Origin of the sequence: Mesorhizobium sp. YR577, assembly GCF_900116595.1 — a bacterium.
Lineage (GTDB): Bacteria > Pseudomonadota > Alphaproteobacteria > Rhizobiales > Rhizobiaceae > Mesorhizobium_M.
Genome location: NZ_FPBI01000010.1, coordinates 1 through 226311 on the forward strand (window position 1 = coordinate 1; position 226311 = coordinate 226311).

At 62.4% G+C, this 226311-nt stretch carries 218 protein-coding genes, 2 tRNA genes, 2 other RNA genes, 3 pseudogenes and 2 riboswitches (1 of these 227 only partly in view); of the genes and pseudogenes, 140 read left to right on the forward strand and 85 right to left on the reverse strand.

Annotated features, from left to right (window positions below; translation table 11 throughout):
- Positions 1 to 143 precede the first annotated feature (143 nt).
- The 3 genes from BM413_RS15555 to BM413_RS15565 all read right to left on the reverse strand — a co-directional run bounded on the left by BM413_RS15555 (position 144) and on the right by BM413_RS15565 (position 3987).
- Positions 144 to 1793, reverse strand: a complete 1650-nt coding sequence (locus tag BM413_RS15555; protein WP_091914611.1) for a thiamine pyrophosphate-binding protein — start codon at positions 1791 to 1793, stop codon at positions 144 to 146.
- On the reverse strand, positions 1790 to 2965 hold the full coding sequence (locus BM413_RS15560; protein WP_091914613.1) for a CaiB/BaiF CoA transferase family protein: 1176 nt from the start codon (positions 2963 to 2965) through the stop codon (positions 1790 to 1792). Before BM413_RS15560 ends, BM413_RS15555 begins: the two co-directional genes overlap by 4 nt.
- Before the next feature lie 89 nt (positions 2966 to 3054).
- Positions 3055 to 3987 (reverse strand): alpha/beta fold hydrolase, encoded by a 933-nt coding sequence (locus BM413_RS15565; protein WP_091914615.1) that lies wholly within the window; start codon positions 3985 to 3987, stop codon positions 3055 to 3057.
- 257 nt (positions 3988 to 4244) lie between these two features.
- Here BM413_RS15565 and BM413_RS15570 point away from each other — a divergent pair, with 257 nt between their 5' ends.
- The 4 genes from BM413_RS15570 (at position 4245) to BM413_RS15585 (ending at position 8450) form a co-directional block, all read left to right on the forward strand.
- Positions 4245 to 5174 carry an ABC transporter ATP-binding protein gene (locus tag BM413_RS15570; RefSeq protein ID WP_091914617.1) on the forward strand — a complete coding sequence of 310 codons (930 nt, stop codon included), beginning with the start codon at positions 4245 to 4247 and terminating at the stop codon, positions 5172 to 5174.
- Positions 5171 to 5932, forward strand: a complete 762-nt coding sequence (locus tag BM413_RS15575) for an ABC transporter permease (protein ID WP_091914619.1) — start codon at positions 5171 to 5173, stop codon at positions 5930 to 5932. Before BM413_RS15570 ends, BM413_RS15575 begins: the two co-directional genes overlap by 4 nt.
- Positions 5933 to 6043: 111 nt before the next feature.
- Complete coding sequence (ettA, locus tag BM413_RS15580) at positions 6044 to 7693, forward strand: energy-dependent translational throttle protein EttA (protein ID WP_091914621.1); 1650 nt, start codon at positions 6044 to 6046, stop codon at positions 7691 to 7693.
- Positions 7694 to 7697: 4 nt separating this feature from the next.
- A complete protein-coding gene (locus tag BM413_RS15585) occupies positions 7698 to 8450 on the forward strand; it encodes a BglII/BstYI family type II restriction endonuclease (protein ID WP_091914623.1) in 753 nt (250 codons plus the stop codon).
- On the opposite strand, the gene BM413_RS15590 is transcribed toward BM413_RS15585, so the two are convergent.
- Positions 8451 to 9095, reverse strand: coding sequence for an MT-A70 family methyltransferase (locus BM413_RS15590; protein WP_244537888.1), 645 nt, complete (start codon positions 9093 to 9095; stop codon positions 8451 to 8453).
- A gap of 152 nt (positions 9096 to 9247) precedes the next feature.
- Here BM413_RS15590 and tam point away from each other — a divergent pair, with 152 nt between their 5' ends.
- Positions 9248 to 10012: a trans-aconitate 2-methyltransferase gene (gene tam / locus BM413_RS15595; protein WP_091914625.1), complete on the forward strand. Its 765-nt coding sequence runs from the start codon at positions 9248 to 9250 to the stop codon at positions 10010 to 10012.
- Positions 10013 to 10143: 131 nt separating this feature from the next.
- Positions 10144 to 11265 (forward strand): beta-ketoacyl-ACP synthase III, encoded by a 1122-nt coding sequence (locus tag BM413_RS15600; protein WP_091914627.1) that lies wholly within the window; start codon positions 10144 to 10146, stop codon positions 11263 to 11265.
- Positions 11266 to 11284: 19 nt separating this feature from the next.
- On the opposite strand, the gene BM413_RS15605 is transcribed toward BM413_RS15600, so the two are convergent.
- The gene (locus tag BM413_RS15605; protein WP_244537889.1) at positions 11285 to 11959 is read right to left on the reverse strand and encodes a methyltransferase family protein; all 675 of its coding nucleotides are present in this window, start codon (positions 11957 to 11959) and stop codon (positions 11285 to 11287) included.
- 78 nt (positions 11960 to 12037) lie between these two features.
- Here BM413_RS15605 and BM413_RS15610 point away from each other — a divergent pair, with 78 nt between their 5' ends.
- A complete protein-coding gene (locus BM413_RS15610) occupies positions 12038 to 12655 on the forward strand; it encodes an MOSC domain-containing protein (RefSeq protein WP_091914629.1) in 618 nt (205 codons plus the stop codon).
- A gap of 15 nt (positions 12656 to 12670) precedes the next feature.
- Here BM413_RS15610 and BM413_RS15615 read toward each other — a convergent pair whose 3' ends face one another.
- The 3 genes from BM413_RS15615 to tsaA all read right to left on the reverse strand — a co-directional run bounded on the left by BM413_RS15615 (position 12671) and on the right by tsaA (position 13831).
- On the reverse strand, positions 12671 to 12913 hold the full coding sequence (locus BM413_RS15615; RefSeq protein WP_091914631.1) for a toxin-antitoxin system YwqK family antitoxin: 243 nt from the start codon (positions 12911 to 12913) through the stop codon (positions 12671 to 12673).
- A gap of 97 nt (positions 12914 to 13010) precedes the next feature.
- Positions 13011 to 13325, reverse strand: a complete 315-nt coding sequence (locus tag BM413_RS15620) for a DUF2293 domain-containing protein (RefSeq protein ID WP_091914633.1) — start codon at positions 13323 to 13325, stop codon at positions 13011 to 13013.
- Positions 13322 to 13831 carry a tRNA (N6-threonylcarbamoyladenosine(37)-N6)-methyltransferase TrmO gene (tsaA, locus tag BM413_RS15625; RefSeq protein WP_091915060.1) on the reverse strand — a complete coding sequence of 170 codons (510 nt, stop codon included), beginning with the start codon at positions 13829 to 13831 and terminating at the stop codon, positions 13322 to 13324. Before tsaA ends, BM413_RS15620 begins: the two co-directional genes overlap by 4 nt.
- A 118-nt stretch (positions 13832 to 13949) precedes the next feature.
- Here tsaA and BM413_RS15630 point away from each other — a divergent pair, with 118 nt between their 5' ends.
- Positions 13950 to 14957 carry an ArsR/SmtB family transcription factor gene (locus tag BM413_RS15630; RefSeq protein WP_091914635.1) on the forward strand — a complete coding sequence of 336 codons (1008 nt, stop codon included), beginning with the start codon at positions 13950 to 13952 and terminating at the stop codon, positions 14955 to 14957.
- Positions 14957 to 15883, forward strand: coding sequence for a methylenetetrahydrofolate reductase [NAD(P)H] (metF, locus tag BM413_RS15635; protein ID WP_091914637.1), 927 nt, complete (start codon positions 14957 to 14959; stop codon positions 15881 to 15883). The genes BM413_RS15630 and metF overlap by 1 nt, the downstream gene beginning before the upstream one ends.
- A 370-nt stretch (positions 15884 to 16253) precedes the next feature.
- On the opposite strand, the gene BM413_RS15640 is transcribed toward metF, so the two are convergent.
- The 3 genes from BM413_RS15640 to BM413_RS15650 all read right to left on the reverse strand — a co-directional run bounded on the left by BM413_RS15640 (position 16254) and on the right by BM413_RS15650 (position 19163).
- Entirely contained in the window at positions 16254 to 17174 is a 921-nt protein-coding gene (locus tag BM413_RS15640) for a DMT family transporter (RefSeq protein ID WP_091914639.1), read from the reverse strand.
- A gap of 80 nt (positions 17175 to 17254) precedes the next feature.
- On the reverse strand, positions 17255 to 18148 hold the full coding sequence (locus BM413_RS15645) for a LysR family transcriptional regulator (protein ID WP_091914641.1): 894 nt from the start codon (positions 18146 to 18148) through the stop codon (positions 17255 to 17257).
- A gap of 31 nt (positions 18149 to 18179) precedes the next feature.
- Positions 18180 to 19163 carry a YeiH family protein gene (locus BM413_RS15650; RefSeq protein ID WP_244537899.1) on the reverse strand — a complete coding sequence of 328 codons (984 nt, stop codon included), beginning with the start codon at positions 19161 to 19163 and terminating at the stop codon, positions 18180 to 18182.
- A 282-nt stretch (positions 19164 to 19445) separates the two neighbouring features.
- Between BM413_RS15650 and BM413_RS15655 the strand changes: the two genes are divergently transcribed.
- On the forward strand, positions 19446 to 20663 hold the full coding sequence (locus BM413_RS15655) for an alanine racemase (RefSeq protein WP_091914645.1): 1218 nt from the start codon (positions 19446 to 19448) through the stop codon (positions 20661 to 20663).
- Positions 20664 to 20749: 86 nt separating this feature from the next.
- Here BM413_RS15655 and BM413_RS15660 read toward each other — a convergent pair whose 3' ends face one another.
- Positions 20750 to 21928, reverse strand: a complete 1179-nt coding sequence (locus BM413_RS15660; RefSeq protein ID WP_091914647.1) for a lytic murein transglycosylase — start codon at positions 21926 to 21928, stop codon at positions 20750 to 20752.
- A 170-nt stretch (positions 21929 to 22098) separates the two neighbouring features.
- On the reverse strand, positions 22099 to 22917 hold the full coding sequence (locus tag BM413_RS15665) for a glycoside hydrolase family 25 protein (RefSeq protein WP_091914649.1): 819 nt from the start codon (positions 22915 to 22917) through the stop codon (positions 22099 to 22101).
- A 229-nt stretch (positions 22918 to 23146) separates the two neighbouring features.
- Here BM413_RS15665 and BM413_RS15670 point away from each other — a divergent pair, with 229 nt between their 5' ends.
- Complete coding sequence (locus BM413_RS15670) at positions 23147 to 24535, forward strand: serine hydrolase domain-containing protein (RefSeq protein ID WP_091914652.1); 1389 nt, start codon at positions 23147 to 23149, stop codon at positions 24533 to 24535.
- Between the two features lie 3 nt (positions 24536 to 24538).
- On the opposite strand, the gene BM413_RS15675 is transcribed toward BM413_RS15670, so the two are convergent.
- The 3 genes from BM413_RS15675 to BM413_RS15685 form a co-directional block, all read right to left on the reverse strand.
- A complete protein-coding gene (locus tag BM413_RS15675; protein ID WP_091914654.1) occupies positions 24539 to 25195 on the reverse strand; it encodes a class I SAM-dependent methyltransferase in 657 nt (218 codons plus the stop codon).
- Positions 25195 to 26487 carry a BtaA family protein gene (locus tag BM413_RS15680; RefSeq protein ID WP_091914655.1) on the reverse strand — a complete coding sequence of 431 codons (1293 nt, stop codon included), beginning with the start codon at positions 26485 to 26487 and terminating at the stop codon, positions 25195 to 25197. The genes BM413_RS15675 and BM413_RS15680 overlap by 1 nt, the downstream gene beginning before the upstream one ends.
- A 199-nt stretch (positions 26488 to 26686) precedes the next feature.
- The gene (locus BM413_RS15685) at positions 26687 to 30571 is read right to left on the reverse strand and encodes a hydantoinase B/oxoprolinase family protein (RefSeq protein WP_091914656.1); all 3885 of its coding nucleotides are present in this window, start codon (positions 30569 to 30571) and stop codon (positions 26687 to 26689) included.
- Between the two features lie 113 nt (positions 30572 to 30684).
- Here BM413_RS15685 and BM413_RS15690 point away from each other — a divergent pair, with 113 nt between their 5' ends.
- From BM413_RS15690 to BM413_RS15725, 8 genes are all read left to right on the forward strand, one after another.
- Positions 30685 to 31206 (forward strand): winged helix DNA-binding protein, encoded by a 522-nt coding sequence (locus BM413_RS15690; protein ID WP_091914657.1) that lies wholly within the window; start codon positions 30685 to 30687, stop codon positions 31204 to 31206.
- Positions 31207 to 31361: 155 nt separating this feature from the next.
- Complete coding sequence (locus BM413_RS15695; RefSeq protein WP_091914658.1) at positions 31362 to 31568, forward strand: hypothetical protein; 207 nt, start codon at positions 31362 to 31364, stop codon at positions 31566 to 31568.
- A gap of 134 nt (positions 31569 to 31702) precedes the next feature.
- The gene (locus BM413_RS15700) at positions 31703 to 32422 is read left to right on the forward strand and encodes a J domain-containing protein (protein WP_091914659.1); all 720 of its coding nucleotides are present in this window, start codon (positions 31703 to 31705) and stop codon (positions 32420 to 32422) included.
- Positions 32419 to 33183 (forward strand): peptidoglycan recognition protein family protein, encoded by a 765-nt coding sequence (locus tag BM413_RS15705; protein WP_091914660.1) that lies wholly within the window; start codon positions 32419 to 32421, stop codon positions 33181 to 33183. Before BM413_RS15700 ends, BM413_RS15705 begins: the two co-directional genes overlap by 4 nt.
- A gap of 188 nt (positions 33184 to 33371) precedes the next feature.
- Positions 33372 to 34094: a transglycosylase SLT domain-containing protein gene (locus BM413_RS15710; protein WP_091914661.1), complete on the forward strand. Its 723-nt coding sequence runs from the start codon at positions 33372 to 33374 to the stop codon at positions 34092 to 34094.
- 158 nt (positions 34095 to 34252) lie between these two features.
- Positions 34253 to 34652, forward strand: an RNA gene (gene rnpB, locus BM413_RS15715) — RNase P RNA component class A.
- Between the two features lie 152 nt (positions 34653 to 34804).
- Positions 34805 to 35074, forward strand: coding sequence for a type II toxin-antitoxin system ParD family antitoxin (locus BM413_RS15720; RefSeq protein WP_091914662.1), 270 nt, complete (start codon positions 34805 to 34807; stop codon positions 35072 to 35074).
- The gene (locus BM413_RS15725) at positions 35074 to 35376 is read left to right on the forward strand and encodes a type II toxin-antitoxin system RelE/ParE family toxin (RefSeq protein WP_091914663.1); all 303 of its coding nucleotides are present in this window, start codon (positions 35074 to 35076) and stop codon (positions 35374 to 35376) included. The genes BM413_RS15720 and BM413_RS15725 overlap by 1 nt, the downstream gene beginning before the upstream one ends.
- 5 nt (positions 35377 to 35381) lie before the next feature.
- Here BM413_RS15725 and BM413_RS15730 read toward each other — a convergent pair whose 3' ends face one another.
- Positions 35382 to 36497: a cystathionine gamma-lyase gene (locus BM413_RS15730; protein WP_091914665.1), complete on the reverse strand. Its 1116-nt coding sequence runs from the start codon at positions 36495 to 36497 to the stop codon at positions 35382 to 35384.
- Positions 36498 to 36898: 401 nt separating this feature from the next.
- Here BM413_RS15730 and mraZ point away from each other — a divergent pair, with 401 nt between their 5' ends.
- The 22 genes from mraZ to BM413_RS15840 all read left to right on the forward strand — a co-directional run bounded on the left by mraZ (position 36899) and on the right by BM413_RS15840 (position 63184).
- Positions 36899 to 37363 carry a division/cell wall cluster transcriptional repressor MraZ gene (mraZ, locus tag BM413_RS15735; protein ID WP_091914667.1) on the forward strand — a complete coding sequence of 155 codons (465 nt, stop codon included), beginning with the start codon at positions 36899 to 36901 and terminating at the stop codon, positions 37361 to 37363.
- Positions 37360 to 38370, forward strand: a complete 1011-nt coding sequence (gene rsmH / locus BM413_RS15740; RefSeq protein WP_091914669.1) for a 16S rRNA (cytosine(1402)-N(4))-methyltransferase RsmH — start codon at positions 37360 to 37362, stop codon at positions 38368 to 38370. The genes mraZ and rsmH overlap by 4 nt, the downstream gene beginning before the upstream one ends.
- A gap of 7 nt (positions 38371 to 38377) precedes the next feature.
- Positions 38378 to 38752 (forward strand): cell division protein FtsL, encoded by a 375-nt coding sequence (locus BM413_RS15745; protein ID WP_091914671.1) that lies wholly within the window; start codon positions 38378 to 38380, stop codon positions 38750 to 38752.
- Entirely contained in the window at positions 38749 to 40467 is a 1719-nt protein-coding gene (locus tag BM413_RS15750; RefSeq protein WP_175544340.1) for a peptidoglycan D,D-transpeptidase FtsI family protein, read from the forward strand. The genes BM413_RS15745 and BM413_RS15750 overlap by 4 nt, the downstream gene beginning before the upstream one ends.
- Positions 40468 to 40520: 53 nt before the next feature.
- On the forward strand, positions 40521 to 41975 hold the full coding sequence (locus tag BM413_RS15755) for a UDP-N-acetylmuramoyl-L-alanyl-D-glutamate--2,6-diaminopimelate ligase (RefSeq protein WP_091915064.1): 1455 nt from the start codon (positions 40521 to 40523) through the stop codon (positions 41973 to 41975).
- Positions 41972 to 43405, forward strand: a complete 1434-nt coding sequence (locus BM413_RS15760; RefSeq protein WP_091914673.1) for a UDP-N-acetylmuramoylalanyl-D-glutamyl-2,6-diaminopimelate--D-alanyl-D-alanine ligase — start codon at positions 41972 to 41974, stop codon at positions 43403 to 43405. The genes BM413_RS15755 and BM413_RS15760 overlap by 4 nt, the downstream gene beginning before the upstream one ends.
- A gap of 24 nt (positions 43406 to 43429) precedes the next feature.
- Positions 43430 to 44512, forward strand: a complete 1083-nt coding sequence (gene mraY / locus BM413_RS15765) for a phospho-N-acetylmuramoyl-pentapeptide-transferase (protein ID WP_091914675.1) — start codon at positions 43430 to 43432, stop codon at positions 44510 to 44512.
- A 9-nt stretch (positions 44513 to 44521) separates the two neighbouring features.
- Positions 44522 to 45922, forward strand: a complete 1401-nt coding sequence (gene murD, locus BM413_RS15770) for a UDP-N-acetylmuramoyl-L-alanine--D-glutamate ligase (protein ID WP_091914677.1) — start codon at positions 44522 to 44524, stop codon at positions 45920 to 45922.
- A complete protein-coding gene (gene ftsW, locus BM413_RS15775; RefSeq protein WP_091914679.1) occupies positions 45922 to 47076 on the forward strand; it encodes a putative lipid II flippase FtsW in 1155 nt (384 codons plus the stop codon). Before murD ends, ftsW begins: the two co-directional genes overlap by 1 nt.
- 1 nt (position 47077) lies before the next feature.
- Positions 47078 to 48205 (forward strand): undecaprenyldiphospho-muramoylpentapeptide beta-N-acetylglucosaminyltransferase, encoded by a 1128-nt coding sequence (gene murG, locus BM413_RS15780; protein WP_091914681.1) that lies wholly within the window; start codon positions 47078 to 47080, stop codon positions 48203 to 48205.
- The gene (gene murC / locus BM413_RS15785; RefSeq protein WP_091914683.1) at positions 48202 to 49608 is read left to right on the forward strand and encodes a UDP-N-acetylmuramate--L-alanine ligase; all 1407 of its coding nucleotides are present in this window, start codon (positions 48202 to 48204) and stop codon (positions 49606 to 49608) included. Before murG ends, murC begins: the two co-directional genes overlap by 4 nt.
- On the forward strand, positions 49605 to 50570 hold the full coding sequence (gene murB, locus BM413_RS15790; RefSeq protein ID WP_091914685.1) for a UDP-N-acetylmuramate dehydrogenase: 966 nt from the start codon (positions 49605 to 49607) through the stop codon (positions 50568 to 50570). Before murC ends, murB begins: the two co-directional genes overlap by 4 nt.
- Before the next feature lie 259 nt (positions 50571 to 50829).
- Positions 50830 to 51756, forward strand: coding sequence for a D-alanine--D-alanine ligase (locus tag BM413_RS15795; RefSeq protein ID WP_091914687.1), 927 nt, complete (start codon positions 50830 to 50832; stop codon positions 51754 to 51756).
- Positions 51744 to 52685 (forward strand): cell division protein FtsQ/DivIB, encoded by a 942-nt coding sequence (locus BM413_RS15800; RefSeq protein ID WP_091914689.1) that lies wholly within the window; start codon positions 51744 to 51746, stop codon positions 52683 to 52685. The genes BM413_RS15795 and BM413_RS15800 overlap by 13 nt, the downstream gene beginning before the upstream one ends.
- Positions 52682 to 53992 carry a cell division protein FtsA gene (gene ftsA, locus BM413_RS15805; RefSeq protein WP_091914692.1) on the forward strand — a complete coding sequence of 437 codons (1311 nt, stop codon included), beginning with the start codon at positions 52682 to 52684 and terminating at the stop codon, positions 53990 to 53992. The genes BM413_RS15800 and ftsA overlap by 4 nt, the downstream gene beginning before the upstream one ends.
- 70 nt (positions 53993 to 54062) lie before the next feature.
- Positions 54063 to 55736 carry a cell division protein FtsZ gene (gene ftsZ / locus BM413_RS15810; protein ID WP_091914694.1) on the forward strand — a complete coding sequence of 558 codons (1674 nt, stop codon included), beginning with the start codon at positions 54063 to 54065 and terminating at the stop codon, positions 55734 to 55736.
- 282 nt (positions 55737 to 56018) lie between these two features.
- On the forward strand, positions 56019 to 56969 hold the full coding sequence (lpxC, locus tag BM413_RS15815; protein WP_091914696.1) for a UDP-3-O-acyl-N-acetylglucosamine deacetylase: 951 nt from the start codon (positions 56019 to 56021) through the stop codon (positions 56967 to 56969).
- A 191-nt stretch (positions 56970 to 57160) separates the two neighbouring features.
- Positions 57161 to 58030: an outer membrane protein assembly factor BamD gene (locus BM413_RS15820; RefSeq protein ID WP_091915066.1), complete on the forward strand. Its 870-nt coding sequence runs from the start codon at positions 57161 to 57163 to the stop codon at positions 58028 to 58030.
- A 15-nt stretch (positions 58031 to 58045) separates the two neighbouring features.
- Positions 58046 to 59722 (forward strand): DNA repair protein RecN, encoded by a 1677-nt coding sequence (gene recN / locus BM413_RS15825; protein ID WP_091914698.1) that lies wholly within the window; start codon positions 58046 to 58048, stop codon positions 59720 to 59722.
- Positions 59723 to 59853: 131 nt separating this feature from the next.
- Positions 59854 to 62019: an NAD-dependent DNA ligase LigA gene (gene ligA / locus BM413_RS15830; protein ID WP_091914700.1), complete on the forward strand. Its 2166-nt coding sequence runs from the start codon at positions 59854 to 59856 to the stop codon at positions 62017 to 62019.
- A gap of 125 nt (positions 62020 to 62144) precedes the next feature.
- On the forward strand, positions 62145 to 62891 hold the full coding sequence (locus tag BM413_RS15835; protein WP_091914702.1) for an AzlC family ABC transporter permease: 747 nt from the start codon (positions 62145 to 62147) through the stop codon (positions 62889 to 62891).
- Complete coding sequence (locus BM413_RS15840; protein ID WP_091914704.1) at positions 62888 to 63184, forward strand: AzlD family protein; 297 nt, start codon at positions 62888 to 62890, stop codon at positions 63182 to 63184. The genes BM413_RS15835 and BM413_RS15840 overlap by 4 nt, the downstream gene beginning before the upstream one ends.
- Before the next feature lie 28 nt (positions 63185 to 63212).
- Here the strand turns inward: BM413_RS15840 and BM413_RS15845 are convergent, their stop codons facing one another.
- Positions 63213 to 65042: an aminopeptidase P family protein gene (locus BM413_RS15845; protein ID WP_091915068.1), complete on the reverse strand. Its 1830-nt coding sequence runs from the start codon at positions 65040 to 65042 to the stop codon at positions 63213 to 63215.
- A 231-nt stretch (positions 65043 to 65273) separates the two neighbouring features.
- Between BM413_RS15845 and BM413_RS33125 the strand changes: the two genes are divergently transcribed.
- Entirely contained in the window at positions 65274 to 65444 is a 171-nt protein-coding gene (locus BM413_RS33125; protein WP_175544341.1) for a hypothetical protein, read from the forward strand.
- A gap of 1 nt (position 65445) precedes the next feature.
- Here BM413_RS33125 and BM413_RS15850 read toward each other — a convergent pair whose 3' ends face one another.
- From BM413_RS15850 to BM413_RS33130, 3 genes are all read right to left on the reverse strand, one after another.
- Positions 65446 to 66318 carry a 50S ribosomal protein L11 methyltransferase gene (locus tag BM413_RS15850; protein ID WP_091914706.1) on the reverse strand — a complete coding sequence of 291 codons (873 nt, stop codon included), beginning with the start codon at positions 66316 to 66318 and terminating at the stop codon, positions 65446 to 65448.
- A 151-nt stretch (positions 66319 to 66469) separates the two neighbouring features.
- On the reverse strand, positions 66470 to 67048 hold the full coding sequence (locus BM413_RS15855) for an SCO family protein (protein WP_091914708.1): 579 nt from the start codon (positions 67046 to 67048) through the stop codon (positions 66470 to 66472).
- 73 nt (positions 67049 to 67121) lie between these two features.
- Positions 67122 to 67283 carry a hypothetical protein gene (locus tag BM413_RS33130; protein WP_175544342.1) on the reverse strand — a complete coding sequence of 54 codons (162 nt, stop codon included), beginning with the start codon at positions 67281 to 67283 and terminating at the stop codon, positions 67122 to 67124.
- 154 nt (positions 67284 to 67437) lie between these two features.
- Here BM413_RS33130 and BM413_RS15865 point away from each other — a divergent pair, with 154 nt between their 5' ends.
- From BM413_RS15865 to BM413_RS15875, 3 genes are all read left to right on the forward strand, one after another.
- Positions 67438 to 67923 (forward strand): CreA family protein, encoded by a 486-nt coding sequence (locus BM413_RS15865; RefSeq protein ID WP_091914712.1) that lies wholly within the window; start codon positions 67438 to 67440, stop codon positions 67921 to 67923.
- A gap of 52 nt (positions 67924 to 67975) precedes the next feature.
- Positions 67976 to 68617 carry a DapH/DapD/GlmU-related protein gene (locus BM413_RS15870; protein ID WP_091914714.1) on the forward strand — a complete coding sequence of 214 codons (642 nt, stop codon included), beginning with the start codon at positions 67976 to 67978 and terminating at the stop codon, positions 68615 to 68617.
- 228 nt (positions 68618 to 68845) lie between these two features.
- Entirely contained in the window at positions 68846 to 69169 is a 324-nt protein-coding gene (locus tag BM413_RS15875) for a hypothetical protein (protein ID WP_091914716.1), read from the forward strand.
- Positions 69170 to 69388: 219 nt separating this feature from the next.
- On the opposite strand, the gene BM413_RS15880 is transcribed toward BM413_RS15875, so the two are convergent.
- Positions 69389 to 70573: a hypothetical protein gene (locus BM413_RS15880; RefSeq protein WP_244537890.1), complete on the reverse strand. Its 1185-nt coding sequence runs from the start codon at positions 70571 to 70573 to the stop codon at positions 69389 to 69391.
- A 256-nt stretch (positions 70574 to 70829) separates the two neighbouring features.
- Between BM413_RS15880 and BM413_RS15885 the strand changes: the two genes are divergently transcribed.
- The gene (locus BM413_RS15885; protein WP_091914721.1) at positions 70830 to 71111 is read left to right on the forward strand and encodes a hypothetical protein; all 282 of its coding nucleotides are present in this window, start codon (positions 70830 to 70832) and stop codon (positions 71109 to 71111) included.
- Between the two features lie 44 nt (positions 71112 to 71155).
- On the opposite strand, the gene BM413_RS15890 is transcribed toward BM413_RS15885, so the two are convergent.
- Positions 71156 to 73684, reverse strand: a complete 2529-nt coding sequence (locus BM413_RS15890; RefSeq protein ID WP_091914723.1) for an ATP-dependent helicase — start codon at positions 73682 to 73684, stop codon at positions 71156 to 71158.
- A 253-nt stretch (positions 73685 to 73937) separates the two neighbouring features.
- Here BM413_RS15890 and BM413_RS15895 point away from each other — a divergent pair, with 253 nt between their 5' ends.
- Together BM413_RS15895 and BM413_RS32530 are read left to right on the forward strand one after the other, a co-directional pair.
- The gene (locus BM413_RS15895) at positions 73938 to 76253 is read left to right on the forward strand and encodes a glucose/quinate/shikimate family membrane-bound PQQ-dependent dehydrogenase (protein WP_091914725.1); all 2316 of its coding nucleotides are present in this window, start codon (positions 73938 to 73940) and stop codon (positions 76251 to 76253) included.
- A 190-nt stretch (positions 76254 to 76443) separates the two neighbouring features.
- Entirely contained in the window at positions 76444 to 76641 is a 198-nt protein-coding gene (locus tag BM413_RS32530) for a hypothetical protein (protein ID WP_139238599.1), read from the forward strand.
- 66 nt (positions 76642 to 76707) lie between these two features.
- On the opposite strand, the gene BM413_RS15905 is transcribed toward BM413_RS32530, so the two are convergent.
- Complete coding sequence (locus BM413_RS15905; protein WP_091914729.1) at positions 76708 to 77538, reverse strand: N-acyl homoserine lactonase family protein; 831 nt, start codon at positions 77536 to 77538, stop codon at positions 76708 to 76710.
- Positions 77539 to 77697: 159 nt separating this feature from the next.
- Here BM413_RS15905 and BM413_RS15910 point away from each other — a divergent pair, with 159 nt between their 5' ends.
- The 4 genes from BM413_RS15910 to BM413_RS15925 all read left to right on the forward strand — a co-directional run bounded on the left by BM413_RS15910 (position 77698) and on the right by BM413_RS15925 (position 81216).
- Entirely contained in the window at positions 77698 to 78585 is an 888-nt protein-coding gene (locus BM413_RS15910; RefSeq protein WP_091914730.1) for an AraC family transcriptional regulator, read from the forward strand.
- Between the two features lie 213 nt (positions 78586 to 78798).
- A complete protein-coding gene (locus BM413_RS15915) occupies positions 78799 to 79440 on the forward strand; it encodes a DUF47 domain-containing protein (RefSeq protein ID WP_091914732.1) in 642 nt (213 codons plus the stop codon).
- A gap of 8 nt (positions 79441 to 79448) precedes the next feature.
- Positions 79449 to 80453, forward strand: a complete 1005-nt coding sequence (locus BM413_RS15920; protein ID WP_091914734.1) for an inorganic phosphate transporter — start codon at positions 79449 to 79451, stop codon at positions 80451 to 80453.
- A gap of 205 nt (positions 80454 to 80658) precedes the next feature.
- Positions 80659 to 81216 (forward strand): glyoxalase superfamily protein, encoded by a 558-nt coding sequence (locus tag BM413_RS15925; protein WP_091914736.1) that lies wholly within the window; start codon positions 80659 to 80661, stop codon positions 81214 to 81216.
- Positions 81217 to 81274: 58 nt separating this feature from the next.
- Here BM413_RS15925 and BM413_RS15930 read toward each other — a convergent pair whose 3' ends face one another.
- From BM413_RS15930 to BM413_RS15940, 3 genes are all read right to left on the reverse strand, one after another.
- Positions 81275 to 81712 (reverse strand): hypothetical protein, encoded by a 438-nt coding sequence (locus tag BM413_RS15930; protein ID WP_091914739.1) that lies wholly within the window; start codon positions 81710 to 81712, stop codon positions 81275 to 81277.
- A 10-nt stretch (positions 81713 to 81722) separates the two neighbouring features.
- Entirely contained in the window at positions 81723 to 82427 is a 705-nt protein-coding gene (locus BM413_RS15935; protein WP_091914741.1) for a hypothetical protein, read from the reverse strand.
- 226 nt (positions 82428 to 82653) lie between these two features.
- Positions 82654 to 83094: a hypothetical protein gene (locus BM413_RS15940; protein ID WP_244537891.1), complete on the reverse strand. Its 441-nt coding sequence runs from the start codon at positions 83092 to 83094 to the stop codon at positions 82654 to 82656.
- A gap of 231 nt (positions 83095 to 83325) precedes the next feature.
- Here BM413_RS15940 and BM413_RS15945 point away from each other — a divergent pair, with 231 nt between their 5' ends.
- Complete coding sequence (locus BM413_RS15945) at positions 83326 to 84201, forward strand: dienelactone hydrolase family protein (RefSeq protein ID WP_091914745.1); 876 nt, start codon at positions 83326 to 83328, stop codon at positions 84199 to 84201.
- A gap of 25 nt (positions 84202 to 84226) precedes the next feature.
- Here the strand turns inward: BM413_RS15945 and BM413_RS15950 are convergent, their stop codons facing one another.
- From BM413_RS15950 to BM413_RS15965, 4 genes are all read right to left on the reverse strand, one after another.
- A complete protein-coding gene (locus tag BM413_RS15950) occupies positions 84227 to 84673 on the reverse strand; it encodes a response regulator (protein ID WP_091914747.1) in 447 nt (148 codons plus the stop codon).
- A complete protein-coding gene (locus BM413_RS15955; protein ID WP_244537892.1) occupies positions 84670 to 85773 on the reverse strand; it encodes a PAS domain-containing protein in 1104 nt (367 codons plus the stop codon). Before BM413_RS15955 ends, BM413_RS15950 begins: the two co-directional genes overlap by 4 nt.
- Before the next feature lie 346 nt (positions 85774 to 86119).
- Positions 86120 to 86380 carry a hypothetical protein gene (locus tag BM413_RS15960; RefSeq protein WP_244537893.1) on the reverse strand — a complete coding sequence of 87 codons (261 nt, stop codon included), beginning with the start codon at positions 86378 to 86380 and terminating at the stop codon, positions 86120 to 86122.
- 216 nt (positions 86381 to 86596) lie between these two features.
- Positions 86597 to 87082 carry a thioesterase family protein gene (locus BM413_RS15965; RefSeq protein ID WP_091914751.1) on the reverse strand — a complete coding sequence of 162 codons (486 nt, stop codon included), beginning with the start codon at positions 87080 to 87082 and terminating at the stop codon, positions 86597 to 86599.
- An 87-nt stretch (positions 87083 to 87169) separates the two neighbouring features.
- On the opposite strand from BM413_RS15965, the gene BM413_RS15970 reads away from it, so the two are divergent.
- Both BM413_RS15970 and BM413_RS15975 read left to right on the forward strand, forming a co-directional pair.
- Positions 87170 to 88585 (forward strand): FAD-binding oxidoreductase, encoded by a 1416-nt coding sequence (locus tag BM413_RS15970; RefSeq protein WP_091914753.1) that lies wholly within the window; start codon positions 87170 to 87172, stop codon positions 88583 to 88585.
- An 85-nt stretch (positions 88586 to 88670) separates the two neighbouring features.
- Entirely contained in the window at positions 88671 to 89192 is a 522-nt protein-coding gene (locus BM413_RS15975; RefSeq protein ID WP_091914755.1) for a hypothetical protein, read from the forward strand.
- Positions 89193 to 89234: 42 nt separating this feature from the next.
- Here BM413_RS15975 and BM413_RS15980 read toward each other — a convergent pair whose 3' ends face one another.
- Together BM413_RS15980 and BM413_RS15985 are read right to left on the reverse strand one after the other, a co-directional pair.
- Positions 89235 to 90017 (reverse strand): DUF2182 domain-containing protein, encoded by a 783-nt coding sequence (locus tag BM413_RS15980; RefSeq protein WP_091914757.1) that lies wholly within the window; start codon positions 90015 to 90017, stop codon positions 89235 to 89237.
- Positions 90018 to 90084: 67 nt separating this feature from the next.
- The gene (locus BM413_RS15985) at positions 90085 to 90717 is read right to left on the reverse strand and encodes a DUF1326 domain-containing protein (RefSeq protein WP_091914759.1); all 633 of its coding nucleotides are present in this window, start codon (positions 90715 to 90717) and stop codon (positions 90085 to 90087) included.
- A gap of 255 nt (positions 90718 to 90972) precedes the next feature.
- On the opposite strand from BM413_RS15985, the gene BM413_RS15990 reads away from it, so the two are divergent.
- On the forward strand, positions 90973 to 94878 hold the full coding sequence (locus BM413_RS15990) for an AsmA family protein (RefSeq protein WP_091914761.1): 3906 nt from the start codon (positions 90973 to 90975) through the stop codon (positions 94876 to 94878).
- A 103-nt stretch (positions 94879 to 94981) separates the two neighbouring features.
- The gene (locus tag BM413_RS15995) at positions 94982 to 95464 is read left to right on the forward strand and encodes an SRPBCC family protein (protein WP_091914763.1); all 483 of its coding nucleotides are present in this window, start codon (positions 94982 to 94984) and stop codon (positions 95462 to 95464) included.
- 191 nt (positions 95465 to 95655) lie between these two features.
- On the opposite strand, the gene BM413_RS16000 is transcribed toward BM413_RS15995, so the two are convergent.
- The 6 genes and pseudogenes from BM413_RS16000 to BM413_RS16025 form a co-directional block, all read right to left on the reverse strand.
- Positions 95656 to 96765: a helix-turn-helix transcriptional regulator gene (locus tag BM413_RS16000; protein WP_091914765.1), complete on the reverse strand. Its 1110-nt coding sequence runs from the start codon at positions 96763 to 96765 to the stop codon at positions 95656 to 95658.
- 98 nt (positions 96766 to 96863) lie between these two features.
- On the reverse strand, positions 96864 to 97166 hold the full coding sequence (locus BM413_RS16005; RefSeq protein WP_091915072.1) for a putative quinol monooxygenase: 303 nt from the start codon (positions 97164 to 97166) through the stop codon (positions 96864 to 96866).
- A gap of 27 nt (positions 97167 to 97193) precedes the next feature.
- A pseudogene (locus BM413_RS16010) lies at positions 97194 to 97403 on the reverse strand (ribbon-helix-helix domain-containing protein); the annotation flags it as partial.
- Positions 97400 to 97597, reverse strand: coding sequence for a DUF4169 family protein (locus tag BM413_RS16015; RefSeq protein ID WP_091914767.1), 198 nt, complete (start codon positions 97595 to 97597; stop codon positions 97400 to 97402). The pseudogene BM413_RS16010 and the gene BM413_RS16015, both read right to left, overlap by 4 nt.
- Positions 97598 to 97612: 15 nt before the next feature.
- Positions 97613 to 98170, reverse strand: coding sequence for an SspB family protein (locus BM413_RS16020; protein ID WP_091914769.1), 558 nt, complete (start codon positions 98168 to 98170; stop codon positions 97613 to 97615).
- A 115-nt stretch (positions 98171 to 98285) separates the two neighbouring features.
- Positions 98286 to 98963, reverse strand: a complete 678-nt coding sequence (locus tag BM413_RS16025) for a TetR/AcrR family transcriptional regulator (RefSeq protein WP_091914771.1) — start codon at positions 98961 to 98963, stop codon at positions 98286 to 98288.
- 159 nt (positions 98964 to 99122) lie between these two features.
- On the opposite strand from BM413_RS16025, the gene BM413_RS16030 reads away from it, so the two are divergent.
- Together BM413_RS16030 and BM413_RS16035 are read left to right on the forward strand one after the other, a co-directional pair.
- Positions 99123 to 100328 (forward strand): multidrug effflux MFS transporter, encoded by a 1206-nt coding sequence (locus BM413_RS16030; RefSeq protein WP_091914773.1) that lies wholly within the window; start codon positions 99123 to 99125, stop codon positions 100326 to 100328.
- Positions 100329 to 100492: 164 nt separating this feature from the next.
- Complete coding sequence (locus BM413_RS16035) at positions 100493 to 101125, forward strand: LysE family translocator (protein WP_091914775.1); 633 nt, start codon at positions 100493 to 100495, stop codon at positions 101123 to 101125.
- Between the two features lie 38 nt (positions 101126 to 101163).
- Here the strand turns inward: BM413_RS16035 and BM413_RS16040 are convergent, their stop codons facing one another.
- The gene (locus BM413_RS16040; RefSeq protein WP_091914777.1) at positions 101164 to 101712 is read right to left on the reverse strand and encodes an AAA family ATPase; all 549 of its coding nucleotides are present in this window, start codon (positions 101710 to 101712) and stop codon (positions 101164 to 101166) included.
- A gap of 113 nt (positions 101713 to 101825) precedes the next feature.
- Positions 101826 to 102186, reverse strand: a transfer-messenger RNA (tmRNA) gene (ssrA, locus tag BM413_RS16045).
- A 173-nt stretch (positions 102187 to 102359) separates the two neighbouring features.
- Here ssrA and BM413_RS16050 point away from each other — a divergent pair.
- Positions 102360 to 102671 (forward strand): DUF2853 family protein, encoded by a 312-nt coding sequence (locus BM413_RS16050; protein WP_091914779.1) that lies wholly within the window; start codon positions 102360 to 102362, stop codon positions 102669 to 102671.
- 220 nt (positions 102672 to 102891) lie between these two features.
- Complete coding sequence (locus BM413_RS16055) at positions 102892 to 103686, forward strand: thymidylate synthase (protein WP_091914781.1); 795 nt, start codon at positions 102892 to 102894, stop codon at positions 103684 to 103686.
- A gap of 33 nt (positions 103687 to 103719) precedes the next feature.
- Here the strand turns inward: BM413_RS16055 and BM413_RS16060 are convergent, their stop codons facing one another.
- Together BM413_RS16060 and BM413_RS32535 are read right to left on the reverse strand one after the other, a co-directional pair.
- On the reverse strand, positions 103720 to 104640 hold the full coding sequence (locus BM413_RS16060) for an alpha/beta fold hydrolase (RefSeq protein ID WP_091914784.1): 921 nt from the start codon (positions 104638 to 104640) through the stop codon (positions 103720 to 103722).
- Between the two features lie 116 nt (positions 104641 to 104756).
- On the reverse strand, positions 104757 to 105146 hold the full coding sequence (locus tag BM413_RS32535; RefSeq protein ID WP_139238600.1) for a hypothetical protein: 390 nt from the start codon (positions 105144 to 105146) through the stop codon (positions 104757 to 104759).
- Here BM413_RS32535 and iolG point away from each other — a divergent pair.
- From iolG to BM413_RS16075, 3 genes are all read left to right on the forward strand, one after another.
- Positions 105145 to 106146: an inositol 2-dehydrogenase gene (gene iolG / locus BM413_RS16065; RefSeq protein ID WP_091914786.1), complete on the forward strand. Its 1002-nt coding sequence runs from the start codon at positions 105145 to 105147 to the stop codon at positions 106144 to 106146. The two genes, BM413_RS32535 and iolG, sit on opposite strands and share 2 nt — an antisense overlap.
- A gap of 11 nt (positions 106147 to 106157) precedes the next feature.
- On the forward strand, positions 106158 to 106952 hold the full coding sequence (locus tag BM413_RS16070) for an SDR family oxidoreductase (RefSeq protein ID WP_091915074.1): 795 nt from the start codon (positions 106158 to 106160) through the stop codon (positions 106950 to 106952).
- A 211-nt stretch (positions 106953 to 107163) separates the two neighbouring features.
- Positions 107164 to 108255, forward strand: coding sequence for a 3-deoxy-7-phosphoheptulonate synthase (locus BM413_RS16075; protein ID WP_091914788.1), 1092 nt, complete (start codon positions 107164 to 107166; stop codon positions 108253 to 108255).
- Between the two features lie 230 nt (positions 108256 to 108485).
- Here the strand turns inward: BM413_RS16075 and BM413_RS16080 are convergent, their stop codons facing one another.
- Positions 108486 to 109595, reverse strand: a complete 1110-nt coding sequence (locus BM413_RS16080) for a Gfo/Idh/MocA family protein (protein ID WP_091914791.1) — start codon at positions 109593 to 109595, stop codon at positions 108486 to 108488.
- Positions 109596 to 109741: 146 nt separating this feature from the next.
- On the opposite strand from BM413_RS16080, the gene BM413_RS16085 reads away from it, so the two are divergent.
- The 12 genes from BM413_RS16085 to BM413_RS16140 all read left to right on the forward strand — a co-directional run bounded on the left by BM413_RS16085 (position 109742) and on the right by BM413_RS16140 (position 122712).
- Complete coding sequence (locus BM413_RS16085) at positions 109742 to 110572, forward strand: MurR/RpiR family transcriptional regulator (RefSeq protein ID WP_091914793.1); 831 nt, start codon at positions 109742 to 109744, stop codon at positions 110570 to 110572.
- 126 nt (positions 110573 to 110698) lie between these two features.
- Positions 110699 to 112633 (forward strand): bifunctional 5-dehydro-2-deoxygluconokinase/5-dehydro-2-deoxyphosphogluconate aldolase, encoded by a 1935-nt coding sequence (gene iolC, locus BM413_RS16090; protein ID WP_091914795.1) that lies wholly within the window; start codon positions 110699 to 110701, stop codon positions 112631 to 112633.
- A gap of 20 nt (positions 112634 to 112653) precedes the next feature.
- Entirely contained in the window at positions 112654 to 114504 is a 1851-nt protein-coding gene (gene iolD, locus BM413_RS16095; RefSeq protein WP_091914797.1) for a 3D-(3,5/4)-trihydroxycyclohexane-1,2-dione acylhydrolase (decyclizing), read from the forward strand.
- A gap of 188 nt (positions 114505 to 114692) precedes the next feature.
- Complete coding sequence (iolE, locus tag BM413_RS16100) at positions 114693 to 115610, forward strand: myo-inosose-2 dehydratase (RefSeq protein ID WP_091914799.1); 918 nt, start codon at positions 114693 to 114695, stop codon at positions 115608 to 115610.
- Positions 115611 to 115689: 79 nt separating this feature from the next.
- Complete coding sequence (locus BM413_RS16105) at positions 115690 to 115896, forward strand: hypothetical protein (protein ID WP_091914800.1); 207 nt, start codon at positions 115690 to 115692, stop codon at positions 115894 to 115896.
- Positions 115897 to 115904: 8 nt separating this feature from the next.
- A complete protein-coding gene (gene iolB, locus BM413_RS16110; protein ID WP_091914803.1) occupies positions 115905 to 116702 on the forward strand; it encodes a 5-deoxy-glucuronate isomerase in 798 nt (265 codons plus the stop codon).
- 308 nt (positions 116703 to 117010) lie between these two features.
- A complete protein-coding gene (locus BM413_RS16115; protein WP_091914805.1) occupies positions 117011 to 118060 on the forward strand; it encodes a DUF4424 domain-containing protein in 1050 nt (349 codons plus the stop codon).
- Positions 118060 to 118581, forward strand: a complete 522-nt coding sequence (locus BM413_RS16120; protein ID WP_091914808.1) for a dihydrofolate reductase — start codon at positions 118060 to 118062, stop codon at positions 118579 to 118581. The genes BM413_RS16115 and BM413_RS16120 overlap by 1 nt, the downstream gene beginning before the upstream one ends.
- 150 nt (positions 118582 to 118731) lie before the next feature.
- Positions 118732 to 119844: an FtsH protease activity modulator HflK gene (gene hflK / locus BM413_RS16125; RefSeq protein ID WP_091914811.1), complete on the forward strand. Its 1113-nt coding sequence runs from the start codon at positions 118732 to 118734 to the stop codon at positions 119842 to 119844.
- Positions 119844 to 120785 carry a protease modulator HflC gene (locus BM413_RS16130; protein WP_091914813.1) on the forward strand — a complete coding sequence of 314 codons (942 nt, stop codon included), beginning with the start codon at positions 119844 to 119846 and terminating at the stop codon, positions 120783 to 120785. The genes hflK and BM413_RS16130 overlap by 1 nt, the downstream gene beginning before the upstream one ends.
- 6 nt (positions 120786 to 120791) lie before the next feature.
- Complete coding sequence (locus BM413_RS16135) at positions 120792 to 120977, forward strand: DUF2065 domain-containing protein (RefSeq protein WP_091914815.1); 186 nt, start codon at positions 120792 to 120794, stop codon at positions 120975 to 120977.
- A gap of 136 nt (positions 120978 to 121113) precedes the next feature.
- Positions 121114 to 122712, forward strand: a complete 1599-nt coding sequence (locus tag BM413_RS16140; protein WP_091914817.1) for a DegQ family serine endoprotease — start codon at positions 121114 to 121116, stop codon at positions 122710 to 122712.
- A 1245-nt stretch (positions 122713 to 123957) separates the two neighbouring features.
- Here BM413_RS16140 and BM413_RS16145 read toward each other — a convergent pair.
- Both BM413_RS16145 and serB read right to left on the reverse strand, forming a co-directional pair.
- Positions 123958 to 124518: a GNAT family N-acetyltransferase gene (locus tag BM413_RS16145; RefSeq protein ID WP_091914819.1), complete on the reverse strand. Its 561-nt coding sequence runs from the start codon at positions 124516 to 124518 to the stop codon at positions 123958 to 123960.
- Entirely contained in the window at positions 124515 to 125402 is an 888-nt protein-coding gene (gene serB, locus BM413_RS16150) for a phosphoserine phosphatase SerB (RefSeq protein WP_091915076.1), read from the reverse strand. Before serB ends, BM413_RS16145 begins: the two co-directional genes overlap by 4 nt.
- On the opposite strand from serB, the gene miaA reads away from it, so the two are divergent.
- Positions 125380 to 126330, forward strand: a complete 951-nt coding sequence (gene miaA, locus BM413_RS16155) for a tRNA (adenosine(37)-N6)-dimethylallyltransferase MiaA (RefSeq protein ID WP_091914821.1) — start codon at positions 125380 to 125382, stop codon at positions 126328 to 126330. The two genes, serB and miaA, sit on opposite strands and share 23 nt — an antisense overlap.
- A gap of 136 nt (positions 126331 to 126466) precedes the next feature.
- Positions 126467 to 127258, forward strand: a complete 792-nt coding sequence (locus tag BM413_RS16160; RefSeq protein ID WP_091914823.1) for a GGDEF domain-containing protein — start codon at positions 126467 to 126469, stop codon at positions 127256 to 127258.
- A 298-nt stretch (positions 127259 to 127556) separates the two neighbouring features.
- On the opposite strand, the gene BM413_RS16165 is transcribed toward BM413_RS16160, so the two are convergent.
- Positions 127557 to 129383 carry an ATP-binding protein gene (locus tag BM413_RS16165; protein WP_091914825.1) on the reverse strand — a complete coding sequence of 609 codons (1827 nt, stop codon included), beginning with the start codon at positions 129381 to 129383 and terminating at the stop codon, positions 127557 to 127559.
- Positions 129384 to 129623: 240 nt separating this feature from the next.
- Here BM413_RS16165 and BM413_RS16170 point away from each other — a divergent pair, with 240 nt between their 5' ends.
- From BM413_RS16170 to BM413_RS16190, 5 genes are all read left to right on the forward strand, one after another.
- Complete coding sequence (locus BM413_RS16170) at positions 129624 to 130928, forward strand: DUF6600 domain-containing protein (RefSeq protein ID WP_244537894.1); 1305 nt, start codon at positions 129624 to 129626, stop codon at positions 130926 to 130928.
- Positions 130929 to 131167: 239 nt separating this feature from the next.
- A complete protein-coding gene (locus BM413_RS16175; protein ID WP_139238601.1) occupies positions 131168 to 132268 on the forward strand; it encodes a helix-turn-helix transcriptional regulator in 1101 nt (366 codons plus the stop codon).
- Between the two features lie 254 nt (positions 132269 to 132522).
- Positions 132523 to 134310: an acetolactate synthase 3 large subunit gene (locus BM413_RS16180; protein WP_091914828.1), complete on the forward strand. Its 1788-nt coding sequence runs from the start codon at positions 132523 to 132525 to the stop codon at positions 134308 to 134310.
- A 72-nt stretch (positions 134311 to 134382) separates the two neighbouring features.
- Positions 134383 to 134955 (forward strand): acetolactate synthase small subunit, encoded by a 573-nt coding sequence (gene ilvN, locus BM413_RS16185; RefSeq protein ID WP_091914830.1) that lies wholly within the window; start codon positions 134383 to 134385, stop codon positions 134953 to 134955.
- A 107-nt stretch (positions 134956 to 135062) separates the two neighbouring features.
- Positions 135063 to 135659, forward strand: a complete 597-nt coding sequence (locus tag BM413_RS16190; RefSeq protein ID WP_091914832.1) for a LysE family translocator — start codon at positions 135063 to 135065, stop codon at positions 135657 to 135659.
- Between the two features lie 2 nt (positions 135660 to 135661).
- On the opposite strand, the gene BM413_RS16195 is transcribed toward BM413_RS16190, so the two are convergent.
- Positions 135662 to 136135, reverse strand: coding sequence for a DUF2269 family protein (locus BM413_RS16195; protein WP_091914834.1), 474 nt, complete (start codon positions 136133 to 136135; stop codon positions 135662 to 135664).
- A gap of 3 nt (positions 136136 to 136138) precedes the next feature.
- A pseudogene (locus tag BM413_RS16200) lies at positions 136139 to 137421 on the reverse strand (SDR family oxidoreductase).
- A gap of 96 nt (positions 137422 to 137517) precedes the next feature.
- On the opposite strand from BM413_RS16200, the gene nthA reads away from it, so the two are divergent.
- The 5 genes from nthA (at position 137518) to BM413_RS16225 (ending at position 141389) form a co-directional block, all read left to right on the forward strand.
- Positions 137518 to 138129, forward strand: coding sequence for a nitrile hydratase subunit alpha (nthA, locus tag BM413_RS16205; protein ID WP_091914836.1), 612 nt, complete (start codon positions 137518 to 137520; stop codon positions 138127 to 138129).
- A complete protein-coding gene (gene nthB, locus BM413_RS16210) occupies positions 138126 to 138785 on the forward strand; it encodes a nitrile hydratase subunit beta (protein WP_091914838.1) in 660 nt (219 codons plus the stop codon). Before nthA ends, nthB begins: the two co-directional genes overlap by 4 nt.
- Positions 138772 to 139122, forward strand: a complete 351-nt coding sequence (locus BM413_RS16215) for a nitrile hydratase accessory protein (RefSeq protein ID WP_091914840.1) — start codon at positions 138772 to 138774, stop codon at positions 139120 to 139122. Before nthB ends, BM413_RS16215 begins: the two co-directional genes overlap by 14 nt.
- A 104-nt stretch (positions 139123 to 139226) precedes the next feature.
- The gene (locus tag BM413_RS16220; protein ID WP_091914842.1) at positions 139227 to 140201 is read left to right on the forward strand and encodes a threo-3-hydroxy-L-aspartate ammonia-lyase; all 975 of its coding nucleotides are present in this window, start codon (positions 139227 to 139229) and stop codon (positions 140199 to 140201) included.
- A 60-nt stretch (positions 140202 to 140261) separates the two neighbouring features.
- On the forward strand, positions 140262 to 141389 hold the full coding sequence (locus tag BM413_RS16225; protein ID WP_091914844.1) for an ATP-dependent DNA helicase: 1128 nt from the start codon (positions 140262 to 140264) through the stop codon (positions 141387 to 141389).
- Positions 141390 to 141398: 9 nt separating this feature from the next.
- On the opposite strand, the gene BM413_RS16230 is transcribed toward BM413_RS16225, so the two are convergent.
- On the reverse strand, positions 141399 to 142271 hold the full coding sequence (locus tag BM413_RS16230; protein WP_091914846.1) for a hypothetical protein: 873 nt from the start codon (positions 142269 to 142271) through the stop codon (positions 141399 to 141401).
- Positions 142272 to 142342: 71 nt separating this feature from the next.
- A complete protein-coding gene (locus tag BM413_RS16235) occupies positions 142343 to 142750 on the reverse strand; it encodes a SpoIIAA family protein (RefSeq protein WP_091914848.1) in 408 nt (135 codons plus the stop codon).
- A gap of 122 nt (positions 142751 to 142872) precedes the next feature.
- Between BM413_RS16235 and BM413_RS16240 the strand changes: the two genes are divergently transcribed.
- Together BM413_RS16240 and BM413_RS16245 are read left to right on the forward strand one after the other, a co-directional pair.
- The gene (locus BM413_RS16240) at positions 142873 to 143613 is read left to right on the forward strand and encodes a pyridoxine 5'-phosphate synthase (protein WP_091914850.1); all 741 of its coding nucleotides are present in this window, start codon (positions 142873 to 142875) and stop codon (positions 143611 to 143613) included.
- A gap of 96 nt (positions 143614 to 143709) precedes the next feature.
- Positions 143710 to 145632: a potassium transporter Kup gene (locus tag BM413_RS16245; protein WP_091914852.1), complete on the forward strand. Its 1923-nt coding sequence runs from the start codon at positions 143710 to 143712 to the stop codon at positions 145630 to 145632.
- A 21-nt stretch (positions 145633 to 145653) separates the two neighbouring features.
- Here BM413_RS16245 and BM413_RS16250 read toward each other — a convergent pair whose 3' ends face one another.
- Positions 145654 to 146712, reverse strand: a complete 1059-nt coding sequence (locus BM413_RS16250; RefSeq protein ID WP_091914854.1) for an SDR family oxidoreductase — start codon at positions 146710 to 146712, stop codon at positions 145654 to 145656.
- Between the two features lie 303 nt (positions 146713 to 147015).
- Between BM413_RS16250 and BM413_RS16255 the strand changes: the two genes are divergently transcribed.
- Both BM413_RS16255 and ilvC read left to right on the forward strand, forming a co-directional pair.
- Positions 147016 to 147660, forward strand: coding sequence for a TetR/AcrR family transcriptional regulator C-terminal domain-containing protein (locus BM413_RS16255; protein ID WP_091914856.1), 645 nt, complete (start codon positions 147016 to 147018; stop codon positions 147658 to 147660).
- A 38-nt stretch (positions 147661 to 147698) separates the two neighbouring features.
- A complete protein-coding gene (gene ilvC / locus BM413_RS16260; RefSeq protein WP_091914860.1) occupies positions 147699 to 148718 on the forward strand; it encodes a ketol-acid reductoisomerase in 1020 nt (339 codons plus the stop codon).
- 159 nt (positions 148719 to 148877) lie between these two features.
- On the opposite strand, the gene BM413_RS16265 is transcribed toward ilvC, so the two are convergent.
- Entirely contained in the window at positions 148878 to 149171 is a 294-nt protein-coding gene (locus tag BM413_RS16265; protein WP_091915080.1) for a PilZ domain-containing protein, read from the reverse strand.
- Positions 149172 to 149345: 174 nt separating this feature from the next.
- Positions 149346 to 149975, reverse strand: a complete 630-nt coding sequence (locus tag BM413_RS16270; RefSeq protein WP_091914862.1) for a BA14K family protein — start codon at positions 149973 to 149975, stop codon at positions 149346 to 149348.
- 154 nt (positions 149976 to 150129) lie between these two features.
- Here BM413_RS16270 and BM413_RS16275 point away from each other — a divergent pair, with 154 nt between their 5' ends.
- Together BM413_RS16275 and BM413_RS16280 are read left to right on the forward strand one after the other, a co-directional pair.
- Positions 150130 to 151242 (forward strand): endonuclease/exonuclease/phosphatase family protein, encoded by a 1113-nt coding sequence (locus BM413_RS16275; RefSeq protein ID WP_091914864.1) that lies wholly within the window; start codon positions 150130 to 150132, stop codon positions 151240 to 151242.
- 4 nt (positions 151243 to 151246) lie between these two features.
- Positions 151247 to 151963 carry a hypothetical protein gene (locus tag BM413_RS16280; RefSeq protein ID WP_091914866.1) on the forward strand — a complete coding sequence of 239 codons (717 nt, stop codon included), beginning with the start codon at positions 151247 to 151249 and terminating at the stop codon, positions 151961 to 151963.
- Between the two features lie 39 nt (positions 151964 to 152002).
- On the opposite strand, the gene BM413_RS16285 is transcribed toward BM413_RS16280, so the two are convergent.
- From BM413_RS16285 to BM413_RS16300, 4 genes are read right to left on the reverse strand one after another with little or no spacing between them, the layout of a single operon-like run.
- Complete coding sequence (locus tag BM413_RS16285; RefSeq protein ID WP_091914868.1) at positions 152003 to 152227, reverse strand: hypothetical protein; 225 nt, start codon at positions 152225 to 152227, stop codon at positions 152003 to 152005.
- Positions 152228 to 152248: 21 nt separating this feature from the next.
- Complete coding sequence (locus BM413_RS16290) at positions 152249 to 153457, reverse strand: ABC transporter permease (RefSeq protein ID WP_091914870.1); 1209 nt, start codon at positions 153455 to 153457, stop codon at positions 152249 to 152251.
- On the reverse strand, positions 153457 to 154161 hold the full coding sequence (locus tag BM413_RS16295; protein WP_091914872.1) for an ABC transporter ATP-binding protein: 705 nt from the start codon (positions 154159 to 154161) through the stop codon (positions 153457 to 153459). The genes BM413_RS16290 and BM413_RS16295 overlap by 1 nt, the downstream gene beginning before the upstream one ends.
- Before the next feature lie 5 nt (positions 154162 to 154166).
- Positions 154167 to 155453: an efflux RND transporter periplasmic adaptor subunit gene (locus tag BM413_RS16300; protein ID WP_091914874.1), complete on the reverse strand. Its 1287-nt coding sequence runs from the start codon at positions 155451 to 155453 to the stop codon at positions 154167 to 154169.
- Between the two features lie 112 nt (positions 155454 to 155565).
- Here BM413_RS16300 and BM413_RS16305 point away from each other — a divergent pair, with 112 nt between their 5' ends.
- From BM413_RS16305 to BM413_RS16315, 3 genes are all read left to right on the forward strand, one after another.
- Entirely contained in the window at positions 155566 to 156474 is a 909-nt protein-coding gene (locus BM413_RS16305) for a PhzF family phenazine biosynthesis protein (RefSeq protein WP_091914876.1), read from the forward strand.
- A 108-nt stretch (positions 156475 to 156582) separates the two neighbouring features.
- Positions 156583 to 156658 (forward strand) — tRNA-Lys (locus BM413_RS16310).
- A gap of 240 nt (positions 156659 to 156898) precedes the next feature.
- Positions 156899 to 158347, forward strand: a complete 1449-nt coding sequence (locus BM413_RS16315) for an Ig-like domain-containing protein (RefSeq protein ID WP_091914878.1) — start codon at positions 156899 to 156901, stop codon at positions 158345 to 158347.
- Between the two features lie 63 nt (positions 158348 to 158410).
- On the opposite strand, the gene BM413_RS16320 is transcribed toward BM413_RS16315, so the two are convergent.
- Both BM413_RS16320 and BM413_RS16325 read right to left on the reverse strand, forming a co-directional pair.
- Complete coding sequence (locus BM413_RS16320) at positions 158411 to 159580, reverse strand: cystathionine gamma-synthase (protein ID WP_091914880.1); 1170 nt, start codon at positions 159578 to 159580, stop codon at positions 158411 to 158413.
- Positions 159577 to 160965 carry a pyridoxal-phosphate dependent enzyme gene (locus BM413_RS16325; protein ID WP_091914882.1) on the reverse strand — a complete coding sequence of 463 codons (1389 nt, stop codon included), beginning with the start codon at positions 160963 to 160965 and terminating at the stop codon, positions 159577 to 159579. The genes BM413_RS16320 and BM413_RS16325 overlap by 4 nt, the downstream gene beginning before the upstream one ends.
- A 314-nt stretch (positions 160966 to 161279) precedes the next feature.
- On the opposite strand from BM413_RS16325, the gene BM413_RS33135 reads away from it, so the two are divergent.
- Positions 161280 to 161444 carry a hypothetical protein gene (locus BM413_RS33135; RefSeq protein WP_162931597.1) on the forward strand — a complete coding sequence of 55 codons (165 nt, stop codon included), beginning with the start codon at positions 161280 to 161282 and terminating at the stop codon, positions 161442 to 161444.
- Positions 161445 to 161561: 117 nt separating this feature from the next.
- Here BM413_RS33135 and BM413_RS16330 read toward each other — a convergent pair whose 3' ends face one another.
- Both BM413_RS16330 and BM413_RS16335 read right to left on the reverse strand, forming a co-directional pair.
- Complete coding sequence (locus tag BM413_RS16330; RefSeq protein ID WP_091914884.1) at positions 161562 to 161819, reverse strand: DUF2188 domain-containing protein; 258 nt, start codon at positions 161817 to 161819, stop codon at positions 161562 to 161564.
- Positions 161820 to 161943: 124 nt separating this feature from the next.
- On the reverse strand, positions 161944 to 162816 hold the full coding sequence (locus BM413_RS16335; RefSeq protein WP_091914886.1) for a DMT family transporter: 873 nt from the start codon (positions 162814 to 162816) through the stop codon (positions 161944 to 161946).
- 124 nt (positions 162817 to 162940) lie between these two features.
- Between BM413_RS16335 and BM413_RS16340 the strand changes: the two genes are divergently transcribed.
- The 4 genes from BM413_RS16340 (at position 162941) to BM413_RS16355 (ending at position 167727) form a co-directional block, all read left to right on the forward strand.
- Positions 162941 to 164119 (forward strand): BaiN/RdsA family NAD(P)/FAD-dependent oxidoreductase, encoded by a 1179-nt coding sequence (locus tag BM413_RS16340; RefSeq protein ID WP_091914888.1) that lies wholly within the window; start codon positions 162941 to 162943, stop codon positions 164117 to 164119.
- Positions 164116 to 165543, forward strand: a complete 1428-nt coding sequence (locus tag BM413_RS16345) for a DEAD/DEAH box helicase family protein (protein WP_244537895.1) — start codon at positions 164116 to 164118, stop codon at positions 165541 to 165543. The genes BM413_RS16340 and BM413_RS16345 overlap by 4 nt, the downstream gene beginning before the upstream one ends.
- 125 nt (positions 165544 to 165668) lie before the next feature.
- A complete protein-coding gene (locus tag BM413_RS16350; protein WP_091915084.1) occupies positions 165669 to 166913 on the forward strand; it encodes an MFS transporter in 1245 nt (414 codons plus the stop codon).
- Positions 166914 to 166974: 61 nt separating this feature from the next.
- Positions 166975 to 167727 (forward strand): SH3 domain-containing protein, encoded by a 753-nt coding sequence (locus tag BM413_RS16355; RefSeq protein WP_091914891.1) that lies wholly within the window; start codon positions 166975 to 166977, stop codon positions 167725 to 167727.
- 63 nt (positions 167728 to 167790) lie between these two features.
- Here the strand turns inward: BM413_RS16355 and BM413_RS16360 are convergent, their stop codons facing one another.
- From BM413_RS16360 to cobA, 5 genes are all read right to left on the reverse strand, one after another.
- On the reverse strand, positions 167791 to 168105 hold the full coding sequence (locus BM413_RS16360; RefSeq protein ID WP_091914893.1) for a hypothetical protein: 315 nt from the start codon (positions 168103 to 168105) through the stop codon (positions 167791 to 167793).
- A 92-nt stretch (positions 168106 to 168197) separates the two neighbouring features.
- Positions 168198 to 169208 carry a nicotinate-nucleotide--dimethylbenzimidazole phosphoribosyltransferase gene (cobT, locus tag BM413_RS16365; protein ID WP_091914895.1) on the reverse strand — a complete coding sequence of 337 codons (1011 nt, stop codon included), beginning with the start codon at positions 169206 to 169208 and terminating at the stop codon, positions 168198 to 168200.
- 19 nt (positions 169209 to 169227) lie between these two features.
- Entirely contained in the window at positions 169228 to 169992 is a 765-nt protein-coding gene (locus tag BM413_RS16370; protein ID WP_091914897.1) for an adenosylcobinamide-GDP ribazoletransferase, read from the reverse strand.
- Positions 169993 to 169995: 3 nt separating this feature from the next.
- Positions 169996 to 171309 carry a cobyrinic acid a,c-diamide synthase CobB gene (locus BM413_RS16375; RefSeq protein ID WP_091914899.1) on the reverse strand — a complete coding sequence of 438 codons (1314 nt, stop codon included), beginning with the start codon at positions 171307 to 171309 and terminating at the stop codon, positions 169996 to 169998.
- Positions 171306 to 172091: a uroporphyrinogen-III C-methyltransferase gene (gene cobA, locus BM413_RS16380; protein WP_091914901.1), complete on the reverse strand. Its 786-nt coding sequence runs from the start codon at positions 172089 to 172091 to the stop codon at positions 171306 to 171308. Before cobA ends, BM413_RS16375 begins: the two co-directional genes overlap by 4 nt.
- Positions 172092 to 172156: 65 nt before the next feature.
- On the opposite strand from cobA, the gene BM413_RS16385 reads away from it, so the two are divergent.
- Positions 172157 to 173272, forward strand: coding sequence for a cobalt-precorrin-5B (C(1))-methyltransferase (locus tag BM413_RS16385; protein ID WP_175544344.1), 1116 nt, complete (start codon positions 172157 to 172159; stop codon positions 173270 to 173272).
- Here the strand turns inward: BM413_RS16385 and cobM are convergent.
- The 3 genes from cobM to cbiE are packed head-to-tail and all read right to left on the reverse strand — an operon-like array spanning position 173239 to position 175621.
- Positions 173239 to 174003, reverse strand: coding sequence for a precorrin-4 C(11)-methyltransferase (gene cobM, locus BM413_RS16390; RefSeq protein ID WP_091914905.1), 765 nt, complete (start codon positions 174001 to 174003; stop codon positions 173239 to 173241). The two genes, BM413_RS16385 and cobM, sit on opposite strands and share 34 nt — an antisense overlap.
- Positions 174000 to 174386: a cobalamin biosynthesis protein gene (locus BM413_RS16395; protein ID WP_091915089.1), complete on the reverse strand. Its 387-nt coding sequence runs from the start codon at positions 174384 to 174386 to the stop codon at positions 174000 to 174002. The genes cobM and BM413_RS16395 overlap by 4 nt, the downstream gene beginning before the upstream one ends.
- Positions 174383 to 175621, reverse strand: coding sequence for a precorrin-6y C5,15-methyltransferase (decarboxylating) subunit CbiE (gene cbiE / locus BM413_RS16400; protein ID WP_091915086.1), 1239 nt, complete (start codon positions 175619 to 175621; stop codon positions 174383 to 174385). Before cbiE ends, BM413_RS16395 begins: the two co-directional genes overlap by 4 nt.
- Before the next feature lies 1 nt (position 175622).
- On the opposite strand from cbiE, the gene BM413_RS16405 reads away from it, so the two are divergent.
- Positions 175623 to 176390: a cobalt-precorrin-6A reductase gene (locus tag BM413_RS16405; protein WP_091915091.1), complete on the forward strand. Its 768-nt coding sequence runs from the start codon at positions 175623 to 175625 to the stop codon at positions 176388 to 176390.
- On the opposite strand, the gene BM413_RS16410 is transcribed toward BM413_RS16405, so the two are convergent.
- The 8 genes and pseudogenes from BM413_RS16410 to BM413_RS16445 all read right to left on the reverse strand — a co-directional run bounded on the left by BM413_RS16410 (position 176354) and on the right by BM413_RS16445 (position 186450).
- On the reverse strand, positions 176354 to 177118 hold the full coding sequence (locus tag BM413_RS16410) for a precorrin-3B C(17)-methyltransferase (RefSeq protein WP_091914907.1): 765 nt from the start codon (positions 177116 to 177118) through the stop codon (positions 176354 to 176356). The two genes, BM413_RS16405 and BM413_RS16410, sit on opposite strands and share 37 nt — an antisense overlap.
- The gene (locus BM413_RS16415; protein WP_091914909.1) at positions 177115 to 177852 is read right to left on the reverse strand and encodes a precorrin-2 C(20)-methyltransferase; all 738 of its coding nucleotides are present in this window, start codon (positions 177850 to 177852) and stop codon (positions 177115 to 177117) included. The genes BM413_RS16410 and BM413_RS16415 overlap by 4 nt, the downstream gene beginning before the upstream one ends.
- Positions 177849 to 178481, reverse strand: coding sequence for a precorrin-8X methylmutase (locus BM413_RS16420; RefSeq protein WP_091915093.1), 633 nt, complete (start codon positions 178479 to 178481; stop codon positions 177849 to 177851). The genes BM413_RS16415 and BM413_RS16420 overlap by 4 nt, the downstream gene beginning before the upstream one ends.
- A pseudogene (cobG, locus tag BM413_RS16425) lies at positions 178438 to 180037 on the reverse strand (precorrin-3B synthase). The gene BM413_RS16420 and the pseudogene cobG overlap by 44 nt, the downstream one beginning before the upstream one ends.
- Positions 180034 to 183501 (reverse strand): cobaltochelatase subunit CobN, encoded by a 3468-nt coding sequence (gene cobN / locus BM413_RS16430; RefSeq protein WP_091914913.1) that lies wholly within the window; start codon positions 183499 to 183501, stop codon positions 180034 to 180036. The pseudogene cobG and the gene cobN overlap by 4 nt, the downstream one beginning before the upstream one ends.
- 16 nt (positions 183502 to 183517) lie before the next feature.
- A complete protein-coding gene (gene cobW / locus BM413_RS16435; RefSeq protein WP_091914915.1) occupies positions 183518 to 184555 on the reverse strand; it encodes a cobalamin biosynthesis protein CobW in 1038 nt (345 codons plus the stop codon).
- On the reverse strand, positions 184552 to 184977 hold the full coding sequence (locus tag BM413_RS16440; RefSeq protein WP_091914917.1) for a DUF1636 family protein: 426 nt from the start codon (positions 184975 to 184977) through the stop codon (positions 184552 to 184554). The genes cobW and BM413_RS16440 overlap by 4 nt, the downstream gene beginning before the upstream one ends.
- A gap of 37 nt (positions 184978 to 185014) precedes the next feature.
- Positions 185015 to 185221, reverse strand: a riboswitch (cobalamin riboswitch).
- 29 nt (positions 185222 to 185250) lie between these two features.
- Positions 185251 to 186450 (reverse strand): winged helix-turn-helix domain-containing protein, encoded by a 1200-nt coding sequence (locus BM413_RS16445; protein WP_091914918.1) that lies wholly within the window; start codon positions 186448 to 186450, stop codon positions 185251 to 185253.
- A 346-nt stretch (positions 186451 to 186796) separates the two neighbouring features.
- On the opposite strand from BM413_RS16445, the gene BM413_RS16450 reads away from it, so the two are divergent.
- The 24 genes from BM413_RS16450 to BM413_RS16565 all read left to right on the forward strand — a co-directional run bounded on the left by BM413_RS16450 (position 186797) and on the right by BM413_RS16565 (position 210232).
- Entirely contained in the window at positions 186797 to 187162 is a 366-nt protein-coding gene (locus tag BM413_RS16450; RefSeq protein WP_091914919.1) for an NADH-quinone oxidoreductase subunit A, read from the forward strand.
- Entirely contained in the window at positions 187153 to 187734 is a 582-nt protein-coding gene (locus BM413_RS16455; protein ID WP_091914920.1) for a NuoB/complex I 20 kDa subunit family protein, read from the forward strand. Before BM413_RS16450 ends, BM413_RS16455 begins: the two co-directional genes overlap by 10 nt.
- 6 nt (positions 187735 to 187740) lie before the next feature.
- Complete coding sequence (locus tag BM413_RS16460) at positions 187741 to 188343, forward strand: NADH-quinone oxidoreductase subunit C (RefSeq protein ID WP_091914921.1); 603 nt, start codon at positions 187741 to 187743, stop codon at positions 188341 to 188343.
- Positions 188344 to 189534 carry an NADH-quinone oxidoreductase subunit D gene (locus BM413_RS16465; RefSeq protein ID WP_091914922.1) on the forward strand — a complete coding sequence of 397 codons (1191 nt, stop codon included), beginning with the start codon at positions 188344 to 188346 and terminating at the stop codon, positions 189532 to 189534. It abuts the gene before it with no gap.
- Positions 189535 to 190782 (forward strand): NADH-quinone oxidoreductase subunit E, encoded by a 1248-nt coding sequence (locus BM413_RS16470; protein ID WP_091914923.1) that lies wholly within the window; start codon positions 189535 to 189537, stop codon positions 190780 to 190782.
- A 10-nt stretch (positions 190783 to 190792) separates the two neighbouring features.
- Positions 190793 to 192100 carry an NADH-quinone oxidoreductase subunit NuoF gene (gene nuoF, locus BM413_RS16475; protein WP_091914924.1) on the forward strand — a complete coding sequence of 436 codons (1308 nt, stop codon included), beginning with the start codon at positions 190793 to 190795 and terminating at the stop codon, positions 192098 to 192100.
- A 77-nt stretch (positions 192101 to 192177) separates the two neighbouring features.
- Positions 192178 to 192891: an NADH-ubiquinone dehydrogenase gene (locus BM413_RS16480; RefSeq protein WP_091914925.1), complete on the forward strand. Its 714-nt coding sequence runs from the start codon at positions 192178 to 192180 to the stop codon at positions 192889 to 192891.
- 19 nt (positions 192892 to 192910) lie between these two features.
- Positions 192911 to 193228: a pentapeptide repeat-containing protein gene (locus BM413_RS16485; protein WP_244537896.1), complete on the forward strand. Its 318-nt coding sequence runs from the start codon at positions 192911 to 192913 to the stop codon at positions 193226 to 193228.
- Entirely contained in the window at positions 193228 to 195309 is a 2082-nt protein-coding gene (gene nuoG / locus BM413_RS16490) for an NADH-quinone oxidoreductase subunit NuoG (RefSeq protein WP_091914926.1), read from the forward strand. Before BM413_RS16485 ends, nuoG begins: the two co-directional genes overlap by 1 nt.
- A gap of 7 nt (positions 195310 to 195316) precedes the next feature.
- Complete coding sequence (gene nuoH / locus BM413_RS16495; RefSeq protein WP_091914928.1) at positions 195317 to 196360, forward strand: NADH-quinone oxidoreductase subunit NuoH; 1044 nt, start codon at positions 195317 to 195319, stop codon at positions 196358 to 196360.
- Positions 196360 to 196551 carry a hypothetical protein gene (locus BM413_RS16500; RefSeq protein ID WP_091914930.1) on the forward strand — a complete coding sequence of 64 codons (192 nt, stop codon included), beginning with the start codon at positions 196360 to 196362 and terminating at the stop codon, positions 196549 to 196551. The genes nuoH and BM413_RS16500 overlap by 1 nt, the downstream gene beginning before the upstream one ends.
- 2 nt (positions 196552 to 196553) lie before the next feature.
- On the forward strand, positions 196554 to 197045 hold the full coding sequence (gene nuoI, locus BM413_RS16505) for an NADH-quinone oxidoreductase subunit NuoI (protein WP_091914932.1): 492 nt from the start codon (positions 196554 to 196556) through the stop codon (positions 197043 to 197045).
- Positions 197046 to 197173: 128 nt separating this feature from the next.
- Positions 197174 to 197794, forward strand: a complete 621-nt coding sequence (locus BM413_RS16510) for an NADH-quinone oxidoreductase subunit J (protein WP_091914934.1) — start codon at positions 197174 to 197176, stop codon at positions 197792 to 197794.
- A gap of 2 nt (positions 197795 to 197796) precedes the next feature.
- Complete coding sequence (nuoK, locus tag BM413_RS16515; RefSeq protein ID WP_091914936.1) at positions 197797 to 198105, forward strand: NADH-quinone oxidoreductase subunit NuoK; 309 nt, start codon at positions 197797 to 197799, stop codon at positions 198103 to 198105.
- Between the two features lie 12 nt (positions 198106 to 198117).
- A complete protein-coding gene (nuoL, locus tag BM413_RS16520) occupies positions 198118 to 200106 on the forward strand; it encodes an NADH-quinone oxidoreductase subunit L (RefSeq protein WP_091914938.1) in 1989 nt (662 codons plus the stop codon).
- On the forward strand, positions 200106 to 201611 hold the full coding sequence (locus tag BM413_RS16525; protein ID WP_091914940.1) for an NADH-quinone oxidoreductase subunit M: 1506 nt from the start codon (positions 200106 to 200108) through the stop codon (positions 201609 to 201611). Before nuoL ends, BM413_RS16525 begins: the two co-directional genes overlap by 1 nt.
- A gap of 13 nt (positions 201612 to 201624) precedes the next feature.
- Positions 201625 to 203061, forward strand: coding sequence for an NADH-quinone oxidoreductase subunit NuoN (gene nuoN, locus BM413_RS16530; RefSeq protein WP_091914942.1), 1437 nt, complete (start codon positions 201625 to 201627; stop codon positions 203059 to 203061).
- 4 nt (positions 203062 to 203065) lie between these two features.
- A complete protein-coding gene (locus tag BM413_RS16535) occupies positions 203066 to 203893 on the forward strand; it encodes a biotin--[acetyl-CoA-carboxylase] ligase (protein WP_091914944.1) in 828 nt (275 codons plus the stop codon).
- 20 nt (positions 203894 to 203913) lie between these two features.
- The gene (locus tag BM413_RS16540) at positions 203914 to 205584 is read left to right on the forward strand and encodes a ribonuclease J (RefSeq protein WP_091914945.1); all 1671 of its coding nucleotides are present in this window, start codon (positions 203914 to 203916) and stop codon (positions 205582 to 205584) included.
- Positions 205585 to 205698: 114 nt separating this feature from the next.
- On the forward strand, positions 205699 to 206103 hold the full coding sequence (gene mce, locus BM413_RS16545; RefSeq protein WP_091914947.1) for a methylmalonyl-CoA epimerase: 405 nt from the start codon (positions 205699 to 205701) through the stop codon (positions 206101 to 206103).
- A gap of 2 nt (positions 206104 to 206105) precedes the next feature.
- On the forward strand, positions 206106 to 206387 hold the full coding sequence (locus BM413_RS16550) for a DUF1467 family protein (RefSeq protein WP_091914949.1): 282 nt from the start codon (positions 206106 to 206108) through the stop codon (positions 206385 to 206387).
- Between the two features lie 553 nt (positions 206388 to 206940).
- Positions 206941 to 208269 carry a proline--tRNA ligase gene (proS, locus tag BM413_RS16555; RefSeq protein WP_091915097.1) on the forward strand — a complete coding sequence of 443 codons (1329 nt, stop codon included), beginning with the start codon at positions 206941 to 206943 and terminating at the stop codon, positions 208267 to 208269.
- Positions 208266 to 209549 carry a lipoprotein-releasing ABC transporter permease subunit gene (locus tag BM413_RS16560; protein WP_091914951.1) on the forward strand — a complete coding sequence of 428 codons (1284 nt, stop codon included), beginning with the start codon at positions 208266 to 208268 and terminating at the stop codon, positions 209547 to 209549. The genes proS and BM413_RS16560 overlap by 4 nt, the downstream gene beginning before the upstream one ends.
- Positions 209549 to 210232, forward strand: a complete 684-nt coding sequence (locus BM413_RS16565) for an ABC transporter ATP-binding protein (RefSeq protein WP_091915099.1) — start codon at positions 209549 to 209551, stop codon at positions 210230 to 210232. The genes BM413_RS16560 and BM413_RS16565 overlap by 1 nt, the downstream gene beginning before the upstream one ends.
- Positions 210233 to 210519: 287 nt before the next feature.
- Here BM413_RS16565 and lipB read toward each other — a convergent pair whose 3' ends face one another.
- A complete protein-coding gene (gene lipB / locus BM413_RS16570; protein ID WP_091914953.1) occupies positions 210520 to 211260 on the reverse strand; it encodes a lipoyl(octanoyl) transferase LipB in 741 nt (246 codons plus the stop codon).
- Positions 211261 to 211525: 265 nt separating this feature from the next.
- Between lipB and BM413_RS16575 the strand changes: the two genes are divergently transcribed.
- The 3 genes from BM413_RS16575 (at position 211526) to BM413_RS16585 (ending at position 213709) form a co-directional block, all read left to right on the forward strand.
- A tRNA-Leu gene (locus BM413_RS16575) sits at positions 211526 to 211610 on the forward strand.
- A gap of 142 nt (positions 211611 to 211752) precedes the next feature.
- A complete protein-coding gene (gene mgtE, locus BM413_RS16580) occupies positions 211753 to 213171 on the forward strand; it encodes a magnesium transporter (protein ID WP_091914955.1) in 1419 nt (472 codons plus the stop codon).
- A 151-nt stretch (positions 213172 to 213322) separates the two neighbouring features.
- The gene (locus BM413_RS16585; protein ID WP_091914957.1) at positions 213323 to 213709 is read left to right on the forward strand and encodes a MerR family transcriptional regulator; all 387 of its coding nucleotides are present in this window, start codon (positions 213323 to 213325) and stop codon (positions 213707 to 213709) included.
- Between the two features lie 25 nt (positions 213710 to 213734).
- Here the strand turns inward: BM413_RS16585 and BM413_RS16590 are convergent, their stop codons facing one another.
- Positions 213735 to 214214, reverse strand: a complete 480-nt coding sequence (locus tag BM413_RS16590) for a methyltransferase family protein (protein WP_091914959.1) — start codon at positions 214212 to 214214, stop codon at positions 213735 to 213737.
- Between the two features lie 114 nt (positions 214215 to 214328).
- Positions 214329 to 215306 (reverse strand): acetyltransferase domain-containing protein, encoded by a 978-nt coding sequence (locus BM413_RS16595; protein ID WP_091914961.1) that lies wholly within the window; start codon positions 215304 to 215306, stop codon positions 214329 to 214331.
- An 81-nt stretch (positions 215307 to 215387) separates the two neighbouring features.
- Here BM413_RS16595 and BM413_RS16600 point away from each other — a divergent pair, with 81 nt between their 5' ends.
- Complete coding sequence (locus tag BM413_RS16600) at positions 215388 to 216218, forward strand: aldo/keto reductase (protein ID WP_091914962.1); 831 nt, start codon at positions 215388 to 215390, stop codon at positions 216216 to 216218.
- Positions 216219 to 216354: 136 nt separating this feature from the next.
- Entirely contained in the window at positions 216355 to 217554 is a 1200-nt protein-coding gene (locus BM413_RS16605) for an MFS transporter (protein WP_091914964.1), read from the forward strand.
- Here BM413_RS16605 and BM413_RS16610 read toward each other — a convergent pair.
- A complete protein-coding gene (locus tag BM413_RS16610; RefSeq protein ID WP_091914966.1) occupies positions 217523 to 218722 on the reverse strand; it encodes an aromatic ring-hydroxylating oxygenase subunit alpha in 1200 nt (399 codons plus the stop codon). The genes BM413_RS16605 and BM413_RS16610 overlap by 32 nt on opposite strands.
- Before the next feature lie 142 nt (positions 218723 to 218864).
- Positions 218865 to 219059: riboswitch (cobalamin riboswitch) on the forward strand.
- A gap of 36 nt (positions 219060 to 219095) precedes the next feature.
- On the opposite strand from BM413_RS16610, the gene BM413_RS16615 reads away from it, so the two are divergent.
- The 4 genes from BM413_RS16615 to cobO are packed head-to-tail and all read left to right on the forward strand — an operon-like array spanning position 219096 to position 221179.
- The gene (locus tag BM413_RS16615) at positions 219096 to 219275 is read left to right on the forward strand and encodes a CbtB domain-containing protein (RefSeq protein WP_091914968.1); all 180 of its coding nucleotides are present in this window, start codon (positions 219096 to 219098) and stop codon (positions 219273 to 219275) included.
- A 15-nt stretch (positions 219276 to 219290) separates the two neighbouring features.
- Entirely contained in the window at positions 219291 to 220052 is a 762-nt protein-coding gene (locus BM413_RS16620; protein WP_091914970.1) for a CbtA family protein, read from the forward strand.
- Positions 220045 to 220560, forward strand: coding sequence for a bifunctional adenosylcobinamide kinase/adenosylcobinamide-phosphate guanylyltransferase (cobU, locus tag BM413_RS16625; RefSeq protein ID WP_091914972.1), 516 nt, complete (start codon positions 220045 to 220047; stop codon positions 220558 to 220560). Before BM413_RS16620 ends, cobU begins: the two co-directional genes overlap by 8 nt.
- 1 nt (position 220561) lies before the next feature.
- The gene (gene cobO / locus BM413_RS16630) at positions 220562 to 221179 is read left to right on the forward strand and encodes a cob(I)yrinic acid a,c-diamide adenosyltransferase (protein WP_091914973.1); all 618 of its coding nucleotides are present in this window, start codon (positions 220562 to 220564) and stop codon (positions 221177 to 221179) included.
- A gap of 325 nt (positions 221180 to 221504) precedes the next feature.
- Here the strand turns inward: cobO and cbiB are convergent, their stop codons facing one another.
- On the reverse strand, positions 221505 to 222470 hold the full coding sequence (gene cbiB / locus BM413_RS16635) for an adenosylcobinamide-phosphate synthase CbiB (protein WP_091914974.1): 966 nt from the start codon (positions 222468 to 222470) through the stop codon (positions 221505 to 221507).
- On the opposite strand from cbiB, the gene cobD reads away from it, so the two are divergent.
- Both cobD and BM413_RS16645 read left to right on the forward strand, forming a co-directional pair.
- Complete coding sequence (cobD, locus tag BM413_RS16640; RefSeq protein ID WP_091914976.1) at positions 222469 to 223530, forward strand: threonine-phosphate decarboxylase CobD; 1062 nt, start codon at positions 222469 to 222471, stop codon at positions 223528 to 223530. The genes cbiB and cobD overlap by 2 nt on opposite strands.
- Positions 223527 to 224030, forward strand: coding sequence for a tyrosine phosphatase family protein (locus BM413_RS16645; RefSeq protein WP_091914977.1), 504 nt, complete (start codon positions 223527 to 223529; stop codon positions 224028 to 224030). The genes cobD and BM413_RS16645 overlap by 4 nt, the downstream gene beginning before the upstream one ends.
- Here BM413_RS16645 and BM413_RS16650 read toward each other — a convergent pair whose 3' ends face one another.
- Positions 224031 to 224834, reverse strand: a complete 804-nt coding sequence (locus tag BM413_RS16650; RefSeq protein ID WP_091914979.1) for a creatininase family protein — start codon at positions 224832 to 224834, stop codon at positions 224031 to 224033.
- Positions 224835 to 225033: 199 nt separating this feature from the next.
- A complete protein-coding gene (locus tag BM413_RS16655) occupies positions 225034 to 225417 on the reverse strand; it encodes a RidA family protein (protein WP_091914981.1) in 384 nt (127 codons plus the stop codon).
- A 246-nt stretch (positions 225418 to 225663) separates the two neighbouring features.
- Here BM413_RS16655 and BM413_RS16660 point away from each other — a divergent pair, with 246 nt between their 5' ends.
- Positions 225664 to 226311, forward strand: the 5' portion of a protein-coding gene (locus BM413_RS16660; protein WP_091914983.1) for an ABC transporter substrate-binding protein. The gene runs 357 nt beyond the window's last position; only the first 648 of its 1005 coding nucleotides appear in the window; the start codon lies at positions 225664 to 225666; its stop codon lies off the right edge, out of view.

A 226311-nucleotide genomic window follows, 5' to 3' on the forward strand; every position in this document is an offset into this window, starting at 1 on the left:
AGATGGACGATCCGACAACCGGATGCCAGGTGGGCTGCTACCCACCCGGCAATCCAGTCTATACCGCAACTCAAACATCCAAGAGGTGGCGCGCGAAGCGCGACGGAGAGGGGGCTCTTGCTGAGGGCTCCTGCAGCTAAACCCTACCGCTTCTCGCGAATATCCGTCAGCGTCCGCGCCGGCGTGATCGCCTCCGGGTCGAGCTTTATCTCGATGATAGCCGGCCTGCCGCTCGCCCTTGCGCGCTCGAACGCCGCAGCAAAGTCGGCGGTCTTTTCAACTGTCTCGCCATGGCCGCCATAGGCGCGGGCGAGTGCGGCGAAATCCGGGTTCTTCAGGTCCGTCGCTTCGACGCGGCCGGGATATTCGCGCTCCTGATGCATGCGGATGGTGCCGTAGATGCCGTTGTTGACGACGATGACGATGATCGGCAGATCATATTGCACGGCGGTGGCGAATTCCTGCCCGTTCATCAGGAAGCAGCCGTCGCCGGCAAAGCAGACCACCTCGCGCTCTGGAAACAGCCCCTTGGCTGCGACCGCAGCCGGTGTGCCGTAGCCCATCGAGCCGGATGTCGGCGCGCCCTGCGTGGCGAAGCGGCGGAAGCGATGGAAACGATGCACCCAGGTGGCGTAGTTGCCCGCACCGTTGGTCAGGATCGCGTCTTCAGGCAGCACCTTTTCCAGATAGGTCATGATCGGACCCATCTGCACCGCGCCGGGTCCGGTTTCTGGCGGTGTCGACCATGCGAGATAGTCTGCATGGGCCGTAGCCGTTGCCTCTGCCCATCCCGGAGACGACGGCCCTTTTTTCTTGGCGAAAGCCTGCGTGAACGCGGTCGGCGAGGCATTGATGGCGAGTGTTGGGCGATAAACGCGGCCAAGCTCGCTGGTGTCGGGGTGGACATGCACCAGGGTCTGGTCCGGGTAGGGGCTCTTCATCAGCGTGTAGTCGGACGAGGGCATTTCGCCGAAGCGCCCGCCGACCAGCAGGATCAGGTCCGCTTCCTTGATGCGGGCAGCAAGCTTCGGATTGATGCCGATGCCGACATCGCCGGCGTAGTTCGGGTGCAGATGGTCGAACAGCATCTGGCGGCGGAAGGAAACGCCGACCGGCAGCGACCAGGATTCGGAAATCTCCTGGAAGCCGGCGACGGCCCCCTCGTTCCAGCCCGAGCCGCCGAGGATCGCGAAGGGGCGTTTGGCGCCGGTGAGCAGCCGTTCCAGTTCGGCCAGTTCCGCCTCTCCGGGCCGCGTTTCGACCGGCGTGAAGGGCAGGGCGGCAGGCGCTTCCACCTCGCTCGTCAGCATGTCTTCCGGCAGTGCGATCACCACCGGGCCGGGGCGGCCGGATGTGGCGATGGAGAAGGCGCGCGTCAGGATTTCGGGGATGCGCGCGGCGTCGTTGATCTCGGTCGCCCATTTGGCGATCGGGCCGAAGAAGGCGCGGTAGTCGACTTCCTGAAAGGCTTCGCGCTCGCGGGCATGGCTCGCAACCTGGCCGATGAACATGATGAGCGGGATGGAATCCTGCATGGCGATGTGAATGCCGGCCGAGGCATTGGTCGCGCCGGGACCGCGCGTGACGAAGCAGATACCCGGCTTGCCCGTCAGCCTGCCGTGGCAGTCGGCCATCATTGTGGCACCGCCTTCCTGGCGGCAGACGATGCTCTTGATGGAGGAATCGTAGAGCGCGTCGAGCACTGCGAGATAGGATTCGCCGGGCACGCAATACATGCGGTCGACGCCATTGGCTTCGAGGGCTTCGACGATCAGTTTTCCGCCAGTCTTCATCCGCCTGCCTTCTCCAGTTCCGCCAGAATTTCCGCCGTATGCTCGCCAAGGCGCGGCGAGGGCCGCTCATAGACCAGCGGCGTCTGCGACATAACCATCGGCGCGCGCACAGACGGCAGCTTGTTGCCATGTCCATCGTCGAGATCGAGCCGCATGCCGCGCGCGATCGCCTGCGGGTCGGCGAATGCCTCGCCGATGGTGTTGATCGGGCTTGCCGGCACGCCAGCCCTTTCCAGTTCGGCTAGCAGCGCCTCGCGCTCGAATTTTGCCAGGGCGGCAACCATGGCTTCGCGCAGGGTGACGCGGTTCGCTACGCGCGCGGCATTGGTCGCGTAGAGCGGGTCGGTACCCATGGCATCCAGCCCGACGACGGCGCAGAATTTGCGGAACTGCCCGTCATTGCCGACAGCGAGAATGAAATGACCGTCCTTGGCCGGCAGCACTTCATAAGGCGCGATGTTGGGATGGGCATTGCCCATCTGTTTCGGCGGAACGCCCGAGACGAGATAGTTCAGGTTCTGGTTGGCAAGCACGGACATCTGCGCGTCGAGCAGCGCCATGTCGATCTGCTGGCCCTGGCCGGTCGCCTCGGCATGGCGCAATGCGGCCTGGATGGCGACGACAGAGTAGAGGCCGGTGAAGATGTCAGTAACGGCAACGCCCACCTTCTGCGGTTCGCCGCCGGCCGGTCCGGTGATCGACATCAGCCCCGACATGCCCTGGACGATGAAGTCGTAGCCGGCGCGAGGCGCGTAGGGGCCGTCCTGGCCGAAGCCGGTGATCGAGCAATAAACGAGGCGCGGGTTGACCGCCTTCAGGCTTTCATAATCGAGGCCGTATTTCCTCAAGCCGCCGAGCTTGAAATTCTCGATCAGCACGTCCGCCGTGGCGACGAGCTTTTTGACCGTCTCGGCACCTTCCGGCGTCGAGAAATCGACGGCGATCGAGCGCTTGCCGCGATTGCAGGAATGGTAATAGGCGGCCGAAAGGTTCTCGCCGTCATGGCCTTCGACGAAGGGCGGGCCCCATTTGCGGGTGTCGTCGCCGCCGTCCGGGCTCTCGACCTTGATGACGTCAGCGCCGAGGTCGGCCAGCAACTGGCCCGCCCATGGGCCAGCGAGGATGCGGGCAAGTTCGATGACGCGGATGCCGTGAAGGGGAGGTTGAGCCATGAAGGACCTGACGGTTGCGATGCTGGCACGCTGTAACAATCTTGCGCCGGCCTGTCACCGCCGATGCGCTGTGCCAGCCTGTGCCGGCGCTATTTTCTCACCACCTGCTCGGCCCAGGCGGCGAACTCTTCCATGACGAGATCGCGATTAACCTCGTTCAGGCTTTCGTGGCGGGTTTGCCCGTAAACCTTTGAAACCAGATTCGAAAAGCCCTGCCGCTCCATGCGGCCGGCAAGGTCGGTTATGGCCTTGCCGCCATCGGTCGCCGGGTCCTTTTCGCCGCCGACGATATTGAACGGCAGGTCCTTCGGCACGTTCGCAAAATTGGCGTCATCGGCGCCATGGAAGACAAAGCCGAACAGATCCTGCCATAGCGACACGCTGGCATCCCAGCCGCAGAGCGGGTCGGCGACATATTTTTCGACCTCGACCGGGTCGCGCGACAGCCAGTCGAACCCGGTGCGGTGGTTGGGGATTTTCGTCGCCCAGGCCTGAAAGGTCAGCCTCGGCAATATCCGCGACGGCACGTCGGAGCCGAGACGGAAGCGCTCATAGGCAAGGATCGCCTGTGCCAGCCGGCCAAGCAGCCCGGCCGAGAAGCTGGCGTTCCAGATGGCCGCGCCGCGCAGCCCCTCGGGATGGCGCATGACATAGTTGAGCGTGATCATGCCGCCCATCGAATGGCCGAAAATGATGATCGGCAGCCATGGCTGCTCCTTGCGGATCAACTCGTGGATGGAGGCTATGTCGGCGATCACCTTATCGCCGCCGTCGGGCGTGCCGAAGATGCCCTGCGGCGCATCCGGCGCCTTGGTGTAGCCGTGGCCGCGATGGTCATGCGCATAGGTGTGAAAGCCGCGCGCAGCCATGAAGTCGGCGAAGCGCGCGTAGCGGGCGGCATGTTCGGCCAGGCCATGGTTGATCTGGATCACGCCGCGCGGCGCACCCTTGGCGCGCTTCATATAAAGGTTCAGCTTTGCGCCGGTTGGCGACTCATGAAGCCTTTGGCTGTCGAATGGCATGATTTCTCCCTCGATTGCGGACTGTTGGCCACGGCGATGGGCGCGTCAAGGGAGCGTGCGCTGCCATCCACCGACCTTGGATTTCATGACTGAACTTTGGATGTTTTTTCTGCACCAATGATGTCAGGAGGCCTTCGGTTTGCCCTTGTGCATCGAAATGCGAACCATATATTCCATTCGCTTCCCAAGTCGGCCCCCGGACTTCTCCGCCACATTCTCCAAAGCACCCGCGAATGCGGCCATCAACAGGCACTGTCATGCAGCCGATCATTTCCGTTTCCCATCTCTCCAAGACCTACGCCACGGGCTTCAAGGCGCTGAAGGACATCAATCTCGAAATCCGCAAGGGTGAGATTTTTGCGCTGCTCGGCCCCAACGGGGCGGGCAAGACGACGCTGATCAGCATCATCTGCGGCATCGTCAATCCGAGCGAGGGCACGGTGGTGGCCGACGGCCACGACATCATTAGGGATTACCGCGCCGCGCGCTCGCGGATCGGGCTGGTGCCGCAGGAACTGACGACCGACGCCTTCGAGACGGTGTGGGCGACGGTCAGCTTCAGCCGCGGCCTGTTCGGCAAGCCGAAGAACCCGGCCCATATCGAGAAGGTTCTGCGCGAACTTTCGCTGTGGGACAAGAAGGACAGCAAGATCATCACCCTTTCCGGCGGCATGAAGCGCCGGGTGATGATTGCCAAGGCGCTGTCGCACGAGCCGCAGATCCTGTTCCTCGACGAGCCGACCGCGGGCGTCGATGTCGAACTCCGGCGTGACATGTGGGAGGTCGTGCGCTCGCTGCGCGATACCGGCGTCACCATCATCCTCACCACGCACTACATCGAGGAGGCTGAGCAGATGGCCGACCGCGTCGGTGTCATCAGTCATGGCGAGATCATTCTGGTTGAAGAAAAGGCCGAGCTGATGCGCAAGCTCGGCAAGAAGCAGCTGACGCTTCAGTTGCAGGGCAAGCTCGAAACCATTCCCGCAGCACTTGAAAAGCACGGGCTGGAACTGTCGCCGGATGGCGACGAGCTGACCTACACCTACGATACGCAGCAGGAGCGCACCGGCATAACCACGCTGCTGCGCGACCTCAACGAAGCGGGCATCCGCTTCCGGGATTTGCAAACCAAGCAGAATTCGCTGGAAGAAATCTTTGTAAGCCTGGTGCGGGAGCAGCGGTCATGAACTTTTACGCCATCCGCGCGATCTATCTGTTCGAAATGGCCCGCACATGGCGCACGCTGCTGCAAAGCATCGTCTCGCCGGTCATCTCGACCTCGCTCTATTTCGTCGTCTTCGGCTCGGCCATCGGCTCGCATATGAAGGAGATCGGCGGCGTCAGCTACGGCTCTTTCATCGTGCCGGGGCTGATCATGCTTTCGCTTTTGACGCAGAGCATCTCCAACGCCTCCTTCGGCATCTATTTTCCAAAGTTCGTCGGCACGATCTATGAGTTGCTGTCCGCGCCGGTTTCCTCGCTGGAAATCGTCGTCAGCTATGTGGGTGCTGCCGCGACAAAATCCATCATCCTCGGGCTGATCATCCTTGCGACCGCAGCGCTCTTCGTGCCGCTGCACATCGAGCATCCGCTGTGGATGATGCTGTTCCTCGTGCTGACGGCGGTGACGTTCAGCCTGTTCGGCTTCCTTATCGGCATCTGGGCCGACGGTTTCGAAAAGCTGCAACTGGTGCCGCTGCTGATCGTGACGCCGCTGACCTTCCTCGGCGGCAGCTTCTATTCCATCGATATGCTGCCGCCCTTCTGGCAGAAGGTGACGCTGTTCAACCCGGTGCTCTATCTGGTCAGCGGCTTCCGCTGGAGCTTTTACGGCGTGGCCGACGTTAATATCGGCGTCAGCCTCGGCATGACGCTGGCGTTTCTTGCGGCGTGTCTGGTTGCCGTGTGGTGGATATTCAAGACGGGGTGGCGGATTAAGGTGTGAGGGGGAAGCGCGCTGTAGATGGCTACGGCTCCCCCAAAAGCATTTGCCGTTTCGCCCTGCATCGCCTACATAGCGCGCAACCTCCGCAAACAGATCAGGGATTAGCCAAGCGTGGCACGCCAGTTCATCTATCACATGGCCGGGCTCAACAAGGCCTACGGCACCAAGAAAGTCCTCGAAAACCTCCATCTCTCCTTCTACCCGGACGCCAAGATCGGCATTCTGGGCCCGAACGGCGCCGGCAAGTCGACCGTGCTCAAGATCATGGCCGGTCTCGACAAGGAGTGGAACGGCGAAGCGTGGCTCGCCGAGGGTGCGACCGTCGGCTACCTGGCCCAGGAGCCGCAGCTCGATGCGACCAAGACGGTCTTCGAAAACATCATGGAAGGCGTCGCCAAGAAGACGGCCATCATCGAGCGCTACAATGAGCTGATGATGAACTATTCCGACGAGACCGCCGACGAGTCGGCGCGTCTTCAGGACGATATGGACCGGCTGAACCTCTGGGACCTGGAACAGCAGGTCGAGATGGCGATGGAAGCGCTGGCCTGCCCGCCCAAGGACTCGGAAGTGACCAAGCTTTCGGGCGGTGAGCGCCGCCGCGTCGCTCTGTGCAAGCTGCTGCTCAGCGAGCCGGACCTTCTGCTGCTCGACGAACCGACCAACCATCTCGACGCCGAGACCACGGCCTGGCTGGAAAAGCATCTGCGCGCCTACAAGGGTGCGGTGCTGCTCATCACCCACGATCGCTACTTCCTCGACAACGTCACCGGCTGGATCCTCGAGCTCGACCGTGGCCGCGGCATTCCTTATGAGGGCAACTACACCGCCTATCTCGAAGCCAAGGCCAAGCGTCTCAAGCAGGAAGGCCGCGAAGACGATGCGCGCCAGCGCGCCATCAACCGCGAGCGCGAGTGGATTTCTTCCAGCCCCAAGGCGCGCCAGACCAAGTCCAAGGCTCGTATCCAGGCGTTCGAGGATTTGCTGGAGCAGGCCGACAAGCGCCGTCCCAGCGACACGCAGATCGTCATTCCGCATGGCGAGCGCCTCGGCAATGTCGTCATCGAGGTTGCCGACCTCAACAAGGGTTTTGGCGACGAACTGCTGATCGAGGACCTGACCTTCAAGCTGCCGCCCGGCGGCATCGTCGGCGTCATCGGCCCGAACGGCGCCGGCAAGACCACGCTGTTCAAGATGATCACCGGTCAGGAGACGCCCGATTCCGGCTCGATCCGCGTCGGCGAAACAGTGAAGCTCGGTTATGTCGACCAGAGCCGCGACGCGCTCGACCCGAACAAGACCGTATGGGAGGAAATCTCCGGCGGCGCCGAAGTGGTCAAGCTCGGCAAGTTCGAGGCCAACACCCGCGCCTATTGCTCGTCGTTCAACTTCCGTGGCGGCGACCAGCAGCAGAAGGTAGGCAATCTCTCCGGCGGCCAGCGCAACCGCGTGCACCTCGCCAAGATGCTGAAGACCGGCGGCAACGTCCTCCTCCTCGACGAACCGACTAACGATCTCGACACCGAAACGCTGGCGGCACTGGAAGACGCACTGGAAAATTACGCCGGCTGTGCCGTCATCATCTCGCACGATCGCATGTTCCTCGACCGCATGGCGACGCATATGCTGGCGTTCGAAGGCGACAGCCATGTCGAATGGTTCGAGGGCAACTTCGAGGATTACGAGAAGGACAAGATCCGCCGCCTCGGCCCCGACGCCGTCAACCCGCACCGCATGACCTACAAGCGGCTGACGCGGTAGGACGATGTTCGAGCGCCTGAAAGAAAAAGGCTTCAACGTACTGGCGCTTCATCACGCTGAGGCAATCATTTCTGTAGACATGCCAGAGGCGGCAGCCGAAATTGAAGCTGCTCTTCTTGGCCTTGAAATACCGATAACAGAAATTGTTGCTGGCGGAGGTGGCGAAGCGCGGCTTACGCAACGTTTGCGCCGAGGTTTGGCTGATCGTGATTGGAGAAAACGAAACATTCACGTTCGCAAGCTGGTGAAATGGGGCGAGAACGAGCAGGAGCGTGAAGTCGCTTCACTTTCACATGAGATTGATCATGTGAAACCCTTCGGTGCCGAGAATTCAGTCTTTGCGCTTGAGATAGAATGGAACAACAAGGATCCATTCTTTGATCGCGATCTAGAGAACTTCAAACGGCTTCATGCCGAAGGGGCAGTCTCAGTTGGCGGACTGATCACCCGTGGTGACTCTATGCAAAACGAAATGCGCAGCCTGCTTCGTCGCTTCGCCGACGAACAGGGGATCGACGACATCGATCAATTAGATGCTTTCGGATATTCGCCTACGAGACGTCAACGAAACATGATTATGTCTCGAGCTGAACGAACAGGCGATTTCAGACAAGCATGGGTAGATGCTTTCGTCAGCGACAAGTTTGGTGAAGCCACGACACACTGGCGCAAGCTTCAAGACCGTGTTTTGCGTGGTGTCGGAAACCCCTGTCCGCTTGTGCTAATCGGAATCCCATCAAGCGCTATTTCATTTTAGCTACTCCGCAGCTTCCGCCGCGGAGTTATAGGCATACGTCTTCCAAGTGGGCTTATAGTCCTCGTCAGCCTGATTGCCCCAATACGTCCAATTGGGTCTGGTTCCTCGTGCGAACAACTCCAAATATGGACCTTTGGAGCAGCGCTCAATCAAATCATATTGCTCGTCGGGCTTGCGTGAATGTTCGCGCTTGCGCGATGAAAGATAGTTAACTTGGCTACGTCCCGGAGCCTCCGTGCGCGCATTCTTTCCGCGCACGCCGAAAAGCAGAAGTTCGGTTACGTTACGGAAATAGAATCCGACACCACGTCCATCCGAGCCGCCGTCCTTGCGTATCTTGTGCCAGACGATGTTGGATTTGTATTCGAATCCCCAAGCCTGCATCACCCTAAGCCCATCGGGCAGCAATGCATTTGGTACCCATAGGTACAGATGCGTAGGTTCTTTGCAGAGGTCTACAACCGGCAAGTCACAAATGTCTTGGGTTGTCATTGTTTCGTAGCGAGAAAGGCGGCGATGCTCTGGAGCCACCTTGCCGGTGCGATTCGTAAACCTCCACGGCGGGTCGGCCAAAACAGTACCAAACCGTTTACCAGCAGTAGCGCGGGCCAAATCGATGGCTGCGTTCATCGCCTCAGCATTCACGTCAGCCTCCAATACTAAATTTCTGAACAAAACAGGAACATGTGTGCTTTGTCAACCGTGCCAGATTCGAACCGATCTGTCTTCGTGTTCACATCATCGATTTGACGCTATCACCTATTTTGACTGCGTAATCGAGTCGCAAGGAGAAAGCGATGAAAGACTGGTCCGCATCCCAATATCTCAAATTCGAGGATGAGCGCACCCGTCCGGCGCGTGATTTGCTGGCGCAGGTGCGGATCGAAACCCCGCGCCATGTCGTGGATATCGGCTGCGGGCCGGGCAATTCGACCGAGCTTCTGGCGGCGCGCTGGCCGCAGGCAAAAGTCAGCGGTGTCGACTCTTCGCCGGCGATGATCGAGGAGGCGCGGCGCCGGCTGCCGGCACTGGAATTCACGCTCGCCGATGCGGACAGCTGGACGCCGGACGGGCCAGTGGATGTAATCTTCGCCAATGCCGTCTTCCAGTGGCTGCCCAACCACAGGGCCGTTCTGGCCCGGTTGCTCGGCCTGCTTGCGCCGGGCGGCGTGCTTGCCGTGCAGATGCCGGACAATATCGGCGAGCAGTCGCATGTGCAGATGCGCGAGACGGCCGCCACCATGCCCTTTGCCGCAAAGATCGCCAAGGCGCGAGCGCCGCTGCCGCCTGTCACGTCCTACTACGATCTTCTGACGCCGCAGTCTGCCCGGCTCGACATCTGGCACACCATCTACAACCATCCGCTGGCGAATGCTGAGGCGATTGTCGAATGGGTGAAATCAACCGGGCTGAGGCCTTTCATCGATCCTCTCGACGAGGACGAGAAGCGCCAATTCCTGAAGGAATACACCACGCGCATCGCGGCTGCCTACCCACCAGCTGCCGACGGCAAGGTGCTTCTTCGCTTTCCACGGCTTTTCATCGTGGCGCAACGGGTGTAAAGCGCCTGCCTTTGCCACGCAGGTTAAGCTGACGTAAACTGCCGCCCTGCGACACTATCCCCGGGAGACCGCGTTTCTGCAAAGCGTGCGCGAGCAGATCGTGAGAAGCGAGCGCACCGGACAGGCATAGCATGCATCGCGTCATCATCAGCGGCATCGGCATCAAAATCCCCGAAGCCTCGATCTCCAATGAAGAACTGGTCGCAAGCTTCAACACCTGGGTCGATGCAGAGAATCCGCGCCGCGCCGCGCAGGGGCTCGATCCGCTGCAGAAGTCCGATTCCGATTTCATCGTCTATGCCTCGGGCGTGAAGAAGCGCCACGTCATCGAGCGCGAGGGCATTCTCGATTCGGCCCGCATGGCGCCGCGCATTCCGGCGCGTCCGGACGATGCGCTGTCGCTGGAAGCCGAATTCGGAATCGCCTCGGCCGAGCGCGCGCTGGAGCATGCTGGTTTGCAGCCGTCCGATATCGACATGATCATCTGCTCGGCCTCGCATCACCAGCGGCCCTATCCTGCCATCGCCATCGAGATGCAGCACGCCATGGGCACGCAAGGGGCGGGCTTCGACATGGGGCTCGGCTGCTCTTCGGCTGCCGCGGGGCTGCATGTCGCCGTCAATCTGGTGCGGTCGGGTGCGCAGAAGCGCGTTCTGGTGACGACGCCGGAAATCATCACCGGTCACCTCAATTTCCGCGACCGCCAGACGCATTTCATCTTCGGCGACGCATCGGCCTCGATGATCGTCGAGGCCATCGGCGAGGGCGAGACGCGGCCCGGCCGTTTCGAGGTGCTGGACACGCGCACCTGGACGCAGCTTTCGAGCAACATCCGCACCAATCTCGGCTATCTCACCCGCACCGCGCAGGAAGACCCCTACATGATCAACATGGAGGGCAACATGATCAAGCAGGTCGGTAACAAGGTGTTCAAGGAAGTCACCGTTGCCGGCCACCGTTTCATCGTCAATTTCCTGGCCGAGCATGGGCAGACGCCGGACGATATCCGCCGCTTCTGGCTGCATCAGGCCAATGCGCGCATGAATGCGATGATCCTGAAGCTCTCCTTCGGCCATGAGGTCGGCCATGATCGCGCGCCGATGGTGCTGGAACGCCTCGGCAACACTGCCGGCGCCGGCGCCGTCATCGCGCTTCAGGAAAACCATGCCGACATGAAGGCAGGCGAATACGGCCTGCTTTGCGCCTTCGGTGCCGGCTATTCCATCGGCGGCGCGCTGCTCAGAATGATGTGATGTACGTCGTCGCTTGTGATCAGCGCGGGATGAAGGGCACCAGCATCGGAACGCGTCGGGCGTAGTCGTCATAGGCGGAGCCCAGTCCTTCGCGCAGGAATCTTTCCTCAAGCCTGGCCTTGAGCCAGATGCCGAGGGTCAAGGCGATTGTACCGGCGATCACCCAAAAAGTGCCTCGGGCGGCCATGGTGGCGTAAATCGAGAGCAGCAAGCCCGAATAGATGGGGTGCCTGACCAGGGCATAAGGGCCCGACTCCACCACATGATGACCAGCCTTGCGCGTGACTTCGCCGGACCACAGCCGACCCAGATGCAGCCGTGCCCACCAGCAAAACGCAATGCCTGTAGCCACCAGCGCGACACAGGCCCAGCTTTCCGCGGAGGTCGGAGCCCAGAAGCGTGGAACTGCGGCGTGGCCGCGTGAGGGAATGAAGACGAGGATTGTGCCGAGGACGAGTGGCATCCTGTAACGAATTTCGGCCCGAACACCCACCCGTTTCTCGGTCCTGTCGGCCCAGGCGGACGCCGCCACCCATGAGGCTAGCCACGCCAGCCATAGAAGCCCGATTGCAGTCATCGGATGCATATCGATACCCAAGCCGTGCCTGTTGGACATGTCATGAAAGTGCGGCAGCAGGGCAGGATTGTGGCGGATTCCTTCACGCAACCGCGATCGTTCATAAGCCGTCTTCATGGGCCGATCATCGCTTTGAACTGGACCCGGCGCGGCAAGTCCGGCAAATTCCACTGACTTCAAGCAAGGAACGAATACATGTTGGATCTCCTGCCCAACACCGAAAACCTGCCCGAAATCCTCCCCGCAAGGAAGCTGTCGGCTCGCGTCGCAGGCATTTACGTTGCGCAGGGCGACGATTTCGAAACACGGGCGACGGACAGCCTGCAGCTCGAGTTCCAGGGTATTCCGCGGGATTTTCATGCCGGCTACACGCGCCGCTCGGGCGGGCGCGAGCCGTGGTATCCGCGGGGTACCGAAATGCGCAATGAGCGTCAGGTGTCGATCGTGGCGCCCGACGAACTGGCGCTGGTCGCCGAGCGCATGGACATCGCCGAAATCAGGCCGGAATGGATCGGCGCCAATCTGCTGCTCGAGGGCGTGCCGCATCTTTCCATGCTGCCGTCAGGCACGATGCTGTTCTTCAAGGGCGGCGTGACGCTGAAGATCGACGCCCAGAACGGCCCATGCCGCATTGCCGGCAGACGGGTGGCCGAACGCGCCGGCATGGCAGACCGCGACGCCGGCTCGCTGCTGTTTCCGAAGGTGGCCAAGCGGTTCCGCGGGCTGGTTGCCTGGGTCGAAAAGCCGGGCCGCATCGAGAAGGACGAGGAAGTTTCGGTACGCGTGCCGGAGCAGTGGATCTACCGGGCCTAGCCAAGTGCCCGACGGCTACCGGGCAGCTTGCGCCGACGCGGGCTTGGGCTTGATCGTAGTGACCTTGTAGACCGTCCCGGCCTTGTCATAGGTCGTCCACTCGCCGATCTGAACGCCGCCCCTGAAATGGCCGGAGCGGAGTTTCGTGCCGTCCTTGCGAAACCATTCCCAATAGCCTTCGGGCTGGCCGTCGCTGAGCTGTCCGACAGCCCACAGGCTACCGTCCTTGTGGTAGTGGCGATAAGGCTCCGCCGCCATTCGTGTGCCTCCGCTTTTGCTGGCCGTGTGAGCCGCAAGAAAACCAGAAATGACCTGGGCCGACAAGCGCGTGTCCGGTCGCCCGACGGCTTGCGGGTCAGGCATCCTCATCATCCGGGTCGAGCAGCCTCGTCGCGCGCCAGCCGGTGAGCACCTTGTTGGTCTGGTCGACCACGAAGAAGCGCGCAGAATCGCGGTCGTAGCCTTCATCGAGCAGCTTTTCGTAGTCGGTATGCTGGTGGCGCACATGAGCGACGGTTGCCAGCCAGACGGCGATTGCCGGCGGCAGCGTTTTCATATGCACGGCCCCGGCATCGGCTCTGATCTGCTCGGTGTCGGCGTAAGGCGCCATCGGCAGCAGGGCCGTAAGCGCCTTGGCAATGGCGCGGCGGCGGCCGGTCGAGCCTTTCATTTCGCATCCTTGCTGCTGGCAAAGACCGCATCGGCAATGAGATCGACAGTCGGAATATAGGGCTTCAGGTCGATTACCGGCGTGCCGTCCAGCACGTCGATGGCGTCGAGCGTCAGCGTGCCGGTCTCGATATCGAGCGCAAGCAGCCTGGGGATATGCAGACCGACCGGGTTTGGCCGGGCAGGGGAGCGCAGGGCGAAAACGCCTTTGGCGTCAGTGGCATGGCGCGGTTTCTGTACAATCAGATTCCGCGGAGCGTGATGCAGCCACGTCAGGACGATGACGTGGCTGGCATTGGCAAGTCCTGTGAGGCCGGAGCAGTAAGGCTCATCGACCTCCAGCGTTGCGCCTTCGCCGGTCTCGCGGGCTGTGCGCATGTTCTTCGGACAGGTTTCGCGCGTCGTCCAGGGCGAGCGGATGCGGCCGATGAACACGATGCTGCCGTCTGCCGGCATGGCCGCCGGATCGTCGGCCAGGAGTTGCTCGCCGTCGCGCTTTTCGAACATGTTCATTCGGCCCAAGAGAGAAACGTCATTTTCTTGCCTGCCAGCGACATTAGTGATTGCAAAAGTCGCCGTCGTCACATAAAGATATGTTTATGTCTTTTTTTGAGAGATGTCACCCATGCGGGTAACTTTAGATTCCCTGGTAGATACATTGAAGGCCGCTGCCGAATCCAGCCGGCTGCGCATTCTTGCGCTGCTTTCGCGCGGCGACCTCACCGTGTCGGACCTCACCGAAATCCTCAACCAGTCGCAGCCGCGCGTTTCGCGACACTTGAAGCTGTTGCTCGAAGCTGGGCTGATCGGCCGTTACCAGGAAGGGTCCTGGGCCTTCTTCCGCGTTTCGGATTCGGATGTCGCGCGCGATTTCGTGCACGGCCTGGTGGCGCGCGTCCATGATGGCGACCCGCAGATCGAGCGCGATCTGGAGCGGCTGGTGTCGGTGAAGCGCAAGCGGCAGGAGCGGGCGACCGAATATTTCAGCGAGAACGCCGCGAGCTGGGACGAAATCCGCTCGCTGCATGTGCCCGACCGCGCCGTCGAGACCGCGCTTCTCAAGCTGGTCGGCAAGCGCCCGTTCCAGTCGATGCTCGATCTCGGCACCGGCACCGGCCGGTTGCTGGAAATCTTCGCGCCGCTCTATCGCCGCGGCATCGGCATCGATATGTCGCGCGAGATGCTGACGGTGGCGCGGGCCAATTTGGACAAGGCCGGCGTTTCCAACGCGCAGGTGCGGCAGGGCGATATTTTTGCGCCGCCGGTCGAGCGCGATTCCTTCGATCTCGTCACCATGCATCAGGTTCTGCATTATCTCGATGATCCCGCGTCGGCCATTCGCGAGGCCGCCCGGCTGTTGCGCCCGGCCGGCCGGCTGGTGATCGTCGATTTCGCGCCGCATACGTTGGAGTTCCTGCGCGAGGAGCATGCGCATATGCGTCTCGGCTTCTCCGACCGGCAGATCGAGGAGTGGTTCGCTGAGGCCGGCCTTGATCTTGAAGAAACCCAGGATTTCGAGCCACGCGGCGGCTCCGAAGCCAAGCTCACCGTCAAACTCTGGCTCGGTCGTGACCGTCGCCTGCTGATTGCCGACCCCATACCCAACGCAGCCATCTCGAGGGAAACTGTCTGATGAGCAATTACGGTTTTTCCCGGCGTTCCGACATCGGCGACAAGATCCGCGTGTCGTTCGAATTCTTTCCGCCCAAGACCGACGAGATGGAAGCGCGGCTTTGGGATACGGTGAAGCGGCTGGAGCCGCTGCAGCCGAATTTCGTCTCCGTCACCTATGGCGCCGGCGGTTCGACGCGCGAGCGCACTGGCCGCACCATCAAGCGCATCCTGGGCGAAACGAGCATCCCGGCCGCCGCGCATCTGACTTGCGTCGGTGCATCCAAGGACGAGGTCAATGCGGTCATCGCTGAATTCGTCTCCTACGGCATCAAGCGTTTCGTGGCGCTGCGCGGCGATCCGGCGTCGGGCGTCGGTGGCACCTATCGTCCTCACCCCGAGGGTTATCAGAACGGTGCCGATCTCGTTGCCGGCCTCAAATCCTTCGGCGATTTCGACATTTCCGTCGCGGCCTATCCAGAAAAGCATCCTGAAAGCCCCGATTTCGCAACCGATATCGAGATGCTGAAGCGCAAGGTCGACAATGGTGCGACGCGCGCCATCACCCAGTTCTTCTTCGACAACGATCTCTATGAGCGTTACGTCGAGCGGGTGCGCCGGGCCGGCATCTATATCCCCATCGTTCCGGGCATCCAGCCGGTTCACAGCTTCAAGCAGGTGGCGAATTTCGCTTCACGTGCCGGCGCGCATGTGCCGGCCTGGCTGGCTGAGCGCTTCGAGGGCCTCGACCGCGATCCGCAGACCCATGCGCTGGTTGCCGCCGCAGTGGCTGCCGAGCAGGTGCTCGATCTGGTCGAGCGCGGCGTCGGTGATTTCCATTTCTACACGATGAACCGCTCGGACCTCGTGGTCGCGATCTGCCACATGATCGGCATTCGCGCGCCTGCCGTGAGCGTCGTGGATACGGCCGGATCGGCTGCTGCCTGACATAGACTGCCTGAAACGGAAAAGGCCGGGCGTTTGGCCCGGCCTTTTCATTTATCTACCAGTCAGTGCTGGTCTTCAAGCTCGGCGGCTTTAAGGAAGAACCCCTACGATCAGGGCGCCGATAACAGCGAACGCAGCACAAATCATCAATGCATTGATTGGCCGTGTAAGTCCCATATGTAGCCTCCAATATTGAGCTATGGGCCAGAGTCTAGGGGACTTTGGGCAACAGGCAAGCAGAAAACGTGCTGCATTGCGGCAGGATTGTGAAAAAACCGACCCTTTTGGAGGGTTTAGTTTTTGAAATCATTAGCCGAAAGTCGTAGTTACGCCTGTGAATAAATTATGGCGACAAGCCGGCAGTTTTGCGTCATCGACGGCGAAACAGCCGGCCGTCGATCGTCACCAAGCCGAGCGCGATCAGCGCCATGCCGATGGCTTCGATAAGGTCCATGCGTTCGCCGAGGAAGGCGATCCCCAGCAAGGTGGCGCTCACCGGCACGATCAGCGTGACCAGCGAAGCATTGGTGGCGCCGGATGAAGCGACGAGGTTGAAATAGAGGATATAAGCGAAGGCGGTCGATAGCAGCGCCAGCGCCAGCACCGCGCTCCACACTGGCAGGCTGGCGCCGAACAGGCCGGTTGAGCCGTAGAGCGAGAGCACGATGGGAATCATGATGATGGTCGAGGCGGTCAGCTGGCCGGTCGCCACCACCGGCGGCGGCAGCGCCTTGAAGCGGCGGGCAAAGATCAGCGCGAAGGCATAGGAAACCGAAGCGCCGACCAGCGCGAACTTTGCCCAGACCGGCCCGCCAAGACCGGCGATGACGCCGGGTCCGATCATCACTGCCGTGCCGGCAATGCCCAGCAGCACGCCGGCGATCTTGTTCCACGACAGTTTTTCGTCCGCCGTCATCGCGTTTGCCAGCATTACCGTCCAGAACGGCGTCGTGGCGTTGAGTACGGATGCAAGGCCGGCGCCGAGTTCCGTCTGGCCGAGAAAGATCAGCGAAAACGGAATGACGTTGTTGAGCAGCGCCAGCACGAAGAAGCTGCCGGCATAGGGTAGGGCAAGCCGGAAAGAAGGCCCGCGCGCAGCGAGATAGACATGCAGCGCAAGTGCTGCGATCGCCACGCGAAACAGCACCAGCACCAGCGGCTGGATCTCGCTGACGGCGATGCGCGCAAAGAAAAACGAGCCACCCCAGATGGCGCCGAGCAGCAGAAGCTGGCCCCAATCCTTCGCGCTCATGGTTTTCTGCACTGCGCCTGCTGTCGATGTAACGGCCATGGAAGCTCCCAACCCGTCGGCCCTGATCGGGCTGCGGCTCGCAATCCCTAAGAGGCTTCTCCGACTCACGCCACCCGATTTCAGCCAGCTTGCCCGTTTCCCGCGGCAAGCGCCAGAAACTCACGGGCTGCGCGGGTCAAATGGCGTTCCTTGTGGCGGATGGCGAGAAAGCGACGCTTCGGCAGCGCGACTGGCATCTGGACGAGCGTGCCGGCCGCCACAGCTGCGCTTGTGACGAGGCTGGACATGACGGTTGCCCCGGCGCCGGCCTCGACTGCCGTGCGCACAGCCTCGTTGGAAGAAAGTTCGAGCGCGACGTCGAGCTCGGCAGGCCGGATGCCGAGCGCCACCAGCGCTTCCTCGAACATGGCGCGGGTGCCGGAGCCCGGCTCGCGCAGCACCCAGCGCGAACTGCGCAGGTCGCTTGGCGCGATCGACTTTCGGCCGGCCCAGGCGTGGGAGGTGCCGACCACCAGCACCAGTTCGTCGTCGGCTGCCGGTGTTATTTCCAGCATCGGATCGTCGATCTCACCCTCGACGAAGCCGAGATCGGCGAGCCCCTCATGCACAGCGGCTGCGACCTGCTCGGTGTTGCCGATGGTGAGCCGCATGGCGATGCCGGGAAAATGCGCCTGGTAGCGATGCATCAGCGGCGGCAGCCAGTAGTTGGAAACGGTCTGGCTGGCGGCGATATGCAGCGAGCCCCGCTTCAACCCGGCAAGATCGGCCAGGACCGCTTCGGCCGACGCCGCGCGTGCCAGCACGGCGCGCGCCTCGACCAGAAACAGCCGCCCGGCCTCGGTGAGTTCAATGCGGCGGCCGACGCGGTCGAACAATTTCGTCGCGTGCCGTTCCTCGAGAGCGGCGACGGCGGCACTTGTGGCCGATTGCGTCAGGTTGAGATCGCGGGCGGCGCGGGTTACGTGTTCGCGTTCGGCGACGGCGATGAAGATGCGGAGCTGTTCGAGGGTCATGGGAGGCGACCCGCCATCGCTGGCGCGGTAGCTACCCCACCAGCTTGATCATCCCAAAACTGAACGTCGCGATGAACAGAAACGCAGCCAGCCCGAGAAGCAGCGGGCGTAAGCCCTTGGCGCGCAGCTTGGCGATGTCGGTTTCGAGACCCATCGCAGCCAGTGCCATGCTGAGCATGAAGGTCGTCGCCATCACGATCATGCTCTTCGCCTCTGAAGGGATCGTCACGGCGCTGTTGAAGGCGACCATCGCGATGAAGCCGAGCACGAACCAAGGAATCGGCGCCTTTGCCGTCATCTGGCTGTTGCCGTTGCGCCTTGCGCGGCGCGTCGCCATCAGCCCAAGCGAGAGGACCACGGGCGCCAGCAGCATGACGCGGCTGAGCTTCGCCACCGTGCCGAACTCGCCGGCCTGTTGTCCGTCCTGAAAGGCTGCCGCCACCACCTGCGCGATTTCGTGGATCGATGCTCCCGCCCAAAGGCCATAGGCGTGGGCGTCGAGGCCGAGCAATCCGGGCAGCAGCGGATAGGTGAACATGGCGATCGAGCCGAACACGGTGACGCAGGCCACGGCATAGGCGACGTCCTCGTCCGGCGCGCGGGTAACCGTGTTGGTCGCGATCACCGCCGAGGCGCCGCAGATCGAGGTTCCGGCTGCGATCAGTTCGGCCAGCCTGCGCTCCACGCCGAGCACTCGGCCAAGCCGCACGGTGAAGATGAAGGTGGACACCAGCGTCAGCGCGATGATGGCGATGCCGGTGGCGCCGACCTCGGCGATCTGCGCTGCGGTCAATTGCAGGCCAAGCAGGAGGATGGCGAGGCGCAGCACCCGGCGCAGCGAGAAGACGACGCCGGCTTTCGCCACTGCCGGCGTTCCGACGAGATTGTGGAAGGCGATGCCGATGACGATGGCCAGGATCATCGGGCTGAAGACCGAGACGCCGGGGATTTCGCGCAGCACGAACCCCGTCGCCGCGATGGTCACGGTCAATGCAAGCCCCGGCACCACCGCCATGACTTGCGCCCGGATGGTCCGCTTTTGCCGAGCCGGTGCGATGTCGACTGGAGAAGAAACTGCTGCGGAGGCAGTTGCGGCGAGCGGGGAATGGGCATTCATGGCAAAAAGTCCAATCTGGTATTGCCATGGTCTCGCTCATTCCAATCAATCGATCCAACGCATTATATCGCAGAAACTGTTCGCTAAAAGCGAATGATTGAAATTAATCGTCGCGGTCTAACGGATTCCCTTTGTTCGCTGCATGCTCTAAGTTCGCGCCCACTGCCTCGAGGAGGATGCATGCAGCGATTCGACAATGCGAAAGCAGCAGCCCTTGCCCTTCGTCCAGACGATCCGGTCTATTGCTTCAGGCCGGAGGTTCTGAAGAAGGACACCAGGCAGTTCATGGAGATGTTTCCCGGCAAGACTGCCTATGCCGTGAAAACCAACGGGGAAAATCTGGTCCTGAAAACGCTGGTCGAGGCCGGCGTCACCGCCTTCGACGTCGCTTCGCCGGGCGAGTTTGCCGCCGTGCGCGCCGTCTCGGCCGATGCCGAAATGCTCTACATGCATCCGGTCAAGGCGCAGTCAGATATCAGGCTGGCGCTGGAAAAATACGGCATCCGCGTCATTTCCATCGACCATGAGGACGAAATCACCAAGGTGACGCGGGTGGTGCGGGCGCTCGATATCGATCCGGGCGCGATCACCGTTTTCGTTCGCATCCAGACCAAGGGATCTGCGGCCTACGAATTGTCGAAGAAATTCGGCGCCGGGCCGGCCTATGCGGTCGAACTGGCCGAGCGGCTGAACAAGACCGGCTACAAGGTCGGCATCTGCTTCCACGTCGGCAGCCAGATCGAGGATCCCGACACCTATGAGCGCGCGCTGGCGTCGGCCGACTGGATACGCAACCGGCTGAGTTTCGACATTGCCGGGCTGGATGTCGGTGGTGGTTTCCCGGCCGAATACGGTCACGACCCCAACCGCAAGAAACAGGAGATGCCTTCGCTCGGGCAGATCATGTCGCGGCTGCGCGGCGACATAAAGGAATACCAGTTCGACGGCGTGCCGCTGGTGGCCGAGCCCGGCCGCGTCATCGTCGCGCGCGCCTTCTCGCTCATCGTGCGCGTGCTGCTGCGCAAGGGCAGGCGGCTCTACATCAATGACGGCATCTGGGCGTCTTTGTCGGATTCCTGGACTGGAAAGATCACGCTGCCTGCGCGCTTCATCCCCGATCCGGCGATCCGCTCGCGCAATGGCGACGAAGGCAAGATCGTGCCATTCAAGGTCTGCGGCGCGACCTGCGATTCCGTCGATATTCTGTCACGGCCTTTCTGGCTGCCGGAAACCATCGACACCGGCGACTGGATCGAGATCGGCCATATTGGGGCCTACTCGCTGTCCCTGCGCACGCGCTTCAACGGCTTCTATCCCGACACATTCGTCGAGGTGACCACGCCCTTCGACGAGGGCGAAGCGCCACAGGGCTTTGCGAGTTTGGAGACGATGGCTTGAGAGAGTGAGTAGGGAATAGAGAGTAGTGTTTGTGTCGGCGTTTTCAGCCCCTAGCTTTCACTACTCACTACTCACTACTCACTCTTTCACAAATTCGCCAGCAGTGCCGGCGTCGGCCAGCCATCGACGGGCAGGCCGAGCCTGATCTGTTCCTGGCGGATCGCCTCGCGGGTGTTGGTTCCCAAAATGCCGTCGATGCCGCCGACATCGTAGCCCTTGTCATGCAGCTTCTGCTGCAGGGTCTTCATGGCGTCGCCGGTGAGGCCGGCTTCCGGGGTGCGGCGCTCGAAGGGTGGCTCGCCGGCGAGACGGGTCGCCAGATGCGCTGCCGTCAGCGTGTAGGTGATCGACTGGTTCCATTCGAGATAGACGTCGTAATTGTCGAAGCTCAGGAAGGCCGGGCCCTTGTGGCCCATCGGCAGCACGACGCCGGCCTTCAGGCCATTGTCCTTCAGCGGGTTGCCGTTGCGGTCGGTGACGCCCCAGGCGATGAGCTGCGACATCGGCAGCTTGTTGGTGCGGCCAGTCTGTTCCCAAGGCATATTGTCGGGAACGCGCACTTCGATCAGCCATGGCTCGCCGCGCTTCCAGCCGCGCGACAGGATCTTGTTGCCGGTGGTCATGATGACGTCGGGCGCGCTGTTGCGCAGGTCGACGATGCCGTCGCCGTCACCATCGACGCCGCGCAGCAGGTAGTCGGAGGGCAGGATCTGCGTCTGGCCGATCTCGCCGGCCCATGCGCCGGTGACATCTGCGGGCAGGATGCCGCGGTCGATCAGCGTCAGCAGCGGTATGATCTGCGGGCGGAAGAGCTGGGGCCGGCGGCAGTCATGCGACAGCGTCACGAGCGCGCTCAGCGTGTGGAAATCGCCCTGCACGGCGCCGAAGTCGGTCTCCAGCGCCCAGAAGGCGGCAATCACCGGTCCCGGCACACCGAATTCCTTTTCGGCGCGGGCGAATACGTCGGCATATTTCTTGAGATTGGCCGCGCCCTGCTTGAGGCGGTAGTCCGAAATCATGCGGCCGGAAAATTCAGCGAAGGTCTGGCTGAACACGCCCTGGGCGCGATCGCGCTGCAGCACTTTCGGGTCGATGTCGGAATTGTCGAGGGCAGTCAGGCCTTTTTCGCCGACGCCGGCGGCCTGCGCTTCGGCATGCAACGCTTTCTTCCAGGCAGCAAAATCACCGCCGCATTCCTGTGCCATCACAGGTGTTGCTACAAACGACACGAAAAGCGCCGCCAGCGCCGTAAAGCGTGCTACCATAAATACAACTCCAAGCCTTGATGCCCTCGATATCACCTTTGCCTAATGGACATGGCAAAAAACGGGCAACGGCGCGAATTAGCCGCATATCTGGCCGGATGGAAGCCGGATTTTCTCACGCTCGCGTGAGAAGGGCGAATATTCACTTATCGACGGCCTGTAACACCTTCTTACCGGGTGTTTTCCTTCAGCCATTTCTTCCACTGGGCTTCGCTGCCGTTGAAGACATTGATGTCGGCGTTGCCCTTGATGCCGGGCACGACGCCGGTGCCGGTATACTGCCAGAAGGTGAAGGGGTGGCTGCCGTAGCGCTCTGCCGGATGTCCCGCCACCGAGCGCAGCCAGTAGGGGTAGCCCAGAAAGCCGGCAAGCTGGTTGTCGTCGAAGAAATCGATCGAAGTGTAGATGATCGGCTTCTTGCCGTAGTGCTTTTCGATGATCTCCAGGAACGTCTTCATTTCGCTGCGCACGGTGGCTGCTGGCGGACGAAGCTTGCAGGTCGGCGACTGCGGGTTCCACTCCATGTCGAGCACCGGCGGCAGGGCCGAGCGGTCACGCGGCACGTTGCGGATGAACCAGGCTGCCTGCTCGGCGGCCGGGCGGCAGAAATAGTAGAAATGATAGGCGCTGCGCGGCATGCCGGCCGCCCTGGTGTTGCGCCAGTGCTCTTCGAAATAATCGTCGACGCGGTCGCCGCCCTCGGTCGCCTTGATGAAGGCGAAGGAAATGCCGCTGCTGCGCGCCTTCTGCCAATCGATGGACGTCTGGTATTTCGACACGTCAGTGCCGTGCACGGCGTGCTGCCACGGGTTGCGGCCGGTCCAGTCATGCGGATCGTTGTCGCCGAAGCGCGGATAGCGCACCATGACTTCGGCCTGCATGCCGCCCGAGCCGCCGCTGACAGTGCGCGAACTGACCGGGGCCAGATCGTCGACCGTCGTGCAGCCGCCAAGCGCTGCCAGCAGGATGATAGCCGCAAGACGGCGCATCGCGTCTCCCTGGCCGAAGCGTGCCGGCCGAACATTTCAGTTGAGCGTGTGCCCCGTGACCCACGCAGACGATATTGCCTGATCCTGCCGCCCCACGCGGCAGTCTCCAAGCTCCGTCTTGCGCCATCATGGTTGATTTTCGGTTGACGGCGCCTGGTGCCTCATAAAATTTGCGTGACGAATGGCGGCAAATCCATGACCTTGTGGCCGTTGCGAGGAGGCGACGGCAATGCGGATTTTCCTGAGAATCATGAAGTGGCTGCTGAGCCTCATCGTGCTGGCGGTTGTGGCGCTGGCGGGCTGGCTCTATTTCGCGCCGCCGGAGCTGATCCGCGTCGGCTCGGGCTATGCGGCAAAAATGGTCTGCTCCAACGTCTTCGTTGCCGGCCGCGATGCGAATGAAGTGTTGAAGGTGGACGTGCAGGCCCCCGGCCACCCGCTTCTGCGGCTGATGTCGGTCAGCGTCGATACGGAAAAGGGCACCGTCTCGGCCGGGCTGTTCGGCATATTCGGCAAGTCGCTTTCGGTCGCGCGCGACAATGGCGGCTGTGCTGCGGTTCCCGATGGCGATGTCGCCGCGGCCAAGGCTTTCGCGCTGGAGCCGCCGGCGGAAGTTACGCAGACCGACGCGCTCTGGCCGCAGGGCGAGCGTGTGGAGCCGTCGCAGAACCCCGCCGTTACCGCGATCCTCGACGATGCTGGCGCGACCGGTCCCGGCATGCGCGCGGTGGTGGTAGTCAAGAACGGCCGCGTTGTCGGCGAGCGCTATGGCGAGGGTTTTTCGGCCTCCACACCGCTGCTCGGCTGGTCGATGACCAAGACTGTGACGGCAGCGATCATCGGCACGCTGGTCAACGACGGCAAGATGACGACCGACGCCACCGGCCTGTTCGAGCCATGGAAGGCCGATGGCCGCGCCAGGATCAGCCTTGCCGACATGATGGCGATGTCGTCCGGCCTCGAATTCAACGAGGATTATGGCGACGTCACCGACGTCACGCGGATGCTCTACCTTGAACCCGACATGTCGGCCTTCGCCTCGGCCAAGCCGCTGGTCGGCGAGGTCGGCAAGGTGTGGAGCTACTCGTCCGGCACGACGGTGATGCTGTCGAAGCTCTGGCAGCAGGCGGTTGGAGACAAGACGCAGGCGCTGGCATGGCCGCGCAAGGCTCTGTTCGACCCGCTCGGCATGAACACCGCCGTGCTGGAAACCGACGCGCGCGGCACTTTCGTCGGCTCGTCCTATCTCTATGCCACGGCGCATGATTGGGCCCGCTTCGGCCAGTTTCTCGCCGACGACGGCGTTTGGAACGGCACGCAGATCCTGCCTGCCGGTTTCGTCTCGTGGATGCGCGAGGAGGCACCGGCTTCCGAGGGCGAATATGGCCGCGGCCAGCTCTGGCTGCAGGGGCCGGAAGGTTCCGGCTCGGTCGAGGACGATCCCGACGCCGGCATCGAACTCCCGGCCGACACCTTCTGGATGCAGGGCCATGATGGTCAGTCGGTGGCGATCATCCCGTCGCAGAAGCTCATCGTGGTGCGGCTGGGACTGACACCGGCCAAGCTCGGCTACAAGCCGCAGGCGATGGTTGCGGCGCTGGCGAAGGCGCTGGAGTAACGCTTACGACTTGATGACCGCCTTCACCGCGTATCCCCGATAAAGCGTTTCGAAAGAAAGGCTTGCGGCCTGCTTCTCGCATTCTGATTCCAGCACCTGCCGGAGCGTCGCACGCGGTTCGACGTGGAATTTGGCCAGCCATGCATGCAGTACCGTGCGGAACCAGAGCGGCAGGCGCTCTTGTTGGCCGAAATCGACGATGTGCAGCGAGCCGCCGGGTTTGAGGCCTGCAAGGGCTGCACCCACGGCCTTTTCCCAGCCGGGGATCATCGACAGCGAATAGGAAATGAAGACGCGGTCGAAACCGGTTTCTCCGAACAGCGCCCTGGTGTCGAAGGCGGTGGCATCGCCTTGTGCGAGCGCGACGCGGCCGGCAATGCCTTCACGGGCAATGGAGATTTTTGCCGTCTCCAGCATTTCGTTCGAAATATCGAGGCCGAAGAATTTTGCACCGCGGTACCGCCGCGCCGCCAGAACGATGTTGCGGCCGGTGCCGCAGCCCAGTTCCAGCGCCGTGCCGCCCGCCGGCACATCCAGCCCATCGATAAGTTGGTCGCGGCCCAGTAGATAGTATTTGCGCGTCAGGTCGTAGATATGGCGCTGATGGCGGTAGACGCCGTCCATCAGGTTCGAATGGCTGGCGGTGTCGGTCGCGCTCATCAGTTCTTCACGTAGAGATGGAAGCCGCCATAGATCGCCGAGCGGTCGCGGGCCGAGAAATCCTGCGAGCGGGCTTCGTCGTAGCGCCACTGGTCAAGCAAAGCCGTCGAGACACGACCCGGCAGGAGGCTCGGCTCGGCAGCGGTGCGGAAGATGACGCGCGCGCCGGGGGCTGCGGTGCGGGTGATTTCGGTCCACAGCGCGTTGAGCTGGTCGTCGCTCATCCAGTCCTGTGCGTCGAGAAGCACGAAGCGGTCGACGGAACCGGCCGATTTCTGCGCCAGAAGCTCGGTGAAATTGGCATGGTGGATCGACACGCGGTCGAGATTGCTGCGGATCGTGTCGTAGTTTTCCGCTTCGAGATAAGCGGGCAGGGCAGCCTCGCCCGGCTCAGGGTAGCGGCGGGCGAAGGCCTGCCAGGCAAAGTAGTTATCCTTCAGCGGAAAATGGCAGGCGAGCTTTTCCAGCCGCTCATGCAGCACGCTGGCCATGGTGCCGTCGCCGGAGGTGATCAGCGAATCATATTGCGCGGGCGGAATGCCGAGGCCGAACAACGATGACTTTCGCGCGGTTGCCCAGCGCAGCATGCGCTTCTGAAAGACCGGTGCGATCTTCTCGTCGAAGAAGCGGCGCTGTTCCTCCAAGGTCTTTGCCGACATCAGCCCACTCACGTCGACGCCGTAGAGGCGGCCGACGCGATGGCCGGCGGCGATGAACAGGCCGAGCAGGCCCTTCTGGTAGAAATTGCCGTCGAAGGCAGCGATGCGGCGTTTTCCGCGCCAGTTGCGCTTTTCCCAATAGGTCCGGCTGGTGCGGTCGAGATTGGGCGCGACGAACTGGTCGTAAGCGACGGAATTGTGGCTGTTGCCGGCGCTGCCGAAGAAACGGAACAGGTCAGCATGCGAAGGCAAATGGCGCACCGCCGCATGCTTCATGCGGTTCAGCGAGATATGGGCGGTGTTGAGATCGACGGCATCGATCCTGGCCGGCGAGCGCGTCAGGTAAGCCAGCACATTGCAGCCGCCAGACGCGATGGTGACGATGCTGTGGCCTTGCCCCAGTTCCATGGCCTCCATGTCGACATCCGGGTCTTCCCATATCTGCGGATAGACGAGGCCGGAGAAGAGCAGAGTGAACAGGCGCTCGGATAGCCCTTCCTTCGACAAAGCGCGGTTCTGGTAGACGGCTTTTCCAAGGCGCTTGTTGCGGGCGAAACCGATTTCCGAAGAGACGTCGGTCATGGCAAGGCGATTCCCCGTTTGCGTTGTTGCAAGCGGGTAGCGCAGCGTCATGACAGGGCGGTGACAGTTTGACGGCGAAGGAGGGGATCGCGCCAGCGCTCACCTCCCCCTTGAGGGGAGGTCGGCGAGCGTAGCGAGGCGGGTGGGGTCGGTTCATGCCGAACTCGGCGCAAAAGGAACGTCGCGGCGACCCCACCCGCCGCTATGCGGCGACCTCCCCTCAAGGGGGAGGTGGGCGTCGCGCCCCGCCTCAACCCTCCCCAAACCCTCCCGGCGTCGGCGTGGTCACGATCACCGCCTCTCCGGGCTGCAGCACGGTCTGGTCGCAGGCTTTCAGCATCTCGACCGAGCCATCATTGCGGCGGACTTTGGTCGAGCCGACCTCACCATTGCCGCCGCCATTCACGCCGCGCGGCGGAGCCGCGCGATGGCTGGAGAGGATCGCGCATTCCATCTTTTCGAGGAAGCGGATGGTGCGTTTGGTGCCGTCGCCGGCGTTCCACTTGCCCTTGCCGCCGGTGCCTTCGCGAATGTGAAAGTCCTCGAGCAGAACCGGGAAGCGCAGTTCGAGGATTTCCGGGTCGGTCAGGCGCGAATTGGTCATGTGGGTGTGGACGCCCGACGTGCCGGCAAAACCGCGGCCGCTGTTCATCTGGCCGGCCGGCGAGCCGGAACAGATCGTCTCGTAATATTGATACTTCTTGTTGCCATAGGTCAGGTTGTTCATCGTGCCCTGCGCATTGGCCAGCGCGCCCATGGCGCCGAATATCGCATTGGTGACGTGCTGCGAGGTCTCGACATTGCCGGCCACGACCGCCGCCGGATAGCTCGGCCGCAGCATGCAGCCATCGGGAATGATGATGTTGATGGGCCGCAGGCAGCCGGCATTCATCGGGATCATGTCCTCGACCATGACGCGGAAGGCATAGAGCACCGCCGCGCGTGCCACCGGCTCCGGCGCATTGAAATTGTTCTTCATCACGGGCGAGGTGCCGGTGAAATCGACGGTCGCCTCGCGCTTGTCGCGGTCGACGGTGATCTTCACCTTGATGACCTGGCCGGTGTCGGTCGGATATTCATATTCCGAACTGTCCGGCAGTCGCTCCAGCACGCGGCGCACGCTCTCAGTGGCATTGTCTTGGACATGGCCCATATAGGCTTCGACCACGTCCAACCCGAAATGCGCGACCATCTTGCGCAACTCGGCCACGCCCTTCTCGTTGGCGGCAATCTGCGCCTTCAGGTCGGCTATGTTCTGGTGTGGGTTGCGGGCTGGGTAGGGGTGGTCGGTCAGCAGATGCTCAAGTTCGGCCTCGCGGAATTTCCCGCGTTCGACGAGCCGGAAATTATCGATCAGGATGCCTTCCTCGTCGACCGTCGTCGCCAGCGGCGTCATCGAGCCGGGTGCTGTGCCGCCGACATCGGCGTGATGGCCGCGCGAGGCGACGTAGAAGAGGATTTCCTCCCCCGTCGAGGGGGAGGTGACGCCGGAGGCGGCGGAGGGGGTACTTTCAGAAGGCACCGCCAGAACGTCGAGCACTGCCGCGGCGACCCCACCCGGCCGCTCCGCGGCCACCCTCCCCTCAAGGGGGAGGGAAAACACCGGCGTCACCACCGTGATATCCGGCAGATGCGTGCCGCCATTATAAGGAGCATTCAGCGCGAAGACGTCGCCGGGGTGGATATCGCCCTCGTTGAGGCGGATGATCGTTTCCACCGAGCGGTCCATGGAGCCGAGATGAACCGGCATATGCGGCGCGTTGGCGACCAGCGCGCCGGTGCGGTCGAAGACGGCGCAGGAGAAATCCAGCCGCTCCTTGATGTTGACGGAATAGGCGGTGTTCTGCAGCGTGACGCCCATCTGCTCGGCGATCGACATGAAGAGGTTGTTGAACACCTCCAGCATTACCGGATCGGCCTCGGTGCCAAGCGCCGCTTGACGGCGCTTTTTGCTCATGCGGCGAATGACAACGTGGTTCTGGTTGGTAATTTCGGCCCGCCAGCCCGGTTCGACAACGATGGTCTGGTGGCTTTCGATAATCAGCGCCGGGCCGGAAATGAGGCAGGACGGACGCAAATCTTCGCGGCGGTAGATGCCCGCCTCGTGCCATTGGCCTTCGGTGTAGAGGCGGCGGGTTTCCGATGGCTTCGCCTCAACCTTTGCTGGTCCTGCGGGAGCGTAGGCTTCCGTCTTATCTTGCCCGCTGCTGTCAGTGCCCTCAACGCCGACGGCTTCGACGATCATCGGCTTGTTGTCGTAGACGAAGCCGAACTGCGCCTTGTGCGCGGCCTCGAAGTCGCCGACGGCCTGCGCCACCGAGCCGGCCTCGAAATTGACCGGCAAAGCTGTGTCGGTGCCGTCGTAGCGGATATGCAGCACTGGCCGCCACGCGACGTTTTCCTCGGCTATGCCCTGATTGGTGAGTTCGGCAAGCGTGTCCTTGCGCAGGGCAGCGATCATGTCGTTGATTGCGCTGAGCGACTCTTCGGTCAGCGGCTTCAGCAGTGCCTGCTGACGCGAGGCGAAGACAGACGACAGGCCGATGCCATAGGCCGAGAGCAAGCCGGAGAAGGGGTGGATGAGCACAGCCTCCATCCCCAGCGCGTCGGCCACCAGGCAGGCATGCTGGCCGCCGGCGCCGCCGAAGCAGTTCAGCAGATATTCGGTCACGTCATAGCCGCGCTGGACGGAAATCTTCTTGATGGCGTTGGCCATGTTCTCGACGGCGATGATGACGAAGCCTTCCGCCACCGATTCCGGGCTGCGGCCATCGCCGATCTCGGCGGCAAGCGCCTCGAATTTCTGGCGGACCACATCGGTATCGAGGGGCTGGTCCTGATCGCGCCCGAAGATCGCCGGGAAGAAATCGGGCTGGAGTTTGCCGAGCATGACATTGGCGTCGGTGACGGCGAGCGGCCCGCCGCGGCGATAGCAGGCGGGACCGGGATTGGCGCCGGCCGAATCCGGGCCGGCGCGGAAGCGGCCTGCCTCGAAATGCAGGATCGAGCCGCCACCGGCAGCCACCGTGTGGATGCGCATCATCGGCGCGCGCACGCGCACGCCGGCGACCTCGGTGTCGAAGGCGCGCTCATATTCGCCGTCATAATGCGCGACATCGGTCGAGGTGCCGCCCATGTCGAAGCCGATGACCTTTTCGAAGCCGGCGATTTTTGCGGTCTCGACCATGCCGACGACGCCGCCGGCCGGGCCGGACAGCAGCGCGTCCTTGCCCTGGAACATGTCAGCGGCAGTGAGCCCTCCGGAGGACATCATGAACATCAGGCGGGGTGTTTCCCTCCCCCTCGAGGGGAGGGTGGCGACGAAGTCGCCGGGTGGGGTCGTAGCGGCAGTGCTCGACGTTTCCTTGCGCCGAGCGCTGCCTTGACCGACCCCCTCTGTCGCCTGCGGCGACATCTCCCCCTCAAGGGGGGAGACAATGCCCAACTCCCCAGCCACCCGGCTGACATAACGCGACAGGATCGGCGACAGATAGGCGTCCACCACCGTCGTGTCGCCCCGCCCGACCAGCTTCACCAGTGGCGAGACCTCGTGGCTGACCGACACCTGGCCGAAGCCGATCTTGCGGCAGACCTTTGCCACGACCTGCTCGTGCTCGGGGAATTTCCAGGCATGCATGAAGACGATGGCGACGGCGTCGATGCCGTCGGCCTTGGCCTGTTCGATCGCGGGCTTGACGGCAGCTATGTCGAGCAAGCGTTCCACCGTACCGTCGGCGCGAACCCGCTCCTCGACTTCGATGACACGCTCATAGAGCTGTTCGGGGAGAATGATCTCCTTGGCGAAAATGTCGGGGCGGGCCTGATAGGCAATGCGCAGCGCGTCGCGAAAACCCTTGGTGATGAGCAGGAGGACGCGGTCGCCCTTGCGTTCCAGCAGCGCATTGGTGGCGACCGTCGTGCCCATCTTGATGTCGCCGATGCGCTGGGACGGAACTTCCTCGCCGGACTTTACGCCGAGCAGGTCGCGAATGCCCTGGATGGCGGCGTCGCTATAGGCTTCGGGATTTTCCGACAGCAGCTTGCGTGGATGAAGCCCACCTTCCGGGTCGCGGCCGATGACATCGGTGAATGTGCCGCCGCGATCGATCCAGAAATCCCACGTCTTGGCGTTCATTCAAGCGTCTCCCGGCAATCGATCTTGGATATCAGGGCCAAGACTGCTATACAGCAAAACGAGGCCATTTCGTCAATGTTTTGTCGATAAAATGTAATTGAGGCTCTGCGCTGATGACTGAAACGAACCCCCTCGTCGGCCCGGTCGTTGCGGCCGCGCATCTGGCCGATGGCGCCATGCCGGCGCTTTCGGAGATGGAATTCGCGCTGACCATCCTGGGCAACGCATTCCAGCGCTGGATGGCGCGCTGCATGGGTGCTGCCGGACTTCCCGGCCTTGCGCCGCTTGACGTGCTGATCCTGCATGCCACCAACCACCGGGGCCGCGAGAAGACGCTGGCCGACATCTGCATGATGTACAACATCGAAGACACCCATGTGGTGGCTTATGCGCTTAAGAAACTGGAAGGGCTCGGGCTGATCGAGACCGGGCGGCGCGGCAAGGAAAAGACCGTCAAGGTGACGGAGGAGGGCGCTGCCGCGTGTCGGCGCTATCGCGAAGTGCGCGAGGCGCTGCTGGTTTCCAGCATTAAAGGGCTGAAATTCGATGAGGCGGAGATGAGCGGCATCGCGGCGCTCATGCGCACATTATCCGGGCAATACGATCAGGCAGCACGTGGTGCGGCGAGTCTCTAGGCACGGAAAGTCTATTTGCCGAAGTGCTAAAGTGTTCCGGCATTTGACGAAATGTTTCTTCGTGTCAGCGTAAGTGACGCAACCCAAACAATAGTTTGCACATTTTGAACACGACCGTCTGATAAATCAGGCGTTGTTTGTGAAGGAGAGATATTATGAAGAAGCTTATTCTTGCGTCAGTTTCCGCCGTCGCGCTTTTCGGTATTGCCGCGTGCAGCGACAGCTCCGACAGCACGACGACGCAGAGCACCACACCGCCCGCCACGACCGAACCGGCAACGCCGCCGGCAGCGGCTCCCGCACCTGACACCAGCACGGGCACTGGCGGTACGACCACTCAGCCTGCCGCGCCTGCGCAGTAACCACTGAGTACGCGTAAATCAGAGTATGGCGGCTCAGGCTGCCGTGAAAGGCCGGGGAAACCCGGCCTTTCCTTTTGTCGCAACCTTCGGATTCTGCCTCGCCAAGAAAGCCGTTTCACCTTAAGAAGCGGCTTATGTCGATTTGGGCCAGCATAGGCGACTTCATCAACCGCGTTTCCGCTTCCGCAGCATCCGGCATCGCCGATGTCGTCGAGGCGGTGCGAACGGTGTTCGAGGGAGACGCAGAACTGCGCCGCCGCGTATCCTTTTCGGTGGCGATGATCGCGCTATCGGCCAAGATGGCGAAAGCCGACGGCGTGGTGACGCAGGACGAAATCCGCGCTTTCCGCGAGATTTTCGAGATTCCGCCGAAGGAAGCGCACAATGTCGCGCGGCTTTACGATCTCGCCAAGCAGGATGTCGCGGGCTTCGAAACTTATGCGCAGCGCATGGCCGGGCTTTGCGGCTCGGGCCATCAGAACTGCGCCATGCTGGAAGATATCCTCGACGGGCTGTTCCACATCGCCAAGTCGGACGGTGTGCTGCATGAGCGCGAGAGCCTGTTTCTGAAGCGCGTTTCGGAGATTTTCCGGATCGAGGAGGCGCATTATCAGACCATCCTGTCGCGGCATCTCGATCTCGGTGATGCTGACCCTTATGTCGTTCTCGGTATCGAGCGCGGAAAGCCTTTCAAGGATGTGCGCAAGCATTATCTCACGCTGGTCGCAAACAACCATCCGGACAAGCTGATCGGCCGCGGTTTGCCGGAGGAGTTTATCAAGATCGCCACGACGCGCGTTGCGGCGATCAATGCTGCGTATGAAATGATCGAGCGCGGAGCGCGCGCCGCATGAGCGGATTTCCGCCCGATCATCCCGGCGCCGAGATCCGCGTTTCACCGAATTCCACGCCGCGCCGTGGCACCGACCGGCCGGACATGATTATTCTCCACTACACCGGGATGGCGACGGGCGAAGCGGCCGAGGCTTGGCTGTGCGATCCGGCGAGCGAAGTGTCTTCGCACTATCTGGTGCATGAGGATGGGCGCATCGTTCAGATGGTGCGCGAAAGCGATCGCGCCTGGCATGCCGGCAAGAGTTCCTGGCGCGGCGAGACCGACATAAACTCCTGGTCGGTCGGAATCGAGATCGTCAATCCGGGCCATACCCTGGGTTACAAGGCCTTTCCAAAGGGGCAGATTGAGGCAGTTATCGGGCTTTGTGGTGGAATTTCCGGGCGCCATGGCATCGTGCCTGAAAGAATTTTAGCGCATTCTGATGTGGCACCGGGTCGCAAGGTGGACCCCGGCGAAAAATTTCCATGGCGAATTCTGGCGCATGCAGGCGTCGGCCATTTCATCGAGCCGGCCCGCACGCGCAAGGGCTCGATGCTGAAGCCCGGGGACGAGGGCGTTGCCGTCGAAAGGCTGCAGTCGATGCTCGCGCTCTACGGTTATGGGATTGAAATCACTGGAATTTTTGATTCTCGGACTGAAATCGTGGTCGCTGCGTTCCAGCGCCACTTTCGCGTCAGCAGGGTAGACGGCATTGCCGATCCCGCCACCGTTGAAACACTGCGCCGCCTGCTGTCCAAACTGCCGGCCAGTTCCGCCTGAAGTATACCTGCGATAGAGGCGGCGTTACAAAGTGTAACCTAAAGTTACTTTGCCGGCCTTCATTGCCGCCAAATCGACCGGCAAACCCATCGCCGTGCAGATGGTGAAGATGTCCCCAAGATAGCTTGCCGTTGAGTAAGGGTTGCTGCGTGATTTCTTCACGCGGCCAATAAACAGATTAGGTAATCATGAAGAAACTGACCGTTCTCACGGCAGCTTTTGCTGTCGGCTTGATAGGCTTTGCCGCGAATGCGGAAGCCGCTTCCACAAGAAAAGATGAAAATGTCGTCGTCGTGCCTTCGGTCAAGGGAAAGGCGAACGTCAAGGTCGCGGATGCGAAGGTCTCGAAGCGGGACGTGAAGAAGACGACGAGCGTCAAGAAGACGGACGGCGTGAGGAAGGCCAAGGCTCAGAAGAGTGGTTCGAAGGTCAAGCAGGTGGTCATGAAGAGCCGCAAGAGCGGCAAGAAGACCGAGATCGACATGACGCAGACTGCTTCGATCGGCAAGAAGGGCGCGAACACGCAGAAATATGCCGGTGCACAGTATAGCAGCATCGTTGCTCGTTATGCCGCAACCTACGGCGTGCCGGTGTCGCTCGCCCATGCCGTCATCCGCGTTGAAAGCAATTACAATCCAAATGCGCGCGGCAGCGCCGGGGAAATCGGGCTGATGCAGATCAAGCCGTCGACGGCCCGCATGATGGGCTACAGCGGCGGTGCCGGCGGATTGTTCAATCCCGAGACCAACATCAAATTCGGCATGAAGTATCTGGCCATGGCCCATTCGCTAGGCGGCGGCACCACCTGCGGAACGGTTCTGAAGTACAATGCCGGCCATGCCGCCACCCGCATGAACCCGGTTTCGTCGGCCTATTGCAGCAAGGTCAAGCAGCAGCTTGCCATGAACTAAGAGGCCGCCTGCTAACTCTACCCTGACGGTCATCTGACGCGGCAGGGCGAGTTATCAAACGACCTCTGGTCACTATTGCCGTGGAATGCATGAAGCCTGCTTGAAAAAGCAGGCTTTTTCATTTGCCTTTTCGGGCGCGAACCCCTTTATACGCATTGCCAGCCGGCCGGGCGGCCGCACCAGCGAGAGCCGAAAGGCTGCGGGTGAGGAAAGTCCGGGCTCCATGGAAACACGGTGCCGGATAACGACCGGCGGGGGCGACCCCAGGGAAAGTGCCACAGAAAGCAAACCGCCGCGCTTTGCGCGGTAAGGGTGAAAGGGTGGGGTAAGAGCCCACCGCGCGACTGGCAACAGGAGCGGCAAGGTAAACCCCACCGGGAGCAAAACCGAATAGGGATGGTATGAGGGGGAAACCTCTCAGGGCTGTTTCCGGCCCCGCCATCCGGGTAGGTTGCATGAGGCGCATGGCAACATGCGTCCAAGACGAATGGCCGCCACGTTTTTGCGCCGCAAGGTGCAAGGGCCATACAGAACCCGGCTTACAGGCCGGCTGGCATTTTAACTTAAACTCTTCTGTTTCAGCGGCTTGCGCGGTTTTCCAGGCGCGTTGATTCATCGACTTCGCGCGATGAATCGGTTTGGCCTGCTCAATGGTGCTTCTTGAATGTGGTACGATTTAATCGTACCATTTTGGTCAAAGGAGATGCGTCATGGGACATGTCGACAAACGCAGCATCACGCTTTCGCCGGAACTCGCGGCGAGTGTCGATGACGCCGTTGCAGCGGGCGAATATGCGTCGGCCAGCGAAGTCATCCGCGACGCGCTACGCCAGTGGAAGGAGCGCCGCGACCTGTTCGGGTATTCGATAGAGGAGTTGCGGACGCTGATTCAGGAGGGGATTGATAGCGGGCCGGGGCGGTTCTCCTCGATGGATGAGATCAAGAAAGAAGCGCGTAGCCGACTGGCAAAGAGCCGCTGATGACATATCTGCCGGTAAGGAAGTCCGCCCGCGCAGAAGAAGATTTGATCGACATCTGGCTTTACGTCGCAGCGAATAACGAGGCTGCAGCTGACCGTCTTCTCGACAGATTTCAGGCTCGTTGGGAACTGCTTGCGACGCAACCTTATTCAGGCATGGAGCGAACCGACATTGCGGCAAGCATCAGGCATCTGGTCATGGGCGAATATCTGACCTTCTACCGGATCGCCGCAGATCACATCGAAATCCTCCGCGTCCTTCACGGCAAGCGCGACATCACCGCCGACGATCTCGAAGCCTGATCGGTTCAGCCGCTCACATTATCCAGCGAAGCCTTGATCGCCGTCCAAAGCTCCTCTGCCGGCTCGCAGCCGATCGCGATGCGCACGAAGCCCGGCGGCACTGCGTCGCCGCGCTTGTTGCGGCGCTCGGCCGATGTGTGGACGCTGCCGAAGGACGTGGCCGCCTGCATCAAGGTGCAGCCATTGATGAAGTCTTCCGCCTGGTCCTCCGAATCAAGCACGATGCTGATCAGAAAGCCGAAGCGTTCCATCTGGGCGCGGGCGAGATTGTGCGAAGGGTCTCCTTCAAGACCTGGAAAGCGCACGAGTTTCACCGCCGGATGCTCTTTCAGGCGTCGCGCTATCACTTCAGCGGATGAGCACATGCGGTCGAACCGCACTTCCAGCGTTTCAAGGCCGCGATGCACCAGCCAGGCATCGAACGGGCTCGGGATGCTGCCGGAAGTCTGGCGCCAATCCTTGATGGCTGTGATGATATCGGCGTCGCGGCTGGCGACATGGCCGAACAGGGCATCGGAGTGGCCGTTCGGCGCCTTGGTGTCGGCTGCCACGACGATATCCGCGCCGAGGTCGAGCGGGCGCTGGCCGTAGGGCGTCATGGTGGTGTTGTCGGCGACGAGGATTGCGCCGGCGGCGTGGACGGCTTCGGCAACCGCGGTGATATCGCAGATGTCGAGCGTCGGGTTGGATGGTGTTTCGATGAAGACCAGCCGATAGCCGGAAAACCCGCCATCGAGGAAGGTCGCGGTGGGCCGGACGTCCAACTCGACGCCAAGCTTGCCCAGGAACCTGTCGGCGAGGATGCGGGTCGTGTGATAGCCGTCGGCTGGCAGGAGAATGCGGTCGCCGGATTTGAGCATTGCAAAGAATACCGCTGCGATCGCCGCCATGCCGGAAGGGAAGGCGACGCTCGGCGCGTCTTCCAGATGGGTGAGCAATTCCTCCACGGCATCCCAGGTCGGATTGGAGAAGCGGCCATATTGGTGAAAGCCGGTCGAATCACCGGGGGCGTGAAACGTTGCCGACATCGTCAGGGGCAGGGGAATCGGCTCGCCGCGTTCGAGCTTTCTGCCGCGCAGATGGGCAAGAGATGCGGCGCGCGAATGGCTGTCTTCGGACATGCTTTCAAGGCTTTCGGCAGGTTTGCGGTTCCTTGCAACGCTATTCTGGTCGGCTGGCGCGGGCAAGGTGAGTGGTGCTGGGCCAGACGCTTCTAAACGGTTCGTTAGGCTTAATGGACGATAAAGGTGGCAATGCCGTCAAAGCCGCTGAAAGCGGCGGCGTGGCAGTCGTTGTGTAGTCCATTCCCGTTGACGCCCATATTGGCCCATGCTATCCCATTCGGATAATCAAGACTTCGTTCCAGTCCCGGGTGAAGCGTTCCCCAAGCGATTAGTCGCGGCGGTCGCGCGGGGCGATCTTTTAGCATTCGAAAGCAGGGATCTGGGTGCGAAGGCACCGCGTTGCGACAACGCGGGGGACAAGATGGCAAGCGACGCGACGGGGGCGGCTGTATCAATTGATGGACCGGTTTCTGTCCAATGCGGTGAACAGGATCGATGCCAAGGGCCGGGTTTCGGTTCCGGCGCATTTCCGTTCGGTCGTGCAGAAACGCGGTTATTCGGAACTCTACGCTCTGCGCGCGCTGGACATTCCGGCGCTGGATGTCGGCGGGCTCGATCTGCTCGACCGTTACGAGCAGCGCATCGCGCAGGAAGATCCGTTCCTGCAGACTGCGGACGATATGTCCTTCTTCTGTCATGGCGACGGGATGTTCCTGAAGCTGGATCAGGATGGCCGCATCACGGTCTCGGATTTCATGCGCGAGCACACCGGCATCTCCTCGGAGGTGGTGTTCGTGGGTCGTGGCAATTTCTTTCAGATGTGGGAACCGGAACGTCTGCGCGCCTATGGCGCAGAAGTGCGTGCGCGGCTCTTGAAGCTTCGGCAGGGGGCGGGCGCAAAGCCGGCGGAGGAAGCGGAATGATGACGAGTCACAGTGATGACGATCATGCCGCTGGCGGATCGGCTCCCCACATTCCGGTTCTGCTCGATGAAGTGATCGCAGCCCTGGCGTTGAAGGCCGGCGACAGGATCGTCGACGGCACCTTCGGTGCCGGTGGCTATACGAAGGCCATTCTGGCGCAGGGCGCGAATGTCGTTGCCGTGGATCGCGATCCCGATGCGATTTCCGCCGGGCGCGAACTTGAAGCCCAATCGGGCGGCCGTCTGCAACTGGTGCACGGTCCATTCTCGCAGCTCGACGATTATGCACACGATGTCGACGGCGTCGTGCTCGATATCGGCGTTTCCTCGATGCAGCTCGACCAGGCCGAGCGCGGCTTTTCCTTCCGCTTCGACGGCCCGCTCGACATGCGCATGGCGCAGGAAGGCCTCAGCGCTGCCGATGTCGTCAACCGCTTCAAATCGGGCGATCTCGCCCGTATCTTCGGCTTTCTCGGTGAGGAGCGTCACGCCGGGCGCATCGCACGCATGATCGAGAAGCGCCGTGCAGTGCGCTTCTTCGAGCGCACGCGCGATCTGGCCGAGGCGATTGCCGATCACGTCGGGCGCAACCCCAAGGACAAGATCCATCCGGCGACGCGCGTTTTCCAGGCGCTGCGCATCTACGTCAATGACGAGCTTGGCGAACTGGCGCGCGCGCTGTTTGCCGCCGAGCGGGTGCTGAAGCCGGGCGGACGGCTGGTCGTGGTGACCTTCCATTCGCTCGAGGACCGCATCGTCAAGCGCTTCATCGTCAATCGTTCCGGCAACGCTGCCGGCTCGCGCTACATGCCTGAAACGCAGGTCCAGGCTGCAACCTTCGAAAAATCGGGCGGCGCTGTAGGTCCGTCCGAGGCCGAGACGGAAGCAAATCCGCGTGCGCGTTCTGCCAAGCTGCGCGCAGCGATCCGCACGGAAGCGCCGGCGCGGTCAGACGACCTGTCGATCTTCGGCCTGCCCAAACTCCCTGAAATCCGGTCCGAAAGGTAAGAAACAAATGTTCCGCACAAGCGACATCGTTCTCATCGCGGTCATGGTTTCGGCGGCTGCCTTCACCTACAAGACCAAGCATGATGCGGAAAGCCAGCTCGACGCCGCGCGCAAGATCGAGCAGCAGATACGCTTCGAGGAAGACTCCATCGATCTGCTGAAAGCCGACTGGAGCCTGCTGAGCCAGCCCGCGCGCCTGCAGAAACTGTCGGAGCTTTACGAGTCCCAGCTTCAGCTGCAGCCGGTGGAGGCGCGCCAGGTCGTAACTCTCGACGATCTGCCGGCGCGTCCCGTCGACATACCGGATTTCTCGACGCAGCGGCTCGGTGGCATGGCCGATAGCGGAACCGACAAGATCGTGACGGGGGCGGTGACTCAATGATGAAGTTCTGGCGCAAGCGCATCTCGAAGGCTGAATCCTCAACGGCGTCGATCATCGTCGAGGGCGCGCGCAAGGCGACGGGCGGACGGTCGAAAAACCGCGTGGTCATGACCATGGCGGTGTTCCTGGGCATTTACGCGACCATCGCCGGGCGTCTCGTCTATCTCGGCTTCCAGGACCCGGAAGCTTCGGGTGGTCCCGTCTCGCGGGTCACCGCGTCGCGTCCCGACATTGTCGACCGCAACGGCGAGGTGCTGGCCACGGACATCAAGACGGCTTCGCTGTTTGCCGAACCGCGCCGCATCGTCGATGCCGACGAGGTCATTGAGAAGCTCCAGACCGTGTTGCCCGACATCGAAGTCGAGCAGACCTACAACAAGCTGAAGAGCGGCACAGGCTTTGTCTGGCTGAAGCGCCAGCTTTCGCCGAAGCAGCAGAACGACATCATGCAGCTCGGCCTGCCGGGCATCGGCTTCCGTACGGAAAAGCGGCGCTTCTATCCGGGCGGCCCGACGGCTTCGCACATTCTTGGCCTGACCAATATCGACAATCAGGGCATCGCCGGAATGGAGAAATATATCGACGATCAGGGCCTCGCCGATCTGCAGGCCTCGGGTCTGGCAACAGCGAAAGACCTGAAGCCGGTGCGGCTTTCGATCGATCTTCGTGTGCAGCATATCGTGCGCGACGAGGTCTCCCGCGCCATGGAAAAATTTCACGCCATTGCGGCGGGTGCGGTCGTGCTCAACGCCAAGACCGGCGAAGTTCTGGCCATGGCCTCCGTGCCGGACTTCGACCCGAACAATCCCTACAACGCGCTCGACAAGGATCACCTGAACCGCATGTCGGCAGGCACCTACGAGATGGGCTCGACCATCAAGAGCTTCACCACCGCGATGGCGCTGGATTCGGGCAAGGTGACGCTCAACAGCACCTTCGACGCGCGCCGGCCGATCACCATCGGCCGCCAGACGATCCGCGACTTCCACGGCAAGGGCCGCATTCTGACCGTGCCGGAAGTGTTCATCTATTCGTCGAACATCGGCTCGGCGCGCGAGGCTGACGTGGTCGGGATCGAGGGACACCGTGAGTTCCTGAAGCGCATTGGCCTTCTCGACCGCATGAAAACCGAACTTCCGGAAGTGGCGCGTCCGTCCGAGCCGAAAGTCTGGAAGAAGGTGCATTCGATCACCATCGCCTTCGGCCACGGCATGTCGACGACCCCGCTGCAGACGGCTGTCGGTGCGGCGGCGCTGATGAACGGCGGCCTGCTGTTCGAGCCGACATTCCTGCCGCGCACGCAGGCGCAGGCCGACGCTGTGGCCACGCGCGTGATAAAGGAAAAGACCGGCGAGGATATGCGCTACCTCTACCGTTTGAATGCGACCGCGCCCGGCGGCTCCGGCAAGCGCGCTGCAGTTCCCGGCTATCGCGTCGGCGGCAAGACCGGCACCGCCGAAAAAGTCGTGAACGGCCGTTACTCCTCGACTGTCCGGTTCAACGCCTTCGTCGCGGCCTTCCCGATGGAAGACCCGCAATACATCGTGCTCAGCATTATCGATGAGCCGAAGCCCGAAAAGCCCGGCGCGGGCGCCACGGCGGGGTTCAATGCGGCACCTATCGTGTCGAATATCATCAGGCGTTCTGCTTCCTTTCTTGGCGTACAGCCAGATTTCGGCCATGAAACTGAATCTAAGCTGGTTTCGTACCAATGATTCTCGAGGCGCGCCGGCAAAGCGCGCCATTTGTTTATGACGAACGGACTTCGATGAAGCTGAAAGAACTTGCCGGTATCCTGCCTGTCGAAGGGACATTTCCAGGCGATCTGGAGACGGGCGGAGTTTCTTCGGACTCCCGCACGATACAGACTGGCGACATCTTCGTGGCCGTGGCCGGCACCAAGGCCGACGGCGCGGTTTATGCCGCTGACGCCGAAAAGCGTGGTGCGGCAGCGATCGTCGCCGCCAAGGGCGCGCAGTTGGGTTCGCCTTCTATCCCGGTGCTTTTGGTCGACGATCCTCGTCGTGCGCTGGCGCTGCTTGCGGCTCGGCTATTCAGCGGTCAGCCCGAAACCATGGTCGCCGTGACGGGCACGAGCGGCAAGACGTCCGTCGCGGCGTTCACCCGGCAGATCTGGGAGCGGGCGGGTTTTGCCGCCGCCAGCATCGGCACCACCGGTGTCGTAGCACCCGGCCGCAACGAATATGGCTCGCTGACGACGCCCGATCCTGTAGAACTGCATCGCCTTCTGTCGGAACTGGCAGCAGCCGGTGTCACCCATGCCTCGATGGAAGCCTCCAGCCATGGCCTGGACCAACGCCGGCTGGATGGCGTGAAGCTTGCCGCTGGCGGCTTCACCAATCTCGGCCGCGACCACATGGATTACCATCCGACAGTCGAGGAATATCATCAGGCAAAGCTTCGCCTGTTCGACACGTTGCTGCCGAAAGGCGCGCCGGCGGTGATCTTTGCCGACGATCTATGGTCGCAGCCGACCGTCGTCGCCGCGAAGGCGGCAGGCCTCGAAGTGCTGACCGTCGGCCGCCACGGCGACTTCCTGCGCCTGAAGCGCGTCGAGCACGAGCGCTATCGTCAGCGCGCCGAAATCGAAGCCGGCGGCATTATTCATGAAATCGATCTGCCGCTAGCCGGCGATTTCCAGATCTACAACGCGCTGGTCGCTGCCGGTCTTGCCATTGCTACGGGCACGGACGCCGCAAAGGCGCTTGGTGCGCTCGAAAAGCTGAAGGGCGCTCCGGGCAGGCTCGATCTCGTCGGCACCACCGTCGAAGGCGCGCCGATCTATGTCGACTACGCCCACAAGCCGGACGCGCTGGAGAATGTACTGGCTTCTGTCCGTCCCTTCACGACCGGCCGGGTAGTCGTGGTGTTCGGCTGCGGCGGCGATCGTGATCGCGGCAAGCGTCCGATCATGGGCGAGATCGCGACACGTCTCGCCGATGTCACCATCGTCACCGACGACAATCCGCGCTCGGAAGTGCCCGAGACGATCCGTGCCGCCATTCTGGCCGCCGCACCCAATGCAATCGAGATCGGAGACCGCCGCGCCGCCATTCGCGAGGCGATATCGATGCTTCACGCCGGCGATACGTTGATTGTCGCCGGAAAAGGCCATGAGGAAGGCCAGACCATCGGTTCCGAAACCTTCCCGTTCTCGGATCATGAAGAAGTGCGGCAGGCTCTTAGGGAGCATGCGGCATGAGCTTGCTCTGGACCTCCGATGCGCTGATTGCGGCAATGGACGGTCGCCCGCTCGGGCATATGCCTGACGGCATAACCGGCATTTCCATCGACAGCCGCAGCCTGAAGCCGGGAGAGGCGTTTTTCGCCATCAAGGGCGAGGCCATGGACGGCCACGATTTCGCAACCGCCGCAGTCAAGGCTGGTGCGGGTCTGCTGGTCGTGGCCGAAGGCAAGCTGCCGGCGCTCGGGCGACTGACCGCGCCGATGATCGTCGTGCCGGACGTGCTGGTAGCACTCGAAAAGGCCGGCATCGCAGCACGCGCCCGTGCACAGGGCAAAATCATCGCCGTGACCGGTTCGGTCGGCAAGACCAGCACCAAGGAAGCGCTGCGTCACGCGCTTTCGGCTGTGGGCAAGGTGCATGCCTCGGCTGCGTCCTTCAACAATCACTGGGGCGTGCCGCTGACGCTCGCCCGCATGCCGGAAGACTGCGATTACGCCATCTTCGAGATCGGCATGAACCACGAGAATGAAATCCGCCCGCTGGTGAAGATGGTGAGGCCGCATATCGCGATCATCACCGCCATCGCGGCGGCGCATCTCGGGCATTTCAAGAGCCTCGACGATATCGCCAAGGCCAAGGCTGAGATTTTCGAGGGTATCGAGCCGCATGGCACGGCGCTCATTAATCGTGACGATGCGCGCTTCAAGCTGCTGGAAAAGCTGGCGCATGCGGCCGGTGTCGAAAATGTCGTCGGCTACGGCGAATATGCGCGGGCGCAGGTGAAACTCACCAATTTCGTGCTGCACGCCGATCATTCGATCATGACGGCGAAGGTGTTGGGCAAGGAAGTTGCCGCTAAGATCGGCGCCCCGGGCCGTCACATCGTCCAGAATGTGCTTGCAGTTCTCGGTGCTGCGCATCTTGCCGGCGCAGACGTGACCAAGGTGGCTTTGGCGCTTGAAGATCTGGTGCCGGAGCGCGGTCGCGGGCAACGCCATGTGCTGCGTCACCGCGAGGGGCCGTTCACGCTGATCGATGAGAGCTACAACGCCAATCCGGCATCCATGAAGGCGGCGATGGCGCTTCTGGAGGCGACGCCGGTTTCGGGAGAGGGGCGGCGTGTCGCTGTGCTTGGCGATATGCTGGAGCTTGGCCAGCATTCGGCGAAGCTGCACGCAGCGCTGGCCGAGCTTGTCACCGAAGGCAAGACCAATCGCGTCTTTCTCGCCGGGCCGGAGATCAAGGCCCTGGCGGAAGTTCTGCCGAGCGATTTTCATACGGAGTACCGGGCAAGCGCGCAGGACCTCAAGTCGGTCCTGATCAAGGCGATCCGTCCGGGCGACGTCATCATGATCAAGTCATCGAAGGGCATCGGTTTTTCGAAACTTGTCGATGCGCTTCTCGAAAAGTTCCCGGCGCAGGCCGGAAGCACTGCAAACAGCTGATCGCGGTCCGGGGAAAGGCCTTAGATGCTTACTTTACTGGTTGATTTTGCGGACCATTTTTCGGCCTTCAATGTCTTTCGCTACATCACGTTCCGCACCGGCGGCGCGCTGATCACCTCGGCGCTGATCGTCTTCATCTTCGGGCCGATGATCATCAATTCGCTGAGGGTCAGGCAGGGCAAGGGCCAGCCGATCCGCGCCGACGGGCCGCAGACCCATTTCAAGAAGGCCGGCACCCCGACCATGGGTGGCCTGATGATCATCTCGGGCATCGTCGGTTCGTCGCTGCTATGGGCGAATATAACCAGCGCCTATGTCTGGATCGTCCTGCTTGTGACGCTTGGCTTCGGCGCGATCGGCTTCTACGACGACTATCTGAAGGTGACGAAACAGTCGCATCTCGGCTTTTCCGGCAAGGCGCGGCTGGCGATCGAATTCGTCATCGCGGCAATCGCCGGCTGGGCGATCATGCATGCCGGGCAGGAGCCATTCTCGTCCTCACTGACATTCCCCTTCATCAAGGATTTCCTGATCAATCTCGGCTGGTTCTTCATACCTTTCGCCTGCATCGTGATCGTAGGCGCAGGCAATGCGGTCAACCTCACCGACGGGCTGGATGGTCTCGCCATCGTCCCGATCATGATCGCGGCAGCTTCCTTCGGCGTCATCGCCTATCTCTCCGGTAACGCGGTATTCGCCGAATATCTGCAGATCCATTTCGTGCCCGGCACCGGCGAACTCGCGGTGATCCTCGGCGCGGTCATCGGCGCCGGTCTCGGCTTCCTCTGGTTCAATGCACCGCCGGCCGCCATTTTCATGGGCGACACCGGCTCGCTGGCAATGGGCGGGCTTATCGGCACGATTGCGGTGGCGACGAAGCACGAGATCGTGCTGGCCATCATCGGCGGCCTGTTCGTCATGGAAGCGCTGTCGGTCATCATCCAGGTCGGCTTCTTCAAGGCGACCGGCAAGCGCGTGTTTCTCATGGCGCCGATCCACCATCATTTCGAAAAGCTCGGATGGACTGAAAGCCAGGTCGTGATCCGCTTCTGGATCATCGCCGTCATTCTTGCGCTGGTCGGCTTGTCGACCCTAAAGTTGCGGTAGGGGATTTAGATGATTCCAGCGCGCTCGTTCGGCGGCAGGCGTGTAGCGCTCTTCGGGCTTGGCGGCTCGGGGATAGCGACCGCGCATGCGCTCATCGAAGGCGGCGCCAGCGTGTCGGCGTGGGACGATAATCCCGAAAGCGTGCTCAAGGCCAAGGCGGCGGGAATCGAGACGAAGGATCTGCGCCAGGCAGACTGGTCGCATTTTTCCTCGTTCGTCCTGTCTCCCGGCGTGCCGCTGACACATCCGAAGCCGCACTGGACGGTGGAGCTGGCGCGGGGTGCAGGTGTCGAGGTCATCGGCGACATCGAACTGTTCGCGCGCGAGCGCATTTCGCGGGCGCCGGCGTCTCCCTTCATCGCGATCACCGGCACTAACGGGAAATCGACGACGACGGCACTGACCGCCCATATCATCCAGGCGTCCGGCCGCGATACGCAGATGGGCGGCAATATCGGCCGCGCCGTCATGACACTCGATCCGCCGAAGAACGATCGCCATTACGTGGTCGAATGCTCATCCTATCAGATCGATCTCGCGCCTTCGATAAACCCCACGGCGGGCATCCTGCTCAACCTGACGCCTGACCATCTCGATCGTCACGGCACGATGCAGCACTACGCGTCGATCAAGGAGCGGCTGGTTGCGGGCAGCGAGACCGCAATCATTGGCATCGATGATATCTACTGCGCCCAGATCGCCGACCGCCTCGAAAAGGCGGGCAAGGATGTCGTGCGCATTTCCAAGCGATTGCCGCTGACCGACGGTTATTTCGCCGATGGCACCAATCTGATGGAAGCAAAGCACGGCCGCTTCAGCCGCATTGCTTTCCTTGAAGGCATCGGCTCGCTGCGCGGGCAGCACAATGCGCAGAACGCGCTTGCGGCAGTCGTTGCCTGCATGAAGATCGGCCTCGATCTTGGCGAGATACAGTCCGGCCTTGAAAGCTTTCCGGGCCTCGCCCACCGCATGGAGCAGGTGGCCCGCCGGGACAATGTCCTCTTTATCAACGATTCCAAGGCGACCAACGCGGATGCGGCAGCACCTGCTCTCTCGAGCTTCCCGCGCATCTACTGGATCGCCGGCGGATTGCAGAAGGAAGGCGGCATCGAGCCATTGCGCGGGTTCTTTTCGCGCATCGCCAAGGCCTATCTGATCGGCGAGGCGGCACCGGCCTTCTCGGCGACGCTGGGCGAGGCCGTGCCTTACGAGATTTCCGGCACGCTCGCTGCGGCCGTCGAGCATGCGGCGCGTGACGCCGCCCTCGACGATGCCAGCGAGGCGGTCGTCCTGTTGTCGCCGGCCTGTGCGAGTTTCGACCAGTTCAAGAATTTCGAAATACGCGGCGCAGCCTTCAAGGAGGCCGTCGGCGCGCTTGAGAGAATAAAGCCCATTGGAGGGACACGCTGATGGCAAGCCGTCTGGACAAAAGCCCGGTCGCAATCTGGTGGCGAACGATCGATCGCTGGTTTCTCGCTGCCTTCCTGTCCTTGATGGGCCTCGGCATCATCCTGTCATTCGCGGCCAGTCCGGCGGTGGCCGAGCGCATCGGGCTCGGTAGTTTCCACTTCGCCACAAGGCAGATTTTCTTCACCATCCCGGCACTGGCGGTGATGCTTGCCGTATCCTTCCTGGAGGCGCGGGAGGTGCGGCGCATGGCGCTCATCATGCTGTGCGTCTCACTGGTGCTGATGGTGGCGGTCCTCTACATCGGCGTCGAGGTCAAGGGCGCGCGGCGCTGGGTGTCATTCGCCGGCGTCTCGATCCAGCCATCCGAGTTTCTGAAACCGGCCTTCGTCATCGTCTGCGCCTGGCTGTTCGCCGAGCATGCGCGCCAGCCCGACATTCCCGGCAATCTCTTTGCCATGATCCTGCTCGGCCTCGTCGTGGCCTTGCTGGTGGCGCAGCCTGACCTTGGCCAGACCATGCTGGCGCTCGGCACCTGGGGCGTGATGTTCTTCATGGCCGGCATGCCATGGCTGTGGATCGTCGTGCTCGGCGCGCTTGGCGCCGGCGGTGCGGTTGCGGCCTATACGATATTCCCGCACGTCGCCGGCCGTATCGACCGCTTCGTGACGGGCGAGGGCGATACGTTCCAGGTCGACATGGGCCGCGAGGCTGTCATCAATGGCGGCTGGTTCGGCGTCGGACCGGGTGAGGGCACCGTCAAGCGGATCATCCCGGACAGCCACGCCGACTTCGTCTTTGCGGTTGCGGGCGAAGAATTCGGCATCGTGCTCTGCTTCGCCATCATGTTCCTGTTCGCCTTCATCGTGCTGCGCGGGCTGAACACGGCGTTGAAGGAGCAGGACGATTTCACCCGCTACGCCGTGGCCGGGCTGGTCGTCGTGTTCGGCTTCCAGTCGGTCATCAATATGGGCGTCAACCTGCAGCTCATGCCGGCCAAGGGCATGACGTTGCCTTTCATCTCCTATGGCGGTTCCTCGCTGATCGCGATTGCCATCTCCATGGGCATGGTGCTGGCCCTGACGCGAAAGCGACCGGAAAAGCGCAAGCAGGTCGGCTTCTCGGGGCTCTCCCAGCACGCCATGCCGGCGGAATGACATGGCGAGGGGGACAATACTTCTTGCCGCCGGCGGTACCGGCGGCCATCTCTTTCCGGCTGAGGCCTTGTCGCATGAACTGAAGGCGCGGGGCTGGGATGTGCATCTTGCCACCGACGACCGTGCGGGACGCTATGCCGGCAATTTTCCGGCCAAGGCGGTTCATTCGATCGCGTCGGCAACGATCGGTTCACGCAATCCGCTGAAGCTGCTTGCGTCCTTCTGGACGATCTGGCGCGGCTTCAGGCAGTCATCGGCACTGATCCGAAGGCTGAAGCCGGAAGTCGTTATCGGCTTCGGCGGCTACCCGACATTGCCTCCGGTCTATGCCGCGACGCGCCGCCGGGTTAGGACGATAATCCACGAACAGAACGCGGTGATGGGGCGCGCCAACCGCGCGCTGGCGGCAAATGTGACGGCAATCGCCGGCGGCTTCCTCGACGAGGCTGCCAGCAGTTTCGGCGACAAGACCGTCATCACCGGCAATCCGGTTCGCCCGGCCGTGCTGGAGGCTGCCCGCACCGCTTATGCGGCTCCTCTTGAAGGCGAACCTTTCCGCCTGCTGGTATTCGGCGGCAGCCAGGGGGCGCTTTTCTTTTCTGATGCGGTTCCGCCGGCGATCTCCGCACTTCCCGAGGCTTTGCGCAAGCGGCTGATCATCACGCAACAGGCCCGCGCCGAGGATGTCGCTCGCGTCACCGCCGCTTATGCCGAACTCGGCATCGAGGCGAATGTGTTGCCGTTCTTCACCGACATGGCGGCGCGAATGGCGTCGTCGCATCTGGTGATCGCCCGTTCCGGCGCTTCGACGGTTTCCGAAATCGCCGTCATCGGCCGCCCGTCCTTGCTGGTGCCGTTTCCCTACGCGCTCGACCACGATCAGGCCGCCAATGCTGCGACCCTGTCCGCATTGGGCGGGGCGGAGGTTCACCAGCAGGCGACGCTGACGACGGAAGTCCTCTCCGGCCTGATCGCCGGGCTCATGACCGAACCTGACCGGCTCGTAGCGATGGCCTCGGCTGCAAAGTCAGCCGGCAAACCCGACGCGGTGCGGTTGCTTGCCGACCTCACAGAGGCTATTGCGGCGAGGAAACCGATTGAAGACATAAAAGAAGGGATGCGGCCATGAAGATGCGGCAGACGATCGGCCTTGTGCATTTCATCGGCATTGGCGGCATCGGCATGAGCGGTATTGCCGAGGTGCTGCACAATCTCGGCTACAAGGTGCAGGGCTCCGACCAGTCCGAAAGCGCCAACGTCCAGCGGCTGCGCGACAAGGGCATCGAGTGCTTTGTCGGCCATCGCGCCGAAAACCTTGGTGATGCCGAAGTCGTCGTCGTTTCGACGGCAATCAAGAAGACCAACCCCGAACTGATCGCGGCGCGCGAAAAGCTGCTGCCGATCGTTCGCCGCGCCGAGATGCTGGCCGAGCTTATGCGCTTCCGGCAGGCGGTCGCCATCGGTGGCACGCACGGCAAGACGACGACGACCTCGATGGTCGCCACGCTGCTCGACGCTGGCGGCCTCGATCCGACGGTCATCAATGGCGGCATCATCAACGCCTATGGCACCAATGCCCGCATGGGCGAGGGCGAGTGGATGGTGGTCGAGGCCGATGAAAGCGACGGCACCTTCCTGAAGCTGCCGGCTGACATTGCGGTCGTTACCAATATCGACCCGGAACATCTCGATCACTACGGTTCGTTCGACAAGGTGCGTGAGGCGTTTCGCCAGTTCGTCGAGAATGTGCCGTTCTATGGCTTCGGCGTGATGTGCACCGACCATCCGGAAGTGCAGGCGCTGGTGTCGCGCATCGAGGATCGCCGCGTCATCACCTATGGTGAGAACACGCAGGCTGATGTGCGCTTCACGCGCCATCGCATGGATGGTGCGGCCTCCCTGTTCGACGTGGTCATCCGCGACCGCAAGACCGCCGCGCAGACGATCATTTCCGACCTGCGCCTGCCGATGCCCGGCCGTCACAACGTTTCCAATGCCACCGCCGCCATCGCCGTCGCTCACGAGCTCGGCCTGACGCCTGAGGACATCAAGAAGGGCCTGTCGTCCTTCGGTGGCGTCAAGCGCCGCTTCACGCCGACCGGAAGCTGGAACGGCGTGCAAATATTCGACGATTACGGCCACCATCCGGTCGAGATCAAGGCCGTGCTGCGGGCGGCACGTGATGCAACGAAGGGCCGTGTCATCGCGATTGCGCAGCCGCATCGCTTCACGCGCCTGCACGACCTGTTTGACGATTTCTCCGCCTGCTTCAACGATGCCGATACGGTGATGGTTGCGCCGGTCTATGCCGCCGGCGAAGAGCCGATCGAGGGTGCCAATTCCGAAGCGCTGGTTTCGCGTATCCGCGCCGGCGGCCATCGCGATGCGCGCCACATCGAAGGGCCGGCTGCCATCGCTCCCATCGTGCGCGAACTTGCAAAGCCGGGTGATTTCGTCATCTTTCTGGGTGCCGGCAACATCACGCAATGGGCCTATGCGTTGCCGAAGGAACTCGGCGGGGATACGGCATGACGAAGGGTGCGGCGCTTATTGCCAGGCTTGGCGACCGGCTTGCCGGTCTGCGCGGCCGTATCACGCCCGACGCAGAAATGGACAAGATCACCTGGTTCCGCGCCGGCGGACCTGCGGACGCACTGTTCCAGCCCGCCGACGAGGACGATCTCGCAGCTTTCCTGAAGGCGGTGCCTGAGGATGTTCCGCTGACGATCGTCGGTATCGGCTCCAACCTTCTGGTGCGTGAAGGCGGTATTCCGGGTTTTGTCGTGCGGCTTTCGGCAAAGGGGTTCGGCGAGGCCGAGGTCATTTCTGAAACGCGCATCAGGGCGGGCGCGTCTACGCCCGACAAGCGCGTGGCAGCCGTGGCGCTGGAGGCAGGCATCGGCGGCTTCCATTTCTACCACGGCATCCCCGGCGCCATCGGTGGGGCGCTGCGCATGAATGCGGGCGCCAACGGCGTCGAGACGCGCGAGCGTGTCGTCGAGGTGCGCGCGCTCGACCGGCAAGGCAATATCCACACGCTGTCGAATGAGGAGATGGGCTACGCCTATCGGCATTCCTCGGCATCCGCGGATCTGATTTTCACCTCCGCTTTGTTCGAGGGCTACAAGGAAAACCGCGAAACCATCCGCGCGGCGATGGATGCGGTTCAGCATCATCGCGAGACCGTCCAGCCGATCCGCGAGAAAACCGGGGGATCGACCTTCAAGAATCCGGAAGGCACCTCGGCCTGGAAGGAGATCGACAAGGCGGGCTGCCGTGGGCTGATGATCGGCGGGGCGCAGATGTCGCCGATGCACTGCAATTTCATGATCAACACCGGCCATGCCACCGGCTATGACCTCGAATATCTCGGCGAGACGGTTCGGGCGCGCGTGCTCGAGAATTCGGGCATTCGCCTGCACTGGGAGATCAAGCGCATCGGCAACTTCAAGCCCGATCACGACGTGCAGGAATTCCTGGGGCAGCTACTTTAGCAAAGCGTGATTTGCCTGCTCCAGAAACGTGCAGCGTGATCACAATCGACCTAAATTTACATAAATTGAATCAACTCGAATCCTTGGGGCTTGCCACAGAGTCAACTCTCTGATTCTTTGGACAAAAGCGTTTCCTGATTTGAGTCGTTCCCGCGCGTTCGACGCGTTTCCGTCTGGGGGGTAACCTGCCGGAGTGGGCGGATTCAATTCGGAAAAGGCTTAAGCCGAAGTCGGGTTCGGCGAGGGGATTGCAGAAACTATGACGTCTAAACACGTGGCCGTATTGTTGGGAGGGTTCTCGTCCGAACGGCCCGTTTCCTTGTCTTCCGGAAATTCATGCGCAGATGAACTTGAGGCCGTCGGCTATCGCGTCACGCGGGTCGACGTCGATCGCGATGTCGGTTCTGTCCTTGCCGAGCTGAAGCCGGACGTCGTGTTCAACGCGCTGCATGGCCCGTTCGGGGAAGACGGTACGATCCAGGGTATCCTCGAATATCTCGCCATTCCCTACACGCATTCCGGCGTGCTTGCTTCGGCTCTCGCCATGAACAAGGAGCAGGCCAAGCGTGTGGCGAAGGCTGCCGGCATTCCGGTTGCGGAATCGAAGACCATCGACCGCTTCTCGATCGGCAACAAGCACCCGATGAAGACGCCTTATGTGGTCAAGCCGGTCAGCGAAGGATCGAGCTTCGGCGTCGTGATCGTGAAGGAGGATCAGTCGCATCCGCCGCAGATCATCAGCTCACCGGAGTGGAAATTTGGCGGTACGGTCATGGTCGAGCGCTATGTGCATGGGCGCGAACTGACCTGCGCTGTCATGGGCGATGTAGCCCTTGGGGTCTGCGAGATCATCCCGACGGGTCATTCCTTCTACGATTATGATTCAAAATACGTTGCGGGCGGGTCAAAACACGAGGTTCCCGCTAAAATTTCACTAAATATTTACCAAAAAATACAGACACTGGCACTCAAGGCTCACCAAGCAATCGGGTGCCGGGGCGTCTCCCGGTCAGACTTCCGCTACGACGATCGCCATTCCGAAAATGGCGAGCTTATCTGGCTCGAAGTGAATACCCAGCCGGGTATGACGCCGACGTCGCTGGTGCCGGAAATTGCTGCCCAGGCCGGGCATTCGTTCGGTGAGTTGTTGAGTTGGATGGTGGAGGACGCTTCGTGTTCGCGTTGAGGTCGGGGCAGGTTAGAAGGATGGGTTCGGCAAGGCCGGGCCTGTTTGGCGTGTCCTTTTCCATCGACGGCTTCGTGCTGCCGCGCTGGCTTCGCCGGCCGGTGCGCGTCCTGGCGCGCCTGGGCAAAGGCGACTTCACGCCGCCGCCGTTTTCCGCGACGATCGCGTCTGCGATCCTTCTTTCCTCGAGCGGTCTCTACGGCGCCTATGTCGGCGGGCATATGCCGGCTCTCGTGCAGGGCATCACAGCGCGCAGCGGCTTTGCCGTCGATCAGATCAAGGTGGTCGGCCATCGCGAGACTTCGGAGATCGATGTCCTCGACAAGCTGGAGCTTGACGGCTGGACGTCGCTGATCGGCTTTAACGCCGACGAGGCGCGCGAGCGCATCGCCAAGCTCCCCTGGGTCGAGGTTGCTTCCGTTCGCAAGATCTATCCCAACACGCTCGAAGTGAAGATCGAAGAGCGCAAGGCCTTCGCCATCTGGCAGCACGGCAGCCAGCTTTCGATCGTCGAGGAAAATGGCAACGTGATCGCGCCGTTCTCGGGCGGTCGCCATGTCGCGCTGCCGCTGGTCGTCGGCTATGGCGCGGCCGAGCGCGCTTCCGGCTTCATCGCCAAGATCAAGCAGTTTCCGGAGCTGGCCTCGCGGGTGAAGGGTTATGTCCGCGTTTCCGAGCGCCGCTGGGACCTGCGGCTTGAAAACGGCATCACCGTCAAGTTGCCGGAATATGGCGAAGACACCGCACTCGCCGATCTCGTCAAGATGGACCACGACACCGGCCTGCTGTCTCGCGACATAGCCGGCGTCGACATGCGCCTTTCCGACCGGCTGGTCGTGCAGCTCACGCCTGAGGCGGTCGAGCGGCGCGAAGCTGCGCTTAAAGAGCTTCTGAAATCACCCAAGAGCAAGCTGGAGAAAAGAATATGAGCTTGCTCGGCGGTCCAAAAGACGGCTCTGCCCACCGCTCCGGTATCGTCACGGTGCTTGACGTCGGCTCCAGCAAGGTTTGCTGCGTGGTCGCCAAGCTCAAGCCGGCGCCTGAGAGCCAGCTGCTGCGCGGGCGTACCCATCAAGCCAAGGTCATTGGCATAGGCCATCAGAAGTCGCAGGGCGTCAAATCGGGCGTGGTCGTCGATCTCGACCGTGCCGAGCATGCCGTGCGGCTGGCGGTCGACGCGGCCGAACGCATGGCCGGGCTGACGGTCGACTCGCTCATCGTCAATCTCACTGCGGGCCGGCTGAAGAGCGAAACATTTTCGGCGACGATCAATCTCGGCGGCCACGAGGCTTCCGCCAGTGACATCAAGCGCGTTCTGGCAGCCGGCGCCAAGCAGGCGCTGAAGGCCGAGCGCGAGGTGGTTCATTCGCTGCCGGTCGCATTTTCGCTCGATGCCGAACGCGGCGTGCGCGATCCGCGCGGCATGGTCGGCGACACGCTCGGCGTCGACATGCATGTGCTGACCGGCGACGCCGCGCCGCTGCGCAATCTGGAGCTCTGCATCAACCGCTCGCATCTTTCGGTCGAGCGCATGGTGGCCACGCCCTATGCAAGCGGGCTCGCAGCACTCGTTGATGACGAACTCGAAATGGGCGCGGCCTGCATTGACATGGGCGGCGGCACCACCACCATCTCGCTCTTTGCTGACGGCAAGTTCGTTTACGCCGACGCCATCCCGGTGGGCGGCAGCCATGTCACCATGGATATGGCCAAGGGCCTTTCGACGCGCCTCGACGATGCCGAGCGGCTGAAGGTGATGCATGGTTCGGCGTTGCCCGGCAGCGCTGACGATCGCGATCTGGTCACTGTCCAGCCGATCGGCGCCGACGAAACCGAAGTGCCGCTCCAGGTGCCGCGTTCTGTGATGACGCGCATCATCCGCGCCCGCATCGAAGAGACGCTGGAAATACTGCGCGACCGGCTGAACAAATCAGGTTACGGCAATGCCGCCGGTAAGCGAGTCGTGCTGACGGGTGGCGCCAGCCAGCTTGCCGGTCTGCCGGAAGCTGCACGCCGCATTCTGGGCCGCAACGTGCGCATCGGCCGGCCGCTGGGCGTGGCTGGTTTGCCGGAAGCGGCAAAAGGTCCGGCGTTCGCAACGGCGGTGGGCCTTCTGATCTACCCGCAGGTGGCGGGCTTCGAGATCAATAAAGCGAGTGGGATTTCTGGACTACGCATGACCGGGACGGGCGGAAAACTGCATCGCATGAGTCAGTGGTTGAGAGACAGTTTCTAGAGTTTGACGGGGATTGCCCCATAACGGCCGCGGCGGCGAAGCGGCGGGAAAGGCGAAAAGGACAAGGACAATGACGATCAATCTGCAAAAGCCGGACATAACCGAGCTGAAGCCGCGCATCACCGTTTTCGGTGTCGGCGGTGGCGGCGGCAACGCAGTCAACAACATGATCACCGCGGGACTTCGCGGCGTCGAATTCGTCGTGGCCAACACCGATGCCCAGGCGCTTACGATGTCGAAGGCCGATCGCCTGATCCAGCTTGGCGCTCACGTCACCGAGGGTCTCGGCGCGGGTTCCCAGCCTGAGGTCGGTCGCGCCGCCGCCGAAGAGTGCATCGACGAGATCATCGATCATCTGTCGAACACCCATATGTGCTTCGTCACTGCCGGCATGGGCGGTGGCACGGGCACGGGTGCTGCTCCTGTCGTTGCCAGGGCAGCGCGCGAGAAGGGCATCCTCACCGTCGGCGTCGTCACCAAGCCGTTCCACTTCGAAGGCCAGCGCCGCATGAAGACGGCGGACATGGGCATCGAGGAACTGCAGAAATGCGTCGATACCCTGATCGTCATTCCGAACCAGAACCTGTTCCGGCTCGCCAATGACAAGACGACCTTTGCCGACGCCTTCGCCATGGCCGACCAGGTGCTCTATTCGGGCGTTGCCTGCATCACCGACCTGATGGTCAAGGAAGGCCTGATCAACCTCGACTTCGCCGACGTCCGTTCGGTGATGCGCGAGATGGGCAAGGCGATGATGGGCACCGGCGAAGCTTCGGGCGAGGGCCGTGCGATGGCCGCCGCTGAGGCTGCGATCGCCAACCCGCTGCTCGACGAGACCTCGATGAAGGGTGCGAAGGGCCTGCTGATCTCCATCACCGGCGGTCGCGACCTTACCCTGTTCGAAGTCGACGAAGCGGCAACCCGCATCCGCGAGGAAGTCGACCAGGATGCCAACATCATCCTCGGTGCGACCTTCGACGAGGAACTCGAAGGCGTCATCCGCGTCTCGGTCGTGGCGACCGGCATCGACAAGACGGCTGCCGAAATCGCTGCCGCCCCGATCGCCATCCGCCCGCCCATGAAGCCGGCGCCGCGCCCTGCGGCGATCGTCGAGCAACGTCCGGCCGCCCCTGTACAGCAGATCGTCCAGGAAGCGCCGCGTGCTGCCGATCCGGTGGCCGATGCGATCCGCATGGCCGAAGCGAACGCCGCCGCAATGGCAGCACCGCGCCCGGTCGCTGTTCAGGACGATTTCCGCCCGCAGAGCAAGTTGTTCCAGGCTCCGCCGCCTGCCGCTCCCCAGCCGCAGCCGGTCCAGCAGCAGCCGATGGCAGCAGCTCCTGCACAGCTGCGTGAACTGCCTCAGCAGCCGGTAGCCGCCGCTCAGCCGCGGATGCCGCGTGTCGAAGACTTTCCGCCACTGGTGAAAGCCGAAGTGGAAGCCAAGACCCGTGCGCCCGAGCAGCATCACGAAAGCGGCCCGATGGGCCTCTTGAAGCGCCTGACCAACGGCCTGACCCGCCGCGAGGAAGAGCCTGCACGCCTGCAGCCGGCACAACCGCGCGAACCGAAGCTGCGCCAGCAGGCTCCGGAGCTGCGCCGCACAGCCAGCCAGGACCCGTCGCTCTATGCACCGCGCCGTGGCCAACTCGACGAACATGGCCGCCTCGCGCCGCAGCAGCGCGCCGTGCAGGAAGACGATCAGTTGGAGATTCCGGCGTTCTTGCGCCGGCAAGCCAACTGAACCGTTAACGAAATGTAACAGATATTAACGGGCAGGCGCTTCGGTGTCTGCCCGTTAACTTTTTAAATTGAACGAAAACAATGGCTTGATGCGTTAATCGCATCTTAATCCGCCGTTACACGGGGTAAAAAACCGTGATTTGGAGTCTTCCCCGCGCGTCACTATCTTCCGTCTCGAATGGAGTCGGTATGCGCGAATCTGCGGGGAACTGTTCCCGTATGCCGACAAACACAAGAGCACGCCCCTCTGGACTGGCGTAATAGTCACGCGCTAAACGGGCATATGGGGATTCATTTGCACGACCATCAAACGACACTGAAATCGCGCGCGACGCTCTCCGGGGTTGGCGTCCACAGCGGTAAACCAGTCACTCTGCACTTTCTGCCTGCCGATGCGGACACGGGTATCGTGTTCCACCATGTCGGCGAGGGCGAGCCGGCGCGCGACCTGCGCGCGCTCGTATCGGAAGTCGGCAGCACCGATCTTTGCACCATGCTGGGCGACCCGAACGGCTATCATGTCGCCACCGTCGAGCACGTCATGGGCGCGCTGTTCGGTCTGGGCATCGACAATCTCATCATCGAGATCGACGGCAACGAAGTGCCGATCCTCGACGGCAGCGCCATCCGTTTCGTCGAAGCCATCGATCAGGCCGGCATCGAGACGCTTTCTGCCAAGCGCCGCTACGTCCGCATCCTGAAGCCGGTTCGCATCGAGGCGGGTGCCTCCTGGGCCGAGTTCCGCCCTTATGCCGGAACGCGCTTCGAGGTCGAGATCGATTTCGAAAACCCGGCCATCGGCCGCCAGTCCTTCGCGGCGGACGTCAATGCCGACATGTTCCGCGCGGAGATCGCGCGTGCCCGCACCTTCGGTTTCATGAAGGATGTCGAGCGCCTGTGGGCTGCCGGCTATGCGCTCGGCTCTTCGCTGGAGAATTCCGTGGTGATCGGAGACGACAGCCGCATCATCAACATTGAAGGCCTGCGCTATCCCAATGAATTCGTGCGCCACAAGACGCTGGACGCGATGGGCGACCTGTCGCTTGCAGGCGCGCGCTTCATCGGCTGCTTCCGCTCCTACCGCGGCGGTCACCGCATGAACGCCGCTGCCCTTCGCCGCCTGCTGTCAGATCGTTCGGCCTTCGAGATTGTCGAGACGACTCGCCGCGAGCGTGGCCGTTCGGCTGAGATGATCGCCGTAAACGCTCCGGTCTACGCGCCCTGGGTGCTTTGAGGCTGCCTCAAGGCTTGAAAAGCGGGACTTGTGTGACGATAACGCATCGTCCACAGGCTGATTGTGGCGAAAGCCAAAGCCTGCCACAAAAATGCGCCATTGCCGGACGATAGCGTTGCCGTTCAAGGGCAGTTGTGGTCTATGACTGCGGGGCGATGAGTATAATCATGGCGAGAGGGCCGAATCCGATCATGTTTTTCCAGCGAGCTGCACAGTCGAATCAGCCGGCGCGCGCTGCCTTCCTGGCGCTTTCGGTGCTTTCCGCGCCGCTTCTCCTTTCGGCCTGCATGTCTTCCGAAAAGGACCTCGATCTGTCGACCTATGTCGAGCAGACCGAACCAGCCGATGTTCTCTACAATCAGGGCCTGGCCAATCTGAATTCCGGTCGCCTGAAAGAGGCGAGCCGCAAGTTCGATGCGGTCGATCGACAGCACCCCTATTCGGAATATGCCCGTAAATCGATGGTGATGGGCGCTTTCGCCAATTACCGCCAGGGCAATTACGACGACTCGATCAATTCGGCGAAGCGCTATCTCGCGCTCTACCCGTCGACGCCCGATGCGGCCTATGCCCAGTACATCATCGGTCTCTGCTATTTCCGCCAGATCCGCGACGTTACGCAGGACCAGAAGGAATCCCGCCGCGCCATCGAGGCGATGCAGGAAGTGGTTACCCGCTGGCCCGATTCGGAATATGTCGACGACGCCAAGGAAAAGGTGCGTTTCGCGCGCGACCAGCTTGCCGGCAAGGAAATGCAGGTCGGCCGTTATTATCTCGAGCGTCGCGAATATATCGCTGCCGTGAAGCGCTTCCGCTATGTGGTCGAGAATTACTCCAACACCCGCCAGGCCGAGGAAGCGCTCGCGCGCCTCACCGAAGCCTATTACGCGATGGGCCTGACCTCGGAAGCGCAGACGGCGGCTGCCGTGCTCGGCCAGAATTACCCGGACAGCCCGTGGTATCGCGATTCCTACAAGCTGCTGCAGACCAATGGCCTGGAGCCACGTGAGAACGCCGGCTCGTGGATATCGAAGGCCGGAAAACTTATCACCGGCGCCTGATCATAGCGGGCGTCGATGCTTTCCAGACTGTCTATCCGCGATATCGTCCTGATCGAGCGGCTGGACATTGATTTCTCGCCGGGGCTCTCCGTACTCACCGGCGAGACGGGTGCAGGCAAATCCATTCTTCTAGACGCGCTGTCGCTGGCACTGGGTGCCCGCGGCGACGCATCGCTCGTCCGCCATGGCGCGGCGCAGGGGCAGGTGTCGGCGGTGTTCGACGTGCCGCGCAATCATCCCGCCCGGCAAATCCTGATCGACAATGCGCTCGATGACGACGGCGACATCATTCTGCGCCGTGTGCAGACCGCGGACGGGCGCACGCGCGTCTTCGTCAACGACCAACCCTCCAGCGTCACCTTGATGCGCGATATCGGCCGTGCCCTGGTCGAGATACACGGCCAGCACGACGAGCGCGCGCTCGTTGACGCAAGCGCACACCGCGAATTACTGGATTCCTTCGGCGGGCATATCGGCGAGGCGCGCGCCTGCGGTGAGGCTTGGCGGCGCTGGCGTGACTGTGAACAGGAACTGGCGCGGCATCGCGCGCGCGTCGAGGCCGCAGCCCGCGAGGCCGACTATCTGCGTTCCGCCGTCGCCGAACTCTCCCAGCTCGACCCTCAGCCGGGCGAGGAGACGGAACTGGCAGAGATCCGCACGACGATGATGCGGGCTGAAAAGATCGCCGGCGAAATCCAGGACGCGCAGGACGTTCTGTCCGGACACAACTCGCCATTGCCGCAACTGGCCAGTCTGCTTCGGCGCTTGCAGCGCAAGGCATCCGAAGTCCCCGGCCTGCTCGATGACGTCGTGAAATCGCTGGATGAAGCCATGCTGTCGCTCGATGCGGCGCAGTCGGGCGTTGATGCCGCTTTGCGCGCCACGGAATACGATCCACAGCGTCTGGAGAAGGCGGAAGAGCGGCTGTTTGCGCTGCGCGCCGCGTCGCGCAAGCACAATGTGCCGGTCGATGATCTGGCGAAACTGCGCGATACGATGTCGGCGGATCTCGCCGATCTCGACGCCGGCGAGGAGCGCCTGCATGTCCTTGAAAAGCAGGCCGTGGCCGCGCGCGACGTCTATGACGCTGTGGCGGCAAATCTTTCGGAATTGCGCAAGACGGCGGCAATCGGCCTGCGCAACGCGGTGATGGCCGAATTGCCGGCGCTCAAGCTCGAACGGGCCGAATTCATCGTCGAGATGAGCACCGAGCCCGGCAATCGGCTGGAAGAAGGCATCGACCTGATCGAGTTCTGGGTGCGCACCAACCCCGGCACCAAGCCCGGCCCGATGATGAAGATCGCGTCGGGCGGCGAGCTTTCGCGCTTCCTGCTGGCGCTGAAGGTGGCGCTTGCCGATCGTGGCTCTGCGCCGACGCTGGTGTTCGACGAAATCGACACTGGTGTGGGCGGTGCGGTGGCTGATGCGATCGGGCAACGCCTGTCGCGGCTGGCCAATCGGGTTCAGGTTCTGTCGGTCACCCACGCGCCGCAGGTTGCCGCGCGCGCCGGCACGCATTTCCTGATCGCCAAGTCCGGCGGCAAGGAGCAGGTCTCGACCAGCATCGCCGAAATGGATCGCGGCTCGCGGCAGGAAGAGATCGCCCGTATGCTGGCCGGCGCCACGATCACCGATGAAGCGCGGGCCGCAGCCGAGCGTCTTTTGCGGGAAAACACGGCTGCCGCATCCTGAGGCCCTTCACGAACTGATTCCGGCGATGTCAGTAGGGCGCTGTTTCGGCACGATCTTTTGCTAAAAGCACTGCCGTCGTCGTATGTCATGAGATAGGGTAGCCGCCGCAATATCAGCCGGATTCTCAAACCATGTCAGTGACCGCCAAGCCCGTCGAGGATTTGACCGAAGCCGAAGCAGAGGCCGAGCTTGCCCGGCTCGCGGCAGAGGTCGCCTACCATGACGAGCGTTATCACGGGCATGACGAGCCGGAGATTTCCGATGCCGCCTACGATGCCCTGAAGCGGCGCAACGACGCGATCGAGAAGCTGTTTCCGCAGCTCATCCGCGCCGACAGTCCCTCGATTCGCGTGGGCGCGGCACCGCTTCCGACCTTTGCGTCGATTACCCATTCGCGGCCGATGCTGTCCCTCGACAACGCCTTTTCCGACGAAGACGTGCGCGATTTCGTCGGCTCTGTCTATCGTTTCCTCGGCCAGTTGCCGGACGGTTCGATCGCCTTCACCGCCGAGCCGAAGATCGACGGCCTTTCCATGTCTATCCGCTACGAACGGGGCCGGCTGGTCAATGCTGCGACCCGCGGCGACGGAACGACCGGCGAAAACGTCACTGAGAACATCAAGACCATCAAGGAAATCCCGAACCGGCTGCCGGCCGGCGCGCCCGATGTCGTCGAGGTGCGCGGCGAGGTCTATATGCGCAAGAGCGATTTTCTCGCGCTCAACGCGCAGATGGAAGCGGAGGGCAAGCAGACCTATGTGAACCCGCGCAACACGGCTGCTGGATCGCTGCGCCAGCTCGACGCCAAGGTGACGGCGAGCCGCAATCTGAAATTCTTCGCCTATGCCTGGGGGGAGATGTCCGAGATGCCCGCCGACACACAGATGGGCATGGTGGAAAAGTTCAGGGAATGGGGCTTTCCGGTCAATCCGCTGATGAAGCGGCTGACCTCGGTCGAGGAGATCATCGCCCATTATAACGAGATCGGTCTCCTGCGCCCGGATCTCGACTATGAGATCGATGGCGTCGTCTACAAGGTCGACCGTCTGGACCTGCAGGAGCGTCTCGGCTTTCGCTCGCGCTCGCCGCGCTGGGCGACGGCGCACAAATTCCCGGCCGAGCAGGCTTTCACCCATGTGGAGAAGATCGACATCCAGGTCGGCCGCACCGGCGCGTTGACGCCCGTCGCGCGGCTGACGCCGGTCACCGTCGGCGGTGTCGTCGTTACCAACGCGACGCTGCACAACGAGGACTACATCAGGGGTATCGGCAATTCCGGCGAGCGCATCCGCGAGGAGGAGCACGATATCCGCATCGGCGACACGGTGATCGTGCAGCGGGCCGGCGACGTCATCCCGCAGGTGCTCGACGTGATCATGGAAAAGCGCCCGAAGGACGCCGTGCCATACGAATTCCCGAAGAAGTGCCCGGTCTGCGGCAGCCACGCGGTGCGCGAGAAGAACGAAAAGACCGGCAAGCTGGACTCCGTTACCCGCTGCACCGGCGGTTTCGTCTGCCGTGCGCAGGCGGTCGAGCATCTGAAACATTTCGTCTCGCGCGCGGCCTACGATATCGAGGGCCTCGGCGCAAAGCAGATCGATTTCTTCTTCGAAAGCGAGGACGAGGCGCTGAAGGTGCGCACAGCGCCGGACATTTTCACGCTGAAGCAGCGGCAGGAAACGTCGCAACTCACCAAGCTCGAGAATATCGACGGCTTCGGCAAGGTGAGCGTCAAAAAGCTCTTCGACGCCATCGACGAGCGGCGAAGCATCGCCCTCAACCGCTTCATCTATGCGCTCGGCATCCGCCATATCGGCGAGACGAATGCAAAGCTGCTTGCGCGCGCTTACGGCACCTACGAAGCCTTCGAGGCGGCGATGAAGCAGGCTGCCGACCTCTCGGGGGATGCCTGGGAAGATCTCAACAACATCGAGGGCATCGGCGAGGTCGTGGCGCGCGCGCTCGTCGAATTCTTCAAGGAGCCGCGCAATGTCGAGGTGATCGACAGGCTCCTGAAGGAAGTGACGCCGCAGGCCATGGAAGCGCCGGTGGCGAGTTCCAGCCCCGTCGCCGGCAAGACGGTGGTGTTCACCGGCTCGCTCGAGAAGATGTCGCGCGACGAGGCCAAGGCGATGGCTGAAAAGCTGGGCGCCAAGGTTGCCGGCTCGGTGTCCAAGAAGACCGATCTGGTGGTTGCCGGCCCGGGTGCGGGTTCCAAGCTGAAGCTCGCCACCGAACTCGGCATCGAGGTTATCGATGAGGATGCATGGTTCGAAAGGGTAGGGCAGCGGCCTTAAAGCGCGTCGTGTCGATTGATTCCGGCCGACGGGAGCATCATTTTCCCTGATCGCTGGCTCAAGCGAATTCATATGACTTGCGGGTCGGAGCGACCTAAGTAGATTTTCTTTCCTAGGGAGTAGCCATGTCCAGCGAAGCCATTTCCGAGGGCGCGCGCGCGAGCGGGTTTTGGCGCGGTTTTCAAATGGGCCTTCCCGTTGTCGTGGCATCCGCGCCTTTCGGCCTTCTTTTCGGCGCGCTTGCTGCCGAGCAGGGCTTCAGCATTTTCGAAGCTGTCTTGATGAGCGTGACCGTCTATGCCGGCGCAAGCCAGATGGTCGGCATCGAGCTTTTCGGCCAGAATTTGTCGCCGGCGCTCATCGTCTTTTCGATCTTTGCCGTGAACTTCCGGCATGTGCTCTACTCGGCAGCGCTCGGGCGGCGCATTCGCCACTGGCCGTTCGTCGAGAAGGCGATCGGCTTCTTCTTTCTCACCGACCCGCAATATGCCGTTGCGGAAGCAAAGGGCGAACGTGGCGAAGAGGTTTCCTTCGCCTGGTATGTCGGCGTGGCTGCGCCGATCTATGTATGCTGGGTGGTGGAAGCAGCGCTGGGCGCGCAGTTCGGCAAGCTGATACCCGACACGCACGCATTCGGGCTCGATTTCCTGCTGCCGATCTATTTCCTCGGCCTGGTCATGGGCTTTCGCAAGCGGCCCTTGTGGCTGCCGATCGTCATTGCCAGCGCGATCGCCTCGATCGTTGCCTACAAGACGGTCGGGTCGCCCTGGCATGTCTCTATCGGCGCGGCTGCGGGCATCCTGCTTGCAGCGGTGATGCCGATCAAGAAATCCGATCAGTCCGAAACCTCCGAGCGGAGTGAAGTCCTGTGAGCACGACAGTCTGGATCATTCTTGCCGGTGCGGTGATGACCTATCTCACGCGTATCGGCGGCCACCTTGTTCTGTCGCGCTTCGAACGCGTCCATCCGCGCATCGAGGCCGGGTTGGATGCCGTGCCCGCTGCCGTGTTGACGACGCTGGTGGCGCCTGCCGCCATTTCGGCAGGACCGGCGGAACTGGCGGCCCTTCTGGTCGCAGGCATCGTTTCGCTGCGGAGCGGGCTGATGCCGATGTTTCTGGCGGGCGCTGCGGTTCTGATCCTGCTGCGCCATTTCATGGGCTGAAACTCTATTTGTCTTTGGACAACCGCGCCTATGAAATCGGCGCGGTCGCCTGTTCCAGCCATTTCAGCGTTTCGCCGTCCACCATCGGTCCGATCTCGGCCAGCACGCGGGCGTGATAGGTGTTCAGCCACACAAGCTCCTCGTGCGTCAGCAGGTCAGGCCTGACCAGCCGGCGGTCGATCGGCGCCAGCGTCAGCGTCTCGAATTCATGTACGGGCAGATCGCCACCTTCGACCGGTTTGGCGGCGGTCACGAGAATAAGATTCTCGATGCGGATGCCGTAGTGGCCTTCCTTGTAGTAGCCGGGCTCGTTGGACAGGATCATGCCTTCCAGAAACTTTTCCGCGCCGGTTCGGGAAATGCGCTGCGGGCCCTCATGGACGGCCAGATAGGAGCCGACGCCGTGGCCGGTGCCATGGGCGTAGTCAAGGCCGTGCTTCCACAGCGCCATGCGCGCGACCACGTCGATTTCCGAACCGCGCGTACCCACCGGAAAGCGCAATATCGAAATGCCGATCATGCCTTTCAGGACCAGGGTGAAGCGCTCGCGCATCTCGTCGGTCGGCTGGCCGATCGCCACGGTGCGGGTGATGTCGGTGGTGCCGTCCTGATATTGCGCACCTGAATCGAGCAGGAAAAGCTCGCCGTTGCCAAGCTTGCGGTTGGTCGCCTTCGAAACGCGGTAGTGCATGATAGCGCCGTTCGGACCGGCACCCGAAATCGTGTCGAAGGACACGTCGCGCAGCGGCGTCTGCGTTTGCTCGCCGACGGCCCGCCTGGCTTCCTCAAGCTGCGTCACGAGCTTGATCTCATCCATCGTGCCGGGTTTTTGCGCATCGAGCCAGCAGAGCAGCTTTGCCACCGCGGCACCGTCGCGGCGGTGCGCTGCGCGCGCGCCCTGCAATTCGGCCTGATTCTTGGTGGCACGGGGCAGGCGGGCGGGGTCTGCTTCGGAGACGACCGTGCCGCCATTCTCCTCGATCATCGCCCGGAGCTTTTCGGCGGCAAGGGCAGGGTCCAGCGCTACTTTCGCGCCGGATTTCGCAAGTTTTATGAGGTCGCCGGTGAGCGCGTCAGGCGCGCGAAGGTCGCAAAGCTGGGTCAGGTAGGCCTGCACCTTCCGCGGCAATTTACGCTTGTCGATGAACAGCCGGTGCTTGCCGTCGGCTGCCAGAATGGCGAAGCCCAGCGCCAGCGGCGTGTGCGGCACGTCATTGCCGCGAATGTTGAACGCCCAGGCAATCGACGACGGGTCGGTCAGCACGCAGTGGGTGGCGCCCTGTTTTGAAAGGGCTTCGGCGAGGCGCGCCAGCTTTTCCTTGGCCAGTTCGCCGGCAAATTCGATGGGGTGGATGTCGACCGGTGCTGCCGGCGGGGCAGGCTGGTCGGCCCATATCTCATCGATCGGATTGACGTCCAGCGCCACCAGCGTGGCGCCGTTCTTCTCGGCGGCTTTCTTGAGCGCCTGGACCTCGCCGATGGTGTGTAGCCACGGGTCAAAGCCTAGCCGCGCGCCCTTGCCGAGATTGTCCCTGATCCAGGAGGCGGGCGGATTGTCGATCAGGCTTTCGATGGTGAAGATGCCGAGATCGACCTGTTCGCGCACCTGCAACTGATAGCGGCCGTCGACGAAAATGAAGGCACGATCTTTGAGGATGAGCGCCACTCCGGCCGAGCCGCTGAAGCCGGTCAGCCAGCGCAGCCGTTCCGAACGCGCGGCGACATATTCGCCCTGATGTTCGTCGGCGCGGGGCACCAGAAAGCCGTCGAGGTCATGTGCGGCAAGCCATTCGCGCAATTTCGCCACGCGGGCCGGCGCGCTTGTCGGATCTCCGGCGGTCTCAAACGTCTGGAACATGACTTTCATGCCTTCCGGTGCTCGGTGCTTCGCGTCGCGCAAACCTATCCGGGTGGGTTGATGCTTGCAACGCGTCCGGCTTGATCCAAGCACCGCTGCGATGGTGCGCTGCACAATTCTCTTCGCATATGCAAAATCGTATGGGTGCAATGCAAAATACGCGCTGTTACTTCGCAGCGGTCAGCCCTATCTTGGTTGTCGGGAGGTTGATGTTTCAACCAGGGGAATATGATGGCCGGATTTTTCAAAGCTGCAATCAACGCCTTGATGGAAGCGCGCCAGCGCGAGGCTGCGCGCTATGTAAACGGCGTGCTTCTGTCGCTTGACGACGCCACGCTGAAGGCAAACGGCTTCACCCGTGAAGACCTGAAGAAGCGCGGCAGCTCTTACTCGTTCGTCTAATTCACCGCTTGAGGTGAAGCGTCACCCAGCCTTCCCGGGCGAGGGTGCGGACATGGCGAAAGTTCTGGCCGATATAGGCGGCCAGAACCGCGTTTCGCTGACGCTCCAGAATGCCTGAAAGCACGATCGAACCGCCCGGCACGAGGTGATGCGCCATCTGCGGTGCGAGCTTCATGAGCGGGCGAGCCAGGATATTGGCGACGATCAGGTCGAACGGGCCGCGCGCGGCGAAGATCGGATGGTGAAAGCCCGGGGCGGTGTAGGCTTCGACATAGGCCGAGACACCATTCAGCCGGGCATTGTCTGCCGCAACCTTCGTTGCGATCGGATCGATGTCGGTCGCCAGCACCGGGATATGCGCGAATTTCGCCAGACCGATGGCGAGAACCGCGCTGCCGGTGCCAAGGTCGAGTGCATTGCGCGGTCGTTCGCGCCGCGCCACGGTCTCCAGAACGTCGAGACAGCCGGAAGTGGTGCCGTGATGGCCGGTGCCGAAGGCAAGCCCCGCCTCGATCTCGATTGAGAGTTCGCCGGGCCGCTGCTTGTCGCGGTCATGCGCGCCATGGACGAAAAAGCGCCCCGCGCGAACCGGCTTCAACCCTTCCAGCGACAGCGCCACCCAGTCCGCATCCGGCAGAATTTCGCGCTCGATCGCCTTTTTCAGCGACAGGCCATCGAGCACCTGGCGCATGCGGCGCTCGGCTTCATCGATATCGCCATCGGCGTAGATCGACACTTCCTGAATGTCGCGCTCTTCGTCCTGTTCCAGCACGGCGAGCGGGAAGCCGTCTTCCTCGAACTCGGTTTCGAATGCGGCGAAGATGCGGTTGGCATCGGCGCGCCCGGCCGTCAGATGGAGGCGTGTCTGGGTCATGGTATTTCGCGATCAGGAACGAGGAAACGCCCTAAAGCGCGTCGCGATCTTTCAGGATTGCTTCTCGCGCTTTAGGTCTTTGAATTTACGCATGTCGTTATCGCAAAACCGCTGCACAGTTTTGCGCGACATGCTTTAGCTTTTGAACGTTTCAGCCCTTGCCGGCAAGCCGTTTCAGCTTGGCTACAGCCGTGTCGCCGCTTTCGCCATAGGCAATGGTGCCGAAGAAGTCGCCCTTGCCGTCGAGCAGCAGCACGGAAGCGGTGTGATCCATGGTGTAGTCGCTGCCTTCAAGCGGAACTTTCTTCGAATAGATGCCGAACGCCTTTGCCATCGCCGCAACCTTGTCCGGCTCGCCGGTGATGCCGGTGATGCGGTTCGAGACGTTGCTGACATAGGCGTTCATGACTTCAGGCGTGTCGCGCTCCGGATCGATGGAGATGAAGTAGACCTTGATGTCCTTGCCTTCGTCGCCGATCTTCTTCAGCCAGCCATCCATTTCGAACAGCGTTGTCGGGCAGACCTCGGGGCAGTGCGTGAAGCCGAAGAATAGGGCGGTCGGCTGGCCGCGAAATGCCGCCTCGGTAATCGGCTGTCCCGTCTGGTCGGTCAGTGTGAAGGGCGCGCCATAAGGCTCGCCGCCGTGGCGGGTCTGATACCAGTCGAAGGTGAGCCAGCCGATGCCGGCAGCCATCAGAACCAATATGCCGACGAGGATTGAACGCATCATGATGTGGAATTTCCGCCCGTAAACCTGAATCTATCGTCTTTTTATTCGACTGCGATCTTGCCTTGGCCGCGATCTAGAAGCACCAGGCAAGCCCGGCTTCCACCGTGGCCATGAAGATCGCTGCCCCGTTCTCCATCCACGCAGCAAAGGCCACGCCGGCCAGGGCGGCAAAAGCTGCCGTGCCGATGATGATCTTTGCGGTCGTTGCGACCGGAGCCGAAAGGCGCTGTCTCATTGCCGCTAACATAGTCTTAGTGGCGATCTCGAAAAAGAGGCCATGATGCCGCTGGCGGTGGGCGCAAGGGCCGGCACTTTCGGCCTTGGGCTTGCAAGCTGGCTTGCGCTGCCCCAATTGTTGCGAACGTAATTTTTCCTTGCAGGAGGTTTTCATGCGTCTGGCTTTGTACGGTGCTGTTGCTCTTCTTCTCAGTGCGGCCGCGCCCGCGTCCGCGCAGGAGGTCGGCAGGGTCGGTGTCGACTGGCTCGGCAACGACATCATCGTCGAGGCGGTGACGGATCCCGCAGTCGGGGGCGTGACCTGCCATATCTCCTATTTCGACCGTGGCGTGGTCGACCGGCTGCAAAAGGGCAACTGGTTCGAAAACCCCTCCGATTCCTCCATCTCCTGCCGCCAGACCGGGCCGATCACCATCGGCAAGATCGACATGAGCGAGGAGGGCGAGGAGGTGTTCAAGCAAGGCATCAGCCTGATCTGGAAGAAGCATGTGGTGAACCGCATCTACGACAAGAAGAACGATACGCTGATCTATCTCTCGCATTCCCGCCAGGTGCAGGACGGTTCGGCCAAGATGGCGGTCACCACCGTTCCGCTCTACGGCCAGAACGTCGTCTGGTCCGAGGGCAAGCCGCAGTAGGCGCTATCTGCCCGGCTTGCGGGGCAAAGCGCGGCGGCGTAAAGCGCCAGCTATGGATCCGAACCCCGCCCTTCGCTTCAAGGATGCCGAGCCACGCATTCATCCGACAGCCGAGCTGAAAAGCTGCAAGCTCGGCCGTTACGCCGCGATCGGCGAGCGCGTGATTTTGCGCGAGGTGACGGTCGGCGACTTTTCCTATTTCGAGCGCCACGCCGAGGCGATCTACACGACGATCGGCAAATTCTGCTCGATTGCCGCCAACACCCGCATCAATGCGCTGGAGCATCCGATCGAGCGTCTCACCACGCATAAGGTGAGCTACCGGCCGAACGAGTATTTCCGCTATCTCGGCGTGGATGGCGACTTCAAGGCGCGGCGGCAGGGCAAAGCCGTCACCATCGGTCATGACGTCTGGATCGGCCACGGCGCGGTCATCATGCCGGGCATCAGCATCGGCAACGGCGCGGTCATCGGCGCCAATGCGGTGGTGACGCGTGATGTCGGTGATTATGAAATCGTCACCGGCGTGCCGGCAAAGCCGCTGCGTCACCGTTTCTCGCCCGAGATTGCCGCGCGCATCGAAGCACTTGCCTGGTGGGACTGGCCGATCGGCCATCTCGCCGATGCCATCCCCGACATGCAGGCGATGCCGATAGAGGCGTTTCTCGATCGCTGGGAAGCGCGCAAACCCTGATTTTCCTAGGGTTTTCTCTGCATCAAGATGATCTGACGTGGCTTTCGGGCTGCAACGGTAACCATTTCCCTTAACGTAAAACATTAAAGTTAAAAAAGGGAAAACGGGTTGTATTAATGAAATACTGCAATTCAAGATTGCATGATTTGACTGCGTGTGAATAATCAAACTCGGAGAACAAGACGGGAAGCAGAGGGAAACACTGTTAGCAACAAAGGAGAGCACATCATGAAGGCGATCATCTATGCACTTACTGCTACTGTTGTTTCCTTCTCGGCTGTTTCGGCACATGCCGGCGGCTGGGGCTCCAACACCGGCAACTTCAGCCAGTCGAGCGGCCTCATCAATGTGTCGCCGTCGATCGGCCTCGGCAATATCGGCCTTGGCGTCAACCTGCTGAACGGCTCGCCGATCCTCAGCGGAAACAACATCCTCAGCGGCAACAGCACCGGCATCCTGAACGGGAACAGCACGGGCATCCTCACCGGCATCCTGAACGGCGTCGGCATCAACCTCCTGGGCGGCAACAGCAGCTACAAGCTGAAGAAGTAACCGCCAGCCACAATCATGAGCATGCATGCAAGGGCAGGAGGGAGTTGCGCCCCTCCTGCCTGAAAACCTGCTCATAAACTCTACTCCGGCCGCCATCTGCCGGCGTTTTCTGCGCTTCCGGTACTCACGTACCCAAACGTACGCTCCGTTCCGGTTCTCGAAAACACCACCATCTGACTCTCCGAAGCGACTTTCTGAACAGGTTTTACGCTGGGCGCGTCAGATCTTCGTCCGTATGCCGACGAAGGCATCGACAGTCTTCTTCTCGACGTCGATAACCGTCAGGAAGCGCTGCGTGTAGTCGACGCGGACGACGAGCGAAACCGCCTTGGTTGCCTGGAAGCTGGCTTCGCCATAAAGGCCGTGGGCGCGCTCCTTGTTTTCGTAGAGCAGGTTTTCCTTGAGTTCGGCGAAGGCGCCGGTGGCAAGCGTCAGCCGTTCGTTCATCAGAAACCGCGCTTCGATCTCGCCGCGCTGCAGCCATGACGCCAGCGGGTCGTCGCTGTCGACGGTCTCGAAGCGGCCGAAATAGGCGCCGCGCAGTTCGAAGCCATGCGGCAGCGGCTGAACGACGGCAACGCGCCACGTCGGGCGCATGCTTTGATAGATGTCATGCGCGCCGCGCAGCATCTGCACGCCGAGCGCGCCGGCGATGCTTGCGCCGGTCTGGCCTTTATAGCCGGCCTCCGCCTGCAGCGTGTATTCGGCGAGCGACAGGCCGACGGGCGGTGAACCGAGCTTTTCCACCGAGACGAACTGCGCCGAAGACGAAACGCCATAGGCCGCCGGTCCGACAGTGCGCATGAGCTTTGCACCGACCTGCGTGCGGTTCTTGTCGGGATCGAGTTTCGTGCGCGGCAGCACATCGTCCTGGAAACGCGACTCGCCAAGCAGTTCGTAGGCATTGGCCAGTTCGAGGATCAATGCCGTGCCGCCACCGAGATCGATGCCGGCCTGCCCCTGCGCGCCGAACACCTGCTTGGGCGCGCGCGTGCCGATGATGAAGGGGCCGATGGCAAAATCGTCGCCTTCGGTCGAAAGCCGGTAGGTGAGGGTGCCGCGCAGTTCCAGCGCCGGGCTTACGCGCCTGGTCACGTCGAGCAATAGTGCGCCGGCGCGGTCGTCTTCTATCTTCACCGTGTCGTAGCGCGTCGCCTGGATTTCGGCGCCGAATTTTACCGTCCCGTCGTCGATCTGCCATTCGTGCTGCAACGAGCCGCGGATCAGCGAATACCAGTCGGGAATGGCAAATTCGCTGTCGAGCGCGTTGCTGGTCCAGTGGCGCTCGACGCTGGTGACGATCTTGGGTGCAGGCGGGGCAGTTGGCTCAGCCGACGCAAGATCTGCTGCCACTGACGGCGTCGCCAGAAGAGCCAGCATGAGAGAGGCACATTGGACCCGCACGGCACGCTCCGGGTTCGGCTTCGAAAAACCCCTTCCGCCTGCGGGGGTGTCGAGGCGGAAGGGGCTGGAGTACCCCGCCGGGAAGCGGAGGGTACGGGCTCTTGCCCGCCCCGAAACATTTGCACGCATTCGGCAAACTTCGCGTTATGGTTGCATGCTATCTTTGGTTGCATCGAATTGCGTTACGGCCGGCCGCCTTGGCGAGTTGACGGCGCGGGAAGCGGGTGGGCATGGTGCCTGCGAATGGAGAGATGATTTGACCGACTGGCTTGAGATCCTGAAAGAGCAGACCGAGGCGGGCGCCCGCATGGGCAAGGAAGTGCCGAAAATGCTCTCCGACCCCGACATCAGCGCCGAACAAGTCGGCTCTTTGTTCCACGCGCTGGAGGAACAGGCCCAGTTCGTCGAGAAACTCACCAAGATCCTCGAAAAATACGGCTACGATTTCGACATCATCAAAGCGGCCGAGACGCTGGAAGAGCGCTACGTCGATCTCGCGGCGGAGGCGGCGGAGAAGCTGAGGGCGATGCGGGGGTAGGGCATCTCTCCTTCTCCCACAAGGGGAGAAGGTGGGGGCGCACCTCAAACCCCCGTCACAAACCCATCCAACACCCGTTTCTGTCCGGCCTTGTCGAAGTCAATCGTCAGCTTGTTGCCATCGACGACCGAGACATTGCCGTTGCCGAATTTCTGGTGGAACACGCGGTCGCCGACCTTGAAGGGCGAGGGGGTGTCGGAGACGGATTTGGCGACGAGTTCGCCTTCGATGGTGCGGCTTTTGACCGAGCCGCGGCCGGCGCCATAGCCTGAATCGGTCTCGCCATAGCCGATGCGCTCCACCGCGTGGCCGGAGCGCGAGCCCCAGTTGCGGTCGGTTGCGTCATTGCGGTTCGCCTGTGCGCGCTGCCAGCCTGGTGTGGCATAGGTGTTGGAGAATGAGCCGGAATCCTGGCCGACATTGTCGAAGCGCGACGCGCCATAGGGGTTCTGGCGACCGCCGCGCCCGCCGGCGAAGGAGCCGCCGCCGTAGCCGCCATAGCTGTTGCCGGCTTCGGCCACTTCGACATGGGCCTCGGGCAGTTCGTCGAGAAAGCGCGACGGGATAGTGGATTGCCACAGGCCGTGGATGCGACGGTTGGAAACGAACCAGATGTGCAGGTTCTTCTTGGCGCGGGTGACGCCGACGTAAGCCAGCCGGCGCTCTTCCTCCAGCCCGGAACGGCCGCCTTCGTCGAGCGAGCGCTGGTGCGGGAACAGGCCTTCCTCCCAGCCGGGGAGGAAGACGGTCTCGAATTCCAGCCCCTTGGCCGAATGCAGCGTCATGATGTTGACGGCGTCGAGGTTTTCGTTCTGCTCGCTGTCCATCACCAGCGCGACATGCTCGAGGAAGGAACGCAGCGACTCGTATTCCTCCATGGAGCGGATGAGCTCCTTGAGGTTTTCGAGCCGGCCCGGCGCTTCGGCCGAGCGGTCGTTCTTCCACATGTCGGTGTAGCCGGATTCCTCGAGGATCGTCTCGGCAAGCTCGGTGTGGGGCGTGTTGTCGAGCGCCTTCTGCCAGCGCTCGAAATTGGCGGCGACCTCGCGCAAGGCGGCGCGCGGCTTGGGCTTCAGCTCATCGCTTTCGGCGAGGTTTCCGGCCGCTTCCAGCATCGGAATGCGCAGCGCACGCGCCGTGTCGTGCACCTGTCTTATGGCCGCCTCGCCAAGCCCGCGCTTGGGCACATTGACGATGCGCTCGAAGGCGAGGTCGTCGGCCGGCTGGGCGACGACGCGGAAATAGGCCATGGCGTCGCGGATTTCCTGGCGCTCATAGAAGCGCGGGCCGCCGATGACGCGGTAGTTCAGGCCGAGCGTGACGAAACGGTCTTCGAATTCGCGCATCTGGAAGGAGGCGCGCACCAGGATGGCCATGTCGTTGAGCTTGTGGCCCTTGCGCTGGGCGGACTCGATCTCCTCGCCGACGGCGCGGGCTTCCTCCTCCGAATCCCAGGCGGCGTGGACATTGACCCGGGAGTCGTCGTCCTCGACCTTTTCGGTGAACAGCGTCTTGCCCAGCCGGCCCTCATTGTGGGCGATGAGGTGGGAGGCTGCACCGAGGATATGGGCGGTCGAGCGGTAGTTGCGCTCGAGGCGGATGACGGTGGCGCCGGGAAAATCCTTGTCGAAGCGCAGGATGTTGTCGACCTCGGCACCGCGCCAGCCATAGATCGACTGGTCGTCGTCGCCGACGCAGCAGACATTCTTCTGGCCCGGCGCGCCGGTTTCCTGCGCCAGCAGCCGCAGCCACATATATTGCGCGGTGTTGGTGTCCTGATACTCGTCGACGAGGATGTATTTGAAGCGCTTGTGATATTCCTTCAGCACATCCGGGTGCCCGCGGAAAATGCGGATCGGGTGGCAGAGCAGGTCGCCGAAATCGCAGGCGTTCAGCGTCTTCAGCCGGTCCTGATAGGCCTGATAGAGCTGGCGGCCCTTGCCGTTGGCGAAGGCGCGGGCGTCGCCCTCGGGAATTTCGGAGGGGCCGAGGCCCTTGTTCTTCCAGCCGTCGATCATCATGGCGAACTGGCGCGCCGGCCAGCGCTTGTCGTCCAGCCCCTCGGCCTGGATGAGCTGCTTGATCAGGCGGATGACATCGTCGGTGTCGAGAATGGTGAAATCCGAGCGCAGGCCGGCCAGCTCGGCATGGCGGCGCAGCATTTTCACGCCGATGGAGTGGAAGGTGCCGAGCCAGGGCATGCCTTCGACAGCCTCGCCGACCAGCAGGCCGACGCGCTGCTTCATTTCGCGCGCGGCCTTGTTGGTGAAGGTCACGGCGAGGATTTGGCTGGGGAAGGCGCGGCCGAGGCTGAGGATGTGGGCGATGCGGGTGGTCAGCACGCGCGTCTTGCCGGTACCGGCGCCAGCCAGAACCAGAACCGGGCCGTCGATGGTTTCCACCGCCAGCCGCTGCTCTTCGTTGAGGCCTTTCAGATAATCCGGGGCCGAACCCTGGCGGGCAGCCATGGCGCGCGCGGCAATGCCACCGCCTTGCGCCGGCGCGCGCGCAGGGGCGGCGCGAGGCGCGGGATCCTCGTCGAAGAAGGGCATGTCGTCTGGAAAGTCTGACATTTGCTCCGAATGTAGTGATTCGGGCCAGAAAGGCCAGAAGAAGCGCTAAAACAAAGCGCGAACAAGCCCGATCTGACGGTATCCGGCGCATAAGGCGTGTGTTTCGGCAGCTTGCGGCGGCGCAGGTGCTCCCATATCCGTCATTTGACAGTGTTTGCGGTTCGGCGGAAAACTGGCGCCTGACGACTCAACGCTTGGCCGTCGAGGGTTTGGCTTGCCTCGAACGGTCCCCGAAATCATAAGGGCAACGATCTTGGCAACGGTTATCACGGCGCTTGTCTTCCTCATTCTTGGGCTCTTCCTAGCCGGTGGCGGCGTGTGGCTCGCCACGGTCGGTGGCAGTCTCTATTACGTCATTGTGGGCATCGGCTTCCTGCTGACGGCGTGGCTGCTGTTCAAGCGTTCGGGGGCTGCGCTTTGGGTTTTCGCGCTGGTGCTGATCGGAACGCTCGCCTGGGCTATATGGGAAGTCGGTCTCGACTGGTGGCAGCTTGGCCCGCGAGGCGGTGTTGTCGTGCTTCTGGCGCTGTGGCTGCTGACGCCGTGGGTGCGGCGGCGCCTGACGGCTTCCGGCGGCGCAATACCGCTGGCGGCCGGCGTTCTTGCCGCACTGATTGCGGCAGGCGCGTCGATGACGGTCGATCCGCAGGACATTGCCGGCGAGTTGCCGACGGACAAGGTCGCCGCCACGCCGGATCTCGGCGGCGGCGACGTGCCGGCGGGCGAATGGCATTTCTATGGCCGCACGCAATATGGCCAGCGCTATTCGCCGCTCGACCAGATCACGCCTCAGAACGTCTCGACGCTGACGCCGGCATGGACCTTCCAGACCGGAGATGTGCGTACGTCGGCGGACGTGCCGGAAACGACCTATCAGGTGACGCCGCTGAAGATTGGCGACACGCTTTATATCTGCACCCCGCACAACTGGGCGATCGCCATCGACGCGGCGACCGGCAAGGAAAAGTGGCGCTTCGATCCCAAGATCGCCGAGGACAGCGACCGCCAGCACCAGACCTGCCGCGGCGTGTCCTACTACAATGACACCAAGGTTGCGGCCGGGCAGCCCTGTGCGCAGCGCGTCTACCTGCCGACCTCGGATGCACGCCTGATCGCACTCGATGCGGCCAATGGGCAGGTTTGCAGCGGCTTTGCCAATGGCGGCACGATCGATCTCTACGCCAACATGCCCTACAAGCAGCCGGGCTATTATTACTCGACTTCGGCGCCATTGATCGCCGGGGGCAAGATCATAGTCGGCGGTGCGGTCAACGATAACTATGCAGCTGACGAGCCGTCGGGCGTCATCCGCGCCTATGATGCCGACACCGGCGCGCTGGTGTGGAATTTCGATTCCGGCAACCCGGACAAGACGACGCCGATCGCTGCGGGCGAAACCTACACGGCGAACTCGCCCAACATGTGGTCCACGCCAAGTGCGGATGAGAAGCTCGGCCTGCTTTTCGTGCCGCTCGGCAACAAGACGCCGGACCAGCTCGGCATGGATCGCAGCGAGAATGTGGAAAAGTTCTCGTCATCGATCACCGCGCTCGATCTCAACACTGGGCAGATGCGCTGGGTGCGCCAGACCGTGCATCACGATCTGTGGGACATGGATATCCCGGCACAGCCAAGCCTGGTCGACATCAATACGGATAAGGGTGTGGTGCCTGCGCTCGTCGGCCCGACGAAGCAGGGCGACATCTATGTGCTCGATCGCCGCACGGGCGAGCCTGTGCTTTCCGTCACCGAGATGCCGGCGCCGGGCGGTGCGATCGAAGGCGACCACGCATCGCCGACGCAGCCTGTGTCTGCCCTGACCTTCATGCCGCCGCCGCTGACCGGCAAGGACATGTGGGGCATCACCATGTTCGACCAGCTTGTCTGCCGCATAAAGCTGACGCAACTTCGCTACGAGGGTCGCTACACGCCGCCGTCGCTGCAGGGCTCGCTGATCTACCCCGGCAATTTCGGCACGTTCAACTGGGGCGGCGTCGCCGTCGACCCGGTGCGGCAGGTGATGTTCGGCATGCCGACCTATCTGGCATTCACGTCAAAGCTTATCCCACGCGCCGACGTGCCGCCGCCGGATGGTTCGAAGGGTAGCGAGCAGGGCCTGAACCGCAATGAGGGATTGCCCTATGCGGTGGTGATGGGGCCGTTCCTGTCGCCGCTCGGCATTCCCTGCCAGTCGCCGCCCTGGGGTTATGTCGCCGGCGCTGATCTCAGAACCGGCAAGATCGCCTACAAGCACCGCAACGGCACGGTCTACGACATGACGCCGCTGCCGCTGCCCCTCAAGGTCGGCGTGCCGGGCATTGGCGGGCCGATGATCACCGCCGGCGGCGTCGCCTTCCTGGGCGCTGCGGTCGATGACTATTTCCGGGCCTATGATGTGACGACAGGCCGGCAGCTTTGGGAGGCGCGGCTCCCGGCCGGCGGCCAGTCGACGCCGATGACCTATACTGTGGCCGATGGACGGCAATTCGTGGTGATCGTTGCCGGCGGTCACGGCTCGGTCGGCACCAAGCCGGGCGATTACGTGATGGCCTACACGCTGCCGAAATAGAGCGCAGGAAAGCTTGAAGAGAGCGGGAGAGGAAAGCTTCTCCCGCTCTCGGCTATACCGAGGCCTCGCAATCGCGACCGGCTTTCTGTCCTATTGTTCCTTCCTACACGCAAAAAAGCCGCACTCGGCGCGGTCAATTGCGGGCATCAAGGCGCGGATAACAGCGCTTGAAAGACAGGGGGACAGCACGATGAAAGTCTCTTACGACGACGTCAGGCGCATGAAGACGGCGAGACTGGTCATGATCGACGGGCACAGGGTGCGCGTTGATCAGCGGGCCATCAAGGTCTGGAGAAAGAACCCCGACGCGGTTTTCAACGCCGTTCTGGATTCCCACACAAGGGAATATCGGATGTCGGGCCACGAGACCTTGCGGTCAGGCGACTAGGATAGGGGATGCGAGGGTTGCTCGCACCCGACCGTAACCCCCGTCTTTTCCGAGATAATCTATTCTTCAGTCGGCGCTCTTCGGGAACGTCGGCAGTTTGGCGATGTCGTCGGCATCATGCTGGACGATCAGCGTTGCCTTCAGCGTCTTTGCGATGTGACGCAACCGATCCATGGAAGCAAGCGATTCGGCCCTGTCGGTGTTGAATGGCGGGACGTTTTCGGTCTCCAGCTGTTTCTCGAAATGGGCGACGTCTCCGCTGAGCAGAACCGGCCCGGTATTTGCCAACTTTACCAGCAAGCCGTAGCTGCCTGGCGTGTGGCCGGGCATGGAAAGCATGGTCACCGTGCCGTCTCCAAAGACATCCTTGTCGCCGGTAACGGTTTCCACCTTCGATCCTCCCTTCAGCCATGGAGCGAGCAGGTCCGGCTCCAGTCCGAAGGGGGCGGGGTCCGCGGTGAAGGCTTTGAAGTCGGCTGCGCCGATCAGCAGTCTGGCTTTCGGAAAATCGGCGGCCTGGCCGACATGGTCGAAGTGGTAATGGCTTATGCCGACGGTCGATATCTTCTCCGGCTGAACTCCGATCTTTTCAAGCTGTGCCGGGATCGTCTGAGCCAGCGTTGGGTTCATCGCCGCATCGCCGAGTGGCGCGTTGAGAAGGGCGGCGGGAAGGCCGGTGTCCCAGAGCATGTAGTCGCCGTCGTGCCGGATGAGGTAGCAGCTATCGGTAAGCGTCCTGCTTTCGCCCTGATAATCATAGGCATCCGAGAAGACGCTCAGATCCTTGACCTTTATCGTGCCGCAGTCGAGCCGCCACAACTGAACCTCGGCGGCCTGCGCCATGGCTGTTGCGGCAAACGATGCCACGGTCGAGATGAGAAATAATTTGAGCTTCATGTCCGTCTCCTGAGGGTAGGCAGGCCGGCAGGCATGTGCCGGCGCCGTCTCCGTAATGGGCGAAAGTGACATGCGGGATGTGTCTGAAGTGCTCAGGGCTGTGCCCGAAACGCTCATTTGATGGTGGCGGCGGCTTTGCCGGTGTAATAGATTGCCGCGATGAGTTCGAACGAAAATCATGACCACGACGGCTTGCGCCGGCAGTTGCTGCAGCGGTTGCGGCCGCTGGCACTCGACCCGGATCGGCCGCACAAGACGTCGGGCATGCATGTCCATGCCGACCAGCTCTTCAGCTATTGCTGCTTCGACATGGAGCGCCTGGCGCTGGTGACCACTGCCGAGCCTTTGATCGGCATAGTGCTCAGCGGGGAAAAGGAATTCTGGATCGGCGGCATGGGCCAGCGCTTTGGCGCGGGCGAGGTGTTCGTGCTGCCGGCGGGGCTGGAATGCGACGTCGTCAACATTCCCGGCGAGCGCAGCGGCCTCTACGAGTCGCTGCTGGTCGAAGTGCCGCGGACGATGCCGAAGCCGGCTAAGGTTCGGCATCGGCATGTTTCCGTCACGTCAGGCCTAGACATGCGCGTGCGCCTGACCGGCGAACTGGTCGATGCTGTTGCCCACGCGGCAATTGCCCTGCGGGCCTCCGCGCATGCCGAGAGCCTGGCCACGCACCGGCTCGGCGAAGTGCTGCTGTTGTTGCGCGACGAGCCGGCGGCGCAATGCCTGTTCGACACATCGCTTGCCGACCGGATCGGCTGGCTGGTTCTTGGTGAGCCGGCACGCCAATGGACGGCGGCCGACATCGGCCGCGAAATCGGGCTCGGTGCATCGACCTTGCGGCGGCGGCTGGCCGAAGACGGAACATCGTTGCGAAAGGTGCTGGCCTCGAGCCGAATGCAACTTGCCCATGAATTGCTGACAAGGGGCGAGGGCAATGTCACCGAGGCCGCCGAGGCAGCCGGTTACGCCTCCCGCTCGCACTTCGTGCGGCGCTTTCAGAGCGTCTATGGCGCTTCCCCAAGCGAGCACCGTGTCAGAAGGGCTTAGGCCTCGCCCAGCCTCCTTATTCCGTTTTCTCGTTGCTGCGCCTGTCCAGTTGCAGTGGAAAGCGTATTTTCAAGCCGGCTAAACGGGTAGCGCCACAGCTTTCCCGCTGATAAGGGTGCCTTCTGAAGGGGCGGGATTTCCTGCCTGCATCGCGACCTCGGCATTTTTGATGCCTGGCGCAATCATGGAAAGAAAACCGGAGCACGGCACGCGATGATGGGATGGTTCCGCAAGCTTCTCCCGCGCGAGGATCGTTTCTTCGATCTGTTCGCAAGGCATTCCGAAACGCTGGTTCTCGGCGCGAAGGCGCTTGAGCGGCTTTTGGCCGGCGACGACATCGAGGCGCGCGGCAAGGAGATCATCGCGCTGGAAGATCGCGCCGACGCCATCACCGGCGAGGTGCTTCTGGCTGTGCGGAAGAGCTTCATAACGCCGTTCGACCGCGGCGACATCAAGGATCTCATCCAGTCCATGGACGACGCCATCGACATGATGCGCAAGACGGTGAAGACCGTGACGCTGTTCGAGCAGCGCGAGTTCGAGCCGTTGATGCAGCAGATGGGCACGCTTGGCGTGGAAGCCGCAAACCTCATTGCGCAGGCCATTCCGCTGCTCGACCGCGTCAACGCCAACGCCACCCGTCTCAACGAGCTGACCGAACAGGTGGTGCGCGTCGAGGAGCAATCGGACGAGTTGCACGACCGCGGCCTCAAGGAGCTTTTCAAGCGATATGGCCGCTCCGATCCGATGGCCTACATGATCGGCAGCGAGATCTATTCCGAGCTGGAAAAGGTGGTCGACCGCTTCGAGGATGTTGCCAATGAGATCAGCGGCATCGTCATCGAGAACGTCTAGGAAAATCGATGGACGCCACACTCGCGTTTCCGCTGCTGGTCGGTCTGATCGGCGTCGCCCTGTTCTTCGACTTCCTCAACGGGCTTCATGACGCCGCGAATTCCATCGCGACCATCGTCTCGACGCGCGTGCTGCGGCCGCAATATGCGGTGTTGTGGGCGGCGTTCTTCAACTTCATCGCCTTCCTGTTCTTCGGGCTGCATGTCGCCGAGACGCTTGGCACCGGCATTATCAGCGCCGATGTCGTCGATCCGCGCGTGGTGTTCTCCGCACTCATGGGCGCAATCGCCTGGAACCTGCTGACATGGGCCTTCGGTATTCCGTCCAGCAGCTCGCACGCGCTTGTCGGCGGGCTGGTCGGGGCAGGGGTGGCGAAGGCCGGCGGCGGCGCGATCGTCTGGTCGGGCCTGGCGAAGACGACGGCTGCAATCGTTCTTTCGCCGGCGACAGGCTTCATCCTGGCGCTGATGCTGGTGCTGGCGGTGTCATGGATTTTCGTGCGCAGCACGCCTTTCGCGGTCGATCGCACCTTCCGCATCATGCAGTTCATCTCCGCCTCGCTCTATTCGCTCGGCCATGGCGGCAACGATGCGCAAAAGACCATGGGCATCATCGCCGTGCTGCTCTATTCGCAGGGTATGCTCGGGCCGGACTTTTACGTGCCCTTCTGGGTGGTGATTTCCTGTCAGCTCGTGCTGGCGCTGGGCACGCTGTTCGGCGGCTGGCGCATCGTCCACACGATGGGATCGAAGATCACGCGCCTCAATCCGATGCAGGGTTTCTGTGCCGAAACCGGGGGCGCGATCACGCTGTTTGCCGCGACCTGGCTCGGCATTCCGGTTTCGACCACGCACACCATCACCGGCGCGATCATCGGCGTCGGCGCTGCGCGCCGGGTGTCTGCGGTGCGGTGGGGCATCGCCGGCAATATCGTCGTTGCGTGGATCATCACCATCCCGATCACGGCGGCGATTTCGGCGCTCTGCTACGTGGCCACCGGGCTTTTTGTGTAACCCTGCCGGGGCTGCGCGGTTCTTGACGCCTGCTGCGGGCTTGAATAGCTTCCCTGTAGGCCGGATGCGGCCGGCAGCCCGCGCTCCGCAACGAGCATGGCGAACGCATCCCGAGATATCTGTCACCTGATCCCACGGACGGTGAGAGCGTCAGCAATGCGGGCACTGATGAGCTTCCTCACCGTTTCGGAAGGATCGGAAGACCATGCGAACTTTTCACGATGCCAAGGCGATGGCCAAGGCCATGCGCGAAACCCTTGCCGCCAGGGGCCTGGCGATTTCCCACAGCGAAGCCCTGGAGATCATTGCCCGCCAGTTCGGCCTCGACAACTGGAACATCCTGTCAGCGAAGATCGAGGCGGAGGAGGGCGAGAGCCGGCCGGCGACGAACGGCATCGCCTTCGAACAGGCCGTGCCGATCGTGCGTATCTTCGATGTTGCCAAGGCGCACGAGTTCTATCTCGATTTCCTCGGCTTCAAGGTCGATTGGGAACACCGCTTCGGCGAGAATTTTCCGCTCTACGAGCAGGTCTCGCGGGCAGGGCTGCGGCTGCATCTCTCAGAACACTCCGGCGATGCGACGCCGGGCGGTAACATGGTCGTCTACATGAAGGGCGTGGAGGCCTTCCAGAAGGAACTGAGCGGCAAGCACTATCGCTACCTGAAGCCGGGGCTGGAAAAGGAAGAATGGGGCCTGGAAATGCAGGTCACCGACCCGTTCAACAACCGCATCCGTTTCATGGAGAGCAAGGACGCCGCCTGATCGCTGCCTATCCCGGACGATAAGACAGCCCGTCGGTTAAGGCGGGCTGCCTGTCTGATCAAAGCCCGAAATGCCCCTTCAGGCCGGGGACGGACTCGACAATCTCATTGACGACGTCCGGTCCGGCTGCCGTCTTGGCCTGCTGGATCAAGGTCGTGCCGGCCTGCCTGATCTGCGTGGCATCGAGGCCGGTGGAGCGAAGCTGCGAGATGCCGTTGATCAGCGCACCGGCCTTTTCACCCAGTGCGCCGCCCAGCGCAGAGGTCAGCGAGCCGAACAGTCCACCGCCGGACCCGCCGGCGGGTTGCACTGCCATCACGTCATATTGCCGGGCAAGATCCAGCGAGCCGGGAATGCTGCCGAAAAGCTCGGCGACGCGCGTGCCCTCGGCCTCATGCTCGAGGACGGACAGGATGGTGCCGACGGCCTTTTCCGTCGTGGGCTCGTCCAGACCGGCCTTGGACGAGACTGTGGTGAGGATTTCCTGGATGTTCACAAGCGCCTCCCTATCCCTGTGCCTTCAGGCGCGTGTTGCAGGAACTCCAGAATTGAGGCCATTGCGTACCGGCTGGCAAGGTGCCCGAGGATTTTTGGCTCTGCCACTGCGTCGAGCATTCGTGAATGCGCTGGCGGAACGCGACTTCGCCGGGGGTAAGCGCCTTGCCGTTGGCGTTTGTCATCGGCATGGCCGATTGCATACTCGTAGCGGCTGTTGCCTGGGCCGGTTCGGGCGGAACATTGGATGCGTCCGATTTGTCGTTCTTGATGCTGTCTGCGCAGGCCGTCAGGAATTGCGGCCATTTCTGCCCTTTCAGGGTGTTGGCGGATTTGGCCGCCTGATATTGCGTGCTGCAGATTTGCTGCGTCGTCTGATGCCCGGCAGCGGCAAGCGCGACCGTCTTGGCCGCCGGTGCCATGGCGGTGGTCTGCTTCATCATCGTTTTGGGTTGAGCTGCCATCGCGGCCGTCGCCGCCACTGGTGCCGCGGCCGCGCCATTGTTCATGGTGGCGCTGCAATCGGACAGATACTGCGGCCATTTCTTGCCGTTCAGCGTACCGGCGGTCTTGGCCGCCTGATACTGGGTGGCGCAAGCCTTGGTGGTGGATTGTGCAGCAGTGGCATTCGCGGCGAAACCCTGAGAGGGCAGGGCCAGCAATGCCGTGCCGACAAATGCCAGGGCACTCGTGGATATCAGACTGGGAAAGCTCATCGTCGTGTCCTCCTTGCGGACATAGCTTCGCCTGCGGAGCGGGTGTCCGTTCCGACATAAGAGGCGTTGTGGGAGGCTTCGGAATGCGCCAGTGGATCGCCGGATTGGCGAAGACGCTGCGGAAGGCGAGGCCAGCACGGCCAAGCTTCTCCCAAATTGTGGCAGGATGTACGGGGTCGGCCTACATCACCAAAATTTAATAATCCGGTAAGTTTTGGCAGCCGCCCTATCGAGCGGTGGCAGGCCTTTGCCGCCTTGCCGACAAGGCAAATCCGTCGCGGATGTTGAAGCCCATCAAAGTGAGGTTGATCAATCCCGCAGCGAGTTCGATTGCCTGTACCGTCACGAAGCCGGTGCCGAAGTCACCGGCTGCTGCCTTGGCGTTGAGGAACAGCGCCGACGGCAGCAACACCAAAAGGCCGTTGAGCGCGATGAATGGCATGCGCTTCTTCTTGGCCGTAACCATCGGCAGTCGCATGCCCTTGCCGAGGTGAAAGCCGCTGGCGCCGGTCGCCGCGAGCGCCGGCACAAGCACGAGCATGGCCCAGACGATCGCCTGCTTGACGGCGGCGATGGCGACGGGCGTGCCGAAAAGCTCGCTGATTGCGGTAGAGAGCCAGAAGCTGGCGATCAGGACGAAGGCGAGGATGCCGGCGACTGCATGCAAGCGGTGGAGCGGCAGGGGTTTCCTCCATAAGCATAGTATGCTATTTAATATTGCATAGCATGCTGTTTAAAGCAAGCTCCGCTATAACTTCGAGGGATTGGGGAAGGGCGGAGTTGCGAGTACGGCCGGCATCGAGGCGTTCACGCCCACTTCACCGATGCGTTACTGGACCTGCCCGACTCGCCCCTTATCTTGCCTTTCATCAATTCAATCGATGCAGGGGAGAGAGTCATGACCAAGCCGGCCATCACGCAGGCGATGATCGACGCCTATGACGAATATACGCATCTGACATTGGATCGACGCAGCTTCATGGAGAAGCTGACCAGGCTTGCCGGTTCGGGGGCGGCTGCCGCTGCCATTGCGCCAATGCTTGCCGCCAACTCGGCGCAAGCCGCCGTGATTCCCGAAAACGATGAGCGGCTGAAGGCCGAGGACATCACCTATCCCGGCTCGAAGGGCGACATGAGGGGCTATCTCGTGCGGCCGGCCGCGCAAAGCGGCAAGCTTGGCACGGTCATCGTCATCCACGAGAACCGTGGCCTAAACGCGCATATCCAGGATGTGGCGCGCCGTGTTGCGCTCGAAGGCTTTGTCGCGCTGGCGCCGGATTTCCTGTCGCCGCTCGGCGGCACGCCGACCGATGAGGAGAAGGCCCGTGAAATGTTCGGCCAGCTTTCCGCCGAACAGACCATCGGCGATGGCGTGGCAACGGTGGCGTTCCTGAAAAAGCATGAAGAGGGCAACGGCAAGACCGGCGCTGTCGGCTTCTGCTGGGGCGGTGGTGCGGTCAACGATCTGGCGGTCAATGCGCCCGATCTCGACGCCGGCGTCGCTTATTACGGGCGCCAGCCGAAGGCCGAGGACGTCGCCAAGATAAAAGCGCCGCTGCTGCTTCAATATGCGGGGCAGGACGAGCGCATCAATGCCGGCATCGAAGCTTATGAAAAGGCGCTCAAGGCGGACGGCAAGGAATACACCGTCTATGTCTATGACGGCGTGCAGCACGCCTTCAACAATGACACCTCGGAAGCCCGCTACAACAAGGAAGCGGCGGACCTCGCCTGGGGCCGGACCATCGCCTTCTTCAAGCAGAAGCTGGCTTAGCAGTCGAAGCTGCAGCGGGGCTCCGTCAGTTGGATGGAGCCCAGTTCAGCGCGAAGTTCGGCGAGAGCGTAAAGCCGACCGGCAGGCTCGAAACCGGCGGCGGCGTGTGCACGCCTTCCTGCAGATAGCGAAGTGCCGCCATCAATCCGTTCAGCGTATAGGGTTTGGCGATGACGCCGATGGCGCCGGCGAAATTTTCCGGAATGCGCTTGGGATTGGCCGTCATGAAGACGACCATCGACTGTTCCGTGTCCCCGATATACTGGGCGACATCGACGCCGGTAGGGCCATCGTTGAGGTGAACGTCGACGAAGGCGATGTCTGCATCCACCTCGTCGACCAGCCTGCGTGCTTCATCGAACGAGGTCGCCCATCCGACCACGCTGTGGCCGGCGTCTTCAACGAGCATCTCCAGCTCCATTGCCAGCAGCGCTTCGTCTTCCACGATCAGGACTTTAAGCGGATCAGTCATGTTCCATCCTTTTGAAGTGTTGGTTCGGCAGGCATCTTTATGACCACCCGCGTTCCCGGCCCTGCGTCGAGCCATTCGATATCGGCGTGAAGCTGGCGGGCAAGCGACTTGATAAGCCGCATGCCGAACGAGCCGTCGCCATTGGCTCCTGCCATGCCGATGCCGTCGTCCGAAACCTCGATGCGAAAATGCCCATCGCGCCGGTTCACCTTGACGCCCAGGTTGCCGGGTGCTGCTCCGTTCGTGCGGCCGTTGAACGCGTGCTTGAGCGAATTGGTCACCAGCTCGTTCACCATCAGCGCGATCGGCGCAGCCTTTTCCGCAGGGACAACGACCGGTTCGAGATCGAGTTCCGGGGAAAGTTTGCGGCCCGAAGCGGCGACAAGGTCGGTCACCAGGTCGCGGGCGAAATCGGATACGTCGAAAGTGGTAACGTCCTCCGACTGGTAAAGGCGGCGGTGAACCGTGCTCAGCGCCTCGATGCGTTCCAGCATCGATCTCAGCGACGCCCTGATCCCCTCGTCGGGAATTGCGCGGCTCTGCATGACGATCAGCGACGAAATCATCTGCAGATTGTTCTTCACGCGATGATCCACCTCGTGAAGCAGCGACTTCTGGGCCTCGAGCGCTGCTTCGAGTTCCTTGGTGCGTTCCTTCACCGCCAGCTCGAAACGTTCCTTGTCCGCCTGCACCTGATACTCGGCCTGCTTGCGGTCGGTGACATCCAGCTGCGAGGCGAAAAAGAACTGCAACTCGCCTTTCTCGTTGGAAACCGGGCTGATGTAGAGCGCGTTCCAGAAAGTGGTGCCGTCCTTTCGGTAGTTCAGAAGGTCGATGCTTATATTCGTCCTGTCGCGGATCGCATCGCGAACTTTCGATATGGCTTCCTGGTCGGTGCGCGGTCCTTGCAGAAACCTGCAATTGCGGCCCACGACCTCCTCGCGGCTGTAGCCGCTCAGGCGCAGGAAAGCGTCGTTGACGAAAACGATAGGGTTGTCCGCTTGGCGCGGGTCGGTGATGATCATCGACATGCGCGTTGCGCGGATGGCGGCTGCGAACGGGTCGCCTTTGCCGTGTTCGGCATGGAGGTCGTCCGTCATGTGCCATGCTTCGGGCGATTCTTTTGCCGTTTTCCAATCCATTTATCTAAAGCTCCACGTCTTTCGAATGGCTCCACAACGGCCCCAGGGCCGAAATGGTTCAATCGAGAGCGAAGAAACGTGCGCTTGGGCTGCTTGCGAGGCGGTCACAAAAGCTGCGGACGGATCGTGAAAACGAAGTCGGCGCGCATGCTGCCGGAGCTGACGCAGCGCCTCATTTGGTTAATGCAAGCTCAGGAAATCACGGGCAAAAATCTTGCCGGGGAAGCGTTGCGCAGGGTGCCATCCAGGCGCTTGGCCAGCCGCTTGGCGCAGCTTGCCGTGGGGATGGATGGAAAGAAGAGAATCAGTACCTTCCTGGCCGGCGCTTGTGTCTTGCAGTCCTGATGATCTCGCGAGCGTAGATCATCTTCATCGGGATAGGTAAATGAAGACGTTCGATGCGGTAAAGCTCGTTGTTTATTGTCTTCAGCGCGCGCCAGAAGTCATAATCACTTATCGTGTTATCGGATGCGAGGCGGCTCGACATCTGAGCAACATCTATCTTCATGCCAATCTCCCGAACGGCGCCGCCCGTCACCATTCCGATCGTGAGTCGTTCCAGCATCGATTTTCACCCAGTGGCGGGCTGGATCAACCCGCCGCAACAGATCAAACTGTGCAAAAACCCTTAAGGTTAATGCTTCATTCACCATTAAAATTTTAACGACTTCCGCAAAACCCTTGCCCGGCAATCGCCGTGCGACGCTTTATGAGCGTGGTCTCACCACGCCCCCATCATTCGACCAGGGAAGGGAAGTTTCAATTCGGCCTTCGGGAGAGGTCACACGGCCTTTCGTTTGATGCCGATAGACCGTCCGGCACGCTCCGGCACCGGCAATCCGCCATGGGCGGCACGCATGGCATCCACCTTGGCCATGATATCTTCGGGGAAGGCGGCAACCTTCGGGCCCGACATGTCGATGTGCAGCGACAGTGTTTCCGACGTTGCGGCAAGCCAGCCGTCGACATGGTGGATTTCCTGATAGGCGCGGATGCGCTTCTCGTCATGGTCGATGAGCTGGAAGGTGACCGTCACCTTGTCGGCAAGGTGCAGTTCGCGGACATAGCAGAGGTGGACCTCGGCCGTGTAGATCGTCAGCTTGCGGTCGCGCGCATAATCCGGCCCCATGCCCATGATTTCAAAGGCCTCGTCGGAGCAGCGGTCGAAGAGGACGTTGTAATAGGCCATGTTGAGGTGGCCATTGTAGTCGATCCAGTCTTTCTCGACCTCCATGATGCTCGAGATGAAGGGGGCCGGAATGGTCATTGACAGCGTCCTCATTTGGCGGTTTGCACGGTACCCACTCTTAAATGCTACACGAGGGCCGCTCATGGTCCAATTGCGGAGGATTTCATGGCTCTTAGCGACGCTGCAAAGGTCGAACGCAACGAGACCGGCATCGCGACGGTGCTAGGCATACTCAAGCAGCGCTTCGGCGAGCGGTTCCAGACCGGCCAGTCGCTTCGCGAGCAGCATGGGCACACCACCACCTACATCCCGAATCAGGCGCCGGACGGCGTCGTCTTCCCCGAATCGACGGCGGAAGTGCAGGAAATCGTGCGCGCCTGCGCCGAGCATCGCGTGCCGGTCATCGCCTTCGGCACGGGCACGTCGCTGGAAGGCCACGTCAACGCGCCGGGCGGCGGCATTTCGCTGGATACGTCGCGGATGAACCGGGTGCTTGCGGTCAATGCCGAGGATCTCGACGTCACCATCGAGCCGGGGATCACACGCGAGGACCTGAACGCCTATCTGCGCGACACCGGCCTGTTCTTCCCGATCGATCCCGGCGCCAACGCCAGCCTTGGCGGCATGGCGGCTACGCGCGCTTCCGGCACCAATGCCGTGCGCTACGGCACGATGCGCGAAAACGTTCTGGCTCTGACGGCGGTGATGGCCGACGGGCGTGCGATCACCACGGCAAAGCGCGCCAAGAAAAGCTCGGCCGGCTACGACCTGACGCGGCTTCTGGTCGGTTCGGAAGGCACGCTCGGCATTATCACCTCCCTGACGCTCAAGCTGCAGGGCATTCCGCAGGCGATTTCGGGCGGCGTCTGTCCGTTCCCAACGGTGGAAGCAGCCTGCCAGGCAACGATCGCGACGATCCAGATGGGCATTCCGGTGGCACGCATCGAACTGGTCAACGCGCTGCAGATGCGGGCGCTGAAGAACTATTCCAATCTCGACTATGCCGAGACCCCGTGCCTGTTCGTCGAATTCCACGGCAGCGAGGCCGGCGTGGCCGAGCAGGCCGAAACGTTTGGCGAGATCGCCACCGAATATGGCGGCGGGCCTTTCCAGTGGACTGCGGTTGCCGAAGAGCGCGCCAAGCTGTGGAAGGCGCGGCACGACGCTTATTGGGCCTCGCTCACCCTGCGGCCGGGTTCCAAGGCGCTTTCGACAGATGTTTGCGTGCCGATCTCGCGGCTTGCCGAATGCATCGCCGAAACCGAGGCCGATATCGCAGAATCCGGGCTGATCGCACCCATTGTCGGCCATGTCGGCGACGGCAATTTCCATGTTCTGGTGCTGATGGACGTGAATGATCCGGCCGAAATCGAGCGGGCGGAAAAGTTCGTCGGCCGGCTCAACATGCGCGCGATCGGCATGGATGGCACCTGCACCGGCGAGCATGGCATCGGCCAGGGCAAGATGGGCTTTCTGGAGCGCGAACTCGGCGATGCTGTGGATTTCATGCGCACGATCAAGGCCGCACTCGACCCGCAGAACATCCTCAATCCGGGGAAGGTGCTGCCTGCGGCGCATTAGAATTGCCGCGCAATTCCGTCGGCCTTGACCCTGCCACCCTTTGGTCGGAGACTCCTCGGCTGTTGCAGCCGGAGGAGAATTCATCATGGCGATTTCGCGCAAGGAAGAAGCCCGCGCACTCAGCGCTGACGAGCATGAGCTGGTGGAAAAGTCGCACCATCCTGCCGTGCAGGAATTGTCCGACACCGAACTTGCCGGTCTGGTCAAACTCTTGCGCGAACGGCGCGACAAGGCGCAGACCGAAGCTCGCCGCCGCCGCCGTGAAATTCGCGGCAAGGGTGCGCCCAAAGGGGCGGCGCCCTCAAAGGCCGATGCTGGTTCGCAACTGAAACTCGCCGTTCTGGCAATGACGATGCGCCGGCTCAACGGCGAGGTCGAGCGCCGCCGGCGTCTGGCGACTGATTTGTCTCAGGTCACTAATGCCCGCAGAGCTTTGGAGATGAAGCAGGCGGCCAAGGATAAAGGTAAGGACTTCAACACCCGCCATGCCCACAAGGGCATGCGCGCGGTGGCAAACGAGCGTGCGCAGAATCTGGTTCGGCCGATGGAGCTTGGCCGGCAGCGGCAGGCGGCAAAGGTGGCGCAGGCGAAGCGCGACGCACGCTGATTTTTATCGTCACCCGCGATTATCGCGGGTGACTCAAAGGCGCTATGAGGCGGTGGTCAGCGAGGCCAGTACGAAGCCGCCCCATGCCATGAGGGCGATGCCGGCGAGTTTGCCGATCCAGTGACCGGCAGGCGCCAGTTTCTCGACCAGCACGAACAGGGCGATCGCGGCGATCCAGGCGAAATTCATCACGCCGCCGACGAAGAGGAGCAGCATCAGCATCCAGCAGCAGCCGACGCAGAAGACGCCGTGGCGAACACCCATCGCGAAAGCGCCGCTCCTGCCGTCATGCCAATAGGCCAGCACGAAGGATAATGGCGAGCGGCAATTGCGCAGGCAGGCCTGCTTGAGCGGTGTCCATTGATAGATGCCGGCGGCGACCAGAAGCGCACCGGCGAGCGCGATGCTGGTCGTTTCCATCATCGGTGACAGCACGCTGGCCTTGTCCAAGGCATATTGAAGCGCCACCGCCGCAACGCTGAAGCCAAGCCAGACTGTCAGGTAGCCGAGCCCGAAAAGGCTCGTCGAACCGACGGCTGTATTGCCGGAGCTGCGCTTCCTGGCGATCGAGTCGTAGAAGAGAAGCATGGGGACCGCGCTGGGCAGCATCATCGCTGCCATCATCGCCGACCACATGGCGATGGTGAGCGCGGCATAGCCGACCGTCCAGTCGGGAGCCGCCATCGGCATCGCCATGCCTTCCATCGCCGGCATGGGCATTTCCACGCCGAAAAGAAGGTAGCCCCAGGAGATCAGGACGACCCCGAGGACAATGGCAATGACGACTTCCCGGTCATGCCGGTGGAGATTCACCAACAACGTCATGGCTCATCACCGGTTTGGTCAGTCAGGTTCGAACCGCACGCTTTCGGCGCGGTTCGTCGTGTCGGCGTCAGGCGGCAACGCCCATCGGCGTATGCACCACATGCGCAAGCGAGCTGTGCATGCCCTTCGTCTCGAATTTTATCGCGGCCAGGCTGCGAATGTTGGACGAGGCGATCTCTGCCATCCGGTGTTCGAAGCCCTCCGGCATGACGACCTGAACGCGGTGAGGCTCACCCGTCACCGGGTTCTTGATTGGCTCCACGTCCGTCTCGAGCACGCCGGGGATGACCATCCGCGCGGTGCGGGCGTCGCGGTCGAAGCTGAATTCGAACGAAGCCAGGATCGGGTCGTGGAAAGTGGTGACGATCAGGCTGACAATGTGAAACAGCGTTCCTTCCGCCGAATCCTGGCCCGACAGGATGGCTCCCAATGCGTCGCGTTGCTCAGGGCTTGCCCGCTCGTCGAGAATAGGTTGGGCCTGGCCGTTGCCCTCGTGAAGCGCGCCGGGGAAATGAACGGTCACGCAGAAATTCAGGCCGTCGAGCTTCACGTCCTTGTAGTGACCCTTGGTGATGTGCATTGCCACGAGGCCTTCGCAGTAGCCTTGCGTTGGCTTCGCGTTGAAGTCGCAGGGGCAGCCAAAGGCGCAACTGCAGTTCTTGATCCACTCGCCTTCCAGTCTCCAATCAGCCAATGCCATAGTTTCCTCCATGGATTGTCCGGAGTGCTGCAAAGTCTGCAGCAGGCAGGATCGCTCATTGTATCACGCCCCACCGCTCGTCAAAATTACATATGAGAGGAGTTGGCCTAGTTCGTATGGAGGTGGCTGTGCACGCAAGCCGGTCAGGATCGGCATCTATCGAAGCGCAATCAGGCAGTTAATTCCAATTGCCATTTTATCAACACGCCGATGCGGGTACAGTGAGTCTCGATTGGGGCGGTTTGCTGAAGTGAGATGCTGGCGCGGCTTTTTGTAATCATCGGTGGAATGATCGTACTGGCGCTGACCGCGGCGCTGGTGGTTCCGTATTTCATCGACTGGACGGGCTATCGCGCCGATTTTGAGCGCGAGGCAAGCGCCATCCTCGGCCGCAAGGTCACGGTGCAGGGGTCGGCCACGGCGCGGCTGCTGCCGTTCCCGTCCGTGACGTTCTCCGATGTCGCCGTCGGCGGCGGCAATGGCGGCCAGCCGGCGATGACGGTCGAGAATTTCTCCATGGATGCCGAACTCGCGCCTTTCATGCGCGGCGAGCTGCTTATCTTCGACATGCGCATCGTGCGCCCCAAGGCGACGATCGATGTCGCGCAAGACGGCACGGTGGACTGGGCCATGCGCCCATCCTCGCCCTTCGATCCGCGGCGCATCGCCCTCGAGAAGCTGACCGTTACCGACGGGCAGATCACCATCCGTCACGAGGCGGGCGGTCGCGACCACGTCCTGTCGGAGATCAACTCCGAAATTTCCGCCAAATCGCTGGCCGGGCCATGGCGGGCGAATGGCACCTTGCGTGTCGACGGCATGAAGTCGACCCTGGCCGTATCGACCGGCACCGCCGACGAGAACGGCCAGATGCGGCTGAGGGTGAAGGTTGATCCGGAAGCCTACCCACTGATGATCGAGGCGGACGGCAATGCGCGCATCGAAAATGGCGCCGCACTCTACGCCGGACAGTTCAAGATCATCGGCAATGACCGACCTGCCGAAAAACTGCGCGGGAGCGATGGCGAGACGGTCAAGGCCGAGGCGTTGAAGCCTGAACCGGGCAACCGCGTGAATGGCGAATTCTCGCTCGACCACAAAAAACTTTCCATCGATAATTTCCGCTTCGAGACCGGCCCGCTGGACAATCCCTACACGGCAGACGGCACTGCCTTCGTCGAGCTTGGCGAAGCGCCGCGCTTTTCCATCGAGGCCAAGGGCGCGCAGGTGCGTTTCGACGAGGCGATTGCCGGCAGCGAGACGAGCACAGGGCTGACGCTGGCCAACCGCATCGCGGCGCTGGAAAAGGCGCTTGCCAGCCTGCCCAAGCCGACCATTCCCGGCAGCGTCGAGGTCGACCTGCCGGCGGTGGTGGCGGGAGACACGACGGTGCGCGATGTGCGGCTTTCGGCCGAACCGGCCGATGGCGGCTGGACGGTAAAATCGCTTGCCGCGACGCTTCCCGGCCGCACCACATTGGAAGCGGACGGGTTCCTGCGCACCGACAATGATTTCGGGTTTACGGGGTCACTGCTGCTGGCCGTGGCGCAACCGTCGGGCTTTGCGGCCTGGGTGTCGTCGGATGTCGATGAGGCGATCAGGCGTTTGCCGGCGGCTGGCTTCAAGGCCAGCATCGACATGACCGAGCAGCGCCAGACCTTCAAGAACCTCGAACTCATACTGGGCAATGCGAAGTTTTCGGGCGAAATCGACAGCCAGCAACCGGCGGATGTCCGCCCCTCGATGCTACTGAAGCTCAACGGCGAAGCGCTGGATGTCGACGGGCTTTCAGCCTTTGCCTCGCTGTTCGTCAGCGACAAGGGCGCCAATCGCTTCGCCGACCGCGATCTCGACTTCCAGATCAAGGCCGGGCCGGTCTCGGCGGGCGGTTTGACCGCCGATACGATCGATACGGCACTTCGCCTGCGCAATGGGCTGCTGGAGATCGACAGGCTGTCGATAGGCGGGCTGGAGGGTGCCTCGCTAAGCGCGACCGGCACGATCAAGGACTTTCCGCAGAGCCCGACCGGCAAGCTCGATGCATCGGTCGTTGCCGTCGATCTCGCGCCCTTGGTGAAGCTTGCGGCCGAACGCTATCCGAACAGCGCCATCCTCAAAGGGCTGAACGAGCGGGCCATCGACTATCCGAACCTGCTGCAGGACGCGCAGATCGACTTCCTGGCCGATGCCGCTGCCAATGATGACGGCACGACCAACCTCTCATTGAGCGCAAAGGGCAATGCCGGCGGATCGGCGGTTTCGGCCAGCCTTTCGGGCAAGGGCAAGCCCGACGCGTTGAGCGAAGCCCCGCTGGAGCTGACGTTTTCGGCGCGCAATGACGACGCCACGACGCTGCTTGCGCTGATCGGCCTGCCGGCACTGCCGCTCGGCGTCACCGGAGGCGGCGAACTGGCACTGTCGGCCAAGGGCGCGGTCGCGAGCGGATTGGAGACGGCTTTCGCTCTGACCGGCGAGGGGTTTTCGGCAAAATTCGATGGCACGGCGGGTCTTGGCGAGCAGGGGCCGACCGCGAAGGGCAAGATCAGCGTTGAGGCCGCCGACATCGAGCCCTGGCTCATGACCACAGCCGTGCATCTGCCCGGTTTGGGCATGGGCACACCGCTGGCCCTTGCTGCCGACGGTGATTATGAAAACGGCCTGCTGGTTCTCGACAATCTTGACGGCACGGTCAACGAAGGCGCGGTTTCGGGCGGCATCAATGTCGAGATCAAGGACGGCCTGCCTTACCTGACCGGCGCGCTGGCGCTGGACGAGATGAGCCTCGATCCGGCGGTTGCCATGGTGCTCGGCGAACAGGCCGTCGCACCGGCGGAAAGCGGCTGGTCGTCGGTGCCGTTCCAGCAGAAGGTGGCTGCGCCCTTTGCGGCCGATCTCGATATTTCGGCGGCGACGGTTTCGATCGGCTCGGCGACCAACGCCTATGATGCGACGATGGCGCTGAAACTCGACGGGGAGGGGCTTCGCCTCTCCGACATCAAGGCAAAGCTGTTCGGCGGGGCCTTTTCCGGCCTGCTGGAGCTGAAGAACGACGGCGGAAGCGGCTTGGTCTCCGGGCAGGCGAAGCTTGAGGGGGCCGACCTTGCCACCGCTCTTCCCGGGACAGGCCTGACCGGCAGAACCGATTTTTCGACCGCGCTTACGGCCAGCGGCAAATCGGTCGGCGGCCTTGTTGCGGCACTTTCCGGTTCCGGCACGGCGACCCTGAACGGCGTGGTCATTCCAGCGATCAACCCGAATGCACTCGGCCCGCTTCTGGCCAAGGCCGATGCTGTGGGGCGCGACATCGACGCGGCGAGGACGGGCCAATTCGCACCTGAGATCGTCAATGCCGGCGCGCTGTCGGCCGGCAACGCCGATATCGCCTTCACCGTTGCCGGCGGCGTGCTGCGCGCCCCGCCGGTCAGTTTCGCGACGCCGTCCGTGACGGTGACAAGCGACCTGCGCGCCGACCTCAACGCCGATACGGTCGCCGCCGACGGCACGATCGCCTATGTGCCGGGCGACGAGGCGCTTGTCGGCTCCGAGCCTAGCCTGCGCTTCAATCTTTCGGGCTCGCCTGCCGCGCCTGAGCGGACGCTCGACAGCGACCCGCTGGCGCAGTTCCTGACGCAGCGCGCGCTGGAACGCGAGCAGGCGCGGGTTGAGGCGATGCAGGCGGCGGTGCTGGAAAAGCAGCGCCTGCGCCGCGAGGTCCGCTACTACGCCGCCCTGCAGCAGGAGCGCGATCGCGCCGCCGAAGAACTTCGGCGCAAGCAGGAAGAAGAGGCGCGGGCCAAGGCCGAGGAAGAAGCACGGCTGGCGGCGGAAGCCAAGGCGCGCGAGGAAGCGGCTGCCGCGGCAAAGGCGCTGGAAGAGGCCGCCGCGCAAGCCAAGGCCAACGAGCAAGCCAAGCAGGCGGCCGACGAAGCCGCGCTCAAATTGCAGGAGGCGGCAAGGCAATCGGCCCGGGAGGCCGAACAGGCTGCCGAGGCGGAAAGGGCACGGCAGGAGGCAGAGAAGAAAGTGCAACAGCAGCCGGCTCCCGAGATCCAGCGCGCGCCATTGCCGCGGGCTCCATCTGAAGGCTCGACGGGTTCTACGCAGAATTTCGAGCAGTCGATCCGCGATTTCCTGAACACGTTGGACAATAAGCCTGAGTAGGCTTCGCTTTCGCGATGACATGGTCAAAAAATCTGGTGGCGATGTCGGCATCGTAAAAGTCCGTTCGTCCTTGGATCGAACCAGACATCAACGGAGAGAACCAATGACCGCCAAAACCGACGCCACCCCGGCCAACGACCGCGAACTGGTGCTGACGCGCCTGATCGATGCGCCGCGCGAGAAGGTGTTCAAGGCCTGGACCGACGCCGAACTGCTCAAGCAATGGTTTGCGCCGCTGCCCTGGACGACGCCAATCGTCGAGGTCGATGTCCGGCCGGGCGGCTCCAGCATGTTCGTCATGCGCGACCCGGACGGCAACGATTATCCGAACAAGGGCGTCTATCTCGAAGTCGTCGAGAACGAGAAGCTGGTGTTCACCGACGCTTTCACCGAGGCATGGCAGCCTTCGGAAAAGCCCTTCTTCACCGGCGTCCTGACCTTCGAGGACGAGGGCGGCAAGACACGCTACACCGCCCGCGCCCGTCATTGGACGAAAGAAGACCGCGATGCCCACGAGAAGATGGGTTTTCATGAGGGCTGGGGCCAGTGCACCGACCAGCTCGAGGCGCTGCTGAAGAAGATTTGACCTGCAGAGGGCACCCCCACCCCTAACCCCTCCCCACAAGGGGGAGGGGGATCTTTCAGCTCCTGTGCCACACGAAACCGTTATGACTGGCACCTTGTGTGAATGCCATCAGGTCTCCCTCCCCCTTGTGGGGAGGGGTTAGGGGTGGGGGTGCTTCATATGCGATTGCCCTGACGGGCTAGGGGTATGCCCTACGACAATCTCGACAGCAGAAGCATCAGCTCGCTTTGGCGATGCGTGTCGGTCTTGGCGAAGATCGACTTCAGGCGATGACGGGCGGTTTCGCGCACGATGCCCAGTGCATCGGCTGCCTCGAAGAGGGAGGCACCGCTTTCAAGTTCCTTGCAGAGTTTGACCTCTGCCGGCGTCAGGCCGAAGCCGGCGGCCAGATGATCGAGCTTCGGTTTGCCCCGGTCTTCCGGGTCGGTGAGAAGAAGAACGGCCTGCGCCGTCGATGACATCGTTCTTACGAGGCTGGGCAGGGAGGCTGCTTCAACGACGATCGGGTGCCGATCCGGCCTTGTGATATAGACCGGCAACGCTTCCGGGCTTTCGGCGTTTGAAAGCCTGCGGCTGGTCGCCGATGCGATCAGCACCTGCAGGGCATTGTTGCTGCGCGGGTGATAGGCACACAGATAGCCTTTTCGTACGAAGAGAGCCTCGGTGTTTCGTTCCAGCAGCGCTTCCGCCTTGGCGTTCATCTGGCCGACCTGCCTGTTGGGGCCGATGAGAACGGCGGCCTGCCCGGTTCGGTCGAAGGCTTCCAGGCTGGAGCGGCTGCGCGAAAGGCCGAACTGGGACGATAGCTTCACCATCCGTCTCAAGTGCGGACTCAAGGTGGAGAGAAATCCCGCTTCTTCCTTCGTGAAAAAGCCTTCCTTTTCGGCCCTCAGGATCGGCAGGCACCATGGAGCGCCGTCAACCATGAAGCCCACGGCCGCGTATCCCGGAAGCCCCCATTTGAGATACAGGTCGTTATAGTCTGGAAGTTTCCTGCGCTCGTCGTCAGTCGCAAGATCGTGCTCGATGATTACCTTTTGTTTCGACAGCAGCGGCCAGCCTCTCATGGCCCGGTAGTCATTTTCGTACCACTGACCGCCCACATATTCCTCAAGCAGCCGGTTGTTCCGGGTCGACGAGGGAATCCTGATCAAATCCTGATTGAAGTCCTTCGGGTAGAACATGGCGGCGGTCGCGCCCAGCGACGAGGCCAGCTCGTCCAGCGCCTCAGGCCAAAGCTCAGGCGTGGCGACGGCGGCATAACACGCGTCTATCGCACGCTCTTGCTGCTCGGAAAACACGCTTAGCCCCGCTCAGATTGCCCTTGCGAATGGTGCCTGCCGGGATGATGTCTGTCAATCAGGGATAGAAATAGCTGCGAGCGTGTCTATGCGTTCAATCAGGGCTTGCCGGGGAGGCCATAGCCCGAAACCGGCCTCGTCTCGGTCCGGTTGTCGAATCCTGCAATCAGCGGGCGTGCCCTGGCGATCGCGGCCTGGACGGCGGCCAAGGACAGCGATGCCTTGTGGCTGGTTTCGTTGTCCCACACTTCGGTGATCCAGATTGCGTTATCGTCGGCCGGGTCGGTTGCGATGACATAGCTCAGGCAGCCGGGCATCGCATCGCTGCTTTCCGTCATGATGGAAATCAGCTCGTCGCGTTTTCCGGGCTGCGCGATCATGCGGCCGATCAATCCGTACATGGCTCGTCCTCCTCGGTTTTTCGTCCGCTGCTTGGCCCATTCCAGCACATGAAGCCTGAGCGCCGATGACAGGTTAGCTTCGCGGGGGCGGGTTTCGTCCACTTCGGCGACAAGGGCGGCGAGTGCGATGCCACGCTCCGTGGCGATCGCCAGCAGGTCGTCATAGAAAGGTTTTTCGAGCGAATAGCTGGTGCGGTGACCGCGAATGGTCACCGAGCGCTTCTCGACAAGGCTCACGTTCCGCCGTTCCCGTCCGGCCGCTCGCGCTTATGACCGTCGATGAAGCGCACTGCCTTTTCGGTAGACTTGTTGGCCGCTGTCTTCTCGGCCTTGGTGCGGCCATGCAGCACGCGGTTCTGTTCAGCCGCGCGTTCCTTCTCGGTACGCGCCTTCTGCTTGCGGACCTGGCGAAGATTCACGAGTTCCGCCATTTTGAACCTGCGGCGTTATTTCTTGCGGAAGGCGTCGAGCGAAACGACCTCGGCGCCCTTGCCAGGCGCGGAATCGGCGTCGGCGGGCTCGGCGACTTCCTTTTCCTTGTCCTTCTTCTTTCCCTCGCCTTTGGTCGAAGCGGCAGGCTGAAGCCGGGCAGGGGCCTTTTTCTCGACCGGAGCAGGCTCTTCCTCGGCGATTTCGGCCAGGCCGTCGGTCTTGACGTCGAACTCAAGTTCGAAATTGACGGACGGATCGTAGAAGCCGCGCACGGCGGAGAAGGGAATCTCCAGCTTTTCCGGCACGTCGGAGAAGGACAGGCCGATTTCGAAGCCGGAATCGGTGACCTTGAGATCCCAATACTGGAACTGCACCACGATCGTCATCTGTTCCGGATAGCGTTCGCGCAGGCGGCTTGAGATGCGAACGCCCGGCGCGCCGGTCAGGAAAGTGATGAAAAAGTGGTGGCTGCCCGGCAGACCGGTGCGCGCGACTTCCGCCAGGACCTTGCGCATGACGCCGCGCAATGCCTCCTGGGCGAGAATATCATAGCGGATGTGGTCTTCGGCCATGTGCAAATGCAGTTCCGGTGAATCGACTGCATAGCTGTAATCAAGCTTGCGGCTGTCGTAAACCGCATATAGCGCGATGATCTATCTGGGCCAGCCGATGTTGCAGCTGTGCAATCTATGCTGAAACGTGTATCGGCGCGGGCGTTTCTACCCGTGGACGATAAGCACGCAGGAAAGTCCGCACCGCATTGGTGGCGGCGCTGCGAATCTGCTCGTCGGTTGCGATCTCGCCGAACATGGCCTGCAGCTGCAGATCGGCGCTGATAAGGGCGAGAAACTGGCGGGCTGCGACATCGGGGTCGTCAATCTCGAGATGGCCGGAATAAGCGAGCCGCGCGAAGCGGGCGGCAAGAGCCGACCAGGTTTTCAACGGGCCTTCGTCGCGCCAGCCGGCGAACAGTTCGGGATTGCGCTCGCCCTCGCTCTCGATCAGCTTGCGCAGGAATTTTCCGTCCTTGCTGCAGATGCAGTTCTGGTTCAGCCGCACGGCAAAGGCGATCAGCTCGGCTTCCAGATCCTTGGGCTGGTCGGGGAAGGTCGCGAGTGTCGCGAAAAGTCCTGCATTGGACCGGTCGGTGATGTCCTTCACCACAGCAAGCAGCAGATTTTCCTTGTCGCCATGGTGATTATAGACCGTCTGGCGCGACACGCCCGCTTCCGCCGCGATCAGGTCGATATTGGCACCCGCAAAGCCCTCCCGGCAAAAAACACGCGCAGCAGCTTCCAATATGGATGTCCGCTTGGCGGAGTGGCCGCGCGCAGCGGGGAAATGGGGAAACGGGTTCTCTTTCATTGAAAAAAGAATATAGGTGCGGTTGACGAATTAGACAAGCGTGTCTAAATTTCTGGACAGATACCGCTAACGTCGTTCCGTGGGAGGAGTGGCGGCGTAACTGGCGGGATGAGACGGCGTCGGATCGTCCGATGCCTACACTCCGAAAGCAGCAAGCAGATGACACCCAAATTCCTCCGCCTCGCGGTCGTGCTCGGACTTTTGTCAGCGATCGGCCCCTTCGCGATCGACATGTATCTTCCCGCGCTGCCTTCCATCGGCGCGGATCTGAACGCCGGCACCAGTGCGGTGCAGATGAGCCTGCTGATCTTCTTTCTCTCCATGGGCTTCGGCCAGCTCATCGTCGGCCCGATATCCGACATGGTCGGCCGTAAGCTGCCGCTCTATGGCGGTCTGGTACTGTTCATAATTGGCGGCGTCGGCTCGGCGCTGGCTCCCAGCATAGAATGGCTGATCGCCTTCCGCTTTGTGCAGGGCCTCGGTGCCAGCGCTGGCATGGCAGTGCCGCGCGCCATCGTGCGCGATCTCTACACCGGCACCGAAGCCGCCAAGCTGATGTCGCTGCTGATGCTGGTGTTTTCGGTGTCGCCGATCCTGGCACCGCTGACCGGCAGCCTCGTCATCGAAAGCCTTGGCTGGCGCGCCGTGTTCTGGACTGTGACAGGGGCCGCGGTGCTGGCGATGGTGCTTTTGGCAACCTCGCTCACGGAAACCCGGCCGGCAGAAGACCGCGCCGGCAGTTCCTTCGGTACGGCGCTTTCCGCCTATCGCTTCCTGATGGGTGAGCGCAACTTCCTTGGGCTGACCGCCATTGCCGGTTTCGCGATATCGAGCTTCTTCGTCTATCTGTCGAGCTCGTCCTTCATCCTGATCGATCATTACGGCCTGTCCCCGTCGGTCTACAGCCTGTTCTTCTCGATCAACGCGGTGGCCTTCATCGGCATGTCGCAGCTGACGGGAATGCTGTCGGAGCGGTTCGGGCTGCGGCGCGTGGTGCGTGTCGCGGTGACCGGCTATGCCACGACCATGGTGATACTGCTGGCGATCATGTCGACCGGCGTCGACCGGCTCGATGTGATGGCGGCGCTGCTGTTCGTCGGTTATGGCTTCGTCGGGCTTGTCATCCCGAGCACCTCGGTGCTGGCCATGGAAGAGCATGGCACGATCGCCGGCACTGCCTCGGCGCTGATGGGCACGCTTCACTTCGCCATCGGTGCTGCCGCCATGGGCGTGGCCGGCCTGTTCTTCGACGGCACGCCTCTGCCGATGGTTTTCGGCATTGCCATCTGCGCGGTGATAGCGCTCGGCCTGACCCAGTTGACGCTTGGCCGTGGCCGGCAAGCTGCGGAAGCGCCGGCGGAATAGTTCGACCACCATAAGCAAAGGAAAAGGCCGGGTTGTTCCCGGCCTTTTTCGGATCACGGGGGCGAGAGCCAGCGTCCACTCCATCGACTTTTGCCGCGATGTGCGGCAAATGCGTTACCTACAGTCAGCGCCTACCGTCGTGAACTGGCTGCCGGAGCAGGAAAATGCCATCGACCGAACTGCTGATCGCTTTCTTCGTGACCACGGCGATCTTCGCCTACATACCCGGTCCGGCAATGCTCTATGCCGCGGCGCAGACATTGGCACGCGGCCGATGGGCGGGCCTGATGGCTGCTTTCGGCATCCACCTTGGCGGCTACATCCACGTCATCGCTGCCGCCGCGGGGCTGTCCGTTCTCTTTCACGCCGTCCCGATGCTCTATATGGCAGTCAAATTCGCCGGCGCGGCCTATCTGGCCTGGCTCGGCATATCGCTGTTCCGCTCCAAGGCGCAAGGCGAGGCCGCAATGCCCGGCGTTGAGCCGAAATCCGGCCGGCGCGCCTTTATGGAGAGCATTGCCGTCGAGGTTCTCAATCCCAAGACAGCGCTCTTCTTCCTGGCGTTCCTGCCGCAGTTCATCGATGCTTCAGCCGCATTCCCCATCTGGGTGCAGTTCATTCTTCTCGGCACGATCGTCAATCTGATGTTTTCGTCGGCTGACGTCATGTGCGTGCTTTTGGCGGGCGCGGCGATCACGCGGCTAAGGCGCTCGAGCAGTGCGCAGCGCCTCATGCAGCGCGCGGGCGGGGCGTTGCTCGTCGGACTTGGCGCACATCTCGCCCTGCAAAGAGGCTGAGGCTTTGGGCCTGCGATTGCCTGGCGAGCCGTTGCTGGTCAAAATCCAGCTTCGGCGAGCACGAAGCTTAGCCGCTCCTGAACAGGCGCCGGCGGCACGGTGATCAGTTCGTAGCCATGGTCGGTATAAGTCTCGACCATCGCCTCATAGGTTCGCCGCGCCTCGTCCAGGTCCTGCTTGCGCTCCGCATCCTGATGGAAAATCTCTGCCCAGGGCGGGAGAATAAAAACCTTGCGGTTGTAGCGAAAGACCTCCGCCGCCTTCTCGATATGGGCCGGAACCGGCAGTCCGGTGAGCCGGAGGTAGCCGATGACGTCCGGCACGCCGCGATCGAAGAAGACCGGGCCGGTTTCCTGTATGGCGATGGCATGCGAGCGCATTTCCCAGGACAGCATCAGTTCGGCGAAAAGGGCAGGATCGTTCCACGGCAGGGCGGGGCCGGAAACCGCCATCTGGTCCTGGATGATGCCGCGTCCGGCCTCGACGGAAGAGGGATAGCCGGCGGTGCGCAGCGCCTCGATGAGCGTCGTCTTGCCGGAGCCGGGTCCGCCGGTGAGGATGAAAAAGCGGTCGCAATCTGTCTGCATGTTGAGAACTCTCATTTGCAAAGGAGAATTGCCCGCGCAGCGTGGCGATGCAAAGCGCGGGAGCGCATGCGACGACGAGCCGGGCAGGCGAGGGGATATTTGAAAGGGGGAGAAGTGGAGGCTTCTGTTGCCAGGTGCCTCCGGACCCCGCCTAGAAGTGCGAACCTCTAGGGCTTAATTTGAAGCTATCGCACTGCTTACGCAGCGAGACGTGCTTCCGCATAGTTGTCGTTTGCAACTACAAGTTTAGCCCGATAACGGTGGTACAATGCCGGGCAAAAGTACGATCTTTACACCTTCGTCGATCCTATTTCGCCCCCAGCAAAAACCGCTCCTTATGCAAGCAGCGGCTTTTGGTGGAGGCGCCGGGTACCGCCCCCGGGTCCGAACGGCTTATTGCATCGCCTGTTTATCACCATAGTCAGTCAAGCTGACGGACCGAATATAGGGAGGGATCGCGTCAAAGGGAAGGCCGCATTCGCCGGAATCCACTTACATTCAAAGTGCATGACGAGGGGGCAAAGTGCTTGACAGGACGGCGTGTTGAACCGAAGCTTTTCAACGGTGAGGAAAGTGCCGGAAACGCAAGGTTGTGATTCTGCGACCTCATCGAGCGAAGTCCTGTTGTTCGACGAGGGGAATATTTCATGGCCGATTACCTTGCAGACGTGAAGAAGTATGATGCCGGCGCCGATGCCGCCGTGGTCGAGAAGATCGTGAAGCATCTGGGCATTGCGCTTCGCAACCGCGATTCGTCGCTGGTGTCGTGCACCGACCCCAAGGAACTGGACCGCGTCAAGGCGAACTGGATCGCCAAGAAGCTCGGCATCACCGACGACGCCAAGGCAAGTGCTGCCGTCGAGAAAGTCTGTAAGGCAATGTCCGGCGACAACACCAAGAGCCGCGTGACCTTCTATTATCTGGCCGCCAAGGATCTCGGAAAGCTCGGCTCTCTCTGAGGCCGAAGCTTCCTTCTTCTCCCCGTTCACGGGGAGAAGATGCCGGCAGGCAGATGAGGGGCAGCGCCTAGCTGCGAAGCTCGCGATATCCCATCGAAACAGCTTTGCTTTTCCTTTGAGGGATTTTTGCTGCATAAGCAAAAATGCTTATCGCTTTTGCGTTCTCGCATAACCGGGCTTGCGCTATGATCGGGAAAAGCCCCGAATCGATGCGGAAGCGATGCGCCAGTATCTCGATCTCCTGAAACATGTTCTCGAAACCGGCGTGGACCGTGGCGATCGCACCGGCACCGGCACGCGTTCGGTGTTCGGCTACCAGATGCGGTTCGACCTGGCGAAGGGCTTTCCCGTCACCACGACGAAGAAGCTTCATCTGAAGTCGATCATCCACGAGCTTCTGTGGTTTCTGGCCGGCGACACGAATATCAAGTACCTGAAAGACAACGGCGTCTCGATCTGGGACGAATGGGCCGACGAGAATGGCGATCTCGGCCCGGTCTATGGCGCGCAGTGGCGGTCGTGGCCGGCACCGAATGGCGAACATATCGACCAGATCGCCAATCTTCTGATCCAGATCCGCAAGAATCCCAATTCACGCCGGCTGATCGTTTCGGCCTGGAACCCGGCCGAAGTGGACGCCATGGCGCTGCCGCCATGCCACTGCCTGTTCCAGTTCTACGTTTCGGACGGCAAGCTCTCCTGCCAGCTCTACCAGCGCTCGGCCGACATTTTTCTCGGCGTTCCGTTCAACATCGCTTCCTATGCGCTGCTGACGCTGATGGTGGCGCAGGTGACCGGGCTGAAGCCCGGCGACTTCGTCCACACGCTGGGCGACGCGCATCTCTATTCCAACCATTTCGAGCAGGCGCGCGAGCAGTTGGCACGCACGCCCAAGGCGCTGCCGACGATGTGGATCAACCCGGATGTGACGGACCTGTTTGCCTTCCGCTTCGAGGATTTCCGGCTGGAGAATTACGTCGCCGACGCGAGCATCCGCGCGCCGATCGCGGTGTGAGCCGAGGGTCGTCGTCGCCTCGGCTGTGAAAGATCATTGTTTCTCTGACAGGAAGGTCGTCACCATCTCGATTGTGGCGTCCGGGTTCTCTTCCATTATCCAGTGGCCTGAGTTCGGGATAATGCCCTCGGTGACATCGCTCGCGGCGAAACGCATGACCGTCGCCATCATCGGGCCGAAGGATTTCTCGCCGCCTATCGCCAGCACGGGCATGGCCAGCTTGCCGCCTTTCTCAAGAAACGCCTTGTCGTCAATGGCGTCCTGATCGAAGGCGGCGAACTGGGAAAAGCCGGCATGCATCGCGCCCGGCAGCGCGTAAAGCTCGGCATAGTGAGCGCGCGACGCTTCGTCGAATTTGGCGGGGTCGGCGGAAAATTCGTTCCAGAACCGGTCGAGATAGATGCGCTCGCGCCCGGCAACCAGCCGTTCCATGTCCGGGCCGCCAAAGCGGAAATGCCACAGGAGCGGGTTCTTCAGAACTTCCTCCCACGGGCCGATGCCGGGCAGGGGCGCATCGATCAGCACGAACCGCGTCACCCGCTGCGGGTTCTCGGCAGCGAAGGCGTAACCGACCATATTGCCGATGTCATGCGTGACCACATCGGCCTTGTCGATGTGCAGGGCGTCGAGCACGCCGGCGACATCGCCGCCTTGGGTCTTCTTGTCGTAGCCTCCGGCAGGCTTCAACGACAGGCCGAGACCCCTCAGGTCGGGCACGACGACCGTGTGGTCGCGCGCGAGAACGGCTGCCAGCGGCGCCCACATGTCGCCGGTCTCGCCATAGCCATGCAGCAGCACGACCGCCGGACCACTTCCGCCGACACGGACATGAATGGTCGTGCCGTTCGTTGCGATCTCCTCGATCTTGAACTCGGCCGGGAAGGGCTGAATCTCGGCGCGGGCCGAACAAGCCAATGCCAGCAAAACAGAAACTGCGAAAAGAACACGAAACAATGCCGTCACTCCTTCAAGAACTGAGGTGATTTTTCGGCTAGTGGAAATGCCAGGAATTCTAAGGAAATGCTGCTGATCTTCAGTCGGGCGGTCGGTTGGCGAGCCGCGCGAAAATATTAGAGTAGTGCAAGCGCAGACATCCGGCAAGAACCGGTAAATTCAGGAAAGGAAGATTGAAAGATGCCGCTTTTATTTTTGCCAAGGCTGCCGGAAATACTTTCAACTGAACTTTGAATGGCGCGAAGCCGCAGGGTCGAGCCGGGCTTGCCCGTCGAACGGGAACCGCTTGACGGAAACCGACAAACATGGAATAAAAATTTCAATGATGATCGTGAATGGTCTTTACGTTCCGTTTTGTATTTCGGAGCGTAAGCTTGCTGCCAGGGAGAAGCATAGGGCGCGACCACCCGATCGTTGACCGCATGATGCCATAGGAGGAACCATGCGGCTCTTTCCATTTCATGTGCTCGGATGATCCGGGTCACTTCAAGATGAGGCGTTATCATGACAGTTCGCTTTGGCCTGCTCGGTGCGGGCCGTATCGGCAAGGTTCACGCCAAGGCCGTGGCTTCCAACCCGCAGGCGCAGCTGGTCGCCGTTGCCGACGCCTTTGAAAAGGCGGCGAAGGAACTCGCCGGCGCTTATGGCTGCGCCATCCGCACGATCGACGAGATCGAGAAGGCCGGCGATATCGACGCCGTCATCATCTGCACGCCGACAGACACCCATGCCGACCTGATCGAGCGCTTCGCCAAGGCCGGCAAGGCGATTTTCTGCGAAAAGCCGATCGATCTTGACGTCAAGCGCGTGGAAAAATGCCTGGCCGTGGTCGAGAAGACCGGCGCGACACTGATGGTTGGCTTCAACCGCCGTTTCGATCCGCATTTTGCCGCCGTGCGCAAGGCGATCGATGATGGTGCCATCGGCGATGTCGAGATGGTGACGATCACCTCGCGCGATCCCGGCGCGCCGCCGGTCGATTACATCAAGCGCTCGGGCGGCATCTTTCGCGACATGACCATTCATGACTTCGACATGGCGCGCTTTCTGCTGGGCGAGGACCCGGTCTCGGTCAGCGCCCATGCCTCGGTGCTGGTCGACAAGAAGATTGGCGAGGCCGGCGATTTCGACAGCGTTAGCGTCATTCTCGAAACTGCTTCGGGCAAGCAGGCGGTGATCTCCAATTCGCGCCGCGCCACCTATGGCTACGACCAGCGCATTGAAGTGCATGGCTCGAAAGGCATGGTGGCGGCGGAAAACCAGCGGCCGGTTTCCATCGAAATCGCCAACGGCACGGGCTATACGCGCCCGCCGCTGCACGACTTCTTCATGACCCGCTACACCGAAGCCTATGCCAACGAGATCGCAGCCTTCATTGCGGCGATGAGCAAGGGCAAGAAGGCCTCGCCCAGCGGCCGCGACGGGTTGATCGCACTGGCCCTGGCCGATGCGGCGCTGAAGTCCGCCAAGGAAGGCAAGACGATCCGCCTGAAAAGCAGGGATTGAACGAAACCGTCATGTCCGACCTGACCATGCGCAATGCCGGCACCAATGCCCTGATCACTGGCGGCGCGCAGGGCGTCGGGCTGGCGGTGGCGCGGCAATTGGTGGACGAAGGCTGCAAGGCGCTCGTGCTGCTTGGCCGCTCCGAAGACAAGGGCAGGGTGGCCGTCGCCGAACTTGAAAAGCGCGGCGCAGAAGCGATCTTCGTCAGCGCCGATCTTGCCGACCCAGTGGCCTGCCTGGCCGCCGTCGAGACCGGTGTGAAGCGCTTCGGTAGCCTCAACGCGCTGGTCAACGCGGCGGCATCGGCGGCACGCGGTTCGTTGATCGAGACCTCGCCGGAAATGTTCGACGAGATGTTCGCGATCAACGTGCGCGGCCCGTTCTTCCTGATGCAGGGGCTGGTCAAACATCTTCTCGAAACCGGCCAGCCCGGCTCGATGGTCAACGTCCTGTCCGTCAATGTGCATGGCGGGCAGTCGTTTTTATCTTCCTACTCCGCCAGCAAGGGCGCGCTGGCGACGCTGACCAAGAACGTCGCCAACGCCTATCGCCGCAACCGCATCCGCTGCAACGCGGTGCTGCCAGGCTGGATGGACACGCCCGGGGAAGCTGCGACGCAGGCGAAGTTTCACGATGCAGCACCGGACTGGCTGGCCAAGGCCGAAGCCTCGGCCCCGATGGGCCAGCTCGTCAAGACGCATGAGATGGCCGGCCTGATCACCTATATGCTGTCGCCTCAGTCCGGCGTCATGACCGGCGCGCTGATTGACTACGACCAGAATGTACCGGGCATTATCGGCGAGTAATCATCGTGCGTGACAAATCCCGCGGCTTCGGCTATGAGACGCGCATGATCCACCTGACCGCCTCGTTTTGGTACTTTAGCTACTGCAGCTCGCTGGCGGCGGGAGGATTGCGCTCGATCTAAGATTGCAGCACCAAAATCCGAACAGCCGCCAGACCTGGCGGCTTTTTTGTTTTTGCCGGCAGGTCTCCTAAAATCAGGAGCAGAAAGCCGTGTTGACCACCACAGATGACCTTCGGGTCAAGGAAATCAAGGAACTGAGCACACCGGACGAGGTGATGCAGGAGATACCGCGCACGCTGACGGCGACGAAGACCGTCACCGCGTCGCGCAACGCCATTCACGCCGCGCTGACGGGCACTGACGATAGGCTCGTCGTCGTCGTCGGTCCGTGCTCGATCCACGACCCGGTTGCCGCGGTCGATTATGCCAGTCGTCTGGCGGCGCTGCGCGAGGAATTGTCCGACCGGCTCGAGATCGTCATGCGCGTCTATTTCGAGAAGCCGCGCACGACGATCGGCTGGAAAGGCCTGATCAACGACCCAGACCTCGACGGCAGCTTCAAGATCGACAAGGGGCTGAGGCTGGCGCGCAACGTTCTGGCGGCGGTCAACAATCTCGGCCTTCCGGCAGCCACCGAATTCCTCGACATGACGACGCCGCAATACATCGCCGACCTCGTCTCCTGGGGCGCGATCGGCGCGCGCACGACCGAGAGCCAGATCCATCGCGAACTGGCGTCCGGCCTGTCCTGCCCGGTCGGCTTCAAGAATGGCACCGACGGCAATCTGCGGATCGCCGCCGAAGCGGTGAAGTCGGCGGCCCAGCCGCATCATTTCATGGCGGTGACCAAGGGCGGACGCAGCGCCATCGCCGCGACCACCGGCAACGAGGACTGCCACGTCATCCTGCGCGGCGGGCTCGCGCCCAACTACGATGCTGCCAGCGTCGAGGCTGCCAGCGTGGAACTCTCGCGCATCGGCATTGCGCCGAAACTGATGATCGACGTCAGCCACGCCAACAGCGGCAAGAAGCCGGAGAACCAGCCGAAGGTCGCCGCCGACGTGGCGGGTCAGGTCGCCGCCGGCGACGAGCGCATCATCGGGCTGATGATCGAGAGCAATCTGGTCGCCGGCCGCCAGGATGTGGTCGAGGGCAAGCCGCTCGTCTACGGGCAGAGCATCACCGACGGCTGCATCGACTGGGAGACGACGGAAACGGTTCTGCGCGGTCTGGCGGACGCGGTCGAGCAGCGCCGGCAAGCGCGGGGCGATATGGTTGCGCAGCGGGCGGGAGCGGCTTGATCGGGGCCATGCGAGAGCAAGGCAATCGCACATGAATTCGACCCCCACTCCGTCGCGCTTCGCGCGCCACCTCTCCCCCGATCGACGGGGGAGAGGAAACGCCGGCTCCCTTCCTCTCCCCTTTTGAGGGGGAGAGGTGCTGAGCGAAGCGAGGCGGAGTGGGGGTCGTCCGAGTCATATGCGATTGCCTATGTGACAGGGAAAGAACGCCGCTCCCGTTGCCGCACGCTCTACCGCACCGCCACCCAGCGCCCGTCCTCGAACGACCGCGCCATCGCGTGCACGGTGCGTTCGATCTCCAGCCCCTCATCGAACTCGATCACATTAGCCGGCTTGCCGCTGATGCGGGCGAGCAATTCGTGGCATTCGATGGTCTTGAGATCGTTGAAGCCCAATCCATGGCCGGGGGCGGGCACGAAGCGGTCGTAGGGTGAGTGAACGGGCGCCGCGAGGATGGTGCGGTAGCCTTGTTCGGTCGGGCGATCCGACGTGACATAGAGCTGGAATTCGTTGAAGCGCTCCTGGTCGAACAGGATCGAGCCTTTCGACCCGAAAATCTGCACGGCGATGCGGCCTTTGCGGCCCCAGGCCGAACGGTTGACCAGCAAGGTGCCGGAAACGCCGTTTTCGAGATGCATCAAGGCGCTGGCGATGTCGTAGGTCTCGACCGCACGCCGGCCGCCGCCTTCGACGCGCCGGTCGGCATAGGGTTTTGCCATGTCGCACATGACCCGGCTGACACGCCCGAACAGGGTCTGGACCAGCGACAGCGGATGGACGGCGAAATCGTCCAGCGCGCCATAGCCGGAGGTGGCGTTGTGCTTCCAGCCGAAGGCCGTGTCGGCGTCGGCCATGAAGTCCTCGTCCATTTCAATGCGCAGATGGTTGACGTCGCCGATAGCGTTTTCAGAGAGCAGCGTCCGGATCTGGCGGATGGCGGGGCTCTGGATGTAGTTGTAGCCAAGCACCGCGACCTTGCCCGATTTGCGCGCGGCAGCAAGCATGGCTTCGGCTTCCCCAAAGGATGGCGCCATAGGCTTTTCGCACCAGAGATGCTTGCCGGCTTCGAGTGCGGCGATCGCCATTTCGGGATGGAACTGGTTGGGCGTGGTCAGTGAAACCACATCGACCTCCGGGTCCGCGATGACGGCGCGCCAGTCGCCGGAGCCCTTCTCGAAGCCAAATTCATTGGCACGGCGCGCTGCCAGATCGGCATTGGCTTCGCCGAGATGGACGAGCCGCACCGGTGCGACATCGCCGAACACGGTACGCACCGCGTTCCAGGCGATCGCGTGGCATTTGCCCATGAAGCCCGTTCCGATAAGACCGACGCCTGTCATGATCGCGCTCCCTCCCTTTGGATTTATGGCGTATGGATTAATCTAAATTTTCCTGCAGTGGAATGGATGATCCATTTTTTATGACTTTCTTCGTCGGCTCCATTATGCTCTTGCGAGAGGGACGGGGACCAAGCAGTGTGAAACGCATGAACATCGAACCAGACCTGCCGCGCGACTATGAAACATTGAGGGCAAAAATCCTCGAGCAGCGGCAATCGCTGCCCAAGCGCATCGCGCAGGTCGCCGCCTATTCGCTCGACAATCCCGACGAGATCGCCTTCGGCACGGCAGCCAGCATCGCCGCTTCCGCCGGCGTGCAGCCCTCGACGCTGATCCGTTTTTCCCAGCATCTCGGCTTCGACGGTTTCACCAGCCTTCAATCGGTGTTCCGCGAGCGGCTGCGCGAGCGCACGACGTCTTATGAAGACCGGCTGACGACGCTGCGCGGTTCGGCCCCGGAGGGGGGCAGGAACCGGGCGATTTTCGACGGTTTCGTTGCTGCGGCGAGCAATTCCCTGGATCAGATATCGCGCTCGATCGACGATGGCGTGCTTGAGCGGGCCGTGGCCATTCTTGCGAGGGCCGAGACGATCTACCTGCTCGCCCGCCGTCGCTCCTATCCGATCGCCAGCTATATGGCCTATGCCTTCGGCAAGCTGAAAATCCGCAGCCAGCTCATCGAATCGGCTGCCGGGCTCGATCCGGAAATCATCTCCTTTGCCGGCCCGAAGGATGCAGTTCTGGCGGTCAGTTTCTCGCCCTATGCGTCTGCGACCGTGGATCAGGCCAGGCTGCTTTTCGAACAGGGCGTGCCGGTGGTGGCGATCACCGACAGTGCGTTCTCGCCTTTGGCTCAATCGGCGGCGGAATGGTTCGAGGTCGCCGAATCGGATTGCGCCGGCTTCCGCTCGATGTCGGCGACGATGGCGCTGGCCATGACGCTGACGGTGGCGGTGGCCGAAAAGCGCCGCGACTGACGGAATGCGGCCGTTCCACGAGAAGAATATACATTCCATATTGACTATAGTGTGGAATTAATATTTCGTATTTTAGCCGGCACCGTTGACCAGAATATGCCGAGCGGCAAGCCTCGGGAGGAAGCCATGGCACGACCTCATGGCGCCGAAAAAGCGCAACTCGACGTCATCACCATCGGCCGCGCATCGGTTGATCTCTATGGCCAGCAGATCGGTTCGCGGCTGGAGGATATCGCCTCCTTCGCCAAGTCGGTCGGAGGCTGTCCAACCAACATCGCTGTCGGCACGGCGCGGCTGGGCCTGAAATCGGCGCTCGTCACCCGCGTCGGCGACGAGCAGATGGGCCGCTTCATCCGCGAGCAATTGAAGCGCGAGGGTGTCGCCACCGACGGCATCGCCACCGATCCCGATCGGCTGACGGCGCTGGTGCTGCTGGCGGTGGAGGAGGAGGGCGTTTCGCCGATGATCTTCTATCGCTCCGACTGCGCCGACATGGCGCTGTCGGAAGAAAACATCGATGAAGCCTTCATCGCTTCGGCCCGCGCCATCGTGGTCACCGGCACGCATTTTTCGCGCGAAAACAGCGCCGCCGCGCAGCGCAAGGCGATCCGTATTGCCAAGCAGAATGGCGGCAAGGTCGCGTTCGACATCGACTATCGCCCCAACCTCTGGGGCCTTGCCGGTCACGCCGAGGGCTTTGGCCGATACGTGAAATCCGACCGCGTCTCGGCGCAGTTGAAGGCCGTGCTGCCGGATTGCGACCTGATTGTCGGCACCGAGGAAGAAATCATGATCGCGTCCGGCGCCGACGACGTACTCGGCGCGCTGAAGGCGATCCGCGCGGTCTCAAGTGCCACGATCGTGCTCAAGCGCGGTGCGATGGGCTGCATCGTCTATGACGGCGCGATCAGCGACGATCTCGAAGACGGCATCGTCGGCAAGGGTTTTCCGATCGAGGTCTATAATGTGCTCGGCGCAGGCGATGCCTTCATGTCCGGCCTGCTGCGCGGCTGGCTCGGGGCTGAGGATTGGCAGACCACTGCCACCTGGGCCAATGCCTGCGGCGCATTCGCCGTCTCGCGCCTGCTCTGTGCGCCGGAATATCCGACCTGGGAAGAGCTTCAGTTCTTCCTTAAAAATGGCAGCAAGCAGCATGCGCTGCGCAAGGACGAGGCGATCAACCACATCCATTGGGCCACCAATCGCCGGCGCGAAATCCCGTCGCTGATGGCGCTGGCGATCGACCATCGCTCGCAGCTCGAGGATGTCGCGGCAAGGCTTGGCGTTGACCCGGCGCGGATCGGCGATTTCAAGGTGCTGGCGGTGAAAGCTGCGGCGAGAGTGGCCGCCGGCCGCGAGGGCTACGGCATGCTGCTGGACGAAAAGCACGGCCGCGACGCCATGTTCGAATTCGCCCGGCATCCGTTCGCCTGGCTCGGCCGGCCGGTTGAGCTTCCCGGCTCGCGGCCGCTGCGCTTCGAGTTCTCGCAGGACATTGGTTCGCAGCTGGTCGACTGGCCGGTCGACCACTGCATCAAATGCCTGAGTTTTTACCATCCCGACGATCCCGTAGTCCTGAAGGAAGAACAGCAGCAGAAATTGCGCGCTTTGTTCGAAGCATCACGCCGGGTCGGGCGCGAGCTTCTGGTCGAGATCATCGCCGGCAAGCATGGCACGCTCGACGACGAGACGATCCCGCGCGCCTTGCAGGAACTTTACCATCTCGGCATCAAGCCGGACTGGTGGAAGCTGGAGCCGCAGGCGTCGGCCGAGGCGTGGCGCAAGGTCGAGGCGGTGATTTCGAAGAACGATCCGTGGTGCCGCGGCGTCGTGCTGCTCGGGCTGGAAGCACCGCAGGCGGAACTCGAAGCTGCCTTTGCCGCGACCGCGGAGGCGCCGGTGGTGAAGGGCTTTGCCGTCGGCCGCACTATATTCGTCGATGCCGCCGAAAAATGGCTGGCCGGCAAAATCTCGGACGAGGAGGCGATCGCCGACATGGCGTCGCGTTTCGAAAGGCTGACCGAAGCCTGGCTTGCCGCGCGCGGCCGGAAAGCCGCATAAAGGGCTGGGAGGACTAAGCGATGACCAAGACAATCCGCCTGACCATGGCGCAGGCGCTGACGCGCTTCCTCGCCCGCCAGATGACCGAGATCGACGGCGAGAAGCTGCCGCTGTTCGGCGGCGTCTGGGCGATTTTCGGACATGGCAATGTCGCCGGCATGGGCGAGGCGCTGTATCAGGTCCGCGAGGAATTGCCGACATTCCGCGCCCATAACGAGCAGGCGATGGCGCATGCGGCGATCGCCTATGGCAAGGCGCATTTCCGCCGCCGCATCATGGCCGCGACCACCTCGATCGGCCCCGGCGCGACCAATCTGGTGACTGCCTGCGCGCTGGCGCATGTCAACCGGCTGCCGCTGCTGCTTTTGCCGGGCGACGTCTTCGCCAGCCGCATTCCCGACCCGGTGCTGCAGCAGGTCGAGAGTTTCAGTGACGGCACCGTTTCGGCCAATGACTGCTTCCGCCCGGTGTCGCGCTATTTCGACCGCATCACCCGTCCCGAGCAGATCATCCCGGCGCTGGCGCGCGCCATGCAGGTGCTGACCGATCCGGCCGAATGCGGGCCGGTGACGCTGGCGCTATGCCAGGACGTGCAGGCCGAAGCCTATGATTATCCCGAGAGTTTTTTCGAGGAACGACTGTGGACGCAACGGCGTCCGCGTCCGGACCGCACCGAGCTGGCGGCGGCGGTGGCAGCACTTAAGGAGGCGAAGAAGCCGCTGATCATCGCCGGCGGCGGTGTGCTCTATTCGCAGGCTTCCGGCGATCTTGCGCGACTGGTGGAGGCGACGGGCATTCCCGTCTGCGAGACGCAGGGCGGCAAATCCTCGCTGCCGGATAATCATCCGCTCAACATGGCGGCGGTCGGTGTCACCGGCACGTCGGCGGCGAACCGGCTGGCTGAAGAGGCTGATGTGATCCTAGCCGTGGGCACGCGGCTGCAGGATTTCACCACCGGTTCCTGGGCGCTGTTCCGCAATTCGGGAAAGACCTTTGTCGGGCTGAACGTCCAGCCTTTCGATGCCGGAAAGCATCGCGCGCTGCCACTGGTGGCCGATGCGGCAGAAGGGCTGGCGGAACTCGCCGCAGGGCTGAAAGGCTACAAGGCGCCGGCAAGCTGGACCGAAATTGCCAGGGCCGGCAAGGCCGAGTGGCAGGCCGCCGCTGCCAAGGTCACGGCCTCGACCAATGCGGCGCTGCCATCGGATGCGCAGGTTATCGGCGCGGTGCAGCGGGCCATGGGTTCGGGCGTCACGGTTCTGCATGCGGCGGGCGGATTGCCCGGTGAGTTACACAAGCTGTGGCAGGCCGGCGCGCCGGGTTCTTATCACGCCGAATACGGCTATTCCTGCATGGGCTACGAGATTGCCGGCGGGCTCGGCGTCAAGATGGCCAAGCCCGACGAGGAAGTCGTCGTCATGGTCGGCGACGGTTCCTACCTGATGCTGAATTCGGAGATTGCGACCTCGGTGATGCTCGGGCTGCGGCTGACCATCGTGCTTCTCGACAATCGCGGCTATGGCTGCATCAACCGGCTGCAGATGGGCACCGGCGGGGCCAACTTCAACAATCTGCTGAAGGACTCGCGCCACCAGACCTTGCCCGATATCGACTTCGCCGCCCACGCCGCGAGCCTCGGCGCGATCGCTGAAAAGGTATCGTCGGTGGCAGAGCTTGAAACCGCACTCGGCAAGGCGAAGCAGAACCCGCGCACCACCGTCGTCGTCATCGAGACCGACCCGCTGATCTCGACCGACGCCGGCGGGCATTGGTGGGACGTGGCGGTGCCGGAGGTGAGTGCGCGCAAGGAGGTTGTCGCCAAGCGCAAGGCTTATGAGGAAGCGGTGAAGCTGCAGCGGGTAGGGGATTGAGGCTGGCGCTGCCCCTCATCCGCCTGCCGGCACCTTCTCCCCGTATAGAGACGGGGAGAAGAAGGCTGGCCGCAACGTCTCCGCTTCCTTCTTCTCCCCGTTCACGGGGAGAAGGTCCCGGCAGGGGGATGAGGGGCAGCGCCAACGCCCAAGAATTTAAAAAAGCGATCTGAAACCGGAGCAACGACTTGAAAGCCAAACTGGGCATGTCCCCCATCGCGTGGTGGAACGACGATCTTGTGGAACTCAGCGACGATGTCTCGCTGGAGGAATGTCTTCGCCAGTCGCGCTCGGCGGGTTTCACCGGCATGGAGAAGGGCCGGCGCTTTCCCGATGATCCGGAAATCATGCTGCCGATCCTTAAGAAGGCCGACGTCACCCTTTGCGGCGGCTGGTTTTCGGGCACGCTGGTCGATGAGGACCTGTCGGCCAACAAGGATCGCATCCAGCCGATGATCGACCTGTTCAAGGCGGTCAACGCACCGTGCATCGTCTATGGCGAAGTCGGCCGCTCGATCCAGGGCGATCGCTCGAAGCCGCTGGCGACCAAGCCAAAACTCGCCGACGACGAGATGAAGGCCTATGCGAGGAAGCTGACCGCGTTCGGTGAATGGTGCGCTGGGCAGGGCATGCCGCTCTCCTACCACCACCATATGGCGGCGGTTGTCGAGACCGAGGCGGAGCTCGATGCCTTCATGCGCCATTCGGGTGAGGGCATCCCGCTGCTGCTCGATGCCGGTCATCTGGCTTTTGCCGGCGGCGACGTGCTTCGCGCCATCGACAATCACCACAGCCGCATCAACCATGTGCATGTGAAGGATGTGCGCATGGGCGTTATCGACAAGCTCGACCGCACGAAGCAGTCGTTCCTCGACGCGGTGGCGCTGGGTGCTTTCACGGTGCCGGGAGACGGCTCGCTGGATTTCGGCGCCATCGTCCAGCGCTTCGCGGATCATGGCTATGAGGGCTGGTTCGTGGTCGAGGCCGAGCAGGACCCGAAGAAGAACCCGCCGCTGAAAATGGCTCAGGTCGGCCACAAGGAGTTGATGCGGGTGATGACGGCCGCCGGCTATACGGTCGAGACGCAGGGCTTCCCCAATGTCTGATCGTGCTGGCACATCCCTGCCGGATTGTGCCAAGCTTGGGCGCAAGCGCTGACCTGATTTCCGATTGGAGCCATTTCATTTGACCAAGGATTCCGAACATCCCTTCTTCCGCCCGTTGTGGCGGCGCATCGCGCTGGTGGCATTCTGCCTTGTCTGGGCGGGCATCGAGTTCGCGATGGATTCGCCGACATGGGGAATGATCATGCTGGGATTTTCCGCTTATGCGGCGTGGCAGTATCTCTTCAGCTATGCGCCGCCGCCTGTTGACGTCGATAAAAAAGAGTAGGGAGAGCCATGTCGAAACTGTTGGTGAAGGCCAAGCAAGGCGGCGGCCGCGTCGCCCATGTGACGCCGCAGAGCGCCGGCTGGACCTATGTCGGTTTCGACCTGCACCGCCTAACGCTCGGCGAAACGGTGGCGGAAAGCAGCGGCTCGCGTGAAATTTGCCTTGTCTTCGTCACCGGCAAGGGCAGGGTCCATGCCGGCGGGCAGGATCTCGGCGTTCTCGGCGAGCGCATGTCGCCCTTCGAGGGCAAGCCATGGTCCGTCTATGTGCCGCAGGACACCGAATGGTCGGTGGAAGCCGGCACCGATTTGGAACTCGCCGTCTGTTCCGCACCCGGCCTCGGCGGCGGGTTGCCGGTGCGGGTGATCGCGCCGACCGACCTTCACGAGGAACTGCGCGGCAAGGGCACCAACACGCGCTACGTCACCAACATATTGCCCGAAGGCGAGCCGGCGGATTCGCTGCTGGTGGTCGAGGTGATAACGCCGGGCGGCCACACCTCGAGCTATCCGCCGCACAAGCACGACCAGGACAACCTGCCAGCCGAATCCTACCTTGAAGAAACCTACTACCACCGCCTCAACCCGCCACAGGGCTTTGCCTTCCAGCGCGTCTATACCGACGACCGGTCGCTGGATGAAACCATGGCGGTGGAAGACGGTGACGTGGTGATGGTGCCCAAGGGGTATCACCCCTGCGCTGCCTGCCATGGCTACGATCTCTGGTATCTCAACGTCATGGCCGGGCCGAAGCGGACGTGGAAATTCCACAATGCTGCAGAGCATGAGTGGCTGCTGAAGGCTTGATTACCTGCCCCTTGATAGGATGATCCGCTTGGTGGATCGAGTGGAAGCCGGGTGTTCTACCCCCACCCCTAACCCCTCCCCACAAGGGGGAGGGGGACGATTTCGTCGCCTTTGCCACCAAGAACATGGAAGATTGGGGAGGGCGTCCGCGCAGCAAGTTCCCCTCCCCCTTGTGGGGAGGGGTTAGGGGTGGGGGTCCCACCATGCCGAATTTGCTTTGATCACGCCTCCCCTGGCAGGTTAGATGCCCATGCCAGACTGACTCGGCACAAAACCATGCCGATCAGCGCAACGCCGGGGGATTTTTCATGCTTCGCCACGTCCTGCTCGCCAGCCTCGTCACTGCGTCCGCGCCGGCGTTGGCCAACGATTCCATTGCCGAACTCGGGACCGGCGGGCTGATCCTGTCGCGTACCGACGCGATCATCATGGAAAAGGAAGACCTGTTCATCTCACAGGATAAGGTCACGGTCGATTACGTCTTCCGCAACCAGTCGGACAAGGATGTCGACACCATCGTCGCCTTTCCGATGCCGGATATTGCCGGCAGTCCTTATGAGATGCCGGCGATCCCAAAAGATCAGGACGACAATTTCCTCGGCTTCGAGGTTTCCGTCGACGGGCAGGCGATCAAGCCGGAACTGGAGCACAAGGCGGTCGCCGTCGGCATCGACGTATCCGACGATCTGAAGGCGCAGAACGTGCCGTTCTATCCCTTTGGTCAGGCGGCAGTGAAGGCGCTGGAGGCGCTGCCGCAGGATGTCGCCGACGACTGGCTCGATCGCGGCATCATCGTCATCGACGAATTTGACGACGGCTCGGGCATGAAGAGCGTGCGCACGCCTTACTGGCAATTGCGCTCGACCTACTGGTGGCGTGCGAAATTTCCGGCGGGAAAGACGGTGAAGGTTGCGCACAGTTACCAGCCCAGTGTCGGCGGTTCGGTGGGGCTCGGCTTCTTCAATGACGGCAAGTTCCAGGGCGACGACTATGCCGACTACAAGCAGCGCTACTGCATGGACGACGCCTTCGAGCGGGCGGTGGCGAGAAATGCAAAGGAAAATGCCGACGGCTACCCTTCACTCAGCGAAAACCGCATCGCCTATATCCTCAAGACCGGCGGCAACTGGGCAACCGGTACCATCGGTAAGTTCACGCTGACCATCGACAAGGGCGATGCGAAGAACCTCATCTCGTTCTGCGGCACCGGCGTCGAGAAAATCGGCCCCACGACCTTCCGCATGACGGCGGAGGATTTTTATCCCGAGCGCGATCTGGACATACTGATCCTTAGCCCAGGCCAGGCGGCGGAAGATGGCGACAGCTCCGCGCCGGCGCAGGGCGGGAGCGGCAACTGATGCATATCGCGATCTATGTCGCCATTGCCGAAAACGGCGTGATCGGGCGCGAGGGCGGGTTGCCGTGGCGGCTTTCGAACGACCTCAAGCGCTTCAAGGCCGGGACGATGGGCAAGCCGATCGTCATGGGCCGCAAGACGTGGGAGAGTTTTCCCAAACGCCCATTGCCGGGGCGGCTGAACATCGTGGTGACGCGCGACCGCAGCTATCAGGCGGAAGGCGCCGAGGTCGTCGGCTCGCTGGAGGACGCGATCACGCTTGCCACCGTGCGCGGTCGCTGCATGGAGGGCGCGGACGAAATCTGCATCATCGGCGGTGGCGAGATCTACCGGCAGGCCTTGCCGATGGCCGGCCGGCTTCATGTGACGCATGTGCTGGGCGAAATCGACGGCGACACGCGTTTTCCGGCGATTGACCCTCAGATTTGGCGTATTGTCCGCGCCGAGGAGCTGCCAGCCGGCGAAAAGGACAGCCATGCGACACGCTATACGGTTTACGAACGCCGCCCGGACGTGCATTGAAGGCGTGCTTGGGGAACGTGTCGCATCTGAAAAGGCGCGTCGCGTATGGCGGTTGCGTTGAAAGCGCGTGATGGCGTCCCTATAGAAGGAAGATAAGGAATTTGGGCCTGTCGCAGCAGGCGCGGAAGTTTTTGAGGCGAAAGGACATTCATGCCCTGGAACAATCAGAGTGGAGGAGGCGGCGGCGGTGGCCCATGGGGTGGCGGCGGCGGCAATAGTGGCGGACCATGGGGGCAGGGCCCTCGTCCGAGCGGACCGCAGGGTTCGCCCCCGGATCTTGAAGACATCATCCGTCGCGGCCAGGACAGGCTGAAGAACGTTCTTCCCGGCGGCGGCGCCGGCAATCCGGCCCTTTTCGGCCTCATCGCCATCGCGCTTCTGGTGTTCTGGGCCTTCCAGGCCGTCTACACCGTGCAGCCGGACGAAGTGGCGGTCGAACTGCGCTTCGGCAAGCCGAAGGACCAGCTCTCGGAGCCGGGCCTGCATTTCCATTGGTGGCCGATCGAAACGGTCGAAAAGGCCAACACGGCTGAAAAGCTGATCAATATCGGCGGCGGCTCGGACCGCTCGACCTCGGGCCTGATGCTGTCGGGCGACCAGAACATCGTCAACGTGCAGTTCTCGGTGGCCTATCAGGTCAACAATCCGCGCGATTATCTCTTCAACGTTTCCAACCCGGACGACATGCTGCGGCAGGTCGCCGAAAGCGCCATGCGCGAGGCTGTCGGCCGTCGCCCGGCGCAGGACATTTTCCGCGACGATCGCCAGGGCATTGCCGATGCCGTGCGCGGCATCATCCAGACCTCGCTCGAGGAATATGGCTCCGGCCTCGCGGTCAACGCCATCTCGATCGAGGACGCTTCGCCACCCCGCGAAGTGGCCGACGCGTTCAGTGAAGTGCAGCGCGCCGAGCAGGACGAGGATCGTTTCGTCGAGGAATCCAACCAATACTCCAACCAGAAGCTCGGTCAGGCTCGCGGTGAGGCGGCTCAGGTTCGCGAAGAAGCGGCCGCCTACAAGAACCGTGTCGTCCAGGAAGCCGAAGGTGAGGCGCAGCGCTTCATCTCGGTCTACGACGAATATGCCAAGGCACCCGACGTGACGCGCCAGCGCCTGTTCATCGAAACGATGGAAAAGGTGCTCAAGGGCTCCAACAAGGTCATCGTCGAGCAGGGTAACGGGCAGGGCGTCGTGCCCTATCTGCCGCTGCCCGAACTCCAGAAGCGCGCAACCACTGCCGCTCCCGCCGAAGGAGGCAACTGATGAGCAACCGACTTCCAATCATCGGCCTCATCGCCGTCGTCCTCCTGTTCATCCTCTACTCGTCGGTGTTCGTGGTGAACGCCAAGCAGCAGGCGATCATCCTGCGCTTCGGTGAAATCGTCGACGTGAAGACGCAGCCCGGCATCTACTTCAAGGCGCCATTCGGCATCTTCGAAGCCGACAACGTCCAGATGGTCGAAAACCGCGTGCTGCGCTTCGACCTCGACGACATCCGCGTCCAGGTTTCGGGCGGTAAGTTCTACGATGTCGATGCCTTCATGGCGTATCGCATCTCGGACCCGCGCCGTTTCCGTCAGGCTGTTTCGGGTAACATTTCGCTGGCTGAAGCCCGCCTCAAGACGCGTTTCGACGCGGCCTTGCGCCGGGTCTACGGTCTGCGCGGCTTCGAATCGGCGCTGTCGGAGGAACGTGCATCGATGATGCGTGAGGTTCGCGACCAGCTCCGTCCCGACGCAACCTCGCTCGGGCTGGAGATCGAGGATGTCCGCATCCGCCGCACCGACCTGACTCAGGACGTTTCGGCGCAGACGTTCGAGCGCATGAAGGCCGAGCGTCTGGCCGAGGCCGAAAGGCTCAGGGCACGCGGTCGTGAAGCGGCACAGCGCATCCGCGCCCGTGCCGACCGCGAGGTCATCGAGACGGTTGCCGAGGCGCGCAAGGAATCGGAAATCCTGCGCGGTGAGGGCGAAGCCGCCCGTAACGCCGCCTTCGCCGGCGCGTTCCAGCGCGACCCCGAGTTCTTCGAGTTCTACCGCTCGATGAGCGCCTACAGCTCGGCGCTGGATAATTCCGGCACGACGATGGTGCTGTCGCCGGATTCGGAGTTCTTCCGCTTCTTCCGCAATCCGAATGGTACGGCATCGGGCGCAGCCCCTGCCGCCCCGGCTGCGGGTGCAGCACAGCCAGCCACCGGCCAGTAATCGCCGGTGTCCGACTTTATCGCCGCCGTGGGTCTGGTCCTCGTCATCGAGGGCCTGATCTACGGCGGCTTTCCATCTCTCGCCAAGAAACTGGCTTCCGAAGTGCTTCTTGTGCCTGAAAACGCCCTGCGCGTTGCCGGGCTTGCGGCGATCGCCATTGGCGTCGTCGTCGTGTGGATCGCGCGCGGATAAATCACACAAGATTGTCGGCCATCCCGCCCCGGGCAGTATGCAAGGCCGCAAACACGCCGTATTTTACCTGCCACATGGTAACGCGCCCCAAGGGCTGCCACGCTATTTCTTTATCTGAACCGGAGGCCACCTGCTTATGACGTTCACACTCGTACCGCCTGCGGTAAGAAGAACCTTCGTGGCCGCGACCATGGCGCTGCTGGCCGGCGCTGTCGCTGCGCCCTATGTCGCCGCTCCGGCGCTGGCGCAGGACAAGCCGAAGATCGCACCGCAAGCCCAGGTGCCGGCTCAGCCGCCGAGACTCGCGCCGCAAGGTCCGGCCTCTGTTGCCGATCTGGCCGAGGGGCTGCTTGGCGCGGTCGTCAACATTTCGACTTCGCAGACGGTGAAGGGCGGCGAAGGCCCCGGTGCCGTGCCGATGCCGCAGCTGCCGGAAGGCTCGCCGTTCCAGGATTTCTTCGACGATTTCTTCAAGAACCGCCAGGGAAACAAGGATGGTGAAGGCGGCGGCGGTGGTGGTGGCGGCGGATCGCAGAAGGTCCAGTCGCTCGGTTCAGGCTTCGTCGTCGATGCCGAAAAGGGCATCATCGTCACCAACAACCACGTCATCGCGGATGCCGACGAGATCGAGGTGAACTTCTCCGACGGCTCCAAGCTCAAGGCCACGCTCAAGGGCACCGACACCAAGACCGACATCGCCGTGCTTCAGGTCGATCCCAAGGGCAAGAAGCTGACGGCGGTCAATTTCGGCGATTCCAACAAGATGCGAATCGGCGACTGGGTCATGGCCGTCGGCAACCCGTTCGGTCTGGGCGGTACCGTCACCGTCGGCATCATCTCGGCGCGCAACCGCGACATCAATTCCGGTCCCTATGACGACTTCATCCAGACGGACGCGGCGATCAACCGGGGCAACTCCGGCGGCCCGTTGTTCAACATGGAAGGAGAAGTCGTCGGCATCAACACCGCCATCATCTCGCCTTCGGGCGGCTCGATCGGCATCGGCTTCTCGATTCCCTCCGAGCTTGCAGCCGGTGTCGTTGCCCAGCTTTCCGAGTTCGGCGAGACGCGTCGCGGCTGGCTCGGCGTTCGCATTCAGCCGGTCACCGACGAGATCGCCGAAAGCCTCGGCATGAAGGGCGCCAAGGGCGCGCTCGTCGCCGGCGTCATCAAGGGTGGGCCGGTCGACAACGGCACGATCCAGCCTGGCGATGTGATCACCAAGTTCGATGGCAAGGACGTCCATGAGATGCGCGACCTGCCGCGTGTCGTGGCTGAAAGCCCGGTCGGCAAGGCCGTGGACGTGCTGATCGTGCGCAAGGGCGTCGAGCAGACTGTCAAGGTCACGCTCGGCCGCCTGGAAGATGGCGAAAAGCTCAGCCAGGACGAAGAGGACAAGCCGGCACAAGGCGAGGGCGACAGTGGCGCGGTCGCGACTGCTTCCGTTCTCGGCATGACCATCGGCGAGCTGAACGACGAGGCGCGCAAGAAGTTCGAGATCGGCGCCGAGGTTTCGGGCGTCGTCGTCACCGAGGTCGCACCGAACTCGGCTGCTTCCGAGCGCGGCATCCTCGCCGGCGAAGTGATCACCGAGATCGCCCAGGAATCGGTCTCGTCGCCCAAGGACGTGATGGACCGTATCGGCGCGCTGAAGGAACAGGGCCGCAAGAATGCCCTGCTGATGCTGGCGTCCAAGAGCGGCGAACTGCGCTTCGTGACCGTGCGGATGGATTGAGTCCGGAAACGGACGCAAGCTGTTGATTTTTAAGGAAGGGCGGTCGAGTGACCGCCCTTTTTTGTTGGGGCTGGGTATCTGCTCGCGATGACAATGGTGGTTCCAACGTCAGCCTTTGGCGACTGGCAGTGACAACCATGAAGTCGTCATCCCGGAAACCGGAGCGAAGCGCAGGTTATCCGGGACCCATTCCGAGCATCGGCAGGCACGGCCCGGTCCTGATGTAGACGCGTTCTGCACCGCTGAAGCTCTTCTCCGTTCCGGCATGGATCCCGGGTCTCCGCTTCGCTCCGCCCGGGATGACGAAGAGAGGGGGTGTCGCCGCTAATCGCAAACGTTGTTGACTGCCGCACAGCAGGCGCGGCTACCGCGCCGGAGACGTAACTGCCGCGTACCAGCGTTGACGATTAGCGAAGACCTAACATGCAGTTCGTCATCCCGGGCGCAGCACGAGCGAAGCGAATGCGAAGAACCCGGGGATCCATGCCGGAACATCCGTGAAGGCTACAGCGGTGCAGAACTGCCGAAGCTGAAACCAGCGGAAACTGTGGGGGAAAGATTTCCACCTGATTTCCCGCCAACCCATTGTTTCCACTCACCCCACACATTTTTTCACCCCCAATCTTTCCACACCCTCAAACACCGCCCGCATAATCCCCCCATCGCTCCTGCGGGACCGGGTCTGGAACCGGGATCAAGGGGGAGTGGCGGTGACCTCCCGCCCTGGTGTGGTAGCCAGGGACCCGAGGGCCCGACACAGGCCGGCGTGGAACGAGCACGGCGCAAATGCCACTGCCCAAAACCATGCGGAGAACCCGCGGCGTCTTGTCCATGGAATGTACATGGAGCGGGCGTTGTGACCGGCCGACTTCGGGACAGACACCGAGCGGGGCGCGGAAGTCGCGCCACGTACTAAACACTAGGAAGGCACGGCCAAGCGCCCCGCTTCCCGATCTTTGACAATGGCCAGACGGCGAAAACCGGGCGTGGCGATGATGAAACGCGCCGGCGTTTTCTCCCCCCTTGAGGGGGTGAGGAACGGTTCGCGAAGCGAACGAAAAGCCAACGATTTGGCTTTTCGAGTGACGAACGCCCGGAGCCCTAGCGTAGGGCCGGAGCGCGAAGCGCCAGAGGGGGGTCGTTCATGCCGAGCTCAACGCAAAAAAACGTCGGAGCACTGCCGCAGCGACCCCTCCCGGCGGCTTCGCCGCCACCCTCCCCTCAAGGGGGAGGGGAACGTCGACCTTACTTCCTCGCCCGCCAGTCTTCCCGCGACAGCCGGTAGAGCACATGCCGCTTCAGTTCCGGATGCGTGTCGGGCACTTCGGGATGATCGAAGTCGCCGGATGGCTCGCGGCGCATGCCGAGCCGTTCCATGACGGCAGTGGAGCGGTGATTTTTCTCGACGGCGAAGGAGATGATTTCCGGCTTGCCGAGTGTGTCGAAGCCGAAATCGAGCAGTGCAGCAGCACCCTCAGTGACATAGCCCTTGCCCCAGAATTCCGGTGCCAGCCGCCAGCCGATCTCGATCGTGCCGGAAGGCGCAGCCGGTTCGATCTCGGCGTCGTGCAGGCCGATGAAGCCGATGCAGTCGCCGGTCGCGGCAATCTCTGCCGCCATCCAGCCGTAGCCATTTTCGGTGTTTTCGGCGCGTATCTCGTCCATCTTGGCGTCGGCCTTGGCGCGGTCGCGGCGGAAGGGGAAGAACTCCATCACCGTTTCGTCGGAGTTGATGCGGAAGAACAGGTCACGGTCGCGCTCTTCCCAGTTGCGCAGGATAAGGCGTTCTGTGCGGATCGGTTTCATGCGGCAAACTCCTTCTCGCTGTAGCCCTGAAGATAAAGCAGGGCGGTGAGATCGCCATGGTCGATGCGGACCTTGGCTTCGGCTGCCACCGACGGCTTGGCGTGAAGGGCAACACCAGTGCCCGCCAGGCGGATCATGTCGAGATCATTGGCGCCGTCGCCGACTGCAATCGCATCAGCCGGCAAAAGCCCGAGGCGCGCCGAGATTTCATGCAAAGCCTCGGCCTTGGCGGCGCGGCCGAGGATCGGCTCGGCGACCTCGCCGGTGAGACGGCCGTCCTTCTCGATCAGGCGGTTGGCGCGGTTCTCGTCGAAGCCGAGCATGGCAGCGATGCGGGAGGTAAAGACATCGAAGCCGCCGGAAACCAATGCCGCGTAAGCCCCGTTGGCACGCATCGTGGCGACCAGCTGCAGGCCGCCGGAGGCCAGCGTCAGGCGGTTGGCGATGATGCGGTCGATGACCGCGGCATCGAGCCCTTTCAAGAGCGCCACGCGTTCGCGAAGCGCGGGTTCGAAGGCGATCTCGCCATTCATCGAGCGCGCGGTGATTGCCGCGACATGTGCCTTGACGCCGATCTCGTCGGCGAGTTCATCGATGCATTCCTGGTCGATCATGGTCGAGTCCATGTCGGCGATCAGGATTTTCTTCCGGCGGGTTTCGCTTTCCTGGACGACGACGTCGATGGGTTCGCCATCCAGCGCTGCCCGTAATGCCGACAGGGCCTCGTCCGCCGAAACGGAATCTGGCAGAGCAATATCGCAGGCGATTTTCTCGGATAGCCAGCGAACAGAGCTTGCGCCGACCGCCTGCGAGGCCATATTCGCCAGCGATTGCGAAAGTCGGCCCTGGGCCGGATGGGAAATGAGCGTGGCGACAAGCGACATGGAGAAATCCGGCAAGGCTGAGGGTGGCGGAAGCATCAGGAACGCGATCCTGATAGCCGGGCCGACCGCCAGCGGCAAGTCGGCGCTTGCGCTCGACCTCGCCGAGAAGAAAAACGGCGTGATCGTCAACACGGATTCCATGCAAGGCTATGCCGTGCTGAACGTGCTGACGGCGCGGCCAAGCGCGGAGGAACTGGCGCGCGCGCCGCACCATCTCTACGGCCACGTTTCACCGAGGACGGCCTATTCGACCGGCGCCTGGCTGCGCGACGTGATGAGGCTTATGGGCGAGGGGGTGTTCGAGGAGAGGACGCCGATTTTCGTTGGTGGCACCGGGCTCTATTTTCGGGCGCTGGCTGAAGGCATTTCCGAGATGCCGGAAATCCCGCCGGCGATCCGCGACCGATGGCGCTATCGCCTGCTCGAGGACGGACCTGACCGGCTGCACCGCATCCTGCGGCAGGAGGATCCCGAAACCGCCCAGCGCCTGCGCCCGACCGACGGGCAGCGCATCGTACGGGCGCTGGAAGTGCTGGAGGCATCGGGCCGTTCCATCCTGCGCTGGCAGCAGGAACGCGGGCGTCCGCTCATCGATCGGGCAAACGCTCACTTTTTCGTGATCGAGCCGGAGCGGCCGGTACTTGTGAATCGCATCGACCAGCGTTTTGAGCGTATGCTGGAAATGGGCGCCCTCGAAGAGGTGCGGGCGCTGAGCGCATTGGCGCTCGATCCGGCCTTGCCTGCCATGAAGGCGATCGGCGTTCGGGAGCTTCAGGCAGCCGATTCAGGGGAGTTGGAATTTTCCGAGGCAATAGCACGCGCCAAAATTGCAACCAGGCAATATTCCAAGCGGCAAGGCACATGGTTTCGCAACCAGCTCGGGCCGGAATGGAAACGCATTGGGGCAGCCGAGGCTTTGGAAACGTAAAGGGCAGTGGGGAAATTCAACACGGATAAAGCGGCAGTCGCAGACGTCCCGTCTTCGCCTTGCGGTTGCGGGGATTAACCCTCCGTAAGGCCCAAGGTGGCATAACGGTTTACGAAAGCTCGTCAACGGAAAGAATATGCGCTTCCACCAGTCGGAATCGGCTTTTTTTGTATTGATTACCGTTATTCTCGCGGCCGGAGCGGTGATCGTGCATGCCTACGGCGTTCTTCACACGTCGACCGAGACGCTTTACCAGCCGGAGCGGATGCAGGGCGTCGCCTATCTTTCCAAACTGCTTTTCGCGACCGGCGTTCTTCTTGCAACCGCGCTGTTCTTCGGCATTTTCTTCATCTACCCGCAAATCCGCACCCAGGTGAAAGAGCAGGGCAAGCTGCGCGCCATGACGGCCTCGCTCAGCGCCCGTTCGGTGACGCTGGAACAGGCCGCGCTCACCGACGCGCTGACCGGCATGCAGAACCGGCGCTACTTCGACGATGCACTGAGGGAATATCTCGAGGAGTTTCGCAAGATCGACAAGCCTGTCGGCCTGATGATCCTCGATCTCGACCATTTCAAGCAGGTCAACGACACGCACGGGCACGATATCGGCGACGATGTGCTGCGCGCGGTGGCCAGTTGCCTGAAGGACATGACCCGCTATCACGATGTCGTCGCACGTCTCGGTGGTGAGGAATTCGCGGTGGTCGCGCCCAATATGGACGCCGACATGCTCACCCGGCTGGCCGAGCGCATTCGCAAGGCCATCGCCGCCACCACGGTGTTCAACGGCAACATACGCTTGAAGATCACCACCAGCGTCGGCCTCGCCGTCTGGGATCGCAAGGAGACGGCCGAAGAGTTCTTCCGCCGCGCCGACAAGCAGCTCTACGAGGCCAAGAGGCAGGGCCGCAATCGCGTCAGCGCCTGAGAATTCCACATGAATTCGTGACGCTGGCCTTCTGACACTGATTTTCTGCGCTTACCTAGAGCGCCACGCGTCCTATTGGACGCATAAAGGACGCTCTGGAAATTTGAGTTGGCGCATGATCCTTTCCGAAATCGATTCCGATTTCGGGGTCATGCGCGTGCTCACGTACTTAAATGTACGCTCCGCTCCGGTTCTCGAAAACCAGCGCCATAAGACTCAGCCTGACGAATTCCTGCTGGAATTCTTCCCAAGCCAGCCAGAATTGCAATTGGTGTGGGCGCTGAAAGTCGTTTCGATTTCAATCCGAGCGCGGGCGGAGCCCAAAGGTCGTCGTCTTGAGACCGAAGCTGACATCGAGGTCATCGGCTGCCGGGACTGCGGTCGCAGTTTTGCGATAACCGGGATCGCCGGCCTGGCGCTGCACGTCGACGGCTTCGGAGAAGCCGAGATTCTGCTGCGGGCGGGGCACGTTGCGCAGCCGCTCTACGATCGCGGCTAGGTCGACATCCGCATCGTCCGTGCTGGTTGCATCGGAGGCATGACGTTTGCCGGCACCGGGTATCAGATTGGCCGGCAGGCGCTCGAATTTCAGGCGCATGGTGGTCGCGACACCTTCGCCGAAGGCGATTGCCTCGCGCTGGCCCATGGAGGACAGGAAAGACAGGGTGGAGGCCGAAGAGTCGGCGATCGCCGAGCGGATGATCTTCTGGTCCTGGTCGTTGGCGAGCCGCATGGCGAAGACCGTCGAGCACTGCGACAGGATCGTCGGGTCGAGATCGCCCGGGCGCTGGGTCACGACGCCGAGATAGCAGCCATATTTGCGGCCTTCTTTGGCGATGCGCGACATGGCGTGGCGGGTCGGCGCGAAGCCCAGCCGTGGATCGGAAGGCATGTAGCGATGCGCTTCCTCGCACAGCACCAGCAGCTTCAGCCGCCCCTCGCTCCACAGTGCCAGGTCGAAGGCGAGCCGGGCCAGAACGGAGCAGACCGAGTTCACCACTTCCGACGGCATGCCGGCCATCTCGAAGCAGGTGATGGGCCTGCCTCCATGCGGAATGCGGAAGATGTTGCCGATGGTCTGGTGGATCGTGTCCTCGATCAGCCTGGAGGCGAACATAAAGCGGTAGCGCGGATCGGCGACAGCCGACTCGATGCGCGTCTTCAGCGCGCGATAGACTGGCCGGTCGTTCTTGCTTTCCAGCAGGCCCATGCGCTCGTCGATCTGCTTGATCAGGTCGGCCATGCGATAGGGCACCGGCGTGTCGGCGGTCAGCGCATCGCCGCCGCGACGTATGAAGGTGCCGGCGTTGGGATTGCGATAGAGGTTCTTGGCATGCGGGATCAGGTCGCGCAGGACGTCGAGTTCCTCGGGAACGATCTCACGCCCGCGAAACAGCACCTCCGCGAACTCCTCCAGCCGAAACAGCCAGAAGGGCAGGTCGAGCGACGAGGTATCGACCTTGACGCTGAGTTCGGGCAGGGCGTCGGCGAATTCATTGTGCGGATCGAGGATCAGCACGCGCAGATCGGGCTTGGCCTGGATCGTCTTGCGCAAAAGCAGCGACACGGCGGTGGATTTGCCGACGCCGGTGGTGCCGACCACGGCGAAATGGCGGGTCAGCGTGTCTTCGATGGCGATACAGGCATCGATGGTCTCGTCCTGCGACAATTGCCCGATGGTGACGGCCTTGCGGCCGGCGAGATCGTAGACTGCCTGAAGGTCGCGTGCGCGGATGCGGTGGGCGATCGCGCCGATATGCGGATAGACAGTGATGCCGCGATCGAAGGCCGGCTTTGCCGGCGGCGGGAGATCGCGGACCTCGCCAATCAGCTCGATGCTGACCTCGATGGCGTTGCGGCCGTCATTGTTCCAGACGCGGTCGGATTTGCCGATGGAATAGACGAGACCAACGGTGCGGCAGGCGCCGAGATTGATGGAGATCATGCGCCCGACCGTCCACTGGCCGGTTACCGAACCATCGCTCGCGTCGGCGAAGGCTGCGATGGTGGCGCGGGCGCCGTCGCAATGAACCACGTGGCCGAGAACGCGTGCGTCCGGTTGCGCGTTGTCGCGACGTTCCTGCGAAGTTGGTTCTCCGCCGGATTTCTGCCCGTCGACATACATGGAAATGACTGCGCCTCTCGGAAGTGTCCTATTTGCGAAAAGTCTATCGACATGGGGTTAAGGCCGCGTGTCGGGGCATGGTTGAGCAGTCGTTAAGGATGTCGGTCAAAGTCGCGGGATCGTGATTTCAGAGGCCGCAAATCGGTCACAGGCGGGGATGAGCATCGACGTTACTGAAGGGCGAAAATCTTTGCCCCAATGCCTTCGAACGGCTTTGCGGCAGCATTCTTGGAGGGCGCCATGCGCGTGTCTCTGTCTGGAATTTTCGGCAAAAAAGGTGGCTTGACCGCGATGGCGCTGATCGTGGCGCTGGGCGGAACTGTCTCCGCGCCTTCGGTCTTGCCTGGCAATCAGGCCGCACTGGCTGCGAGCTTCTCCAGCTCGACCCATGAAAGGCTTTCCCGCTACGGTGAGTGGCGAACGTCGTCGCGGTTCGGGCAGGTGTGGGTTCCGACCGTGCAGGCCGGGTGGCGGCCTTATACGGTCGGCCACTGGGTCTGGACTGACGATGGCTGGTACTGGCAGTCCGACGAGCCTTTCGGCTGGGTCGTCTTCCACTACGGGCGTTGGGCTTTCGACCAGGATATCGGCTGGGTCTGGATCGCCGGCAACGACTGGGCTCCGGCCTGGGTCGTCTGGCGCGAGAGCGACGAGGATGTCGGCTGGGTGCCCGCGCCGCCGCCCACGGTCGTCGTCGAGGATGACTGGTGGTCGTTCGTGCCGGTGGTGGCAATCGGTGCAGCCGCGATCCTGCCTGTGCTCAGGCCGGTGAGCGACAACGTCACCTATGTGCGCAATACGACAATCATCAACGAAAACATCACGGTGAACAATTACCGCGGTGCGGGCACGGTTCGCGTCGGCAATAGCGTCGTGCCGGTCAATGCCGGGCCACCGCTCAGCCGATTGCCAAGCACCGTCGTCAAATCGGTGAGGGCGGCGAAGGTGGTGCCGCCGTCCAGCGGTGCGATCGCTACAGCTCATCTCGATCCGTCTAAGGGTGCGGTGATCAAGACGTCGGGAGTAAGGTTGAATCCGGCAGCGCAGCCTTCCGGTTTGGCGAAATCGAATACTGCTCCCGCACCTGCGACGGCTGCGCAGCAGCCCGCAAATCCAGGGGCAGGCCCGAAGAAGCCCGTTGGCGCGACTGCATCCGCTCAAAACGGCAAGAAGCTTCCAACCGTTGCGGCGGGCGCCGGAATTCCAGCCACGCCTTCGGTATTGAAAACCCCGCAGCATCCGGTCAAAGCGGCGAGTGCGACGGCGCAAAAACCGGTTGCCGTGAGTAGACACGTCACCAATGCCGGCGTCGCATCGCAACAATTGCTCCAGCGCCGTGCTGCCTTGCAACAACAGCGCAAACTCGCATCGGCGCAACATCAGGCACGCCAGGCAGCGAAGCACCAGCAAGCAATGGCTATGCATGAGAGGTCGACGGTACACCCGCAGGCAAAGGCCATGGCCCGGCATGTGATGGCACCGGCGCAGGCAAGGCGGGCCGCCAAGTGTGACCCGCACGATCAGCGCTGCAAGCGGCCCGGTTGATTGACGAAAATGTAACCCGGACCCGCCGTTTGACGGGTCCGGTTTCCGTGTGACCGCCGGCTGGCTCGGTTTTCACGTTCCTGTCGACGGCATTTGCTGAAAATGATAGGTTTGCGACGGAGTTGGGTTGGGCGCATTGCGCCCAAGAACATGGGAAATGTCTTGAGAGTATCATTTCCGGTGAATGATCCGAGGTTTGCCGCGCGTGCGGCAACGCCTTCGACCTGCTGTGGACGTCGATGAGGCAGGACGTTGCGGATAAGGCATTGAAGGCGGTCTATGAGGCCGCGCTCATGCCGGAGACATGGCCCGATGCGATGCAGATGATTTCAGCGGCCTGCAACGCTTCGCTGGCGCTTGGCCAGCTGGTCGGCAAGGACGGCTACAACGCGATTGCGAGCCGCGGCAGCGAAGGCCTGTTGCGCGACTATGTGGATGGCGGCTGGCACGAGAACAACCCGCGCATGATGCGGGGGCTGGCGATCACGCAGGCCGGCTTTCGCGGTCTGGTCACCGAGCGGCAGATGTTTACGGCGGAGGAGCGGGCGCGCCTGCCGTTCGAACAGGAATTCGCGCCCAGATATGACATCACCTCGGAAGCGGGCACGGTCGTTGCCTCGCATGCCGGTTCTCACTTCGTCCTGACGGTCCAGCGCGGATTGCGCGCCGGCTCGTTCGAAGACGACGAACTGAAGGCCATGAACCATTTTGTCGACAATGTTGCGGCGGCTTGTTCCTTCGCACTTCGCGCCAAGCTGGAGCAGGCCGCCAATATGCTTGATGCGCTGGGTGCGCGCGGCGAGGCGTTGGCCCTTCTCACACCCGCCGGCCGTATTCTTCACTTCACGGCCCCTTTCGAGAAGCTGCTGGCCGATCGCCTGACGGTCCGAAACAGTCATGTTCACGCGGTCGAGGCCGGTGATGACGTCCGCCTGCAGGAGTTGATCGCGCGGGCCGCAGACAGGCCGGCGCTTGCAAGCGAGCCTTCGAACAGCGTGTTCCTGCGGCGGGCGACAGGCCGGCCGCTCGTCGTGCGCTGCCTGCCGATCGCTGGTGCGGCGCGCGACTTCTTCGGCCTGGCACGCATGATCATGACGGTCGACGATCTCGAAAGACCGAGGTCGACCGCCGTGCATGAGAGCCTGCGCGACGCCTTCGGACTGACGGCTGCGGAAGTGCGCCTGGCAGTGCGGATCGGGCGGGGAGAAATGCTGCGCGCGGCCGCTGCCGGCGAGGGCGTCTCGTTCGAGACGGCTCGCACGCGGCTAAAGCTCATCTTCGACAAGACAGGCACACGCCGGCAGGCGGAACTTGCCGTTCTGATCAGCCGCCTCGGGTGACCAGATAGCCGCCGCAGAATTCTCCTTACGCTGCGTATTTTTCCCGTTGACGCGCTTTCGGAGCGCAACTATGGTTCGCGGCCATGAAGACAGCACTCATTCTCGTAGTAGGAAGGCGCGTGGGCAAGGCGGTGTAACCGCCGGGCGAAATCCCCCCATGCGCAAGACACAGGCTCCCTCGGGGGCCTTTTTTATTGCCAAAAATACCGATACGACCAGCAATCGCAAAAAGCGGAAGAGACGGAACCAGACCGATGAGCAACGGACAGAACGAAACCGGACGGCGTGAAATGAGCGGCGCCGAAATGGTGGTACAGGCGCTGAAGGACAATGGCGTCAAGCATCTCTTCGGCTATCCCGGCGGTGCGGTTCTTCCGATTTACGACGAGTTGTTCCAGCAGGACGATGTCGAGCACATCCTGGTCCGCCACGAGCAGGGCGCGGGCCACGCCGCGGAGGGCTATGCCCGTTCCACTGGCAAGGCCGGCGTCGTCCTCGTCACCTCCGGTCCCGGTGCGACCAACATGGTGACGCCGCTGCAGGACGCGCTGTCGGATTCGATCCCGCTGGTGTGCATCACCGGCCAGGCGCCGACAATGCTGATCGGCACCGATGCCTTCCAGGAATGCGACACGGTCGGCATCACGCGGCCCTGCACCAAGCACAACTGGCTGGTGAAGGACGTCAACGATCTGGCTCGCATCCTGCACGAGGCTTTTCATGTCGCAACCACCGGCCGGCCCGGCCCGGTCGTCGTCGACGTGCCGAAAGACGTCCAGTTCGCCAAGGGCATCTACACGCCGCCACAGACCGCGCCGCGCACCAGCTATCAGCCTAAGGTCCAGGGCGATCTCGAGAAGATCAAGGCTGCCGTTGCGCTGATGGCGGAGGCCAAGAAGCCGATCATCTATTCCGGCGGCGGCGTCATCAATTCAGGCCCCGAAGCGAGCCATTTGCTGCGCGAACTGGTCGACCTGACCGGTTTCCCGATCACCTCGACGCTGATGGGCCTCGGCGCTTATCCGGCCTCCGGCAAGAACTGGCTCGGCATGCTCGGCATGCACGGCAGCTACGAATCCAACATGGCGATGCACGATTGCGACGTCATGATCTGCATTGGCGCACGGTTCGACGACCGCATCACCGGCCGGCTGAACGCGTTTTCGCCGAACTCGAAGAAGATCCATATCGACATCGACCCGTCGTCGATCAACAAGAACGTCCGCGCCGACGTGCCGATCATCGGCGATGTCGGGCATGTGCTGGAGGATCTCGTGCGACTGTGGCGGGCGACCGCCAAGACCGACAAGAAGACGCTCTATCCCTGGTGGGAGCAGATCGCCAAATGGCGCGCGCGTGACTCCCTGGCCTTCAAGCCGAACAACGACGTCATCATGCCGCAACATGCGATCCAGCGGCTGTACGAGCTGACCAAGCACCTCGACACCTACATCACGACCGAGGTCGGCCAGCACCAGATGTGGGCGGCGCAGCATTTCCATTTTGACAAGCCGAACCATTGGATGACCTCTGGCGGCCTCGGCACGATGGGCTACGGCCTGCCGGCGGCACTTGGCGTGCAGATCGCGCATCGGGATTCGCTGGTTATCGACATTGCCGGCGACGCCTCGGTACAGATGACGATTCAGGAGATGAGCACGGCGGTTCAGTATGAGGCGCCGATCAAGATCTTCATCCTGAACAACCAGTATATGGGCATGGTAAGGCAGTGGCAGCAGCTGCTGCACGGCAACCGCCTGTCGCATTCCTATACCGAGGCGATGCCGGACTTCGTCAAGCTGGCGGAGGCCTATGGCGGCCACGGCATTCGCTGTGAAAAGCCGGGCGATCTCGATGATGCGATCAAGGAGATGATCTCGGTGAAGAAGCCGGTGATCTTCGATTGCCGTGTTGCAGCACTTGCCAACTGCTTCCCGATGATCCCGTCGGGCAAGGCGCATAACGAAATGCTCCTGCCGGACGAGGCAACGGACGAGGCGGTCGCCAATGCCATCGACGCCAAGGGCAGGGAATTGGTGTGATCTGGGCGTCGCCCGGCAAAGGCCGTGCGGAAACAAAGCAATAGCCAAGAATTTTGAGAACGAGATTCAACAATGAACGCACAGCTACAACCAACCGGCTCCGCCTATTTCATCGCCAAGGAAACCGAGCGCCCGGAAAACCACACGCTGTCGGTGCTGGTCGACAACGAGCCGGGCGTGCTTGCCCGTGTCATCGGCCTGTTTTCGGGGCGGGGCTATAACATCGAAAGCCTTACGGTTTCAGAGACCGAGCACGAAAAGCACCTGTCGCGCATCACCATCGTGACGCGTGGCACACCGCATGTGCTGGAGCAGATCAAGCATCAGCTCGAGCGCATCGTGCCGGTGCATCGCGTGGTCGACCTTACCGTGTTGGCCGGCGAACTGGGCCAGGACCGGCCGATGGAGCGGGAACTGGCGCTGGTCAAGGTTGCGGGAACGGGTGACCATCGCGTCGAGGCGCTGCGCCTTGCCGAGGCTTTCCGCGCCAACGTGATTGACGCCAACACCGAACATTTCATCTTCGAGATCACCGGCAAGGTGTCGAAGATCGAGCAGTTCATCGCCATCATGAAGCCGCTCGGGCTGGTGGAAGTCTGCCGCACCGGCGTGGCAGCTATGAACCGCGGCCCACAGGGGATGTAGGCAAGTCGTCTCAAAAAAGGGCTCCGGCTGGACCAAATGATCAGCCGGATGTGAAGAGGCGGATCGTGCTAAGAAGGTCAATATTACTGACTTATATTCGGTGAACGATGTCCTCGGAAGCTTTCCTGGCCCTTCTCGTCTATGCCTTCGTGACCTCGATCACGCCGGGGCCGAACAACTTCATGCTGCTGGCATCGGGCGTGAATTTCGGCTTCGTGCGCACGATCCCGCATATGCTGGGCATCGGCATGGGTTTCCTGTCGCTGCTGCTCGGCGTCGGTTTCGGGCTTGGTGCGGTGCTGACGGCTTTTCCGGCGCTGCACACCGTGCTGAAGATCGCAGGCGGTGCGTACCTGCTTTATCTCGCCTGGAAGATCGCCATGTCGCGCTCGATGGGCAAGTCCGGCGAGGCGCAGGCGCGGCCGATGACCTTCTTTGAGGCCTCGGCGTTTCAATGGGTCAATCCCAAGGCCTGGGTGATGGCGATCACCGCCATGGCGGTCTATACGAATCCGGCAGCACCGTTCCTGTCGGTGCTGCTGATTTCCGTCGCTTTCGCACTGGTCAATCTGCCTAGCGTCTCGTCCTGGGCCGGGTTCGGCATGGCGCTGCGCGGCTTCCTGTCCGATCCGGTGCGGCTGAAATGGTTCAACATCGCCATGGGCGTGTTGCTGGCCGCGACGCTGTGGCCGATGCTGAAATAGCGTCAGAACAGATCGATCGCCGGTTTCGTCAGCATCAGCCAGAAAATGGCGAGCACGCTGAAGAATGCTGGAAACCCGCAAGCGAACCAGATCCGGTAGAGGCGGAAATAGCGTGCGGGCAGTTCGGTGCCGTCGGTCGCTGCTTTTCGCGCCAGATTGCGCAGCAGTATCTGGATATAGACGACCGGCAGCCAGAACAGGCCCGTGACGACATAGAGCATAAGGGAAAGCGCGATCCAGCCTTCACTGAGCGACCAGCCGATCTCATGCGCCAGCCACGCGCCGGTGATGGGCTGGAGGATGACGGCGGTTGCGGTGAAGATCGTATCAGCCAGCACGACGGTCCCGCCGACATGGGCGATGATTGCCGGGTTGCGGGTGCGGTGCGCCATGACCATAAAGAAGGCGATGCCGGCGCCGGTGCCGAACAGCACGGTGGCGCCGAGGACATGGATGAGGCGCAGAAGCTCTTCCATGGCTCAGCGCTCGTCCAGTATTGCGAGCGCCACCAGTGCCAACGCGATGGATGGCAAAACCTTGACCAAAGGCCCGAGCGGGTCGACCCACAAAACCGGCGTCAGAAACGTGGCTGCTGTAAGGTAGGCTAGCGACAAAGAGATCATGCCTTTGAGTGCTGTACCGGAATAGCGGCGGACAATGACGCCAAGTCCAAGCGCGATGTCGGCGACGCTGGTGATAAGCGTCAGGGCGGAGGCAAAGGTGAGTGAAGCACCGGCGTCCACCAAATGTTGCGTCGAGGCTGCGAAGCGGAGCAGCGCGATCGCGCCGGACACTATCCAGAATAGGCTCAGCGTGCCGAAGATGACCGGCTTGAGCAGATAGAGCCGGGCGAACCACAGCTCCTGGACGCCTGCCGGCATGTCCGCAAGGGTTTCGGAAAGGGATTTCAGTTGCCGGTCAGGCAAGGCTGGATGTCCCGACACGCCTGCGGCGGCCACATCGAGCGCCGTCGAGCGCAGGGGCGATCGCCAGCCCAGCCTGCCAAGCAGGTCGGCGACTGAAGCGACGGCGCGGGCGGCAAACGCGGGTACGGCGATGAAGGGGGCCGGAGGTAGCCCCAGCCACCGGCGATGGATGGCGACAGCTTCGGAAAGGGAAAGCGTTTCCGGCGCGGCAAGGTCGAGATCGCTGCCGGGCTCGATGCGGCCTGCCAGAGCGTCCGCGACGGCAGCAGTCACGTCGTCAAGCGCTGCAAACTGCATTTGAGCGTCTGCGTGAACCAGCGGCGTTACAAGCGGAAACGCCGCCAAAGCCCTCAGCAGCGCCGAGCCGCCGTATGCGGTTCTGCCTATGATTACGGCTGGCTTCAACACGACGAAGGGAGCGCCGCAGGCTTTCAGTGCTTTGTCGGCGGCTTGCTTGGTGGACAGGAATGGAAGGTCGGCAGCGTTGCCGTAGGCCGTGCCGAGATCTGGACGATGAGCTTTATGTTCAAGCGGGCCGCAGCCTCGTAGAGCGCCCGCATGGCGTCATATTGAACGGCTGCCACATTGTCTCGGGCGCTGTCTTGCAAGGCGCCGGCGCAGTTCACCACTGCATCGATATCTTTCAGCAGTGGCAGCCAGGCTTCCGGGGTGAGCAGCTTGGCGATGTCGGTCGATATCCAGTCAATCTGCGGCATTCGACGTTTCGGCTGGGAAACATCGCGGGCAAGAGCGGTAACGGAATTGCAGCGATCCGACAGCAGTTTCGCAACTGCCGAACCGACGAAGCCGCTGCCGCCTAGAATCAAGACCCGCATTGCTCGACGATAGCCGGTGGCTGGGTTGCGTACAAACAACGGCTGGCCCAAGTCGATGCGCTTGCCGACCGGGCAGGTCGGGCTTAGGTTTCGCGCATGTCACACGATCACGACCATCACCACGACAACGAACTCGATCCGATGGCCGCACGGGTGCGGGCGCTGGAGACGATCCTGACCCAGAAAGGGCTGATCGATCCGGCGGCGATCGACGTGATCGTCGAGACCTATGAGACCAAGGTCGGTCCGCGCAACGGCGCGAAAGTGGTGGCGAAGGCGTGGAGTGATCCTGCCTTTGCCGAGTGGCTGAAAAGCGATGCTACTGCCGCCATCGCCTCACTTGGCTTCACCGGTCGGCAGGGTGAGCACATGCAGGCGGTGTTCAACACGCCGGAAACGCACAACCTCGTCGTCTGTACGCTGTGTTCCTGCTATCCGTGGTCGGTGCTAGGCCTGCCGCCAGTCTGGTACAAGTCGCCGCCTTATCGCAGCAAGGCGGTGATCGACCCGCGCGGCGTGCTTGCGGAATTCGGCGTAACTCTGCCTGCGGAAACGAAAATTCGCGTCTGGGATTCGACCGCGGAGCTTCGCTATCTGGTGGTGCCGGAGCGGCCCACAGGCACTGAAGGCTGGAGCGAAGAACAACTCGCTGAACTGGTGACGCGGGATTCGATGATCGGCACCGGGCTTGCCGGGCAAGCCGCATGAACGGGCCGCAGGACCTTGGCGGGCAGATGGGTTTCGGGCCGGTCGCGCCCGAAAAGGACGAGCCGCTCTTCCACGCCGAATGGGAAAAGCGCGCGCTGGGCGTGACGCTGACTGCGGGTGCGATGGGCCACTGGAACATCGACGAAAGCCGGCATGCACGCGAGAGCCTGCACCCGGCTGACTACTATTCGTCGAGCTACTACGAAATCTGGACCAAGGCGCTAGAGGTGCTGCTTGAGCGCCATGGTTTCGTGACCGCGAACGAACTCGCTCGGGGCAAGGCCCTCAGCGACGGGACCACGCCGAAGCGGGTGCTGAAGGCGGAAAACACCGCTGCGGTGCTGGCCAAGGGCGGGCCTTGCGACAGGCCGGTTGCTGCCGCGCCGCGCTTTGCCGCCGGCGACACAGTGCGGACGAAGAATTTCAACCCGCAAGGCCACACGCGGCTGCCGCGCTATGCGCGCGGAAAGCTCGGCACGGTCGAGGCGGTGCGCGACGGGTTTGTCTTTCCCGACAGCAATGCGCACGGCAAGGGCGAGAACCCGCAATGGGTCTACACCGTCGTCTTCGATGGCCGCGAAATCTGGGGCGAGGGCGCCGACCCGACGCTGACCGTCAGCATCGATGCCTGGGAGAGCTATCTTGAACCGGCGTGAGACGTTGCCCGGATTATCCGCCGATGCGCCGGTCTTTGCCGAACCGTGGCAGGCTGAAGCCTTTGCCATGGTTGTCGCACTGCATGAGCGGGGGCTGTTTTCGTGGAGCGAATGGGCCGAAGCGCTATCGGCAGAGGTGAAGCAACCCGGCGCTGCCGAAGACGGCCATGATTATTATGCGCATTGGCTGGCCGCCCTGGAAAAGCTGCTTGCCGCAAAAGGTGTTGCGCCGCCGCGGGATGTCGACCAGCTTGCGGCCGCGTGGCAGCGCGCGGCCCACGCGACGCCGCACGGCAAGCCGATCGCGCTGGAGAACGACCCGCTGCACGGCGGGTGATCTTTCAGAACTTCGACCAAACAATTTCCGCTTTAAGTATTTGTTTTTACGCAATTCCGAACGGAAAACCGCTTCACTTGAATTGCTCTAAGAAAGACCGCTCCATGCAAGCTCTCCCGACATATGAAGATGTTCTCGCTGCCGCTCGCCGCATCGAAGGTGAGGCACACAAGACGCCGGTTCTTACCTCCAGCACGATCGACGGGGAGATGGGTGCGAAACTGTTCTTCAAGGCAGAGAACCTGCAGCGCATGGGGGCCTTCAAGTTTCGCGGTGCGTTCAATGCGCTGTCGCGCTTCACCGACGCTCAGAAGAAGGCGGGCGTCCTGACATTTTCCTCCGGCAACCACGCGCAGGCCATTGCCCTGTCGGCCAAGCTTCTCGGCATCGCCGCAACCATCATCATGCCGGATGACGCGCCTGCCGCGAAGCGCGACGCGACGAAGGGCTATGGCGGCAAGATCGTCTCCTATGACCGCTACAGTGAAGATCGCGACGAAATCGGACGCCGGTTGCAGGAGGAGACCGGGGCGACGCTCATTCCGCCCTACGACCATGCCGATATCATTGCCGGGCAGGGAACGGCGGCGAAGGAGCTTTTCGAGGAAGTGGGCGAACTCGATGCTTTGTTCGTCTGCCTCGGAGGCGGGGGGCTTCTGGCCGGCAGCGCACTGTCGGCGAAGGCGCTGTCGCCCCAATGCAAGGTCTATGGCGTCGAGCCGGAAGCAGGCAATGACGGCCAGCAATCTTTCCGGGCCGGGCATATCGTCAGCATCGGCACGCCCCGGACCATCGCGGATGGCGCGCAAACACCGTCGCTTGGAAAGCTGACCTTCGACATTATCCGGCGCGATGTCGGCGATATCCTGACGGCTTCGGATGCCCATCTTGTCGACTGCATGCGGTTTTTCGCCGAGCGGATGAAGATGGTGGTCGAGCCGACCGGTTGCCTCGGTTTTGCGGCTGCACGCAACGCGCCCGACAAGGTCAGGGGAATGCGGGTCGGTGTCATCATCAGTGGCGGCAATGTCGATCTCGGCCGGTTTGCGGCCTTGATTTCCGACGGCGCGCAAGCGTGATCAAAGCCGGAACGTCGATTGCGTCTTGCCCTTCGGGCGCGAATCCTGTCTGTCGAAACCATGGAATTCTCTCCGCAACAGGATGATGCGCTGCAGGCGGTGGCGCGCTGGCTGAAGACCGGAAAACCGCAGGTTTTTCGCCTGTTCGGCTATGCCGGAACCGGCAAGACGACACTGGCGCGCTATTTCGCCGAACATGTCGATGGGCAGGTGCAGTTCGCCGCCTTCACCGGCAAGGCCGCGCAGGTGCTGCGCTCGAAGGGCGCAACCAATGCCCGCACCATCCATTCGCTGATCTATCGCCCGAAGGGCGAGGAAGCGGTGTCGGACGAGGCGACCGGCAAGACTTCGATGTCGCCGACATTTTCGCTCAACCGCCAGAGCCCGATCTCCAAGGCCAAGCTGGTCATCATCGACGAATGCTCGATGGTCGACGAGGAACTGGGCCGCGACCTGCTTTCCTTCGGCACGCCGATCCTCGTTCTGGGCGATCCCGGCCAGTTGCCGCCGATTTCCGGCGGTGGCTTCTTCACCGAGCACGAGCCAGATTTCCTGCTTACCGAAATCCATCGTCAGGCGCGCGACAATCCGATCCTCAGGCTGGCGCTCGACGTGCGCGAGGGCCGTGAGTTCATGCGCGGCGACTATGGTACCGCGCAGGTCATCGGCAAGGAACAGGTGACGCAGGAACTGGTGCTGGCGGCCGATCAGGTGCTGGTCGGCACAAACCGCACGCGCAAGCGCTACAATCACCGCCTGCGCGAGCTGAAAGGCTTTACCGCCAGCTATCCGCAGGCTGGCGACAAGCTCGTCTGCCTGCGCAACGACCCCTCCAAGGGGCTGCTCAACGGCTCGCTGTGGAAGGTGATGACCTCGTCGCGCGAAACGGTGAAACCCGGCATCAACCTGCTGGTCTCGCCGGAGGAGGACGATCCTGATCGCGGGGTGGCCAAGATCAAGCTTCTGAAGTCTGTGTTCGAAGACCCGGACGCCGAAGTCCCTTGGCAGCAGAAGAAGCGTTTTGACGATTTCGACTATGGCTATGCGCTGACGGTCCACAAGGCGCAAGGCTCGCAGTGGGACGACATCGTGCTGTTCGACGAGAGCTTTGCCTTCAAGGACACGCGCCAGCGCTGGCTTTACACGGCGATCACACGCGCTGCGCAGCGGCTGACGGTTGTGCGTTAGCCGCCTGCTTCATTCGACGATTTCGAACAGAACCGCAGTAGCGTCGTCGCTCATCTTGAAGCGCGGGAATTTGTGGCCGTCGGGATCTTCGACGCGCTCGATGCGGCGCAATTCTTCCAGCAGGGCCGACAGACCAATATCGCGGGCCGCCTTTACGAACTCGCCGACGCTATAGCGTCCATATTGGTCGCAGAGTGCAGCGAAGCCGTCGCTGCACAAAAGCCCGGAGGCGGGCAGACCGAGGTGGAGTGGTTCCGTAGCCAGATGTTTTGCTGCTGCGGGCTCCGTTCCCAAGGTCCAGACGCCGGCGTCCGACTGGTTGTATGCGGCTCGGCGCTTGCGCAACTCGTCGCGCACGAGCGGATCGTCGGCCAGCGCCTGATGCGCCGAAAAACCGCCGGTATGGGCGATTGCCAGCCGCGCGCCGTCGCGCTCATCGGCAAAGCCGCCCTTGATCGCGCTGGTGTCGAATTCCGCACCGTCTGCACCGAGCAGGAACAGGCGGCAGTCGCCAAGCCCATGCGTGACCACCCCACCTTCCTCGACGCGTACCATCTGAAAGCCGGCGATAGGCAGGTTCCACGGCTCGATCGGCAGCGCGTTGGCGGCTTCCTGGACGACATTGGCCGCGCAGGCGTTGAACTCGTGCACGATGTCGCTCATCGCGCGACCATTGCGCACCATCTCTTCGAACGAATCTTTCGCGAACTGGGCAAGCCATGCCGCATCGGAACCGTTCAGCCCAACGATGCTCTTGCCGCCCAGGCCCGTTGCGCCGTCGATGACGAAGGCGCAACTGGCGTTGCCGCCGGCGGCGTCTTCATTGGGGCGCGAAGGGGAGCCCGGATCGGAGATCGAATCGATGATGCGAATGTTCGGCATGATGGCGGCTGTGTGGCGCGGGGCCGTGACGGGAATGTGACCGCGCTACTTAACCCAACGTCCGCCCGGCGTCACTCCGAGTTCGTGGGCGACGCACCCAGCCAGGCCCAGGCTTCCATTTCTTCTTCGGTATCAAAATGCCGTGTTTCGACCGGGGAAGGTGGCTTGAAAAACCGCTCCAGATACCGCGCGCCGCTGGATTTGCCGACCGTTGCGCAGCGGCGAATATGTTTTGAAGCAATATCGCGGCCTTCCGACGTGGTATCTGGCGAAATCTGGCTCCAGTCTACGCCGTCATTGTCCACCATCTTCACCAGCAGATCGATGCGATCGTGCAGGGCGTAGGCGCCTTCCAGAAGGCCGTAGAAATTCTCGACGTCAGCCGCCGAGATATGTCCGGTAATCTCGAAGGCGTATGCGTCGTCCCGGTTCGTCTCGATGCGCCGAACCGCCGGCATGGAATCCAGTGGATTTAGCATGGCGGCAACCTCCTGGTGTCAAACATTCCAATCTTGTCAGACTGGAACACATAAAGGGCACTGTCTGTTCCCTCAGGACGCGCTATAGAACGGCTGTCCCCTTCAGGAACAAGGCTGCCGACATGCCCGCAAAACTCTCCGTCAACCTCAACGCCATCGCCATGCTGCGCAATCGCCGCGATCTGCCGTGGCCGAGTGTGACCGGGCTGGGACGGGCCGCCCTTGCTGCCGGCGCGCATGGCCTGACGGTGCATCCGCGGCCGGACGAACGCCACACGCGCCTGTCCGATCTGCCGGAGATCAGGGCGCTGATAGATGACGAGTTTCCGCAGGCGGAATTCAATATCGAAGGATATCCGACCGAGGATTTCCTGCTTCTTGTGGAAAAGCATCAGCCGGATCAGGTGACTTTGGTGCCAGACGACCCTGCGCAGGCGACATCGGATCACGGCTGGAACTTCGCCGAGCGATCAACATTTCTGACACCGATCGTCAGGAGATTGAAGAAGGGCGGATTTCGCGTCTCGCTGTTTTCCGATCCCGACCCGTCGCAGGTTTCGGCTGCGCGCGATACCGGAGCCGATCGCATCGAGCTCTACACGGGGCCTTATGGCAGTTGCCATTCCGATTCCGAAAAAGCGCGCAAGGAGTTGGAAAAGCTCGGGAAAACGGCCGATGCAGCGATTGCCGCCGGGCTTGCCGTCAATGCAGGGCATGATCTGGTCGTTGCCAACCTGCCGGCGCTGGCCAAACGGATTCCCGGCCTTGCGGAAGTATCGATCGGGCACGGCTTGACGGCGGATGCTTTGGAATATGGTATGGCCGAGACGACGCGGCGTTTTCTAAAGGCTTGCGGGTGGTAGGCTCGCAATCCTCGCTGCGGCGAGCTGTCGCGGTGCGACTGTTGCTATTGCGCTGCAGCAGGAGTAGATGACCGCCGCCTCATCGGAGTGTCATGCATGGCCCATACCAACCTTGGTACTGAGGCAGACCCTATACAGCAAGCAGCGCCCGCGAGCGAACACTCGCAAAATGCCGGTATTCTCATGCTCGGCGCCCTTGGCGTCGTTTATGGCGATATCGGGACGAGCCCGATCTATGCTTTTCGCGAGGCGCTTGTCGCGTCCGCCAGCCGTGGGCCGATAGCTTCCGAAGAGGCCGTTCTGGGTGTGCTCTCGCTCATCGTCTGGGCGCTGACGATCATCGTCACCGTAAAATACATCATTTTTGTGCTCAGGGCCGATAACAGGGGCGAGGGCGGAACGCTCTCCCTGATGGCATTGGTGCAAGCTGTGCTGAAGAAGCGCTCCAGGATCGTTCTCGCCCTTGGCATGGCCGGTGCGGCGCTGTTCTTCGGCGACGCGGTGATAACGCCGGCGATCTCGGTTCTTTCAGCGGTTGAAGGCATGGAGGTGGTGACGCCGGCCTTCGACCCCTATGTCGTGCCGCTGACACTGCTGATCCTGGCGATACTGTTTTCCGTCCAGCGCTTCGGCACCGGCCGTGTGGCCACGGTGTTCGGCCCGATCACGCTGCTTTGGTTTATTGCCATCGGCATTTCCGGATTGATCCATATTGCCGATGCGCCGACGATCCTCTACGCGCTGAACCCCATCTACATTGTCGATTTCCTGGCGGATTCGCCGAGTGTGTCCTTCGTAACCATCGGCGCGATTTTTCTCGCCGTGACGGGCGCCGAGGCACTGTATGCCGATCTCGGCCATTTCGGCCGCAAGCCGATTGTTCTCGCCTGGCTCTGGATCGTGTTTCCCTGCCTATTGCTGAATTATTTCGGGCAGGGCGCCTATGTCCTGGCCAATGAAGGCAGGATCGGTCACCCGTTCTTCGAGATGAACACGGGCTGGGCGCTGGTGCCGATGGTGGTGCTGGCGACGGCTGCCACGGTCATTGCCAGCCAGGCGGTGATCTCCGGCGCCTACTCGCTGACACGGCAGGCTGTACAGCTCAACATGCTGCCGCGCCTCGAAATCCAGCACACCTCCGAGACGCAGCTCGGCCAGATCTACATGCCGCGCGTCAACGCGTTTCTGGCGATCTGCGTGATGCTGCTGGTCGTCGGCTTCCAGCAGTCGAGCGATCTGGCGGCTGCCTACGGCATTTCCGTCACAGGTAATATGCTGGTGACGACGACGCTGCTGTTCGTGGTGATGAAGCGTATCTGGAAATGGCCGCTCGGCCTGGCGGTTGCGCTGACGGCGCTGTTCGGGCTGATCGATGTCGGCTTCTTCGTTTCCAACATCGTCAAGGTCCTCGACGGCGGCTGGGCATCGCTCGTGGTTGCATTCGTGGTGATCCTCGTCATGTCCACCTGGGTGCGCGGCAGCAACATGCTGTTTGAAAAGACCCGCAAGAACGAGGTGCCGCTGGACTTCCTGGCGGAGAATCTCGCGAAGAAGCAGCCCAGGCTGGTGCCTGGAACGGCCGTGTTCCTGACCAGCGACCCGCAAAGCGCGCCGACCGCGATGATGCACAGCCTCAAGCACTACAAGGTGCTGCACGAGAACAACGTTATCCTGTCGGTCGTGACCGCTCCGCAACCCTTCGTGCCCAAAAGCGAGCGGGTGAAGATGGAGAAGATCAACGACCTGTTCATGCGGGTGTCGCTGACCTTCGGCTATATGGAGCATCCGAATATCCCGAAGGCGCTGGTGATCTGCCGCCAACAGGGCTGGAAGTTCGACATCATGGAAACATCGTTCTTCCTGTCGCGGCGCTCGCTGAAGGCCTCGCCCAATTCCGGCATGCCGCTATGGCAGGACCGGCTGTTCATCGGGCTGGCACGCAGCGCTGCCGACGCGACCGAATATTTCCAGATACCGACCGGCCGCGTGGTGGAAATCGGCACGCAGGTGGCTGTCTGAGGCGAGGGGCTTCGCCTCCGGTTACGGGATGATCCTGCGCCGGCGGAAGTCTTCGAAGACGCTCATGAACATGGCTTCGGTGTCGACGAATTCGTGAAAACCGAGGCGTCGTGCCTTGGTGCCGTCGGCGAAGAAGTCGTAATCCCACGAGAAAACGAAATCGCCGAAGCCCCATGCGGAGACATCCTGGTAGGCGTGCGGCGCAAGCCCGTGCTTCTCCACCATGGCGGTCCACAGCGGCTCCTTGTCGGCCATGATGGTGTTGAGCGACATCGGCAGGGGCGGCGCGACTTCGAGATCGAAGAACCGCGCGATCTTCGGCCACATCTCGCTCCAGCGGAAAAGGTCGCCGTTGTTGATGTTGAAGGCCTGGTTTGCGCAACGCGGGTCGGTTGCCGCCCAGACAGTCGCCCGCGCCAGAAGGCCGGCATCCGTCATTTCCAGCAGGCTGTGATAGGCGCCGGGCTTGCCGGGAAAGCGCAGTGGCAGGCCAAGTTCCTTCGACATCGCGGCATAGATCGCGATGACCATTGCGAGGTTCATCGGATTTCCAAGCCCGAAGCCGACGACGACGGAGGGACGCAGGGCCGACCAGCTCCATGACTTGCCCTGCTGGCGCTGCTCAAGAAACGCCTGCTGGTCGATATTGAACTCGGGCGGCATATGGTTGGCATCGGTCTCGCGCGCCGGCGTCTTGAACGGCCCTAGATGCGCGCCATAGACCTTGTAGCCCTGCATGAGGCTGACATGGGCAAGGTTGGGGGCGACCAGTTCGATTGCCTCGACGACATTGACAAGCATCGCCAGGTTTGGCGCAACGAGTTCGGCCCAGGTCGGGCGATCCTGATAGGCGGCGTAGAAAATGTGGGTGACGTCGCTCAGCCCTGCGAGTTTTTGCGTTACGTCGTCCTTGTCCAGAAGGTCGACCGATATGTGACGCAGGCGATCCGTCGTCGCCCCGCCCCGCCGCGACAATCCGATGATGTCCCAATCGCCAAGCTCTATGAGATGATCGATGAGGTTGCCGCCAATGACGCCTTTGGCGCCGACGACGAGCGCAACTTTCTTCGCAGATGACATGATTTCCTCCAGATTGACGGTGCTTTCTAAGGATATGGAAGGAAAGGATGCTGTGAACTAGAGCGCCCACAAGAACATGATTTGTGAGTTGAAGTTCACAGACGGCCCTTATCGCTCAGGCGCGTTGTCGGCCAAGGGTGGATTGTTTCCAGCCTCATCTTCGCTGGCGGATTCGAATTGCCGAAAAAGGTCCGATTGCAGAAATCGCGCTTGCCAAAATAATGCAGCTTCGGCATAAGGCTTGCGAACCGTAACGTACGGTACGGCTTTATTTCGATAAGCAGGCTTTCAGGAAGCGGACTGGTGGAAACGGCCCTCGAAACCAATGACGGCGAAGAGCTGACGGAACGTCAAAAAGACGTCCTGAACGCTGTCCTGCGCCTTCTGGTCGAGGAGGGCGACCGCCTGACCATGACCGCGGTGGCACGGCGAGCAAGCTGCTCCAAGGAAACGCTCTACAAATGGTTCGGTGACCGCGACGGCCTTTTGACCGCCACCGTGCGGTGGCAGGCCTCGAAGGTGCGCGCCGGCAATTACGACCGCCAGCATCTCGATGCGACAGCGCTGCGCGCCAGTCTCGAGGGTTTTGCCGCCAACTGGCTTTCGGTGATTTCCTCGCGGACCTCGATTGCGCTGAACCGGGTCGCGATCTCTCATGCCGGCTCCGGCGAGGACAATCTTGGCGCCATCGTGCTCGACAATGGGCGCATCGCGATCGGCGAGCGGCTGAAGCCGCTGCTGGAGGCTGGTCGCGATGCGGGCCTGCTCGACTTCAGCGACACCGAAACGGCTTTCCGGACCTTTTTCGGTCTGGTCGGGCGCGACGTGCAAATCCGGTTGCTGCTCGGCGACCGGCTGGAATTGACTGACGCGGAGATCGGCCGGGATGCGGCCGAGGCGACGCGGCAGTTTCTCGCTCTCTACAGAGCAAAAACCGGGGCGGCCTGAGCCGGCCCCTGAAACACCCCGAAGGGAAGGAAGACAAAATGCGCGTTTATTACGATCGTGATGCCGATCTCAATCTGATCAAGGGCAAGAAGGTCGCCATCATCGGCTATGGCTCGCAGGGCCGTGCCCATGCGCTCAACCTCAAGGATTCCGGCGCCAAGGAACTTGCCGTCGCCCTGAAGGCCGGCTCGGCAACCGCCAAGAAGGTCGAGGCAGACGGCCTCAAGGTCATGACCGTTGCAGAGGCCGCCAAGTGGGCCGACCTGATGATGATGGCGACGCCTGACGAATTGCAGGCCGACATCTACCGCGACGAAATCGCGCCGAACATTCGCGACGGTGCAGCCATCGCCTTCGCGCACGGCCTCAACGTGCATTTCGGCCTGATCGAGCCGAAGAAGACCGTCGACGTTCTGATGGTTGCGCCGAAGGGCCCGGGCCATACGGTGCGCGGCGAATACCAGAAGGGCGGCGGCGTGCCTTGCCTCGTGGCCGTTCATCAGGACGCTTCGGGCAACGCACTCGACCTCGGCCTGTCCTATGCCTGCGGCGTCGGCGGCGGCCGTTCGGGCATCATCGAGACCAACTTCAAGGAAGAGTGCGAAACCGATCTGTTCGGTGAGCAGGTCGTTCTCTGCGGCGGTCTGGTCGAACTGATCCGCGCCGGTTTCGAGACGCTGGTCGAAGGCGGCTATGCGCCGGAAATGGCCTATTTCGAGTGCCTGCACGAAGTGAAGCTGATCGTCGACCTGATCTATGAAGGCGGCATCGCCAACATGAACTACTCGATCTCGAACACCGCCGAATGGGGCGAATATGTTTCGGGCCCGCGCATCATCACCGCCGAGACCAAGGCCGAGATGAAGCGCGTTCTGAAGGACATCCAGACCGGCAAGTTCACCTCCGACTGGATGCAGGAATACCGTTCGGGCGCCTCGCGCTTCAAGGGCATCCGCCGCATGAACGACAGCCACCAGATCGAGGAAGTCGGTTCGAAGCTGCGTGCCATGATGCCGTGGATCGCCAAGAACCAGCTGGTCGACAAGGCGAAGAACTGAGGCGATCCACGTCTCTTTTCTCTGCGCGTCCTCGGGCTTTGCCCTGCGGGTGCGCGGGGAATCGCCAAGAACCAGCTGGTCGACAAGGCTAAGAACTAATCCGACCCAACATCTGGGTCAGCGAAAAGCCGGCGGAGCGATCCGCCGGCCTTTTTCGTGTCACCCGTAGTGCCAGCTCGGCTTGGGCTCGGTGCCGGTGAACTGGACACCGATGCGGTCTTCCTTGCGCCACCGCACCACCGACCTGTAGGCAATGCCGTCGACAGGCACGTAAAGCAGGAATTCCGGCGGAACCTGCGAATAGATCGAGATCTTAAGCTCTGCGCCGTCCTTGTGCATGTTGCGGATGGTGCATTTGACCTCGGAATTGGTGATGCCGCTCAAGATCGACGCACCCTTCAGCACGCGCTGGCGGTGTTGGCGTCTGTTCTCGGCATCTTCAGGCTCAGCCACGCGGAGCTCCCCAAACGCTTGCGCATAGTGATTTGACGGTCTGCGAAAATCATAGGTTCCGACGTTCAAGAAATCCTTAAGCCATTGCTTAAATGCCATCCGCGGAGTGCACGCGAAAACGGCGCCGTCCCGGACGGCGCCGTTCTCAAACGCAGTGGAAGACGCTTCCAGCTGTTAGCTGTAAGGCGACCAGCACTGCTGCCGCGGCCCGCCATAGGGCTGGAACGTGTTGTCGTAAGCGCGATAGGAGCGGTAGCGGTTGTAGCACCAGTTGACATGCGCGCGCGAAAGCCGGGCGCGCTGGTAGCGGCGTGGCTGAACGTAGCGATATCGAGGCTCGACATAGCGGTAGGACGGAGCCGAGAAATTGAAATAGATGCCGGAGCCGCCGTAATAGTCGTCATAGCCACCGTAATAGGGGCGTGGGCGATGATGGCGATAGCGCCAGCGGTCGTCGCGATAACGCCAGCTTTCGTTGTTGCGCCAACGCGGGCGATCCCAGTTGCGGCGCGGCCGCTCCCAATTGCCCGGCCGGTTCCAGCCCTGCCGGAATTCACGGTCGCGCTGACGGATAACAACTCCGCCGCCACCGCCGCCGCGACGGAAGCATGATGAGCCCGGAGGGCAGCCCGGCTCCCATTCGCCGCTGCCGACTTTTATGAGCGGCAGGGTGTTTTCCGTGGCCGGTGTCATGCCCTGCAATGGGGCCGCGGCGGGAAGAGCAAGAGCCGGCGCGGAAACGCCAGCCAGAACGCCGAGGGCGATAAGCCCCGAGCGCACCAATGACGAAAGGTTCGGTTTCATTGAAATCTCCTGAGGAACAACTTTTGCAAGCCATTGCCCAACTGCGATGATGATCGGACTTCGACCCTGAACGGTCGATGAACGAACGTTTCCGATTCCTGAAACTGCAACCGGCCCTTGTTTTTGACATTGCTTGCGGGCAAAGCTCGCGCCCATGTCGCTGCGCCTCGCCACCTTCAACGTCGAAAACCTTATGAACAGGTTCGACTATTCCGGTTACCGCAACCAGCTCAACCAGGACCGTACGCTGGCCCTGTTCGAGATCAAGGACGAGGCGGAGTACCGGATTCTGGAGCAAGCGCGCGCCATCGCCCATATCGACGACATGCGCCAGCTTACGGCGCTGGCGATCGCCGAGACGCGTGCCGACATCATCTGCATGCAGGAGGTCGACAATATCGAGGCGCTGCGTGCCTTCGAATATGGCTATCTGTTCAAGATGGTCGGGCAGGGCTATCGCCAGAAATACACGACTTCGGGCAACGATACGCGCGGCATCGATGTTGCCGTGATGATGCGAACTGAAACCGCCGACGGCGAGCCGATCGAATTCGTGCGCATGACCAGCCACGCCCATGTGACATTCCAGGATTTCGGCCTTCAGACGCCGGAACTCACCGCCACCGGCAACGAGCCTTTCGAGCGGATTTTCCGGCGCGATTGCCTGGAAATCGACGTCAAGATCGGCGGCAAGCCTCTGACCATCTACTCAGTCCATTTCAAATCCATGGGCAGCCCGCGAAATGGTGTGCCCGGCCGTGAGGCTTCTGCGCCGATCCGCGACGCTGAAGCGAAGGCGGTGCGGCGGATCATCGAAGACAGGTTCGGTAAGGACAACGCTGGCGGAAAGCGCTGGGTTATCTGTGGCGACTTCAACGACTATCGCCAGCGCGTGGTGATCGGCGGCAGCGCGCATACGGGGTACGATTTCACCGTGGTCAATGAAACGCAGTCGTGCCTCAACGTGCTGCTTGCCGACGGCTTTGCCGAAAACGTTGTCGAAAGACGCCCTGAACTTGACCGCTGGACGCTGTATCATACGCGCGGGCCGGAAGAGCGGCATCTGTGCCAGCTCGACTATGTTCTTCTCTCGCCAGCACTGGCGCGGGAAAATGCCGGCGCCGTGCCGGATATCGTCCGCAAGGGTCAGCCCTGGCGCACGATCTTCCCGCCGGGCCAGGAAGTCGAGCGATACCCGCGCGCCGGCTGGGACCGGCCGAAAGCTTCCGATCACTGCCCCGTCGCGGTGACGCTGAACATCAGGTAGTTCCATGGATTTCGAGATCCCACGCAACACGATCCTGCCGGTGGACGGCATCGAGGTCCGGCTCGATTCATCACCGCATCCCTTCGAACTGGCCAATATAGCGGCGATCGAGGAAAACTGGCTGGCCGAAAAAGCCGCCAATCCGGCATTGTTCGATGGCACCGTGGTGCTGCTTTCCGGGCTTTCCTACAAGGCCGGGAGGCTGGAAGGGGTTTGCCATGCTGTGCGTTTCGCCACCTTCATGCACTGGCGCAAGCATCGTGCGATCTCAGGCGGCGAACACGCCTACGCGCACGCCGTGCTGGTGTCGCGCGACGATGCGCTGATTGCCATCCGCATGGGCGCGCATACGGTCAATGCCGGACGCGTCTATTTCGCAGCCGGTTCGTTCGAGCCGATCGATTTCGTCGACGGCATCGCCGATCTCCATTTCAACATGGTCAGGGAAGTGGACGAGGAAACCGGCATCAACATCAGCCATCTCGTGCGCGGCAAGCGCTATCACGCCTACTCGACCGAGGCAGGCACCGTGATCTTCCGCCGCTACTATATCGACGAGAATGCCGACGTCATTGCCGAGGCCATTCGTGAGTTCGTGGCCGCCGATCCTGAACCGGAGATCGAAGAACCGGTCATCATCCGCAGCCCGGATGACCGGCCTGAAGGGCTGATGCCCCACATGGTGCCGTTGATCGAGTGGCATTTTTCGGTAACGGAATGAAGTTGCCGCTGCGAAAGCGGGACAGCCGGCTATGTCGTATCAGCGCGCGCTACGGTCTTTGCGTCTAGCAGCCAGAAGCAGCACGACGCTGACGCCGAGAATCGCGCCCATCGCCATGCCGAACACGCTGCCGACCCGGCCCTGGAAATCGGAAGTGACGCTATCTGGATGCTGCATGCCATAACGCGCCAGATACAACCACAGCAGCGCCAGCCCAACCTCTACAACCACCACCGTGATCGCTACGCGCGCCGTCCTGCTCATCACCCCTCCCGAATATCGCGATTATTCATGCCGTAGCGCGTCGATCGGATCAAGCCGCGCACCGCGGAGCGCCGGGAAGAAGCCGAACACCATGCCGATCAGTGCCGAGAAACCGACGGCAAGCAGGATGATTGGAATGCTTGGCGCAAAGGGAATGGACAGCGTCAGCGAAGCCGCGCCCGCAAGCGCCAGGCCAATGGCGATGCCGATGAGCCCGCCGAGCAGCGACAGCACGGTTGCCTCGACCAGGAACTGGATGAGGATGTGCTTTTCATGCGCGCCGATGGCCAGTCTGATGCCGATCTCGCGCGTGCGCTCCGTCACCGACACCAGCATGATGTTCATGATGCCGATGCCGCCGACAAGCAGGCTGACGCCGGCAACCGCGCCTAGCATCCCGGTCATGGTGGTGGTGGCGCTGGTCATGGCGTCGGCGATCTGGGTCATGTCGCGGACTTCGAAATTGTCGTCGGCGTCGGGTGCGAGGCGCCGCGTGTCGCGCATGATGCCTTCGATACTTTCCTGCACCGCCGAGGTCGCAATGCCGTCCTGCGCGGCGATGTAGACCGCGTCGATGTTGCGGTTGCCGGCGATGCGGCGCTGGAAGGCCCCCAGCGGCATCATCACGACGGCGTCCTGGTCCTGCCCGAAGCCGGACGTGCCCTTGGCCTGCAGCACACCGATGACCTTGCAGCTCGTCTTGTTGACGCGCACCGACATGCCGTCGGGATCACCCGCGCCGAAGAATTGCTGGCGCACCGTTTCACCGAGGATGCAGACGCCGGCACCGCTGCGCACCTCGGACTCAGAGAAGATGCGGCCGCTCGAGACGTCCCAGTCGCGGGCGATGAAGAAATCCGTGTCCGTGCCCGTCACTTGGGCCGCGATGTTTTCCGCGCCGTAGACGACGCGCACGGTGCTTTGGGAAGCGGCCGAAACCGCCTTGGCGTTGGTCAGGCCCTTGCGCAGGCCGAGCAGGTCCCGCTCTTCCAGCCGGCGAGGGGTGAAGGAGGTCGAGCCGCCGCGCTCGGGCCGGGCGGCGCGCACGACGAGCAGGTTGGAGCCGAGCTTGGAAATGTCGTTTTTGACCTTTTCCGTCGTGCCCGAGCCGATGGTGATCATGGCGATGACGGCGGCGACGCCGATAACGATGCCGAGCAGGGTCAGGAACGAGCGTAGCACGTTGCGGCGAACCGAAAGCAGAGCGAGGCGGATGGTTTCCCAGAGCATCAGGCAGCCTTCCGGTTCAACTGATCGGAGGCGATGTGGCCGTCGAGGAAGCCGATCGTGCGCTGGGCGTAGGCGGCAATATCGGCCTCATGCGTGACCATGACGACGGTCAGGCCAAGTTCCTGATTGAGACGCGTAAGAAGCTCCATGATCTCGTGGCTGCGGGCGGTATCGAGATTGCCGGTCGGCTCGTCCGCCACCAGAAGCGTCGGCTTGGTGACGATGGCGCGCGCGATCGCTACACGCTGCTGCTGGCCGCCGGAAAGCTCGCCCGGCGTGTGGCCCTGGCGGCCGAGTAGGCCGACCTGTTCCAGTGCCTCGGCTGCCAGCTTGTGGCGCTCGCCAGCCGAGGCGCCACGGTAGATCAGCGGCAGTTCGACGTTTTCGGCAGCCGTCGTGCGCGGCATTAGGTTGTAGCCCTGAAAGACGAAGCCGACATAAAGATTGCGCAGCACCGCGCGCCGGTTGCGATCGAGCCTTCCGGCATCGACGCCGAGAAAGCCGTAGCGCCCGGATGTCGGCGTATCGAGGCAGCCGATGATGTTCATGGCGGTCGATTTGCCGGAACCCGACGGGCCCATGATCGCGACGAATTCGCCGCGCTGAATCGACAGGTCGACGCCCGCTAGCGCATGGACGCTGGCTTCGCCTTCGCCATAGGTCTTCCAGACCTGATCGAACGTTATGAGCGGCTTTTCCGTCATGCCGGTCAGTTCCGCGTCTGGCTGCCGGTGATGATGAGATCGCCCGCTGATATGCCGGAGACGATCTCGGTATCCTCGCCGTTCGTGGAGCCGGTCTTGACCTTGACTGCCTCTGGCTGACCATCCTTCAGCACGTAGAGCGTGCGGGTGCCGTCGGCTGCCACCTGGCGCTGGCGCTGGCCGCCGCCGGGACGGCCCATGCGCGGCATGAACAGGTTCTGCAGGCTCCAGCCGCGCCTCGAATCGGCCGCAGGTGGGCGAAAGCGGAAGGCTGCGCTCGGTACGGTGACGATGTTGTTGGCCTCGCGCGTGACGATGGCGACGGTGGCGGTCATGCCGGGCCGCAGCAGCAGTTCGGCATTGTCGACGGCCAGGCGGGCATTGTAGGTCACCACGCCTTCCGTGGTCGTTGAGGCAAAGGAGATGTCGCGGATATCCGCGTCGAAGCGGCGGTCCGGAAAGGCGTCGACGGTGAAGCGTGCCTTCTGGCCCGGCGTCACCGAGCCGATATCGGCCTCGTCGACGGCGGCCTGAAGCTCCATCTGCTTGAGATCGGCCGCAATGACGAACAGCACCGGCGCCTGCAGCGAGGAGGCGACGGTCTGGCCAGGGTCGACCGAGCGGGTCAGGATGACGCCGTCGATAGGCGCATAGATGGTGCTCTTCGCGAGATCGGCCTGCTGCAGCTTCAGATCGGCGGCCGCGATTGCCAGATTGGCATCGGCACTCGCCACCGCGCTCTCGGCGCGGTCGCGCGCGGCCTGTGCGGTATCCACAGTCTGATCGGCGACCATACCGCGGGCGGAAAGCTGGCGCGAACGGGCCAGCGTCTGTTCGGTTTCCTTCAGCGTGGTCTTCGCATCAAGAACCTTTGCCTCGGCAGCCTTGACTGAAGCCTGAGCGCGTTCGATCTGGGCAAGCAGCCGGGTGGTGTCGAGAGCGGCAAGCACGTCGCCCTTTCGCACTTCCTGGTTTTCCTCGGCGGAAACGGAACGGACGACGCCCGAAAGCTCGCTGGAAATGTCGACCTGGGTCAGCGGTTGCAAGGTGCCGGTTGCCGACACCTCCACGACGAGATTGCCGGTTTCGGCAGGAACGGTGGTGTAGCTTACCGCCGCAGAAGACGGCCCTGAGACCATGTAGTATCCGCCGCCGGCGACGAGCGCGAGACCGACGAGCGCATAAATCCAGCCACGCCGACGCTTGCGTCCGCGTCCCTTGTTGTCGAGGCCAAGAGCGGCTTCGACCGTCGCTGGAGTTTCCGTCACTGGCCGATTGACAATCTGGTCCATGCCGGCCCCCTATGCATGCGAAAATCCCTACATCTCGACAACTCGTGGTTAGAGCCGAGGATTACAAGTTAAATTTCGCTCATGTTTGGGGCGGGAAACAGGAAAAAGAGCCATGAAGGGCAGGAAATACCTCGTCTATGACGTGTTCACGGGCGAAAGGCTGGCCGGCAACCCGCTGGCCGTGGTGCTCGATTGCGATGGCCTCGATACGGCGGGAATGCAGCGCATAGCGCGCGAGTTCAACCTGTCGGAAACGTCGTTCGTGCTGCCGCCGGAAAACCCTAAGCACAAGGCAAGGGTGCGCATCTTCACGCCGGTCTACGAGATGCCCTTTGCCGGCCATCCGACCGTCGGCACGGCGATTGCGCTGGCGGAACTGGACGGCGGCGGCACGGACGAGCTTTTCGTGCTGGAGGAGAATATCGGGCTGTTTCGCTGCGCGATCTCGCGCAGCAAAACGGGCATCTTTGCGGAGTTCGACATTCCCGAACTGCCAAAACAATCGGAACTGACGGTGGAGCCCGAAGTGATCGGCGCGGCCCTTGGCCTCGACCCGCACGAGATCGGCTTCGAGAATCACCGCGTCAGCCTATGGTCGGCTGGTGTGCCCTATCTGACAGTGCCGGTCGCGAATCTCGATGTCGCCAAGCGGGCGCGAATGGACAGTCCTGCCTGGCTGGAATTCACGCCAAGACGCACTGACGGCAAGCCGGCCAGCGCCTATGTCTACACACGCGACACCGTCCATCACGACAGCAGCTTCCATGCGCGCATGTTCGTGGCGGGCAGTCCCTCCTATGAGGATCCTGCGACGGGATCGGCTGCGGCGGCCTTTTCCGGTGCGATTACGCATTTCGACGCTCCGAGCGATGGTCCTGCGCGATTCTGGATCGAGCAAGGCATGGAAATGGGCAGGCCCTCGCGCATCCGGCTGGAAATCGATGTGGAGGGCGGCAAACTGGCCGCCGCGCGCATAGGTGGAAACGCCGTCAAGATCGCGGAGGGAATGCTGTTTGCATAAATGACGCAGCCGAAAATGATCTTTGACGACGAATGATTGATTTAGGGGGCTGGACAGGCCGGAAAGGTATGGCTATATCCCGCGCCAACGCCGGTTCGCCGGTGGAGTGGGTGCGTAGCTCAGTTGGTAGAGCAGCTGACTCTTAATCAGCGGGTCACAGGTTCGATCCCTGTCGCACCCACCACTTTCTTCCCTTAACATCAACAGCTTGTCTCGGCCTGATGCGGTTCGATCGGCGCCGAGGCGCTTCAATCGCGCCGGCTGGATGCAACCGCAATGCGGCTCCCCCTGGCGAAGTTCGTAATACGGCGGCATGTGTCGTATCGAAGAGGTTTGTCGTGCAATGGTCTTCATTGCCGGCCTATGTTACCCGTTGAATGGCGTTCGCAGCCCTGTCTCGCCGGATAACGAAGGGAAGAACACGATGCCGACCTTAAGCAATGGTAGCGAGCTTACCGTCTGGGAAGACGTCAACAACGAGAGCCCCGACGCGGTTCTGTTTTCCATAACGGAGACTGACGGCGACGTTCTCGGGCCGACAGGGGCGCACACGGATTTTCCGTTCGGCTGGGTCGATGTGGCTTCGGTCGATGTCTTCGACGGCTTCTTCACCGTCTCCACCTTCACCAATGACGGCAGGACCGAGCTCTTCACGACGATAGAAACGGCCGTCTTCGACAATGACGGCAACTATATCCGCACGCTGTCCGATCAGGCGGCCTATCTGTCGACCCAGATCGTCTCCGTCAGCGCCGATAGCCCGAACGACATCACGGTGACGTGGACCGGCGCCAACGAATATTATGGCGGTGAAAACACCCAGTATGGCCAGCATCAGATCATCCTGGATGGTGGCGTGGTCCAGCCCGACACTTTCATCAATCACGCTCCCACGGTCAGCAATCTGAGCTTCACACTTGCGCCGGGACAATCTCTCGACGACATCAAGTTCAGCGCGACGGATGCGGATTATGATTTGCTCAGCTTTGTCGTCGTCGACGGGCCGGACCACGGCACGCTGCAGCAGGAAACGAAATATGAGGCCGGTTACTATCCGTTTCACCAGGGCCATTATTTCGACAGCCTGCACTATCACGCGGATTATCTGAACGGGAACCTCTTCGATTATGCGCCCGAGGCAGGCTTCATCGGCACCGACACATTTACCGTCTATGCCACCGATGGCCAGGGCAACAGCAACGTGGCGACGATCACCATCACCGTCGCTCCGCCGGCCGAAAGCATCACGCTGACCGACGCCAAGGACACCGTCAGCTACAAGGCCTACGATCACGCCGTTCTGGTCGCCGCGAATGGCGGTAACGACCGCATCACCGGCAGCAAGTTCAACGATTCCCTCGATGGCGGTGCCGGCAACGATCGCCTACGGGGCGGTGCGGGCAATGATGAAATCACTGGCGGGGCGGGTAACGACCGGCTTCGCGGCGACGCAGGCGACGATATTCTCAACGGTGGTGCCGGCAATGACCGGCTTCACGGTGGTATTGGCAATGATATTCTCAATGGCGGTGCCGGCCATGACCGACTCTCGGGCGGGGCGGGCAACGATACCTTCGTCTTCGATACCGCGCCCGGGTCAGCGAACCACGACAGGATTCTCGACTTCAGCTCCGCCGACGACATTATTCAGCTCGACGGTGCTGTCTTTGCCGGGCTTGCTGCCGGCGCACTGGATGCCGGGGCATTCGCGATCGGCAAATCCGCCGTCGATGAGAATGACCGCATCATCTACAACAAGGCCTCCGGCAATCTGCTGTACGATGCGGACGGCGCGGGTGGCGCAGCAGCGGTCAAATTCGCCGCTGTAAGCCACGGCACGTCTCTTTCCGCCGGCGACTTTTTTATCGTGTAGGCGCAAATTCCCGACGGCCAGTTTTGCATTGGCCGTCTCGGAGCGCTTTGAGAAAAATAGCCTCTATCCCGCCAGCGCCTGATCCAGATCCGCGATCAGGTCGTCGCCGTCCTCGATGCCCGCCGAAATGCGCACCAGCGAATCGGAGATGCCGAGCGCTGCTCGCTGTTCTGCCGGAATGCTGCCATGGGTCATCAGGGCAGGGTGCTCGATCAGGCTTTCGACGCCGCCAAGGCTCTCGGCCAGCGCAAAAAGCTGGGTCCGTTCGAGGAAGCGCTTTGTGGCGGCGAGGTCGCGGTCGAATTCCACAGTGATCATGCCGCCGAAGGCATGCATCTGCGCCTTGGCGATTGCGTGCTGGGGATGGCTTTCGAGGCCGGGATAGATGACGCGGCGGACATCCGAACGGTTTTCCAGCCATCTCGCGATCTTCGTGCCGTTCTGCGAATGCCTTTCAACCCGCAGCGCCAGCGTCTTCAGGCCGCGCAGGGCCAGGAAGCTGTCGAACGGTCCTGAAATCGCGCCGACGGCATTTTGCAGGAATTTAAGCTGGTCGAAGAGTTCCTTGTTCTCGCCGACGACCGCGCAGCCGCCGACCATGTCGGAATGGCCGTTGAGATATTTGGTCGTCGAGTGGACGACGATGTCGATGCCGAGTTCCAGCGGCCGCTGGATATAGGGGCTGGCGAAAGTGTTGTCGGCAACCGAGATCAGGCCCTTGCGGCGCGCGAGAGCTGCCACGCCCTCGAGGTCGACGATGCGCAGCAGCGGGTTGGTCGGCGTCTCCACCCAGAGCATCTTCGTCTCGGGCCGGATGGCGGCTTCGACTTTGGCGAGGTCGGTGAAGTCGACAAAGGTGATGTCGAGATTGGCCGTACGTTTGCGCACCCGCTGAAGGAGCCGGAACGTGCCGCCATAGATGTCATCGGTGGCGACGATGTGCGCGCCGGCGTCGAGCAGTTCCAGCACCGTGGCGATTGCTGCCAGCCCCGAGGCGAAGGCAAAGGCGCCCGAGCCGCTTTCGAGATCGGCGATGGCGCGCTCGAAGGCAAAGCGCGTCGGGTTCTGGCTGCGCGCATACTCAAAACCCTTGTGCACGCCGGGGCTTTGCTGGGCATAGGTCGAGGTGGCGTAGATCGGCACCATCACCGCGCCGGTCGTCGGGTCGTGGCTCTGGCCGCCATGGATGGTGCGGGTGGCGAAAGCCAGACGGTTCTTCGGCGAAGTGGTCATCGTGCGCGCCTCAAATGGTTGATCAGGTCGATGCGGGTGATGAGACCAACGAATTCGTCGCCATCGAAGATGATGGCGACCTCGTTGCGGTCGAAGACGGGCAGCAGAGAATCCAGTGTCTGGCTCGCCTGGAGCGTGTGGAGTTCCGAACTCATGGCCGAATTGACCGGGGCGTTGAAACGATCCCAGCGGCTGTCATAGGGGCCGTCGACCACGGCCAACACGTCGCTCTCGTCGATGATGCCGACGAGTTTACCGTCGTCGAGCACCGGCAGTTGCGAAACGTCTGCACGGCGCATGCGGCCGTAGGCTGTCAGCAGGCTGTCGCCGGGGCCGGCGAAGACGGTGCCGCCCTCGCGGTGTGAGCGGGCGACGAGATCGCGCAGATCGCCGTGGTTGTCGCGCTCGGAGAGGCCCTGTTCGGCCAGCCAGAAATCGTCGAACACCTTGGACAGATATTTGTTGCCGCTGTCGCAGACGAAGGTGACCACACGCTTCGCGGTGGTCTGCTCGCGGCAGTAGCGCAGGGCAGCCGACAGCAGCGTGCCGGAAGAGGAACCGGCGAGGATGCCCTCACGGGAAAGCAGGTCGCGCACCGCCAGCATGCTCGCCTTGTCGGGGATCGAATAGGCCTTGGAGACGAGCGACAGATCGGCGTTGGGCGGCACGAAATCCTCACCGATGCCCTCAACGGTCCAGCTGCCTGCCTCTTCCATCTTGCCGGTCTTGATGAGCGGCGCCAGCACCGAGCCGACGGGATCGGCAAGCACCATCTCGGTCTGCGGTGATACCTCCTTGAAGAAGCGGCCAAGGCCGGTCAGCGTGCCGCCCGAACCGACGCCGACGACCACTGCGTCGACCTTGTGTTCGAGCTGTTCCCAGATTTCCGGCCCGGTCGTGGTTTCGTGGGCCAGCGGATTGGCCGGGTTGGCGAATTGGTTGACGTAGAAGGCACCGGGAATGCCGGCGGCGATCTTCTCGGCCATGTCCTGATAATATTCGGGATGGCCCTTGCCGACATCCGAGCGGGTGAGCCGTACGTCGGCGCCCAATGCGCGCAGATGCTGGATCTTTTCACGCGACATCTTGTCGGGCACGACGAGGATGATGCGATAGCCCTTGGGAATGCCGACCTGCGCAAGGCCAAGCCCGGTATTGCCTGCCGTCGCCTCGACAATCGTGCCGCCGGGCGCCAGGCGTCCGTAGCGTTCGGCGTCGGCGATCATGGAAAGCGCGATGCGGTCCTTGATCGAGCCGCCGGGGTTCTGGCTCTCGAGCTTGATGAAGAGCCGGCATTTGCCGGTGTCGAATTTCGTCAGCTCGACCACCGGCGTCTCGCCGATCAAGTCGAGCACCGAGGAATAGGGCTTGCGCAGACGTGTCATCGTTTCCTCCGATTCTCGCATACGGCGGCTTTGACCGCTCTGGCCCGGTTCGACCCGCGGTGCCGGGCGGGTGTCACGTTACAGATAGCAGTCGCGGGAGGTTTTCACACCTGTCCGCTGTGATCTGGAATTGAATTCTATCTGAGGCAAACGGCGTGCGGACAAAAGCCAAATAAGTCTAACAATAGTGATGTAATAGAAATTTGAATCCTTCCTCGTTTTTCCTGCCTTGACTGCCACATTAGGTTCGAGCCGGAACAGTTGACTTGAACCAGCGTCGTCGGGCAAATGCGTCGAGCCGAACGGAGAACGACATGACGAGAATTCTGCTTGTGCTGACGGCCTTGACGGTCCTGTCCGGTGGCTTGCTTGCGGGCTGCGCTTCAGACGACGGCTACGCGAGCTGGAGCAAGCGCGAGGAAGCTATGACGCCGTTGAAGAAACGGACTGATCGCGGCGGCGGCCAGTCGGGCAACTGAGGGCTGCTGCAATTTTGACTTTGCCCGTACGGGATCGGACCGAGGCGGGCAATTCAGGTGCTACAATGACTGCGCGCCATGTGAGGCCGGCAATCGCAAGCCGTTGAGCGGTTCCGTTCAAGCCGAGGCTTTTTCCTCGTCTTCTTCTTCGTCGCTATCGTTGTCATCCGCTTCGGCTACGACTTCGTCGCCGTCTTCATCTTCATCCTCGTCATCGCTCGCCATTTCGTCGAGAACCTCTTCTCCGGCAGCAAGCGCTTCTTCCTCGGAATCGTATGGACCGACCCGTTCGTCATCGCCGCTGATCGAGTAGTACCACTTGTCGTCATCGTTCTTCTGATGGGCCGTCACCTTGGCAGTCTGATCGTCGGACATGGTCGCCTCCGTTGGTGTCCTGATGCCAGCGCAGCTTAGTTTTGGGTGTGTATCGGCGGTATGACATGAGGGCACATATCAGCAGCGATCGACCACGAATGCGTTGATTTCAGGCGAGGCGATTTCAGGCTGGCGCGACCCGCCGCGTGCGCGCCATCAGGTTGAGCAGGTTGCCGCCGAGGATGAGAGCGGCGCCGATGGCGGTGAACATGTCGATCTGTTCCGAATAGACCAGCCAGCCGACAAGCGCGGTCGCCGGCACGCGCACGAAATCCATGGGCATGACGACTGTCGCGTCAGCGTGGGCGACCGCACGCGCCATGCAGTAGTGCGCGTAGGAGCCGGAAAAGGCGATGACGAAAATCCATGGCCAGACATGCAGCGATGGCCAATGCCACTCGTGTAGCGCCGGAATGAAGCCGATGACCGACTGGATGACCAGCATCCAGAAGATGATCTTTACCGCGCTGTCCTTCCGCGTCAGCGCCTTCACCAGCACGAAGGAAATGGCAAAGCAGACCGCGGCGGCGAGCACGACAAGCTGGCCGGCATTGACCTCGGCAACGCCCGGCCGGACGATGACCGTGACGCCGATCAATCCGAACACGATCGCGCCCGTCTTCCAGATATTCATGCGCTCGCCGAGGAAAGCCATGGCGAGCAGGGCGGTCCAGATCGGCGCGGTGAACTCGATGGCAATCAGCTGCGCAAGCGGGATCAGCGTCAGCGCAAACAGCCAAAGGGCCTGGCCGGCATAGTGGGCGATGTTGCGGGACAGATGCTGCAAGGGCAGCGTCGTCCTCATTGCCTTGATGCCGCCGCTGCGCAGCACCAGCGGATAGAGCATGAGAAGGCCGATGATGGAGCGCATCTCCATCACCTGGAAAACGTTCAGCTCCCTGGTCGTTTCGCGCCCGGCGATCGTCATGGCGAGCATGCAGGCCAGCGAACCGCCCATCCACAGGGCTGCCTTGAGATTGGATTGGGGTGCGGTCATTGCCGACTTATGCGGCAGGTATCACGGTGGCTGCAACCACTACGATAGATCATTCGCATGGGCCACGGCACTCCACATCGCGTGCTTCCTGGTGTAGTTGAGCGCTTGCAAGGGGAGCGGCGTTTTGAATTCAGTCGATGTTCTGGTGATAGGGGCAGGTGCGGCCGGCATGATGTGCGCCATCGAGGCGGGCAGGCGCGGCCGTTCGGTGCTCGTCATCGATCACGCCTCCAAGCCGGGCGAGAAGATTCGCATTTCCGGCGGCGGGCGCTGCAACTTCACCAATATCCACGCCAGCCCGAAGAATTTCATCTCGCAGAACCCGCACTTCTGCATTTCGGCGCTCAGCCGATACACGCAGCGGGATTTCATTGCGTTGGTCGAGCGCTACGGCATTGCCTATCACGAAAAGACGCTTGGCCAGCTTTTCTGCGATGGCTCGTCCACGCAGATCATCGACATGCTGCTCTCCGAGATGAACAAGCAAGGTGCTGCGCTGAGGCTGGCGACGCGGGCCGAACGGATCGACAAGATCGACGGTGGCTTTGCGGTCCAGCTGACGGACGGCACGGTTCGCTGCCAATCGCTGGTGGTGGCGAGCGGCGGCAAGTCGATCCCGAAAATGGGCGCTACCGGTTTCGGCTATGAGGTGGCTGCGCAATTTGGCGTGCGGGTGGTGGAAACGCGCCCGGCACTGGTGCCGCTGACCTTCGACCAGAACATGCTGGAGCGGCTGAAGCCGCTGTCCGGCAACGCGGTGGACGCCGTCGTCTCCTGCGGCAAGACGAAGTTCTCCGAAGCGATGCTGTTCACCCATCGCGGGGTCAGCGGACCCTCGATCCTGCAAATCTCATCCTATTGGCGCGAAGGCGATGAGATCGCCATTTCGATGGCCCCAGGAATCGACATTTTCGAAACCCTGCGCACTGCGCGCGCGCAGAACGGCAAACAGGCGTTGCAGACTGCCTTGTCGGTGCATCTGCCGAAGAAGCTGGCGCAGACCATCGCTGAAGAGCTCGGCATGACCGGCCATCTTGCGGATTTCTCTGACAAGCAGCTCCGAATTGCCGAGGGCAGGGTCAATGGCTGGCGCATCAAGCCGGCCGGCTCGGAAGGCTACCGCACAGCCGAGGTGACGCTCGGCGGCATCGATACGCGTGATCTCGATTCAAAGACGATGGCGGTTAAGGCCGTCCCTGGGCTTTATTTCATCGGCGAGGTTGTCGACGTAACCGGTTGGCTCGGCGGCTATAATTTCCAGTGGGCGTGGTCTTCGGGCTGGTGCGCGGGGCAGGCGGCATGAGCATCGTGATGGACGGTGTGCTGGCTGAGGAAGGCGATTTCGTCCCGCGCCCGCATCAGCTCGTCGCACGCGATGCCATTCTGGCGGCGCGCGAAAAGGGCCGCCCCGGCTTCCTGCTCGGCGATCTCACCGGCCTTGGCAAGACGCTGTCGGCATGGCTGGCGGTGTCGGCGATGCCGGAGGCGGACGTTCTCGTCATCTGTCCCAAGGGTGCCATTCCGCAGTGGCGGCGCACCATAGCGCGGTCTCCCGACGCTAAAAAGCGCGTCACCATCATGAATTTCGAGCGGACTAAATCGCTGCTGGCGCCGCCTGCCGCCAGCACCAAGCGTTCGACGCGGGCGAAGAACAACGAGCTTGCGCGGCATGGCGCGCCCAAGCGCATCTGGCCGATCGTCATCATCGACGAGAGCCATCGCATCCGCAATCCGGGCGCCCAGCAGGGACTGGTGTGCCGGCAGATGGCGGCGGCGGCCAATTTCACCATCTATATGAGCGCGACCGCCGGGCAGTCACCGCACGAACTGTCGTATCTCGGCAAGTTGCTGGCCTATGCGACCGGCGGCGCAAGCGGCGAGATCGATGATTTCCGCAGGCTGATGAAGCGGCTGGGCATCGGCCGCGCCAAGGGACGCTGGAAGAACTGGTCGTGGGAGCCGAACGAGACCGACCGCAAGACCATGTCGAACCTTCTCTATCGCGGCGAAAACGCCATCGGCATGCGCCGCCGCCCCGAAGACATCGCCGGCTGGCCGGAAGTTCAGCGCGAACTGGCGCCGACGGCGCTCGATGCCGCCGGCCAGCGGCTTTACGATTCGACATGGCGGGAATTCCGCCGCGAACTCGGGCTTCTCGGCGGCAGCACGCGGCGCGCGGCCGGCTGGGCCGCCGATCTGCGCTTTCGCCAGAAGGCCAGCCTGATCCGCACCACCGGCACGGCGGAATTCGCCGACGATCTTCTGGCCAACGGCCAGCAGGTCGCGATTTCGGTGGCGTTCCTTGAAACCAGCGCCATGCTGGCCGAAAAGCTCGCCGGGCGCGGCTGGGCGGTCGGCGAAATCAACGGCGAACAGTCGGGCGATGCCAATGAACGCACGCGCGTGGCCTTCCAGACCGGGCAACTGGACGCTGTTATCTTCACCGTGACCGAATCGATCTCGCTGCATCAGGGCGAAATGCCGGGCGGCGAGCGCGAACGCTCTCTGGTCGTTCACGACATGCGCCACAGCGCCATCCAGCTTCAGCAGATCGAAGGCCGCTGCCATCGCGACGGCAAGCGCGCCATCATCTACTACGCCTATGCCGAGGGCACGGTGGAGGAGCGCATCGGTGCGACCGTCATTGCCCGAATGATGTCGATGGACGGTATGGCCGGCGACGATACGCGGCTGCTCGAGGAGATCGCGGCGGTGGTGGGCGTTTAGGAAAGCATTCCCTCCAAACCGCTGGCGCCCCGAAAAAATGACTGTGGCGCTGCTTTTTGCGTGCCTAATGCGCGAAAAGGGGGCAGGCGAGCCAACCGTTCCGGCACGCCTGGAGGATCACCATGATGAATCCGGCTATAGCCACCGATCCGCGCCGCGCCGATTATCTCGATAGCACCTATTCCTGGACGCGCCTTGCCATTTCGGTGCTTGTCGCGACCATCGGCGGTGTCGGCATGTGGGCGGTGGTGGTCGTGCTGCCGGCGGTGCAGGGCGAATTCGGCATCGATCGCGCTGATGCCTCGCTACCTTACACGATGACGATGCTCGGCTTTGCCGTCGGCAACGTGGTGATCGGGCGCTTCATCGACCGGGTCGGCTTCATGCTGCCGGCGCTTGTTGCGGCCGTTGCCCTTGGCGCCGGCTTCATTCTTGCAGCCTTGACCACATCGGTCATTCAATTCGCAGTCATCCAGGGACTTCTGATCGGGATTGGTTCTTCTACAACCTTCGGCCCCTTGATCGCCGATATTTCGCACTGGTTCGACCGCCGCCGTGGCGTGGCGGTGGCTGCTGCGGCCTGCGGCAACTATCTGGCCGGTGCCTTGTGGCCGTTGGGCATGCAGGATTTCATCCCGTCCTATGGCTGGCGCGCGACCTATATCGGCATCGGCGTCATCTGCCTGGTGACGATGATACCGCTGCTGCTGTTTCTGAAGCGCAAGGTGCCGGTGGAGGCGCATTCCGGTGCCTCCGGCTCGGGTTCGAAGCGGCAAGTGCAGACGATCGGCGTGTCGCCAGCCGTCTTGCAAGGCCTGCTGATCGTTGCCGGTCTCGGGTGCTGCGTGGCGATGTCGATGCCGCAGGTTCACATCGTCGCCTATTGCATGGATCTCGGATATGGCGTGGCGCGGGGAACCGAGATGCTCGCGCTGATGCTGGCGGGCGGCATCGTCAGCCGCCTGGTTTCGGGTTTTCTGGCAGACAGGATAGGCGGCATCAGGACGCTTCTCATAGGCTCGGTTCTGCAAGGCATCTCGCTGCTTCTCTACATTCCATTCGACGGGCTGGCTTCGCTCTACCTGGTGTCGCTGGTCTTCGGCCTTTCGCAAGGCGGCATCGTGCCGTGCTATGCGATCATCGTGCGCGAATACATGCCGGCGGCGGAAGCCGGCCAGCGCGTCGGCGTCGTCATCATGGCAACGATCGTCGGCATGGCGATCGGCGGCTGGATGTCCGGCTGGATCTACGATCTGACGGGATCCTACGCGGCTGCATTCCTGAACGGGATTGCCTGGAATCTGCTCAACGTCACTGTCATGGTGCTGTTGTTGTGGCGCTCGCGCATCGCGCAGCCAATCAGAGCCTGACCGGCTGCCGATCTGCTTTTCGTCAACCGCCTCTTAAAACCTTTCGCGCCATGATGCGGCCATGGTTGGTTTCGCGCTTCCAAAACTGAGATGGCTGGTGATCGGTGCCGCGGGCGCCGGCATATGGGCGATGACGCAAGAGCCGCCATCGAAATTCCATGCCCAGCAACGGCCGTCAAAACCGGTGGAACGCAAGGCGGAATTGCCCGATACGCCCAAGAAAGCCGGACTGCCCGATACGCCGGCGAAGATCGCGCCACCGGTGCCGCGTCCTTCGCAGGTGATCACCAGTTCCATCGCGCGGCCGGACCGTCCCGTGCCGGACAGAGCGGCCCGTTCAGATGATTCGCTCTACACGACCTCGCGCGTGAACATGCGGGCGACGGCGAACCTGTCAGCCTCCGTCGTGGCGACACTGGGACCGGGTGAGGCGGTCAAGGTGATTATTCGCGACGGCAAATGGCAGCTCGTCTCGGTACGAGGGCGCAAGGGCTGGATCCACGGCGACTATCTGCGCCCTGCCGGCTCGGATGCACCGCGACCGAGCCTGTCGGTACCGGGCAAGGCCACCAATGTCAGCACGAAGCCGGACATGCCTCGCGCCATCCGTCCTCAGGGCTATGTCGCTCCCAAATCCGAATCGACCAACCTGTTTTCCAAGGCCAAAGCCCTGTTTGGCGGACGCACGCCGATACGCGCGCCGCAGGAAGGCGATTGCCAGTGCCCTTACGATCTGATGATCAACGGGACGCAATGCGGCGACCACAGCGCTTATAGCCGCCGCAGCCGCCGGAACGTTCAGTGCTATCTGTGATCTAGGCAATTCCAGCAAAAGTGTGCAGCGGTTTTGCGTCCGGAATTGCGTAAAAACAACGCGTTAGCGTCCGCGCGCTAAAAGCCCGATCAGTAGGCCAACCACGGCGACGCCGACGACCGTTGCAGCCACCGGATTGTCACGGGCAGCCTGTTTCACGACGCGGGACTGTTTCGATATATGCGGAATAGCGTCGCTGACGCGCGCCATGAGATCTTCGTAGATATCCGATGCACCGTCGCGCGCATCCTCATAAGTGGCGGCACCGCGTTTCGACAGCGACTTCTTGAGCGATGACACTTCGCGGCGAAGCTTCACGATCTGATCCTCGAGATCGTCTTCTACGTCGTCGCGAAACCTTGAAAATACAGAAGCCATGTCGAAAAATCCTCAATTCGTCTGATGGGACCAAAACGGCGGGTGCCGGCTTTGGTTCCACTTCAAGAGAGAGGCTTTCTGGCAGGCGGCTGTTATTTTTCCGAGACACCAGCCTCGGCAAAACTCGCCATGCCGGTGTGGCACTCCAGCGCCGAGCGGACGAGGTTGACGGCAAGACACGCGCCCGAACCTTCACCCAGGCGCATGCTGAGATCGAGCAGGGGATCGAGCTTGAGAGCTTGCAGCAGCGCGCGGTGCCCGGCCTCTGCCGAAACGTGGGCTGCGAGCGTATGGGCGAGGCCGTTCGAATCAAGTTTCGCAAGAGGGGCGGCGGCTGCGGTGCAGACGAAGCCGTCGAGCAGAACCGGAACGCCAAGCTGGCGCGCGGCAAGGGTTGCGCCGAGGATCGCGGCGAGTTCGCGTCCACCGAGTGCGGCAGCGATTTTCAGCGGATCGGCGAGCGCATCGGCATGCAGCGCAAGGCCTTTGTCGATGGCGACGATCTTGCGCTTCAGGCCGGCGTCATCGACGCCGGTACCGCGCCCGGTCCATTTTTCAGCACCACCACCGAACAGGGCAGCGGCAATGGCGGCTGCCGGTGTGGTGTTGCCGATGCCCATCTCGCCGAAGCATATGAGGTCGGTGTCCTTGGTGACGGCATCGTAACCGGTTGACACGGCCGCGAGGAAATCGCCCTCGCTCATCGCCACGCCTTGGGTGAAATCGCCGGTCTGGCGCTCGATTTCGAGCGGGATGACATCGAGTTCGGCCCCGGCGATGCGGGCAAGCTGGTTGATGGCTGCGCCGCCGCCGGCGAAATTCGCCACCATCTGCACGGTGACCTCTGACGGAAAGGCCGAGACGCCTTGCGCGGTGACGCCATGCGAACCGGCGAAGACGATGACCTTGACTCGATCGAGCTTCGGCGTGTCGCGTCCCTGCCAGCGCGCCAGCCAGGCGACGATGGTTTCGAGCCGGCCGAGACTGCCTTGCGGCTTGGTCAGCGTGTCCTGACGCTGCGCCACGGCCTGTGCTGCCGCATCGCTGCCGGCCGGCAGGTTCGTGCAGGCGGCGCGCAATTCATCGAAGGACTTGAAGGCCATTGAAGAAACTCCTGAAGAATCAAACGAATATGGCGCTGGCTGCCAGCAGCACGATGATTTCGGCGCCCTGCTGGAGCGCGCCGATGGTGTCGCCGGTTTGTCCGCCGATCTGGGCGAGGCACAGTTTCCGAAAGGCGAAAAACCACAGGCCGAGAATGATGCCCGTTGCCAGCGCGCCGGGCATGCCGAGCAGAAGCAGTGTCAGCGCACCAAGCGCTGCTCCAGCGATTGCCGTTTCGTAAGACGGCGAGCCGGCATTGGCGGCCAGCCCTTCCGCTCGCGCCGAGGGCAGGAAAAGCATGAAGGCCGGGATCAGCCCACGCGATGCTGCATGAGCCGCGATGAGCGCGCAAAACACCTGCGAGACGCTGGTGAGATCGGCAAGTGCGGTCCAGCGCAGCAGGATCGAGAGCCCGAGGGCTGCCGCGCCGTAGGTGCCGATGCGGCTGTCGCGCATGATCTCGAGTTTTTTCTCGCGCGTCGAACCGCCACCAAAACCATCAACGGTGTCGCCAAGACCGTCCTCGTGCAGGCAGAAGGTGGTCAGCATCGTTGCGGTCAGCGCCAGTGCTGCGGCGGGCGCGAGTGAGAGGCCGAGCCACGCGGCAACGGCAAAGACAATGCCGCCGATCAGCGCGACGACGACGCCGACCACAGGTGCCGCCCAGAGGGCCGAGGAAAGGCTGCGGCCGGAAAAATCCATGTGAGGAAGCGGCAGCCGCGTCAGAAAGACGAGCGACAGCGCAATATCGCTTATGATCCGGTTGCGCGGCCTGCCGTTCATGCCTCAGCCCCGCGCAATGGCATGGAAAAAGGTGCCGGTGACATGGCCGCGCCGCCCGCCGAAGGCACCGAGTGGATTACCCTGACCATCGGCGAGATCCGCGAGTTTGTCGTCGCTTCCCGGCGTGACCGTCTGCGCGTAGTGGAATTCATGGCCGCGCACGGTCGAGCCCGCTGGTCCGAGCGGGCAGTCGGATAGCAAAGTCGCCTGGCGATAGCCGAGATTCATCTTGCGCCTGGCGAAGCTGGTCGAGTGGCCAAGTAGGCCGAGCATGCGGTGCGTGGTGCCGTCGGCATCCTCCAGCGCTTCCCCCAACGCCATGAAACCACCGCACTCGCCGTGGACCAGCTTCGTTTGAGCGAATTTTGCCATGCCGGTGCGGAATTTTTCGGCGGCAGCAAGCTTGCCGGCGTGGAGTTCGGGATAGCCGCCCGGCAGCCAGCAGACATCGCAGTTCTGTGACGGCGCTTCGTCTGCAACAGGCGAGAATGGAATGATCTCGGCGCCGGCTTCGCGCCAATGCGCGGCGACATGCGGGTAGATAAAAGTAAAGGCGGCGTCCTGCGCCAGCGCGATGCGCTGGCCGGGCGGGGGCAGGGCGTCGGAAAAATCAGCACCCTTGGGTGCAAGCGGCGTCATCAGCGCAATGATCGCGTCGAGATCGAGAGAGCGTTCCGCCATGTCGGCAAGGCGGTCGAGATGGGCGATCAGGTCGGCATGCTCGCTGGCCTGAACCAGGCCGAGATGGCGTTCCGGCAGGGACAGCGTCGGGTCGCGCAGGATCGCACCGACGACCGGCAGCCCAAGGGCCTCGACCGCATCGCCCGCCAGCCGACGATGGCGCTCGCTGCCGAGCCGGTTGAGCACGACGCCGGCGATGCGCACATCCGGATCGTAGGTCGCAAAACCCTTGGCAATGGCAGCCGCCGTTTGCGACTGGCCGGAAACATCCAGCACCAGCAGCACCGGCAGGCTGTAGAGCCGGGCAAGATCGGCGGCCGAACCGGAGCGACCGGAGGCGGCGGGAATGCCGTCGAACAGGCCCATGGCGCTTTCGATGAACAAAAGATCGGCCTGCGAGGCGGCATTTGCTGCCAGTGCGTTGAGCAGCGGCGGCGACATCGCCCAGCTGTCGAGATTGACGCCGGGGCGGCCGGTGGCTGCGTGATGGAAGCCGGGATCGATATAGTCCGGCCCGGATTTGGCGCCGCCAACGCTGAGGCCCCGTCGCTCCAGCGCGCGCAGAATGCCGATGGTGACGCTGGTCTTGCCCGAGCCGGAGCGCGGGGCGCCGATGATCAGGCCGCGCGCCGTCACCGGCCACCCATCAGTTCGGCGCGCATGGCGACGATGCCGCCGATGACGATCAGCGCCGGGGAAACGATGTTTTCGCGCTCCGCCGTCTCCACCAGCATGCCCAGCGGTGCGGTGACGGTGCGCTCCTCAGGCATTGAGGCGTTCTCGACGAGTGCTGCCGGCGTGTCGCCAGGCAGTCCTGCCGCCAGAAGTTCCGCCACCGTCGCTGCCATATGGGTCAGGCCCATATAGATGACGAGGGGCTGGCCAGTGCGGGCGAGCGCTGCCCAATCTGGCCGGTCGTCCGTGGCGGCGGCAAAGCCGGTGGCGAGGATGATCGCGCCGTTGACGCCGCGCATCGTGGCCGGGATGCCCGCCGAGGTCAGGCCGCCGAAGGCCGAGGTGATGCCGGAAAGCGCGCGCCAGGGAATGTTCTCCCGCGCCAGCACCAGAGCCTCTTCCGCACCGCGCGCGAAGACGAAGGGATGCCCGCCCTTCAGGCGCACGACCTTGCGGCCCTCCCGTGCCAGCCTGACCAGCAGCGCATTGATTTCGTCCTGCGGGATCGAGAGCCTGCCGCCGCGCTTGCCGACGAAGAATTTCTCGGCCTGTTCGGCTACGGCGACGATTTCGGGCGAGACCAGCGCATCATGCACCAGCGCGTCGGCCTGGGTGAGCGCGGAGAGCACATCGAGGGTGAGCAGGGCAGGATCGCCGGGGCCGGCGCCGGCCAGCCATACATGGCCGGGCTGAAGCGGCTGCTTGCCGGCGAGAAGGCGGGAAAAGAGATGGTCGATGCTCACAGAAAGTGCTTTCCCGGATGACGCGCAAAGACGGCCTGCGTATATAGGCCGGCATGAGCGAAGGCATGAAAGAAGCCGAAATGCCGCTGCGCCGTGGCTGGACCACAGGCGCCTGCGCCACCGCTGCCACCAAGGCGGCGTGTTCGGCGTTGCTGACGGGCAGTTTTCCCGACCCGGTGGAGATCACGCTGCCCGGCGGCAATGTCGTGGGTTTCGCACTGGCCAATCATGAACTTGGCGACGGGCGGGCGACGGTCGGCATCGTCAAGGATGCCGGTGACGACCCCGACGTAACGCATGGCGCGCTGGTGAAAAGCACCGTGCGCGCCGGTGTGCCGGGGTCCGGCGTGACCTTTCGCGCTGGCTTGGGCGTCGGCACGGTGACGCGGCCCGGCCTGCCTATCCCGCCGGGCGAGCCGGCGATCAATCCGGTGCCGCGCAAGATGATTGCCGAGGCCGTGCATCAGGTCGCGGGTGACAACGCCGATATCGAGGTCGAGATTTCGGTGGTCGGCGGCGAGGAGATGGCGCAGCGCACGCTGAACCCGCGCCTCGGCATCCTCGGCGGCATTTCCATCCTGGGCACGACCGGCATCGTCATTCCCTATTCCTGCTCGGCCTGGATCCATTCCATCCATCGCGGCGTCGATGTCGCGCGCGCCATGGGCTTTACCCATGTCGCCGGCTCGACGGGCAATGCCTCCGAAATGGCGGTACAGAAATTCCATGGCCTGCATGAAGTGCAACTGATCGACATGGGCGACTTCGTCGGCGGCATGCTGAAATACATCCGCGCGCATCCCGTGCCGCGCGTGACCATCGCCGGCGGCGTCGCCAAGATGACCAAGCTGGCGCAGGGCATGCTCGACGTTCATTCCAACCGGGGTGCGGCCGATCTCGACGGGCTGGCGGTTGTGGCTGCCGAGGCAGGCGCGGACGAGAAGCTGGCAGCGCGCATTCGTGGTGCTAACACGGTCGCTGAAGCATTTACGCTCGCGGTGGAAGAAGGTGTGGCGATCGGTGATGCGATTGCCGCCGGTGCGTGGCGCACGGCTGCACCCGTTTTGAAGAGTGCGGATATCGAACTCGAAATCCTGGTCTTCAACCGCGACGGCGAATTGAGGGGGCATGCGCCCTTCGCGCCCACTCATAACGAATCCCGCCCCCTGAACCGGCGCTGATAATAGGCGTCGTAGAGCGAGCTTTCGCGAAAATTCTCCGCCGCCAGCGAGGGGCCGACGAAGATGATCGCCGTGCGCTCTATCGGATCGGCGGCGAGTTGAGCGGCAATCGTTGCCAGTGTGCCACGCAGGATGCGTTCGTCCGGCCATGAGGCATGGAAAACGATGGCGACGGGGCAGTCTTCGCCATAGAACGGCGTCAGTTCTTCCACCACGCGGTCGATGGCGTGGATGGCGAGATGGATGGCAAGCGTCGCGCCGGTCGCGCCGAAAGCCGACAATGTCTCCTTTGCCGGCATCGGCGAGGCGCGGCCGGAAACGCGGGTCAGCACCAGCGATTGTGCGACTTCCGGGATGGTCAGCTCGCGACCGAGCGCTGCCGCGGCGGCGGCAAAGGACGGCACGCCCGGCGTCAGTGTGTAGGGGATGCCCAGCCTTTCAAGCCGGCGTATCTGCTCTGCGACCGCACTCCAGACGGAAAGGTCGCCGGAATGAAGCCGGGCGACGTCCTGCCCGGCCTGATGCGCCGAGGCATATTCGGCCTCGATCTCGTCAAGCGACATCGGGGCCGTGTCGACGAGTTTCGTGTCCGGCCCGCAGTAAGCCAGCATCTCCTTCGGTACGATCGAGCCGGCATAGAGGCACACCGGGCAACGCGCCAGCAGGTCGCGGCCACGAACGGTGATGAGGTCGGCCGCGCCGGGGCCGGCGCCGATGAAGTGAACCGTCACGATGCCTCTCCGCTTTGCGCAATCGCGCAGGTCACCGAGTCGAGAACGCGTCTTGGCCCGAGCAGCCGAGCGCCTTGGCCAGCGGCTGCAAGGGCTGCGGCTTCCGATACGGAGGGCGCGCCGGTCAAAGTCAGCGACAGGTCGGAATGGCTGGAAGTCTTTTTTCCGGCCTCTGCGAGTTCCGCGTCGCCAACAATCATGACTTCGAGCCCCAGCTTGCGCCCGGCGGAGAAGATGGCGGCTTCATGCTGCTTCAACCGTGCGGTCGCGATGGCATCGAGCTGAGATGCCTTAATCTGGTATTCAGACAGGGTCGCGCTGATGGCGTCCAGCACCTGCTGTTCGCTGACGCCTTTGCGGCTGCCGATGCCCGCGACGATCATGGCTTCACCCACGACCATTGCGTGACCGGCATTGCCGGGCGCCAGCCCTGCATCGAACCGACGGGCGCGGTGCGGGAAACGGCGAGGCGGATCAACTCGCCGCCAAGCCGCGCATGCAGCGCCAGCAGCAGCACTTCCATTTCCAGCGTTACCGCATTGGCAACGAGCCGCCCGCCGGAGGGCAGGGCGTCGATCGCCGCATCCATGACGCCGGGCTCGGTGCCGCCGCCGCCGACGAAAATCGCGTCCGGCGTTTCAAGGCCGGCGAGTGCCGCAGGCGCCTTGCCTTCGACGACAATGAGACCGGGTACGCCGCAGGCGACGGCATTGCGGCCGATACGCGCTGCGCGCTCGGGGGATGCCTCCACGGCGATGGCACGCATGGACGGGTCGGCCAACATCCATTCGATGGAAATCGAGCCGGAGCCGCCGCCGATGTCCCACAGAAGCTCGCCACGTTTGGGCGCGAGGCTCGACAGCGTGACGGCGCGGATCTCTCGCTTTGTGATCTGGCCGTCATGCTCGAACAAATCGTCCGCCATGCCGGGCGTCAGCGGCAGGATGCGCGCTTCAGAAGTCGATTCCACTTCGATCGCCAGCACATTGAGCGGATTGATGTTTTTGGCATCGAAGGTCACGGCCCGCGTCGAGATCAGCCGTTCGGACGGGCCGCCCAGCGCTTCGAGGATTGTCAGGCGCGATGGGCCGAAGCCGAGTTCGGAAAGCAGCCGCGCAATGGCGGCCGGGCCGTCGCCGTCCGAGGTCAGCGCAAGGATGCGCGTCTTGGGGTGCAACAGCGGGCGGATCAAGTCAATCGCTTTGCCGTGCAGGGAAATTGTCTGTATTTCTGGCAGCGGCCAGCCGAGGCGGGCGGCAGCGAGGCTGAAGGCGGATGGAGCAGGCAGCACGTTCATTTCGTCTGCGGGAACTTGTCGCGCGAGGGTGGAGCCGACGCCGTGACAAAAGGGATCGCCGGAGGCGAGCACGCAGACGCGGCGGCCGGACAGCGCCAGCACTGCTTTCATGCTTGCATCAAACGGCGTCGGCCAAGGCTGTGCCTTGCCTGTGACCAGCCCCTCCACCAGCGCCAGATGCCGTTTGCCGCCGAAAACCGTCTCGGCTTGCGCAATGCAGCGCTTGGCCTCGTCCCCAAGACCCTCTACACCATCCTCGCCGATGCCGACGATGGTGAGCCAGCGTTGGGCTGCGGCTGGTTTCTTTCGCTCAGCAGGCATGATGACCCACCGCATTCTGATACTCGGCGGCACCACGGAAGCGAGGCTGCTTGCCGGCAAACTGGCCGGGCGCACCGACCTGTCTGTCGTCCTGTCTCTGGCCGGACGCACAGTCGATCCTGTCGCGCAGCCCGTGCCGGTGCGAAGTGGCGGCTTTGGCGGTGCCGAAGGACTGGCGAACTACCTGCGCGACGAGCAGGTCGGCCTGCTGGTCGACGCCACGCACCCTTACGCGGCCAACATCTCGCGCAATGCTGCGGAAGCCGCGACGCTGGCCGGTGTGCCGATCTTGGCGCTTCGTCGTCCCGCGTGGGAGGCTGTCGTGGGCGATCGCTGGACGCTGGTCGAGAACGGCGGGCGAGCGGTTGCTGCTCTGGGCGAGAAGCCGCGCCGGGTATTCCTGGCGCTCGGACGGCAGGAGATCGCTGATTTCGCGAGTGCTCCGCAGCACAGCTACGTCATCCGCAGCGTCGATCCCATCGAGCCGCCGCTCGCCGTGCCGGATGCGACCTATATTCTGGCGCGCGGGCCCTTTGCTGAGGCGGATGAGCGTGAGCTTCTGGCAGGCAATCGCATCGACGCCATCGTCGCCAAGAATAGCGGCGGCAGCGCTACCTATGGCAAGATCACTGCTGCGCGCGAACTCGGCATCGAAGTCATCCTGTTCTGTCGGCCCGATCTGCCGAATGTGCCATCTGCTACAAGCGTCGGCGAACTGCTCGCCATGATCGATCATTGGGCCGCCTCCGCTGAAAAGCGTGGCGTGTAGACGAGCGGCCGTTGGCCGCTCCGCTCGATGATGCGGGTTTCGGGCGAGCCGATCATCACGCAGGTGGCCATGTCGGCCTGTTCGGCACGAGCCTCGGCCAAAGGCGTGATCTCGATGCGCTCGTCAGGCCTGCCGGCGGCGCGGCCGAAGATCACTGGCGTCGTTCCGGGCAGGATGGCGCGCAGTGTTTCGAAGGCTTTGCCGAGCTGCCAGGGGCGAGATTTGCTGATCGGATTGTAGAGCGCGATAACGAAGCCGGCGCTCGCCGCAGCCTCCAGGCGTCGCACGATCAAATCCCAGGGCTTCAAATTGTCCGAGAGCGAGATGGCACAGAAATCATGGCCGAGCGGCGCGCCGATGCGGGCTGCGACCGCCAGCATGGCCGTGACGCCGGGAATGACCGTCAATTCGATATCGCGCCATTCGCCAGGGCCTGCCTCGATCGCCTCGCAGACGGCGGCCGCCATAGCGAAGACGCCGGGGTCGCCGCCTGAAACCACGGCAACGCTCGCGCCCCCGGCGGCCTTTTCCAAGGCTGCATTGGCGCGCGAAATCTCCTCGCGGTTGTCGGAGGCGATGCGGGTCTGGTCTGGGCGCAGATTCAGCCGGTCGACATAGGGACCGTAGCCGAAGAAGAACTCGGCTTCCGCCGCCGCATCGCTTGCTTCCGGCGTGATCTGGCCGGGGTTGCCGGGGCCAAGCCCGATGACGAAAAGTCGCCCGCTCATGGCCGTCCCGCCCAGCCGGGAACCAGCACGATGGCGAAATAGGGCGCGGTGTCGTCGGTCTTGTCTGCGAGCTTCATGGCGGCGGTGTTGGCCATGGTGCCGCGCTCGACATACATGGCGCGCTCCAGCTTGCCGCTGGCTTCCAGCGCGCGGCGGATTTTGGGCAGGTTGCGCCCGACCTTCATGATTACGGCGGCGTCGGTGTCGGCCAGCCGGCGCGTCAGCTCGAATTCGCTCATCGTGCCGGGCAGGACGCTGAGCACATCGTCGCCCTGCACGATCGGCAGGCCGGTCTGCGACCAGCAGCCCGACATGGCGGTGACGCCGGGAATCACATCGGTCGGGTAGCGGTGCGACAGGCGCACATGCAGGTGCATGTAGGAGCCGTAGAACAGCGGGTCGCCCTCGCTCAGCACGACGACGGTGCGGCCGGCTTCGAGATGTTTCGCGACGGCTTGTGCCGACTCTTCATAGAAACCGGTGATCGCGGCCTTGTAGTCGGCATGTTCCTTGTCGATCTCGGTCGTCACCGGATAGAGCAGCGGCAGTTCGATGATTTCCGGCTTCAGATGCTCCGAAATGATGGCGCGGGCGTTGCCGTTGTTGCCGCGCTTGGCGAAATGGGCGAGCACGTCGGCCTCACCGAGCGCACGCACGGCTTTCAGCGTCAGCAGTTCGGGGTCGCCGGGGCCGGTACCGACACCGATGAGGCGGCCTTTGGGTTGAACGGTCACAGGCCGGGCCTCGCAAGCGCGTTGAGGGCGGCTGCCGTCATGGCGCTGCCGCCGAGGCGCCCGCGCACGACGGCATAGGGCACGCCATAGGAATTCTCAGCCAACGCATCCTTGGATTCGGCAGCACCGACAAAACCCACCGGCATGCCGATGATCGCCGCCGGCTTCGGTGCGCCGTCGCGCAGCAGTTCCAGCAGATAGAAGAGGGCGGTCGGCGCATTGCCGATGGCGACTACGGAGCCGGCCATGCGCTCGCCCCACAGCTTTATCGCCGCGGCGGAGCGGGTGTTGCCGAGCTCTTTTGCCAGCGCGGGCGTACGTTCGTCACGCAATGTGCAGATCACTTCGTTGTTTGCCGGTAACCGGGCGCGGGTGACGCCGCGCACCACCATCTCTGCATCGCAGAAGATCGGCGCGCCGGCTTTCAAGGCGGAGCTTGCCGCTTCGACGAAACCTTCGCCGAATTCAAATTTATCGGCAGCTTCGACCAACCCGCAGGCGTGGATCATGCGCACGGCGACATCGGCTTCGGCTTCCGAAAAGCGCGACAGGTCGGCCTCGGCGCGAATGATGGCGAAGGAGCGCTCATAGATCGCGTTGCCGTCGTGGATGTAGTCGTAAGCCGTCATGCTCATCCCTGTTCAAACGCCTCGGCGATCCGGGCCGCTCCCAACCGCGAAAGGCAGGAGGCGTTGGTCTCCCTTTTGTCGCGGCTGGCACGTACCAGTTTTGCCACGCGGCCGAGCGCGTGTGCGGCTTCATAGCCGGGCGTGTATCCGGCGGGAAGGTCTTTCGCCGTCCCGTCCACGACAAGTCCGGCTCCTTTTTCGCCGCCGACGAATGTGAGCGCTGCCGGGGCGGGATGCGCGCAACCTTTTGCGCAGCCGGAAACGTGGAGCTCGAACGAGCCGTCGAACAGGTCGTAGGATGCTTCGGCTAGTTGGCTGGCGATGTCGCGCGTGTGGAGAAGACCAGAGGCGCAGGCCGGCGTTCCGGGGCAGGCAGCGATAAAACGGCGCGGGTCGAGTGGGTCGGTGATGAAGCCGAGGGTTTTGGCGCGGTCCTGCAAGGTGAGGCAGGCGGTTTGCGATAGGCCGAGGACGATCAGCGTTCTTTGCGGGGCTGGGCGGAATTCGGTTGCGCCGAGCGCTTCGGCAGCGCGTGCAAGATCGATTAGCTGGCTGGCCGGCACGCTGCCGAAGGGCAGGGCGAGGGAGAGGCCCGTGGCGTGGCGAAGTGGGAGAAGCCCGATTGAAGACATGCGAACTGCATCACCGCCCCCCTCTGTCCTGCCGGACGCCCTGGCTCGGGCCACGGTTCTCGGCCCGTCCTTCCGCCCCCCTGCAATGGGGGAGATCAGCTGCGGCGATGCCGGTTCATTTCTTGAGTCGCTGGAGACTAGCTGCGGCGTTGGCGAAGGCCCAATCTCCCCCCTTGCGGGGGGTCCGAAGGACGGGCCGAGACTCGTGGCTCGGGCCAGGGCGTCCGGCAGGACAGAGGGGGGTGGTGATGTAAAAGAGGCAAGTGTCCGAAGTTGCACGATCAGATGTACATCGATCGCTGCAAGGAGATTTTTCGCGCGGGCTTCACGTCCGTTTGTCGCAATTGCCTGCAAAATAACAAGCGCAGCCTCGCAGGCGTCGTCCTCACCGACAGCACCCAACAAAGTGGCCGAGTGCGCGTCACCAGCTATCGCCAACAGCCACTTGGTGGAGGATATGGCACTCAGCCGCACATCCGCCTGCACGGTATCCATGTTCAACCGCCCGCCGCCATCGACAACGACCGAAACCTTCGGTCCGAGGCGAATTGCGAGATCCGATGCGTCGATGGTTTCGCGAATGCGGCTGGCAAGCGGAGATGGATCCGCAATCTCCTCCGGGTCCAGCCCCGCCAGAGGCCCAGTCTCCACCGGCACGCCGGTGCGCACCGCGATGCCGAGCGCATTCACTTCGCTCGCAAGCGCCACCGCGCTTTCCGCCGTCAGTCCACGTATCTGCAGGCTCCCGCGTGCCGTGACTTCCACCACACCATTGCCGTGCCGTGAAGCGGATTCGCAGAGTCCGATCAAGGCTTTGGGGGCAAGTCCTCCAGCAACGGGATTAAGCCTCACCAGCAAGCCGTCGCCGGTCTGCATCGGCGTCGACAGGGCCGGGCATGCGCCGCGCCTGGAGAAGGCGTTCATGCAGCCACCTCCAGTGCCTCGGCCTCGGCGATCAGGCTGGCCAGATCGTCGTCGATGGAATTGCGCAGCGGGTGCCACAGCCCGCGCCGGCGCGCCGAAGCGAAGCGCTCGGCGATGACCTTCGCCGCCGCCGGGTTCTCGCGCAGCAGGAAGGCGCGTACGGTCTCGTCGCCGAGATAGGCGTCGTGCACGGCCTCTATCAGCGCGCCGGGAATGGCATACGTGGTTTCGGCGAAACCGACAAGCCGGTCGACGGTCTCGGCAAATTCGGATGCGCCGCGGGGGCCGTGGCGCATCTGTCCTTCAATGAAGCGCGGATTGACTGCGCGGGCGCGCACCACGCGCGCCACCGCCTCGGTGATCGAACGTGGGCGCGGGCGCGCCGGGTCGGTGGTATCGAGCACGATCACGTCGGCATTGCTGCCGAGTGCGGCAAGGGCTGCCGAAAAGCCTCCGATGAAGGCGACATCGGCCGAGCCTTCGAGAATGTCGCGGCCGGGATCGTCGCCGCTGTGGACGAGCAGGTCGGCCTCGGCGATGCGTGTCGCGAAAGCGCCGGGTGCGGAGATGCCTTCGCCGTCGGCCCCTCCATAGGCATGCGAGGTGGCGTCGAGGTAGGCGCGGCCGAGTTCCTCGCGGCTTGCCCATTGGCCGCTCGACAAAAGGTCTTCCAGCCCCGCGCCATAGGTGCCGGGCGACGAGCCGAAGATGCGGGCAGGCGCCTTGCCGAGCGTGCGCGCTTCGGCGGCAAGCGGGTTTTCGGAAGCGTCCTCGTCGCGCGCGGCGACGGCTGCGGCTGCGGCGTCGATCAGCGCGATCTGGGTCGGGAACATGTCGCGGAAAAGGCCGGAAATGCGCCAGGTGACATCGACGCGCGGCCGCCCGACCGTTGCCGGCGGCAGTACCTCGATGCCGGTGACGCGGCCGGTGGCGGCGTCCCATTGCGGGCGGCAGCCCATCAGGAACAGGCCTTGCGCGATCTCCTCGCCGCCGGTGCGCAGCGAGGCGCTGCCCCAGAGATCGATCACCAGCGAGCGCGGCCAGTCGCCGTGATCCTGCAGATAACGCGTCAGCACTTCCTGCGCCCCGGCGCGGCCGAGGTCAAAGGCGGTCGGCGTTGGCATAGTGCGCGGATCGGCGGTGAAGAGATTGCGGCCGGTCGGCAGCACGTCTGTTCGGCCACGGGCCGGCGCGCCTGCGGGGCCGGCGGTGATGTGTCTGCCGTCGAGTGCCGCAATCAGCGCGTCGCGTTCGTTGTTCGCGCTTTGGCGACGCACGGCGTCCGTCTCGCCTTCTGCAGCGCGGCCATAGATATGCAGGCCGTCCTTGACGGCAAAATCCTTCAGATCGCAGAGCCAGGCGTCGATGCGGCGCAGCGCTTCGTCGGGAGCGTCTGTGCTGGCAACGCCGGCTTCATGGGCAAGGCCCGATTTTGCGGCTGTCTCGACGATCAGCTTGGCTAGCCGGTCGCGGCGGCGGCGGTCGAGACCGTCGGCCTGTGCATATTCGTCGACCAGCCGCTCCAGCATCTGCTGGTTTTCGTCGAGGCCTGCGTGGGCGAGCGGCGGCGGCAGATGGCCGAGCGTGACCGCCGAAATGCGCCGCTTGGCCTGCGCTGCCTCGCCGGGATTGCTGACGATGAAGGGATATATGACGGGCAAGCTGCCGGTGACGATTTCGGGAAAGCAGGCGCTGCTCAGCGCCACGGTCTTGCCGGGCAGCCATTCCAGCGTGCCATGCGCACCGACATGGACCAGCGCGTGGCAGCCGAGTTTCTTGCGCAGCCACAGGCCGAAGGCGAGCAGTTCGTGGCGGGGTGGCAGCGTCGGGTCGTGGTAGTCGGCGCGGCGATCGGCCGAGCGTCCGCGATCCGGGGCGAGGGCTACGGTGATGTTGCCGAAGGTTGCGGCGCTGAAGGGGAAGGTTTCCACATTCGGCTTGCCCCATGCGTCTTCCACCGTGTCTTGCGCTTCAGCAAGCAGGTCATTCGCGAAGACAAGATAATCTTCTAAGCTCAGCCCATTATCGCCGTGCTCCAGCAAGCCCAATAGTTCGCGCGGCGATTCGGGAATCCCTTCAACAGCATAGCCCTGTTGCTTCAGGTCATGCAGCATGGCGAGAACACTGGAGGGCACATCGAGGCCGACGGCATAGCCGGTGCGGCCGGGCGCGCTTGGATAATCGGGAATGAGAATGGCGAGCTTGCGCGTCGCGCGCGGTTCGCGCTGGAGGCGGATGAAGGCCGCGACGCGGCTTGCCACCTGCTCGACGCGGTCCGGCTCGGGGCGGTTGGCTAGACCTTTGAAGGCCAAGGCTGCGTCGACTTCGATTTCTGCCTTGAACGAAATCGCGCCGGCAAGGATGCGGCCGTCGAGTTCTGGCATGACCACATGCATGGCGAGATCGGCGGGGGCGAGGCCGCGCTGGTTCGTGGCCCAGGCGTCGCGGCGCGTGGTTGCGACGATAACCTGGAATACCGGCACGCCGGCGCGGTCGAACAGCGTTTCGCTGCCGGGCTCAGCGCCGGAGGCGAAGGCGGTTGCGGTGATGATCGCGGCGGGTTTCAGGTCTGCCAGCGCGTTTTCGACGAAGGCGAGGGAGGCCATGTCCTTCAGGCTGGAAACGAAGATCGGAACGGGGTTCATGCCATGTCGGCGCAACGCCTCGACCAGCGCGTCGATCGGCGCGACATCGGCGGCGAGCAGCATCGAGCGGTAGAACAGGATGGGGATGATGGGGGCTGCACCTGCACTTCCTTCTCCCCGTTCACGGGGAGAAGGTGCCCCGAAGGGGTGGATGAGGGGCGGCTCAGACTCAGGAGACGTGGGCTCCCGCCCCTCATCCCCCTGCCGGGACCTTCTCCCCGTGAACGGGGAGAAGGAGGCCAAGTGCTCCGCTGTCTCAACCACCCCTTTACCGGGATCGTAAAACCCCGCCTTCGGCACCGTAACCGGCGCTGTTTGTGCGCCTTCTCCGCCGGCCAGCCCCGCCAGCCGCCGCACCAGCCCGCGCATATTCTCAGGTCCGCCCTCACGGAAATAGGCGAGCAGCCCGTCGAGTTGATCGCGCGGCAGGGTCGAGCATTCGATCAGCCGGAGGTCTTCGTCGTGGCTTTCGCCGGGAAGCAGCGCCAGATGGATATTCTTCTCGCGGCACATTGCGGCGAGCCGGTCGCAACCATAGCGCCACCAATCATAGCCGCCGAGGATGCGCACCAGAATGACCTTGGCCCGGCTGGCGGTGTGATCGATCCACAGATCGACCGACATCGGGTGGCGCAGGTCGCGAAGGGCGGCCAATCGCATCGAGGGCAGCGTTTCGGCTTCCTGTTTCCATGCTGCAGCCAGCCCGGCCAGATCGCTGTCGGTGAAGGACAGCGCCACAATATCCGCCGGCGCTTGCCGCAGATCGACCGGCTCGACCAGATCGTCGAGCGAGGCGGATGTCGTGGTCAGTATGTGCATGGCGGCACGCTGTTGGTCAGCTAACCAGTATGCGCTCGATCGCGGCGCGATTCAGCCCCTTCAGGCCGATGACGACGAGACGCGAGCGGCGGTCGTCGGCAGCCGTCCAGGCGCGGTCGTAATAGTGGTTGACGCGTGGGCCGACGGCCTGGACCAGAAGCCGCATCGGCTTGCCGCCGACATCGACAAAGCCCTTCACGCGCAGCACGTTTTCTTGTTCGGCAGCTGTCGCCACGCGCTTGGCCAGCGCGTCGGGATCGGAGATCGCCGGAAGCTCGATGATGAAGGAGTCAAAATCGTCGTGCTCGTGGTCGAGTTCGTCGTCATGATGGGTCTTGCGGTTCTCGATGTCGTCCTCGACGGCCAAACCGAGGCCGAGCAGCACCGAGGGATCGACCTTGCCCTGCGCGGTCGGGACAATTTTCACGGCACGCGACAGATGCTCGCTGATGATCGCGTTGGCGCGGGCGCTGCCGGCGGCGTCGAGCAGATCGCTCTTCGACAGAATAATAAGATCGGCGCAGGCTACCTGATCCTCGAACACTTCCTCGACCGGATCGTCATGATCGAGCGAATCGTCTTCCTGGCGCTGCGCCTGCAGAGCATCGAGGTCGGATGCGACCTTGCCAGCGGCCAGTGCCGGGCCGTCCACCACGGCGACGACGCCATCGACGGTCACGCGGCTCTTCACGCTCGGCCATTGGAAGGCCTGCACCAGCGGCTTGGGCAGCGCCAGGCCGGAGGTCTCGATGATGATGTGATCAACCTTTGGCTCCAGCGCCAGGATCTGGTCCAGCGCCGGCACGAAATCGTCGGCGACGGTGCAGCACAGGCAGCCATTGGCCAGTTCGACGATGTTTTCCTCCGGGCAGGCATCCACGCCGCAGCCTTTGAGGATTTCGCCATCGATGCCGATATCGCCGAATTCGTTGACGATCAGGGCCAGCCGGCGGCCATTGGCGTTTTCGAGGATGTGGCGGATCAGCGTAGTCTTTCCGGCGCCGAGAAAGCCGGTGACGACGGTGCAGGGAACGCGGGCGGCGGAAGCGGTCATGAATTGTCCTTCAGGAGATCGAGGGGAGGGATGCGCGCGACGAGGCCGCGCTTGAGGCTGTCGGGGCGGCCGCGCCACGGCAGGATGCCGTCGGTCGAGGTCGCGAAAAGCTTTGCGCCGGTGATCAGGTCGGGTCCGCTTTCGGTCGTGAGGTCGCCGAAGACGTAGCTCCACGAGCCGTCGCGCAGCAGGGCAGCGCTCAGACGACGCTTGCAGTTGCCGAGGCATTCGACCTGCCTGACGGCGATGTTCTCGGGCGCTGCGGCGCGAATCGCACCTTGGGCTAGATGCTCGCCGGCGCGGGGCCGGGCATCCGAGCCGGTTTCGTCGCGACAGGAGGAGCAGACGAGAATCGTTACGCCGGGCGCACCCAAATCATGGGCGTCCTCGACCAGTTGGATAGGATTGCCGTCGGCTTTCACAGAATCATGCTCCTTGCCCGGGACACCCGCCAGGCGGTCGGATTTTTCGTCTGACGGCAGGTCTCCTGGCTCGCGGGTCGTCGCTTCATGCCGCCTTCCCGGGAAAAATCCCAGTGGCTGTCGGCCTTCGGCTATCCGCTTACAGTTGCGGGGACAGCTGCGGACTTGGGCATGTTCGCCCGGCACCGCATTCCCTCTTAGCCCCTCCCTTTGCGGAGAGGGGACCGTCGCGGGCGAATTTAGGCGGTGGTGCCTTGCGCTGTCAACGCGTGGTTACGACGCGATTATGTCGGCCAACGCCGGGGCGAGGTCTCCGGCGGGCGATATCTCGATGCGATCGAGTTCGAGCCAGGACATCATCAGGCGCAGTTCTTCGATGAGAGCTGCGGCAGTGTGGTCCGGCGCGCCCGGTTCGGCATAGGCAGCGAGCACGCGCAGGACACGGCCCGGTCGGTCCGCCTTCACATCGATGCGCGCCACAATCGCGTCGCCGAGCAGGAAGGGCAGGACATAATAGCCATACTGCCGCTTTTCGGCGGGCGTGTAGATCTCGATGCGGTAGCGGAAATTGAACAGGCGCTCCGTGCGGGCGCGTTCCCAGACCAGCGGGTCGAAGGGGGCGAGGAGGGCGCGGGCCTCGACCTTGCGGGGGATGCGGGCACCGGCATGAAGCCAGGCCTGATGGGTCCAGCCTTTGACCCTGATGGGCAGAAGCTCGCCCGATTCGACGAGCTCCTCGATGCGGCCCTTCATGTCGGCGGGCGAAAGGCGGAAATAGTCGCGCAGGTCGCTGTAGGTGGCGATGCCGAGCGCGCGAGCCGAAATGCGCAGCAAGTCGCGATGCGCGTCGGGAGCCGACGGAATGGGCGCATTATATATGGAGGCGGGCAGGACGCGCTCGGGCAGGTCATAAAGACGCTCGAAGCCACGGCGCGAAGATGTTGTGATCCGCCCGGCCCAGAACAGCCATTCGAAAGCGTGTTTCTCGTCGCTCCAGCCCCACCAGCCGCCCGAGCCCTTGGCGCCATCGATGTCGGAAGCCGCGATCGGGCCTCGGTTGCGGACTTCCTGATAAATCTCATCGATCAGGCCTTCATTCTCCCGCGCCCATTTCGCCAGCCCGGTGTACATTTCCTCGTGGCGGCCTGCGCGCTCCATGCGCCAGCGCATCAGCGGATAGGTTTCGACCGGAAGGAATGATGCCTCATGCGCCCAGTATTCAAAGAGCGCACGTTTTCGTGATGTGGCAGCGTTGTCGAGTAACGCGCGCGGGTAGGGGCCAAGCCGCGAGAACAGCGGCATGTAATGCGCCCGCACCACCGCACTGACGGAATCGATCTGCAGCAAGCCTATGCGCGAAAGCACCTTGTTGAGATGTCGCCGGTCGATGGTCCCTGTCGGTCGTGGATCGGCAAAACCCTGGGCGGCGAGCGCGATGCGTCGCGCCATGGCAAGCGGGATCGTTTCCTTCATTCTTCGGCCGTCCGGATATGCATGAGGCGGGTGTCTTTGCGTCAACTGGAATCGAAATGTGGAGTTCAGCCTAGCAGGCCTGCGACGGGAATTGTGTCAGGATAAAAAGTGGAGTAAAAAGGTAAGGAAATCAAATGCGCCTTGTGCAACGCAAATCGCGGAAAAGCGATTGGCGTAGCCATGCTTTCGCCAAGGTTTGACTTGCGTCCCCCGATTGCCTGCGCTAACCCTCGCCGCGTTGCAGCATAGTTTCTCGCCGCGGCCTTCGTAGGCAATCTGTCGCGGTCTGGCGGTTCGACTCAATGCTATAATTCAGGCCGATCGGCCACCAACGGAAAGTCGGAGCATGAGCGCGCTCTTAAGTTCATATCTTCCCATCGTCATTTTCATCGGCGTGGCCCTCGTGGTCGGGCTGGCGCTGATCGCAGCGCCCTTCCTCGTGGCCTACCGAAATCCGGATCCGGAAAAGCTGTCGGCCTATGAGTGCGGCTTCAATTCGTTCGACGATGCGCGCATGAAGTTCGACATCCGCTTTTATCTGGTTTCCATTCTCTTCATCATCTTCGACCTTGAAGTGGCCTTCCTGTTTCCGTGGGCGGTTTCCTTCGGCAAGATCGGCATGCTCGGCTTCTGGTCGATGATGGTCTTCCTGGCGGTGCTCACCATCGGCTTCATCTACGAATGGAAAAAAGGAGCGCTGGAATGGGATTGAACGACATGTCTCCCACAATGGTCGCTGCCAAGCCCAAGGGCATTCTCGATCCGAACACCGGCAAGCCGATCGGCGCCGATGATCCGTTCGTGATGGACATCAACAACGAGCTTTCCGACAAGGGCTTCATCGTCACCTCGTCGGAGGCGCTGATCACCTGGGCGCGCACCGGCTCGCTGATGTGGATGACCTTCGGTCTCGCCTGCTGCGCCGTCGAGATGATGCACATCTCCATGCCGCGCTACGACGCCGAGCGCTTCGGCATCGCGCCGCGCGCTTCTCCGCGCCAGTCGGACGTGATGATCGTTGCCGGCACGCTGACCAACAAGATGGCTCCCGCGCTGCGCAAGGTCTACGACCAGATGCCCGAGCCGCGTTACGTCATTTCCATGGGCTCCTGCGCCAATGGCGGCGGCTATTACCACTATTCCTATTCGGTCGTGCGCGGTTGCGACCGCGTGGTGCCGGTGGACATCTATGTACCCGGCTGCCCGCCGACCGCGGAAGCGCTGCTCTACGGCATTCTTCTCCTCCAGAAGAAGATTCGCCGCACCGGCACGATCGAACGGTGATTTTCGATGAGTGAAGCCCTCAAGGACCTTGCGGCCTATCTGGCCGAAAAGCTGGACGGAAAGATCGGTGAAGCTGTCATCGCTTATGGCGAGTTGACGCTTTCTCTCGAAGCCGGCGATATCGTCAGCGTCGCCAGCTTCCTGCGCAACGACGTGCAGTGCCAGTTCATCTCGATGATCGACGTTTGCGGTGCCGATTACCCGGCGCGTCTGAAGCGTTTCGACGTCGTCTATCATCTTCTGTCGCCGCGCCAGAACCTGCGCATCCGCCTCAAGGTGATGACCGACGAGGATACGCCGGTTCCTTCGCTGACGGGCGTCTATCCCGGCGCGGACTGGTTCGAGCGCGAAGCCTACGATCTCTACGGCATCCTGTTTTCCGGCCACCCGGATCTGCGCCGCCTGCTGACCGATTATGGCTTCGAAGGCCATCCGCTGCGCAAGGATTTTCCGCTGACGGGGTTCGTCGAGGTTCGCTACGACGACGAAGCCAAGCGGGTCGTCTACGAGCCTGTCGAGCTTAAACAGGAATTTCGCAATTTTGACTTCCTGTCGCCATGGGAAGGGACGGACTACGTCCTGCCGGGCGATGAAAAGGCGAAGCAGTAAATGGCTGAAACCTCCGTTCGCAATTTCAACATCAACTTTGGCCCGCAGCATCCGGCCGCGCACGGCGTTTTGCGCCTCGTGCTGGAACTCGACGGTGAAGTCGTCGACCGCGTCGATCCGCATATCGGCCTGCTGCATCGTGGCACCGAGAAGCTGATCGAGCACAAGACCTATCTGCAGGCGATCCCTTATTTCGACCGGCTCGACTATGTCGCGCCGATGAACCAGGAGCATGCTTTTGCGCTGGCGGTCGAGCGCCTGCTCGGCATCGAAGTGCCCAAGCGCGGCCAGCTCATTCGCGTGCTCTATTCCGAGATCGGCCGCATCCTCAACCACCTGCTCAACATCACCACGCAAGCGATGGACGTCGGCGCGCTGACGCCGCCGCTCTGGGGTTTCGAGGAACGCGAAAAGCTCATGGTGTTTTATGAGCGTGCCTGCGGCGCGCGCATGCATGCGGCCTATTTCCGTCCGGGCGGCGTCCATCAGGACCTGCCGCAGAAGCTGGTCGAGGACATTGGCAAGTGGATCGACCCGTTCCTGCAGACGGTGAAGAACCTCGACGACCTGCTTACCGGCAACCGCATCTTCAAGCAGCGCAACGTCGATATCGGCGTGGTTTCGCTGGAAGACGCCTGGGCCTGGGGTTTTTCGGGCGTCATGGTGCGCGGTTCGGGCGCTGCCTGGGACCTGCGCAAGTCGCAGCCATACGAATGCTATTCCGAACTGGAATTCGACATTCCGATCGGCAAGAACGGCGATTGCTACGACCGCTATCTGCTGCGCATGGAAGAAATGCGCCAGTCGGCCAAGATCATGCGCCAGTGCGTCGATCTTCTGCTCGGCAAGGAAGGCGCCGGACCGGTCTCCAATCTCGACGGCAAGGTGGTTCCGCCCAAGCGCGACGCCATGAAGCGGTCGATGGAAGCGCTGATCCATCACTTCAAGCTCTACACCGAAGGCTACCACGTGCCGGCCGGCGAGGTTTATGCGGCCGTCGAAGCGCCCAAGGGCGAGTTCGGCGTCTATCTCGTCTCAGACGGCACCAACAAGCCCTATCGCTGCAAGCTGCGTGCGCCCGGTTTCGCGCATCTCCAGGCGATGGATTTCCTCTGCCGCGGCCACATGCTGGCCGACGTCACCGCCGTTCTCGGCTCCCTCGACATCGTGTTTGGTGAGGTCGATCGCTAAATGTCCGTTCGCCGTCTCGCAGAAGCTTCAGTCCAGCCCGCGTCATTCGCGTTCAATCGCGCTCTTGCCGCGCAGGCGAAGAACTGGATCAAGAAGTACCCCAAGGGCCGCGAACAGTCGGCCGTTATTCCGCTGCTGATGCTTGCGCAGGAGCAGGAAGGCTGGGTCACGCGCGCCGCGATCGAGCATATCGCCGAGACGCTTGAGATGCCGCTGATCCGTGTGCTGGAGGTCGCGACCTTCTACACGCAGTTCCAGCTCAAGCCGGTCGGCACGCGTGCCCATATCCAGGTTTGCGGCACCACGCCCTGCATGCTGCGCGGTTCGGAAGCGCTGATGGATGTCTGCCGCTCGAAAATCCATCACGACCAGTTCCATCTCAATGACTCCGGCACGCTGTCGTGGGAAGAGGTCGAGTGCCTCGGCGCCTGCGTCAACGCACCGATGATCATGGTGTTCAAGGATACCTATGAGGACCTGACGCCGGAGCGGCTTGCCGAGATCATCGACCTGTTCGATGCCGGCAAGGGTGCTTCGGTGACGCCCGGCCCGCAGATCGACCGCATTTATTCCGGTCCACAGACTGGCCTGACCTCGCTTCAGGATGAAAAGACGGTCCTGAAATCCACGCGCGACAAGGAAGCAAAGGCGGAAGCCAAGACAGGGCCCGCTGATGCAGGCGCGACCGTTCCCCCGTCGCAGGCTGCCAAGCCGAAGACTGCCGCCGCCGAGACCAACGGCACGGTAAAGTCGCCGTCGCCGGTCAAGGCAAGTGCGAAGGCCGAGGAGCAGGCGAGTGTTGCGGCACCCGCTCTCGACAAGGCTGCTGCGAACAAGACTGCGGCCTCAGTCGAAGGCGTTTCCAAGCAGCGCAAGGGCGCTACTGCGAAAGCCGAGCCGGCTTCCGCTTTCAAGTCGCCCGAACTTTCAAAGCCTGCCACCAAGAAGGCGGCCAAGCCATCGCTCGACCACAAGGATCGGCCTGCCGGCATCGAAAAGCCTGCGGCAGTCGATGATCTCAAGTTGATTTCGGGCGTCGGCCCGAAGATTGAGGGCATCCTGCATTCGCTCGGCATCTACACCTTCGCGCAGGTCGCTTCGTGGAAGAAGGCCGAGCGCGAGTGGGTCGACGGCTATCTGAGCTTCCACGGCCGCATCGAGCGCGAGGATTGGGTCAAGCAGGCCAAGGCTCTCGCCAAGGGTGGTGTCGCCGAATATATCCGCGTCTTCGGCAAGAAGCCGGTCTGAGGGACGAAAAATGCTTCAGGACAAAGACCGTATCTTTACCAATATCTACGGCCGCTTCGACAAGTCGTTGAAGGGCGCGATGTCGCGCGGCGCTTGGGACAACACCGCAGGTCTCATCGCCAAGGGCCGCGACTGGATCGTCAACGAAATGAAGGCTTCAGGCCTTCGTGGTCGTGGCGGCGCTGGCTTCCCGACCGGCCTGAAATGGTCGTTCATGCCCAAGCAGAGCACTGATGGCCGGCCATCCTATCTGGTGGTCAATGCCGACGAGTCCGAGCCGGGCACCTGCAAGGACCGCGAAATCCTGCGCCACGACCCGCATACGCTGGTCGAGGGCTGCCTGATCGCCGGTTTCGCCATGGGCGCGATCGCGGCCTACATCTATGTGCGCGGCGAATTCATCCGCGAGCGCGAGGCGCTGCAGCGTGCGGTCGACGAGGCCTATGACGCCGGGCTGATCGGCAAGGGCAACAAGAACGGCTACGATTTCGACATCTACGTCCATCACGGCGCCGGCGCCTATATCTGCGGCGAAGAGACTGCGCTGCTCGAAAGCCTGGAAGGCAAGAAGGGCCAGCCGCGCCTGAAGCCGCCGTTCCCGGCCAATGTCGGCCTCTATGGCTGCCCGACGACGGTCAACAATGTCGAGTCGATCGCGGTCGCACCGACCATCCTGCGCCGCGGTGCTGCATGGTTCTCGTCGTTTGGCCGCCCGAACAATGTCGGCACCAAGCTTTTCTGCATTTCCGGCCACGTCAACAACCCGTGCACCGTCGAAGAGGCGATGTCGATTCCGTTCCGCGAGCTGATCGAAAAGCATTGCGGCGGCATTCGCGGCGGCTGGGACAATCTCCTGGCGGTCATTCCGGGCGGCGCTTCGGTGCCGCTGGTGCCGGCCGAGCAGATCATCGACGTGCCGATGGATTTCGACGCGCTGCGCGACCTGAAGTCGGGTCTCGGCACGGCTGCTGTCATCGTCATGGACAAGTCGACCGATGTCGTGAAGGCGATCGCGCGGCTGTCCTACTTCTACAAGCACGAAAGTTGCGGCCAGTGCACGCCATGCCGTGAGGGCACGGGCTGGATGTGGCGCGTGATGGAGCGTCTGGTGCGCGGTGAAGCGCAGAAGCGTGAGATCGACATGCTGCTCGACGTGACCAAGCAGGTGGAAGGCCACACGATCTGCGCGCTGGGTGACGCTGCCGCATGGCCGATCCAGGGCCTGATCCGGCATTTCCGTCCGGAGATCGAGCGCCGCATCGACGAGTTCACCCGCAACGCCCATCGCGCCGAGCCGGCGCTGGTGGCGGCCGAATAAACAAAAGACGCAGACTTAAAGTTCAAAAGGGAAACGAGCAGGACAGGGACCAACGGAAACCGGCTTAGGAGCAAGCCATGTCGATGTTTTCCATACCCGATCACTTGATACCTGACGTGAAACAGTTCGAAGAGATGAACAAGGAAATCAACGCGTTGCTGCCGAAGGAGTTTGCCGGCGCCATCAATCTGATGGCGCATCCGGTGGCGGGCGCGTCTGCGTTTTCGGCACTCGGGTTCGGCCTTGCCAGCCAGGCTTTCGGCATCTGGATGGGTACTGTGGCAGGCGCCATGCAGGCATCGCAGCAGTTCTTGGGGTCTCTGGCCGACGAGGAAATCGAAGAGGCCGCAGCCCCCACACCCAAGGAAAAGCCGGCCGCGACCAAGGCCCGCGCTACTGCCAAGACGCTGATCGCCGACGCGCGCTCGATCGCCAAAGAGCTGAGCGAGACGACGGCAAAACTTGGCGATGTCGCCGAGGTCAAGGAGACGGCCAAGCCTGACGCGGGCATCGTTTCTGCTGATGCAAATGCGAAATCGGAACCCCGGCAACCCAAGGCGCTTGAGCGCCCGCAGACACCGGACGACCTGAAGCAGATTTCCGGCATCGGACCGAAGCTCGAGCAGGTTCTGAACGGGCTCGGCATCTGGACCTACGGGCAGATCGCGAAATTGGAAGCCGCCGAGATCGGCTGGGTTGAGGATTATCTTTCGTTCAAGGGACGTATCGGACGTGACGACTGGATTGGCCAGGCAGAGAAATTGGCGCGCAACGCCAAGGCGAAGAGCTGAGTTGGGCAAGGCCGAGACGATGGCGATGGAGATACACGACAAACGCGATGTTCTCGACGTGCGTGACGCCACGGTGGCGAACTCGCGCTTCGACAACACGAACCTGTCCAACACGCAGTTCCACAACACGAATTTGTCGAATACGGCGTTCGTAGACGTGCTGTTGTGCAATTCGCGCATTGTCGACGCCAACATGTCGAACGCGTATTTCTCCGACATCGACCTGACGAATGTGAAGATCGAGAAAGCGAATATCGCCGGGATGACGATCAACGGCATCGCCGTCGATCAACTTCTGAAAGACTACGAAGCGGCGCAGGCCGCCGGGGGCAAGTGATGGCTAAACTCAAGGTCGACGGCACAGAGATCGAAGTTCCCGATCACTACACGCTTCTGCAGGCGGCGGAAGAAGCAGGCGCGGAAGTACCGCGCTTCTGCTTCCACGAGCGTCTTTCGATTGCCGGCAACTGCCGCATGTGCCTGATCGAGGTGAAGGGCGGACCGCCCAAGCCGGCGGCATCCTGTGCCATGGGTGTGCGCGACCTGCGCCCCGGCCCGAATGGCGAGGCGCCGGAAATCTTCACCAACACGCCGATGGTCAAGAAGGCCCGCGAAGGCGTGATGGAGTTCCTGCTGATCAACCATCCGCTGGACTGCCCGATCTGCGATCAGGGCGGCGAATGCGACCTGCAGGACCAGGCGATGGCCTTCGGCGTGGATTCGTCGCGCTACAAGGAAAACAAGCGCGCCGTCGAAGACAAATATATCGGCCCGCTCGTCAAGACGATCATGAACCGCTGCATCCATTGCACGCGCTGCGTCCGTTTCACCACGGAAGTCGCTGGCATTTCGGAACTCGGCCTGATCGGCCGCGGCGAGGATGCAGAAATCACCACCTATCTCGAAGAGGCGATGACCTCCGAGTTGCAGGGCAACGTCATCGACCTTTGCCCGGTCGGCGCGCTGACCTCCAAGCCCTACGCCTTCCAGGCGCGTCCGTGGGAGCTGACCAAGACCGAATCCATCGACGTCATGGACGCCGTCGGCTCGGCCATCCGCGTGGATTCGCGTGGCCGTGAAGTGATGCGCGTCATGCCGCGCGTCAACGAGCAGGTGAACGAGGAGTGGATCTCCGACAAGACCCGCTTCATCTGGGACGGGCTGCGCACGCAGCGCCTCGACCGGCCCTATGTGCGCCGCGACGGCAAGCTCCAGCCGGCAAGCTGGGCGGAAGCCTTTGCAGCCATCAAGGGTGCGGTATCGAAGACCTCTGGCGACAGGATCGGCGCGATTGCCGGCGATCTCGCAGCCGTTGAGGAAATCTACGCGCTGAAGCAGCTCATGGCTTCTCTCGGCTCGGCCAATATCGACAGCCGGCAGGATGGCGCAGCGCTCGACCCGTCGCTCGGCCGCGCCAGCTACATCTTCAACCCGACGATCGAAGGCATCGAACAGGCTGACGCCGTGCTGATCATCGGCGCCAATCCGCGCTTCGAGGCTTCGGTGCTCAATGCCCGCATTCGCAAGCGCTGGCGCATCGGAAACCTGCCGGTCGGCGTCATCGGCGATATGGGCGACCTGCGCTACGACTACGAAATGCTCGGCGCCGGTCCTGACTCGCTCAAGGAGCTTGCGGACGGCAAGGGTAAGTTCTTCTCGGTTCTGAAGAAGGCTACCCGCCCGCTGATCATCGTCGGGCAGGGCGCTCTGGCGCGCGAAGACGGTGCGGCAGTGCTCGGCCTTGCGGCAGCACTTGCGGGTTCCGTCGAAGCCGTGACGGACGAGTGGAACGGTTTTGCCGTGCTGCATACGGCGGCCGCGCGCGTCGGCGCACTCGATGTCGGTTTCGTGCCGGGCGAGGGCGGCAAGAACGTCGCGCAGATGCTTGGTGGTACCGACGTGCTGTTCCTGCTCGGCGCTGACGAGCTTGACCTGAAAGCTGCCGGCGATGCTTTCGTCGTCTATGTCGGCACGCACGGCGATGCCGGCGCACACCGCGCCGATGTCATCCTGCCGGGAGCTGCCTATACGGAAAAGTCCGGCACCTATGTGAACACGGAAGGCCGGGTCCAGCAGACCAACCGCGCCGGTTTCGCGCCGGGCGATGCCAAGGAAGACTGGGCGATCCTGCGCGCACTTTCGGACGTGCTCGGCCACAAGCTGCCGTTCGATTCGCTGCCGCAACTTCGCGCCAGGCTCTATGAGGCGCATCCGCATCTGGCGGAGATCGACGAGATCGCCGCCGGCAACGCTGCCGACATCGCCAATGTTGCGAAGCTTGGCGGCAAGATCGGCAAGGCGGCTTTCGTATCGCCGGTCGCGGATTTCTACCTGACCAACCCGATCGCGCGGGCTTCCGCCGTCATGGCCGAGTGTTCGGTCCTGGCGAAGGGCGGCTTCAAGCAGGCAGCCGAGTAGGACGAACATGGATACTTTCTTCTCAATCTACGTCCTGCCCGGGCTGATCATGCTGCTGAAGTCAGTGGTGATGATCGTCGTCCTGCTGATCTTCGTCGCCTATATTCTCTACGCCGACCGCAAGATCTGGGCGGCGGTCCAGCTGCGTCGCGGCCCGAACGTCGTCGGGCCGTTCGGCCTGCTGCAATCCTTCGCCGATCTGTTCAAGTTCGTCTTCAAGGAACCGGTCATCCCATCCGGCGCCAACAAGGGTGTTTTTCTCCTGGCGCCGCTGGTGTCCGCTGTTCTGGCGCTGGCCGCCTGGGCGGTCATCCCGGTCAATGAAGGCTGGGCGATTGCCAACATCAATGTCGGCATCCTCTACGTCTTCGCCATCTCCTCGCTCGAGGTCTATGGCGTCATCATGGGCGGCTGGGCCTCGAACTCGAAATATCCGTTCCTCGGCGCACTTCGCTCGGCCGCGCAGATGGTGTCCTACGAAGTCTCCATCGGCTTCGTCATCGTCACTGTGCTGCTCTGCGTCGGCTCGCTCAATCTCACCGATATCGTGCTGTCGCAGCGCGATGGCATCGGCACCATACTTGGCCTGCCCAATACCTTCCTCGACTGGCACTGGCTGGCGCTGTTCCCGATGTTCGTCATCTTCTTCATCTCGGCGCTCGCCGAGACGAACCGGCCGCCTTTCGATCTGGTGGAGGCGGAGTCCGAGCTCGTCGCCGGCCACATGATCGAATATTCGTCGACGCCGTTCCTGCTGTTCTTCCTCGGCGAGTATGTCGCGATCGTGCTGATGTGCGCGCTCACCACCATCCTGTTCCTGGGTGGCTGGCTGCCGCCGTTCGATTTCGCACCGTTCACCTGGGTGCCGGGCGTTATCTGGTTCGTGCTGAAGGTCTGCTTCGTCTTCTTCATGTTCGCCATGGTGAAGGCCTTTGTGCCGCGCTACCGCTACGACCAGCTGATGCGCCTTGGCTGGAAGGTGTTCCTGCCGATCTCGCTGTTCATGGTCGTGGCAACCGCCGCGTTCCTGAAGATCACGGGACTGGCGTGATGGGCGCGGGCACGATCGGCATTCTGGTCGGGCTGGTGATCGCGGCGGCGGATTTCCTGCTGCTGCGGATGCTGGCCGGCCGGGTCGATCTGCCCGAGACCAAGCGCGTGCTTAACATTACCGGCCTGAGCCAGTTCGTGCTCCTGCCCATCATCGGCTACTTCGTAGCCCCATACGTAATCGGAGATTGACGATGTCAGCTCTAGCCCAGGCCGCCAAATCGCTGCTCCTCAAGGAGTTCGTCGGCGCCTTCTTCCTGTCGATGCGGATGTTCTTTTCGCCCAAGCCGACGCTGAACTACCCGCATGAGAAGGGTCCGGTCAGCCCGCGCTTCCGTGGTGAGCATGCGCTGCGCCGCTATCCGAATGGCGAGGAACGCTGCATCGCCTGCAAGCTGTGCGAGGCGATCTGCCCGGCACAGGCCATCACCATCGAAGCCGGACCGCGCCGCAACGACGGCACGCGCCGCACGGTTCGTTACGACATCGACATGGTGAAGTGCATCTATTGCGGCTTCTGCCAGGAAGCATGCCCGGTGGATGCGATCGTCGAGGGACCGAATTTCGAATTCGCGACGGAAACGCGCGAGGAGCTCTACTACGACAAGGACAAGCTTCTGGCGAATGGCGACAGGTGGGAGCGCGAGCTTGCGCGCAACATCTCTTTGGATGCGCCCTATCGCTAAGACGAGAATCATGGACGAGCCGGGATTGCTCGTCTAAGGAACACGCGGTTTTGCCGACCGGAGGCGGTGGCGAACCCAAGCGAGCCCGGTGCAATGCCGGGGCTTGAGAAGGAAACTGGGGGAACCCAATGCTGAATGGACTAGAGGCGGCCTTTTTCTACCTCTTTGCCTTTATTGCCGTGGCGTCGGCCTTCATGGTCATCTCCGCGCGCAATCCTGTGCATTCGGTTCTCTATCTGATCCTGACGTTCTTCAACGCGGCGGGCCTGTTCCTGCTGACGGGCGCCGAATTCCTGGCGATGATCCTGCTGGTCGTTTATGTCGGCGCGGTGGCGGTGCTGTTCCTGTTCGTCGTCATGATGCTGGACGTCGACTTTGCCGAGCTGAAGTCGGGCGCGCTGCAATATGCGCCGATCGGCGCGCTGGTCGGGTTGATCCTTGCCGCCGAGCTTATCGTCGTCACCGGCGGCTATGCCTTTGCGCCGCAGCTTGCGACCGCGGTCGCCAAGCCGACGCCGGATATCGCGACGCGCACCAACACGGCCGCACTCGGCGACATCCTTTACACGGATTACATTTTCTACTTCCAGGTGGCCGGCCTGATCCTGCTGGTCGCGATGATCGGCGCGATCGTGCTGACGCTGCGCCACAAGGAAGGCGTCAAGCGCCAGAGCATTTCGGCGCAGGTAGCCCGCACGCCGGAGACCGGAATGGAAATCAAAAAAGTCGAGACGGGCAAGGGAATCTGACGATGGAAGTCGGCATCGCACACTATCTGACCCTTTCGGCGATCCTGTTCACGCTCGGCGTGTTCGGCATCTTCCTGAACCGCAAGAACGTCATCGTCATCCTGATGTCGATCGAGCTCATCCTGCTGGCGGTCAACATCAACTTCGTGGCCTTTTCGGCAGCGCTCGGCGACATGGTCGGCCAGGTCTTCGCACTGTTCGTGCTGACGGTCGCCGCCGCCGAAGCGGCCATCGGCCTTGCTATTCTCGTCGTCTTCTTCCGCAACCGCGGTTCGATCGCGGTCGAAGACGTCAACATGATGAAGGGTTGACGGGACACAACCATGTACCAGGCAATCGTCTTCCTTCCGCTTCTGGGCTTCCTGATCGTCGGCCTTTTCGGCACGTCGCTCGGCGCAAAGGCATCCGAATACATCACCTCGGGCTTCCTGGTGATCGCGGCCGTTCTTTCGTGGGTCGCGTTCTTCCAGGTCGGCTTCGGCGAGAGCGAAGTGTTCACCGTGCCGGTGCTGCGCTTCATCGATTCCGGTTCGATGCAGGCCGATTGGGCGCTGCGCATCGATACGCTGACGGTGGTCATGCTCGTCGTCGTCAACACCGTATCGGCGCTCGTGCATATCTATTCGATCGGCTACATGCACCACGACCCGCATCGGCCGCGCTTCTTCGCCTATCTGTCGCTGTTCACCTTCGCCATGCTGATGCTGGTGACGGCGGACAACCTCGTGCAGATGTTCTTCGGTTGGGAAGGGGTGGGTCTTGCGTCCTACCTGCTGATCGGCTTCTGGTACAAGAAGCCGTCGGCCAATGCCGCCGCCATCAAGGCATTCGTCGTCAACCGCGTCGGCGATTTCGGCTTCATCCTCGGCATCTTCGGTGTGTTCGTGCTGTTCGGTTCGGTCAGCTTCGATGCGATCTTCGCAACTGCAGCCTCTTACGCTCCGGTTGAAGGCGCGCATGAGGCAACCGCTGCCGTGTTCAACTTCCTCGGCTACGAACTCGATCGCGGTGCGGCGCTTACCGTCATCTGCCTGCTGCTGTTCATGGGCGCCATGGGCAAGTCGGCGCAGGTGCCGCTGCACACCTGGCTGCCGGACGCGATGGAAGGCCCGACGCCGGTGTCGGCGCTTATCCATGCCGCGACCATGGTCACCGCCGGCGTCTTCATGCTGGCACGCCTGTCGCCGATCTTCGAGCTGTCGCACACCGCGCTCACCGTCGTGACTTTTATCGGCGCTCTGACTGCCTTCTTCGCGGCGACCGTCGGCCTGGTGCAGAACGACATCAAGCGCGTCATCGCCTATTCGACCTGTTCGCAGCTCGGCTACATGTTCGTCGCGCTCGGCATGGGCTTCTACTCGGCGGCGATCTTCCACCTGTTCACGCATGCCTTCTTCAAGGCGCTGCTGTTCCTCGGTTCGGGCTCGGTCATCCATGCCGTCTCCGACGAGCAGGACATGCGCAAGATGGGCGGCCTGCGCAAGCTGATCCCGACCACCTACTGGATGATGGTCATCGGCACGCTGGCGCTGACCGGCGTCGGCATCCCGGCGACGATCATCGGCACCGCCGGCTTCTTCTCCAAGGACGCGATCATCGAAGGTTCCTTCGTCGGCCATAACCCGGCTGCCGGCTTTGCCTTCATCGCCCTGGTCATCGCTGCCGTGTTCACCAGCTTCTATTCATGGCGTCTGATCTTCATGACGTTCCACGGCAAGCCGCGCGCTACCGCCGATGTCATGCATCACGTCCATGAATCGCCGCCGGTCATGCTGGTGCCGCTGTTCATACTCGCTGTCGGCGCGCTCTTTGCCGGCGTCATCTTCCACGACCACTTCATCGGCGAGGGCTATTCCGAGTTCTGGAAGGCCGCGCTCTACATCCTGCCGGAAAACCACATCCTGCATGATTTCCACAGCGTGCCGGTGTGGGTGAAGCTGGCGCCGTTTGCGGCCATGATCATCGGCTTTGGCGTCGCTTACCAGTTCTACATCCGCTCGCCGGAGACGCCGAAGTACCTCGCCAGCCAGCATCGCGGCCTCTACGCGTTTCTGCTGAACAAGTGGTATTTCGACGAGCTTTACGACTTCCTGTTCGTGCGTCCGGCCAAGCGGCTTGGCACGTTCCTCTGGAAGAAGGGCGACGGTGCCGTCATTGACGGCCTCGGCCCGGATGGCATCTCGGCCCGCGTGGTCGACGTCACCAACCGCGTCGTCAAGCTTCAGACCGGATATCTCTATCACTACGCATTCGTCATGCTGATCGGCGTCGCCGCCCTCGTCACCTGGATGATGCTCGGGAGCACTTTCTGATGACCGACTGGCCAATTCTTTCTACGGTCACGTTCCTGCCGCTGGTCGGCGCATTCCTGATCCTGCTGATCAGGGATGACAACGACAGCGCGCGGCGCAACATCCGCAACGTCGCGTTGCTGACGACGGTGTTCACCTTCCTGCTTTCGATCTTCATCTGGGCCGGCTTCGACAATGCCAATCCGGGTTTCCAGATGGTCGAGAAGTCGGCATGGCTGGATTCAGGCATCTCCTATCATATGGGCGTCGACGGCATTTCGATGCTGTTCGTCATCCTGACGACGTTCCTGATGCCGCTCTGCATCCTGGCGAGCTGGCAGGCGATCGAGCATCGCGTCAAGGAATACATGATCGCGTTCCTGATCCTGGAAACGCTGATGATCGGCGTGTTCTGCGCGCTGGATATCGTGCTGTTCTACGTATTCTTCGAAGCCGGCCTGATCCCGATGTTCATCATCATCGGCGTCTGGGGCGGCAAGCGCCGCGTCTATGCCAGCTTCAAGTTCTTCCTCTACACGCTGCTCGGTTCGGTGCTGATGCTGCTCGCCATCATGGCGATGTTCTGGCAGGCCGGCACGACCGACATCCCGACGCTTTTGACGCACAGCTTCCCGGCTCATATGCAGACATGGCTGTGGCTGGCCTTCTTCGCCTCCTTCGCGGTGAAGATGCCGATGTGGCCTGTTCACACATGGTTGCCCGACGCACACGTTGAAGCGCCGACGGCGGGCTCGGTCATCCTGGCCGGCATTCTCCTGAAGATGGGCGGTTACGGCTTCCTGCGCTTCTCGCTGCCGATGTTCCCGGAGGCTTCGCTCTATTTCCAGCCGCTGGTTTTCGCGCTTTCCGTCATCGCCATCATCTACACCTCGCTGGTGGCGCTGATGCAGGAGGACATGAAGAAGCTGATCGCCTATTCGTCGGTCGCTCACATGGGCTACGTGACCATGGGCATCTTCGCGCTCAACCAGGAAGGCATCCAGGGTTCCATCTTCCAGATGCTGTCGCATGGTCTGGTCTCCGGCGCGCTCTTCCTTTGCGTCGGCGTGGTCTATGACCGCATGCACACCCGCGAGATCGCGGCCTATGGCGGCCTCGTCAACAACATGCCGAAATATGCGGTGGTGTTCCTGATCTTCACCATGGCCAATGTCGGCCTGCCCGGCACCAGCGGTTTCGTCGGCGAGTTCCTGACGCTGCTCGGCGCCTACAAGGCCAACACCTGGGTGGCGCTGTTTGCCGCGACGGGCGTGATCCTGTCGGCCGGTTATGCATTGTGGCTCTACCGCAAGGTGATCTTCGGTGCGCTGTCGAAGGAAAGCCTCAAGAGCCTGCTCGACCTTTCTACGCGCGAAAAGGCGATCATCTACCCGCTGGTCGTGCTCACCATCTTCTTCGGCGTCTACCCGGCTCCGGTCCTCGACGCGACCGCAGCCTCGGTGCAGGCGCTGGTCAACAACATCACCGTATCGCTCGACGCCGCGAAAACCGCGGCTGCGAACTGACAGGGACGGGCATATGACGCCGGAACTTTACTCAAGCCTCTCGCTGGCCCTGCCGGAACTGATCATCGCTGGCGGTGCGCTGGTGCTGCTTATGATCGGCGTCTATTCGGGCGAGCGCGCCAACAGCACCGTGACCGGGCTCGCCGTTGCGATCCTGATCGGAGCGGGCGCGTGGATGCTGCTGTTCGGTGGCACAGGCAAGGCGTTCGGCAATGTCTTCGTCAGTGACCCGTTCGCGGTGTTCATGAAGGTGCTGATGCTGGTCGGCTCTGCCGTGACGCTGATCATGTCGGTCGGTTTTGCCAAGGCGGAAAAGTTCGACAAGTTCGAATATCCGGTTCTGATCCTGCTCTCGACCGTCGGCATGATGCTGATGATCTCGGCCAACGACATGATCACGCTCTATCTCGGCCTCGAACTGCAGTCGCTGGCGCTCTATGTCGTCGCTGCGATCAACCGCGACAGCGTGCGCTCGACCGAAGCCGGCCTGAAGTATTTCGTCCTCGGCGCGCTGTCGTCGGGCATGCTGCTCTACGGTATTTCGCTGGTCTACGGCTACACCGGTCACACCGGCTTCGATGCGATTGCAGCCACGCTCTCGGGCGCCGACCGCCAGCTTGGCCTGGTCTTCGGCCTGGTGTTCGTGCTTGCGGGCGTCGCCTTCAAGATCTCGGCCGTGCCGTTCCACATGTGGACGCCGGACGTCTATGAAGGCGCTCCGACGCCGGTGACAGCGTTCTTTGCCTCCGCGCCGAAGATGGCGGCGATGGCGCTGATGGTGCGCATCACCATGACCGCTTTCGAGCCGATCGCCGCCGACTGGCAGCAGATCGTTGTCTTCATCTCCATCGCCTCGATGGTGTTGGGTTCTTTTGCCGCCATCGGCCAGAAGAACATCAAGCGCCTGATGGCCTATTCGTCGATCGGCCATGTCGGCTTCGCGCTGGTCGGCCTTGCCGCCAACACCGAGACCGGCGTGCGCGGCGTTGCCATCTATATGCTGATCTATCTGGTGATGACGCTAGGCACCTTCGCCTTCATCCTCGCCATGCGGCGCAAGGACGGCAATGTCGAGCAGATCAGCGATCTCGCCGGACTCTCGACCACCAACCCCATGATGGCGACAATCCTGACCATCCTGATGTTCTCGCTGGCCGGCATTCCGCCGCTCGCAGGCTTCTGGGCCAAGTGGTACGTCTTCCTCGCCGCCATCAACGCCAATCTCTACACGCTTGCCGTCATCGGCGTGTTGGCCTCGGTGGTGGGCGCTTACTACTATCTGCGCATCATCAAGATCATGTGGTTCGACGAGCCGGTCGGCGGCTTCCTGCCGATGGCTGGCGAGCTGCGGCTGGTGCTTGGCGCTTCCGGCGCGTTCGTCCTGTTCTACGTGTTCTTCGGCGGGCCTGTCGGGCGTGTGGCTGAGGCCGCTGCCAAGACGTTCTTCTGACGGCATGGGATTCCAGCTCGCTCCGACCGCAGTAGCCGAAGGCTTTCGCCTCGAAGCGCATGACACTGTCAGCTCGACCAACATCATCGCCTTGGAGCGGGCGCGGGAAGGGGACGCGGGCAGGATCTGGGTCGTCTCCAAGCGTCAGGAAAGCGGGCGCGGCCGCCGGGGCCGCGTCTGGGCGACGCCGGAAGGCAATCTTGCCGCAACGCTGTTGCTGATTACCGGTCGCGATCTGAAAATGGCTGCCACGCTCGGCTTCGTTGCCGGACTGGCGCTGGCCGACGCACTCAACGCCGTGGTGCCGAACGGACGCATCGCGATTGCGCCCGATGGTGGCAGCGGCGAGCGCGGAAACCGTTTCGAGCTGAAATGGCCGAACGATGTCCTGGCGCAGGGCGGCAAGCTTGCCGGCATCCTGCTTGAATCGACAATGCTCGACGGGGATCGTGTAGCATTGGCCATTGGCATCGGCGTCAATGTCGTCGCATATCCCGAGGACGTTCCCTATCCGGCGACGTCGCTGAAAGCGCTGGGCGCGACTTGCGACGCCGAGACGCTGTTTCTTGCGCTCTCGGACGCATGGAGCGAAAATATGCGTCGATGGGACGAAGGGCGAGGGCTGGAACATATCCGCCAGCGCTGGTTGTCGCGTGCCGCCGGGCTTGGCGGACAGGTAGCGGTTCGGGTCGACGGGAATATCATTCGCGGCGTGTTCGAAACCATCGACGAGGACTGCCGTTTCGTCATTCGCGACGATAGCGGCGCGATCCAGAAAATTGCTGCCGGCGATGTGCATTTCGGTGCGGTCGCGTCGGCCGGCGCGGCCTGAACGGCCTGAGAGGAAAGAGAATGGCGAAATCGCGAGAAGCCGAACTCGTATTCGCGCCGCTGGGCGGCGTTGGCGAGATCGGCATGAACTTCGCGCTCTATGGCTTCGGGCCGGTCGACAAGCGCGAGTGGCTCATCGTCGATGTCGGCGTGACATTCCCGGATGCGACGCTTCCCGGCGTCGATCTGGTGCTGCCCGACACGCGTTTCATCGAAGGCGAGCTGCACAATCTTCGCGGCATCGTCATTACCCACGCCCATGAGGATCACTACGGCGCATTGCTCGACCTCTGGCCGCGCCTGAAGGCGCCGGTCTGGATGACGCCGTTCTCTGCCGGCCTGCTGGAAGCAAAGCGTCAATCTGAAAGCGGCGCGCCGAAGGTGCCGGTGACGATCTATCGCGCCGGCGAGACCTTTACCGTGGGACCGTTCACGGTCGAGGCCATCCCGGTCAGCCACTCCATTCCCGAGCCGGTTTCTCTTGCCATCACCACGCCGCTGGGCACTGTCATCCACACCGGTGACTGGAAGATCGATCCCGCACCGGAAATCGGCCCGAAGACCGACGAGGCGCGGTTCCGCGCGCTCGGCGACAAGGGCGTTCTGGCGCTGATCTGCGATTCCACCAACGCTTTGCGCGAGGGCGACTCGCCATCGGAGCAGGCGGTGGGCGAGGGCATTCGCGGCGTCATCGAAAAGGCTCCCGGCCGCGTAGCGGTCACAACCTTCTCGTCCAATGTCGGGCGTATCCGCTCCATTGCCGAGGCCGCACGTGACACCGGCCGCCAGGTCCTGCTGCTCGGCCGCTCTTTGAAACGCGTCGTCGATGTCGCCTCGGAGCTTGGCTACATGGACGGCCTGCCGGAGTTCGTCTCCGAGGAAGACTACGGCTACATTCCGCGCGAAAACCTCGTCGTTATCTGCACCGGCAGCCAGGGCGAATCGCGGGCAGCGCTTGCCAAGCTGGCGCGCGACGAGATGAAGACCGTGGCATTGTCGCCGGGCGACATCGTCGTCTTTTCCTCGCGCACCATTCCGGGCAACGAAAAGGCCATTCTCGAGATCAAGAACCAGCTCATCGATCAGGGCATGAAGATCATCGAGGACAGCGACGCGCTGGTGCATGTGTCGGGCCATCCGCGCCGCAGTGAGTTGCGGCGCATGTATGAGTGGACGCGCCCGCGTATCGCGGTGCCGGTCCATGGCGAAGCAGCGCATCTCGTGGCGCATGGGTCGCTTGCCACGGCCTGCGGCGTGCCGGAAGTGGCGCAGGTGCGCGACGGCGACATGCTGCGGCTCGCACCGGGTGCGGCCGAAATCATCGACCAGGTGCCGTTCGGCCGCGTTTACAAGGACGGCAAGCTGATCGGCGACGACGAGGCTGTCGGCATCCGCGACCGCCGCAAACTGTCCTTTGCCGGTCACGTCGCCGTCAATGTCGTGCTCGACGACAAATATGAACTGTCCGGCGATCCCGATATCGTCGCCATCGGCGTAGCCCGAACCGACCAGCGGGGCGAAGATATCGAAGACCTGATGCTGGATGCGGCAATCGGCGCGGTCGACTCCATACCCCGTCAGCGCCGAAAAGACCTCGATCTTGTCCAGGAAGCGGTGCGCCGCGCCATTCGCTCGGCCGCCAACGAAGCTTGGGGCAAGAAACCGCTGGTGACGGTGTTCGTCACGAGGTGAGTGAGTAGTGAATAGGGAGTAGCGCGTAGCGAATAGCTTATGGATATTCGTTGCCTTGCTTGTTCCCTACTCGCTACTCGCTACTCCCTATTCACTGTCTCGGGGATGTGAACAATGCTAGGCCGTTTGAACCATGTCGCAATCGCGGTGCCGGATCTGGCAGCCGCAAGTGCCGTCTATCGCGACACGCTGGGCGCTACGCTGACCGAACCTCAGGCGCTGCCCGAGCATGGCGTGACGGTCGTGTTCATCAACACCGGCAACACCAAGATCGAGTTGCTCGAGCCGCTGGGGCAGGGGTCACCTATCGCTGCCTTCCTGGAAAAGAACCCGTCCGGCGGCATGCATCACATCTGCTACGAGGTCGATGACATCATCGCCGCCCGCGACCGCCTGAAAGCTGTCGGCGCACGTGTGCTGGGCGACGGCAATCCCAAGATCGGCGCCCACGGCAAGCCGGTGCTCTTTCTGCATCCCAAGGATTTTCTGGGAACGCTGGTCGAACTGGAACAGGTGTAGTCATGAGCTGGATTTCGGTCGCCGCGATCTACTTCATCATCTGGTGGACGGTGCTGTTCGCCACACTGCCTTTCGGCCTGAAGACGCAGGACGAGAGCGACGACGTTACGCTTGGCACCGTGCCGAGTGCGCCCGGACGTCCCCATATGCGAAAGACCGTCATTCGCACGACAATCGTCTCGCTGATCATCTTCGGTATTTTCTATTACGTCACCAAGGTGATGGGCCTTGGTTTCGACGATATTCCGAGCCTGGTTCCTGAATCGATCCTGCACGCGGGCTAATCGCATCGTCTGATGCTCGCTGCCATGCGGGTCCGATCAATACTCTAATATATGATAATTTTAGTCTAGTATTTAAGACTAACGCTGGTTAAGCTGCAGCATTCCTTCGCACCTTATGGGTCTGAGGGAAGTCGGCTAAGCTGTTGACTGCACAAAAAAAATGCAAGGCACAAGGCCTTGCAAATTAAACGCGTCCGATCTGCTTTCCGTCACCGGCGGCTGCGTATTATCGCGCCTAGATCGCATCCTCCCAAGACTTTGACCGCGTAGGAGGGCAGATTTTGCTCCGCCCTCTCAGTTATCGAGGCACACTAGACCAAGCTGCGATGAATTGTCACTAACAATTTTGCGTAAATAGCCCACTACATGTGCTGCACTGCACAATAAACGCGCAGCCTTTGCTCGAAAAGCCGTCAGGCCGGTTTTGCGAAGGTGCGGCGGGAGGTCCGGGTTTCAATTCCGCCATGAAATGGCTATGAAGCGCAGGCAGGCAACACTGCGTCGGTGCCGATTCCGGCATTGATCTGCTTCTCTTTCTTTTATGGACTTCTACATGCGGCTATCGCGCTATTTCCTGCCCATCCTTAAAGAGAATCCCCGCGAGGCCGAAATCGTCTCGCATCGGCTGATGCTGCGTGCCGGCATGATCCGGCAGCAGGCTGCGGGCAGCTTTTCCTGGCTGCCACTGGGCAAGCTGGTTCTCGACAAGATCTGCCGCATCATCCGCGAAGAACAGAACCGCGCCGGCGCGCTGGAAATCCTGATGCCGACCATCCAGTCGGCCGACCTGTGGCGCGAAAGCGGGCGCTATGACGATTATGGCGACGAGATGCTGCGCATCAAGGACCGCAACAAGCGCGACATGCTGTTCGGCCCGACCAACGAGGAGATGGTCACCGAGATTTTCCGGTCCTACGTCAGGACCTACAAGGACCTGCCGCTGAACCTCTATCATATCCAGTGGAAGTTCCGCGACGAGCGGCGCCCGCGCTTCGGCGTCATGCGCAGCCGAGAGTTCCTGATGAAGGATGCCTATTCCTTCGACCTCGATTTCGAGGGCGCGAAGGCGGCCTACAACCGCATGTTTGTTTCCTACCTGCGCACCTTCACGCGCCTGGGCCTGAAAGCCATTCCGATGCGCGCCGATACCGGCCCGATCGGCGGCGATCTCAGCCACGAATTCATCATCCTGGCCGACACCGGCGAAAGCCAGGTCTTCTGCCATCGTGACTTCCTCGAGCTGCCGGTGCCGGGTGAGGACACCGATTTCACCAATGACGGCGAGATCGGCGGCATCGTCAAGCAGTGGACGACGCCCTATGCGGCGACCGACGAGATGCACGACGAAGCCGCATGGGACGCGATCGGCGAAGGTGAGCGGCTTTCGGCGCGCGGCATCGAGGTCGGTCACATCTTCCACTTCGGCGAGAAATACTCGAAGCCGATGGGCGCCAAAGTCACCGGGCCTGACGGCAAGGACCACTTCGTCTCCATGGGTTCATACGGCATCGGCCCGAGCCGCCTGATTGCGGCGATCATCGAGGCTTCGCATGACGAAGCCGGCATCATCTGGCCGGAATCGGTCGCACCTTTCGATATCGGCCTGATCAACATGAAGGTCGGCGACGCCGAATGCGACCGTGTTTCTGAAGAGCTCTATGCGGCTCTCACGGCTGCGGGCAAGGACGTGCTCTACGACGACACCGACCAGCGGCCGGGCGGCAAGTTCGCCACCGCCGACCTGATCGGCCTGCCGTGGCAGCTGATCGTCGGACCGCGCGGCGTTGCAGCCGGCGAGGTCGAGATCAAGAACCGCCGCACCGGCGAGCGTGAGACGCTGCCGATCGCAGAGGCCACGAAACGCTTCGGGATCGCCGGATGAGCAAAGTCGCGGCCAAGCCGGCGGGCGCCGGGCCTTTTTCGGTCTTCGAACGCATGGTCGCGTGGCGCTACCTGCGTTCGCGCCGCAAGGAGACGGTGATCTCGGTCATCGCCTCGATCTCGTTCTTCGGCATCATGCTCGGCGTTGCGACGCTCATCGTCGTCATGGCGGTGATGAACGGCTTTCGCGCTGAGCTGCTCAGCCGCATCCTTGGCATAAATGGCCATCTCATCGTTCAGCCGATCGACACACCGCTGGACGACTATGCTGCGGTTGCCGGACGCATCAACGGTGTTGCCGGGGTTAAGTATGCGATCCCGCTGATCGACGGCCAGGTTCTGGCGCAAGGCGAGGTCGGTGCCGGAACCGGCGCGCTGGTGCGCGGCATACGCGGCGAGGACCTCGGCAAGATTTCGCTGGTTGCCAACAACATCAAGCAGGGCTCGCTCGTCGGCTTCGACACGAGCGAGGGCGTGGCGATCGGCCAGCGCATGGCTGACAATATGGGGCTGGCACTGGGCGATTCCATCACGCTCATCTCTCCCGACGGCGACATTACGCCGATGGGAACGACACCGCGCACGAAGGCATATCCGATCATTGCGATCTTCGAGGTCGGCATGTCGGAATATGACACGTCGATCGTCTACATGCCGCTTTCCGAAGCGCAGCTCTATTTCAATCTGGAAAACCGAGCCCAGACGATCGAGGTCTTCGTCGACAACCCCGACAACGTCGACACCTTGAAGCCGGCGGTGGAAGAGGCGGCGCAGAGGCCGGTGTTCATTTCCGATTGGCGCCAGCGCAACGAGACGTTCTTTTCAGCACTGCAGGTCGAGCGCAACGTCATGTTCATGATCCTGACGCTGATCGTTCTCGTGGCCGCGCTGAACATCATTTCCGGCCTGATCATGCTGGTGAAGGACAAGGGCCGCGATATCGCCATCCTGCGAACCATGGGCGCGACGCGCGGCGCGGTCATGCGCATCTTCCTGATGACGGGGGCGGCGATCGGCGTGACCGGCACCATTGCCGGCGTCATTCTCGGCATTATCGTCTGTCTCAACGTCGAATCGATCCGCCAGTTCTTCTCGTGGATTTCCGGCACGGTGCTGTTCAATCCGGAGCTCTACTTCCTGAGCAAGCTGCCGGCAAAGATGAATTTCGACGAGACGGCGACGGTCGTGGTGATGGCGCTTGTGCTGTCGTTCCTGGCGACGCTGTTTCCGGCATGGCGCGCGGCCAAGCTCGATCCGGTCGAGGCGCTGCGGTACGAATGATGGCAGGCAACGTGATTATCGAATTGAAGGGCGTCGAGCGGCACTATGTTCAGGGCTCGCGCAAGCTGACTATCCTCAACGGCGTGAACTTTTCGCTGAAGCGCGGCGAGATGGTGGCGCTGGTGGCGCCGTCGGGCGCGGGCAAGTCCACGCTGCTGCATACGGCGGGCCTGCTGGAACGGCCGGACGCCGGTGACGTGATCCTCAGCGGTCGCGCCTGCGGCCGTCTCTCCGACGATGACCGCACCGCCATACGCCGCAATGACATCGGCTTCGTCTATCAGTTCCATCATCTGCTGCCGGAGTTTTCGGCGCTCGAAAACATCATGATGCCGCAGCTGGTGAAGGGCCTGCCCAAGGCAGAGGCGAGCGCGCGCGCGGCGCAACTGCTCGACTACATGCAGATCGGCAAGCGCGGCCACCATCGGCCCGCTGAGCTTTCCGGCGGCGAGCAGCAGCGCGTGGCCATTGCCCGCGCCGTCGCCAATGCGCCGCTCGTGCTGATGGCAGACGAGCCGACTGGCAATCTCGACCCGGTAACGGCAGGCTACGTGTTTGACGCGCTGTCTGCGCTGGTCAAGCAGTCGGGACTTGCAGCGCTGATCGCCACCCACAACCACGAATTGGCCGCGCGCATGGACCGGCGCGTGACGCTTGCGGACGGCAAAGTCGTTCCGCTCTGAAGCCACCATTTTCGGCAATTCGCCGTGCCTTTGAGCAGGCGATTGCCGTAACCCTTTGTTAACCCTCGGAACTTTCTTGGCCCTGCCGTCTTATCAGGCGGCAGGGTAGATGCTTGACTTTGGAACAAAATGAGAACAAATTAAGGACATACAGGAAACAGGAGAATGTTATGACTGATCTGGTTCAGGATGTCGTCTCACTGGTTTGCATGAGCACGTTTCTTATTTCCATGGCGATGTGGATAGGCGCACTTTGATTGCGCTGCCGCGGCCGGCAGTTTCGCAATTCAGCCGGCCTTGCGAAGACCTTCGGCGGCAATCGCCGCCGGACCGAATACCGTCTCGAAAGCCGATTTGAGCGCAACATCGAGGTCAGCCATCGTAACCGGCAGGCCGAGATCGACCAGGCTGGTCACGCCGTGATCCGAGACACCGCACGGCACGATACCGCTGAAATGGCTGAGGTCCGGTTCGACATTTATGGCGATGCCGTGAAAGCTGACCCATCGTCTGAGACGGATGCCGATCGCAGCGATCTTGTCTTCGGCAGGTGAGCCATCCGGCATTGCCGGGCGATCCGGTCGCACGACCCAGACGCCGACGCGATCCTCGCGCCGTTCGCCGCGCACATTGAAGCGGTCGAGCGTGCCGATGATCCATTCCTCGAGCGCGGCCACGAAGGCGCGGACGTCTTCGCGCCGGCGCTTCAGGTCGAGCATGACATAGGCCACGCGCTGGCCTGGGCCGTGATAGGTGTATTCGCCGCCGCGGCCAGCATTGAAGACGGGAAAGCGGTCCGGCTCGACGAGATCGCTTGCCTGCGCGCTGGTGCCCGCTGTGTAGAGCGGCGGGTGCTCCACCAGCCAGACCATCTCACCAGCCGAGCCATCGCGAATCGCGGCGGCGCGCGCTTCCATGAAGGCGAGGGCGTCCTCGTATGCTGTCAGGCCTGGTTCGATTCGCCATTCGACGGGCGGCGAACCGGGGGCTGCTTGGAACGAAGTTTCGATCTGGCTGCGTTGCGTCATGGCTGGGTCGGTTGGCCTTGCTGCGGGTCCCCATCATATGGCGGCTGACGGGCAAAAGGTCCAGTTTCCTTTAAAGCCTTCATTTGCGGCAGAGATGCAGTTCTCCACATGACGCTGGGGCAGGGAAGGGGCCGAATTTGCCCGGAATCCGGCTCTTTCATCGAAGTGTCAAACAAGTGCCGAATATTCGGTTCAGTGCACTTGTTTCGCCGGAAACGATTTGCTACATGCCGCTGGCCGGTTCCGACCGGCTCCTTCGTGACGTGCGGTCGTGGCGGAATTGGTAGACGCGCAGCGTTGAGGTCGCTGTGGGGCAACCCGTGGAAGTTCGAGTCTTCTCGACCGCACCATCACTCTCTCCCTGATATTACCAACTTTGTCTGCTCCTCTTGCCTTGCGGCAGGGACCGGCGCATTTCGTTTGATATTCCAGCGCATTGTGCTTTAGACCTGCCACAGACGATTTCCCGAAATCACAGAGCAAGGGGCAGGTTTGGAAGGCCAGGACGAACACACGTCAGGCGCTACCGCGCAGCCGCATGACCACGCGGATATCTACGGCGAGGACGGTGTTATCCGTGCGTCTTTCCTTGCCCATGTCGGCGCAGCGATTGCCGACCGCGATACGCTGGCGCTCAAGGAGGATGTCGGAAGCCTCCACCAGTCCGAGCTTGGCGATCTTCTTGAGGCGCTGCTGCCGGAGCAACGGCGCGCGCTTGTCGATCTCATGGGCGCCGATTTCGACTTTTCGTCACTCACCGAGGTCGACGAAGCGATTCGCCTCGACATCGTCGACAACCTGCCCAACGCCCAGATTGCCCAGGCCGTCCAGGAACTCGATTCGGACGATGCCGTCTACATTCTGGAAGATCTCGACCAGGAGGATCAGGACGAGATCCTGGCGCAACTGCCGTTCACCGAACGGATCAGGCTGCGCCGCTCGCTCGACTACCCGGAAGAATCTGCCGGCCGGCGTATGCAGACGGAATTCGTCGCGGTGCCGCCGTTCTGGACCGTCGGCCAGACGATCGACTACATGCGTGACGACAAGAATTTGCCCGACAGGTTCAGCCAGATCTTCGTCATCGATCCGACCTTCAAGCTCCTCGGCGCGCTCGATCTCGACCAGATCCTGCGCTCCAAGCGCTCGGTCAAGATCGAAGATGTCATGCACGAGACGCGCCACGCCATTCCGGCCAGCATGGACCAGGAAGAGGCCGCGCACGAATTCGAGCAATACGATCTTCTGTCTGCCGCCGTCGTCGACGAGAATGAGCGGCTCGTCGGCGTGCTGACCATCGACGACGTCGTCGACGTGATCCAACAGGAAGCCGAGGAAGATCTGCTGCGCATGGGCGGTGTCGGCGATGAAGAGCTCTCCGACAGCGTGCTCACCGCTTCGCGCTCGCGCGTGCCCTGGCTGCTCGTCAACCTCTTTACCGCTTTTCTGGCGGCGTCCGTCATCGGCCTCTTCGACCATACGATCGAGCGCATCGTGGCGCTGGCCGTGCTGATGCCGATCGTGGCTGGCATGGGCGGCAATGCCGGCTCGCAGACGATGACGGTGACGGTGAGGGCGCTGGCGACGCGCGATCTCGATATCTACAATGCAGGCCGCATTATCCGCCGCGAGATGGGCGTTGGTTTCATCAATGGCATCATCTTCGCCGTCCTCATCGGCATCGTCGCCGCGACCTGGTTCCAGGACCCGAATCTCGGCGGCATCATCGCCGCCGCCATGATCATCAACATGTTCGTGGCCGCCCTTGCCGGCATTCTGATCCCGCTGTTGCTGGATCGCTTCGGCGCCGATCCGGCTGTTGCGTCGGCAGTCTTCGTGACGACCGTTACCGATGTCGTCGGCTTCTTTGCCTTTCTTGGGCTGGCGACCTGGTGGTTCGGCGTGACCTGAAGATCATTTTATCACGGGCCCGTGATCGATTGACTTTTACGTAAATGCCGTGCCAAGATTCCAGCGTGGAGTCGCGTTGGTGGAGCATCGGATTTTATAACAAACCGGTTTCCACTCTTCGGTCCGACGCTCTGGCGAGAATGGAATTGATATGCGGGAATATTATTCGATCACCGAACTGACCCGCGAGTTCGATATTTCGACGCGCACCTTGCGGTTCTACGAGGATGAGGGGCTTATCCAGCCCGTCCGCCGTGGACGCACGCGCCTGTTCCGCCCGACGGACCGGCATCTGGTCAAGCAGATCATGCGGGGAAAGCGGCTCGGTTTCTCGATCAACGAAATCCGCGAAATCATCCAGATGTACAAGGAGCCGCCCGGCGAAGTGGGCCAGCTCAACCTGATGATCAAGCGCATCGAGGAAAAGCGCGAGGATCTGCGCCAGAAACGCCGCGACCTCGAAGAGACCTTGGCCGAACTCGACCATGCCGAAGAGTCTTGCGTTGAGCGGCTGGTTGAACTCGGCGTGACGACTTAAAATCTATTCGAAAATCGTCCGTCTCTCAAATCCAGCGCCGCACGCGCTTGGCATAGTCGCGGTACTTCTTGCCGAAGCGTGCCATCAGGTGCTTTTCCTCGCGCTCTATGGCGAATTTCTGGGTGGTGAAGGCGGCCACCAGCGCCAGCACGAAAAACCAGACGATGCCGGTTATCAGGCCAACGCCGATCATCAGCAGCGTGTTGCCGAGATAGATCGGATTGCGGGTGAAAGAGAACGCACCGTTTGTCACAAGATGATCCGCGCCCTGATGAGGCTTGATCGTCGTGTTGCCCTGCTTCAACGCACGCATGGCTGAAACGTAGAGAGCAATCGTGCCGGCTACGGCCAGCCATCCAAGGGCGAGCAATATGTCGGGGAGTATGCCCGACGGCAGCCATGGCAACGGATAGAGCAGGCCGAGCGCGATGCTGATGGCGATGGCCGCGAGATAGATGATCGGCGGCCACGGTATGCGGTTCGGCGCCGTGTGGATGTCCGTCATTGCGTTCCTCCTCCCTCAAGCAATTCCAGGAAAGTCTGTAATGGCTTTCCGTGCGGAATTGCGTAAAAACAAAGACTTAGAGCAGTTCGGCTTTCTGTTAAAAGCTGAACCGCTCTAAGGGCTCGTGTTTTCGGTGTCTGCCGTGCAGTAGCCGGCGCTGTCATTCACCTTGTCGCGCAGTTCCTGCGTCTGTTTGCCGGCAAAGAGCGCGTCGAGAGTGTCCTTTTCCAGCGTATCGAGCATGCAGGCGCAATAGCGCGTGCAGAATTCGGCGTCGCGCGTGTCCTGGCAGGTCCGTTCGCAGGAGGTGCGGAACTGAACTTCCTTAGTGGGGATGTCAGCCGGCATGACCTGCGAGAAAAGCCAGACGCAGGCGATCAGCACCGGCTGGTGGATGAGGTAGAAGGCGAGGCTGTGCCGGCCGGCAAAGGTCAGCGGCTTCGACCACGATCCGAGAGAAAACCCCGCCAGTCGCGCAAACAGCCCGGATGATGTGGCGAGCCTTGCCGCCACGATGCCGAGCAGGACCGCACCGAACCATGGAAACAGCGGGACGTAGTCGTTCGAGCGCGGATTGACGGACGACAGGCCGACCCACCACCATGCCGGATGATCGAAGAACGGTGTGCGCAGGAAGTTCGGTGCGGCGATCACCGCGACCGCCACGATCAATGTGAGCAGCGTCGGCAGCCGCAGGAACAAAAGCCCAAGCAGGCTCGCCAGCGCGATCTGATGCAATATACCGAAGAAGATCAAATCGTCCGGCACGGCAAAGTAGGTGATCACGGAGATGGCGAGAGCTGCACCTGCCACCATGGCAAAGCGGCGCCAAAACCCCTTCCAGCGAATGCCATTGCCGTGGGCCAGGAAAAGGCTGACGCCGACGAGGAACAGGAAGCTCGAGGCGATGCAGCGCGCAAACAGCTTCCAGCCGCCGAAGGCCGTCAGGCTGGGCTCGGTGTAGCCGAAGAATCCGAGGTCCCAGGTGAAGTGATAGATCGCCATGGCGATCAGGGCGAGGCCCCGCGCCAGATCGAGCGCGTCGATGCGGCGGGATTTCGGTTGCTGAAGCGGTTCTGTATCTGGAAGCATGCGTGATGTTGCGGTTCGTTTGATTATCGTTCAACCGTTAGCACGGATCATGACGACGAAAGAATGGAATTGGAGGATGCAATGCACAGCGTAAACGCCAATGGCGCGCAAATTCCCGCGCTCGGTCTCGGAACATGGACGCTTTCAGGCGACGACTGTGCCGAACTGGTGTTGCGCGCGCTGTCGGTCGGCTATCGCCATATCGACACGGCAGCTGCTTACGGCAACGAGAAGGATGTCGGCGTCGGCCTTCGTGCTTCGGACGTTGCGCGCGACGATGTTTTCGTGACGACGAAGGTGTGGTGGACGGACATCGCGCCGGGAGATCTGGAGCGCTCGACTGAGGCCAGCCTGAAGCATCTCGGCCTTGATCAGGTCGACCTGCTGCTGATCCACTGGCCGAACCCGAAGATTCCGCTGGCAGGTTCCATCAAGGCGCTGAACGCTATGAAGCGCACCGGCCTTGCGCGCCATATCGGCGTGTCGAATTTCCCGACCGCATTGCTCTCGCAGGCGATCGCGCTTTCGGAGGAACCGCTGGTTGCCAATCAGGTCGAGAACCATCCCTATCTCGACCAGCGGAAGGTCTATCGCCTGTGCCGCGACAACGGCATGGCGCTGGTTTCCTATTGCCCACTCTATCGCGGCGGCGACCTGTTTTCGGAAAACGCGATCCGCGATGCCGCTGCCCGTCACGGCAGGACGCCGGGCCAGATCGTGCTGCGCTGGCATGTTCAGCAGGAGGGCGTGGTTGCCATTCCACGCACCACGAAAATCGAGCGCCTGTCGGAAAACATCGCCATCTTCGACTTTGCCCTGTCGGACGAGGAGATGGCGGCGATCTCCGCGCTGACTGGCCGCAACGCGCGTCTTTGCGATTTCGGGTTTTCGCCGGAATGGGACGCCGCCTAGAGTTAGCGAGCGATCTCTTAGGCCACAGCCGGAAAGACGATATCCAACCGGCTTTTGCGACGATGGCAGGTCGGTTTCCTGCTATCGGCGGTGTGATTGCGCCTGCAAATCTGCCGGCAAATGATCCGGGGCAGGAATGGTCACGCAGGTAAGGCATCCGATCTGGCTTCCCGCCGTAAAGCCGGCGGGCGCGCGAACCTTTGCCACGCTCTATGCGCTGGAATCCTTTGCGCGCGCGTCAATCGCCAGCGTCGTTCCGATCCAGGCCTACGAACTCCTGCAGAACAAGCAGACTGTCTCTCTGCTCTACACGCTCGTTGCCTTCATCGGCCTTTCGGCAACGCTGTTCATGCCGATGCTGATCGGGCGTTTTTCGCGGCGCTGGATTTATACGACAGGCGTGGTGCTGCTCGCCGTCGGTTCGCTGCTGTTCATGACGCATTCGCTGCCGGGGCAGATGTTCGGCATGCTGGCCCGCGTCATGGGGGCGAGCGCGCTGGCGATCACGCTCAACCTCTACATCATGGACCACATCCGCAAGACGGACATCATGCAGGCCGAATCGCTGCGCATGGCGGCATCGATGATCGCCTGGACCGGCGGGCCGACGCTTGGCGTCTTTCTTTACACGCGCTACGGAATCTTCGTGACGCATGGCGTGGTGGTTGCCTTCGCGACGGCGCTGCTCGTCACCTTCTGGTACTTCCGCCTCGGCGACAATGCGCTGATCCGGCCGGGCAAGACGCGGCCGGCCAATCCGCTCAAGAATATCGGCCGCTTCGTCGCCCAGCCGCGGCTGCGGCTGGCCTGGGTTATCGCTTTCGGCCGCTCATGCTTCTGGACGACGTTCTTCGTCTACGGCCCGATCCTGATGGTGGTAACGGGGCAGGGCGAACTGGCCGGCGGCCTTCTGGTTTCGGCAGGAAACGCCCTTCTGTTCGCGGCCATCTACTGGGGCAGGGCTGGCCGGCGCTTCGGCGCACGAAACATCATGACGTTTGCCTTTTTCGGCATGAGCACGGCGCTGCTGCTGGCAGGCCTTGGCGGCGAGCGATTGCCGCTGGTCACCGGCTGCTTCCTGCTGTTCGGCGCGCTGTTTGCGGTGGCGCTCGATGCGCTCGGCTCCACGGCCTTCATGCGCGCGGTGCGCACCTATGAGCGGCCGCAGATGACCGCCGTTTACCGCACCTATCTCGACCTGTCGGAGCTTCTGCCGCCGCTGGTCTACTCGGTTGTGCTTGCCTTCTTCGGCCTTGGCGCGGTGTTCGTCACGCTCGGCGTCTTCACGGCCATCTGCGGCTTGATCACCTGGCGTTTTCTGCCGAAGTCGATGTGAGCGCCTGCGCATGCTGGCCGCGCACCCATTGATGAAAGCGCTGAAGCTCATATTCCTCCGGCATCAGCACGCCCGCCTCGTGGCGCAACGAATGCAGGCCTCTCTGGTTGATCTCGCAAATGGCTGCGTCCTCCTCCAGCACCTGGATGCCGAACCTGACGATGTTTTCGAGATCCGTCCCGCCTGACGTCAGCGCCTCAGGCAGGAACAGCCATTCCGCCACCAGTTCCGTCTGTTCCGGTCCCAGCGGCACCAGCCGCACGGTGCGGACATAATCGACATGGCCGACGACGAACATCGACGGCAGATGCGCGGCATAGGTCTGCCCGGCCCTGCGCTCGGCCTCTGTCAGTTTCGGAAAAGCCGGGCCATGAACGCGCCCGTCCTCAGACCACGTCTCGGCGCCGGCCCGCAGGCCGCCGGAATATTCGGGCGCATCATTGTCGGCATGAAGCGCCCATTCCGGATCGTCGTGTCGCGCCATCAGGCCGCGGCCATAGATCGGCACGAGATGCGACAGGGATTTATGGACGCCCGGGCAATGCAGGCACTCGTTGAAGTTTTCCCAAAAGATTTTCCAGTTGCAGTTCATCACCTTGCGAAAGGCATGGCCGGTGACGAGGTCTTCCAGCGGCCAGTTGCTAACCTCGGCGGAGCCGGCATCGAAAACATCTGCAGCCGAGCCTTGCACATCTTCGGCCAGATTGACGAAGACGAAGCCACGCCAGACCGACAGCGCCACGGGATAGAGCGGGTAGTCGGCCTTGTCGAAACCTTCGGGCAGCGATTTCGACGGCACGCGCACGAGATCGCCGCGCAACGAATAGGACCAGGCGTGATAGGGGCAGGTGAGCAGCCGAGCCTTCAGCCTGCCTTCGCTCTCGCCGCAAAGCTGCGAGCCGCGATGGCGACAGGTGTTGTGGAAAGCGCGCAGCACGCCGGTCTCGTCGCGGATGATGAGGATTTCCTGCGTGCCGAGTTTGAACACACGATAAGCCAGCGGCTGGGCGACATCGGCCTCGCGGCAGGCCATGATCCAGTTGCGATACCAGATCGCGTCGAGATCGCGCTGATATTCGGCGTCGCTCCAATAGGCGCGGGACGGAAGCGTCACCTCCGCCGTTCGAAGGCCGTTATAGGCTTCGCTTTCCGCTGGGCCTGCCGTCATCGCGCTGTCCTCCGGTGGGGTCAGCGGATACCTGTACGGAAAATTTGTCAATTCCGGCGACAGTTGCCCGATCGTCAAATTACGACCTTTCCGGCAGGAAAAAGGGCGGGAAATTGGTTTGCCGGGCGGCGGGTTTATCCTTATAGTCGCCGCTGTCGTCGGTTCCGCGAGGAATCAATAGGGAATGCGGTGCGGGCAAAATCTGCCCAAAGCCGCGGCTGCCCCCGCAACTGTGCGCGGCGAGCTCTCCCCAGATGCCACTGAGAATTTTCTCGGGAAGGCGGGGAAGGGTGCCGACCCGCAAGCCAGGAGACCTGCCGGCGACATTGGAAACTCTAGGTGCCCTCGGGTGGAGGGTGAAAGGTATTTGGAAATGAACACGGTTTCTTCGTCGCTCGGCGCAACAGCAGGTTTGGCCTCGCGCTCGATGCAGTTGGCAATGGCCGGTCTGCTCGGCCTCTTCGTTATCGGCTTCGTCGGCTTCTCGCATATGGAAGTCGTCCATAATGCCGGCCACGACTATCGCCACTCGATGGCGTTTCCCTGCCACTAACGAAGGACCGCTCCCATGACATTGTTTCGTAACGTCGTGTTCATCGCGGCGATCGCAGGGCTATTGTCCGGCATCGTCATGACGGCCATGCAGGCCTATGCGACCGTTCCGCTGATCCTGAAGGCGGAAACCTTCGAGAACGCCGGAGGCGGCCACGAGCACGCTGCTCCTGCCGCCGATAATGCGCAAACCGTGGCACCGACGGCTGAGGCCGCAGCACCTGCCCACGAGCATGACGAAGAAGGCTGGGCGCCGGCGGACGGTTTCGAGCGCTTCGCCTTCACAGCGCTTGCCAACATCGTCACCGGTATCGGCTTTGCGCTGGTTCTGGTGGCCGCTTCGGAACTCGCCGGTGGCATCCCCAACTGGCGCCAGGGCATTTTCTGGGGTTTTGCCGGCTTTGCCGTGTTCACGCTGGCGCCGGGCCTCGGCCTGCCGCCGGAACTGCCGGCCATGCCTGCGGCCGATCTTGCCGCCCGTCAGGTCTGGTGGATCGGTACGGTGGTTGCTACTGCCGCCGGCCTTGGCCTGATCGCCTTCCGCTCGTCGCTGGTGTTTTCGCTGATCGGCGTTGCGCTGATGGTCGCGCCGCATCTGCTTGGCGCGCCGCAGCCGGCAAGCCACGAATCGCCGATCCCGCCGGACCTGCATCACCAGTTCGTGGTCGCCGTAACCGTGACGAACCTGATCTTCTGGGTCGTGCTGGGTGCTGCCGTCGGCGTCATTCGCGGACGCTTCACCGGAACGGCGACAAGCCTGCGCGACAGCTTTGCCTGACGCCACTTCGCTGATCCTCCTGCTCGGCGGTGCGCGCTCGGGAAAGAGCGCGCATGCCGAGCGGTTGGCTACCGCATTCCCTGCGCCCTGGACCTATATCGCCACGGCGCAGGCTTTCGACGACGAGATGGTCGAGCGCATCGCGCTCCACCGCACCCGCCGCGCCGAAGGCTGGCAGACGGTCGACGCGCCGCTCGACCTTGCCGATGCCATTGCCGATGTGCCGGATGAACAGCCCTTGCTGGTCGATTGCCTGACGCTCTGGCTTTCCAATCATTTGCTGGCCGATCATGATCTGGAACGCGAAAGCGAAAGGCTGGAGGCCGTTTTGGCCAGGCCGCGCGGTCCGTGGTTCGTCGTCGCCAACGAGGTCGGGCTCGGCATCGTGCCGGACAACGCGCTCGCGCGGAAATTCCGCGATGCCGCCGGCCGGCTCAATCAAAGGATCGCTGCCCGCGCCGACCGTGTATTCTTCATGGTCGCGGGTCTGCCGATGCAGGTGAAATGAGATGAAAGAAATCGACGAAAAGGAAGCCGAGCGCCACAAGGCCAAGATGGCCAAGCGCAAGGCGGTGCAGGACGCCGAGGTGGCCGAGAAGACGGTTACCGAAAAGGGACTGCTGATCGTCAACACCGGCCCCGGCAAGGGCAAGACGACAGCCGCCTTCGGGCTGGCGCTGCGCATGCTCGGCTATGGCAAGCGCGTCGGCGTGGTGCAATTCGTCAAGGGCGCCTGGCACACCGGCGAGAAGGATGCCTTCGCCACCTTCGGCGGCCGCATGGTCTGGCACACGATGGGTGAGGGGTTCACCTGGGAAACGCAGGACATCAAGCGCGATATCGCCGCTGCAGAAGCCGCGTGGGCCAAGGCGGTCGAGCTGATCGCCGACCCGTCGATCAGCCTCGTCGTGCTGGATGAGCTGAACATCGCGCTGCGCTACGATTATCTCGACCTCGACAGCGTGGTTTCGACCCTGAAGAACCGGCGCGAGGGCCTGCATGTCGTCGTCACCGGCCGCAACGCCAAGCCGGCGCTGATCGAGGCCGCCGATCTCGTGACCGAGATGGGCTCGGTGAAGCATCATTTTTCGGCGGGGGTTAAGGCGCAGCAGGGGATTGAGTTTTAGGGGGTGCGTCCTTCGAGGCTCGCCCATCGATGTCTGCGGCACAATTTCCATGCCCTGCGGGCTCGCACCTCAGGATGAGGGAGGTAGGCGGCTTGTCTTACCCAAGGCCTGCCAGGTTGTCCCACGGCCCGCTAGCTTGTTTCACCCCGACACCTGCCAACAAGTATTTCAGATCACAGCACTTTAGATAACAAGCGTTTCAGATAACAAGCGTTTCAGAACTTGGCGTGAAAGCGCACCCACCTCCCTCATCCTGAGGTGCGAGCCCGCAGGACATTGCCGTTGTGTCGTAAATTCTGACGGGCGAGCCTCGAAGGACGCACCCCTATCCGAGCCACATCCACAGCGACAACACCCCAAACCCCACAATCATCAACGCATCCGCTGTCCAATAAAGCCTCAGCGCCCGCCTGATGTCCGCGGCATTGGCCTCACGCCGGCCATCCCCCATCGTCGCGTCATCGACCATGACGCCGCCATAGACGCGCGGGCCGGCGAGCGACAGGCCGAGCGCGCCAGCCATCGCCGCTTCCGGCCAACCGGCATTGGGCGAGCGGTGTTTCGAGGCATCGCGCCAGACGCTGCGCCAGGCATTGGCAGCACTGACACCGGGCACGATCATCGCGGCAATCACCAGCAGCAAAGCGGTCAGCCGCGAGGCGGGCAGGTTGATCAGGTCGTCGAAGCGGGCTGCAGCCCAGCCGAAAGCCTCATGCCGCTTCGTGCGATGGCCGATCATCGAATCGGCAGTGTTCGCAGCCTTGTAGGCGACGCCGCCGGCCAGTCCGCCGATGCCGAGCCAGAAGGCGGGCGCGACGATGCCGTCGGAAAAATTCTCGGCGAGGCTTTCGATCGCGGCGCGGCTGACGCCGGCTTCGTCCAGTCGTTCGGGATCGCGGCCGACGATCTGCGACACGGCGCGCCTGCCGGCCTGCAAGCCGCCGCGATCGAGCGCGTCGGCCACCGCCTTCACATGGCTGGCAAGACTGCGCTGCGCCAGCAATGTGCTGGCGAGCAGTGCCGACGCGACAATGCCGAGCGGGGAGAGCGAAAACAGCGTTTCAAGGAAAAATGCGATGCCCGCCGGGATGGCAATCAGCACGATCAGCGCCACCACGCCGCAAATGCGGCGTGATGCGTCGGATTGGGTGGCGCGGTTGAGGTTCTTGTCGAGGAAAGAAATGAGCTGGCCGATCCAGATCACCGGATGGCCGATTGCGCGCACCAGCCGATCCGGGTAACCGAGACCCAGTTCGACGAGAAGCGACAGGAAGGCGAGCAGGACGAACATGGCGCTGGAAAACAGGAGTTCGGTGACGGCGGTGGCCGATCACGGCGGCAGCCTCGGCCGGGCGGCAGCGCTGTTTCCGCAAGCGCCGCTGCCCTGGATCGACCTGTCGACCGGGATCAATCCGCACTCCTATCCGCTTTTCGATCTCCCTGCCACAGCCTTGTCGCGGCTACCGGAATCGGGCCGGGCACGGGAATTGGCAGCGATTGCGGCAAGCGCCTATGGTGCGCCATCCGTGGCCAATATTGCATCCGCACCGGGCACGCAGATCCTGCTGCCACGCGTTGCCTCACTGGTGAAGCCGGGCAGGGCGCTGGTGCTTGGGCCGACCTATGCCGAGCACGCGCGGGCCTGCGCGATTGCGGGTCATGCCGTTGCTGAAGTCCGGGATTTCAAGGCGCTTTACGATGCGGACCTCGCTATCGTCGTCAATCCCAATAACCCCGATGGGCGCGTGATGCCGCGCGAAAAGCTTCTTCATCTCGCCGCCGCGTTGCACGCTAAAGGCGGGCTGCTGGTGGTCGACGAGGCCTTCATGGATGTCGGGCCGCAGTCCGAGCGCATCGATGGCGATGCCGGGCAGGGCGGTCTCGTCGTGCTGCGCTCCTTCGGCAAGTTTTTTGGCCTTGCCGGCGTGCGGCTGGGTTTCGCGATTGCTGCCGAATCGGTGGTTGCCCGGCTGGATGCAGAATTGGGGCCGTGGGCCGTTGCTGGCCCGGCGCTGGAATATGGCATCAAGGCGCTGGCTGACACCTCCTGGCAGGTGGCGATGCGCGACAAGCTCAACGACGAAGCGGCGCGACTCGATACTTTGCTGGCAAGGCATGGCGTGATCGTCAGCGGCGGTACCAGCCTGTTTCGATTCATGAAAACACCTCACGCCGCGAGAATGTTCACCGCGCTGGGCGAAAAGGGTATCCTGCTGCGAAATTTCAGCTGGGACGCCTCCGCGCTCCGCATCGGCCTGCCCGGCAGCGAAGCGGAGTGGCAGCGTCTGGAGCAAGCACTCGCCGCTTGGGCGGCCCGGCATGCCGGCAAACTCACCGAGGTTCGGTCATGATCTATGTCTGCCCACTGTCGAAGATCGATGAGACGGCGACGAGTATCGGCGCAAGCCGGATGGTTTCGCTGCTCAACACCGGCACGGCGTTGACCCGTCCGGCGGTGATCGCACCGGAAAACCATCTGCTGTTGCTGATGAACGATATCGCCGAGGCGCAGGAAGGCATGACCTTGCCGGGTGAGGACCACGTGCGCAACCTGCTCGATTTTGCCGGCACCTGGGATCGCGCACAGCCGCTGCTCATCCATTGTTTTGCCGGCATCAGCCGTTCGACGGCGTCGGCCTATATCGTTGCGTCGGCGCTCTCGCCGCATCGCGACGAGGTCGAACTGGCGAACACGCTGAGGCAGGCATCGCCCTCGGCAACGCCCAACCCGCGGCTGATCGCAGTAGCCGACGACATCCTCGGGCGTGGGGGGCGTATGGTGGATGCCATCCGCGCGATCGGACGCGGCGCTGACGCTTTCGAAGGCACTCCTTTCGGCCTGAACCTCTGATCAGGGCAGCCAGTCGGCCAGTTTTGCTTTCCTGACGTCTTGCAATAGGCGGATGAAGCCGTCGGCCTGATGCTCGGCCGTCAGCTTGCCCTTTTCTGCCGTGGCGATCGCGGCATTGCCGACGACGCCATGCTTGTTGAGGTCGGTGGCGACCCAGGCGAAGGCATGCGTGCCGGTCTGGCGCAAAAGGTCGAATTGCTGCTCGGCATTGGCGACATTGGAGACGAAATTCTCGGCCTTGCCCATGTCGACCAGATCAGGCCGGAAATGCAGCATCAGCGAGGTCTCGACATCGCCGCCATGGATGCCTTGGCGGTCTTCCAGTTCCGGGTACATGCCCTCCGGCCGGCCAAAGCGCTGCCAGCTCGTTTTCACCGCCAGCATGTCGAAGCGCACGCGCAGTTCGCGCGTGACGATGCCCATGATCTCCTCGTTGCCGCCATGCGAATTGACGACCACCAGCTTGCGCACGCCGGCCCGCGCGATGGAAACGCCGAGTTCGGTCCAGGCTTCGATCAGTGTTGTCGCCGGCAAGGTCAGCGTGCCCGGCGCAAAGAGGTGCTCATTGGATTTGCCGACTGCCTGCACCGGCAGGATGCGGATGTCGAGATCGTCGGGCAGGCGCGCGATGACGGCTTCCAGCATGCCGTTCATGATGGTGGTGTCCGTCGAAACCGGCAGGTGAGGCCCGTGCTGCTCGATCGCCGCGACGGGTAGGACAGCGATCGTCCTCTCCGGGTCGATCGAAGCATATTCGGTGGTCTTGTAGTCGCCCCACCAGACGCGTCTTTTTGTTTGGGCCACTGGAAACTCCGAAAAGAGAATAATGGTTTGCGCTGCCCCTCATCCCGCTGCCGCGACCTTCTCCCCGTATAGCGACGGGGAGAAGGAGGAAGCTCCAGCGTTGACGCCTCCCTCTCCCCGTTTTTCACGGGGAGAGGGTAAGGATGAGGGGCAGCGCCAATCTCTGGATCATTTAACGATAGAGCGAAGCGCTGTCGACTTACCCTGCCGCGATCACCTCGATCTCGACCTTGAATTCCGGCCGGGCAAAACCTGAAACAATCATCAGCGTCGAGGCGGGCGCCGGATCAGAAAACAGCCGGTCGCGCACGTCCATATAGGGCCGCAGATAAACGCGGTCGGTGACGAAGGCGTTGATGCGCACGATGTCTTTCAGCGTCAGGCCGGCCTCGCCAAGAATTGCCGCGATATTGCCGAAGCAGAGCTCCGCCTGCGCGCCGGCATCCTCGGGGATCGCGTCATCCGGCCCAATGCCGAGTTGGCCGGAACACAGTACGAGGCGCTTGCCTGCCGGCACTTCGACGCCGTGGCTGTAGCGCGCAAAGGGCGGTTTTATCGTTTTCGGGGTGAGGAATCTGAACATGAAAATCTCCGGGTCGCCGCAAGCCTAGATCGGTTGAGCATCACGCTTCAAGCCATTGTGCATGCTTTCCAACCATGATGGACAGACGCCCGGAAAATGGGCACGATGCCGGGTGAAATGGCACAAGCGCGCCGCTGGAATTGCACGATGGCGTCATCATCCCTGCAAACAGCCAATGGCATACGTCTTGCTTGAAGACTTTATTGCCCGGCGACAATCGCGCGGGCCGAAACAGGGGTGTTGTCGATGAACAGGAAATTCTGCTTCTCCGTCGGCGTGATCGCGCTTCTCGGCGCTTCCGCTTCGACCGCACTGGCAGCCGAAAAGATCACCTACATGACCAACTGGTTGGCCCAGGCCGAGCATGGCGGCTACTATCAGGCGGTTGCCGACGGCACCTATGCCGCCTGCGGCCTGGACGTCACCATCCAGCAGGGTGGACCGCAGGTCAGCGGCCGGCCGTTGCTTCTGGCCGGCAAGATCGATTTCTACATGGGCGGTAACCTGTTGCAGGCGTTCGATGCCGTGCAGCAGAACATTCCGCTGCGCATCGTTGCTGCTTCCTTCCAGAAGGAGCCGCAGGTGGTCATGTCCCATCCGGGGCAAGGCCTCGACAAATGGGAAGACCTGAAGAACGCCGACCAGTATATCCTGGGCGACGAGGGCGCGCAGAGCTTCTTCCAGTGGATGATCACCGAATTCGGCTTCGACCCGGCAAAACGCGTGCCCTACACCTTCAATGCGGCGCCCTTTATCGCCAATACGAAGTCCATCCAGCAGGGTTACGTCACCTCGGAACCTTTCGCGGTGGAGAAGGAAGGCGGCTTCAAGCCCAACACCTTCCTGCTGGCCGATTACGGCTTCAGCACTTACGCAACCACGATCGAGGCGATG

Coding starts and splice junctions, on each gene's coding strand:
- BM413_RS15555 (WP_091914611.1), bottom strand. CDS start 1,793: ATGAAGACTGGCGGAAAACTGATCGTCGAAGCCCTCGAAGCCAATGGC.
- BM413_RS15560 (WP_091914613.1), bottom strand. CDS start 2,965: ATGGCTCAACCTCCCCTTCACGGCATCCGCGTCATCGAACTTGCCCGC.
- BM413_RS15565 (WP_091914615.1), bottom strand. CDS start 3,987: ATGCCATTCGACAGCCAAAGGCTTCATGAGTCGCCAACCGGCGCAAAG.
- BM413_RS15570 (WP_091914617.1), top strand. CDS start 4,245: ATGCAGCCGATCATTTCCGTTTCCCATCTCTCCAAGACCTACGCCACG.
- BM413_RS15575 (WP_091914619.1), top strand. CDS start 5,171: ATGAACTTTTACGCCATCCGCGCGATCTATCTGTTCGAAATGGCCCGC.
- BM413_RS15585 (WP_091914623.1), top strand. CDS start 7,698: ATGTTCGAGCGCCTGAAAGAAAAAGGCTTCAACGTACTGGCGCTTCAT.
- tam (WP_091914625.1), top strand. CDS start 9,248: ATGAAAGACTGGTCCGCATCCCAATATCTCAAATTCGAGGATGAGCGC.
- BM413_RS15600 (WP_091914627.1), top strand. CDS start 10,144: ATGCATCGCGTCATCATCAGCGGCATCGGCATCAAAATCCCCGAAGCC.
- BM413_RS15605 (WP_244537889.1), bottom strand. CDS start 11,959: ATGAAGACGGCTTATGAACGATCGCGGTTGCGTGAAGGAATCCGCCAC.
- BM413_RS15610 (WP_091914629.1), top strand. CDS start 12,038: ATGTTGGATCTCCTGCCCAACACCGAAAACCTGCCCGAAATCCTCCCC.
- BM413_RS15615 (WP_091914631.1), bottom strand. CDS start 12,913: ATGGCGGCGGAGCCTTATCGCCACTACCACAAGGACGGTAGCCTGTGG.
- BM413_RS15620 (WP_091914633.1), bottom strand. CDS start 13,325: ATGAAAGGCTCGACCGGCCGCCGCCGCGCCATTGCCAAGGCGCTTACG.
- tsaA (WP_091915060.1), bottom strand. CDS start 13,831: ATGTTCGAAAAGCGCGACGGCGAGCAACTCCTGGCCGACGATCCGGCG.
- BM413_RS15630 (WP_091914635.1), top strand. CDS start 13,950: ATGCGGGTAACTTTAGATTCCCTGGTAGATACATTGAAGGCCGCTGCC.
- metF (WP_091914637.1), top strand. CDS start 14,957: ATGAGCAATTACGGTTTTTCCCGGCGTTCCGACATCGGCGACAAGATC.
- BM413_RS15640 (WP_091914639.1), bottom strand. CDS start 17,174: ATGGCCGTTACATCGACAGCAGGCGCAGTGCAGAAAACCATGAGCGCG.
- BM413_RS15645 (WP_091914641.1), bottom strand. CDS start 18,148: ATGACCCTCGAACAGCTCCGCATCTTCATCGCCGTCGCCGAACGCGAA.
- BM413_RS15650 (WP_244537899.1), bottom strand. CDS start 19,163: ATGGCGGTGGTGCCGGGGCTTGCATTGACCGTGACCATCGCGGCGACG.
- BM413_RS15655 (WP_091914645.1), top strand. CDS start 19,446: ATGCAGCGATTCGACAATGCGAAAGCAGCAGCCCTTGCCCTTCGTCCA.
- BM413_RS15660 (WP_091914647.1), bottom strand. CDS start 21,928: ATGGTAGCACGCTTTACGGCGCTGGCGGCGCTTTTCGTGTCGTTTGTA.
- BM413_RS15665 (WP_091914649.1), bottom strand. CDS start 22,917: ATGCGCCGTCTTGCGGCTATCATCCTGCTGGCAGCGCTTGGCGGCTGC.
- BM413_RS15670 (WP_091914652.1), top strand. CDS start 23,147: ATGCGGATTTTCCTGAGAATCATGAAGTGGCTGCTGAGCCTCATCGTG.
- BM413_RS15675 (WP_091914654.1), bottom strand. CDS start 25,195: ATGAGCGCGACCGACACCGCCAGCCATTCGAACCTGATGGACGGCGTC.
- BM413_RS15680 (WP_091914655.1), bottom strand. CDS start 26,487: ATGACGCTGCGCTACCCGCTTGCAACAACGCAAACGGGGAATCGCCTT.
- BM413_RS15685 (WP_091914656.1), bottom strand. CDS start 30,571: ATGAACGCCAAGACGTGGGATTTCTGGATCGATCGCGGCGGCACATTC.
- BM413_RS15690 (WP_091914657.1), top strand. CDS start 30,685: ATGACTGAAACGAACCCCCTCGTCGGCCCGGTCGTTGCGGCCGCGCAT.
- BM413_RS15695 (WP_091914658.1), top strand. CDS start 31,362: ATGAAGAAGCTTATTCTTGCGTCAGTTTCCGCCGTCGCGCTTTTCGGT.
- BM413_RS15700 (WP_091914659.1), top strand. CDS start 31,703: ATGTCGATTTGGGCCAGCATAGGCGACTTCATCAACCGCGTTTCCGCT.
- BM413_RS15705 (WP_091914660.1), top strand. CDS start 32,419: ATGAGCGGATTTCCGCCCGATCATCCCGGCGCCGAGATCCGCGTTTCA.
- BM413_RS15710 (WP_091914661.1), top strand. CDS start 33,372: ATGAAGAAACTGACCGTTCTCACGGCAGCTTTTGCTGTCGGCTTGATA.
- BM413_RS15720 (WP_091914662.1), top strand. CDS start 34,805: ATGGGACATGTCGACAAACGCAGCATCACGCTTTCGCCGGAACTCGCG.
- BM413_RS15725 (WP_091914663.1), top strand. CDS start 35,074: ATGACATATCTGCCGGTAAGGAAGTCCGCCCGCGCAGAAGAAGATTTG.
- BM413_RS15730 (WP_091914665.1), bottom strand. CDS start 36,497: ATGTCCGAAGACAGCCATTCGCGCGCCGCATCTCTTGCCCATCTGCGC.
- mraZ (WP_091914667.1), top strand. CDS start 36,899: ATGGACCGGTTTCTGTCCAATGCGGTGAACAGGATCGATGCCAAGGGC.
- rsmH (WP_091914669.1), top strand. CDS start 37,360: ATGATGACGAGTCACAGTGATGACGATCATGCCGCTGGCGGATCGGCT.
- BM413_RS15745 (WP_091914671.1), top strand. CDS start 38,378: ATGTTCCGCACAAGCGACATCGTTCTCATCGCGGTCATGGTTTCGGCG.
- BM413_RS15750 (WP_175544340.1), top strand. CDS start 38,749: ATGATGAAGTTCTGGCGCAAGCGCATCTCGAAGGCTGAATCCTCAACG.
- BM413_RS15755 (WP_091915064.1), top strand. CDS start 40,521: ATGAAGCTGAAAGAACTTGCCGGTATCCTGCCTGTCGAAGGGACATTT.
- BM413_RS15760 (WP_091914673.1), top strand. CDS start 41,972: ATGAGCTTGCTCTGGACCTCCGATGCGCTGATTGCGGCAATGGACGGT.
- mraY (WP_091914675.1), top strand. CDS start 43,430: ATGCTTACTTTACTGGTTGATTTTGCGGACCATTTTTCGGCCTTCAAT.
- murD (WP_091914677.1), top strand. CDS start 44,522: ATGATTCCAGCGCGCTCGTTCGGCGGCAGGCGTGTAGCGCTCTTCGGG.
- ftsW (WP_091914679.1), top strand. CDS start 45,922: ATGGCAAGCCGTCTGGACAAAAGCCCGGTCGCAATCTGGTGGCGAACG.
- murG (WP_091914681.1), top strand. CDS start 47,078: ATGGCGAGGGGGACAATACTTCTTGCCGCCGGCGGTACCGGCGGCCAT.
- murC (WP_091914683.1), top strand. CDS start 48,202: ATGAAGATGCGGCAGACGATCGGCCTTGTGCATTTCATCGGCATTGGC.
- murB (WP_091914685.1), top strand. CDS start 49,605: ATGACGAAGGGTGCGGCGCTTATTGCCAGGCTTGGCGACCGGCTTGCC.
- BM413_RS15795 (WP_091914687.1), top strand. CDS start 50,830: ATGACGTCTAAACACGTGGCCGTATTGTTGGGAGGGTTCTCGTCCGAA.
- ftsA (WP_091914692.1), top strand. CDS start 52,682: ATGAGCTTGCTCGGCGGTCCAAAAGACGGCTCTGCCCACCGCTCCGGT.
- ftsZ (WP_091914694.1), top strand. CDS start 54,063: ATGACGATCAATCTGCAAAAGCCGGACATAACCGAGCTGAAGCCGCGC.
- lpxC (WP_091914696.1), top strand. CDS start 56,019: ATGGGGATTCATTTGCACGACCATCAAACGACACTGAAATCGCGCGCG.
- BM413_RS15820 (WP_091915066.1), top strand. CDS start 57,161: ATGTTTTTCCAGCGAGCTGCACAGTCGAATCAGCCGGCGCGCGCTGCC.
- recN (WP_091914698.1), top strand. CDS start 58,046: ATGCTTTCCAGACTGTCTATCCGCGATATCGTCCTGATCGAGCGGCTG.
- ligA (WP_091914700.1), top strand. CDS start 59,854: ATGTCAGTGACCGCCAAGCCCGTCGAGGATTTGACCGAAGCCGAAGCA.
- BM413_RS15835 (WP_091914702.1), top strand. CDS start 62,145: ATGTCCAGCGAAGCCATTTCCGAGGGCGCGCGCGCGAGCGGGTTTTGG.
- BM413_RS15845 (WP_091915068.1), bottom strand. CDS start 65,042: ATGTTCCAGACGTTTGAGACCGCCGGAGATCCGACAAGCGCGCCGGCC.
- BM413_RS33125 (WP_175544341.1), top strand. CDS start 65,274: ATGGCCGGATTTTTCAAAGCTGCAATCAACGCCTTGATGGAAGCGCGC.
- BM413_RS15850 (WP_091914706.1), bottom strand. CDS start 66,318: ATGACCCAGACACGCCTCCATCTGACGGCCGGGCGCGCCGATGCCAAC.
- BM413_RS15855 (WP_091914708.1), bottom strand. CDS start 67,048: ATGATGCGTTCAATCCTCGTCGGCATATTGGTTCTGATGGCTGCCGGC.
- BM413_RS33130 (WP_175544342.1), bottom strand. CDS start 67,283: ATGAGACAGCGCCTTTCGGCTCCGGTCGCAACGACCGCAAAGATCATC.
- BM413_RS15865 (WP_091914712.1), top strand. CDS start 67,438: ATGCGTCTGGCTTTGTACGGTGCTGTTGCTCTTCTTCTCAGTGCGGCC.
- BM413_RS15870 (WP_091914714.1), top strand. CDS start 67,976: ATGGATCCGAACCCCGCCCTTCGCTTCAAGGATGCCGAGCCACGCATT.
- BM413_RS15875 (WP_091914716.1), top strand. CDS start 68,846: ATGAAGGCGATCATCTATGCACTTACTGCTACTGTTGTTTCCTTCTCG.
- BM413_RS15890 (WP_091914723.1), bottom strand. CDS start 73,684: ATGTCAGACTTTCCAGACGACATGCCCTTCTTCGACGAGGATCCCGCG.
- BM413_RS32530 (WP_139238599.1), top strand. CDS start 76,444: ATGAAAGTCTCTTACGACGACGTCAGGCGCATGAAGACGGCGAGACTG.
- BM413_RS15905 (WP_091914729.1), bottom strand. CDS start 77,538: ATGAAGCTCAAATTATTTCTCATCTCGACCGTGGCATCGTTTGCCGCA.
- BM413_RS15910 (WP_091914730.1), top strand. CDS start 77,698: ATGAGTTCGAACGAAAATCATGACCACGACGGCTTGCGCCGGCAGTTG.
- BM413_RS15915 (WP_091914732.1), top strand. CDS start 78,799: ATGATGGGATGGTTCCGCAAGCTTCTCCCGCGCGAGGATCGTTTCTTC.
- BM413_RS15920 (WP_091914734.1), top strand. CDS start 79,449: ATGGACGCCACACTCGCGTTTCCGCTGCTGGTCGGTCTGATCGGCGTC.
- BM413_RS15925 (WP_091914736.1), top strand. CDS start 80,659: ATGCGAACTTTTCACGATGCCAAGGCGATGGCCAAGGCCATGCGCGAA.
- BM413_RS15935 (WP_091914741.1), bottom strand. CDS start 82,427: ATGAGCTTTCCCAGTCTGATATCCACGAGTGCCCTGGCATTTGTCGGC.
- BM413_RS15945 (WP_091914745.1), top strand. CDS start 83,326: ATGACCAAGCCGGCCATCACGCAGGCGATGATCGACGCCTATGACGAA.
- BM413_RS15950 (WP_091914747.1), bottom strand. CDS start 84,673: ATGACTGATCCGCTTAAAGTCCTGATCGTGGAAGACGAAGCGCTGCTG.
- BM413_RS15955 (WP_244537892.1), bottom strand. CDS start 85,773: ATGACGGACGACCTCCATGCCGAACACGGCAAAGGCGACCCGTTCGCA.
- BM413_RS15960 (WP_244537893.1), bottom strand. CDS start 86,380: ATGCTGGAACGACTCACGATCGGAATGGTGACGGGCGGCGCCGTTCGG.
- BM413_RS15965 (WP_091914751.1), bottom strand. CDS start 87,082: ATGACCATTCCGGCCCCCTTCATCTCGAGCATCATGGAGGTCGAGAAA.
- BM413_RS15970 (WP_091914753.1), top strand. CDS start 87,170: ATGGCTCTTAGCGACGCTGCAAAGGTCGAACGCAACGAGACCGGCATC.
- BM413_RS15975 (WP_091914755.1), top strand. CDS start 88,671: ATGGCGATTTCGCGCAAGGAAGAAGCCCGCGCACTCAGCGCTGACGAG.
- BM413_RS15980 (WP_091914757.1), bottom strand. CDS start 90,017: ATGACGTTGTTGGTGAATCTCCACCGGCATGACCGGGAAGTCGTCATT.
- BM413_RS15985 (WP_091914759.1), bottom strand. CDS start 90,717: ATGGCATTGGCTGATTGGAGACTGGAAGGCGAGTGGATCAAGAACTGC.
- BM413_RS15990 (WP_091914761.1), top strand. CDS start 90,973: ATGCTGGCGCGGCTTTTTGTAATCATCGGTGGAATGATCGTACTGGCG.
- BM413_RS15995 (WP_091914763.1), top strand. CDS start 94,982: ATGACCGCCAAAACCGACGCCACCCCGGCCAACGACCGCGAACTGGTG.
- BM413_RS16005 (WP_091915072.1), bottom strand. CDS start 97,166: ATGTACGGATTGATCGGCCGCATGATCGCGCAGCCCGGAAAACGCGAC.
- BM413_RS16015 (WP_091914767.1), bottom strand. CDS start 97,597: ATGGCGGAACTCGTGAATCTTCGCCAGGTCCGCAAGCAGAAGGCGCGT.
- BM413_RS16020 (WP_091914769.1), bottom strand. CDS start 98,170: ATGGCCGAAGACCACATCCGCTATGATATTCTCGCCCAGGAGGCATTG.
- BM413_RS16025 (WP_091914771.1), bottom strand. CDS start 98,963: ATGAAAGAGAACCCGTTTCCCCATTTCCCCGCTGCGCGCGGCCACTCC.
- BM413_RS16030 (WP_091914773.1), top strand. CDS start 99,123: ATGACACCCAAATTCCTCCGCCTCGCGGTCGTGCTCGGACTTTTGTCA.
- BM413_RS16035 (WP_091914775.1), top strand. CDS start 100,493: ATGCCATCGACCGAACTGCTGATCGCTTTCTTCGTGACCACGGCGATC.
- BM413_RS16040 (WP_091914777.1), bottom strand. CDS start 101,712: ATGCAGACAGATTGCGACCGCTTTTTCATCCTCACCGGCGGACCCGGC.
- BM413_RS16050 (WP_091914779.1), top strand. CDS start 102,360: ATGGCCGATTACCTTGCAGACGTGAAGAAGTATGATGCCGGCGCCGAT.
- BM413_RS16055 (WP_091914781.1), top strand. CDS start 102,892: ATGCGCCAGTATCTCGATCTCCTGAAACATGTTCTCGAAACCGGCGTG.
- iolG (WP_091914786.1), top strand. CDS start 105,145: ATGACAGTTCGCTTTGGCCTGCTCGGTGCGGGCCGTATCGGCAAGGTT.
- BM413_RS32535 (WP_139238600.1), bottom strand. CDS start 105,146: ATGATAACGCCTCATCTTGAAGTGACCCGGATCATCCGAGCACATGAA.
- BM413_RS16070 (WP_091915074.1), top strand. CDS start 106,158: ATGTCCGACCTGACCATGCGCAATGCCGGCACCAATGCCCTGATCACT.
- BM413_RS16080 (WP_091914791.1), bottom strand. CDS start 109,595: ATGACAGGCGTCGGTCTTATCGGAACGGGCTTCATGGGCAAATGCCAC.
- BM413_RS16085 (WP_091914793.1), top strand. CDS start 109,742: ATGAACATCGAACCAGACCTGCCGCGCGACTATGAAACATTGAGGGCA.
- iolC (WP_091914795.1), top strand. CDS start 110,699: ATGGCACGACCTCATGGCGCCGAAAAAGCGCAACTCGACGTCATCACC.
- iolD (WP_091914797.1), top strand. CDS start 112,654: ATGACCAAGACAATCCGCCTGACCATGGCGCAGGCGCTGACGCGCTTC.
- iolB (WP_091914803.1), top strand. CDS start 115,905: ATGTCGAAACTGTTGGTGAAGGCCAAGCAAGGCGGCGGCCGCGTCGCC.
- BM413_RS16115 (WP_091914805.1), top strand. CDS start 117,011: ATGCTTCGCCACGTCCTGCTCGCCAGCCTCGTCACTGCGTCCGCGCCG.
- BM413_RS16120 (WP_091914808.1), top strand. CDS start 118,060: ATGCATATCGCGATCTATGTCGCCATTGCCGAAAACGGCGTGATCGGG.
- hflK (WP_091914811.1), top strand. CDS start 118,732: ATGCCCTGGAACAATCAGAGTGGAGGAGGCGGCGGCGGTGGCCCATGG.
- BM413_RS16130 (WP_091914813.1), top strand. CDS start 119,844: ATGAGCAACCGACTTCCAATCATCGGCCTCATCGCCGTCGTCCTCCTG.
- BM413_RS16140 (WP_091914817.1), top strand. CDS start 121,114: ATGACGTTCACACTCGTACCGCCTGCGGTAAGAAGAACCTTCGTGGCC.
- BM413_RS16145 (WP_091914819.1), bottom strand. CDS start 124,518: ATGAAACCGATCCGCACAGAACGCCTTATCCTGCGCAACTGGGAAGAG.
- miaA (WP_091914821.1), top strand. CDS start 125,380: ATGAGCGTGGCGACAAGCGACATGGAGAAATCCGGCAAGGCTGAGGGT.
- serB (WP_091915076.1), bottom strand. CDS start 125,402: ATGTCGCTTGTCGCCACGCTCATTTCCCATCCGGCCCAGGGCCGACTT.
- BM413_RS16160 (WP_091914823.1), top strand. CDS start 126,467: ATGCGCTTCCACCAGTCGGAATCGGCTTTTTTTGTATTGATTACCGTT.
- BM413_RS16165 (WP_091914825.1), bottom strand. CDS start 129,383: ATGTATGTCGACGGGCAGAAATCCGGCGGAGAACCAACTTCGCAGGAA.
- BM413_RS16170 (WP_244537894.1), top strand. CDS start 129,624: ATGCGCGTGTCTCTGTCTGGAATTTTCGGCAAAAAAGGTGGCTTGACC.
- BM413_RS16175 (WP_139238601.1), top strand. CDS start 131,168: ATGAGGCAGGACGTTGCGGATAAGGCATTGAAGGCGGTCTATGAGGCC.
- BM413_RS16180 (WP_091914828.1), top strand. CDS start 132,523: ATGAGCAACGGACAGAACGAAACCGGACGGCGTGAAATGAGCGGCGCC.
- ilvN (WP_091914830.1), top strand. CDS start 134,383: ATGAACGCACAGCTACAACCAACCGGCTCCGCCTATTTCATCGCCAAG.
- BM413_RS16190 (WP_091914832.1), top strand. CDS start 135,063: ATGTCCTCGGAAGCTTTCCTGGCCCTTCTCGTCTATGCCTTCGTGACC.
- BM413_RS16195 (WP_091914834.1), bottom strand. CDS start 136,135: ATGGAAGAGCTTCTGCGCCTCATCCATGTCCTCGGCGCCACCGTGCTG.
- nthA (WP_091914836.1), top strand. CDS start 137,518: ATGTCACACGATCACGACCATCACCACGACAACGAACTCGATCCGATG.
- nthB (WP_091914838.1), top strand. CDS start 138,126: ATGAACGGGCCGCAGGACCTTGGCGGGCAGATGGGTTTCGGGCCGGTC.
- BM413_RS16220 (WP_091914842.1), top strand. CDS start 139,227: ATGCAAGCTCTCCCGACATATGAAGATGTTCTCGCTGCCGCTCGCCGC.
- BM413_RS16225 (WP_091914844.1), top strand. CDS start 140,262: ATGGAATTCTCTCCGCAACAGGATGATGCGCTGCAGGCGGTGGCGCGC.
- BM413_RS16230 (WP_091914846.1), bottom strand. CDS start 142,271: ATGCCGAACATTCGCATCATCGATTCGATCTCCGATCCGGGCTCCCCT.
- BM413_RS16235 (WP_091914848.1), bottom strand. CDS start 142,750: ATGCTAAATCCACTGGATTCCATGCCGGCGGTTCGGCGCATCGAGACG.
- BM413_RS16240 (WP_091914850.1), top strand. CDS start 142,873: ATGCCCGCAAAACTCTCCGTCAACCTCAACGCCATCGCCATGCTGCGC.
- BM413_RS16245 (WP_091914852.1), top strand. CDS start 143,710: ATGGCCCATACCAACCTTGGTACTGAGGCAGACCCTATACAGCAAGCA.
- BM413_RS16250 (WP_091914854.1), bottom strand. CDS start 146,712: ATGTCATCTGCGAAGAAAGTTGCGCTCGTCGTCGGCGCCAAAGGCGTC.
- ilvC (WP_091914860.1), top strand. CDS start 147,699: ATGCGCGTTTATTACGATCGTGATGCCGATCTCAATCTGATCAAGGGC.
- BM413_RS16270 (WP_091914862.1), bottom strand. CDS start 149,975: ATGAAACCGAACCTTTCGTCATTGGTGCGCTCGGGGCTTATCGCCCTC.
- BM413_RS16275 (WP_091914864.1), top strand. CDS start 150,130: ATGTCGCTGCGCCTCGCCACCTTCAACGTCGAAAACCTTATGAACAGG.
- BM413_RS16280 (WP_091914866.1), top strand. CDS start 151,247: ATGGATTTCGAGATCCCACGCAACACGATCCTGCCGGTGGACGGCATC.
- BM413_RS16285 (WP_091914868.1), bottom strand. CDS start 152,227: ATGAGCAGGACGGCGCGCGTAGCGATCACGGTGGTGGTTGTAGAGGTT.
- BM413_RS16290 (WP_091914870.1), bottom strand. CDS start 153,457: ATGCTCTGGGAAACCATCCGCCTCGCTCTGCTTTCGGTTCGCCGCAAC.
- BM413_RS16295 (WP_091914872.1), bottom strand. CDS start 154,161: ATGACGGAAAAGCCGCTCATAACGTTCGATCAGGTCTGGAAGACCTAT.
- BM413_RS16300 (WP_091914874.1), bottom strand. CDS start 155,453: ATGGACCAGATTGTCAATCGGCCAGTGACGGAAACTCCAGCGACGGTC.
- BM413_RS16305 (WP_091914876.1), top strand. CDS start 155,566: ATGAAGGGCAGGAAATACCTCGTCTATGACGTGTTCACGGGCGAAAGG.
- BM413_RS16315 (WP_091914878.1), top strand. CDS start 156,899: ATGCCGACCTTAAGCAATGGTAGCGAGCTTACCGTCTGGGAAGACGTC.
- BM413_RS16320 (WP_091914880.1), bottom strand. CDS start 159,580: ATGACCACTTCGCCGAAGAACCGTCTGGCTTTCGCCACCCGCACCATC.
- BM413_RS16325 (WP_091914882.1), bottom strand. CDS start 160,965: ATGACACGTCTGCGCAAGCCCTATTCCTCGGTGCTCGACTTGATCGGC.
- BM413_RS33135 (WP_162931597.1), top strand. CDS start 161,280: ATGACGAGAATTCTGCTTGTGCTGACGGCCTTGACGGTCCTGTCCGGT.
- BM413_RS16330 (WP_091914884.1), bottom strand. CDS start 161,819: ATGTCCGACGATCAGACTGCCAAGGTGACGGCCCATCAGAAGAACGAT.
- BM413_RS16335 (WP_091914886.1), bottom strand. CDS start 162,816: ATGACCGCACCCCAATCCAATCTCAAGGCAGCCCTGTGGATGGGCGGT.
- BM413_RS16345 (WP_244537895.1), top strand. CDS start 164,116: ATGAGCATCGTGATGGACGGTGTGCTGGCTGAGGAAGGCGATTTCGTC.
- BM413_RS16350 (WP_091915084.1), top strand. CDS start 165,669: ATGAATCCGGCTATAGCCACCGATCCGCGCCGCGCCGATTATCTCGAT.
- BM413_RS16355 (WP_091914891.1), top strand. CDS start 166,975: ATGGTTGGTTTCGCGCTTCCAAAACTGAGATGGCTGGTGATCGGTGCC.
- BM413_RS16360 (WP_091914893.1), bottom strand. CDS start 168,105: ATGGCTTCTGTATTTTCAAGGTTTCGCGACGACGTAGAAGACGATCTC.
- cobT (WP_091914895.1), bottom strand. CDS start 169,208: ATGGCCTTCAAGTCCTTCGATGAATTGCGCGCCGCCTGCACGAACCTG.
- BM413_RS16370 (WP_091914897.1), bottom strand. CDS start 169,992: ATGAACGGCAGGCCGCGCAACCGGATCATAAGCGATATTGCGCTGTCG.
- BM413_RS16385 (WP_175544344.1), top strand. CDS start 172,157: ATGAAAGAAGCCGAAATGCCGCTGCGCCGTGGCTGGACCACAGGCGCC.
- BM413_RS16395 (WP_091915089.1), bottom strand. CDS start 174,386: ATGATCGTCGCGGGCATCGGCAGCCGCAAAGGCGTCAGCGAACAGCAG.
- cbiE (WP_091915086.1), bottom strand. CDS start 175,621: ATGCCTGCTGAGCGAAAGAAACCAGCCGCAGCCCAACGCTGGCTCACC.
- BM413_RS16405 (WP_091915091.1), top strand. CDS start 175,623: ATGACCCACCGCATTCTGATACTCGGCGGCACCACGGAAGCGAGGCTG.
- BM413_RS16410 (WP_091914907.1), bottom strand. CDS start 177,118: ATGAGCGGGCGACTTTTCGTCATCGGGCTTGGCCCCGGCAACCCCGGC.
- BM413_RS16420 (WP_091915093.1), bottom strand. CDS start 178,481: ATGACGGCTTACGACTACATCCACGACGGCAACGCGATCTATGAGCGC.
- cobN (WP_091914913.1), bottom strand. CDS start 183,501: ATGCACATACTGACCACGACATCCGCCTCGCTCGACGATCTGGTCGAG.
- cobW (WP_091914915.1), bottom strand. CDS start 184,555: ATGACCGCTTCCGCCGCCCGCGTTCCCTGCACCGTCGTCACCGGCTTT.
- BM413_RS16445 (WP_091914918.1), bottom strand. CDS start 186,450: ATGAAGGAAACGATCCCGCTTGCCATGGCGCGACGCATCGCGCTCGCC.
- BM413_RS16450 (WP_091914919.1), top strand. CDS start 186,797: ATGAGCGCGCTCTTAAGTTCATATCTTCCCATCGTCATTTTCATCGGC.
- BM413_RS16455 (WP_091914920.1), top strand. CDS start 187,153: ATGGGATTGAACGACATGTCTCCCACAATGGTCGCTGCCAAGCCCAAG.
- BM413_RS16460 (WP_091914921.1), top strand. CDS start 187,741: ATGAGTGAAGCCCTCAAGGACCTTGCGGCCTATCTGGCCGAAAAGCTG.
- BM413_RS16465 (WP_091914922.1), top strand. CDS start 188,344: ATGGCTGAAACCTCCGTTCGCAATTTCAACATCAACTTTGGCCCGCAG.
- BM413_RS16470 (WP_091914923.1), top strand. CDS start 189,535: ATGTCCGTTCGCCGTCTCGCAGAAGCTTCAGTCCAGCCCGCGTCATTC.
- nuoF (WP_091914924.1), top strand. CDS start 190,793: ATGCTTCAGGACAAAGACCGTATCTTTACCAATATCTACGGCCGCTTC.
- BM413_RS16480 (WP_091914925.1), top strand. CDS start 192,178: ATGTCGATGTTTTCCATACCCGATCACTTGATACCTGACGTGAAACAG.
- BM413_RS16485 (WP_244537896.1), top strand. CDS start 192,911: ATGGCGATGGAGATACACGACAAACGCGATGTTCTCGACGTGCGTGAC.
- nuoG (WP_091914926.1), top strand. CDS start 193,228: ATGGCTAAACTCAAGGTCGACGGCACAGAGATCGAAGTTCCCGATCAC.
- nuoH (WP_091914928.1), top strand. CDS start 195,317: ATGGATACTTTCTTCTCAATCTACGTCCTGCCCGGGCTGATCATGCTG.
- BM413_RS16500 (WP_091914930.1), top strand. CDS start 196,360: ATGGGCGCGGGCACGATCGGCATTCTGGTCGGGCTGGTGATCGCGGCG.
- nuoI (WP_091914932.1), top strand. CDS start 196,554: ATGTCAGCTCTAGCCCAGGCCGCCAAATCGCTGCTCCTCAAGGAGTTC.
- BM413_RS16510 (WP_091914934.1), top strand. CDS start 197,174: ATGCTGAATGGACTAGAGGCGGCCTTTTTCTACCTCTTTGCCTTTATT.
- nuoK (WP_091914936.1), top strand. CDS start 197,797: ATGGAAGTCGGCATCGCACACTATCTGACCCTTTCGGCGATCCTGTTC.
- nuoL (WP_091914938.1), top strand. CDS start 198,118: ATGTACCAGGCAATCGTCTTCCTTCCGCTTCTGGGCTTCCTGATCGTC.
- BM413_RS16525 (WP_091914940.1), top strand. CDS start 200,106: ATGACCGACTGGCCAATTCTTTCTACGGTCACGTTCCTGCCGCTGGTC.
- nuoN (WP_091914942.1), top strand. CDS start 201,625: ATGACGCCGGAACTTTACTCAAGCCTCTCGCTGGCCCTGCCGGAACTG.
- BM413_RS16535 (WP_091914944.1), top strand. CDS start 203,066: ATGGGATTCCAGCTCGCTCCGACCGCAGTAGCCGAAGGCTTTCGCCTC.
- BM413_RS16540 (WP_091914945.1), top strand. CDS start 203,914: ATGGCGAAATCGCGAGAAGCCGAACTCGTATTCGCGCCGCTGGGCGGC.
- mce (WP_091914947.1), top strand. CDS start 205,699: ATGCTAGGCCGTTTGAACCATGTCGCAATCGCGGTGCCGGATCTGGCA.
- BM413_RS16550 (WP_091914949.1), top strand. CDS start 206,106: ATGAGCTGGATTTCGGTCGCCGCGATCTACTTCATCATCTGGTGGACG.
- proS (WP_091915097.1), top strand. CDS start 206,941: ATGCGGCTATCGCGCTATTTCCTGCCCATCCTTAAAGAGAATCCCCGC.
- BM413_RS16560 (WP_091914951.1), top strand. CDS start 208,266: ATGAGCAAAGTCGCGGCCAAGCCGGCGGGCGCCGGGCCTTTTTCGGTC.
- BM413_RS16565 (WP_091915099.1), top strand. CDS start 209,549: ATGGCAGGCAACGTGATTATCGAATTGAAGGGCGTCGAGCGGCACTAT.
- lipB (WP_091914953.1), bottom strand. CDS start 211,260: ATGACGCAACGCAGCCAGATCGAAACTTCGTTCCAAGCAGCCCCCGGT.
- BM413_RS16585 (WP_091914957.1), top strand. CDS start 213,323: ATGCGGGAATATTATTCGATCACCGAACTGACCCGCGAGTTCGATATT.
- BM413_RS16590 (WP_091914959.1), bottom strand. CDS start 214,214: ATGACGGACATCCACACGGCGCCGAACCGCATACCGTGGCCGCCGATC.
- BM413_RS16595 (WP_091914961.1), bottom strand. CDS start 215,306: ATGCTTCCAGATACAGAACCGCTTCAGCAACCGAAATCCCGCCGCATC.
- BM413_RS16600 (WP_091914962.1), top strand. CDS start 215,388: ATGCACAGCGTAAACGCCAATGGCGCGCAAATTCCCGCGCTCGGTCTC.
- BM413_RS16605 (WP_091914964.1), top strand. CDS start 216,355: ATGGTCACGCAGGTAAGGCATCCGATCTGGCTTCCCGCCGTAAAGCCG.
- BM413_RS16610 (WP_091914966.1), bottom strand. CDS start 218,722: ATGACGGCAGGCCCAGCGGAAAGCGAAGCCTATAACGGCCTTCGAACG.
- BM413_RS16615 (WP_091914968.1), top strand. CDS start 219,096: ATGAACACGGTTTCTTCGTCGCTCGGCGCAACAGCAGGTTTGGCCTCG.
- BM413_RS16620 (WP_091914970.1), top strand. CDS start 219,291: ATGACATTGTTTCGTAACGTCGTGTTCATCGCGGCGATCGCAGGGCTA.
- cobO (WP_091914973.1), top strand. CDS start 220,562: ATGAAAGAAATCGACGAAAAGGAAGCCGAGCGCCACAAGGCCAAGATG.
- cobD (WP_091914976.1), top strand. CDS start 222,469: ATGGCGCTGGAAAACAGGAGTTCGGTGACGGCGGTGGCCGATCACGGC.
- cbiB (WP_091914974.1), bottom strand. CDS start 222,470: ATGTTCGTCCTGCTCGCCTTCCTGTCGCTTCTCGTCGAACTGGGTCTC.
- BM413_RS16645 (WP_091914977.1), top strand. CDS start 223,527: ATGATCTATGTCTGCCCACTGTCGAAGATCGATGAGACGGCGACGAGT.
- BM413_RS16655 (WP_091914981.1), bottom strand. CDS start 225,417: ATGTTCAGATTCCTCACCCCGAAAACGATAAAACCGCCCTTTGCGCGC.